The 230,686-nt window shown below is 59.9% G+C and carries 119 protein-coding genes, 1 tRNA gene and 1 riboswitch (2 of these 121 running past the window's edge); of the genes, 63 read left to right on the forward strand and 57 right to left on the reverse strand.

The features are described from left to right. Both hflX and mutL read right to left on the reverse strand, forming a co-directional pair. A protein-coding gene (hflX, locus tag J3U87_RS12645) for a GTPase HflX (RefSeq protein WP_237383404.1) crosses the window boundary here: on the reverse strand, window positions 1–1,125 show its 5' portion. It extends 165 nt beyond the left edge of the window; 1,125 of the gene's 1,290 nt are visible here — the first part of the coding sequence; it begins with the start codon at window positions 1,123–1,125; the stop codon falls past the left edge of the window. A 252-nt stretch (window positions 1,126–1,377) separates the two neighbouring features. After that, window positions 1,378–3,333 (reverse strand): DNA mismatch repair endonuclease MutL, encoded by a 1,956-nt coding sequence (mutL, locus tag J3U87_RS12650; protein WP_237383405.1) that lies wholly within the window; start codon window positions 3,331–3,333, stop codon window positions 1,378–1,380. Between the two features lie 442 nt (window positions 3,334–3,775). Between mutL and J3U87_RS12655 the strand changes: the two genes are divergently transcribed. The 3 genes from J3U87_RS12655 (at window position 3,776) to J3U87_RS12665 (ending at window position 7,175) form a co-directional block, all read left to right on the forward strand. Further along, window positions 3,776–4,330, forward strand: a complete 555-nt coding sequence (locus tag J3U87_RS12655; RefSeq protein WP_237383406.1) for a hypothetical protein — start codon at window positions 3,776–3,778, stop codon at window positions 4,328–4,330. Between the two features lie 273 nt (window positions 4,331–4,603). Further along, window positions 4,604–5,317 (forward strand): response regulator transcription factor, encoded by a 714-nt coding sequence (locus J3U87_RS12660; protein WP_237383407.1) that lies wholly within the window; start codon window positions 4,604–4,606, stop codon window positions 5,315–5,317. A 1-nt stretch (window position 5,318) separates the two neighbouring features. Continuing rightward, window positions 5,319–7,175: a sensor histidine kinase gene (locus tag J3U87_RS12665; protein ID WP_237383408.1), complete on the forward strand. Its 1,857-nt coding sequence runs from the start codon at window positions 5,319–5,321 to the stop codon at window positions 7,173–7,175. Window positions 7,176–7,199: 24 nt separating this feature from the next. Here J3U87_RS12665 and J3U87_RS12670 read toward each other — a convergent pair whose 3' ends face one another. Further along, a complete protein-coding gene (locus tag J3U87_RS12670; protein ID WP_237383409.1) occupies window positions 7,200–8,858 on the reverse strand; it encodes a sulfatase in 1,659 nt (552 codons plus the stop codon). Between the two features lie 49 nt (window positions 8,859–8,907). Next, window positions 8,908–9,441: a tRNA (cytidine(34)-2'-O)-methyltransferase gene (locus J3U87_RS12675; protein WP_237383410.1), complete on the reverse strand. Its 534-nt coding sequence runs from the start codon at window positions 9,439–9,441 to the stop codon at window positions 8,908–8,910. A 500-nt stretch (window positions 9,442–9,941) separates the two neighbouring features. Here J3U87_RS12675 and J3U87_RS12680 point away from each other — a divergent pair, with 500 nt between their 5' ends. Both J3U87_RS12680 and J3U87_RS12685 read left to right on the forward strand, forming a co-directional pair. Next, complete coding sequence (locus tag J3U87_RS12680) at window positions 9,942–11,081, forward strand: DegT/DnrJ/EryC1/StrS family aminotransferase (protein WP_237383411.1); 1,140 nt, start codon at window positions 9,942–9,944, stop codon at window positions 11,079–11,081. Between the two features lie 369 nt (window positions 11,082–11,450). Further along, window positions 11,451–12,347 (forward strand): hypothetical protein, encoded by an 897-nt coding sequence (locus J3U87_RS12685; protein ID WP_237383412.1) that lies wholly within the window; start codon window positions 11,451–11,453, stop codon window positions 12,345–12,347. 107 nt (window positions 12,348–12,454) lie between these two features. On the opposite strand, the gene J3U87_RS12690 is transcribed toward J3U87_RS12685, so the two are convergent. The 10 genes from J3U87_RS12690 to J3U87_RS12735 form a co-directional block, all read right to left on the reverse strand. Continuing rightward, window positions 12,455–14,224, reverse strand: coding sequence for a HEAT repeat domain-containing protein (locus J3U87_RS12690; protein ID WP_237383413.1), 1,770 nt, complete (start codon window positions 14,222–14,224; stop codon window positions 12,455–12,457). 433 nt (window positions 14,225–14,657) lie between these two features. Beyond that, window positions 14,658–15,320: a hypothetical protein gene (locus tag J3U87_RS12695; protein ID WP_237383414.1), complete on the reverse strand. Its 663-nt coding sequence runs from the start codon at window positions 15,318–15,320 to the stop codon at window positions 14,658–14,660. Between the two features lie 75 nt (window positions 15,321–15,395). Then, window positions 15,396–16,661 carry an imidazolonepropionase gene (hutI, locus tag J3U87_RS12700; RefSeq protein WP_237383415.1) on the reverse strand — a complete coding sequence of 422 codons (1,266 nt, stop codon included), beginning with the start codon at window positions 16,659–16,661 and terminating at the stop codon, window positions 15,396–15,398. Further along, window positions 16,658–17,275, reverse strand: coding sequence for a DivIVA domain-containing protein (locus J3U87_RS12705; protein ID WP_237383416.1), 618 nt, complete (start codon window positions 17,273–17,275; stop codon window positions 16,658–16,660). Before J3U87_RS12705 ends, hutI begins: the two co-directional genes overlap by 4 nt. Before the next feature lie 225 nt (window positions 17,276–17,500). Next, window positions 17,501–17,785 carry a YggT family protein gene (locus J3U87_RS12710; RefSeq protein WP_237383417.1) on the reverse strand — a complete coding sequence of 95 codons (285 nt, stop codon included), beginning with the start codon at window positions 17,783–17,785 and terminating at the stop codon, window positions 17,501–17,503. A 1-nt stretch (window position 17,786) separates the two neighbouring features. Continuing rightward, window positions 17,787–18,482 carry a YggS family pyridoxal phosphate-dependent enzyme gene (locus J3U87_RS12715; RefSeq protein WP_237383418.1) on the reverse strand — a complete coding sequence of 232 codons (696 nt, stop codon included), beginning with the start codon at window positions 18,480–18,482 and terminating at the stop codon, window positions 17,787–17,789. 11 nt (window positions 18,483–18,493) lie between these two features. Then, complete coding sequence (locus tag J3U87_RS12720) at window positions 18,494–19,204, reverse strand: zinc ribbon domain-containing protein (RefSeq protein ID WP_237383419.1); 711 nt, start codon at window positions 19,202–19,204, stop codon at window positions 18,494–18,496. A gap of 173 nt (window positions 19,205–19,377) precedes the next feature. Further along, window positions 19,378–19,454 (reverse strand) — tRNA-Ile (locus J3U87_RS12725). A gap of 233 nt (window positions 19,455–19,687) precedes the next feature. Continuing rightward, entirely contained in the window at window positions 19,688–20,524 is an 837-nt protein-coding gene (locus J3U87_RS12730) for an SAM-dependent methyltransferase (protein WP_237383420.1), read from the reverse strand. 93 nt (window positions 20,525–20,617) lie between these two features. Then, complete coding sequence (locus tag J3U87_RS12735) at window positions 20,618–23,059, reverse strand: hypothetical protein (protein ID WP_237383421.1); 2,442 nt, start codon at window positions 23,057–23,059, stop codon at window positions 20,618–20,620. A gap of 88 nt (window positions 23,060–23,147) precedes the next feature. Here J3U87_RS12735 and J3U87_RS12740 point away from each other — a divergent pair, with 88 nt between their 5' ends. After that, a complete protein-coding gene (locus J3U87_RS12740) occupies window positions 23,148–24,200 on the forward strand; it encodes a hypothetical protein (protein WP_237383422.1) in 1,053 nt (350 codons plus the stop codon). A 189-nt stretch (window positions 24,201–24,389) separates the two neighbouring features. After that, complete coding sequence (locus J3U87_RS12745; RefSeq protein WP_237383423.1) at window positions 24,390–26,102, forward strand: alanine/glycine:cation symporter family protein; 1,713 nt, start codon at window positions 24,390–24,392, stop codon at window positions 26,100–26,102. 350 nt (window positions 26,103–26,452) lie between these two features. Here the strand turns inward: J3U87_RS12745 and J3U87_RS12750 are convergent, their stop codons facing one another. Beyond that, entirely contained in the window at window positions 26,453–28,000 is a 1,548-nt protein-coding gene (locus J3U87_RS12750) for a C10 family peptidase (RefSeq protein ID WP_237383424.1), read from the reverse strand. A 276-nt stretch (window positions 28,001–28,276) separates the two neighbouring features. Between J3U87_RS12750 and J3U87_RS12755 the strand changes: the two genes are divergently transcribed. Beyond that, window positions 28,277–29,212 carry a LysR family transcriptional regulator gene (locus J3U87_RS12755; protein WP_237383425.1) on the forward strand — a complete coding sequence of 312 codons (936 nt, stop codon included), beginning with the start codon at window positions 28,277–28,279 and terminating at the stop codon, window positions 29,210–29,212. Between the two features lie 338 nt (window positions 29,213–29,550). On the opposite strand, the gene J3U87_RS12760 is transcribed toward J3U87_RS12755, so the two are convergent. From J3U87_RS12760 to J3U87_RS12805, 10 genes are all read right to left on the reverse strand, one after another. Further along, window positions 29,551–29,928, reverse strand: coding sequence for a ComEA family DNA-binding protein (locus tag J3U87_RS12760; RefSeq protein WP_237383426.1), 378 nt, complete (start codon window positions 29,926–29,928; stop codon window positions 29,551–29,553). 476 nt (window positions 29,929–30,404) lie between these two features. Next, on the reverse strand, window positions 30,405–30,878 hold the full coding sequence (locus J3U87_RS12765; RefSeq protein ID WP_237383427.1) for a GNAT family N-acetyltransferase: 474 nt from the start codon (window positions 30,876–30,878) through the stop codon (window positions 30,405–30,407). Between the two features lie 703 nt (window positions 30,879–31,581). After that, window positions 31,582–32,631, reverse strand: coding sequence for a DUF4340 domain-containing protein (locus J3U87_RS12770; protein WP_237383428.1), 1,050 nt, complete (start codon window positions 32,629–32,631; stop codon window positions 31,582–31,584). A 4-nt stretch (window positions 32,632–32,635) separates the two neighbouring features. Next, complete coding sequence (locus J3U87_RS12775; protein ID WP_237383429.1) at window positions 32,636–34,654, reverse strand: Gldg family protein; 2,019 nt, start codon at window positions 34,652–34,654, stop codon at window positions 32,636–32,638. Between the two features lie 13 nt (window positions 34,655–34,667). Then, window positions 34,668–35,423: an ABC transporter permease gene (locus J3U87_RS12780; protein WP_237383430.1), complete on the reverse strand. Its 756-nt coding sequence runs from the start codon at window positions 35,421–35,423 to the stop codon at window positions 34,668–34,670. Further along, window positions 35,420–36,352, reverse strand: a complete 933-nt coding sequence (locus J3U87_RS12785; protein WP_237383431.1) for an ABC transporter ATP-binding protein — start codon at window positions 36,350–36,352, stop codon at window positions 35,420–35,422. Before J3U87_RS12785 ends, J3U87_RS12780 begins: the two co-directional genes overlap by 4 nt. A gap of 603 nt (window positions 36,353–36,955) precedes the next feature. After that, window positions 36,956–37,174 carry a hypothetical protein gene (locus J3U87_RS12790; RefSeq protein WP_237383432.1) on the reverse strand — a complete coding sequence of 73 codons (219 nt, stop codon included), beginning with the start codon at window positions 37,172–37,174 and terminating at the stop codon, window positions 36,956–36,958. Window positions 37,175–37,185: 11 nt separating this feature from the next. After that, entirely contained in the window at window positions 37,186–37,893 is a 708-nt protein-coding gene (locus J3U87_RS12795; RefSeq protein ID WP_237383433.1) for a tetratricopeptide repeat protein, read from the reverse strand. A gap of 84 nt (window positions 37,894–37,977) precedes the next feature. After that, window positions 37,978–41,712, reverse strand: a complete 3,735-nt coding sequence (locus tag J3U87_RS12800) for a tetratricopeptide repeat protein (RefSeq protein ID WP_237383434.1) — start codon at window positions 41,710–41,712, stop codon at window positions 37,978–37,980. 585 nt (window positions 41,713–42,297) lie between these two features. Next, a complete protein-coding gene (locus tag J3U87_RS12805; protein ID WP_237383435.1) occupies window positions 42,298–42,648 on the reverse strand; it encodes a phenylpyruvate tautomerase MIF-related protein in 351 nt (116 codons plus the stop codon). A gap of 413 nt (window positions 42,649–43,061) precedes the next feature. Between J3U87_RS12805 and J3U87_RS12810 the strand changes: the two genes are divergently transcribed. Then, window positions 43,062–43,862, forward strand: coding sequence for a polysaccharide biosynthesis/export family protein (locus J3U87_RS12810; protein WP_237383436.1), 801 nt, complete (start codon window positions 43,062–43,064; stop codon window positions 43,860–43,862). 62 nt (window positions 43,863–43,924) lie between these two features. Here J3U87_RS12810 and J3U87_RS12815 read toward each other — a convergent pair whose 3' ends face one another. Together J3U87_RS12815 and J3U87_RS12820 are read right to left on the reverse strand one after the other, a co-directional pair. Further along, complete coding sequence (locus J3U87_RS12815; protein WP_237383437.1) at window positions 43,925–44,158, reverse strand: hypothetical protein; 234 nt, start codon at window positions 44,156–44,158, stop codon at window positions 43,925–43,927. Between the two features lie 26 nt (window positions 44,159–44,184). Further along, window positions 44,185–45,264 (reverse strand): tetratricopeptide repeat protein, encoded by a 1,080-nt coding sequence (locus J3U87_RS12820; RefSeq protein ID WP_237383438.1) that lies wholly within the window; start codon window positions 45,262–45,264, stop codon window positions 44,185–44,187. Between the two features lie 353 nt (window positions 45,265–45,617). Here J3U87_RS12820 and J3U87_RS12825 point away from each other — a divergent pair, with 353 nt between their 5' ends. Beyond that, a complete protein-coding gene (locus J3U87_RS12825) occupies window positions 45,618–46,385 on the forward strand; it encodes a 3',5'-cyclic-nucleotide phosphodiesterase (protein ID WP_237383439.1) in 768 nt (255 codons plus the stop codon). Between the two features lie 825 nt (window positions 46,386–47,210). On the opposite strand, the gene J3U87_RS12830 is transcribed toward J3U87_RS12825, so the two are convergent. Together J3U87_RS12830 and J3U87_RS12835 are read right to left on the reverse strand one after the other, a co-directional pair. Continuing rightward, window positions 47,211–51,239 (reverse strand): proprotein convertase P-domain-containing protein, encoded by a 4,029-nt coding sequence (locus tag J3U87_RS12830; RefSeq protein WP_237383440.1) that lies wholly within the window; start codon window positions 51,237–51,239, stop codon window positions 47,211–47,213. 556 nt (window positions 51,240–51,795) lie between these two features. Further along, window positions 51,796–52,491: a hypothetical protein gene (locus J3U87_RS12835; protein ID WP_237383441.1), complete on the reverse strand. Its 696-nt coding sequence runs from the start codon at window positions 52,489–52,491 to the stop codon at window positions 51,796–51,798. Window positions 52,492–52,659: 168 nt separating this feature from the next. Here J3U87_RS12835 and J3U87_RS12840 point away from each other — a divergent pair, with 168 nt between their 5' ends. Genes J3U87_RS12840 through J3U87_RS12850 form a run of 3 tightly spaced genes read left to right on the forward strand, consistent with a single transcriptional unit; the run spans window position 52,660 to window position 54,541 of the window. Then, window positions 52,660–53,331 (forward strand): cyclic di-GMP-binding domain-containing protein, MshE-related, encoded by a 672-nt coding sequence (locus J3U87_RS12840; protein ID WP_237383442.1) that lies wholly within the window; start codon window positions 52,660–52,662, stop codon window positions 53,329–53,331. Window positions 53,332–53,388: 57 nt separating this feature from the next. Then, complete coding sequence (locus tag J3U87_RS12845; RefSeq protein WP_237383443.1) at window positions 53,389–53,616, forward strand: hypothetical protein; 228 nt, start codon at window positions 53,389–53,391, stop codon at window positions 53,614–53,616. A gap of 22 nt (window positions 53,617–53,638) precedes the next feature. Then, window positions 53,639–54,541: a DNA-formamidopyrimidine glycosylase family protein gene (locus J3U87_RS12850; RefSeq protein ID WP_237383444.1), complete on the forward strand. Its 903-nt coding sequence runs from the start codon at window positions 53,639–53,641 to the stop codon at window positions 54,539–54,541. Window positions 54,542–55,398: 857 nt separating this feature from the next. On the opposite strand, the gene J3U87_RS12855 is transcribed toward J3U87_RS12850, so the two are convergent. Then, complete coding sequence (locus J3U87_RS12855; RefSeq protein ID WP_237383445.1) at window positions 55,399–56,442, reverse strand: LacI family DNA-binding transcriptional regulator; 1,044 nt, start codon at window positions 56,440–56,442, stop codon at window positions 55,399–55,401. 58 nt (window positions 56,443–56,500) lie between these two features. Beyond that, window positions 56,501–57,802, reverse strand: coding sequence for a radical SAM protein (locus tag J3U87_RS12860; RefSeq protein ID WP_237383446.1), 1,302 nt, complete (start codon window positions 57,800–57,802; stop codon window positions 56,501–56,503). A gap of 514 nt (window positions 57,803–58,316) precedes the next feature. Between J3U87_RS12860 and J3U87_RS12865 the strand changes: the two genes are divergently transcribed. After that, the gene (locus J3U87_RS12865) at window positions 58,317–60,323 is read left to right on the forward strand and encodes an FHA domain-containing protein (protein WP_237383447.1); all 2,007 of its coding nucleotides are present in this window, start codon (window positions 58,317–58,319) and stop codon (window positions 60,321–60,323) included. A 437-nt stretch (window positions 60,324–60,760) separates the two neighbouring features. After that, the gene (locus J3U87_RS12870; protein ID WP_272932484.1) at window positions 60,761–64,054 is read left to right on the forward strand and encodes a serine/threonine protein kinase; all 3,294 of its coding nucleotides are present in this window, start codon (window positions 60,761–60,763) and stop codon (window positions 64,052–64,054) included. A 748-nt stretch (window positions 64,055–64,802) separates the two neighbouring features. Here J3U87_RS12870 and J3U87_RS12875 read toward each other — a convergent pair. Together J3U87_RS12875 and J3U87_RS12880 are read right to left on the reverse strand one after the other, a co-directional pair. Further along, window positions 64,803–66,158, reverse strand: a complete 1,356-nt coding sequence (locus J3U87_RS12875) for a sigma-54-dependent transcriptional regulator (protein WP_237383449.1) — start codon at window positions 66,156–66,158, stop codon at window positions 64,803–64,805. A 102-nt stretch (window positions 66,159–66,260) separates the two neighbouring features. Next, a complete protein-coding gene (locus J3U87_RS12880; RefSeq protein WP_237383450.1) occupies window positions 66,261–66,554 on the reverse strand; it encodes a hypothetical protein in 294 nt (97 codons plus the stop codon). 680 nt (window positions 66,555–67,234) lie between these two features. On the opposite strand from J3U87_RS12880, the gene J3U87_RS12885 reads away from it, so the two are divergent. The 4 genes from J3U87_RS12885 to J3U87_RS12900 all read left to right on the forward strand — a co-directional run bounded on the left by J3U87_RS12885 (window position 67,235) and on the right by J3U87_RS12900 (window position 72,493). Continuing rightward, a complete protein-coding gene (locus J3U87_RS12885) occupies window positions 67,235–68,164 on the forward strand; it encodes a type 1 periplasmic-binding domain-containing protein (protein WP_237383451.1) in 930 nt (309 codons plus the stop codon). 226 nt (window positions 68,165–68,390) lie between these two features. Beyond that, on the forward strand, window positions 68,391–69,113 hold the full coding sequence (locus J3U87_RS12890; RefSeq protein ID WP_237383452.1) for a hypothetical protein: 723 nt from the start codon (window positions 68,391–68,393) through the stop codon (window positions 69,111–69,113). After that, window positions 69,110–70,156, forward strand: coding sequence for a hypothetical protein (locus J3U87_RS12895; RefSeq protein ID WP_237383453.1), 1,047 nt, complete (start codon window positions 69,110–69,112; stop codon window positions 70,154–70,156). Before J3U87_RS12890 ends, J3U87_RS12895 begins: the two co-directional genes overlap by 4 nt. Window positions 70,157–70,231: 75 nt before the next feature. Beyond that, on the forward strand, window positions 70,232–72,493 hold the full coding sequence (locus J3U87_RS12900) for a sensor histidine kinase (protein ID WP_237383454.1): 2,262 nt from the start codon (window positions 70,232–70,234) through the stop codon (window positions 72,491–72,493). Between the two features lie 152 nt (window positions 72,494–72,645). Here J3U87_RS12900 and J3U87_RS12905 read toward each other — a convergent pair whose 3' ends face one another. The 5 genes from J3U87_RS12905 to tgt all read right to left on the reverse strand — a co-directional run bounded on the left by J3U87_RS12905 (window position 72,646) and on the right by tgt (window position 79,600). Then, a complete protein-coding gene (locus tag J3U87_RS12905) occupies window positions 72,646–74,868 on the reverse strand; it encodes a RelA/SpoT family protein (protein ID WP_237383455.1) in 2,223 nt (740 codons plus the stop codon). A 104-nt stretch (window positions 74,869–74,972) separates the two neighbouring features. Continuing rightward, window positions 74,973–76,376 (reverse strand): protein translocase subunit SecF, encoded by a 1,404-nt coding sequence (gene secF / locus J3U87_RS12910; protein WP_237383456.1) that lies wholly within the window; start codon window positions 76,374–76,376, stop codon window positions 74,973–74,975. A gap of 17 nt (window positions 76,377–76,393) precedes the next feature. After that, the gene (gene secD, locus J3U87_RS12915) at window positions 76,394–78,004 is read right to left on the reverse strand and encodes a protein translocase subunit SecD (protein WP_237383457.1); all 1,611 of its coding nucleotides are present in this window, start codon (window positions 78,002–78,004) and stop codon (window positions 76,394–76,396) included. A gap of 76 nt (window positions 78,005–78,080) precedes the next feature. After that, entirely contained in the window at window positions 78,081–78,413 is a 333-nt protein-coding gene (gene yajC, locus J3U87_RS12920) for a preprotein translocase subunit YajC (RefSeq protein WP_237383458.1), read from the reverse strand. After that, window positions 78,404–79,600, reverse strand: coding sequence for a tRNA guanosine(34) transglycosylase Tgt (tgt, locus tag J3U87_RS12925; protein WP_420038301.1), 1,197 nt, complete (start codon window positions 79,598–79,600; stop codon window positions 78,404–78,406). The genes yajC and tgt overlap by 10 nt, the downstream gene beginning before the upstream one ends. Window positions 79,601–80,176: 576 nt before the next feature. On the opposite strand from tgt, the gene fliS reads away from it, so the two are divergent. After that, window positions 80,177–80,635 (forward strand): flagellar export chaperone FliS, encoded by a 459-nt coding sequence (gene fliS, locus J3U87_RS12930; RefSeq protein ID WP_237383460.1) that lies wholly within the window; start codon window positions 80,177–80,179, stop codon window positions 80,633–80,635. Window positions 80,636–80,723: 88 nt separating this feature from the next. Here the strand turns inward: fliS and rffA are convergent, their stop codons facing one another. Then, window positions 80,724–81,875, reverse strand: a complete 1,152-nt coding sequence (rffA, locus tag J3U87_RS12935) for a dTDP-4-amino-4,6-dideoxygalactose transaminase (RefSeq protein ID WP_237383461.1) — start codon at window positions 81,873–81,875, stop codon at window positions 80,724–80,726. 596 nt (window positions 81,876–82,471) lie between these two features. Between rffA and gspE the strand changes: the two genes are divergently transcribed. From gspE to J3U87_RS12985, 10 genes are all read left to right on the forward strand, one after another. After that, the gene (gspE, locus tag J3U87_RS12940; protein ID WP_237383462.1) at window positions 82,472–84,259 is read left to right on the forward strand and encodes a type II secretion system ATPase GspE; all 1,788 of its coding nucleotides are present in this window, start codon (window positions 82,472–82,474) and stop codon (window positions 84,257–84,259) included. A gap of 102 nt (window positions 84,260–84,361) precedes the next feature. Then, window positions 84,362–85,594, forward strand: a complete 1,233-nt coding sequence (locus tag J3U87_RS12945) for a type II secretion system F family protein (RefSeq protein WP_237383463.1) — start codon at window positions 84,362–84,364, stop codon at window positions 85,592–85,594. Between the two features lie 123 nt (window positions 85,595–85,717). Continuing rightward, window positions 85,718–86,140 (forward strand): type II secretion system major pseudopilin GspG, encoded by a 423-nt coding sequence (gene gspG, locus J3U87_RS12950; protein ID WP_237383464.1) that lies wholly within the window; start codon window positions 85,718–85,720, stop codon window positions 86,138–86,140. A 195-nt stretch (window positions 86,141–86,335) separates the two neighbouring features. Continuing rightward, a complete protein-coding gene (locus J3U87_RS12955; RefSeq protein WP_237383465.1) occupies window positions 86,336–86,977 on the forward strand; it encodes a prepilin-type N-terminal cleavage/methylation domain-containing protein in 642 nt (213 codons plus the stop codon). Then, entirely contained in the window at window positions 86,958–87,389 is a 432-nt protein-coding gene (locus J3U87_RS12960) for a type IV pilus modification PilV family protein (protein WP_237383466.1), read from the forward strand. The genes J3U87_RS12955 and J3U87_RS12960 overlap by 20 nt, the downstream gene beginning before the upstream one ends. Further along, window positions 87,386–88,471: a PulJ/GspJ family protein gene (locus tag J3U87_RS12965; protein WP_237383467.1), complete on the forward strand. Its 1,086-nt coding sequence runs from the start codon at window positions 87,386–87,388 to the stop codon at window positions 88,469–88,471. Before J3U87_RS12960 ends, J3U87_RS12965 begins: the two co-directional genes overlap by 4 nt. Further along, window positions 88,458–89,495 (forward strand): type II secretion system minor pseudopilin, encoded by a 1,038-nt coding sequence (locus tag J3U87_RS12970; RefSeq protein ID WP_237383468.1) that lies wholly within the window; start codon window positions 88,458–88,460, stop codon window positions 89,493–89,495. The genes J3U87_RS12965 and J3U87_RS12970 overlap by 14 nt, the downstream gene beginning before the upstream one ends. A 14-nt stretch (window positions 89,496–89,509) precedes the next feature. After that, entirely contained in the window at window positions 89,510–90,922 is a 1,413-nt protein-coding gene (locus tag J3U87_RS12975; RefSeq protein WP_237383469.1) for a PilN domain-containing protein, read from the forward strand. A gap of 217 nt (window positions 90,923–91,139) precedes the next feature. Further along, window positions 91,140–92,177 carry a hypothetical protein gene (locus tag J3U87_RS12980; RefSeq protein WP_237383470.1) on the forward strand — a complete coding sequence of 346 codons (1,038 nt, stop codon included), beginning with the start codon at window positions 91,140–91,142 and terminating at the stop codon, window positions 92,175–92,177. Window positions 92,178–92,371: 194 nt separating this feature from the next. After that, a complete protein-coding gene (locus tag J3U87_RS12985) occupies window positions 92,372–94,618 on the forward strand; it encodes a secretin N-terminal domain-containing protein (protein ID WP_237383471.1) in 2,247 nt (748 codons plus the stop codon). A gap of 114 nt (window positions 94,619–94,732) precedes the next feature. Here the strand turns inward: J3U87_RS12985 and J3U87_RS12990 are convergent, their stop codons facing one another. Further along, on the reverse strand, window positions 94,733–95,473 hold the full coding sequence (locus J3U87_RS12990) for a hypothetical protein (protein ID WP_237383472.1): 741 nt from the start codon (window positions 95,471–95,473) through the stop codon (window positions 94,733–94,735). An 854-nt stretch (window positions 95,474–96,327) separates the two neighbouring features. Between J3U87_RS12990 and J3U87_RS12995 the strand changes: the two genes are divergently transcribed. Continuing rightward, window positions 96,328–97,533 carry an O-antigen ligase family protein gene (locus J3U87_RS12995; protein WP_237383473.1) on the forward strand — a complete coding sequence of 402 codons (1,206 nt, stop codon included), beginning with the start codon at window positions 96,328–96,330 and terminating at the stop codon, window positions 97,531–97,533. Between the two features lie 179 nt (window positions 97,534–97,712). After that, window positions 97,713–98,597: an orotidine-5'-phosphate decarboxylase gene (gene pyrF / locus J3U87_RS13000; protein WP_237383474.1), complete on the forward strand. Its 885-nt coding sequence runs from the start codon at window positions 97,713–97,715 to the stop codon at window positions 98,595–98,597. A 1,094-nt stretch (window positions 98,598–99,691) separates the two neighbouring features. Here the strand turns inward: pyrF and J3U87_RS13005 are convergent. The 9 genes from J3U87_RS13005 to tssB form a co-directional block, all read right to left on the reverse strand. Beyond that, window positions 99,692–101,263: a type VI secretion system contractile sheath domain-containing protein gene (locus J3U87_RS13005; RefSeq protein WP_237383475.1), complete on the reverse strand. Its 1,572-nt coding sequence runs from the start codon at window positions 101,261–101,263 to the stop codon at window positions 99,692–99,694. Between the two features lie 76 nt (window positions 101,264–101,339). Then, on the reverse strand, window positions 101,340–102,821 hold the full coding sequence (locus J3U87_RS13010; RefSeq protein ID WP_237383476.1) for a sigma-54 interaction domain-containing protein: 1,482 nt from the start codon (window positions 102,819–102,821) through the stop codon (window positions 101,340–101,342). Window positions 102,822–102,964: 143 nt separating this feature from the next. Beyond that, window positions 102,965–105,562 (reverse strand): type VI secretion system ATPase TssH, encoded by a 2,598-nt coding sequence (tssH, locus tag J3U87_RS13015; RefSeq protein ID WP_237383477.1) that lies wholly within the window; start codon window positions 105,560–105,562, stop codon window positions 102,965–102,967. Window positions 105,563–105,565: 3 nt separating this feature from the next. Further along, window positions 105,566–107,092: a type VI secretion system contractile sheath large subunit gene (gene tssC / locus J3U87_RS13020; protein WP_237383478.1), complete on the reverse strand. Its 1,527-nt coding sequence runs from the start codon at window positions 107,090–107,092 to the stop codon at window positions 105,566–105,568. Continuing rightward, window positions 107,076–107,489, reverse strand: coding sequence for a type VI secretion system baseplate subunit TssE (gene tssE / locus J3U87_RS13025; RefSeq protein WP_237383479.1), 414 nt, complete (start codon window positions 107,487–107,489; stop codon window positions 107,076–107,078). The genes tssC (J3U87_RS13020) and tssE overlap by 17 nt, the downstream gene beginning before the upstream one ends. Window position 107,490: 1 nt before the next feature. Beyond that, window positions 107,491–108,477 (reverse strand): type VI secretion system baseplate subunit TssG, encoded by a 987-nt coding sequence (locus J3U87_RS13030; protein ID WP_237383480.1) that lies wholly within the window; start codon window positions 108,475–108,477, stop codon window positions 107,491–107,493. Between the two features lie 6 nt (window positions 108,478–108,483). Beyond that, window positions 108,484–110,214, reverse strand: a complete 1,731-nt coding sequence (gene tssF, locus J3U87_RS13035; RefSeq protein WP_237383481.1) for a type VI secretion system baseplate subunit TssF — start codon at window positions 110,212–110,214, stop codon at window positions 108,484–108,486. A gap of 24 nt (window positions 110,215–110,238) precedes the next feature. Beyond that, window positions 110,239–111,759 (reverse strand): type VI secretion system contractile sheath large subunit, encoded by a 1,521-nt coding sequence (tssC, locus tag J3U87_RS13040; protein WP_237383482.1) that lies wholly within the window; start codon window positions 111,757–111,759, stop codon window positions 110,239–110,241. 29 nt (window positions 111,760–111,788) lie between these two features. Then, complete coding sequence (gene tssB, locus J3U87_RS13045) at window positions 111,789–112,310, reverse strand: type VI secretion system contractile sheath small subunit (protein WP_237383483.1); 522 nt, start codon at window positions 112,308–112,310, stop codon at window positions 111,789–111,791. A gap of 560 nt (window positions 112,311–112,870) precedes the next feature. On the opposite strand from tssB, the gene J3U87_RS13050 reads away from it, so the two are divergent. The 8 genes from J3U87_RS13050 to J3U87_RS13085 all read left to right on the forward strand — a co-directional run bounded on the left by J3U87_RS13050 (window position 112,871) and on the right by J3U87_RS13085 (window position 126,925). Then, entirely contained in the window at window positions 112,871–113,326 is a 456-nt protein-coding gene (locus tag J3U87_RS13050; RefSeq protein ID WP_237383484.1) for a hypothetical protein, read from the forward strand. Window positions 113,327–113,379: 53 nt separating this feature from the next. After that, window positions 113,380–114,720 (forward strand): type VI secretion system baseplate subunit TssK, encoded by a 1,341-nt coding sequence (gene tssK / locus J3U87_RS13055; RefSeq protein WP_237383485.1) that lies wholly within the window; start codon window positions 113,380–113,382, stop codon window positions 114,718–114,720. A gap of 146 nt (window positions 114,721–114,866) precedes the next feature. Then, window positions 114,867–115,571 carry a DotU family type IV/VI secretion system protein gene (locus J3U87_RS13060; protein ID WP_237383486.1) on the forward strand — a complete coding sequence of 235 codons (705 nt, stop codon included), beginning with the start codon at window positions 114,867–114,869 and terminating at the stop codon, window positions 115,569–115,571. Further along, window positions 115,568–119,587: a type VI secretion protein IcmF/TssM N-terminal domain-containing protein gene (locus tag J3U87_RS13065; RefSeq protein WP_237383487.1), complete on the forward strand. Its 4,020-nt coding sequence runs from the start codon at window positions 115,568–115,570 to the stop codon at window positions 119,585–119,587. Before J3U87_RS13060 ends, J3U87_RS13065 begins: the two co-directional genes overlap by 4 nt. A gap of 5 nt (window positions 119,588–119,592) precedes the next feature. Then, window positions 119,593–121,476 (forward strand): TagF domain-containing protein, encoded by a 1,884-nt coding sequence (locus J3U87_RS13070; RefSeq protein WP_237383488.1) that lies wholly within the window; start codon window positions 119,593–119,595, stop codon window positions 121,474–121,476. A 132-nt stretch (window positions 121,477–121,608) separates the two neighbouring features. Further along, the gene (tssA, locus tag J3U87_RS13075; protein WP_237383489.1) at window positions 121,609–123,303 is read left to right on the forward strand and encodes a type VI secretion system protein TssA; all 1,695 of its coding nucleotides are present in this window, start codon (window positions 121,609–121,611) and stop codon (window positions 123,301–123,303) included. 1,115 nt (window positions 123,304–124,418) lie between these two features. After that, a complete protein-coding gene (locus tag J3U87_RS13080) occupies window positions 124,419–125,105 on the forward strand; it encodes a response regulator transcription factor (protein WP_237383490.1) in 687 nt (228 codons plus the stop codon). A gap of 2 nt (window positions 125,106–125,107) precedes the next feature. Continuing rightward, on the forward strand, window positions 125,108–126,925 hold the full coding sequence (locus J3U87_RS13085; protein ID WP_237383491.1) for a sensor histidine kinase: 1,818 nt from the start codon (window positions 125,108–125,110) through the stop codon (window positions 126,923–126,925). 684 nt (window positions 126,926–127,609) lie between these two features. Here the strand turns inward: J3U87_RS13085 and J3U87_RS13090 are convergent. Beyond that, a complete protein-coding gene (locus J3U87_RS13090) occupies window positions 127,610–129,538 on the reverse strand; it encodes a TonB-dependent receptor plug domain-containing protein (protein WP_237383492.1) in 1,929 nt (642 codons plus the stop codon). Between the two features lie 202 nt (window positions 129,539–129,740). Then, window positions 129,741–129,906, reverse strand: a riboswitch (cobalamin riboswitch). Between the two features lie 161 nt (window positions 129,907–130,067). Between J3U87_RS13090 and J3U87_RS13095 the strand changes: the two genes are divergently transcribed. From J3U87_RS13095 to J3U87_RS13165, 15 genes are all read left to right on the forward strand, one after another. Continuing rightward, entirely contained in the window at window positions 130,068–130,379 is a 312-nt protein-coding gene (locus J3U87_RS13095; protein WP_237383493.1) for a hypothetical protein, read from the forward strand. A 95-nt stretch (window positions 130,380–130,474) separates the two neighbouring features. Beyond that, window positions 130,475–131,215, forward strand: a complete 741-nt coding sequence (gene tmk, locus J3U87_RS13100; RefSeq protein ID WP_237383494.1) for a dTMP kinase — start codon at window positions 130,475–130,477, stop codon at window positions 131,213–131,215. Between the two features lie 65 nt (window positions 131,216–131,280). Further along, a complete protein-coding gene (holB, locus tag J3U87_RS13105) occupies window positions 131,281–132,279 on the forward strand; it encodes a DNA polymerase III subunit delta' (RefSeq protein WP_237383495.1) in 999 nt (332 codons plus the stop codon). A gap of 103 nt (window positions 132,280–132,382) precedes the next feature. Next, the gene (locus J3U87_RS13110) at window positions 132,383–132,733 is read left to right on the forward strand and encodes a VOC family protein (protein WP_237383496.1); all 351 of its coding nucleotides are present in this window, start codon (window positions 132,383–132,385) and stop codon (window positions 132,731–132,733) included. Window positions 132,734–132,882: 149 nt separating this feature from the next. After that, window positions 132,883–133,713 (forward strand): ribonuclease HII, encoded by an 831-nt coding sequence (locus tag J3U87_RS13115; protein ID WP_237383497.1) that lies wholly within the window; start codon window positions 132,883–132,885, stop codon window positions 133,711–133,713. Window positions 133,714–135,884: 2,171 nt separating this feature from the next. Next, window positions 135,885–139,475 carry a transglutaminase family protein gene (locus J3U87_RS13120; protein ID WP_237383498.1) on the forward strand — a complete coding sequence of 1,197 codons (3,591 nt, stop codon included), beginning with the start codon at window positions 135,885–135,887 and terminating at the stop codon, window positions 139,473–139,475. Window positions 139,476–139,486: 11 nt separating this feature from the next. Continuing rightward, on the forward strand, window positions 139,487–143,179 hold the full coding sequence (locus J3U87_RS13125) for a hypothetical protein (RefSeq protein ID WP_237383499.1): 3,693 nt from the start codon (window positions 139,487–139,489) through the stop codon (window positions 143,177–143,179). An 89-nt stretch (window positions 143,180–143,268) separates the two neighbouring features. After that, window positions 143,269–144,594: a Xaa-Pro dipeptidase gene (pepQ, locus tag J3U87_RS13130; RefSeq protein WP_237383500.1), complete on the forward strand. Its 1,326-nt coding sequence runs from the start codon at window positions 143,269–143,271 to the stop codon at window positions 144,592–144,594. A 189-nt stretch (window positions 144,595–144,783) separates the two neighbouring features. Further along, window positions 144,784–146,112 (forward strand): TIGR02679 family protein, encoded by a 1,329-nt coding sequence (locus J3U87_RS13135; protein ID WP_237383501.1) that lies wholly within the window; start codon window positions 144,784–144,786, stop codon window positions 146,110–146,112. A 56-nt stretch (window positions 146,113–146,168) separates the two neighbouring features. Further along, window positions 146,169–147,701, forward strand: coding sequence for a TIGR02677 family protein (locus J3U87_RS13140; RefSeq protein ID WP_237383502.1), 1,533 nt, complete (start codon window positions 146,169–146,171; stop codon window positions 147,699–147,701). Beyond that, window positions 147,698–148,945 (forward strand): TIGR02678 family protein, encoded by a 1,248-nt coding sequence (locus tag J3U87_RS13145; protein ID WP_237383503.1) that lies wholly within the window; start codon window positions 147,698–147,700, stop codon window positions 148,943–148,945. Before J3U87_RS13140 ends, J3U87_RS13145 begins: the two co-directional genes overlap by 4 nt. Continuing rightward, complete coding sequence (locus J3U87_RS13150; protein WP_237383504.1) at window positions 148,942–153,228, forward strand: TIGR02680 family protein; 4,287 nt, start codon at window positions 148,942–148,944, stop codon at window positions 153,226–153,228. Before J3U87_RS13145 ends, J3U87_RS13150 begins: the two co-directional genes overlap by 4 nt. Before the next feature lie 103 nt (window positions 153,229–153,331). Then, window positions 153,332–153,619, forward strand: coding sequence for a hypothetical protein (locus tag J3U87_RS13155; RefSeq protein ID WP_237383505.1), 288 nt, complete (start codon window positions 153,332–153,334; stop codon window positions 153,617–153,619). An 83-nt stretch (window positions 153,620–153,702) separates the two neighbouring features. Then, window positions 153,703–153,963 (forward strand): hypothetical protein, encoded by a 261-nt coding sequence (locus tag J3U87_RS13160; protein ID WP_237383506.1) that lies wholly within the window; start codon window positions 153,703–153,705, stop codon window positions 153,961–153,963. A 10-nt stretch (window positions 153,964–153,973) separates the two neighbouring features. Beyond that, the gene (locus J3U87_RS13165) at window positions 153,974–155,194 is read left to right on the forward strand and encodes a class I SAM-dependent rRNA methyltransferase (RefSeq protein ID WP_237383507.1); all 1,221 of its coding nucleotides are present in this window, start codon (window positions 153,974–153,976) and stop codon (window positions 155,192–155,194) included. A 544-nt stretch (window positions 155,195–155,738) separates the two neighbouring features. Here J3U87_RS13165 and J3U87_RS13170 read toward each other — a convergent pair. Continuing rightward, window positions 155,739–156,251 carry an adenine phosphoribosyltransferase gene (locus J3U87_RS13170; protein WP_237383508.1) on the reverse strand — a complete coding sequence of 171 codons (513 nt, stop codon included), beginning with the start codon at window positions 156,249–156,251 and terminating at the stop codon, window positions 155,739–155,741. A 225-nt stretch (window positions 156,252–156,476) separates the two neighbouring features. Beyond that, complete coding sequence (locus tag J3U87_RS13175) at window positions 156,477–156,767, reverse strand: acylphosphatase (protein ID WP_237383509.1); 291 nt, start codon at window positions 156,765–156,767, stop codon at window positions 156,477–156,479. A 301-nt stretch (window positions 156,768–157,068) separates the two neighbouring features. Here J3U87_RS13175 and J3U87_RS13180 point away from each other — a divergent pair, with 301 nt between their 5' ends. Together J3U87_RS13180 and J3U87_RS13185 are read left to right on the forward strand one after the other, a co-directional pair. Beyond that, window positions 157,069–159,144, forward strand: coding sequence for a TonB-dependent receptor plug domain-containing protein (locus J3U87_RS13180; RefSeq protein ID WP_237383510.1), 2,076 nt, complete (start codon window positions 157,069–157,071; stop codon window positions 159,142–159,144). Between the two features lie 413 nt (window positions 159,145–159,557). After that, the gene (locus J3U87_RS13185; protein WP_237383511.1) at window positions 159,558–160,091 is read left to right on the forward strand and encodes an FkbM family methyltransferase; all 534 of its coding nucleotides are present in this window, start codon (window positions 159,558–159,560) and stop codon (window positions 160,089–160,091) included. 51 nt (window positions 160,092–160,142) lie between these two features. Here the strand turns inward: J3U87_RS13185 and thrA are convergent, their stop codons facing one another. After that, window positions 160,143–162,596, reverse strand: a complete 2,454-nt coding sequence (thrA, locus tag J3U87_RS13190) for a bifunctional aspartate kinase/homoserine dehydrogenase I (RefSeq protein WP_237383512.1) — start codon at window positions 162,594–162,596, stop codon at window positions 160,143–160,145. A gap of 604 nt (window positions 162,597–163,200) precedes the next feature. On the opposite strand from thrA, the gene J3U87_RS13195 reads away from it, so the two are divergent. Both J3U87_RS13195 and J3U87_RS13200 read left to right on the forward strand, forming a co-directional pair. Further along, window positions 163,201–164,244, forward strand: a complete 1,044-nt coding sequence (locus tag J3U87_RS13195) for an MBL fold metallo-hydrolase (protein ID WP_237383513.1) — start codon at window positions 163,201–163,203, stop codon at window positions 164,242–164,244. Beyond that, window positions 164,241–164,990, forward strand: coding sequence for a sulfite exporter TauE/SafE family protein (locus tag J3U87_RS13200; RefSeq protein WP_237383514.1), 750 nt, complete (start codon window positions 164,241–164,243; stop codon window positions 164,988–164,990). The genes J3U87_RS13195 and J3U87_RS13200 overlap by 4 nt, the downstream gene beginning before the upstream one ends. Window positions 164,991–165,122: 132 nt before the next feature. On the opposite strand, the gene J3U87_RS13205 is transcribed toward J3U87_RS13200, so the two are convergent. The 4 genes from J3U87_RS13205 to J3U87_RS13220 all read right to left on the reverse strand — a co-directional run bounded on the left by J3U87_RS13205 (window position 165,123) and on the right by J3U87_RS13220 (window position 169,839). Continuing rightward, window positions 165,123–165,503 (reverse strand): thioredoxin family protein, encoded by a 381-nt coding sequence (locus J3U87_RS13205; protein WP_237383515.1) that lies wholly within the window; start codon window positions 165,501–165,503, stop codon window positions 165,123–165,125. Window positions 165,504–166,122: 619 nt separating this feature from the next. After that, window positions 166,123–167,310, reverse strand: coding sequence for an ACP S-malonyltransferase (fabD, locus tag J3U87_RS13210; protein ID WP_337249564.1), 1,188 nt, complete (start codon window positions 167,308–167,310; stop codon window positions 166,123–166,125). A 25-nt stretch (window positions 167,311–167,335) separates the two neighbouring features. Beyond that, window positions 167,336–169,477, reverse strand: a complete 2,142-nt coding sequence (locus J3U87_RS13215) for an ABC transporter ATP-binding protein (protein ID WP_237383516.1) — start codon at window positions 169,475–169,477, stop codon at window positions 167,336–167,338. 5 nt (window positions 169,478–169,482) lie between these two features. Then, complete coding sequence (locus J3U87_RS13220) at window positions 169,483–169,839, reverse strand: DUF6072 family protein (RefSeq protein WP_237383517.1); 357 nt, start codon at window positions 169,837–169,839, stop codon at window positions 169,483–169,485. A 460-nt stretch (window positions 169,840–170,299) separates the two neighbouring features. Between J3U87_RS13220 and J3U87_RS13225 the strand changes: the two genes are divergently transcribed. The 4 genes in view from J3U87_RS13225 to J3U87_RS13240 are tightly spaced (at most 35 nt apart) and all read left to right on the forward strand, a layout consistent with a single transcriptional unit that may run on beyond the window. Beyond that, window positions 170,300–180,931, forward strand: a complete 10,632-nt coding sequence (locus J3U87_RS13225; protein ID WP_237383518.1) for an SDR family NAD(P)-dependent oxidoreductase — start codon at window positions 170,300–170,302, stop codon at window positions 180,929–180,931. A gap of 16 nt (window positions 180,932–180,947) precedes the next feature. After that, window positions 180,948–183,017, forward strand: coding sequence for a phosphopantetheine-binding protein (locus J3U87_RS13230; protein ID WP_237383519.1), 2,070 nt, complete (start codon window positions 180,948–180,950; stop codon window positions 183,015–183,017). 35 nt (window positions 183,018–183,052) lie between these two features. Next, the gene (locus J3U87_RS13235; protein ID WP_237383520.1) at window positions 183,053–196,411 is read left to right on the forward strand and encodes an SDR family NAD(P)-dependent oxidoreductase; all 13,359 of its coding nucleotides are present in this window, start codon (window positions 183,053–183,055) and stop codon (window positions 196,409–196,411) included. A gap of 18 nt (window positions 196,412–196,429) precedes the next feature. After that, window positions 196,430–230,686 carry the 5' portion of a non-ribosomal peptide synthetase gene (locus tag J3U87_RS13240; RefSeq protein WP_237383521.1) on the forward strand. 11,907 nt of this gene lie beyond the right edge of the window, so only the first 34,257 of its 46,164 coding nucleotides appear in the window; its start codon is at window positions 196,430–196,432; its stop codon lies beyond the right edge, outside the window.

Raw genomic sequence — 230,686 nt, forward strand, 5'->3', positions numbered from 1 at the left:
GTAAAAGTGTGCCATGGCGCCAGTGGGCAGGAACAGGTTCACCTGGCGCAACATGTACTGGAAACGCCGGCGGACGAATTCGCGCAAATCGTCCATTCCCACCTTCTCCAACGCGGAAATGAAAATGGCGTCGGGATGGGCGCGCTTCAGGCTTTTGAGCTCCATTTTCGAGAGGCCGTCAATTTTGTTGAACAACAACACGGTGGGAACCGGTTCGTCAACCAAGGAGTCGATCACACCGCGAACCGTTTCCTGGAGCTCGTCGAGATGGGGGTGGCAGGCGTCGATCACGTGAAACAGGAGATCCGCCTCGCGCACCTCGGTCAGGGTGGAATGGAAGGAAGCCACCAGATCGTGGGGCAATTTGCGGATGAATCCGACCGTGTCGCTGAGAACGATCTTGAGTACCGGATCCACGTGCCACAGGCGCGAGGTGGCGTCCAAGGTCACGAACAGCCGGTCGTCGGCCTCCACGCTGGCCTTGGTGAGCTGGTTCATCAGGGTGGATTTGCCAGCGTTGGTGTAACCCACCAACGCGATGTTGATCAGGTTGCGGCTGCGCGCCTTCTTGCGAGTGTTGCGTCCCTGCTCGAAGCGCTTGAGCGTTTTTTCCAGGCGCTGCATCTGGCGGCGGGCGATACGGCGGTCGACCTCGAGCTGTTTCTCACCCTCACCGCCGCGGATCCCGGTGCCGCCGGCCTGGCGGTGCAAGTGGGACCACATCTTCTTCAGGCGCGGGTATTCGTATTTGAGGCGGGCCAGATCCACCTGGGCCTTGGCTTCCTTGGTCTTGGCGCGCTCGAGAAAAATACTGAGGATGACGAAGGTTCGGTCGTAGACGGGCACCGGCAACAGTTTTTCCAGGTTGCGCTGCTGGGAGGGGCTCAACTCGTCATCGAAGATCACGGCCTTCAGCGATTCGTTGACCACGAGATTGTGGATTTTCTCTACCATGCCGCTGCCGACGAAGGTCGCCGGATCGGGCGCTTCCCGCTTCTGTACCAGGCGAAATCGACCGTTCATGTCCAGGTTCTGTGCCAATAACTTAAGTTCGTCGAGGAACTCCTCGACCTCCCAGGCCCGATCCCGGGGTCTTTTCACACCGATGAGTACGACGTCTTGCATGCGTTCCTTTAATACAATTGAAGATAGGTCCGGCCACCGAAACGCTCGACCGATTGGGGATGGAGGTCGAGTCAGGCACGGGGCTACCCGTATCTTATCTTACTTGAGTGAAGCCTCCCCCTGCAAGCGTGGCCCGTGCAGGCATCGAGAGCCCGGGAATTCGCCACCGCAACGAAACGCGGGGTTCCGTTCCCGGGCGGCGCTCCCGAATGCTTCATTCGCGACGGACCTCGCTCGAAACCGCGGTTGCCCTCACTTGCGATGGAAGTTTTTCTCGATCTCCTCGTTGCTGAAACGCAAGACGATCGGGCGGCCGTGGGGGCAAAACATCGGTGTGGCGCTTTCGTAGAGACGGGCCAACATGTGTTCCATCTTCTCCGGGGTCAGGCGCATGTTGACCTTGACCGCCGCCTTACACGCCTTGGTCGCCGCGTAGTGATCGATCATGGCTTCGATCGCGGTCTCCCGACGCTCGCCGCGCGCCTTTTCGATGAGTTCGGCGACCAGGGTATCCAAGCGCTCGCCCTCCAAGAAGATCGGCACCTCGCGGATGACGTAGGTGTTGCCGTCGAACGGATCCAGGTCGAAGCCGAACTGGCGCAGCGCGGGCAGGACCTGCTCCAGGTCGACGATCTGGGCCGGTGTCAATTCGATGGTCTGGGGAACGAGAAGCGCCTGGCGCTCGACCGCACCGGCGGCCAACGAAGCACTGATTTGATCGTAGAGGATGCGCTCGTGAACCACGTGCTGGTCGATCAAAAGCAGGTCACCGTCCTGTTCGGCCAGAATGTAACTGTCGCGGAACTGGCCAATGATGCGCGGCATGCGCATCTCCTTGCGTTGCTGTTCGTCGAAGAGGTGTTCGTTCTCGGCGGCCGGTTGACCGCGCACCGCCATCGGAGGCGCCTGGCCGGGGGGCCGCTGGGAATCGCCGCCGGGCGCCGGTGCCGTGGCCGTCGCGGCGGGCGCACCCGGCGCGGGTTCGCGCGCCTGGATCTCTCCATGGCTGCGCACGAATCGGTCGTACGGCGTGGGTCCGCCCTGGGGTGCAACGGGTGGACGCTGCCCGCCCTGAAACAGCGGCGATTGCGACGCCGGATCGCTGCCGGGCAGCGGACTCTGCTGCTGGGCCGGCCGGGACCAGGGATCCACCCGCGTCGGCGACGGCTCGGACGGATGCTCGTGGTACCCCTCGCGAAAACGGTAGGGGATGTCGGCGCGTTCCGCCACCAACGCCTCGCGGACGATGTCGCGCACGCCGTCGTGGACCGCATTGGCATTGATGAACTTCACCTCGGTCTTGGCCGGGTGCACGTTCACGTCCACTTCTTCCGACGGCACTTCGAGAAAGAGAAAGATCACGGGATAGATTTTTCCTTCGCCGAATCCGGTATAGGCCTCGCCGATGGCGTGGGCCAGCACCTTGTCCTTCACCAGGCGCCCGTTCACGAACAGGAACTGGAAGTTCCGGCTGTTCTTCAGAAGGGTTGGCAGCGCGGTCAATCCCCAAACCTTCAACCAGTCGCGCTGGCTTTCGAACGGCACCAACTCGTCGATCATCGACTTGCCGAAATGTTGGTAGATACGCTCTTTCAAGGATTTGACCGGAGTGACGTCCATGATCGTGCGGTCGTTGTGTTCCAGAATGAAATGCTTGTCGATGTGGGCCATGCTGTATTGCGTGATCAGGTTCACCATCCAGCTCAGCTCGGTTTCGGTCTTGCGGAGAAACTTGCGGCGCGCGGGAATGTTGAAGAACAATTGATCGACGGTAATCGTGGTTCCCGGCGGGCGACTGATTTCGGTCACCTTGAACAATTTGCTGCCGTTCAGCTCCACGCGCACACCGCTTTCGTCCTCGGCCCTGCGGCTCTCCAGCGTCATGCGCGACACCGAAGCGATGCTTGGCAGCGCCTCACCGCGAAAACCGAGACTGCGAATCGAAAAGAGATCCTCGGCACGGGTCAGTTTCGAAGTGGCGTGGCGCTCCAAGGCCATCAGGCAATCGTCGCGATCCATGCCGCAACCGTTGTCCTCGACGCGGAGGCGCCGTTTGCCACCGGCCTCTAACACCACCCGGATCTTGTCCGCACCGGCGTCCAAGCTGTTTTCCACCAGTTCTTTGAGCGCGGAGGCCGGGCGTTCGACCACCTCGCCGGCTGCGATCTGGTTGGCCAGATGATCGGGCAAAACCCTGATACGACCCATCGATGTACCTCCTCGACCGGCGCGCGCCGGAACGCCGCCCATCCTAGCACGGCGCAGGCGGCGGCAGTAGCATCGGCGCGGAACGGATCCGACCGAGAAAAGTCCCTTTCGGCGTTCGAACGGAATGTGCCGGGTCACCTTCTCCGGGAAATACCCACTTCAATGTCAAGTAGCGGGAAAGTGGACCGATAAGGTGTGGAAACCACGCACCTCACCGTAAATCCTGCGGAGGAGCTGCCGAATCACCGCCAAAAGGCCATTCGACCCAGACCGTTTCGCATGCCCATCGGGGTGTGGAGACCCTTCGACACATCCGATATGAAAGTTTGGCCTTGGGATTCTCACAAAAAATCTTCTATAATGAGACGTATGCTTTGCAAAAAAATAATTCGCATGTGAACACGGCACCTGAAAGGTTTGAATCACAGTATGGAGGACCGCAATGAAGTGGTTATGTTTGTTGGCGTTAGTAGGTACGTCATTGACACTTTTCGCTCAGTCCGAAGGTGAAACCAAAAGCATCGACGGACAGAACTTCACTTACCAGAAAGGCATTTGGGTCCATAGCGACCTCGGTGCCAACTACACCGTTACCGAAGAATTTACCGCCGTCCACAAGAGCAAGAAGTGGAACAAGTGGTACAGCACCGGTTCTCCGACGCTACAGAAAATCATGAACCTGGGCCCCAACGTGGTCTTCAAGTTCAAGGGCAGTGACGGTCAATTTCACGTGTACAGCGTGTTTGCCAACAAGAAATTGGTCAAGGCCGCCGTAGCCGGCGGATCTGCCGCCATCGCCACCGGTCTCGGTGGTTCGGCCGCAGGTGCTGTCGCCGCGGCCGGTGCCGGAGCAGCCGCCGGTGGTGCCGCAGCTTCCGGAACCATCTTGGGCGTTTCGGCCGGGACGGCCGCCGCCATCGGTGGTGCCGTCGTCGCGGGCGCGGTCGTCGTCGAAAACAACAATGACGATGATGAGGCAAGCGCCGCGAAGAGATAATCTGTCTTAACTGCGGTTCTCGTCCGTAAAGCTCTCGGGTCTCCAACCCGGGAGCTTTTTTCGTTTGGAGACCGGTTCGCGGCGAAACCCGGCGGATCTCCTGATGCCGAACGGGACATCTTGGGTTATAGTCGCCCAGCCGGACCGGAGCGAACCCAGCTTGGACCGAAGCCGTCGAGCACGTGGAAGTCCCTTTTACCGCTCGGCTTCGGGCTTTAGAATCGGCTTTTGGAAAAATCCTTTGTGATATGATTGGCCAAAACGGAGGCAAGCATGCGGAAAAGAATCCTCGTTGTCGAAGACGAGCCAAAAATTCGCGAAGGCATTGTGGACGCTTTGACTTTTCAAGGCTTCGAGGTGCTTTCTGCCGAACGAGGAGATGAAGCCCTTTCCAAAGCCATCATGCAACACCCCGATCTCATCCTGCTCGACATCATGTTGCCCAAATTGAACGGGCTCGACGTTTGTGAAAACCTGCGCGAAAGCGGGATCAAGGCACCCATCATCTTCCTTTCCGCCAAGGGTCGCGAGAGCGACCGCATCGAAGGCCTCGAAAAAGGCGCGGACGACTACATCACCAAACCGTTTTCCATCAAGGAGCTGATGGCCCGCATCAACGCCCACCTGCGCCGGCGCGAGCTGGACAAGGTCGAGGCCCTGAACCAGGACAAGCGCTCCGGCCCCATGCGGGTCAAGGACCTCACCGTGGATTTCGACGCGCGTTCCTGCTGGCTCAACGAAAAGCGGCTCCACCTTTCCGAAAAAGAATTCATGATTCTCAAAATCCTCTGCGAGAACATCGGCAAGGTCGTCGATCGGGAAACCCTGTTGCGCGAGGTCTGGGGTTACAAGAACGTGGGCCTGGAAACGCGGACCGTCGACGTGACGATCGGCAAGCTCCGCCAGAAGATCGAAAAGAACGCCTCCTCTCCGGAAATCATCAAGACCAAACGCGGCAAGGGCTACATCATCGAGGACGCCATCTGACATGAAGAACCGGATTCTCAAGACCTTTTCCGGTTACATCGTTTTGCTTTTGGTTCCCGTGAGCATTCTTTTCTACCAGGGAACCGTTTCGCTGAAAAACCACAAGCTCCAGTTGGAAAACAGCTTGAACGCCCAACACGATCGGGTCGCCAACGATTTCATTCGCGACCTCTCGATGGAATGGCAACGCTTTCTGGAGCGCGAGAAAGTTCGTCCCTTCACTTACTACCTGCCGGTCATCTTTTCCGAGGGCGACCAGATTGCCACTACCGGCGGCGACCTGGTCTATCAACGATCGCCGCTCTATTTGAACAAGGTACGCCAACTCAAGAACCTGCGCCCCACCGAGTCCGGCATCGTGGACGGCATGGACCAGACGACCGAGAGCCTGTACAACATCATCGAAAACAGCGTCGTCGGCTACTTTCAGCTCGACCCCGCCACTCGTCGGGTCACGACGCCCTACGACACGAACGAAGCCTTCAAGACCAGCCGCGAAAACAAGGTTATGGTAGATCAGTTCCGTCAGTTCCTCGAGCAGGAAATCAAGCCGCTGCTGATTACCCGCCTGGGCGTGGACAACATCGACAGCATGGACAAGAGCGTCATCCTGCGCAACCTGAAAGCCAGTCGCCGGCTGAACAAGAGCAAGGAATCGCTCAGCGAACTGCAAACGCTCTTCGAGTTCGCGACGCAAAACCCCTCCTACCTGGATGAGAAGGGAGAGGACTGGGTTTCCATCAGTTACTACGACTTCGCGAGCATCATCTTTCCGGACACCCTGGGCAACAAGTACATCGTTTCGTTTCGCATCGTGCTGGTGGACGAACATCTCCTGATTCAGGGTTTCCTGATCAACCTACTGATCTTTCACCAAGGCTCCCAGAGCAGTTACCTGGAGCACCGCCAGCCGGAATTCGGCAGCGTGGTGATTCGCGAAACCACCGCGGTCGCCGGTGGCGTGAAACTGATCGAACCCTTCGGTAACCTGACCCTGCAAAAACGCAAAAACGACCAGGCGGCCTACCTCCAGAGTTACTACGAGGAACGCAACCGCTTCTGGTTCAGCATCTTCTGCCTCATATTGGTGCTCGGTGCATCCATGTTCCACATGGGTAAGTTGATTTCCGCCCAGGCCTTCCTGACGCGCAAGAAGAACGACTTCATTTCGGCGATCACCCACGAGCTCAAGGCGCCCCTGACCAGCATCATCATGTATACCGAAATGCTGCTGGAAGGCTGGGCCAAGGGCAAGGAACACACTTATTACAAGTACATCCACTGCGAATCGGAGCGCCTGTCACGCCTGATCAAGAACGTGCTCGACTATTCCGGCATCGAGCGCGGCGTGTTCCGCGCCAAGAAGAACTCGTTGCTCCTGGACGAATTCATCGAGGAAACCCTGGAACCACTCCAGGTTTGGATCGAGAACAACGGCCTGAAGTACTCCTACCAGGTGCGCTCGACGCCCTACGTCCGTTTCGACAAGGATTCGCTGGCCCAGGTCATCTACAACCTCTGCGACAATGCCATCAAGTACGCCCGCACCGATCCCAATCCCCTGTTGACGATCATCATCGACGAAACCGATACGGACGCCATCCTGATCGTTTTCGACAACGGCCCCGGCGTGCCCAAAGAGGACGAGACCAAGGTCTTCAACCGCTTTCATCGCTGCGAAAACGAATTGACGCGGGAGAGCACGGGTACCGGTCTCGGCCTGAGCCTCGTCAAGGAACTGGTCGAAAGCAACGGCGGCACCATCAACCTGTTTCACCCGGAAACCGGCAGCGGCTTCGGGGTCAAGATCCTGATTCCGAAATCGGTGGATTCCTCGCTGGAAACGGCAGCCGGTTGAACCCCGGATCGGGAAAAGCACGCCCTACTCGGCGTAACCCAGGCTGCGCATGACTTCCAATTGCTCCGGTGTCAGTTCGCCCACATCGCCGGCATCCAGGCCGCGCCCTTCGAGATAGGCCTGCATGAACAGGAACAGTGCGTCCCGTCGCTGCAGCTCGGATTCGGCGCGGTTCTGCCGCTCCAAGGGGTCCAGGTCCAGGCGAAACAGCTCGGCGCCGTAAGTCTCGCCCTTGCGCGACTGGATCAGTTTGTCCTGTCCCTGCCACACCGCGACCAGGCGAGGGTCTTCGGCCGGCACGTGGGGACCCAGAAAGAAGGTTTCACCGAAGTGCGGTGTGGGTGTCGCACCGGAAGGCTCGGAAGACAGGAGGTTGCGTCCCTCCCAATCATCTCTCGGAGGGGTTTTCGTGATCGCGGCGATCGTCGGCGGAATGTCCAGAATGGAAACGAGATCGGTCGAAGGAGGAGCGGGTTCGATGCCCGCCCCCGCCAGGGCGAACGGTACGTGCATGACCTCTTCGTACAGGGTGTCGGCATGCAACAGGCCGCCGTGCTCGCCGAACTCTTCGCCGTGATCCGAGGTCAACAGGATGGTCCAGTCACCTCGAGCCAACAATCGCTCGACCAAGGGTCCGATCAATCCGTCGGTGTAGGCCAGCTCCCCTTCGTACAAATCGCGCAACAAATCGATCTGCGCCGGGGTCGGCGGGTCGAACTCGTGCTCGAGCAGCCAGCCGGTCATGCCGATCCCCTCCGGATCGCTGCGCCCATCGCGAGGCAGGTAGGGACAATGAACCTCGTAGGTGTGGAGAAACACGAAAAGCGGGGCCTGATCCGAGTCGACCAGGGCTCGATCCAAGCGGGCCATGTTGGGCGCCAGGCGTGAGATGGCCTCGGGGTCCTTTTCCATCATGCGCGGGGGATCCTCGACGAAGTCGTGAAAGCCCTGGCTCAGGCCATATCTCCCCGACACGTAGTTACCCTCGGTAAAGGCCATCGCGTAGTAGCCCGCATCGCGCATGGTTTCCGCCAAGGTCACCGCATCGTCGCTCAGTAGCTGTTGCGGCAGGCGCACCCCGTGTTTCACGGGCGACAGCCCGGTCAGCATCGAGGCATGGGCAGGAAGCGTCCATGGCGCGGTGGTGTAGGCCCTCTCGAACAGGCGGCCGTTCAGGGCAAAAGACGCCGCCAGCCGCGGCATGTGTTCGCTGTCGAACAGGTCGTAACGCAGGGTATCGATGCTGATCAACAACACGTTGGGCCGGTCGGTGGTCCCCTCGGGAAGCACGAAGGGCTCGCCGAACCACAGTGGCTCCCCTTCCCACGCGAAGGTCGCCGCGGGTTCGGTCACCGATAGTTCGTGCCGCGACCAACTGCGTGCGGGCAGGTTCAGAACGGCGGGTTGCGCGCCGTGAACCCGAACCGTCCGCGCCCCGCTCTCGCGATTGCCCACCCACAACCAAACCCGGCGATTCGGCGGCAATGCGCGCGCGTAGGGCGTCGGCGCCTCCACACCGGCGATGAATCTGCCGTCGATTTCGAGCACCTTGGTTTCGGGTGCCACGAGGGTATAACCCGGTTGGCGACCGCAACTCGCGAGTACGGCCACCATCACAAGCGCCAAGGCGTAGAACCAAATACCTTTCAGAACCGGGATACGACTGCGATTCGCCACGATCATGCGTCAACCTTGTCCTTCAATCAGTTTCCATAGCGCCCGGCATTGCCACTCAAGCATCCGGCGGGCTCATCGGCCAGGGCGTCTTCGAGAATCCGTCACTCACCTGGCGCACCGCTTCGTAGGCCACGATGCCCACCGACATCGCCAGGTTCAGACTGCGCGTCTTGCCGTACATCGGGATCGTGAAGACCCGCTCGGGGAAACGCCGCAACAGCGATTCCGGCAAGCCCTTGGTTTCCTTGCCGAACACCAGGAAATCGCCGGGTCGATATTGCACCTCGCCGTAGGGTCGATCGGTCTTGGTGGTGAAGTAGAAAAAACGCGCCTCGGGCCCGGCCAGGCCCCAGAGCGCCTCGAGATCGGGCAGGGTCCGCCATTTCAAATGAGGCCAGTAATCCAGACCGGCCCGCCGCATATACTTGTCTTCCAACGAGAAACCCAGAGGTTCAATCAAGGTGAGGGTGATATCCAGCCCAACACACAGTCGTCCGATCGATCCGGTATTACCCGGAATCTCCGGTTCGACGAGCACGATGTTGAGGCTCCTCGCATAATCGAGCGTGGCCATTCCCTTTTGTTCCATTCACAGCCCCATTTCACGATGTCGACCGGCGCCGCGGTCCCGAGCGTATCGGACAGCCGCCCCGCCCATAAATCGGTCAGCGCAGGACATTGTCCCAAAATTCGTCCCAAATGCCCAATTGGTGCAGCGTGATGATGGCCGCAAACACTAGGAAAACCAGGAATCCAATAGCGAAAAGTACCCAACCGCTAAACGTGAAGCAGCCCGCTTTCGGTGTCTCGGATCGGTCCGACGAAGATGGTTTGGGATCGCTCATATAAATCCTTCAATCAAGCGAGACTTGGCGGGCCCGCACCCACAATCCCATGATTCTAACCGAAGCGCGGCCAGAACGAGCCTGCTTTGGCCAATTTCCCGGCGACGCGCGCCCATGGCGAAGCGGATAGATCCCCACCACAACGCGATCCACGACGGGGCGGCCCCGGCCGATCCGTGTAGACCCGCGCGAAACCTTGAGCTAAAGTAAGGCATCGCAGGATCTCGAGAACAAGGAACAATCGATGGCGGATCGCATTTTCTTATCACCACCTCACATGGGTGGCGACGAGGCAGTATTGGTTCAAGAAGCCTTTGCCAGCAACTACATCGCACCGGTCGGCCCCATGCTCACCGCCTTCGAGGAGGGATTCGCGGCCTATGTGGGTATTCCCCATTGCGTCGCCCTCGCCAGTTGCACCGCCGCCACGCATTTGGTGTTGCGCGAATTGGGCGTCGGTCCCGGCGACGAGGTGATCGGATCCTCGCTGACCTTCATCGGCTCGATCAGCCCGGTCACCTTCGTGGGGGCTCGGGTGGTTTTGATCGATTGCGATCGATCTTCGTGGAACATGGACCTGGACCTGCTCGCCGAGGAACTGGAGCGCGCCGCCCGGCGCGGCAAACTACCCAAGGCCGTCATTCCCACCGATCTCTACGGCCAGTGCATCGATATGGATCGCATCCTGGAAATCTGTGCGCCCTACGAAATCCCGGTGATCTCCGATGCGGCCGAAGCCCTTGGCGCCTGCTACAAGGGGCGCCACGCGGGTCAGGGCGCCTACGCCTCGGTCTACTCCTTCAACGGCAACAAGATCATCACCACCTCGGGCGGCGGGATGCTGGCCTCCGAGGATGCCGAACTGGTCCGCCGCGCGCGCTACCTGTCCACCCAGGCCCGACAGCCGGCCCCCCACTACGAACACACCGAGATCGGCTACAACTATCGCCTGAGTAACATTTGTGCGGCTATTGGCCGCGGCCAATTGCGGGTCTTGGACGAACGCGTGACCCGCAAACGCGAAATTTTCGAAATCTACCGCGAACGCCTGGGCAATTTGCCGGGGATCCAGTTCATGCCGGAGAGTCCCTCCACTCGAGCGAATCGTTGGCTGACGGTGATTCTGGTGGATCCCGCCGCTTTCGGTGCCAACCGCGAAGACCTGCGCCTGGCCCTCGAGGCGGAGAACATCGAATCTCGTCCGGTTTGGAAACCGATGCACCTCCAACCCGTGTTTCACGGGGCGCGGGCGATCGGCGGCGCGGTGTCGCAGGAACTCTTCGAACGAGGATTGTGCCTGCCCTCGGGAACGGCCCTGACCACAGTGGATCTGGACCGGATCTGTACCATCATCCGCAGTCAATGCCCCTCGGTCGTCGCCTGATTCCATCCGGCCCGTCGCCTCTCCGCAACGGCACCGGGAAAAGGCACCGCGATCCACGACCGCCGGCGGTCGATGGAAAGCGAAACACGCACTTCGGCCAATGTGTCAAAAGGCAACGGGGGTCATAAATGTGCGATTCGCGCGATGCGGGCATTTCCCACATCCGCGAACGCGCTAGAATGGTGCCCATCCACAAGGGGTCTGTCGAACGGCTCACTTGGAACGAAGCAATTCTGCATTTCGAGCGTTATCGGATGCGGGTTTCCCGGACCTCCATCGAACCACCGGCCACCGCACGACCGAGCGACGGTGCAGGAGCCCGCCAGCGGCGAGGTGCCGCGAACATCCCGAACAAGGAGTTTCACCTATATGGCCAGCGATGCGAGCAATTTCCCATTTCGCCTCAAATACTTCCTCAGCCACCTGGCGGTTTCCATCTTGGTATTCGCCGTTTTCGTGGGCGCGGTACTGACGTTCTGGTATCCGATCCCTTATTTTTGGACGGAAGGCGGTTATTACGGACTTGGGGTGGCCACGTTCGTCGACCTGGTAATGGGTCCGCTCCTGACGCTGTGTATCGCCAAGGAGACAAAATCGAGAAAAGCCCTGATTTTCGACCTGGTCGTGATCGGTGCGCTTCAGATTGGTGCCTTGGGATACGGGCTCAACCTGGTCTACAAAGAACGACCCATCGCGGTCTACCTGTTCTTGGAAACGTTTCATGTCATGCGCACCGAGGATTTGGCCAATATCGGGAAAACGCCCGACGATCTGAAATCCCTGGGTAAGCCCAACCCCCACTTCGTCTTCGTTCGCGAACCGGCCACCAAGACGGAAGCCAAGAAAACCATGCGCATGGTGATCGAGAACCAAATCGATATCCAACACCAGATCTATTTGTGGCAACCCTTGGCAGAACGAATGTCGCTCGCCCGCGAACGAGCCATCGACGTCGCCGAGTTCAAGGAGGGCGATCCCGAGGCCGCCGCCAAACTGGAGGCCTTCGCCAAACGTCACAAGGGCTCGGAAGAAGTTTTTTTCTACCGGTTCAGCGGCAAGTTCACCAACACCGTCTTGGCCTTCGACGGCCAAGGCGAACCGATCGGTTACGTCGACGTGGAACCGCCACCACCGCCCATTGTGACACCGCCCGTCAAAGACGAGGCTCCGCCCGGCATCGCCGCACCGGAAGCACCGAAGTCGGAAGCGGCCCCGGCCCCCGAGGGTGAACCCGGCGACGAGAACGCACCCCAAAACCAGAACTGAATCTCGAGGTCTCGATGGTACCGGGCCGTCGAGGCCTCATCCACGCGTCATCCGAACCGTGAAATCCAGCCCGTCGGACGCCCATTTCGGCTTCGATCGGGTTCGGACTAACCGGTCAACACCTCTTGGATCGCATGGCGCACGGAGTCGTCCTTGTCGGTCATGAATTTGGTGAGGAAGCTGATGTGATGCGGCGCCCGGGTGGCTCCCAGGGCACGCACGGCTGCCACCCGCCGCCCGCTGGAACTGCGGGTCTTGAAAAAAGAGGTCTTGTTCACAATGCTCTTGAGGTAGTCGATCGATACGGGGCAGTCGAGTTTACCCAGGGCCATCAAGGCCGCGTGGCGCACCCGCTCGGAATCGTGATCCTCCGACAGTTCGATGAGAATCGGTGCAAAACCCGATTGTCCACCGTACGCGACATAGTCCAAGAGACGGATGAGCCGATTCTCGTCCTCCTGCTGCGTCAATAACCGGTATCCGAGTTCCAGGGTGCGTGAATCCTCGATCAGGAACAGGCAGCGGTACACCTGATCGAGCACCCGCTTGCTGGTTTCGTTCTCCAGCAACCATTTCAGGGTCGGAACCAAAGAAATCGGTGGCTTGACCGAAAGCAACAGCAACAGGTTGCGGCGAACGTACCAGGGTTTGTTCTCGCGGATCGCCAGATCCAACTCCTTCATGACGTCGGGAAAGATGACGTCACCCATGCTGAACAGGGTATCCAACAGGATCTTGCGCAGGCGTCGTTCCTTGGTTTCGAAGAGGACCTGCATCAAGGAGTTGAAAATCCCCAGCGCATGCTCCCGAAACAAGATGTTCATCCGCGTCCGCAAACCCTGTTCCGAATCGGCCGCCCGAACCAGGCGCTCCAGGAACCGCGGTTCGAGAAAGCTCTTCAGGTTGTTTTCCAAAAGGGTCTTGTAGGGATCGCGATGGCGTTGACTCTGTTCCGCCATGACCGTCAGGCCGTAGAGCAGGGGCCGGTACCGTTCTTCCGCGCCGAAATGCCGCAAAATGTCGGCAAAGGTTTCCAAGTGAATGCGATACAGATCGAACTCCTGGCAGATCCGCAGGTCGAAGGGCATCGCCTTAACGATGCGGTACAGCGCCTTCAGCTCGTTGTTTTGGATCAGGACCTTGACCAGGACCTGATAGCTGGAGAAGGCCAGCTCGCGATCGCCGCGATCGAGCGAACGCAAGTCGTTGCGCATCAGGGTCAAGGAATCGGCGACCTTGGTCATTTGCTGTTGATCCACCAGGTGCTGCATGGTGCCGTAGAGCGTTTCGTAATCCTCGGTGGAAATGAAGAGACCGGGCACCAGGTCCTCGGTTCGCCGTATCCCCGCCTCGCGCTCGGGCGCGGTCGACTCTTCTTCCGGCGATTGTTTCTTGAACGCCGGGGTGGGTGTCCCGATACTGAAGGGCGCCTGACGGTTGAAGCTGTCTTCCAGGGCCGGAGGGTTGACCTGGATTTTATAGACGCCGGCGCCTTGGAGTATTTGGGAAGCGCTGCCATGACTGGAGAAAAAATAGCTGTCGCGGTGTAACAACCCGATGAAGGCGTGGATGTCCTCGATCGTGGCTCCCTGAAGGATGAGCACCTCGTAGATTTTGCGTTGGATACACGCCTCGAGAAACCACTGGGTGGTCGGCATCGAGAATACGGTGCGATCGACCGCGTGGTGATTGATCAGAATCTGGTTGCTCTGGAGCTGAAGGGTCAGACTGCCGTCGCGTCGCCACCAAAAGGAACAGGCTTCCGAAAGAAGCCGACCATGTCGCTCCACCACGGGGTTTTCGGCCCGGTACATACCAAAGTAGTCAAAGCAGGCTTTGACGATGTTGAACAGGCTTTGGTATTGCTTGGTTATCATGGACCTTGCACCAAATGTGGTTGCTCGATACCTGCTTCGAAAAGCCAACCCGACCCAATTGTGAGGAACGGCCGCATGTTCCGGCGCCCATCCCACCGGTAGGCCAGCTCATCACGGCGGCGAATATGGCGAACGGGAGCAGTGAGACCGGATGGAAACCTCCGTGATTCGCCGCGTCCGAGCATGAATCTGAGTGAATGTATGTACTTTTTTATAAGCCATTTTTTGCGAAATGTATACGCCTTTTCCAAATCGGGCCCTCTGCTCGGACACGAGAGTTTCCCCAAACTGAAGATGTGAGGTCCGAGTTGCCGCTCAAGGCGTAAAAAACGGAACACGAGTGCCGAAAAAAATGGCGTCGCACGACCGTCGGAACCCGCTGTGGATTCCGGAACTCGGTTCCCGACACACCGTCCGAGCCGGACCGTGCAGTTTACTTTTTCACTTCACCCAGAATGGGACGATCCTGGATACCCAGGAACCGTTCGATCTGGTTCTCGACGTACAAGGCCTGATTCACGTCGTAGATCTCGCGCAGAAGCAGCCGACGCTCGCCGTTGTTGAGGAAGATGTTGACCTGGTAGACGGGAAAGGCACGACCACGACGGCGCACCAACCGCTCGCTGCAATAGAGTTGATCGATCTGGGCAATTTCGACCGAGAGACCGCGTCGCCACGGAAAGGGGCCGTGTCGCAATCGCAACCGGCCGGAGTCGACCTCGATCGAGGTGCGGTTCACCAGGAACACCAGTGCCCCGTAAAACAGGATGAACCCGAATCCCAGATTGACTCCGGCCATCAGCCGCAAAAGCGGATCGAAACCCGGCGTCCTGGCCAGCCAAAGGAGGAAAAACCCGTTCCAAACCAAGGCCAGCAACATCAGGAGCCAATGTCGGGGCAAATACCAGCGCCGGGTCAGGGACAGACCGGATTCGGAACGACGAATGTCCATGCCTGGTGTGACAGCGGCGTCGAGCGTGGCCTCGAGCGAAAAGACGGCGCCACAGGAAGCACAGTGCGCAATTCCCCGGTCGAGGTCGAGGTGCTCAGGTAAAATTCTGGCGCTGCAACGCTTACAGTCAACGGTGGCTTGCACGGCGGGGTCCCGATAAAAATTGAAACGAACGCGCGGACGAACAGGCCCGGCCGCGCGACTTCGTACCCGGTGAGATCAGGCGGAAGTTCCATCGATACGTCTTCGGTCACGAACGGCAAAGTTTCCGTCCTTCATGACGTCGGACACGTGGTTGATCCCCCAATAATAGACCAGATACATCACACTGGGCGCATCCAGAAAGGCGATATCGGCTTTCTTGCCCACTTCCAAAGTGCCGTGGGTCGCGGCTTTGTCGATGGCGGCCGCGGCGTTCAAGGTCACGCCGATGAAGCTTTCTTCGAAGGTCATCCCCATGTTCATGCAGGCGAGGGCCATCATCAAGGCTTGAGACACGGTGTGGCTGCTGCCGGGATTGTAATCGGTGCTGAGCGCGACGGCACAACCGGCCTGCTTGAAGGCATCGGCATCGGCGTAGCGCCCGCGCAGGAAGAAACTGGTGCCCGGTAGCAGGGTGGCAATGGTACCGGCCTCGGCCATGGCGGCCATGTGCTCCTCGCTGGCCCAGACGATGTGGTCGGCACTGACGGCACCCATTTCGGCGGCGAGACCCGCGCCCCCCAGCGGATGCAGCTCGTCGGCATGCATTCGGATCTTGAAGCCGTGGGCCGCCGCGGCTTCGAGGTGGCGCCGCGAATCGTCCAATTCGAACACGTTCTTCTCGCAGAAGATGTCCACATAGGGTACATTGCCGCGCTTGGCCACGATCGGCAACAGCTCCCGGTTCAAATAGTCGACGTAATCGCCGGGACGACCGGCGTATTCCGGCGGCACCTCGTGGGCGCCCATGAAGGTCTGCACCATTTCCACGGGGTGGGCCGCAGAGACCTGATCCATGACGTCGAGCTGCTTGATCTCGGTTTCCAGGTCGAGACCGTAACCCGATTTGGCCTCGATGGTGCCGACGCCGTGCAACAACATGGTGTCCAAGGTGCGCAGGGCCTTGGCGGCCAACGCATCGCGATCGGCGGCGCGGGTTTGGCGCACGGTGGACTTGATGCCGCCGCCCGCGGCCGCGATCTCCACGTAACCGGCCCCGTGTAAGCGCCGGTTGAATTCGTCCGAACGATCGCCTCCCCAAACCAGGTGGGTATGGGGATCGACGAAGCAGGGAATGGCGACCTTGCCCCCCATGTCGACTCGCGCCACATCGGCCGGCAAATCGCGGCCCAACTCCTCGCGCGTTCCGATTCGCGCGATGCGATCGTCTTCGACCAGAATCGCCGCGTCCTCGATGCGCAGCATGACATCACTGCGGGTGACGGCCCCATTGCCCGTGGCCGTGTAGGCTTCCGTGATTCCCTCGATCAATACCCTGTTCATGTTCCCGTCTTCGCTCCTTTTCGTTTACCGTCGTTGGTCTGCGAGCCGGGTGTCGATTCTACCTTGGGAAAGGGATGCGGTTCGTGACGGGCCGGTGAGGCCGCGTCCGCGGATCCGGGCTTCATGAAAGAGAGGTTCATGAGGTTGTCGGCCTCGTTCGCCAACTCGCGCTCGGCCTCGACAAAATGGGTGAACCGACTGACCATCATTTCCGCTTCGGCCAACAGGTCGTTGCGGGTCCGGCGCAGATCGGACAGGTGGGTTTGCACCTTGCGCACTTCGTCACGCGCCCGCTCCTGCAGCGTATCGGCCTTGAGCTGCGCCTCTTTGACGATCAACTCGGCTTCCTTGACGGCGTTTTCCTGGATGTCGACCTTGATCTGCTGGGCCGACACCAGGGTATCCTTCAATACTTTTTCTCGCGATTCCATGTCTTTGATGCGTTCGCGGAGGACGGCCAGCTCACGGGCCATCTTGTGGTTCTGTTCGATGATGTTTTCGAACTCTTCCGCCAAGGCATAGAGGAAATGTTTGACCTCTTCCGGGTTGAACCCGCGCAACTTGGTCGTGAACTCGTGATTCTGAATTTCCAGCGGCGTGATCACCGGGGACACCTCCCTTTCCTAGGGATTTCGCGGGGTTTGGAGCGATATTCGTAGGGAAAGGACGGCGCTACGGCAGATTTCTTTCGCATCGTCCGGCATCGATGCCGGTCGCCGAAGCTCGATCGATCGACCCACGGTCGTCCCACACGGACTACCGAAACAACGAAGGTAGCGCATCGCCAGGATCTTGCATTCGGCATTCACGGTGGAAACAGCACCGATTGTACCACGACCTCAACCGAGAAAAACGGCGCCAATCGCCCGTGAAAGCAATTGGATACCGAAAAACAGCAAAATCGGCGACAGATCCAGGCCGCCGACCACCAAACGGTTTTGGGTGATGCGACGAACGAAGGACAACGGCGGTTCGCACATCTCCTGCAGGAAGACGTACCATCCCGCGTATCGATTGCGCACGAACCAACCCGCCAGGATATAGCCGAACAGGAGCCAGCTATAACCCTGTAGCGCGACCCACAGCATGTGGCCGATGAATTCACGAATCGATAGAATCTCCATGTCAGTTGCGCTCCCCAAACAAGGCGCTGCCCACTCGGATGAAATGACTGCCGCATTGGATGGCGACCCCGAAGTCGCTGGACATGCCCAGGCTGAGCCTGCCCGGCCACTGCGGGAACCGCTGCTTGAGCTGATCGCGCAGGGCCGCCATACCTTCGAAGTAGGCGCGTATCTTCTCTTCATCCGCCGCCAGCGGCGGAATGCCCATCAAGCCGATACAGGCCACGTGCTTGAGACCCAGGGCCGCTTCCAGCACCGGCTCGGTGGCCTCGGGATGCAGCCCGTATTTGTCGGTGTCGAGCGCGTAATTCACCTGCAGCATGACCTTGGGGCAGAGCCGCTCTTCCGCCGAAATCGCCTCGACGCGCTGCAACAGGCTCAGGCTGTCGATGCTGTGGATGTAGGCGAAATGCTTGACGGCCTTGCGCACCTTGTTCTTCTGAAGGTGGCCGATGAAGTGCCAGGTGATGTCTTCGGGCGATGCCTTGACTTTGGGCACCCCCTCCTGAACCTGGCTCTCGCCGAAATTGCGAATCCCCAGAGCGTAGGCCTGGTGCACCACGGCGAGGGGCTGACGTTTGCTGACGGCAACGAACGTCAGACCCGACCGATTGCGCAAGGCTGTGTGCAACGCGGCATCGATTTGCTGGTTGAGGGCATCGTAGCGCGCCTGTAGGCTTTCGGTCTGCTGCGACATGGCGGTTACTTTCACTCGGTGTCGGCGAAGTAGAGGATGCGTTTGCAGCTATCGCAGGTAATGACGCGATTGAAGCGACGCAACTGGTCGACGATGTTCTGCCGCACCCGGACGTGACACGCCTGGCAGACGGACGAAACGCACAAGGCCAAGCCCACGCCGTTACGGCGGGCGGCGATCCGCTCGAACTTGCGGCGCAGGTCGACCGGAACGTCCTGGGCCAGCTTGTCTTTGACCAGTTCCTTTTCGCCCTTTTCTTCCTTGTTCTCGATCATGGCTTCCTGGTGCTTGGCCATCGCGGTACCGTGCTTCTCACCGGATTCCTTCTCGAGCGTCGTCAATTCTTCGATATTGCCGTCGATTTCCTTGATGTCGTTACGGCGTTCCGAAATTTCTTCTTCCAAGGTGTGAATCTGCTTTTTGGCGACATCGATTTCCTTGAGTACCGCGTGATACTCCTTGCTGTTGGTGACCTCGTGCAGGTCTTTCTCGAACTTTTGAGACTTCTCGGTCGCCTCGGCCAGTTTGATCTCGCGCTCTTTGATTTCGGCCTCTTTGGTCTCGCGCTTCTCTTTCAACTCCTGAACGCGCTCCTGTACCGCTTTCCACTCTTTTTCCATCTCAACGATCTCAGCCGGTACAAAAGACAGCAAGCGATCCAGTTCGGCGATCCGCACCAACACATCTTGATAATCTCTAAGCGCTTTCAATGCTGCTCTCAAAACTTCCTCCGCAAATCAGTTCGCATGGCAAGATTGGCATAAAAAAAAGGTGTTCGCGGCCCTCGGGCAGAACACCTTTGTCTCGATGAAACTCTAAACAACCCGTTCTCATGGTCTATGGGGGGGTAAATGTGCAAGCCAAATCTCAATCGCAATCGACTCTCCTTCTAACATGGTGGGCCCACCAGGACTCGAACCTGGGACGACCCGGTTATGAGCCGGGGGCTCTGACCAACTGAGCTATAGGCCCATGTTAGAGAGGACGCCTGTGCAAGACGCCAGGACAGGATATTATACCAACGCCATATCTAAACTCAAGTTCGGGGCGGTTTTTGTCCAAAAACGGGATGAATGGCACCGAACAAAAAAGGTGCTCAAATAACTGCGAGAGAAAGCCTTAACCGCAGGGCAGGCAATTTCGGCGACGTGCGGCAAAGACTGCCAACCACGACAACCTATCCCCCTCTCCGCCCCGAAACCTTTCTAATTGGGAGACTTGCCTTCATTCCGGCACGCTTGGTTCGCCGGGGTTTCGACGCGTTCGATCAACCAGGCCGCATCGACGAAACAGGTCTCCAATTTGCGGCATTCCACTTCCTGGCGCCGAACGTAGGCGGCGATGGTTTCGGCCCGGTCCGGGTGCCGATCCATCAGGTTGCGGGCACACCGCCGGATGCGGTCGTTGTTGTCGCGGTTGGTGGCGATCATCTGGGCATCGGTCAGTGTCGATGTGGCCACACAGCGATCGCCGGAGGCGGTCAAGGCACGCAGCATGGCGTCCTCGTGCAGGGCGTATCCATAGCCCTCCGCCAACGGTGCCCCCGGCTTGAGGAACACATCGCCGATGACCATGAACCCGCCGGGCCGCAGCAGGCGCCGCAGTTGGGTGACGGTCTCGGTCGGTGGCCCCAACAAATCGCCCAGGCCGGCGAAAATCAGCGCGTCATAGCGGTCCTCGGTTTGCACGAGGTGTCGCACGTTCCCCTGCCGAAACCGGCAGCGATCGGCAAGGCCTCGTTTCCGGGCAGTCGTGTTGGCCTCGTCGACAAACGGTGCGAAACCATCCACGCCTTCCACTCGGCAACCGAAGCGCGCGGCCACAGCCAGGGCCAGGGCGCCCTTGCCGCAGCCCAAGTCCAAGACGCGCCATGCCGGCGCGGGCGATACCCGTTCCAGGAGCTCGAGCGTCAACTCCGGAGATCCGCCCAAAGCCTCCAAGTCGGCCAGTAGCTCGGGCATCAGCGGCAACAGGTCCACTTCGGTTTCCAATAGCGCAGCGATGTCGATCGACAGTTCGGGCGACGGCGTGGATTCCGCCATGACGTCCTCCCTCGAAAGCCGGTTGTTTCATTGACGTGGTACTCTCATTACACCATCGATGTAGGCATTCGAAGAAAGAAATCGACCCCGGCTTCAATCGCCTTGGCCTTGCGCGGCTTTTTCCACCGCATCGGCTCGCCAGGATACGCGGAAGCGATCCCCGACCACCTCGAACGACAGATCATGCCAGGCGAACAGGCGGGCCAGTCCGCGCAACAGGGCGCGCCCACCGTAGGCCTTCGGCTCCGCCGGGTCGGCGCCCTGGCGGCAACGGTTCTCCACGGAAAATTGGAACTGATTGCGGATGGGGTCCAGGTAGATCCTCAACAGCGGGACATCACCGGGGCACCCGTGGCGAATGGCATTCACCAAAACCTCGTGTAGGAAAAAGCCCAATCCGCCGCGCACGGGCATGGCCAACAGGTGGGTTTCGGGCCAGTCGAGACGGGCCTCGAAGGCGGTGCCCTCCGGCTCGGCATCGGCGAGCACCCCGTTGTTCCAATGAAGTTGCGCGCGAAGCCCGGTATCGTCCCGAACCACGTCGAACACTTCGTACGCGCGCTGGAGCGTGGCTCGGAGGTTGCCCTCGTCGACCAGGTACTCGGCGGGCGGCGGGTCGTCGTCCCAGTGCGTCAGCAGCCAGGCGATGACCTGAATCCGGTTGGAGAGATATCCGCTCAGCCATCGGGAAAAAGGGTGATCTCCGTGCCGGCTCAGGTGGCGATGAAGCACCCGTGAAAGGGTATCCAGTCCGTGGTTCAACAGGCCCGCCAGCTTGTTGCGCTGATCCATTCGGGTCCGATCGACGACCTCGGCCGTGAACAGGCTCAAATCGGAATCGGGTTCAAGAATGAACAGCACGCCCAGCCGGTGGCGCTCGTCGGCGTGGATGGTCTCGATCGGGGCGGTGACGGTCACCGATCGAATGACCGCGTAGCGAAGCGAGTCGGCGATCACGAGCGGCAACCCATAGGCACGCCGCGCACCGGGCTCGGAGACTTGCATCCGTTCGTAGTGCTCCCGAACCTCGAGGCGATCGGGTAACAAACTCCGAAACAACATGCCTTGCCGGAGCCCCAAATCCTCGGCGGCGGTATTGCCGAACACGATCTCTTCGGTATTGGGATCCACGACGGTGATCGGAATCTTCATGGTATTCAAGAGATTCTGCTTCTCCTGGAACTCCGAAACGGCTTGGGAGCGGGCGGCCTCCGCTCGATAGCGATTCCACTCGAGCCCCGCCAGAAGGAGGAGAAACAGCAAGACCAACAACGCCACGGAAAGCACCGGGAAATGCGGTTCGGTCTCGGGAAACAGCAACACCAGCCAGGTGTCGCGCTGCACCGGGAATCCCACGACCGCACCCATACCCTCCGCGAAGCCGTGGTAGATGGAGGCCGGCGTTTGATAGCGTTGCCCGGTTACCTCTTGGCGTGCAAGCTGCGCCACGGCCTGCCCCAGCCGAGAAGGTCCCTTTTGGGATATGACGGAGGCCAGCGCCGCCCAGGGCCCGTTGCTGAGCGCGATGGGCGCCTCCAGCGTCACGAGCTCCGCCGTCAACGGGCCCTGAATGTGATTGGTGAAGTCTTCCCAATCCAAATCGAACGCGATATCGACGCCAAACAGTCCCTTGAGCCCGCTTTGCGGGGCGACCAACGGTACGCTGAGACTGGTGATCAATCCACTTCCGGCGAGATCCAGGTAGAGTCCGGAATAGAAAGGATGGGCGGGAGCGCCGTAGTCGAAGGTGAAAAAGAACTCGTTGGAGACAAGGCTGGGCAGCTTTGGCATTTTCCGCAGCTCGCGGCCTTCGCGCAAAAACGCCTTGCGCAGCCGATCCTCGCCGGTGCCTGGCGCCATCCAAGGTTTGGTCACCATGGTGCCGTCCTCGCACAACGCAAAGAAACGGACCAACTTCGGCTTGCCGGGAACACCACCGAGCCAGGCCGAATCGGCATCGGTCACGAGTCGCGCCTGGACGCGGTTGATACTGGTCAACGCATCGCGCAGAAACTGGTTGGAGGCGTCCTCCCGATCGTCCAGATCGGCACCGCCGAGAAAGGTCCTTCGCGTCACGACAAACCACTCATCCTCCAAGGCCGCATAGAATTGAGAACGCATCTGCAGCGATTCGTCCTCGGGCTCCAATGGGATCGCCACGGGCCAATCGCCCTCGGCGGCGGTTGAACTGGAAAGCAGCAACTCGCCGAGCCGCTCGAACTGTTCGGGCACGTAGGAACCTTTTTGCCAAGTGATGAGTTCGGGTGAGAAATCCACCGAATCGGATGCCAGGTAACTGCTGAGTTCCCACTTCAGCCAGGCCAACACGCCGGGCGTATCGGTAGGGCGCATGGGCACCGTGCTGTGGACCATCTCGTAAAGCGCGCGAGCGCGGCTGGTGGCGACGCGGGCCCGCCAATCGGCGCGAACCTGGTACAGGGTCAGCAACCCCAGGAGCAAAAAGAGCAGCAACCCGAGGTAGAGGTAGCGTGCGGGGATCGGCTTGGGGAGATCATGGCGACCGGGTTTGGACATTCCGATATCCTTGGACCCTGCGGTCGGGTACTTTGTGGGGCGTTCGTTTCAGTTTAGAATGGATCCATTTCCCCACGGACGAACCGCAATGAACGGTCACGGCGAACACGAACGCAAACCTATTGTTGTCATTGAAGATCACTTGTACCACATCGGCGAGATACTTCAATACTTGGAAGTCGACGCCCCCGACTTGATCGACCAGATCACCGTGGTCTGCCTGGATCGCCCCGGTCCCGATACGAACAAGGCGGTAACGGCCTGGTTGGCCGCCCATCCGGATTTGCAGGTGGCCGCTCATATGGATCCGTCCGCCATCACCGCGGCGGACCGGGCGCGCCTGATCTCCTTGCCCGAGGCATGTTTCCACAATGCCAACAGGTTCTGTCGACAGATCGCGGCCCTGATCGCGCCTGGCGGCCTGCTGGTGCAGGACATTCAGCTCTCGTCCCTGCACTTCCTTCCGGACGATCGTTGGTGGGAGTCGATCTACCTGGCCAATACGATTCGCGGGATGTTCGCCGCCCACCCGCCCTCGTGCCGGTTCATGTCCAACAAGACCGGGTTCGAAGCGACCTTCGGTGCCGACCTGTTCGAGGCCGGTTTCGACCCCCGCGATGTGTTGGGGAAACACCGGCTCGCGCAACAGTTCGTGCCCGCACTTCAACGCTTTCGCCGCCAGCATTTTCCGTTGGTGGTTCGCGATTTGGGCACGGACGGCTGGCCCCGCGAGAAGTGGCTCGGCCGCCAGGCCGATATACACGAGGCATTGGCCACCGACTACGATCTGATTCTCTGGCTGGATGCGGCGCAAAAGGTCCGGCTGAGTGGGCGCCTGATCAAGACAGGCTCCGGCAAACGATGCCTGACACTCAAACCGGACTCTCAGGAAAGCCGGACATGGTCGCAACTGATCGACGCCTATCTACAGGGCCAGGCCGGGATCTCGGTGCGTGCACTGGGCCGGCGTTTGGCGCCGGAACATGCCCTGCAGGCCGAGATGACCAATGCCGCGGCACGCCACATCCACGGACTCCGCGCGCGACTGACCCAGGGTGGGGCCATCACCACCCAAAGCGGTTTCTATCTGCTGTCGCCCACATATCGCATCGCGCGCGTGGATCCGCTTTCGGAACCCTGAGGCCAAAGGGCACTCTCTGTACGGGTTGGCTTCGGTGGGTTTCGGGACGAGCCGAGCCGTCAAGCACAGCCTATTTCGCCAACCTCCTCCCACCTTCGCAAAAAGGCGGTGCCCGCCGGAAGGTCGCGGTATAGAGCCGGTCCGGATGCCCGTACTAGGGTAGTCGCCAAAGACTTCGAGGAGGCGACAGTGGCATGGGAAGCGTGGCGCAATGGATTCAATCAACTCTCGGCGGTGGTGACGGGCTTCCTCTGGCACCCGGTGGTGCTCTATGTCCTGCTGTTCGTCGGTATCTACCTGACCCTCCGCAGCGGTTTCGTGCAATACCGATCGCTGATTCACGGGTCCTCGCTCGTTCTGGGTCTCTCGGGCAAGAGCAAGGGGCCTGGCGCAATCAGTCACTTTCAAGCGCTGTCGGCGGCGCTGTCGGCCACGGTGGGCCTGGGCAACATCGGCGGCGTGGCGCTGGCCATCACGATCGGGGGTCCTGGCTCGGTCTTTTGGATGTGGGTGGTCGGCCTGCTGGGCATGGCGATCAAGACGGTGGAAGTGACATTGTCGATGAAGTTCCGCAATACGGAACAACCGGACAACCCCCACGGCGGCCCGATGTACATGATTCGCGACGGGTTCGCCAAACACTTTCCTGGCCGGAAGAAGCTGGGCGCAGGGTTGGCCGGGATGTTCTGCGTCACCCTGCTGATTTCCACATTCACCGGGGGTAACGCCTTTCAGGCCTGGAACACGGCCATCGTCACGGAACAGTATTTCGGTGTGCCCAGCATCGTGGTCGGCTTGGTGCTCGGACTGATCGTGGCCTGCGTGATTCTCGGTGGGATCTCGCGGATCGGAAGAGTCGCGGGCCGCATCGTCCCCCTGATGTGTGGGCTCTATCTGGTCGCCGCCCTTTACGTGATCTGGGTGAACCTGGACCAGGTCCCCATGGTGATCGCCCTGATTTTCAAAGGGGCCTTCGGCTCGCTCACGGGACAAGGTGCCTTCCTCGGCGGGACCGCGGGCTGGGCCTTCAGTACGGGCATGCAGCGCGCCTTCTTCTCGAACGAGGCGGGTCAGGGTTCTTCTTCGATCGCCCACTCCGCGGTCAAAACGGACGAGCCCGCACGGGAGGGATTGGTCGCCGGTCTGGAACCCTTCATCGATACCCTGGTGGTGTGTTCCCTGACGGCCATGGTAATTCTGCTGAGCGGGTCCTGGAACCGGGAACCGGACGTACCGCTGAACGCAACCCCTGAGTTCTTTTCGACCCGCGACGGTCACTGGCAACTGGAAAAGACCGAACTGGAAAACCACCTGGGTGCATCGCTGGCCATCGGCCAACGGGTCACCATTCCGGTGAACGTTCCCGGTGCCGGCGGATTATCGACCATGCTTTCGGGAGAAGTGACCGCCAGCCCGAGAAAAGCGGTGACCTGGGCATCCATCGCGGCCGACACCAAGCCGGAACTATTGGCTTCGGGCTTCTACCACGCCTACGACGGCGCATCTCTCACGGCCTATTCGTTCGATCGCGTTCACCCCGGGCTCGGGCGGTGGTTGGTATCGCTGGCGACCTGGTTCTTCGCGATCTCGACGATGATCTCGTGGAGCTACTACGGCGAACAAGGGGTGGTCTTTCTCTTCGGAGAGCGTTGGGTGCTGCTCTACAAGTTCGTGTTTTGCGGAATCACGGTGATTTCGGCATCGGGTCTGATACAGACTTCCCAGGAAATCAATCACCTGACCATGCTCGGCACGGGCGCGATGCTGTGGGTCAACGTACCGATTCTGGTGCTGTTCTCGAACGAGGCGATGGCCTGCCTCAAGGACTACTATCGCCGCTCGGCCACGGCCGAGCCAACGGCGAAGCTTCCCATCGCGGAAGGGGCGAGCGACTCACGGTAGGTGCCCCTCCACCATCGAACCGTCTTTCGCTTTGCGGGTCGGCGACGGGAGGGGCACGCTTCCAGGTCTCGGCGTTCAGGTGCCAGGAGGACACACCGCAGCGGTGGTTCCGCTGAAACGGTCGCCACAACACCTCAAAAGCCTGGAGTTACGATCCTGTGCCCCTCCAGAAACAAAATCAATCCAGCAGGATGGGCACGGCATCAGGTTTCAGGCGTCAGGTCTTAGCAAGATGCTTATCATCAACCGATTAGCTAAAACCTGAGACCTGGCGGCCGGGACCAGTTGGCAGTTGGTACCCAACCGAGCCCAAGGAACTATTTCAATAAACCGCTGTATCTGGATTGGCACTACCGAACGCGGATCGGCAGGGCGACCCAGTTGTTGGATTCATCGGTTTCGGCCAGGTCCCCGTTGGCATCCGCGACCAGGACGATGTACCAGGAGCCAGGCTCGGTGCCAACCGGAATCCGCACATTGGCGCTTTCTTCGGAGCCCGCGCTCCCCGCCAACGCGGAGACCGCATCGTAGTTGCGATAGGTATCACCCGAATCCCAGACGGCATCGGTGGAGAAGTAGTACTTGAGGCGTGTTGGGCCTGCCGACAGGTTGCCGGCGTTGAATACCTCGACCGACACGGGGACCTGGGTATCGGCCACGGCTTCGTCGAAGGCGAGCGCGGCATCGCGAAGGATGAGGTCCACCCCTTCGATGGTCGGCTGCGGATCGGGGCCATCGCCACCGGGGGCGGGTGTGGGCCGCGGATATCGCACGATCAGGTCGACCACGGACCGATCGGCATAGCCATTGACAGCGACGAAAATGCGACCGGGCCCTTCTAGCGAACACTGTTCGTCCGAGCCTTCGAGATAGGGGCGACAGTCGTATTCGGTTTCGGTCGGCGCCGCCTCGGATCGGAGGTGGAGGTCGGCATCGCCGGTCCCCTGCATGCGCACGTCGAACGTGCCCTCACCCACATCGAAGGGCCCGAAATGGCGCCACTCGCCGGCCTGAACCGTGGCCGCGTGGCTGGTTTCGATCCAGTCGCCATCGGGCGTATCGCCAGCCATGGCGGCCGCGAACCCGTCTTCGGGTTCCAATCCCACATAGATCATGGCTTCGCGGTTCCACACACTTTCGGAGCCTTCGGGTTGAAGGTGGAACAGATCGTAGTATCCATTGGCGTGTCCGGCCCATCCCCAGTTCACATGAACCTGGCCCGAGTCGTCGTAGCCGTCGATGACGAAGGCATGACCTTCGCCATTTTGGTTGCGTGCCATGTGCAGAACCGGGCGACCCTGGTCCAACTCGTCGATGACCATGGCCCGCCATTCCTCGTCGCTGTAGAGTTTGTAGCCGTCCGCGGTGGCGCGCAGGGCGACGTACATTTGGCGGCGACCCTTGTTGTTGTAGCCAAAGGCGTAGCGCACGGCGTTCTCGAGTTGCTTCCCGGTGGCGGGGCTGCCGGTACCCAGGTCGAACTGGACATTGAGGGCTACGCCGACCTGAAAGATGAAGGTGGAAACCGCATCGATCTCGTCCTGCGTGGCACCGCGGAGGTGATCGGGCATGTGGTTCCAGGGAAAGACGGTTTGGGTGAGATCCAATTCGAGGTAACGCGGATCGAGGTTTTCATTGTCCAGCCAGTAGGAGACCGAATTGAACCCGCGATCACGGTAGCGGTAATAATTCAGAATCTGGGCCAGAGCCAGGGTGGTACAGCCAGGATAGGTTCGCTCACCCGAGAGGAGCGGTGTCTGGCGGTTGTAGGGCGCGCTTTGCCCCCATTCCGTTTTGATCATGGGTGGGACGGCGGCCGCCACCTGCACGAGTTGAGAACAGAAAAAGATGAGAAAAATGGAACACAGAACAGGACGCGTCCCCAAAGTCATACGCATGAATCCTCCTGAGCCGCAAAGGCCGGCATGGTGCATCGCCTTCATGGCCGAAGCGCAATGGATCGGTCGGGTCGTTCCGAGGGAAAACCGCATGGCGCCGAACGATTTGAGACCAGCAGGGTAGGGAGCCCGTGCCCGGCTTGCGGGAGAAACGAGAAGCCGGATCGACCCGACCTTTTTGGGTGCTCCGAAGAGCAAGGCCAGATTCTACGCTTGCGCACCTGGCGGGGAAAGGTTAAAAAAATGCAAATGCCTATCCCATTTTTGGAACAATCCATGCCTCATACCCACTCATACGATTTAAATGACGCGGCCTTTTTCGTGACACTATCCCGTTCGACCAGTTTCGCCGAGGCGGCCGAAAAGTTGGGGATCCCCAAATCGACGCTGAGCCGGCGCATCGCGCGATTGGAAAGCGCGCTGGGGCTGTGCCTGGTGACGCGCAATACGCGCCACATGCGGTTGACCGAAGCGGGTCTCGCATTCGCGGCGCGTTGCGGCCCTCCGGTGGAGGCGTTGAACCACGCGTGCCGCACGCTCACTCGCGATGACGACGTACCGCGGGGTCATTTGCGGCTCTCGGCCTCGGTGACCTTCGGTAGTCGGGTCCTCAGCCATTGGTTGTTGCGATTTCTGGAGGTGTACCCGGAGGTGAGCCTGGACGTGATCCTGTGCAACGAGAACCGCGACCTGCTCACCGAAGAGATCGACCTCAGTTTCCGGCTCGGTCCCTTGGCGGACAGTTCGTACCAGGCGGTGCCGCTGTGGTCGGTGCCCTTCGTGGTGTGCGCCGCGCCCAAGTACCTGGAGCGAAACGGCGTGCCGCGACACCCGGAGGATTTGCGGGATCACCGGTGCATTCTATCCGAGCCGCGGCCCGGAGATAGTTGGGGATTCGTGGATCGGTTGGGAAAGGAGCTGTGGATTCCGGTTCGTGGACGAATTCGGGTCAACGAGTTACTGGTATCGGTTCGGGCGGCGACGTCCGGTGCCGGCATCGCCTACCTGCCACGAATGGGGGTCGGCCAGGCGTTGCAGCGGGGCGACCTCGTCGAAATACTGGGGAATTGGTTGCCGCCGGCCCCGACCATGTATGCCTTGTTCCTGCCGAAACGGCCCATTTTGGCGGCGGTACGGGTCCTGGTCGACTTCATCAAGGACCGAGCCCAGGAGGCCCCGGCCCGAGATCTGTACGAAGGCACCGCATTCTGACGTGTGAACCCGACAAACGGCTCCTGACCGAAAACCGCAAACGACGCACCAAACCCTCGACGTGAACGCATACGAGCAGGCTGCTCCCACGATTCGTCATGTTGCCGGAGTTCGGCCAGGACCTTTTGGGGGGGTTGAAGGTTGAAAGGGCGTATAGGGATGGGTGTCGTGATGGGTTGGGGATCGGTGAAGTGAGGGGAAGGCAGGTCCCGCCGATTCGTGGACGATACCCCGCGGGGAATCGTAGCGAGGCCGGATCCATGCGCGGATTCGCGGATCGAGCGTCGGGCGGGAAGGTCGGTGGACGTTCCCGTGACCCGGGGCACCTCGAGAGGGTGCTAGATCCTGATTTTCGATTTCAACTTTTCGAAGGTCTTTTCACCGATGCCCTTCACGTTCATCAGTTCTTCGGGCTTTTTGAACTTGCCGTGTTCTTCGCGGAAGGCGACGATCCGCTCGGCGATCTTGGGGCCGATTCGGGGCAGGGTCACCAGTTGATCCACCCCGGCGGTGTTGATGTTGACCGTATCGCCCTGCGATTCGCCAGGAGCGGCCTTTTGTGCCTGTTTGTTCTTTTCCGAGGGCGATGCCTTCTTCGTTTTCGCCTCTTCGGCGACGGCGGTCAGCGACAGCAACAAGACGGAGAGCATCAGCAGTCGGTGCCACCAGGGGACCTGGGAGCGGAGGGGTGTGACGTGGATTTCGTTTCGTTTCATGAGTGTCTCCTCGAACCCGTTCCAGGGGAACGCTGGTTTTTTCGCCCGGTGAGGGCGTGCATACCACCGGAGTAGTCATCGACGATCCCCGACCGTGAAAAAGCCACGGCATGTCAGGCCTCGACTTTATCTTATTGGGGAAGACGAGTCGGTAGCGCATCTGTGGGATGGGTAAAGGCAAAGGCGCTGCCAACTTCATTCGCGAATAATTTTCTAAACACCTGCATTTAAATAGTTTTTATATGCCACAATTGACCGAAACCGGGCCTGTGTCAAGTGGCGTTGACGCGCTTTCGGGTCGCGAAACCGAGGAGGCCGACAAATGTAGAAAAGCCATGGGTGTATCGATTTTCGGGAGGCCAAATGCAGATGTCGCGTTTTGTGAACCGATGACAACGGTTCCGAAAGGTACATTGGCAGAATCGACGGTGGAGCGGCTCTGACTCGCGCGGCGCTCCGAAAGCGGGTGGTTTTTTCTAGGGTCGGTTGGACTGGTCTTCTTTGGAAAGATCCCAGCGGACGACGCCCTTGACGGTGACTTCCGCGCCCAACCGCTCGTAGAACCGAATCGCCTTGTGATTGTCGGCTTCGACTTCCCAACGAATGCGGCCCACGCCACGGGCCTTGCAGAGGTCGCGTACGCGCAACATCATCGACTCGCCGATCTTTTGCCCTCGGAACCGAGACCAGACGAAGACGTCGTCGATGTTCATGTAGGTGGTGCCGAGCCAGATGGAGTAATTCCAGGTGTAGGACGTGTACCCGGCGATCTCGCCGTCGACCTCGGCCAGGAGGACCCCGAACTGGGGTGCTTCGCCGAAGCCGGCTTGCAACAGTTCGTCCCGGTCGGTGACCACGAAGGCCGTCTGGTCGTGGTACTCGGCGATGGCGATGATCAGATCGTAGAGGGTGTCCACGTCTTCGGCGGTCGCTTCTCTCAAGGTCAACATCGTGCACTCCGCAATGGTATCTGGCCCGAGCCACGAGGCCTCGGGTGTCGACAAGTTATCACGAACCAGCGAGATGGACCAAGTGGCGATGGTGCCGATGGCGTGGTTGACGTGACGACGCTCTCGGCATCGCACCACTTTGCCGCAGGGACCTTCGGGGGAGGTTCGGCTTCGCTCTTCGGGTTTATCTACTGATCAGATTTGGGTTGCTTCGATTGGTGAGCTGCCAAAGGCACGACGTCTCTTTTTTGAGGCGGGTACCTCCAACTGCCATGCTCTGGCGGAGAAGGTACTCCGAAGATGCACGCTTCGCTCTTTTTTTGCTTTAAAATCGCAACCTGGGTTGCTTCGATTAGTTGAGCTGGCAGCTCAACCTACCGGGCACCACACCTCTCTCGATGCGGGCACTTCGGAGTAGGCGACTTCGGTGAAGTTCGAGCGGAGAGAACCGGCTTCGCTTTTAAGTGTAATTGCATGCGGTTGCTTGGGTTGCTTCGTTTTGTCGGGCTGGCAGCCCAACCTACCGGGCACGGCACTTCTCCCGGGATGCGGGAACTTTGAAAGGCATGGCTTCGGTGGAGGCGCCCGAGAGGGATCGAACTTCGCGGTTGGGCTTTATTTCAGGCACATGAAAAAAGGACCGGCGCCCCGTGGAGTGCCGGTCCCTCGTCGATCGGATCCGTTTCGAACGGCTCGAAACGCCTCAGCTCTTGTCTTTCTTCTCCGGCGTTTCGATCAGGTCCTTCTTGGCCTTGGTGAACTTGCCCGCGACGGTCTCGGTGACCTCGTAGACCCAACTACCGTGATGGTTGTTGAACTTGGTCACCTCGTCGGCGCGGCTGAGAATCTTGGATTTCTCCTCGAGCTGCTCCTTGGTGTCCTCTTGGGAAATGCCGACGCGGTCCAACTCGAAGGTGGCCTCTACCTGCAGGTAGTGCTTGCCGTCCTGCTGGGCCAGGGCGAAGGCATACCCGGACTTGTCCTTGAGGTTGAGGGTCAGGGTCCGCGCGAAGTTCAGGCCGGCTACCGCGGCGTCATCGGCCAAATAGACCTTTTCGAAACGCAGCGAACGGGCCGCGCCCTTGACGCTGGTCAACTCGGAAGACTTGGCTTCCTTGCCGCCGGGAATGTCCTTGAGGGTGAGGGTTCCGCTCTCGTCTTCGATGAGATAGTCCCCACCCTGGATCGAGGCGATGTCGGCTTCCTGGACGTCGAGAATCTCCTTGTCGAGGAAACTGTCCGACGTGCTGCTGAGGAACACCCCGCGACTGGAGAGATAGATCGGGCCGGCCTCGCCATCGAGGCGGCGAATGTAGTGGCCGCGCCCGTCATCGGTGGATTTGCCCACGAGGAAGTGGACCATGTCCTTGCCGGAGCTGTCCTTCAAGGTGATTTCGGTGCTTTCCTCACCGCCTGGCTGAACACCCAGTTCGGCGGCCAGGCTGTCGCTGGATCCCACTTCCTTCTCGAGGCTGATTTCCAGGATGCCGCGCAGGAAACGGTTGATCGACTCGTTCTTGGCGGGGTAGCCATGGGTGCTGCTGACCACATAGGCATCGTCGGCCTTCTTGAGGACCACCGTCTCGCCGGATTTGGTGATCTCGACCTGGTGGATGTTGTCGGGATTGAGCTGGGACAGGAACTTCTGTCCCCGCTCGAAACGCTCGGCGCGGGTTACGGATGCGCGATAGGAAAACAGAGAGATGGCAAACAGCGCGACGGCGATGCCACCCAGTACGGCGTTCAATCTCATGATCCTACCTCCTCACCTTTTTCTGTTTGGAACGGCGCGCGTAGAAACTGAACAACCCAAACAGGCAGACGGCACCCGGCATGGCGCCGATGATGCTGGCACGCACCCATTGCTCCACACCTTCCAGTTGCGCACGTTTCTGTTTGCGGATCTCCCGAAGGGCACGGTTGCCCTCGTTGATCTTGTCGTTCAAGGATTCGATTTCGTCCTGCAGTTTCTTTTGAAAGAGTACGGCGTTCTTTTCGTTGATGCCACGTTGCTTCTCGCGCAGATCGTCCTGGAACCGTTCGATGTCGGCGCGCACCTGACGCTCCTGCTCCAGCATGTCCGCGTCGGCCTGGGCCTCGATGCGGTCGAACAGCTCGAACGGACGGCGAATCTGCCTTTTGCTGCGCACGTTCATCAACTCTTCGGAACCCAGCAGGAAATCGACGGAGTTGAGCAGCACCTTGTAGTTGTCGTTGGCGGCGGCCACGCCGAAGAAAGAGCGCTGGAAGGCCAACTGATCGGTGATGAAGTCCACGTCGCCAAACACGATCAGGGTGGATTCCGCATGGCTTTCGGCGGGAATGGCGGCCTTCTCGATCATTTCGGCGTCCTCGGGCACGGGCATCTGGACGCCGGGCGGCAGGCCGGGTGGCGGCCTGGGCGCCTCGGCGGGGAAGGAGGCCCCTTCCGGATAGGCGTCGGCGAGTTGGCCCTTGATCATCCAGGCGAAGACCTGGGCCTCGTCGGCCGGAGAGAATTTGTCGATGATCTTGCCGGGATTGTTGAGATCGGTATAGGCCAGGCTGTCGCCGGATTGGGAGAAGCCGGGCTTGATTTCCACGGAGCCGCCGGCATCGGTGGTCCGCAGCAACGGGGTGAACTCGGCGGTCGCCTTGTCGGTTTTCTGGAGCGCACCCACCAGGAAGAAACGCAGGTTCGCCAACCCGTTGAGAATCGGCACCTCGGGATTGGCCACCTGGCCGATATTCTGATCGGTCACCATCAGGTCGGTGATGACCTTTTGGGCCGGACCACGGCGATCCACCATCCGCTTGACACCCAGTTCGTAGTCGACCACAAACTGGTCTTCCTCGCGTTTCAGTCCCCAGGTGTCCAGCAGGTTACCCAAGGTGGAGGCCGGCTTGTACTGAATGGCGGCCCAGGGGTTGTTCGGCGACTGCTCGGGCTGATCCTCGATGCAGTAGGGATCCAGGAACACCATGGTCTTGCCGCCGGTCACGACCCACTCGTTGATGGCCCAAAGCTGCTTGTCGGTGAAGTCGCGCGGGTGGATCACCATCAGCAGGTCGTAGTCGTCCTTGGAGATCGCGTCGCTCTCGGCATCGATACGGCTGATCTCGTAGTGCTCCTTGAGCACATCCATGCTGGTCCAGGGCTGGCTGGGCGCCTTGCCCTGGGCTTGGAGCAATTGGTTCATGTAGGGGTTGTCGTCGGGAAGCGGCTCGATCCCGGAGAGGATCCCGATACGCTTCTTGGTGGGCCACAACAGGTTGTAGACCTTCTTGGAGATTTCGTACTCGATGGTCTCCTGTTTGTCGGGCGACAGGAACTCGATCATGTCCTTGGAGCCGGTCTGCGTCTGGAACACGAGCCCGAAAAAGAACAGATCGCCGTATTGGTTGATGGGTTTGCCGTCCAGACCGAAATCGGTGGCGTCCTGGGCCTCGTCGCTGTCGGGCACGGGATCGATGAACTTGACGCGGATCTTGCCGCCGCTGTAGCGCTCGTACTCGCGCAACAGGTTGCGGATGTACTGTTCGTAGGTGACGAAGTTCTTGATCATCTGGGGCAGGGACTTGCCCGCGGTGTGAGAGAAGTAGAGGCGGATTTCGATGGGCTTGACGCCTTCGCTCTTCATCTTCTCGATGATCTGGTGGGTTCCCTTGGTCAGGGAGTACATCTTGGTCTCGGTCAAATCGAGACGGGCCCCCTCGGTATTCACGTTGAAGACGTGAACCGAGAACATGGTGATCAGGGCGATGAGCAATATTGTCAACAAGCGATTGGATTTCACGGTTCCACCTCCCTCACGATGCCTTGAGTTGATTGAGCAGCATCATGCCGCAACCCAACCAACCGCCGATCAATACGACAAAAAAGGCGACGGTGCGCAACTCGAGCAGCCCGCGCATCAGCGATTGGAAATGGTCGATCAGGCTGAGCGCGGAGAACAGTTGCTCCAGATAGCCGCCGACGCCGGCGATACTGCCGATGGCTTCCAAGACCTGGGGCAAGCCCAGAGACAGAAGGAAGACGGAAGCGGCGACGGAGAGAATGAAGGAGACGACCTGGTTTTTGGTCAGGGCGGAGAACAGCATCCCGATCGACAGGAAGGCGCCGGCCAACAGGAAGGAGCCGAAATAGCCGGTCACGATGGTGCCCCAATCGGGACTGCCCAACACCGAAACCCAGATGACGACGGGGAAGGTCAGCGCGAGCGCGACACCCAGAAAAGCCCATCCCGCCAGGAACTTACCCAGGTAGGAACCCTGCAGGGTCACGGGTAGGGTGAACAGCAACTCGACCGTTCCGGTCTTGCGTTCCTCGGCCCAGAGCCGCATGGCCACGGCCGGGACCAGCACCACGAAGATGTGCGGTAGGTAGCTGAAAAACGAAACCAGGCTGGCCTGACGCAGCTCCAGGAACTGTCCGAAATCGCGCGCCACGGTCAGCCAACCACTCGCCATCAGGAAGATCACCAGGAAGATGTACCCCAGCGGGGTGGCGAAATAGGCCTTGAATTCACGTTTGAAGATGGCCGAAAGGCCGGTGTACCTGCTCATGCACAGACCCCCTCGGTAATTTCACGGAACAACTCTTCCAGCCGTCCCTCCTGGACCGCGATGGACGTGACCGCCACGCCCTCGAGCAGGTCCATGACCTCGCCCAGATGGTTTTCACGGTCTTTCGCCACGATTTCCCACTGGGTTTCGGTCTGGCGAATCACCCGCTCACACCAGTTCTGGTCTTCGATGCGCTTGGCCAGTGCCTTGTCGCCCTCGGCCAGCTCCAGCTTGATGACGTTGTGGTTGTCGGCCCTGGCGATCAATTCCTGGGGCGTGCTGTCCACCAGGATCTGCCCTTTGGAAATGATCAGGGCGCGGTTGCAGACGCGTTCCACCTCGTCGAGAATGTGGGTGGACAAAATGATCGCCTTGTTGCGAGCGATGCGATTGATGAGATCCTGAACCAGAGCTTTCTGGTTGGGATCCAAACCGTCGGTCGGCTCGTCGAGAATCAGGACCTCGGGATCGTGAATCAGCGCCTGGGCCAGCCCCACGCGGCGCTTGAAGCCTTTGGAAAGTGTCTCGACCGTTTGGTAACGCACGTTTTCCAGGCCCGTCATGTCGACGACCCGATCGATCGCCGCGGCCTTGTCGGCAATGGCCCTGGCGTCGGCGACGAATTCGAGAAAGCCGGTCACGGTCATTTCGCCGTAGGCCGGTGCGCTTTCGGGCAGGTAACCAATTTTCTGGCGAACGGCGAGAGATTCGGTAAGCGTGTCGTGGCCGGCCACCCGGACGGCGCCACTGTCCTGCTCCAAAAAGCAGGTAATGATCTTCATCGCGGTGGACTTTCCGGCGCCGTTCGGGCCCATAAAGCCGAAAATCTCGCCGCGACGAACTTGGAAGCTAATGTCATCGACCGCTTTGATCGGGCCGAAATATTTCTTGATGTTGCGAACGTCTACCAGTACTTCGCCTTCCATCATACTCCTCTCAATTCGATATTTTGGGAGCCTTGCAGCGAGCGACCCATGAATGCGAGTCAGGGGGAAACCGTGACGGCGGGTCGTTCGCTGGGACATCGAAGGACCGGAACCTCGGTCTTCGAAAGAACGGTGGCCTCGAGGCCGTGGTCAACTCGACCGAACGAGCCAGGCAACCGCGAACTTTTAGAGTGGCCAAACAAGAGCCATGATCTGCCTCAATGACAAATTGTCGAAGCCGTGCCGGAATGACACGACGGCAGGGCGGAACTCGGGAGAAACCGCCGAAGGGGTTTGAATCTCGCCGATCCTGAGCGAAAACCGTACCACGCGACCATCGAACCACGATGACCTGGCGAAAGGTGGGTGAGGTCGCCATCCAGAAACGTCGGTGTTCCGGACCGGATCACGCCGTTCGAGATCGACCCGCGCCTCGTGATGCCGAGCAATTGCTTGCCGACATGGGACTTGGCCATGATCGACACCCGAAACCGGCACCAAGCCGAGAGACCGGTCCCTTTCTGGATGGCCATTAGCCTAGCACAGTGAGGTAGACAATAGATTTGGATGGTGAACCCACTACGCCTAAAAACCCCGAAACCGGGCCTAGAGGGACGGTTTCTCCAATTCGATCTTTTCCACGTCGCCCTGCACCGGTTCCAAGTGACGCTCCTGAAGGTTGATGATGGAGGTATTGACGTCGTCCTCGGTCAAGAACCGCTGCCACGGTTCGAGGCGCTCCTCCTTGGGCGGCAGGAAATCGCGCTGATCCAGCGCGACCATCTGATCCAGAATTTTGGGATAAAGCGGATGCACGTCGCTCATGAAAACCCCACTCATTCGTCTTGATAGTACTGACGCAGAAACTGGGTGGCCTCGTCGTTGGCGGGATCGATGGCCTTGACCCGTTTCCACAACTGAATCGCCTTGTCGATCTGGCCCAAAGCCTGGTGGGCCTGGGCCAGGTTCAACAGAACCGGAATGCTCTGCGGATTGATGTCGCCTGCCTGCTCCAATAACTCCAACGCGGATTCGGGCGTGGCTTCGAGAAGGGCCAGGACGCCGCGGTTATTGAGCACATCCACCTGGTGGGGATTGATTTGGGTGGCCTTCTGAAAAGCGACGATCGACTTCTCGGTCTGCCCCAGCGCCGTGTAGACCACGGCGAGATTGTTCCAAATTTCGGCCGACTGGGGATTCTTGTTGGAGGCCTCCTCGAGGATGTGCATGGCTTGGCCCAGTTCGTTACAGTAATAGAGTTGCACCCCGTAATCGTTGAGCTGGGCCGCGTCCGCACCACTCGATTCGTCGTCGACGGGTCGGGTTCGCAATGGATCGCCGCCGGATTTGGCCAAACTGGATTCCATGCGGGCGATCGCCTGGGAAACCTGCTGGGAAAGGCTGCGCATCAACCGCTCGGAGAGCTGGTTGAATTGCTCCTGCCATTGTTCGTTCATGTGGGTCAACGCAGCTTTCAGCTCGGGCGACAGGGACGCTTGGTTGGGCTCGGCCACGCGTTCGGCGGTGGGGTTCTCCTGATTCATGTGCTCTCCCGTTTCATCTCAATCGGTCTTCCATTCGGCCGCTTGCCGGGGATCATCGCTTCCGGACCGGATCCGAAACCCACGTCACGAGGACGTCTCGGCCGGGGCGGTTCGCTCGCGCTGCCTCACCTGGACTTTCAAGTTGGAGTAGAGCGCGTTGATGGTTTCGGGTTTTCCGTAACGGTCCAGGTAGGATTGGCGCAGGAAATGGGGCAATCGGGTGCCGGGTGGTTTGAGTGCGATGGCACGGGCCGTCAAGCCGGCACCGTGAAGGAAACTCTGACGCAGGTCGGACGACAGGCTGGACTCGGTGATGTGCAGCGCGGCCTGGAGCGGATCGCCCAAACTGAGTTGGTACTTGCTCTCCAACCAGATGCGCAGATTCTCCGGCGCGTGATCCAACCGCGGCAGGAGCGAAGCGAACAGGTCCTGCTGACCGGTGTGGAGCAACCACTCGAGGGCACGCCCGGGTACGGGCACGGGTTCGCCGTCCCCCTCGGTCTCCAGCCATCGATTCAGCTCGAGCTCCCGCAACCGCCCGTAGATGGCGCGCAACCCGGTGTACATGTCGCGTCGATTGTCGCCGTACAGCTCGGCCAATTGCGAGAGGGAGGGACCCGAGCCACTTTCGCGCAGGATGGCGAAGGCCTCCAGGCGCATCGAGCGGGTGGAATCGGCGTGATCCCAAATTTTGCGGAAGAAATAGGCGGCCCGTTCGGCGTCCACCCGGGCGGCGGTCCAACCGGCATCGTGCCAAAAGCTCATGAGATCGGGGAAGCGTTTGGTGAGTTGTTCCTGGAGATCGAGCGTCTTGAGCTTGATGAGCGGATCGTCGAGTTGTTCCAAACAATGCAGGCAGGCTTCGAAATCGTGGAGGTCGTAGTGGATCTGGGCCTGAGCCGCAAGGGCTCGATCGCGATAGGTCTCGTCTTCGGCCGCCTCGCTCAACCACCGCAAACGGTCCTGGGCCATGTGGGTGCCGAACTCGGCCTGCTCACAGGCGATCAGCATGCGGTTGTAGGCTCCCCACCGGCGCAGCATCTCGGCGAACTCGTAGAGCGCTTCGAGATTGTCCCGCTTTTTCTGCAGCAGAACCCGGTACACGCCTTCGGCCAGCGATTCGGCGCCCTCTCGATCCTTCTGGCTGAACTCCTCCAGCAACTTGACGGCGGCCACGGTGAACCCGTAATCCAGGGCGATGCGGATCAGAAGCCCGTAGAGATGCACGATATCGATGCTGTCGGGATTCTTGCGGAGATAGCCGCGCAGGTACTGATAGACGGTTTCGGCCGCGTTGGGCACCTTGGAAGTGAGGTTGCGGAAGGTATCCACCGCCCGCGGCACTTCCTTGTGGACCAGGTAGTAGCGGCCGAGCAGGAAGGCGGGTTTGGGATCCTCGGGAAATTTTAGGTTGATCAGGCTGGCGATGTGGATCAAGGCATCGCGAATTTCGGGGTCGCGCAGATCGATGCGGTTGAGGGTCTTGTTGACCTCGTCCAGGTTGCCGGCCTGAAGGTACCAGAAGGCGAGATCGAGCAGGGAACGCTCGGTGCCGACCTTTTCGCAGAAGGTGGACTGGGCCTTGAGAATCATGTCCAATTCGCTGGGCCGATGCTGGTGCCACTTGCGCAACAGGGGGTCCCAGATGGACTGGTCCTCGTGGAGCAGGGCCAGGTTGAGGACTTCTTTCAGTAAATGACTGTTGCCGGGAAAGACCATGTCGCCCAAGCGGGCGCGATTCTGCTGCCAAAACCGGTTTTGGCGCGAGCTGAGGCAATAGAAGCGCAGCGCTTCGGCACTGTGCCCGATGCCCTCGTAGGCCATGCCGAGCGATTGGTAGATCTCGGGGAGATCGCCCTGAAAGCGCGAATCGTTGATACATTCCTGACCCAGCCGGATGGCTTCGGCATGAAGGCCGTTGCGCAGGTAGATGCTGAGCTTGGCCTTGGACCAGAACGCCATCGAGGCGGGTGATTCGGCATAGCGGTCCCCGATTTCGAAGGCCTGTTGCAGGCGATCGGGATGGCGGCCGCCCCACTTCTCGGTGAGCGCCACCGCCGCGGGCCAATTGCCGCTTTCGAGATGGGTCGAAAGCTTGCCCTGGAATTCCAGGAACTGGCGCTGTTCGGGACTGGCCACCGGTGGCGCCGCCTGTTCGGGGCCCACGCCGGAGAGGCTGTTCTGGTGTTTCGAGCGTTGGCGGATGTATTGTTCGGTGGCATCCTGCAGGTGACGTTGAAGCGCGCCCCAGGCCCGTTGCGGACGCAATTCGGTATTCACCCGATCGAGAATCTTGACCAAATCGCGATAGTCGGCGCGGTATTTGGTGCACAGGGTCTCGGCGGGTTGAACCAGCTCGGCACTCAACTCGGGATAGGTTTCCATGAACAGGGTCAGCTCGGGCAAGACGGCCTCGTATCGCTCCATGCGCATGTTGAGGTGGATCAATGCCAACAGGTAGAAGGGGCTCGGCGGATCCTTGGGGCGGCGTTTCTCGAGCTGCGCCAGCAGATCGGGATCTTCCTTCTCCTTCATGTTCATGACGACCAGCAAGGCCGTCATGCCGGCCATCTGCGAGTCGGTGGGCGCCATGGCCCACAACAGCTCGGCATAACCGGCGTGGTAGGTTTCGACCAACCGGTCTTCCAGCAACTGAAGCAGTTCGCGTTCGAATTCGCCCACATCCTTGATGGCCACGAAATGGAAACAGGCGAGGTCGTGATCGCCGTCATCCATCTTGGAACGGCCCACGATCCAATGGAGCTCCGGCAGGATGGGATAGCGCTCGAGCACTTCCTCCATCAACGCAATCACGTCGGGATGGGAGTCTTCGGCGTAAAGGCTCTTGAGCAGGAGCGCGGCACTTTCCCAGCTCTGGTTCCCTATGTAGATGTCCACCAATTCCAGCAGGACGCGGCGTTTGCTGTCCGGCTCGGTCATCTGGAGCATGGCGGCTTTTTTGAAGTCGAAGAGTTCGTCTTCCTTGAGCGACTTGAGACGACCCAAGACGCGGTCGAAGATCTCCTCGTCGTTGAGGAAAATCGCCAGTTTGAACTTGAGCAGGCACACGTCCGCCTGATCGGGGTCCGGAAACAAATCGTCGACGGCCACCAGCACTTTGAGCGCGTAGTCGCGACTCTCGTTACCCAGGGCGAGCAACAGCGACAAGGCCTCGTTGTGCTTGCCGGCCGCCAGGATCAGCCGGATGATCTTGAGCCGATGGGTGAACTGGCCCATGTCCAATTGGCCCGAGCGCTGGCAAAAGGCCATGATGCGCTTGAGGAAACGCGGGTCGAGGCGCAGGGCCTTTTCCCAGAGTTGCAGGCCTTCCTCCAACTCGTTGCGCGTGAACCGACCCACGCCCGAAGCCACGTACAGCGAACCGGCACGCCCGGGTGCATCGAGAATCGATTCGGCGGCCTGTTCCCACAGGTCGATGATCCAACGTTGGTCGGCCTCGTCGTAGAGATTCACCCAACCGGCGATGTTGCTGAGCGACTGGCGGTTGAGCAGGTCGTCGGCCAGCGCGGTCCGGAACCCGGGATATTCTTCGACGTACTTGGTGAAGAGCGGGCGATTGTCGCCCTCGCACAATTCGTACAACTTGAAGGTTTTCAAACCGGTCTTGAACAGGGCCAGCGTTTCGGTCCAAGCCGCGCGCTGAAGCCCGATGGCAATCCCCTCGCGAAAGAGCTCGAGCTCCGGCTCCAACTCGTGTTCGTGCAGTAGCTCGGCAAAGGCCTTCCAGGCCTTTTCGGCGTTTTCACGCGTGCGAATCTTGCGAATTTTTTCCAGGTTTTTTTCGAGCGCCCGTTCCAAAATGAGTACCTCGTCCGTTCACCTCTCCCCGACCATGGACCGACTGGGCCGCGCCGTTCCGGAGCAGGGAAGGCAAGGCCGTGCGAAGACCGGGAAAGAACCGTCAGATATCAGAAACAAATGATCGAGCAGCGCTGAATGTCCATGGGATTGCCGACTTCGAGCCGCATTCGACCGTCCCCACCGCACGCCTAGGCCTGGCTGGGAGATCAGCCGATTCGCGCGGCAACACACTGCCGAATATCCTGGAATCAGTCAAAAGGAATCGATCCATCATAGCTCAAATTGTCTGGGGTCGCCAGTGTTGAGGCCCGCGAGCGGGGTGAACGGCGGACCCTTCGCAACGGCGCGGACCCCTTCGGGCCGCGCCCGCCACCCAATGCCCATCCAGAAAGGAAATCATTTCGACAACCCAAGCGGTCCGGCTGGCTGGGCACGCGATCGGGTATCCGGGGTCAGGTCCCGGCAAGGCACGTGTTCAAAGGTAATTAGCTGATACCTGATTGCCGAAACCGGTCGGTGTCGGCAACCCTGCCGGCTCAGAGGCGCGTTTTCAGAAAAACCCGGTTTCGGGACGGACACCACCTAGCGGGCGAAGGTGCGCCCGTTCCAAGCGAACATCTCGCGGGCCGGGCTGGAAAAGGCGATGTAGACCCGCTCGGGTGGAATGCCCAGACTCTCCGCGCAAAAGAGCGCCAAGTCGCGCGACAGACGCGGCGTTTGCTCGGGCTCCAAGCCCAGACTCAGCAGCTCCAGGTAGGCCGCGGGGCCCGGCTCTCCGGAAAACGTCATCTCCCCCGCTTCGACCCAAATGGTCATCACGTAACTCTCGGGTTTGCCCAACCAGTCGGCCAGGAGCGCGGAAGCGCCCTGTAGGGCTTCGATTCGCGTCTGTTCCGGGAGCTGCACCTGGGTGGTAATGCGCAACGTGGGCATGATCGACCTCCAGAGGGCGAGAAAACGGCCGAGCGCGGCCAGTGCGACCCACGCTGCCCGGCACGGTGCCAATCTCGAGTTTTGAGAACGTGTAGCACCATCATACCACTGCCGACCGACCCGGTTCCAACCCAACGGAGACCCCCACCGACATGTGAATGCGATCCCATCCACCCGAACGCCTCACTTTGGGTATAATGGTCCACGCCATTCCACTCCATCGAGGCACCGCGTCGGAAACCGTACCACCAGGGTGGCGGTTCGACGACGGCCGTCCTGCGGCGGCGGCACGCACGCCCCAGCCTAACGGCTTTGGCGATCGATGGAACGGAGGCCTGGAGACCCGAACGAACCTACCGCGTCCAGCCCCGCCCCACCGGGCCGCACGCCACCGATCCATGTGGAGGAACTCTTTGAAAACCGTAGCCATCTTGTTTGGTTTGATGTTGACCCCGTTGGTCCTGGCTCAGGAATATCACATGGGCCCCGATGATCTGGTCAAGATTTCGGAATTGAATTACCCGGCCATCGAAGGGGAGTACCGCGTCAACAGCCTGGGTTACATCAGCATGCCCGAACTGGGACGCATTCACGTGAAGGGCAAGACGCCGGCCGCGCTCCAAGAACTGGTCAACCAGAAGATGCGCCAGTTCCTCAACGCCCCGCAGGTCCTGGTGGAAGTGATCGAATACAACTACCGGCCGATCTCGGTTCTGGGCGCCGTCCACAAGCCGGGTCAGCTCAGCAGTTTCTCCCCCAACCTCACCTTGGTGAAGGCCCTTTCGGAAGCCGGTGGCATCAACGAAAACGCCTCGGACAAGATCATCGTGATGCGCCAGACGGAAACCGGTATCACGGAAACGCTGGAGCTGAGCTACGAGCGCCTGATGTTCGACGCCCAGAATCACCTGAACATCCCGCTCTACCCGGGTGACACGATCAACATCCCGGTAGAGAAACCGCTGCGGGTCTCGGTCATCGGCGAAGTCAACCAGCCGGGCGAAAAGGAATTCTCCAGCCGCGGCAAGGTCACGATCCTGCGCGTCATCGCGGCGGCCGGCGGCCTCACCGACTACGCGCGCCAGCGCTCCTTGATCGTGAAGCGCGAGGTCGACGGCAAACCGGCCGAGTTCAAGGTGGATATCCGCGCCATCACCAACGGCAAAGATCCGGATTTCGTCATGGCCCACGGCGATGTGTTGATCGTGCCCTGATGCGTCGAACCGCGCGTCGTCTGGCACGCGGTTTCACTCCGATTTCGAGCGGGGGCCGGGCGCTACTCGTCCTCCAACAGGCACCGGGGATCGAAAGCCACCCGTGGCAACCGGCCCAGTCCGCTGAGGTCCCAGGTCGCGCGTTCGTGCAGCAGCGCTTCGGCGGGGCCACCCAGCGATGCGGACGCCACCCGGGCCTGCAAAAGTGTCGCTTCGAGCTTCGATTCGCGCTCTTTTTTGGAAGCGCTGGGCTTATCTCCCGTTTCCGAATCCTTTTTCGTCAGACGCTTGGACACCGGTTCCCCTTTCCCGTGGATTCCCCTCACACTTCATCGAACAAGCTGGGCTGAATGGCTTCCGCCTGGGATTTGCCCGCGGATCCGCCGCTTTTATCCAAATTGAGGCTGCTGATCTCCAGCCCCAGGGTCTTCAGGATGTGGTAATACCGGTCCAGCTCGACCTCGGAAAACCGGAACAGGCCCTCTTCGTCTTCGGGAGCGTGCATCGGCAAAACACCCTTGCGAGCCCGTTCCAGCATGCGCTTGAGCGGGATGTGGTACTGCTTGGCGATATCGCCGAGTGTCCGCGGAACCAGCGCTTTGGGATTGACCTCGCGAAAATCGAAATGCTCCTCCACCATGTCACGGGTGTAGTCCATATCCAAAACCCAGGCCCGTCGCAGCTCCGTGCTGGGATCTTCGCCCAACTTGGCGCGGGCCTGAGCCAGGCCGATCAGCGCCATCGTGTGGTTCGGTTCCATCGCCAACAGCGCTTCGAAGGATTCGCGGGCGCGCTGGTTCTGCTCCAGGTACAGCCACATCTCGCTGAGGCCCAGGCGCGGCTCCACCTTGTCCGGATGCGCCGCCACATAGGCCTCGAGCACGCGCACGCACTCGGCCATTTTCTTCCAGGAACGCAGGCATACCACCTTCAGCTCGAAGGCCAATTCGTTTTTGGGATCCAGCAGGTGAACCCAACCCAATCGGGCCAGGGCCACGTCGAACTGACGACGACCGAGGGCACCCAGCGCTTCGTCCAGAAAGAGTCGAATCCGCGCCGCCCGCGACTTGCGGAAGCTGGTGCGCTCGGGATACTGAAAGTGAATGACGGTCGTCGGCAACAGATCCAACTGGTCGGTCGTGGCGGTCCCCTTCTCGGCGATGACCTTGGACATGCAGGCTTCTTCGAAGAATTCTTCGATCATTTGGAGCTGCTTGTCGGGAATCGGGATCTTTCGCTCGCGTTTGGCGGCATAGCGCTTGGCGAAGGAGGTCATCATCTCCTGGGGATCGCCCATGACCAACCGAATGACGATCGGGTCCGGGTGGTCCGCGTCGGCGCCCTTGATCTCGATCCACTCGTAGCCGTCCCCTACTTTCTGTACTTCGATGTAGGTGAGCACGCCGCCTCCCGCTGGTGTTTCGCCCACGGCGAAATGATGCCCATCATAGCGCGCGGAGCGGCTCGGGCCAATCGCTCAATTGGGTGAAAGGCCGATGTGCGCTAGGTCATCAAACAGGGCCAGCGGTTTGACAGCTCGATCCGAAAAGGATAGGTAACAGAGAGCGAATCTTGAAAAGATCGACAGGACCGTCACGGAGCGTCATTTCGGATTCGTGGTCAAAAAACACGTACGAACCGCGATTCTTCTATCGGAAGACACCTTTTCGAGGTGCCATTAAACGATGGATGTTCCATTTTGTGTTAAAATTCGTGGAAGCGAATCTAAATACCTGTTGGTTCTTAGGTTGATTTATGAAGGTCGAAATCCTGGGCGCTTACGGCGGCAGCACGGACACCAGCTTTCTCACCAGCTTTCTGATTGACGATTTCTTAGCGGTTGATGCCGGTTGTCTTACACAAACCCTCAACCTGGAGAATCAGGCGAAAATCACGGACATTCTGATCAGTCACACCCACCTGGACCACACGCTCTCGCTTTCGTTCCTGGTGGACAACATGTTCGGCCTGCGGGAAGAGCCGATTCGCATCTGGTCCGGCGAAGAAATGATCTCGGGCATGCGCCTGCATTTGTTCAACGACGTCACTTGGCCGGACTTCAGCGTGCTGCCCTCCGCCGACAAACCTTCGCTCACCTTCAACACCGTGGGCGAGGGCCAGACGATTCGCCTGCGTCACCTGAACGTCACCCCGATCTGGGTCAACCACGTAGTTCCCTGTTTCGCCTTTTTCGTCGAGTGCACCGAAACCGGCGCCTGCCTGCTCTACACGGCCGACACCACCTCGACCGATCGGGTCTGGAAGGTCGCCAACGAACGACCACGCCTCGATGCGGTCATCGTGGACTGCTCCTTTCCCAACGACATGGAAGACCTGGCCCGCGCCAGCGGACACATGACGCCGCGCCTGTTGGCGCAGGACCTTTCCAAGCTGTCCCACGACTGCAGCATCCTGGTGTACCACATCAAGCCGATGTTCGAGCAGGTGATGCGGGTGCAACTGGCCGAATTGAATCTGAAGAACCTGATGGTGGGCATTCAAGGGCGCGTCTTCGAGCTGTAATCGCGAACGGTGGCCCCATGCTTGGATGATTCGTCCCGGGCCTATCCTGATGGCATGGCCAGCCCCACGAAACACCTGCTTGGACGCGCAATGTCCCGGCCCTATCCTGATGGCATGGCCGTGGGCCCACCGGCACCATGTTTGGATGATCCTAGTCCCGGGCCAATCCTGAAGGGATGGCCAGCCCCATGCTTGGCCCACAACTTATTTAAAATGCGCGCCTTGGCGCGCCACCAACAGCGACCCTGTAAGGGTCACACATTACAGCGAAGGGTAAGGAGGCCACGCCGACGCAACCCTGGTTGTTCGGGGATCCCGAACCCCAGCCCTGTAGGGGCGGCTCCGCGAAGACCCATCGGCGATGGCGCCCCGCCCCGAAGAGACGGTTCCGCGAAGGGCCATCGCAGGTGGCGTGAACTCCGGGAGGCGCTTCGTAGCCCCGCCCCTTCAGGGCTCGATGCGGGCTCTCCAAACATCCAGGGTTGCGTCGGCATCGCCTCCTTACCCTTCGCTGTTTTGTGTCGTCCCTTCAGGACGCCTGCTGGTGGCGTGCCTTCGGCACGCGTTTTAAATAAGTTATGGTCCCGGCATTCGGTTGGCCATCCCTTCAGGATTGGCCCCGAACAGCACCCATCCAAACACGGAATATCCCACCAACATCCCGACATCCCAACACCGCATTGCCACAAACGGAATCCATACATGGGATAAACCCCGACACGGAATCCCTGCGTGGGATACGACCCGACGCGAACGTCGCACGGAAGGGACCCCGGTACGGTTCGCGCGTCCCGGCCATGCGGCACGCGCGAACCTTCCCGACACTCAGCGGTTCGAGATCTTCAGCTCCGCCACATGGCCCGGGACGCCCTCCACCATGAGGAACAGGAAGCGCCCGCGGTAGGCGGACAGGTCTTCGATCGCCAAGGCGGCCCCGTCCCCTTCGGTCGGCGCCGAACAGGCCACCGACGCCATTTGCGAACAGGCTTCGTCCAAATCGCCCGATCCGGCGGTGAACGCCTGGAACAGGGTTCCCGGCGCATCGGTTTCGATCGCCAGCGAACCCTCGGCGGCGTCATCGATCCACAGGGCGTACCAGGTCTCGGGTCGATCGAGCGCACCACAGTCGGTGGTCTTCCGATCTCGATGACCGGCCAGCGAAACGGGCAGGCGCAAGTCCGAGGCGAACGTCACCAACCGTGCATCGGCACACAGGTTGGGCACCTCACGCGGCTGCACCAACACTCGAACCACGGTTTCGCGGACCAGGCCGGTCTCGTCCACCTGGGTCACCGAAAAGCGATCGACGCCCCGAAAACCCCAATCGGGTTCGTACACGATCGATCGACCATGGACCTCGACGCCACCATGAGTCGCGACGTCTCCCAGATCGACGGCGTCGCCATGGTAACCGGCTGCATCGCCGTCGCGCACCACAGCCCGCAAGGGAATCACCAGATCCCCGTCCTGGGCCACGACCAGGGTCGCCTTGGTCGGCGATGGTTCTCCGAAATCGTGCGTCGGATCGTTGATGATGGTCACCAGATCCAGCAGCGTTTCACCCGAAGGCCAATCGCGGCCCATCTTTTCGAACCAGATCGGCGGCACCACGATGACGACGCCCGAGCCTTCGACCGATTCGAGACTGCGATCGGTCACGCGGAATCGGAACGCGTCGTAGCCGAGGAAATCGGGCGCGGGTGTATAGAGGAACCCCTGCTCGTCCACGGTGAGCTGGCCAGGATTTGGGCCCTCGAGCAACTCCCAGGTGTGGCTGTCGTCGGGGTCGGGATCGTCGATCGTGGGCATGATGCGCGGACTGGCGGTGTCGCGCGCGGTGAAGATGAAGATCTCGGCGCCGCGCGGTGCCGAGTTGACCTCGAAATTCACGGCCGCCACGCGGATTTCGGCAAGTCCCTCGTAGGCGGTGTCGTCGGTCTGGGCGGTGCCCAGCACGATTTCGTAGGCGGTACCCTCCGGCGGAAGATCTTCGTCCTCCAGGCCGGTGACGACCACTTCCCTGGCCTGATCCCAATCATCGCCGGTGAACACCAATTGGGCCGGCGACACCGAACCCTCGCTCGTGTCCGTACTCAGGATCGGCAGTGTGACGGTATGGTACGGCCGGCTGCCGAGACGCACCGTGAACCGAGCGGTGGTGCCGTCCTCGACCGTGCGCAGGGGCTCTTCGGCTTCGACCAGGATCTCGCTGACATCGTCGTCCAAGTTGACGCCGTTGAACACCAGGGATTCCAGGAGCGCATAGGTGGCATCGCCACTGCCGCTGGGATTCAACGTCACGGTGTAGTTTTGGCTGGCGTCTTGGAAGGCGTCGTCCAAGCCGCTGACGGTGATCGTTTGGTATTGGTCCCAATTCTGGGCATCGAAGTTCAGCGAGGCCGGCTCGACCATCGCCTCGCTGGGCACCGAAGAGGACGCCGCCAAGATCACGGTCGCCGTCGGTTGCGAATTCAACCGGACCTCGATGGTCGCGGCATCGCCCGCTTCGCTGGTCTCCAGCAGGGCCGTCGAGGGTGTCACCAGGCCGCTGGTATCGTTGTCGCGATTGGTCACCGTCAAATCTTCGGTGTCGCCATCCGTCAAGGCGTTGTAATCGGGATCGGCGCTGATGGGATCGCCGAGCCTGACGGTGAAAACCCGATCGCCATCGTCGATGTCGTCGTCCATTCCCCGAATGGTGATGCGAACCGGACGGGCCCAGTTGGAACCGTCGAACTGCAGGGAAACCGGCTCGACGATGCCCTCGTCGGTGCTGCTCGAAGAAAGGGGAATCAACACCGCCGAGGCGGGTCGCGAGGTCAGGTGAACCTCGATCCAGGGCTCGGCATCGCCAGGCGTTTCCGTGACGATCAGGTTCTGGGAGGACCTTGCCGAAATGACGACACCGATCCGATCGTTGTCGACGTTGGTGGCCGCGACATCCTCGGGATCGAGGCCCTGGTAGGCGAGGTCGGCACTGGTGGCCGGCCCGAAAACGACGCTGTAGGTTCGGTCGCCGTCCTCCTGGTCGTCGTCCACCCCGCCGAGCGTCACGGTCTGCGGCCGATCCCAGCTCTGGGCGGTGAACACCAGTTGCGAGGTGTCGATGATACCTTCGGACTCGTCGCTGCTGCTCACGGGAATCACGACGTTGGCCGAAGGCTGGGTCGACAGGACGACCGAAATCGACGCGGTCTCCAGATCGTTGATCTCTTCGGTGGTGATCAAGGGCGTGGCACTGGGGATCACCACGATGGCCGGCGTCGGCGGACAGGTGCAGGTGGTCAGCGTGAGCGACCAGGACTGGAGCACGATATCGTTGTTGCCGGTGGTGTCCTCGATTTCGAGGGTCCATACGCCGTTGGGATTCTCGCCGATCAGTTTCGACAGGGCCCCCTCGGGAATCAGGTGGGGGGCCGTGGTGAGACCCTGGTAGGGATAGTCGGTCGCCAAATCGGTCGCGTCGTCGTCCCAGAGGGTCCCGTCGAACACGTTGGCGTGGTTGCCGCCGTTGGCGCTGCTCAACAACACCACGGAGCCGCCTGGTGATCGCAACGTCAGGATCAACTCACCCGAGCTGGGATGCTGGATGGCCGTGGTCACGTCCACATCGCACAGGTAGCCCTCGAGGTTGGTGGCGTCGATTTCGGCGATGACGCGACTACCGGAAACCGTGCCCCCGCCGCCCGGATGATTCGTTTGTTGGGTGAGGTCCGGCAGGGGGTCGACGGTCGTGAAGTCGAGCGTCAGCTCGGCAAGTCGCGTGAGGCCGTTGGGACCGCCGTCGAGGTGGAGCGTCCAGCTCCCGTTGGGATCTTCCCCTACGAACGCACCCAGGGCGCCCTCGGGAATCAGTTCGGGGGCGGTTTGGCCGTCCGTGAAAAAGGCATCGCTGACCGGCTCGTCGGCCTGATCGTCCCAGCGAGTGCCGTCGAACAAATCGCGGAAGCTGCCACCGTTGCCGGAAGTGAGGGTGACACGCGTGCCCGCCGGCGATTCCAGGCTCATGGCCACATCGGCGGCGTAGTCCTGGGTGAGCCGGGTGACCACGTCCAGATCCAGAATGGTCCCCTGGGCACCGCTGACGACGATGACGGTCGATCCATCCTCCAACGCCAGCTTGATTCGAAAGCGATTCAGGTGTCCCCGGTCGCGGGTAAAGTGGTCGCGGATTTTTAAAACCCAGTTACCGTCGGCAAGCTGGTTGTCGAAATCGCTCAGGTTCCCGACGGGATCCGCGAGACCGGGGCCGTAGGTCACACGCCAGTCGTCCCGATAGTCGGAATAGTTTTCTTCCTTGAGCACCACTTCGGTGCCCTGAGGCGAAACCAGGATGAGGGAAAGGTCACCGCGCCAGGTGTGGGTGATGTCGATTTCCACTTCCAACACCGAGACCAGGCGGGCCGATCCGGTGTTCAGGGTGAGCGGGACTTCGATCCGCCCACCCGGATTCCCTTGATTGGCGTCGGGAATGTCGACACGCGTATCGTGGAGCTCCTCGGCGGTTCCCACGGTGAGGTCGAGACCGATCGCCTGGGCCTGGTGGGTGTCGAGCTCGCAAAACGGCGGCCCATCGGGTGCGACTCCGGCGAAAGCGCTGCCGGAAAGTGAGGAGAACCCCACCAGCAACAGGGCCAGGCAGGCGGCGACCCCGCGTCGGGTGATGGTCGGGATGGACGAAAAAGGGTTGGGTGGGGAGAGCGGGGTTGGGTCCTCGTGGAAGCGGGTTGCACGAACGGGACCGGACCAGGGACGAGCACACTCGGGGGGGAAGTGGCCGGCGCGACTCGAGTTCTCGGCGAAGGGAGACGGACGCCGTCCTCGAGTAGCACGGTCGCTCACGCGACTGTTCATTTGAATTCCTCCGAAACCTACAGGGAGAGATATACCGATAGTTAAAAAATGAAGGGGGCGCCGAAAGGGAGACGACCCGGGATGAGCACGGGCGCGGAGAATCCGCCGGAGAACCGGTGACCTCGAAATGCGCCAACCAGCGATATGGATTCAAATTGGGATCGTGTCGAAATACGAACGCCAGGGGATCGATCTTGCGAAGGAAAATCGAGCCCGAGGATCTCCGGCCATCCGCGAAAAAACGCAGAACACCGAAAGCACCTGTATCTTAGCCGGAATGTGCGGCAAAGGGAATCGCCATTTGGCAATCACTGAGTTGGTATTCAATACTTTGGCGGCTTCGGAGGCGATGCCTGTGAAAAACGCATTGCTGCGGGTGTATGACTTTTTTACCGTGGCGGACACGGAAGTCCCAGAGGCGCGTGACGGGCGGCCCGAAGTGAGCCCGCCAAAAACGGGGGATGTCGTGCCGGTAGGCGGGGAAGGCCGCCCAGGTCAGCCAGCCCCATCCACAAACCGACGAAACCCAAGGGAGAGGGCGGGCGCCCTCGCAACCTCAGGACGAGCGCGGGAAAAACTCGATTTGTCCGAACGCTATCTTAATAATGTTACCGGTGCGCGGATTGAGGTAGTAATCGTCGTATTCGGCGGGCGCCGTGATCGATTGCAACTGGTAGTGCAGCGCGGGCACGGGCAGGGAATCCAGGTAGATCGTGGTCGGACCCACCAACTTGATGGTCACGTCATGGATGGTGCCCTTGTCCTCGTACAGCGCCTTGTAGGTCTTCTCGGTACCGGGCTGCTTCAGGTCGCCGAAGTACATCAAGGGATGGAGCTCGATGTAGATCGGACCCTGATGTTCGATCTCGGAAATTTCCGGCTCCTTGCCGGCGATCATTTTCTTGATGATGACCTTGCCGTTCTCCGCACGGGTTTCGAAATTGGTAAAATCTTTGTTGACCTGTTTTTCGGCCGTGGTGTGGCTCAGTGAATAATCCTGGTTGAGCATCGCCGTGCGGGTGGTCTTCATGGTGACCTTGTCCCCCTGGGCCAGGTGGAAAAGCGTCTGCAGTTTAAAACCGCCTTGACCATCGGGAAGCTTGGCTTTGTCCAACGTGTACTCCAACTTCATGGTTCGCTTGCCCTTGTCGAATCCGTCGAGTCGGGTTTCCATGAGGTTGTTGGAACAGCTCATCAATAGGAGGGCGAGGGTACTCGAGAGCGCAAAGCGCCAAAAAACATTCACTTGCAAGGCTACTCCTTGTTCATTTTCCCTCAAAAGAGGGAAGAAACCGGGATTTTCAACTTTTTTAAGACTTGGCACGATAGCTAAATTGGACGCTTTCGGCGTCTCTGGTTAGGCGTGAGGAATACTCCGCGTCACCACGCTCCCCGGTGACGCCGATGCCGGCAGGTTCTCATGACGAAAAAGCAGAAGCGATTGGGTGAAATGCTTCTGGGCGAAGGTCTCATTTCCCAATCCCAACTTCAACGAGCCCTGAAGCGTCAGCGGCAGTGGGGTGGTCGCCTGGGTTCCAACCTGGTGATGACCGGCGCGATCCGTGACTGCGATCTGAGGCGGTTTCTCGCGGTACAAACCGGAACTCACGAGGTGGACATCTCCGAAATAGAGATCCTGCCACACATTCTAAAGAAGATTCCACAAAAAGTAGCCGAGCAATATTGCATGGTGCCCATCGCCCTGAAAGCGGAAAACGTGCTTCAGGTCGCTTGCGCCGATCCCACCGACGAGCGCGCCATCGAAACGGTGACCCGAATCGCCGGGCACCCGCTGGAACCCTACATTACCTCGTATTCCAGCATTCTTCGCGCGATTCACCGGTTCTACCTGGGCATTCGCGTGCCGGACGGACCCACCGAAGCCTCGGTGCCCCCTACATCGGAACGGCAACCCTACCTCAACGGTAATTGCGGCGACATGGTGCCTCGCGCCGAGTTGACGGACCTGCAGCGACGCTTCGACGCCCTGCTGCGGCTGTTGGAGGACAAGGGCCTGGTCACGGACGAAGAGCTGAACCGCGCCTTGTCGGCCCCTCCGGAAACCCAACCCCCGCGCGGGTCGCGGTCGTGATAGACTGGTGCCCATCCAAAACCGGAACATCGCGAGGACAGGCATCGGACCGACACCATGAAGACAGATTCGAACGAATTGAAGTCAGGCACCATCTACGATCTCATCCTGCATGACGGCGGTTATTACATCAACGTCGCCTGGCCGTCGGACGCCGCCCCCGCGGCACACATCGCCTCGGCCCTGCCGCTCGCCGGCGCCTACCGCCTGCCCCTGCTGGGCAAGCTGCTGCGAAACCACTGGGCAAAAAGCCGAGGTGCGATCCTGACGCCCCTGCCCCACTGAGGTCGACAAAAGGCGGTTGATCATGCCCGAGCTACCCGACATCGTCACCTACCTCGACGCCCTCGACCGCTATTTTCGCGACCAAACGCTCGAACGGATCCGCTTGGTCTCGCCATTCCTGTTGCGCTCGGTAGAGCCGCCGCTCGACCGGGCCCACGGACGCCGGGTGCTGGGGTTCCGCAACCTGGGCAAACGGGTGGTGTGGGAACTCGAGGGTGACCTGTTCCTGGTGTTCCACCTGATGATCGCCGGGCGTTTCCACCTGAAAAAGGCCGGCGCCAAAACGCGCCGTAAATTCGACCTGGCGGCGTTCGACTTCGCCGAGCACAGCCTGTTCCTGACCGAGGCGGGCACCAAGAAACGCGCCTCGCTCCACCTGATCCACGGCGCCTCGGCCCTGGCGGAACAGGATCCCGGCGGGCTGGACCTGTTCCAAACCGACCTGGCCCAGTTTCGCACCCGGCTCCAGGCCGAAAACCGCACACTCAAGCGGCGCCTCACCGATCCCCGTCAGTTCAGCGGCATCGGCAACGCCTTCTCCGACGAGATCCTGCACGCGGCGCGCCTTTCCCCGTTCAAACGCACCCAGCAGATGACGGATGAGGAGATCGCGCGGCTCTTCGACATCTGCAGGAGCCTGTTGCAACGATGGACGGAGCGACTGAAAACCCAGGTCGGCAAGGGCTTTCCCGAAAAGGTGACCGCCTTCCGCGAGGATTTCGCGGTACACGGCCGCTATGGTCAGCCCTGTCCCGATTGCGGCAAGCCGGTCCAGCGCATCGTCCACGCGGAGAACGAAAGTAATTACTGCGCCGCGTGCCAGACGGGCGGCCGCATGCTATCGGATCGAGCCCTGGCGCGCCTGCTCCAGGAAGATTGGCCGCGCACGCTGGACGAGTGGGAAGGTCGCATGGCCGGGAAGTGAATCGGTCCCGCCGATTCCCGCCCCGAAGGAAATCAAGCCCAGGGTTCCCGCATGCCAAAAAGTACCGTCGTCGCAGTAGGTGCCGGGCCAGCCCTGGGCGCCGGACCGACTTTTCGAAGCCAACCAGGTCTGCAATACCCGCGACCTCAGAGGGGCGTCGTGCCCGGTGGGTTCAGCGGCCCGCTGAACTTTTCGAAGCGATCCAAGTACCCATCAGAATGGTCCCAGGAGCGAAGCTCCCCACCTTCGAATGAGCAATATTGTGGAAGTGAACCAGGCATGGAGTCCCTGCAACTTGAGAGGAGCGTCGTGCCCGGTAGGTTCAGCGGCCCGCTGAACTGTTCGAAGCAATCCAAGTACGCATAAGAATGGTCCGAGGAGCGGAGCGTCTCAGCTTCGAATGAGCAATAACCGCCAAGCCTGACATTTGGGGTCGGTTAGTGGTTGTATTTCGCCCTCGGATCACTCGATACTGGCGTGCTTCGCTCTGGTGTAGCGGTTTCAATCGCCACCAAGTCGCTTCGTCGTGTCGGCCCAGCGGGCCAACCTACCGCGACGACGCCCCTCATTATAATGCGGGAACCGCGAGCGTAGGTGGCTTCGAATGGTACATCCGGCGGATGTACCTACCTGGCACGACGCCCCTTATCGACATGCGGGCACTCCTCGAGCGAGTCACTTCGAAATGTCGGCCCAGCGGGCCAACCTACAGCGACGACGCCCCTTATCGACATGCGGGCACTCCTCGGATAGGTCACTTCGGAATCTCGGACCTGACGATTTACGGCCCCTGACAGAATGCACAACCCGAACAGAATGCACAACCCGAACTTCGAGCCCTGCCGATCCCCCCGAAGTCAGGGGCCCTCGGGGCAGGGTCCGGTGGAATCGCGACGCACCAACTCGGAATGCAGCAAAAAGTGATCGTCGCCCTCGGAGCCGCCCTGGATGCGTTTCAACAACACCTCGGTCGCGATCAAGGCCACCTGCTTGATGGGCTGGCGCGAAGTGGTCAACGGCGGCCAGGCGTAGTGGGCCATGGGCGTGTCGTCGAAACCGCAGACCGATAGATCCGCCGGAATCTCCAACCGTCGCTCGTGGGCCGCGACCAACACGCCCATCGCCATGTGGTCGTTACAGGCGAAGATGGCGGTGGGACGGGGGCTCAGGGTCAACAGCCGCCGTGCGGCCGCGTAGCCCGACTCGAAGTTGTATGTCCCCTGTTCGACCCACGATGCATCGATCGGCAACCCGGCACCGCGCATCGCCTTGACGTACCCGTCGTACCGGTCGTGACTGGAGCCGTGGTCCGGGTGACCCATGACGAACCCTATCCGATGGTGGCCCAGCTCGATGAGGTGCTCGGTCAGGCGCAGGGCGGCCTGCTCGTCGTCGACCGCGACGCGCGGGGCATCGCCGATGGCGCGCTGCGAAATCCGCACGTGGGGAATGCCCTGCTCGGTCAGGGCCCCCAACAGGACCTCGTTTTCCGAAATCGGCTGGGAGAGCAGAAACCCGTCGACGATGCCCTGATGTTTCAGGCTCAACACCTCGTCGACCAAATTGGCCCCCACGTCGCTACACGGATGGATCAGGAGCTGGTAACCGTATTGGCGGCATATCTCGAGCGAACCTTCCTGAATGGCGATGATGTAATCCGACTGGGGATTGTCGTAGAGCAAGCCGATCACGAAGGCACGCTTGGCCGCCAACCGGCGCGCCGAGAGGTTGGGGCGGTAGTCCAGCTCCTTGGCCGCGGCCAACACCCGCTCGCGCGTGGTCGGCCGAACGTTCGGCTCGGAATTGAAAACGCGGGAAACCGTCTTGATCGATACTTTCGCAAGGGCCGCCACATCGTCGATGGTCGCCTTACGCGCGGCGGGCGTCTGGGTCTTTCTCAAAAATCCTCCCCGTCGTGATCCTGATATATTTTAACCGCAGTGGGATGAACTCCGCGCCTCACACCTTGTAGGTGGTCTCGCGCAGGTCCGTCGCATTCATGCGGCACATGGACACCATCTCCCCATGCAGCGGCACCTTGAACGAGCACGCCGCCAGACGCTCGCGACCGACGGCCGTATCCAACTCCGCCCCGCTCATGAAGTTGTGCACCACGAAGGCCATGGCACGCAGGCGCAAGCGTCCACGCAACGCCGCCCAAATCACCGCCGGGATGTGACGGCGTTCGTCCCAACTGCGCGCGACGGCACAGGCCGCGACCCGGGCCAGCAAAAGGGGATGACGCAACAGCAGCCCTGCCACCTTGGCGATGGTGACCGACAGGGGTTGGTCGTTGAGGTCCACACCGCCCAAGTGGCGAAACAACTCGGCCACCAGGCGATGTTCGGCTCGATTGTCGGGGCGCACGGCCTGCAGCAGAATGCGGCGCCGGCCCAACTCCATGGCGAGAATCAGGGTCAGCCAGGTACAGTCCGGATGACCGAATTTGAACGGGTGCGCGTCGAGTCGGGTGCCCAGGATCTCCTCGAGGCGTCGCCATACCATGCCCCCGGTCACGCCGCCGTCATCGTGGGTGCGACCGGTCTGGGCTTGGGGTTGCAGGCTGAGGATGCGAAAGGCATCCAGGTTGTCCAGGAACCAGGTGACGACGTGATCCAGTTGAGCCAGGTTTCGACGGTTGATCGTGAGCGTCGTCGCGGCTTTCAGTTTTCGACCCGTACGTTTGCGGCAATCGCGCAGCATCGCGGCCATCCGGTCGCGAATGCCGTTCAGTTCCCGCTCGGAATCGGTGCGCGCCACGCCCTTGCGTCCGCGCTGGGTGATATCCACGTGAATCGAGATCTTGGTGAGTCCGCCCTCGGTCACCAACCGGTCCAGGTAGGCGGGATCGTGGAGCACCACGTCCCCGTGGGTCATGACCATCGGCACCAGTTGGCGAGTACGGGCATAGCTCAGGATCCGGACCAGGTCCTCGACAGGGAGCAGGGTCACCTCACCACTCGTGATCTGGATGTTGCCGCCGGGCCCCATGTGGCGGCGCATGGTGTCGATCTGCTCGCGAATCTCTTCGAACGGCATCGGCTTCTGCTGGTTGGCCCGACTGCCGAGGTAACAGGCGGTACAGCCGAAATTGCAGCGTTCGTGAACGCCGTGGGTGGCCGCACACCCCCAGACGTAGCTCCCGATCATTTGATCCGCCACGCGCAGGGATTCCGGGATCGCCGACCAACGCCGCTGCAAGGCATGGATTCGGTCGGGGGAACGAGGCGACAGGAAGGACCGAAGAAGGGTGGCAAACATGGAGACCCTCGTGGCTTGGAGATGAGGACCAAAGGATCGCCGTCTCGCGGGATCGGCATCCCGGCACGGATCTCGGTGGCCCGGACGATCCCGGTCGGGATGTCGCCGAACGGCGAGTCCCAACCTCAGTTGGCGGAATGGAAACGGTTTATGATACCAGAAGCGCCCCCGAAGATCGTCCGGCTTCCCCGAGGCCCGTTCCGCTCGACCACCAACGGGCGGCATCGAAACGAATTCAGCGGTCGCCGGAACCGGTTGCCGGGCACGAAGACAAGGGCGCGCAAGATCCCTGCTCCCAAGAGAACCACGTCGCTCAAAAATAAAAAGGCGGTCCGGGAAAAAAGACCGCGCAAGCTGGCCAAGCCTTTACCAAAAGGGTACAATCTAAGCGTCTGACCATTCTCGTGCTTCAAAATCAAGAAGGTGGGCGTCCCAGGATCTCAAGCTTGTCGATCTTCCAACCCCTCCGGTAGGTTTCTCACTTGTCGATCCCACGCCATTCGAAAGGCTGGTAATGTCACGCACTATATTGATTGTCTCGGGTATTTATGAAGGCAAGACTTTCGACCTCAAAGAAGGCATGGAGATCCGCATCGGTCGCGACCCGTTCAACGACATGATCCTGGCCTACGACCCCTGTGTCTCCGGCTGTCACGCATTACTGAAATTCGAAAAAGGCAAAGCATACATCAACGATCTGAAATCGTCCAACGGTTCCTTCGTGGGCCGCGTTCGCATCGAGCCCGGAATCTACAAGGAAATCAGGGACTTTTTCGTCGTGGGCTCCACCATTCTGCGCCTCGTGGACAACCCGGTTCGCAACATGGCCGAACCCCTGCCGGTCACTTCCGACCTCGCCCGATCCTGGATGCCCCAGCCGCTGTTCTCCACCGCTCTTCAGGTCGCGGGCGACGACCCCTTCATCAAATCGGTCCACCTCTTTCTGGCCCTGCTCGAGAATTTCAAGGACGAACTCAGCCCCTTTTGGGAAGACATCGGTTTCGAGCTGGATCTCGACCGCATCGCCGACCGCATCGAGTCCCACCAGGTGTTTTCCGGCGAGTATCAGTGGATCAACAATTTCCTCGTCTTTCACGCCAAGCTGGTCAAGGGCCGCGCTCAACAGGTGACCCCCAAGGTCAGGCAATTCATGGCCGACGTCCAGCCCCACCGCACACCGGACCCGGTTCGCATGCTCAAGGCCATGCTCTCCGACGACTTCAGCCTGATCTACCCGCTGCTGGACTGGGAACGCACCCAGGAAACCTGGATGCGCGGGTTCTCGGTGTTCTCCCAAAAAATGAGCGGCGGCCACATCAAACGCGCCCGCAAGAAGACCAGCCTGGTGGGCTTCGCCTCACATCTCCAATTGCCGCTCGAATTCTGGGTCACCCTGGAAACGGCCTGTAAACAACACACGGTCGTCGCCCTCACGGGTAGCCGGGGCTGCGGCAAATCGAGCGTGCTGCGCTTCTGTTTCGGCGAAAAGAGTTCGTCACCGGCCCTGCCCGAGGCCTTCAAGGTCGACGACAAGTTGCTGTTCGACCCCCAGCTCTTCCAGGCCATGGAAAACAAGGAAACGTTCGACTCCTACGTCGAGCGCGTGGGCGGCGCCATTCGCAGCGGCGGCGTGGTGGGCATCGACCATGTGGACGCCCTGCTCATGCAGTTTCAGGAAAGCGAAGACCGCCAGCACGAACTGTTCAAGGCCCTGCGCGAACCCGAGGGCACCCTGATCTTCGCCCTGAAAAAGGAAAACCTGGACATGGTGACCTCGGCGGTCGACAACCTCAAGGTCATCGAGATGGACCGCTACATGGAAGAGGTCCTTCCACGCATCTACGAGAACCTGATCAACCAGTTCGAGAAGCGCACCCAAAAAACCCTCAGCAAGGAAGCACGGCAATTCATCGTCGATCGCGTCGCTTCCGAAAGCCCCTACGACCTGGGCAGATTGCGCTCGTTCCTGGTCCTCTGCCAGGTCCAAATCGAAGAGCAGAACGCCTTCCCCATCAATACCGGGGGCGAGAGTTCGCGCCTGGGCGAGGCGTTCGTGCGCGAGATCCACGAATCGTGGGCGGGCGCCCTGGTGGCATCCGGCGACACGGTCGGCGTCGAGGAAGAGGTCCTGCGGCAGGTGGAGAACCTGGTCCACAACTTCGCCAAGCACATCCTGAAGGTGCACATCAGTTACGGCGATCAGACCCGCCACTTCTACGATTCGGGCCGGATGAGTCGCGAAGAAAAGCTCGGCGAACTCAAGTTCCACCTGGTCAACCTGCTGTCCACCTACGAATCGAGCTTCCGCAAGTGGTTCGAGCAGTTCTGGGCGCGCGTCGATCCCGAGGTCCTACGCAAGGAATTGAATTCGACCAACCCCAAAAAGCTGTGGAGCGAATTCGAGAACCACGCCCGTCACATCGATGTGGACTACGCCGAGGATCACTTCCACGAATTCTTCGGCCATCGTTTCCTGGAAACCTGGCGCTCGCAGAAGGTCGGTGTCCAGGAACCCACCTGAACGCTCCCTCACCAAACACGAATAATCTGTCCTGAATCACAAGTTGACGACCCTGACTTGCCTTGACGGCCCGTGATGGTGCTATGCTTCAGGTCCCAGTGGCCGCGGCCATCCGAAGCGATGGCGTTGGTTTTCGGCGGCTCGTATTTTTCCAACCTGGCCGCCATATCTTCATTTTTTTCAGAACCTTGCACTTTGTGTCCGTGTAAACGCAGATCGGACCCGGGTATAATGCCTTTTACAAGTTGGTGAATTCATCCCTGATTTTTGCTAGATTGCTTTTCACAAGGCAAAAACCGCCACAGACATGTGACACACTTGAGATATTTGGGTTATGGGAATTGCTCGATAGCTTTTCGAAGATCGATTCATGTATGTGATCCGACCAGGACACTGTCTCCCTAGGTTTTATTTTTCAAGAGGTTGCGCAACAAGATATGGATCATCCTGAGAGAATCGGTAAGTACACCATTTCCTCATTCCTGGAAGACGGGCCCATGGGGTCTTCCTACCTGGCCTCGGATTCCGTGAACGGCAGAACCGTGGTGTTACAAACCATCGAACTGAATTTCAACAACGAAGACCTCAAAGAACAGTTTTTGACGCGACTCAAGGAAGAAGCGCGGGTCTGCACCAAGCTCAAAGACGAACGCATCGCCCCCGTTTACGACATGGGCCAGGCCGACGGCATGCCCTATATCGCCGTCACCGCGCGTTCCGGCCGCACCCTCAGCCAGTTATTGGAAGAAAACGGACTGGATCTCAACGGCAAGGTCAAGGTCCTGGCGGAGATCGGTCAGGCCCTCGATGTGGCCCACCAGCAGAACATGGTGCACGGTGCCTTGAATCCATCGCAGATTCTGGTGACCTCCCAACGCGACATCCTGATGCTGGATTTCGCCCTGAACCGCTTGGGCGAAGAGGAAATGGCCAAGTTGGGCAGCAATATCGCGCCCCCCGCCTACGCCAGCCCCGAAAAGGTGAAGGGTCAATCGGTAGACGCACGATCCGACCTGTTTTCGCTGGGCATCCTGAGTCACGAGGTACTGACCGGCAAATCGCCGTTCCTGGCCACGACCGCGGTCACCATGATCTACCAAATCGCCGAGAGCGATCCGGTGCTTCACGATGTACCCGGCCTGTCACCCGACAAGCAGGCGCGCCTGAAGGACTTTTTCACTCGGGCACTGAGCAAGGAACCCGGACAGCGTTTTCAGAGCGGCAACGAGTTTTGTGCCGATCTGTACGATTCCTTCGACGCCTGGGATGCCGACGCCCTGGGAGGCGCGCTCTCCCAAAACGGTCCGGATACTTCGCCGCCCATTCCGCTCGACGTGACGGGTACGGTCAAGATTCAATTCACCGACGACATGAAGGAGATGCTGTTCGGTGCGGAGACCGCACCGCCAGGTCTGCTGAGCACGCCACCGGCACCGAAACCCGAACCACCGAGGCCGCCCGAACCCGACAAATCGAAAGACTACCTGGAAGATTCGCTCGAGGATACCTTCGATGAAGCCGAAATCGGCGCCACCATTTCGATGACCTCTCTTCCCGACGTGGACGAGTCGAGCGATGCGACGTCGCACCCCGAGCAGGTCACGGCCACCGTGGCCATGCCTGCCATGGTTCCGCCGCCGGAGCTGGAAGAAGAATCGTCGGACGACCACGATGCCGGCACCACGGCCCCGATGCCGGTCGTGCAATCCGAAGAACCGGAACCGCCGCCCAGGGTGCCGTCACCCATGGCCGAAACGCCCCGGGATCCCTCGGACACGGTGCCGCCCGGAATGGGCCGCACCAAGCTGAGCACGGCACCGCCCGACGACGATTACGACTACCTGGAAGACACCGAACCGGGCGAGAACAAAAAGGTGGGCTCCACCGTCAAGATGCCGGTTATGGACGATGCGGCGCTTTCCGCTTTTTCGGATCGCTACGAGGAACCGAGCCCGGCCGACCGATTCGACGAAGACCTGGCGTCCGCCCAGGTTCAGGGCACCATGCAGATTCCTCTGGGTGAATTGGGCTTGGAGCCGGAGGAGCAGACACCTCCGCCGATCGAAACCCGACCTCGGCCCTTGCCGCTGCCCACGCCCGAGCCGACACCTCCGATTCAGCAAACGCCGCCTCCCCTGACGACCCCGGTCGCACCGCCGGCCGAACCGGCACCGCCCCAACCGGCGACATCCGCCGGCTCCTCCAAGCTGCCGTTGCTGATCGGTGGCGGCGTGCTGGCCCTGGTACTCGTCGTGGCATTGATTTTCCTGATTCCGGGCGGCGACAAGCCCGATGAAGATCCCGTTCCCGAAACACCGGTATCCACCACGCGAAAGATTGAGATCGGGCGTGAGTACCAGGGTGCTTCGGTGTTTCTGGGTGAGCGGTTCCTCGGCCAGGCCCCGCTTTCGTTCGATTTCGAGAAACAGGAAGGGAGCAGCGATGCCGTGACGCTCGTCTGTTCCGGATTTCTTGCCCATAGCGTCGACCTGAATCCCGAGGATCAGGGCGATCTCCAAATGGACATGGCCATGGTTCCCGGGCCCATCGACCGGTTCTGGGAAGAACAGGACCCCTACTTCGAACACGCCGAAGCGCCGCTGGTGATTTCGGTTCTGCCCGAAGGCGCCATGGTCCTGATCAACGACGAACCCGTGGGCACCGAACCGGCCTTCCTGTTTCCCCACGATTGGGAAGAGCAGGACATCAACATCACCGTATACTGCCCGGGCTACGAGGCCGAAACCTTGTTGTTGCCCGCCTATACCTGGGATTCCGGATACATGAATCTGGATCTGTTGCCCGGCGATACCGACGGGCACCTGCTCTTTCAGGAACCGGATTGGGACGGTAACACCAAGCTGCTGACCTCCATTTCGCCTCAGCGCGAAGACGAGGACGGCTTTTGGCAGAAAACCCGTCGCAGCAACTCGACGCGCGCGTATCGGGCTTATTTGAAGAAATTTCCCAAAGGAAAATTCGTCAGCGATGCCACCCGGCGCATCGAGCGCCTCGAGCTCGAGAACGAGCTGGACAAGATCATCAACGTCGGCAACCTCGATCAACTCCAAGCCTTTCTCAATCGACATCCCGATCTGGGCAGGTCGAACAAGGCCCAATCCGCGATCAAGAACCTCCAGTTCGTGGCGAAAATCGAAAACGCCTTCAATGCCGACGACATCGACCTGCTCAACGACCTGATCGATCAAAACGGCGATATCAGTCGACGCTACGCTCGTTGGGCCCAGGGCCGCCAAGCGGAACTTCAATCGCGCCACATTTCGCGCGCGGGTTTCGACGCGCTGCTGGCCTCCCGCGATTTCGATCGCGTCCAGGGTTACCTGAACAAATATAACAATCGGAGCACCCAGCGTACCCGCAGGGCACGATCCCTCCATATCAGCCTGATGGACGAGCGCGAACGGAAGCTGACGACCGCCGTGCGCCACGAATCGCCCAACAGGGTTCGCCTGCGGCGCCGTCGTTCCCTGTCGCTGGAGTTCACGTTTGCCGGCGGGATCCCCTTCGACGTGGCCGACGCGACCTGTCGCTACACCGTGGCCGGCAAGACCGACGAGATCAAGCTCGCCATCCAGGGTCAGAAGATGGTGGCCAACATTCCCCATCCCGAGCTCAGCTCCGGAAAAATGACCTACTTCCTGGTGATCAACGACAAGCACGGCAATACCTACAGCCTGGTGAACCGGGTTTTCACGACCGATCTGCGCTGATTCGACGAAACGTCCCAAGCCCCGATCTCCGGAGGGAGCCATAGGTCCTCACCGTGATCGGGGTTGGAACCCTTTCGATCCCAACGCAAAGTCCCCGGGTTCGACCCATCACGGCAAGGCGAGCGCTCTCTTGGAACGAATCCGCTCGGAGTTCCCGAACGCCGAGAGATTCGCCGTGCCCGGTAGGTACATCCGCTGGATGTACCCTTCGAAGTGATCCACCAAAGGAGTTTCCGCATGCTGCGAGAGTCGGCGCGGTTGTAGGTTGGCCGGCCCGGCCGACACTTCGAAGCAGCCCAGGCTTCGCAAGATCAAGTGGTAAAAGAGCGAAGCTAATAAGTCGAGCCTCTAGCTCTCTATGATCGATTTCAATTTATGCTCAGTCGCTTCGATAGGTTGAGCAAGCTGCCACACAGGCCGTCTTCAACCTGCAGACTTTACGTACCTTACGCACATGCGGGCTCTCCGAATCAGCTCGCCTCGGGTTGTTTCTTTCCCCGAATCGACCAGGTTTGCCCGCTGGTCCGGGGCTCTTATGCAACAAAATGCATAGAATTCGAAGATAAAGACAAAAACCTAAAAAGGCGGATGTACGGGGAGTTCGTCGAAAAATGTCGGCCCGGCCCCCTGGGCGGGAACGGCCGGTATGGCCCGGCACCTACTGCGACGACGCCCCTCTCCTGAATGCGGGAACTCCCAAGCGATTCGCTTCGATTCGATCTTGAAACCCAGGCCTCCGGAATGGGCGCTAGCTGGGAGCCTGAATTTCGAGCTGCTTCATCTTTTTGTGCAGGTTGCTGCGTTCCAACTTGAGCGCTTCGGCCGTCTTGGTGATGTTCCAGCCGTTCTGGTGCAGGCTGTACTCGATGTACTTGCGCTCGAAATCGTCGCGCGCCTCGCGCAGCGAGTCGTACTTGCCGAACCAGATCTCGTCGTTGCTCTTACCGATCAACTGGCGCGGCAAATCCACCGCATCCAGCGTTTCCTTGCGGCTCATGATGACCAGGCGCTCGGCGATATTGCGCAGTTCGCGCACGTTACCGGGCCAGCGATAGGCACACAGCGCCCGTTCGGCCGCGGAGGTGAAACCGATCGGCCGTCGGCCGTAGGCCCGCGCGAAGCCCTCGATGAAGTAGTGGGCCAGAGCCAGAATGTCCTCGGGCCGCTCGCGCAGGGGCGGCACCCGCAACGGAATCACACTCAATCGATAATAGAGGTCTTCACGGAATCGTCCGGCCTCGATTTCTTCCTCGAGATCCTTGTTTGTGGCCGAAATGACCCGCACATCGACCTGCACGATATTGGTACCGCCGACGCGCTGGAAGCGCTGTTCCTGAAGCGCGCGCAGGACCTTGGCCTGGGTGTTGAGCGACATGTCGGCGATCTCGTCGAGAAAGAGGGTCCCGCCGTCGGCCTGCTCGAACTTGCCGGGCTTGTTTTCGTTGGCGTTGGTGAAACTGCCTTTCATGTGGCCGAACAGCTCGGATTCGATGAGTTCCTCGGGGATGGCGGCGCAGTTCATTTCGATGAAAGGCTCACGCGCGCGATGGGAGGAGGCGTGAATCATCCGAGCGGCCAGTTCCTTGCCGCTACCGGACTCGCCGAGAATCAGGACGCGGCCGTCGCTGGGCGCGGCCAGGGCGATGTCCTCCTTGAGAGTCCGCATCGCCGGGCTTTCGCCGACCATCTCCACGGTCGGCAATTGGGCCTCGAGCACCGCCTGGCGCCGCTCCAGTTTGAAATGCTTGATGGCGTTGGCCAAGGTCACCATGACGCGGTCGAGGTTGAGCGGCTTTTCGAGGAAGTCGAAGGCGCCGAGCTTGGTGGCCTTGACCGCGAAATCGAGGCTGGCATGGCCGGAAATGACGATGACGGGCATGTGGTAGCCCAGCTCGCGCAATTTGGCGAGCGTCTCGACCCCGTCCATGCCAGGCAGCCAGACGTCGAGCAGGATGGCATCGATGCGGGATTCGGATCGTCGCAATTGGGAAACCAGGGATTCGCCGGAATCGGCGGTTTCGACCTGATAGTTCTCGTCTTCGAGAATCTCGGCCAGGGTTTTGCGAATCGAGGGTTCGTCGTCGCAAATCATGACACGGGGCATGGGGTCTCCTTGGGCTTTGAACGGGCGCGACGCATTCCCTTCCCGCGGGAGATCCGGAACCTCCCGCAGCGGCAGACTTCGCTCGAATGCCTGCAAAGGATGTCAATACAGCGTCATCGGCGCCAACGCGGGGAACATTGTAACAAACCCGGCCCGATCGACCCATTTTTCCCATTCCGTCCGGGAAAAGCGTTGCCGGATGCGCCCAAACACCTGGAAAGCCACAAAAAAGCGCGGACACCCAGCTCCCGATGCCGCATTGGGCAAGCCACTCGTATGCACCGCAGCCATCGCGATGATCGGGAGCATCGAATCCCGAAACGAATAAATACCAGACAACCCGTTAAAATACAACGAGTTATCTGAGGAAACAAAAAGCGAGAGGCTCCGATGCACGCTCCCGATCCCGCTCGGCTTCGAGTTTCGATTTGGCGAGATCCACCTCGATATCGGCAAAGCCGATACACGCCCGAACCCATCGAACTCGCCAAAAGAGCTCGAATTCGGAGCTCGCCGCACTCTTTTTAAAAAAAGTTTCGCGCAAAAAATTTCCACTTCGCCGTTTATCGCCGATAATGATTACATTACCAGTCAAAACCTGAATGGGCAGAGATAAACACGTCTTATTCACTTCCACAACCTGTTCACTTCGTGAAGACAGAACTGCGGCCAAGCTCCAACCATCCAGATTCCACGGGAGGCGCGTTTCCCAACAACTCCATCGACATCCCCGTGTGAATGAAGCAAAGGGCCGACCAGCACATCAGCCGTTGAAGGTCACCTTACTCGACTCGGATCGCATACATTCCATCATTCGCGATCCCGCTGTGATCATGTAAAGCATCAAATGGCAACACCAACACAAAGATGGGCACCGTCGCTCATCGAAACGCGACTGATGTGCCCAAAGCAAATTTGGGGATTTTGGTATCCGGCCCTCTAGAGTCATGCAGCTTCCGCATTTCCACTCCACGCCACGGAATTCGAAAAGCCTCCTTGCGAGGTCGATCGCGTTTGGGTGGGCCCCTCTTCGCCGAACCCGGAAAACATGGCTTCTCCTGCTGTTTGGGCTCTCGTTGACGGCGATTTCGATTCGGGCCGGAACCAAACCGGACGTGCTGGTCCTGCGACCCGACATCCAACCCTATCGCGATGCCTATCGCGGCATGTTCGAGGAAATCGGCGACCAATTCAACGTGGCCGAATTTTTAATCTCACGGGACACCAAGGTCGACGAGGTCGGATGGGTCGTGGAGAGCCTCGATCCGCGCTTGGTGGTCCTCATGGGAAACTACGCGATTCGGCATTACCGGGGCTACCTCGATCGATCCAAGCCCTACGCGAAACGCCGCCCGATCGTCGGTCTGATGGCCATTCTCGTCGAGCGCCAGTTGAAAAACCTGCCCAACGCGGCGGGAATCCAGTATGAAGTTCAGGGCGTGACCATCTTTACCCATCTGAGGTCCCTGGTCCGCGCGCCCATCAAGCGGGTCGGGGTCCTGGTTCGGGAGAACCAGAACTTTTTCATTCAAGCCCAGATCCCGGCCTGCGCGCGCGAAGAAATCGAACTGGTCCCCTACCTCCTGCCCTCGACCGCTCCCCGCATGGACAAGCACATCAAATACGGCTTGAGACACCTGATTCGCATCGAAAAGGTCGATGCACTCTGGATGCTCAACGACAGCGTGATCGTGTCGCCGGAGATGCTGCAGGACGTCTGGATTCCCGTGTTGAATCGTTATAGGAAACCCGTGGTGGTCGGCGTCGAGCGCCTGATCAAGCCGCCGATCGAATTGGGACAGTTCGCGGTGGTTCCGGATCACTACGAACTGGGCGTCCAGGCGGCGCAATTGGTATGGGACATCAGCGAGCGCGACTGGCAGGCCACCGAACTGGGATTTCAACCACCGCTCAGCGTCAAAAAACTCCTGAACAGAAAAAAAATGGAATCATCCATTGGAATGAACGAGGATGTGATCATGGAGATTGATCTTGTCATCGAGTGAAAAAGATCCTAAAAAACTCTGTTACCGTTTGGAAATTCGAAAACCTTCGGGACGACCGAAAAGAACGCCATATTCTCAACCTTCCGGCGCCGTGGTCGATCTGTTCACTAATGGGGTCAGACCCGCAACAAATTTCAAAAATCCACTCGGATAGCTTAAAATTAACGCACCCTCAGGTCGCTAGGATTGATTGGTTGACATGCCGCGCTTTTTTAGGATTGGAACGTTGAGGCTCTTCTTTTTCTGCCTCTTGCATCTGGTGGCAACCGGCGCGAGCTATGCCCAGGGCCCGAAGGTCTACGCGTTTCTTCCGTCCAATATCCGGCCCCACGCCATGCAGGGCCTCATCAGTCGCGAGGCGCCCGGCATCGATATCACCTTTTTTGGCCGGTATCGCGAGTTCGAGGTCCAACTCAAGCAAAGTCGACCGGACGCGATCGTCACCTTTCGCATGGTAGGTGAAAACCTAGCCAAAGAATCGAAAAACCCGCTCGCGCCACTGTTGATCGGCAAGCGTGAGGGCGAAACCAGCGAAAAATTCATTCTCCTGGCAGTGGGTAAGAAAATCGATCTCGGCCAGATCGAGAACATCGGCATCGGTGTCGTTTCGCTCATGGGCAGGCGCCAGATGGCCCATTTCCTGGCCACGGAATTCAAGGTCGGAAAAATCCGCATCAAGACCGTGACCAAGCTCGAAGACCTGCTCTCCCTCCTGCAGTTCCAGGATGTCGACGCCATTCTGGTGCCCGAATCCCAACTCAGCTACTACAACGAGCGGTCCAAATTGAACCTCGTCGCCACCGAACTGGACGGCATCACCCTCGCCCTACCCGTCGTATTCAAGATCACCGAAGATCCCAATAAAATTCAACAACTGGAGAAAGCGTTCCAGGGCCTGGAACCCAAGATCAAAGGCCTGCTGGGAGTGGATCAATGGATTCAACCATGACCCCCGCTCCCCGCTCCGTACGTGCATCGGTCTTTCGCCTCCTCGGTCGGAACCCGCTGCGCCGGGCCGCGCTGTTCCTGATCTTGGGCGTGGTGGCCGGGCTGCCGTCGATGGCCCTGCCCAAAAGCACGCTGTTGGTGTTGGGACCCGATGCCAAGGGTTACAAGCAAGTGATGCAGGGTATGTCCGAGGAACTCGAAGACGAGTTCGACCTGATCCACCGCAAGGTCGATCGCGACACGCCCTACAAGAATTTCGAGGCCCACCTGCTCGAAGTGCAGCCCGACCTGCTGGTGCTCATGGACAACGTCACCATCAGCTACTACCGGTTTTTCCAGGAACGCTACCGCGGGCGCATCGACTTCCCGCCCACCATCGTGACCATGGCGCTGTTCGTGGACCAGTCCATCAAAGGCATGGAAAAGGTGATCGGCCTGCGCTACGAGGTGCCGCCGGTCATCTCGCTGACCCATCTGCGCAGCATCATTGCCGACCCCGTCAACCGCGTGGGCGTGGTCTACCGCGCCGAACACCGCAACTATTTCGAGGGCCAGAAGGCCTATTGCGACCAGGAGAAGATCACGCTGGTGGGCTACGAGATCGGGTCGGATGGTGCCGACGGGACCGGTACGGTCGACGAGAAAAACCTGTCCAAAGAAATCAGAAACGGCTTAAAATACCTGATAACGAATGAAAACGTAGATGTCCTACTCGTCCTGAATGACAATAAACTCTTGCGGGAAAAGGATGTACGCACCGTATGGCTCCCGAAGCTGCGCCGGTTCCGAAAACCGGTCGTGGTAGGGGTAGAGTCGCTGATGTCCATTGCGGGGTTCGGAAATTTCGGCGTGTTGCCGGACCACTACGGACTCGGGATCTCGGTGGCCAACCTGGCGATCGATATCAAGGAAAGCCAATGGGAAATGGAAAGCGGGCATGTCTACAATCCAAATTCGGTCAAAAAACATCTCGAAAAGAAGTTTGCTAGAAAGTATCTGACCGTTCCACCCGATAAATACAATGAGATCGATATCCTCAAATGATGGATCCGTCCGGACTTCACCGCTTTCATCGAGCTCGAAACCCCATCTTCCTCTCCAACCTGGACCCCGCCGGCTATGACGCAACACCACAATCCCACTCAGCTACGCGGCAAAAGCCTCAAACAAAAGCTGATCGTCCGCAATATGGCGACTCTCTTGATCGTGTTCGTGACGATTCTGTTCTTCTATGCGTGGCAAAATTTCCGGTCGTACGAGCGCCAGGTGGAGAACACCAGCACCCGCTTCAAGCGCAGCCTGGAGCGAACCGGTCGCCTTCTGATTTCCGACAAGCAGAAAACGCTGCGTACCTACGCCGAGGACAATTCCTTCAATACCTTGCGCGACATTCTCTTCGAGAACGTGCACGGCGATCCCAGCTCGCCGATGGATCCCGAAAGCAAGCTGCTCGTCATGGCCGGGTACGTGCGCCAGGATTTCAAGCCGGTGGTGTGGGTCACGCCCGACAACCCCGAGGGCCTGGTGGACGACAACGTCGTCATGCGCGACCCCACGACCCAATGGGCCATGTCGCTGACGGGTACGGGATCGCGTGAGGTCACGCTGGACGGCGAAACCATCGTTCAGGTGGCGACGCCCATCTACGCCTCGGCCGACGCGATCAGCATCGATTTGGACGACCTGGGCACCCTCGACGAAGGGGGTTCCGAGGACGTGCTCGTCGGCGCCCTGATCTACGGGTTTTCTACCAATCCCATGAAACGCGACCTGGCCCAGGCCAAGAGCCAATACCAACAGGACCTCAAGTTCAACCTCACCGTCCTGGTCCTGGTATCGCTGATGGCGCTGGTCGTCGGATTCCTGGCGACCCGCCGGCAGGCGGCCACCATCACCCAGCCGCTCGCGGCCGTGACCGCCGCGGCCGATACCATTGCCGCGGGGAACTACAACGTCGAAGTCGAGCTGAGTACGGGCGACGAAATCGAAGTGTTGGCCCATTCGTTCAACAAGATGGCCCAGGACCTGGAAAAGTCCTATGCCGAGCTGGCCGATCTGAACAAGAACTTGGAAGCGAAAGTGGAACAGCGCACCAAGGAACTGGCCGAGAGTGAAAGCAAGTTCCGCACGTTGTTCGAGGAATCCGCGGATGCCATTCTGCTAGGCGACGAGAACGAGTTGTTCGACTGCAACCCGGCCATGTTGCGCCTGATGGGTTGTCAGACCAAGGACGAACTGCTCACCATGGGTCCGGACGACATTTCGCCCGAACGCCAACCCGACGGCGAGCGTTCCAATGAGAAGCTGCGCGACATCTACAGGCACGTGCTGAACGAGGGATCGCAACTGTTCGAATGGGTCAGTCGACGCGTGGACAACAGCGAATTCTATACCGAGATCGTCGTGACCGGATTCATGCTCAACGGCCGGCCGGTCCTGCACAAGGTCTTCCGCGACATCACCGAACGCAAGGAAACCGAAGACGCTCTGCGCAAGGCGCAACAGCGGCTCCTGGAAACGGCCCACAGCAGCGGCATGGCCGAAATCGCCACCGGTGTGTTGCACAACATCGGCAACATCCTCAACAGTGTCAACATCTCCACGGAGGAGATCGCGCTCACCCTGAAGAACTCGAAAATCAAGGGGTTCCTGAAGGCCAACGAGATGATGCGCGGCCACGCCGACGACCTCACCGAGTATCTGGTCCATCACGACAAGGGCAAACTGATTCCCGGTTATTATCTCAGCCTCGGCGAGGCGATCGCCGACGAGCAACACACGCTTCAGGAGGAGATCAACGCGCTGACCAACAAGGTCAACATGATGCGCGACGTCATCAGCACCCAACAGAACTACGCCAAGGCCAGCCTCTACACCGAGGACGTGCGGGTCATCGACCTCATCGAAGATTCGCTCAAGCTACAATTGGCCTCGCTGCAAAAACAGGGCGTCAAGATCCAGCGCAGTTTCGATTCGGACCCCAAGGGCAGCGTCGCCAAGGTCAAGCTGGTGCACGTGCTCACGAACCTCATCAAGAACGCCAAGGAAGCCATGCAGGGCAACGACGCCCAGAACAAGGTCCAGCACCTCAGCATCAAGATGGAGAAGATCGAAGACAACATGGTGCAGGTCTTCGTCCAAGACAACGGCGTCGGCATCGCCCACGAAAACCTGGAGAAGATTTTCAACCACGGCTTCACCACCAAAGCCAACGGTCACGGTTTCGGGCTTCACACCTGCGCCAATTTCATGACCGAAATGGGCGGCGACCTGTCGGTGCAGAGCGATGGACCGGGCAAGGGCGCGACCTTCGTGGTCACCTTCCCGCTGGATGAACGCGGTCCGGAGCTACCGTCGCAAACGCAGGCGGCCAGTGCCTGAGGACGCTCCTCCTCGGACGCAAAAGCCATCGGGTATCCGCCTCACCGAAACGCTTCGGGGCTTTGGCCGCTGCCCGACCCTTGCGGCCCTTTCGATTCGGCCCGATTCAAACATCCGCGATCGCGAAGCCTGCGATGGTGCGTCGACGGAGGTCAGCGGATGCGGTCGTAACCCAGGAAACCCTTGACCTTCTTGAGGTTCTGAATGACTTTCTTGAAATGGTCCAACGTCTTGACCTGAAGCACGATATCGAAAATGCCCATGCTTTTTTCCTGATCGGTGGTGGCGTTGAGGTTGGGCATGTTGGTCTGGGTGTTGGAAATCGCGGCCGTCACGTCGGCGATCATGCCGGGGCGGTCCTCGGTGTACACCCGGATGGCCACCTGGAACACGTTGTTGTCCGAAGGTGAATCCCAGGCCACCTCGACCTTGCGTTCGGTCGAAATGTTCTGGCTCTGAAGGGTTTTGCAGTCCTTCTTGTGGACCATGACCCCTTTGCCCTTGGTGATGTGGCCGATGATCGGGTCGCCCAGGATCGGGTTGCAGCATTTGGCCAGGTTGACCAGGACATCGCTGGTGCCGCGCACCAAAACCATCGTTTTCGATTTGCGCGAAATGCGTTGGAACGCCCGTTGAAGCCGATTGTGGCGGACTTCCTCGGCCGTGGGATTGGATTCGGTGCCCTCGGGCAGAAAAGGCCGGACCGCCTTGTTGGGCGTCAGGTTGCCGAACCCGACCGCGGCATAGAAATCCTCGATCTTCTTGTAACCCATATCCTTGATGGCGGCCGAGATCACGTTGTTGGTCACCTTTTTCAGGCTGACCTTGTGACGCTTCAGCTCGCGCTCGAACAGCGAGCGCCCCATGTCGGTCGCACGCTCGCGTTCCTTGGCGCGCAGCCAGGCCCGGATCTTCGACTTGGCCGATGGCGACACCACGTATTGCAACCACTCTTCGTTGGGCGTCTGGCTGTTGCTCGTGATGATCTCGACGATCGAACCGGACTGGAGCTGGCTTCGCAACGGCACCATCTTGCCGTCCACCTTGGCGGCGACGGCCTGGTGGCCCACTTCGGTGTGGATGTGATAGGCGAAATCGAGCGGCGTGGCGCCTTTCGGCAGGGTCTTGATTTCGCTGTTGGGCGTGAACACCAGGATCTCGTCCGTCTGGAGCTGGCCCTTGATGGTTTCCAGGAACTCGTCGGTATCCTGGACTTCCTTCTGCTCGTCGGCGACCCGTTTCAACCAGGAAACGAAGTGGTTCTTGCCCAGGGACAGCAGTTTCCCGTTCTTGTAGGTCCAGTGCGCGGCCACGCCTTCCTCGGCGATGCGGTGCATCGTGAAGGTGCGGACCTGGACCTCGAAGGGCTGGCCCTGGTCGGCGATCAGGGTGGTGTGGATCGACTGATAGAGATTGCTCTTCGGCGTGGCGATGAAATCCTTGATACGCCCGGGGATGTGCCGCCACTTGGAGTGCAGCAGGCCGAACATCTTGTAGCAGTCGCCGACCGAGTGGGTCAGGATGCGAAACGCGTAGTAATCGTAAAGGCCGTCGAGGGTGCACTTTTTGCGCTGCATCTTGCGGTAGATCGAATGGTGACTCTTGATGCGACTCGAGACGTGGCCCTTGACATCGTATTCCTCCATCAGGGATTCGATGTCGCGCGAGGTGTTTTCCAAAAAATTCCGATTGGTCTTTTCGCGGACGGCGAGCTGGCTCTCGAGATCGGCGAAGGCTTCGGGCTCCAGGTAGCGAAAGGAAAGGCGTTCCAACTCCAACTTGAAATTGCTCATGCCGATCCGGTGCGCCAGCGGGGTGAAGATCTCCAGTGTTTCCTGACTGATGCGGCGCCGTTTCTCCTCGCCCAGATGGTAGAGCGTCTGCATGTTGTGGCAGCGATCGGCGAGTTTGACGATCAATACGCGGATGTCCTCGGACATGGCCAGGATCATCTTGCGGTAGTTTTCCGCCTGGGCCTGGTTCTTGTCCCGGAAACGGACCTTACCGATTTTGGTGACCCCATCGACGATCCGCGCCAGACCGGGTCCGAACTCGGACTCCAGTTGGGATATTTCCACCTCGCAGTCCTCGACTACGTCGTGCAGGAACCCGGCGGCCACGGTTTCCAGGTCGAGCTTGCGTTCCGCCAGGAGAAAGGCCACCGCGGTGGGGTGGATGATGTAGGGATCGCCGGATTTCCGGGTCTGGCCGCGATGGGCCTTCTCGGCGAAACTGTAGGCGCGCATGAGGTAGTCGGTGTCGGCGTCGGGGTGATTGCCCAAGAAGACCCGTTCCACATCCTCGTAGGAGTGGTTTTTCGTTTTGGCAAACCCAGCCCATTCCTTGATGGCCGACAGCTGATCTCGAAGCGCCATATAAGGACACCGCCGCGCGAATAAAAAAGGAGCACCCGCGGAAAAGTTTCCTCGAGTGCTCCTCTAGTTTATGCTCCCAGTCGGCTGGGGTTCAAGTCACAAATCTATTTATTGATGGGCTTGTACCGATCGTGCCACAGCAACAAAACGGGACTTGCGACGAAAATCGACGAGTAGGTACCGACCACGATACCGATCAACAACGGCAACGCGAAGTCCCGCAGGGTCGCGTTGTTGGAGCCCCAATAAATGACCGCCACAACGAAAAAGGTGGTCAACGAGGTCACGATGGTACGGCTCAGGGTTTGGTTGATCGACTTGTTCATGTGGCTTTCCACGTCGTCGGTCTTGGCGGTGTTGAGGTTTTCGCGAATGCGGTCGAACACGACGATGGTGTCGTTGAGCGAGTAACCGACGATTGTGAGAAACGCGGCCACAACCGGGTTGGACAGCTCGGAACCCAGGACCAGGCCGGCCACGGCGAAGGCGCCCAGGGCGATGATGACGTCGTGAACCAGCGCGACGACCGAGGCCACCGCGTATCCGAGACGGAAGCGAACCGCGATGTAGATCAGGATCGCGATCAGCGCCAGGATGATGGCTTCGATGGCGTCCAACAACAGCTCGGAGGCGATCGACGGTGAGAAGGTCTCGTTGGAGACGACCTTGTAGTGACCGAGAATGAAGTTGTTGGCGAAGAAGCTGTCCAGAGCGGCCTTGTCTTCACCGGAGGGCAGCGTCAGAGCGGCGCTGAGTTCCCCGAAGGCGGGCGCGAAGTCGCCGTGCTTCTCGCGGAAATCGATGATCTGCGCGGTGACGTCGCCGTAGCTGGCCGGAGCCGCGCGGTTCAGCGGGTTGGCATCGGTCAGCAGGGCGTTCAACAGATCGTTGGTGGTGCGGTTCAGCGCCGGGTACTGAAGAATCAGCGCCTGGCTGAGCTTGCCCTGGCGTTCGGCATCGGTTTCGATCTTGGCCGCCAGCGCTTCCACGTCGCCAACACCGTCGAGCGACTGTTTGATCTTGGCGGCGACGGCATCGTAGGCGGCTTTCTTTTCGTCGTCGGTCCCTACAATATTATAGGGATTGTCGCGCAGGAGACGGTTGGCCAGGACGGGCTCGGCGGTTTTCTGGATCAGGGCGATCCGCTCGGCCTCTTCGTTGTTGAAGGTGCCGAAGCCCTTTTCCAACCCGCGCAGACGCGCCAGGGAGGCTTCCGCTTCCTTACCTTCTTCCACCGTGGGGTTCTTGATCTTGATCTGGAACGAAGAACCCGACTCGGCTTCCATGCGCACGATGGTGGCTTTGCTGTCGACCTGATTGACGCGATCGCGAAGGTCGCCGATCGCGATGTCGGACTCGGCGAAGTTGACCGTCAGCTTGGTACCACCTTCGAAATCGACACTCTTTTCGAGCCCGATGGTGGACAGGATGATCAGCGAGGTGACAAAGACCACAACCGAAACCAACCCGAATTTCTGGCGTTGCTTCATAAATTCAATGTGTTTCATGGCGGATGCACCTCAACTCAATGGATCTCGGCCGCGGGGCTTTGCTTGCCGAGCGGCCAGATGGATAGTTGGCGCATTCCGGCGTTTGCGTGGAGATGAGCCAGGAAGAAGGTTCTGGAGCAGAACACGGCGGTGAAGATACTGGAGACGATGCCGATCATCAGCATGATGGCGAAACCCTTGATCGGGCCCTCACCCAGCAACAACAGACAGAAGGCCGCGATGAAGGTCGTGATGTTCGCGTCCAGAATGGTGACGAACGCGGTCTTGTAGCCGATGTCGACCGCGTTCTTGACCGAGGAACCCAACCTGAGCTCCTCGCGTATCTTCTCGAACACGAGCACGTTGGCGTCGACCGCCATACCGATCGTCAGAATGAAGCCGGCGATACCCGGTAGCGTCAGGACCGCTTCGAGGAAGGCCAGCATGCCCAGGATGATGATCAGGTTCATGATGAGCGCGATCAGGGCGAAGAAGCCGGCGCGGCGGTAGTAGAACAGGATGAAGATCATGACCATGGCGAAACCGATGCCCGCGGCGGTGGTTCCCTGACGGATGGCGTCGCGACCCAGGGTCGGGCCGATCACGCGTTCTTCCAGGATGCGCACTTCGGCGGGCAGGCTACCGGACTTGATCTTGACGACCATGTCTTCCACCTGCTGCGGCGTGAAGCTGCCGCTGATGACGAACTGATCCTGGAGTTTGTCCTGAATCGTCGGGGCCGAAAGAATCTTGTCGTCCAACACGATCGCCAGACGGTTGTTGATATTGCGCTCCGTGATGGTCCCGAAGGTCTGGCCGCCGGCACGGTCCAGGTTGATGCCGACCGCGGGCAGCCCGTTGCGATCGCGGGTCGGGAAGACCCGAGCGATGTTGTGGGCGGTCAAAATGACGGAATCCAGCATCAGGTAGCTGGGCGCCTCGACCGGTGCGTCGGCCATCGGAAAGACTTTGAAACCGGGCTTGAGGAAAGGGCTCAGCTCGGCCTCGGAGGCTGCACCCTGCTTGGGTACGTTGGGCACCACGAGACGCCACTCGAGCTGACCGGGTTCCTTGACGATGTTGTGAACCCGCGACACGTCGTCGGCACCGGCCAATTCGAGCACGATGCGGTTGGTTCCCACGACCCGGTTGATGTTGGGCTCGGTGACTCCCAACTGGTCGACGCGGTTCTGGATCTTGTAGACCGTCTGCTTGACGGCCTCGTCCTTGACCCGCGACATCTCCTGGTCCTTCAGGCGCAAGGTGAAGCGGCCGTCATTGCCGCTGATCTTCCAAATCTCGCCGTAGTAGTCCTTGATCTTGCCCTTGGCGTCGCCGTCGGTCATCACGACCCCGGTCATGGCGATGCTGCGATCCTTGACGTTGGCGACCGAGCTTTCGACCGTCAGGCCTTCGGCTTCCAAACCGGCCTTGATGGTCCCGGCCTGTTCTTCCATGTACTGGTCGACCGCGTCTTCCACGTCGACCTCGAGCTGCATGAAAATACCGCCCTGAAGGTCCAGACCCAGGTGGATGTTTTCCTTCACGTTTTCAAAAGAGATGTTCCCGTCTTCGCTTGGCGGACGAATCAACAAAAACACGCTTAATAAGATCGAGAGACCCATTATGATCCATCGAAACTTCATGGTTGAACTCCTTGTGAATTCCTCGACCGCGGCTCAATTCCCAGGTGGGAGTTGCCAAGCTCTCGGGATCCTCTACTCATTTGGTATCTCCTTCCGCAGGGGAAGGCTGGAATCCGGTGACGGCGGAGCGAGTGATTTTGATTTTGGTTTTGTCATGAACCTTGAGGACGACCACCTGGCGATCGACCGCTTCGATTTCTCCCCAAATACCGCCGCTGGTGACTACTTTGTCGCCCTTCTTCAGATTGTCCACCAGCTTCTGCTGGTCCTTCTGCTGCTTGATCTGAGGACGAATGATGAGAAAGTAGAAAATGGCGATCATACCCACGAAGGGGAGAATGTTGAACCAGAGAGGAGCCGGTTCGCCCTCTCCCGCCTGAAAAAAGAAATACGCCAGGTTTAACCACATGAGGGTTCCTCCGCGACGCTGGGGTTCGGAGAAGAGGTCGGTGCCCGCTCGGGGGCGTTGACCGTCTCGATGTCCTCGGCGCCGTATGTACTTAGAATGCGGGACTTCAGCTCCGCGAACCGTCCCTCTTGAATCGCGGCCCGCATGGATGCCATCAGGTCTTGATAGTAGGCGAGGTTGTGATACGTCATCAGCACCGACGAGAGGATCTCGTTGGCTTTGAACACGTGATTGAGGTAGGCGCGGCTGAAGTTTTTACAGGTGTAGCAGGAACATGCGGGATCGAGCGCCTTTTCGCTGCGCTTGTTTTCCGCCTTCTTGATGGAAACGGCGCCCTCGCTGGTGAAAGCGTAGCCGTTCCGCGCATTGCGCGTGGGCATGACACAATCGAACATGTCGACTCCCACGCTGACGGCATTGACCAAATCGGCCGGGGTACCGACACCCATCAGGTAGCGCGGCTTCTCGTCGGGAAGCAGCGGTGCCGTATGACGCAAAATGGGATACATCAGATCTTTCGACTCGCCGACGCTCAGGCCGCCGATCGCGAAGCCGTGAAAGGGCTTTTCACAGAGTACGCGTGCGCTTTCCTCGCGCAGGTCCGGGAACATGCCGCCCTGCACGATGCCGAACAACGCCTGCTGGCCGCCCTGAAAGTGATCGAGCGACATGTCGGCCCAGCGATGGGTCAGCCGCATCGAGGCCTCGGTCTGCTCGCGGGTCGAGGGATAGGGCGTGCAGTCGTCGAAGGCCATGACCACGTCCGAGCCCAGCAGGCGCTGGACTTCCATCGACCGTTTGGCGTCCAGCCAGTGCTTGGCCCCGTCGATGTGGGATCGGAAGGTGACGCCATCGTCGGTTCGCTTGGTGAGATCGGCCAGGGAAAAAACTTGGAACCCGCCGCTGTCGGTCAGAATCGGACCGTCCCAGCCCATGAACCGATGGAGCCCACCCAGTTCGGCGATCAACTCCGCGGTCGGCCGCAGCATTAAATGATAGGTGTTGCCCAACACCATGCCGACGCCCGCTTCACGAAGCTGAACGGGCGTCATCCCTTTTACGGTTCCTTGTGTACCCACCGCCATGAACACAGGGGTATCCACCCAGCCGTGGGCAGTGTGAAGGCGTCCCAAGCGGGCGCCGCTTTCGTGATCCTTCTTGGAAATGGCAAACTTGAACAAGGAAATGCTTCCGCGATCAATCAAATATCCTCTATTCGACCGGGGCTTCCTGGGCGTTGGAAAACAATTCGTCAGTGTAAAACCGGCTTGAAAAAGAAGGTTGAAACCACCCGTGTTCGGTCCCTGACCCAAACGGTCGAATAACAAAATCGGAACTATAGCACAGCCGAGCTAAAGGTTGAAGGTCGAATGTCGCCGTTTCCCGACAGACCACCGCCGCAATTCGCGTAAAACATAGGTCAAGACCGGCGTTCCGATCGCCTCGATCGGCATGGGTTCCGGCGACGCGGGGCCGTTTCGGCGGCTCGCCGGCCGAGGCCTCGAAAAACCGCATGAGCCGGGCGATTCGGCACACCGGAAAGGCGCTGCAAAAAAGTCGGTAACACAAACAAATCAAAAACGTTACAAAACCCACTCGAACGACCGCTCGCTGCTTTGACATCGTCAAGCCCGGATGAAGCCCACTGAATTCAGAAAGTTACAGGTTGAACCAAGCTTTCGTTAAAGATCTGCAACCCATGCCCCGATAGACAAGGGTGTAAGGCACGGAGGCCGACAACTAAAGAACACGGAGGCTCTTGAATGCATGCGTACACCGGGAAGGGCAACTATTCGTCCACGTATAGCGCGAATGCGTATCGGACGAATAGCGTCAATACATCCCCCCTACAATTGGTCGTCATGTGTTACGACGGCATGCTTCGATTCATCAAACAGACCCGCGATGCGATTGAAAAGAACAATATCGAAGAAAAGGTCAAATTTTTAAACAAGACGCTCGCGATCATCGACGAGCTTCAGGGAAGCTTGGATTTCAAGCGCGGCGGCGATGTCGCCCGCAATCTCGACCGGGTCTACACCTATTTTGCCAACCAACTCATGAAGGTCGGCATGCGCAACGACTTAAAAATACTGGCTCACGTAGAGAAACTGATCGGCGAACTGCGCAGTGCCTGGGCGAAAATCGCCAACGACGCCGACAACCAGGGCGCTCCCCAGACCCCCAAATTCAGCAGTTCCAATTTTACCATGACCGGTTAGCACGCAGCCTCCATCCCCGTTCCTTCCCTCGAGGGAAGGAACGGGGTTTTTTATTTTTGGAGGCCCTTCAGAGATTGGAAAAACGAAATCAGCGGTCGCGATAAAAATCGTACATGCCTTCCAGGACGCGGTTCTGTTCGGCTTCGCTGATTTCGTAGTACATCGGCAGGCGCAGAAGCCGATCGGCGACGTCCTCGGTGACCGTCAACGGATAGGGCGTCTTGCCGAACTTGAGCCCCGCCGGTGAATTGTGCAGCGGCACGTAGTGAAACACCGCGTGAATGTTGCGCGCCTTCAAAAAGGAGATCAGTTCGCTGCGCTCGGCCAGGCTGCGGCAGAGCACCGCGTACATGTGGTGGTTGGGGCGATTGTGACCCAAGTAGATCGGCCGGCGCAGCTTACCCTGGCGCTCCAGGTCGGTCAGGCCGTTCTCGTAGACCAAATAAGCTTTGCCGCGCTTGCGCGTGACATCCTCCAGCAATTCAAGCTGGGCGTACAGAAAGGCCATCTGCAATTCCGACGGCAGATAGGAAGAACCGATCTCCATCCAAGTGTATTTATCGACCTGGCCGCGGAAGAACTGGCTGCGGTTGGTGCCCTTTTCCTGAACGATTTCGGCGCGCTCCTGCAGTTCGGCCCGGTTGATGACCAGCGCGCCACCCTCGCCGCACATGATGTTCTTGGTTTCGTGAAACGAGAAGCACGCCATATCTCCCATGCTTCCCAAATGTCGATTGCGATCGTAGGCACCCACGCCCTGAGCGGCATCTTCGACCACGGAGAGACCGTGCTCGGCGGCGAGACCGCACACGGCTTCCATGTCGCAATTCTGGCCGGCGTAGTGAACGGGCATGATGGCCTTGGTTTTGGGCGTGATACATCGATCCAGCAATCGTTCGTCGAGGTTGAAGGTGTCCTCGCGAATGTCGCAGAACACCGGGATCCCGCCCCGCAACACCACCGCATTCGCCGTGGACACGAACGTGAAGGACGGCAGCACCACCTCGTCGCCGGGCTGGATATCCAAAATCAGCAACGCCATTTCGAGTGCCGCGGTGCAGGAGGGCGTCATGATCACGGGCGCCCCGCCGACCAGGTTGGACAGAAACTCGGAGCAGGCCCGCGTGTAGTGACCGTTTCCGCTGATATGGCCGTTGAGCACGCTTTGCGCGATGTTGTAGAGCTCCTTACCCACGATGAACGGCTTGTTGAAGGGGATTTGGGGAAAGGCTTGCGACATGGGAGTTCCTTTCGTGGCGTGACCGCGAATGGAGATTCACGAGCACACATGGTGCCGATGACGGGTTGAAACCGGTGCTCTTATTCTAGCCGGAGAGGCCCCAACTGTCAGGCACCGATCACTTCGCGTGCCCGACCCGAGAAGTGCCGTCACTCATGCCGAAAGAGTGCGTTATTTTTTTCGACCTGCCGTCGGCTTGGCTCGTCACAACCCATGAGCCGAATGCGATGTCACCCGAATCGTGGGATTCTCGGACGCCCCACCAGGCGTTGCAGGTCACCCGAATCGCACATCTCGGGTTCTTGGGTTTCGGTACCCGCAAACCTGGACCCGTCCTCGAAACCCTCCGGACTCCGCGCCCCTCGCGACCCCGAATGCCGCCTTCCCCCATCACGAATGTGCGTCCGGAGATTCCCGGCGACACCGATCTTGCCCCGATTTCACCGCAGCCCGGGCTGACGATCCATTCGTTCGGGCAGGCAATCCGGACCCGGAGTGCCGGTGAGATTTCCCACGCCCCCCGCACGACGCGAAAAAACAACCCGGTTGGCTTATGCTAAACTACCTCCCGGAATTTTGTGCCCGAGGTCTGAAACTTGACTCATGAAGAATCCACCCTCCAAGAAGCGCCCCAACCCGAATCCGCCGAACAAGAGACTCCGGAAGTCGTGGAGCGACCCACCATTCGCATCGGTCGCAAGCGGTTCGGCCAATATTGCCTCGAACGGAACCGCATATCGGCGAAAGACCTGGATCGAGCCCTGGCGCTGCAAGAGGAATCCAACACCAAGATCGGCAAGATCCTGGTCGACATGGGCTTTCTCACCGAGCGCGATTGCTGCCAGATCCTCTGCGAGCAATTGGGTTACACCTTTTTAGACCCGGAACAGTACCCCGAGAACGTGCCTGACATCCTCGAAAAGATCCCGGTCAAATTCCTGATCGTCAACACCATTCTCCCGCTGGCGCTGGACGAAGAGGACAACGTTCTGAAGATTGCCGTGGAGGACCCCAACAATCTGGTCCCGCTGAACGGCCTGCGCGAACTCTCCGGCTTCGAACTCGACATCGTCATGTCCACGCCCACGGATATTCAGGATGCGCTGGAGCGCTACTACGGCGAGGGCATCAGCCAATTGGACAAGATCGTCGACGACGTCGACGAGATGAACGAAAATTACGACGACGTCGAGCACCTGAAGGATCTCGCCTCGGAAGCGCCCGTCATCCGCCTGGTCAACCTGGTCATTTCCCGTGCGGTGGAGCAGCGCGCCAGTGACATTCACATCGAGCCCTTCGAAAAGTCGCTCAAGGTCCGTTACCGCATCGACGGCGTCCTGAAAGAGATTGAATCGCCACCGCGGGCCCTGGCTCCCGCCGTGATTTCGCGGATCAAGATCATCTCCAAACTGGACATCGCCGAAAAGCGGATTCCCCAGGACGGCCGCCTGAAAATGCGGGTGCTGGGCAAGGAGATCGACTTTCGTGTCTCCACCGTGCCGACGCTCCACGGGGAATCCGTCGTGCTTCGCCTGCTGGACAAGGAATCGGTGGCGTTGATCGAGCTGGCCCGACTGGGGATGCCGGCCTATGTGGAGAAGGACTTCCGAGATCTCTCGGCGAACCCCCACGGAATCGTCCTGGTATCGGGACCCACCGGCTCCGGTAAGACCACGACCCTCTACGCCTGCCTGAACATGCTGAACGATTCGAAGAAGAAGATCCTCACCGTCGAGAACCCGGTGGAATACCAGCTCGAGGGCATCAACCAGATCCACGTGAACGACAAGGTGGGGCTGACCTTCGCCTCCGGATTGCGCACCATGATGCGCCAGGATCCGGACATCATCATGGTCGGCGAGATCCGCGACGCGGAAACCGCGGAAGTCTCCATCCAGGCCAGCCTGACCGGACACATGGTGTTTTCGACCATTCACACCAACGACGCCACCGGCGCCGTCAACCGCTTGCTGGACATGGGCATCGAGGATTACCTGCTGACCTCCACGCTTCTGTGCGTCCTGGGCCAGCGCCTGGTCCGCGTCATTTGCGACGGGTGCAAGGAAGGCTACCTGCCGGACATGGGTTTCCACAAACACATCATCAAATTGGTCGACGATCCCACATCGGTCCACTTCTACCGGGGCACCGGTTGTAAAGCCTGTGGGCAGACGGGATACACGGGTCGCCTGGGGATCTACGAGTTGTTCAAGCTCGACGACGAGGTCCGCCACCTGATCATGTCCAAGCCCGACACCGCCCAGTTACGGGCCCTCGCGCGCAAGAAGGGCATGCGCCTCCTGCGTGAAGACGGCTGGCACAAGGTACTCAAAGGCGTCACTTCCGTGGAGGAGTTGTTCCGTGTAACCCAGGAATCACTCTAAGATCGGAAGCCCAATCACCCCCCGTGAGGGCGGTTTCGGTCCCAAGGGCCGAATTCCGCCGTCAGGATCGCGCGCATCAGCCAATTCACCGAAGGAACGTCCATGGCAACCTTTTATTACAAGGCCACCAATACGAGCGGCAAACTGGAAACCGGGCAACTGGAGGCCGGCGGCAAGGCCCAGGCCCTCGCCCAGTTGGAGCGGAAGGGACTTTTCCCGCTTTCGGTCACCGACAAGCAGAACAAGTCCACCGAGTTCAATCTTCAGAGCTTCAAGGTCGAAGACCTGTTGCCGATCAACCGCATCAGCGGCAAGGACGTGCTCGACTTCACCGACAAATTGGCGACGCTGTTGAAATCCGGGCTGCCGCTCGCGAAAGCGCTGGCCCTGCTGATCGACACCACCTCCAAGGAGCCGCTGCAGGACGTCATTCGCGAAGTGTTGAAGGACGTCAAGGCCGGTAACAGCTTCGCCGACAGCCTGGCCAAGCACGAAAAGGTCTTCGAACGCCTTTACGTGAACATGGTGCGCACCGGAGAGGCGGCCGGCGTCTTGGATCAGGTCCTCGAAAACGTGCGCAATTACCTCGAGGCCCGGCAAAACATGCGTTCCTACCTGGTTTCGGCCATGATCTATCCCTCGATCCTGGCCTTCACCGGCGCCGGCACGGTTGCGGTCCTGGTCTTCTTCGTCCTGCCCCGGTTCCAACAGGTCTTCGATCAGGTCGGCCAGGAGCTGCCGTTCATCACCCGGCTCATGGTCGACGCCACCACCTTCCTCTCCGATTACAAATGGATCATCCTGGTGCTGTCGCTCGCGGCCTGGTTCGGTTTCCGGCATTGGAAGAACTCCCCCGAAGGCGCCCTTCAGTGGGATGTGTTCAAGTTGAAGATGCCGGTACTGGGCAACATCTTCACCCAGATCGAAGTCAACCGCTTCTCCAATACGCTGGGGATCCTGCTCAACAGCTCGGTATCCCTGCTCGACGCCATGTCCATTGCCAAGGAGATCGCCAACAACCGGGTGTTCCAGAGAGCCATGGACCCGATCATCAAGGGCATCAAGAAGGGCGACGGTATGAGCGGGCCCATGACCCACACCGGCGTGTTCCCCAAAATGGCGGTTCAATTGGTCACGGTCGGGGAAGAAACCGGAACCCTGGGCGACATGTTCATCAAGATCGCCGGAATCTACCAGTCCAGCCTGGAAAAATCGATCAAGCGGTTGCTCGCGATGTTCGAGCCCGTGATGATCCTGGTCATGTTCGTGGTGGTCGGCATGATCGTCGCCGCGATGCTGATGGCGGTCACCAGCCTCAGTACGACCAGCATCTAGGCCGGCGCCCGCGAGGCGGCCGGATCGCCGGATCGCCGGACCGGAAAATCTTCGCCGTAAATTCGGCCCTCCGAACCCGATTGACGTCTAAAACCCAAAAAGCCCCTCAGTAAGGAGAAACCCATGAACCTCACGAGAAAAAGAAGAGCTTTTACCCTCGTGGAAATGATGGCGGTCGTCGTCATCATCGGTATCTTGGCAGCGGTCATCGCCCCCAAATTCTTTGGTCAGGTCACCTCCGCGCAGCGGCGAGCCGCCGAAGCCGACATCAAAACCCTCAAACAACAGATCACCCTGTTCCGGTTCGATCACAACCGGTTCCCCGAAGGCCTTGAAGACCTGGCGAAGGAACCCGACAACGTGAAGAACTGGAAACCCTACATCGAGCGCAAGGCCCTGCGCGATCCCTGGGGCAATCCCTACGAATACCGCACCCCCGGTGACGAAAGCCGGGAATTCGACATCTGGTCCCTGGGCGCCGACGGCAAGGAAGGCGGCGAAGGCGACGATGCCGATATCAAGAGCTGGGAAGACGAAGACTTCTGAGGCACCCATCGCCTAGCGCGTCACGCCGGGGCTCGGCTCACCGGCGATCGATCGGTTTCGTCGGGTCCAACCCCCGACGGGTGCCGGATGCTCCGCCGCGAATCACGACCCGGGTCCCCTCGTAACGAACCGCCCGTCTCCCCCCATCTCGCTCTCCAAACTCCGAACCGCTCCTGCACTCGAAGGAACCGCGCCATGAACAGCCCGCGCCATCACCGCCATTCGGCATTCACACTCCTGGAAATCATCGTGGTCGTCACCTTGATGATGGTCCTGCTGGGCGTGTCCGTGGTGGTCGTGACCAGCAACCAGGACAACGTGCTGATCAAGGACGACGGCGCCCGCATGATCGCCTACCTTCGCAACGCCTGGGACCACACCCGCGCCACCGGCGCACCGCTGGTGCTGCGTCCCAACTACGAAAAGGGGAGCCTGACCTATTACGACCCGCTTTCGGGCCAGACCAAGAAGGCCGAACTCGCCGGCGATCACAGGATCATCGGCATTCGCATCAACGATCGCATGTACAGCGCCACCACCGGCGGCATGAATCCGGGTGACGTCGAAGCCGAGGAAGACGAAGAACTGGAATCGGTGGCGTCCATGGAAGACGAATTCGCCCTCTACCTTTCCGAGGGGCGCGGTATGGCGCGCATTTCGGTGATCTTCGCCGCGGAGGACGAAGATCAAGAGGGCTACGACCAATATCGCCACATCGTCATGGCCTCGCTCAACCTGATCACGGGCAAGGGCAACGTGAAGGACCTCGAGCGCGAAGATCTGGACCAGCTTTTCGAAATCTCACTGGAGGCGGAACTTGACGAAGAACTCTTGTAAACCCCGCCCCCAGCTCGCCGCCAAACCCGGTTTCACCCTGCTGGAAGCCATGGCCGCGTTGGCGATCCTGTCCATCGGTCTGGTCGTCCTGATTCGCTCGCAGACCGAATCGATTTCCAGCGTGCACCGCATCCAACGTTACGAACGCGGGGTCTACATCACCGAGAACAACCTGCACTGGACCTTTCTCGACCTCAACGAGGCGGAATCCTGGGAGGAGTACCGCGACGTCTCCGGCGAGGACGGCGAATACCTCTGGCGGGTGGTCATCGATCCGGTGGACATGGATACGGAAGTGGATGCGAGAGTCGTGATGCTGCGCGTCGTCGCCACCACGACCTGGCCGGAGGGCCAGATCGACCGCGAATACCATCTGGAAACCTGGTACCTGTGGAGCGAGGAAAACCAATGACGCCGCACACAAATACCGCTCCCAGGGCATCCGGGCGTCCGGCCGGTTTCACCCTGCTCGAAATGATCGTGACCGTCCTGTTGGGTGCCTTCATCGTGCTGATCGTGGCCGGAACGCTGCAGAACACCATTCGCGCCTGGACCACGGTACAGGAGCGCGTCAGCGAAAACTACAATCACCGCATGGTATTGGACCTGATTCGGCGTCAGACGTCTTCGCTGTTCTTCCGCGCCGACGCCGATCAACTCAACCGCCAGCGCGGGGTGAATCCCAACCGACGCGTCAATCGCCGCGACAACCAGCGACGCGGCAACAATCGCCAGCCGCAGCCGCCCACCCCCACGCCGGCACAGGGTTACCAACTGCCCGAGGGTTCCCATTTCTTTCTGGGAACCCCACAGGAGCTCAATTTTCTTTCCACCGTCTCTTTTTTGTCCGACTTTCCCGGACAAGTGGCCGTCCGATACTACGTGGTTCAAGGAGAGCCGGGCGAGGACGAAGACTGGGACACCCTGCCCAGCTCCCGCACCCAAGGGTCCGGCGGCGGTGCCTTCGGCGACCCCACCCCGGTCGATCCGGGCAGCGGCTTCATTCCCGATTTTCCGCCGCCGCTGGAAGGCAATCTCTACCTGTTCCTGGAAGAAACCAACCTTTTTTTGAGTCAGACGCAAATGCAGAACAGCGAAGACCCGACCCTGATCAACGATCCCAACATGCAGCCGGTTCAACCCCAGCCGGGCACCGGTGACGGGAACCTGTCGGGCGAGGGCGAAGACGGCACCAAGGTCATGGGTCGCAGCAGCATGCGCCTGATCGGCCCCCTGCGGGCCTTCACGCTGCGCTACCGCCGCCCCCTGGCCCGCGGCGCACAGGAAATGGACACCGAAGAAGATTGGGCCGAATACTGGGATCTGACCATGGAGGGCCGCTACCCTTCGGCGGTCGAGTTCATCTTTTTCTACGAAGAGCCAGGAATCACCGACGACATTCCCACCGAGGAGTTGCCCGGCATCCGCATGGTCCTGCCGGTCTACGACACCAACAATCTGATTCGCGGAGGTGGCACGCGTGTTCCGTTCTAATCACCGTGCCCTGCCTCGAGCCCTGCCGAGGGCCCTGCCCAGTGCCCTGCCCAACTCGGCCGAACGCGGAAACATCCTGATCTCGGTGCTCTGGATCATCGTGATCATGTCGATTCTGGTGCTGGGGCTGAACTACGAAGCCCGCAGCGATATCGAACGCACCATTCTGTTCCGCGACCGCGCCCGTGCCTATTGGCTGGCCCGCGGTGCGGTGGAACGCGTGAAATACGATTACGCCCTGTCGAAAACCCGCGCGGAAGAGGAATTCCAGCAGAAGTCGAAATACCGCTACGAGTTCAACGAGGGCTACGCCGTCTGCGAACTTCTCAGCCACACCAGCCTGATGTCGATCAACAGCACCAACCGCGAGCAGTGGAACCAACTGTTGAGTTACATGGAGATCGAGGAACAGGAACGCGAGTTGATCATCGACGCCATCTTCGACTGGCGCGACGAGGACGAAATGGAGCGGCTGAACGGCGCCGAGCTGGACTACTACCAGGGCCTCAACCCGCCCTACTTCCCCAGAAACGGCCCCTTCCACAGCGTGGAGGAGCTGCTGCTGGTGCGCGACATCACCGAGGACATGTTCTACGGCAGGCCGGGCGGCAAACCGGGTCTCAAGGACCTGCTGGTGGCCAATGGCCCCAACGTCAGCAAATTCGACATCAACACCGCCCCCGAGGGCGTCTTGATGGCCTTTCTCGATCTCGACAAGGCCCAGGCCCAATCGATCATGCTCGCCCGCGAAGAGCGTCGCTTCGAGAACGTCATGGAAGCGGGCGAGATCCTCCAACTGGAGGCCAACGAAAAATTGAGTAAGTTTTTTACCGTTTATCAGGGAACACAGTTTACGATCCGGGCGACGGGGTACATTTACGATTCGGTCGCGCGCTACACGGTCGAAGACGAAGTGCGCTACACCGGTGGGGGTCAATTGTTCACCAATCTCTCCCACAAAGATTTCACGCTCAAACACGTGAGCGAGACACCCAACCCGGACCGTTCAGACGGGGATCGCTGAAGGGGAGCTAGACCATGGCACAAACAGGAAAATTGAAATTGGAATTGAACCTTCGCTCCAAGGGATGGGGCCTGTCGTTCGACCAGGACCGGCTCCACGTGACGGCGATTCAGAACAAGCTGAACCAGATCCGCTTCACCGGAAACGAGACGATCGAAGGCTACGAGGAAAAGAAAGAAGAGGAAATGCTGGAATTCCTGGAGGATTTCCAGGCCAAGTTCCACGTCAAGCGCGCCGACGCCTATTTGGTCATTCCGCGTTACCAGGCGAGTGTCCAGATCGTCGACTTCCCGTTGGAAGCCAAGGACAATCTCGAAGAAGTCATGGAATACCAGCTCGGAAACTATTTCCCTGGCGATTTGGAACCCTGGGAGTTCTTTCCACAGATCCTTTCGAAAACCGATCAATTGCGGGTCATGATCGTCGCCGTCAAGAAGGAGCACCTGGGTCACGCCTTCGGTTTCATCCGCCGGTGGAACCTCAAATTGGCCGGCGTCACCCTGGACACCTTGGCCATCGTCAACGCTTTGGGCCGTACGGAAGGCGAACGCCACGGTCAATTGCGCACCATGCTGCTGAACTTCCACAAGAACGGTATGGAAATGGCCGCGATCAACCAGGGCCGCCTGGTTTCCAGCATGTATTTCCTATACCCGCCGGAAGAGAAACCCCAGGCGCTGATGCGCCATCTCGAAAACGGATTCGCCATTTCCCGCATCGATCCCAACGACTTCGATCAGTTCATCTGGTCCGGAACCGCCCCGGAACCGCTCGCCGAGTTTCTGACCGGCGAGCTGAACCTGCCGCGCGACGTCTGGGTCGATGCCGCCGGTGATCCCGTGTCCCCGACCGCCATGAGCAGTTTCGGCGCGGCGGTGACGGGCGTGTTGGACAAGCCGTCCCTGGGCCTCAACATGCTGCCCGAGAAGCTGCGCAAACGCCACAAGCGCCTGCCGGTCATTTTGGGAACGGTCGCCCTGATCCTCGCCGGTATCATTTTCCTGGGCCTGGAAATCAAGGAATACTCGGGCCTGGTCCGCGAGAACAACCGCGCCCAAGTACGGCTGGAAGACATCCAAGGCCGCATGAACGAGCTTTCCGAGGCGCGCTTTCGCTACGACACCGTCAAAGAGGAGTCGGATCTGTTCCTGCGCTACCAGACGCCCTACCTGCTCAGCAAGCTGCTGTTCAACCTCAGCCAGGACCTGCCCGACGACACCTACCTCATCAGCCTCCAAATCCGGCGCGGCACCGAGTTGAAGATTCAGGGCGAATCGGGCAGTCCCTACGACGTGGAGCGCATTCTGGACGGCATCCCGTTCATCGACGACGTGAAGAGCGGCAACGCCATCACCTCGGGTCGCAACAGCGACGACAAGAAAAAGTTCATGATCAACGCCAAGATCAAACTGGAGGGCCTGCGATGAAGGCCCAACACCCGCGAACGACGCCTCGTCCCGGCATCGCAGCCGTTTCCGGCTTGAGTCGGACGCGCCGCAGTGCTACCTTTTTTGATTTTGCCGCGCGTGTGCCGGATGAAGCGCCTTGGAAGCGCGTCGATGCCCCGCAAGTTCGTCTCGTCCCCCCAACGAAGTACCACAACGGGCGTTCCGGTAAACCACGCTTCGCCCTGGAGGCCACCCCTTGAAGAAGTTCAACCGTCGAGAGAAAACCATTCTGCGGATGATGTTTTTCGTCATCGTCATTTGGGGTGTGTTGGAGCTTCACGAGCTTTACATCGCCAAGAAACAGAATCTCCGGGACGAGATCGACACGGCCAACGAACAGATCATCACCTATTTGGGCAAACTCGAGGGGGAATCTCCGGACGGCTATCTGAAACGGGCCGAAAGGTTGGAGAAAAACCTGAAAAACGCGCGCGACCGCATCATTCTCCTGCCCGACGAAGACAAGGCCACCCGCATCACCCGCGAGAGCATCACCAAAAAGGCCGAAGCCGCGGGCGTGACGTTGCCCTCCATCAGCGTGCGCCGCACCGAGGAAGTCAACGAGGACAGCCCCCTGAAGGAGATTCGCATCTACTTCGCCTTCGACGCGGAACTGGACGAGTTGCTGACCTTTTTCGAGTCCTTCGAAAACGAACCCTACTACATGGTCATCGACACCCTCAGCATCACCGCTCGCCGCAACTACCGCAAGCGGGGCCGCAACCGAAAGGGTACGAACCGCAAACCGCGCAAGGCCCTCAACGGCAACGCCGTCATCTCCAGCCTGTTCCAGGAAGATGCCGAGGGTCGCGAAGAAGATTACCGCTCACGCATCATCCTGTCGCCCAAAAAGGCCGCCAACTCGGAAGAGGAAGCACCCGATGCGCCCAAGGACACCTCCCCGGGCAAGACCTCGACCGGCCTCGCCCGCGCAGCGGACGACGCGGGTGAGGAAAACGATTTCATCGACGACGGCTCCGGCGACGACGCGCGCCCCAACCTCGGCGAGAAGCGTCCCGACACGCGTGGGCTCCCCCCTTCGGAAGACGCCGACGAGACCGGCTCGGCCGCGGTCCCCGTGAAACCCGTCAAACTCAAACCGGACGCTCGGCCTTTGACCGAAACCAGGTCGCCGAAGCGCCAAACCCGCAAATCTCACGGCTCGAACGGCCAACGCGATCCCGCTCCCAAGCCGAAGCGCCGTCCCAAACGGAGCCCCTCCGATACCTTCTAGGGAGGGTCGCGATTTGGCGAAGGCGGGATCGGCGACGACGAGGCCCGCGCTTCGACGGCTCGCGCCGACCCCCTCGCTCCCAATCACCCGAATCCCTATAAGCCCATCCCAATGAACGCCCTAAAGCACCAAGTCCCCAACACCCCAACGACAGATGTCACCCATACGTGAAGTATCAAGAGGTAGTCTTTCTCATGGATAAAGCGAAGTTGTTCCGCAACCGATACATTGTGCCGGCCCTGGTTTGCCTGGCGCTCATTACGGCCGGCTGTCAAAAGAAGCAGGATTTGATCGAAAAAGCTTTCGCCGGGAAAACGTTCGACAATCGACTCGATAGAGATGTGAACCAAACCGACGCGGAACAACCCGAAGTGGAAGACGATACCGACTCCAAGACCTCCGTCGAAGTCCTGGTCGACAACCTGAAGGAGCCGGCCGGCAGCTCGGTCTACCTCAAGACCGGCGACGAAACGCCGCCCGAAAAGCCGCTGTTCGAACACGATCCGGAAGCACCGGCCATCAAGCTGGAGGAAGCGCAGCTCTACGACCTGATCGATATCCTCTGCCAGCAGCTCCACACCAATTACATCATCGACCCCAGCGTGAAGGACCAGACCATCACGATCGGCATGGTCGAGGGCGACACCAAGATGAAGACCAGCGAGCTGTTCGACCTGCTGCTGAAGCTTCACGACCTGACCATGGTTCGCCGCGACAACTTCCTGTTCATCGTGCCGATCGCCTCGCCCGACGTGAACCCGGGCCTGGAGCTGCTGTTCGGCAGCCGTCCCAACCCCAACCTGCGCCGCGAGGAACTGGCGATTCAGATCATTCCGCTCAAGTACATCAAGCCCAGCGAAATGGCGACGATCCTCAAGGATTTCATGAGTCCCTCGGCGCGCGTTCTGGAAGAGCCGCGCAACAACCTGCTGGTGCTGATCGACAAATACCAGTACATCGCCAAGATCATGGAACTGATCCCCACCTTCGACGTGGACGTGCTCCAGAACAAGCGCCTCAGCTTCTACGAGCTGGCCCACGTGGACGCGGTGGAGACCGCCGAGAAGATGAAAGAGATCCTGGCCGTCTACGGCTACGACGAAGAGAACGAGCGACTCTCGATGATTCCCATCGAGACGCTGAACGGCATTTTGGTGGTCGCCAACTCCGGCGAGATCTTCAAGGAGCTGGACTACTGGGTCAAGAAATTCGACCAGGAAGCGCAATACGAAGAGGAAAGTGTCTTCGTCTACCACGTGGAATACACCACCGCCGACAGCATCGCCTCCAGCCTGAGCCAACTCTTCGGCTTTCAGACGGCCTTCGGCGGCTCCGGCCGCGCCGCCTCGCCGATCTCCCAGCGACGCACCACCAACCCGGGTCGCGATCCCAGCGATCTCAACAACCGCTCCGGCCGCACCAACAACCGCGACAACCGGACCGACCGCAACAACCCGGACCCCAACCGGGGACTCGCCCAGAACACCAACCTCCAGAACCGCGGCAACATCCAGCAGGGCGAAGGGCCCGTCATGATCGTCGACATCGACAACAACTCGCTGATCTTCCAGACCACCCCGCGCGAATACGCCCGGGTGCTCAAGACGGTCCGCAAGCTGGACATCCTGCCCCGTCAGGTGTTCCTGGAGGTCACGGTACTCAGCGTCGAACTCAACGACACCTTCCGATTGGGCATCAACTGGTCGGGTGAAGACAACGAGGGCGGCCGTCACGACGTGGATGCCGGCTTCGGCGCGGTGGCGACCGGCCTCAGCAGCAGCGGCTTCTCGACGGTCTACTCCTATTCGGGTGCGACCGCATCGATCAAGGCCTCGCTCGACGCGGCCAAAACCAAGGGCTACGCCAACGTGCTGCAGCAGCCCCACATCATGGCCATCGACAACCAGCCGGCCAACATCTCGGTCGGTACCGACGTACCCATCGCCACCACGACGACCAACATCAACTCGGTCGGTACGGGCAACGCCACCACGCCGGCCTCCTCTTCGACGATCCAGTACCGCGAGACCGGTGTCAGCCTGGGCTTCACCCCGCACATCAACGCCAACGGCGTGATTCGCCTGGAAATCTCGCTGGACATCTCGTCCGCGGGCGCCCAGGACTCCTCCGCCGAAGCGGTTCCCATCAGCCAGAACACGCTCGAAACCGAAATGATCGTGCGCGACGGGCAGACGATCGTCATGGGCGGCCTGATTTTCGACCAGGAAGATTGGGGCAAGGATTCGGTCCCCCTGCTGGACCGCATTCCGCTTCTGCGCCACCTGGTCACCAAACGCCGCAACACCAAGGCCCAAAGCGAATTGATCGTCATGATCACCCCGCGCCTGATCGATTCCGAGGAAAAGTCGATCGAGATCTCCAAGGAGTTCAAGGACAAGATCCTCAACGAATTCAAGAACTTCAAGCGCAGCAAATACTGAGGAAACGGCCGCCCTCGGCGGCTCGAGCCCACCGTTCGAACAAAAAAAGCGACCGACCCTCCCGGGGTTTCGGTCGCTTTTTTGTTAGGGACGCCCGCTCGAAGCGGGCGCACGTCACGATTTGATTCCCATCGTCTGGGGCAGGTTCCTGCCCAAGTCGCTGACCCCGTTCAGCATCCGGTACAGACCACGGCTGCGCGGGGGTCGTCGCAGGAACAGCGAGCGATCGGTGACGCGATCACCCCGATTGCCGAAACACTGGCTCTTGCAGTAGAAGGTGCCCGCCATGACCTTGGTGGCCACGCCTTCCATGACGGTCGAGATCGTCGAGGCGACGAGCGCCAGCAGCGATTCCGCCGCCGCCAGGGGCACCGTGAACGCTTCCGGCTCGTCGGCGCTTTCGGTTTCCTGGAGAATCAACAGCACCGCGTAGAAGATGTGGTTGTTCAACTCCTGCTGGACCGCCCGGCGATGCTCCGGCTCGCGCCAGAACGGTGCGTGAAGCACCCCGCCCAGAGAGCCGATGTCCTGGGCCCGAATGCGGTTTTCCAAATACGCCAGCAGGGCCACGCCGCTCTCAGGGGAAGACATCACGTGCCGCTCGAGTAGTTGGACCGCGCGTTTGGCCAAACGACGGTAGGCCTCGGTGATTTCCTCGCGCCGCGAATTGCGGGCTTGCTGCTCTTCCTGCTTGCGCACCTGATAGGCTTTTTCCACTTGGGCCAGGAAAAACAGGGGTTCCCGGTCGAACAGCAGCTCACACAACAGCCGCGCACCCGGCGAGTCGTTCTTGACGAGCCGTTCCAAAAGCTCTCGGGTATTGCGGGGTCGGTAATGTTCGATGGACCGACACATGAACGTGCCCATTTTCCTGAAATAACCGACGGCGTCTTTTTGGTAGGCCGCGGGAACCTTCTGTGCGACCGCCCTGCGAACACTCGATTTCAAATCTGAAAAAATAGCTTTGTAATGGGGTGGCCAAGCATGGGCTCGGCTCGATGAATGTTGGCTCATGACATGCTCCGATAAAGATCCAAAAATGAAGAGAAAGAGATCGCAACCAACGCACCGGTAACGAGCGGCGCTCGGCTGGAATCCATCGCGGAGATATGAATAGCGGATCATTCGGTGGATGCGGCCGTTGTCGAAGGAAGGGTGCGGTTCTCCGGAGTCGTGGAGGGAAGATTCACTCGCCATCCACCAGGGAAAAAAGGGCCGGAAGCACAGCCAACATCGGGAATGAAAAGGACATCGAACTGAGAAGACCGAATCTACCAGCTCGAATATAGTGGGCCTGGGGAGACACCAAACCCCTTTAATTGCGTCATTATTACCTATTAATGACCATATTGAAGGCGTATCATTTCTTTTGTGACCAAAACCACGCCATCGGCCTTCCACGTCGGGACCGCGCGGAACGGCGATCACTTTTCAGACGTTGCCAGGGATTGCCAAATCCACGGCACCGACCCGGCAAAACCGAACCAAGATCCGCCTCAACGGATTGCAAGCCAAGGCTTCCCTCCGATGCCGAGGCTCCCCGGCGGCCCGCAACCCGGGGTCTGAAACCGAGGCCGAATGTGCTAGGCTTGGTCAGGCTTCATTTGGGGCCGTGACACGTTTGGCCGCCCTTGCACGGCTCCTCCCCCACGGATCCGCAACCCGAGCCGAAGCCACTGCAACAAGCCACCACGGGAGCCTCCTGCTACATGACCCAGACCAAGCTGCTTGAAATTCGGCGTTGGTTGTTCTACTGGTGTTTCGCCTCGTTCTCGCTGGGCATCGCCACCCAACAGACCTCTTTCTTTCTCTTTTTTCTGTTCCAGGTTGGACTGGCGGCCCGATACAACATTCACATGGCGGGCATTTTGGACAAGGGGCGCCGCATGGGAGCCCTGCTCCTCGGCTGGATCGTGGTCGCCGCGCTGATCGCTCAAGCCCGGCAACCGGACATGAAACAGACCGATTTCCACTGGGCCCTGGTGTCTTTTTGGATTCTCGCGCCGGCGATGGTTCGCGAAATCCAGTGGGAACGCCTGCACCGCGTCCTGCTGGTGCTCTCGGTTCCGGGCATCCTGCACAGCGTGTATTGGTTGCTGCAACCCGCGGAGATCGCCCACGCCCTGGAGATCGGGTTCAGCATGTATCCTCGGGCGGAAGGACTGGTCTCCAACGCGATTACCAACGCCGAGGGGCTCGCGATCCTGGCCTGCTGGAGCCTGGCCCGACTTTCCTCGAAGCTGAGCCCCCGCGAGCGACGCCTGATCCTCATCCACCTGTTGTTCTCGATTTTGATCGTGGTCTTCTCGCGCGTCCGGTCCGGAATTCTCGGCTTCAGCGTCCTGATGTTCCTGACGGCCCTGTTCTCGGAACGATCCCGTCGCCTGAGCCTGATCGGCCTGGGCGTCACCATCGTGCTCTCGATCGGGGCGATCGCTTTCTTCGGATTCAACATGGCCTCGATCGAGGAACGCATGATCTTGATCCGGAACAGCCTGAAACTCTGGGTGCAACATCCCTGGGTGGGCATCGGTCCCGATCGATTCACCGATTACCCCCTGGGAGGCGAAACGATCACGGGGCACCCCCACAACACCTGGCTGGGCATCGGGGTGGAAACGGGCATCGTCGGTATCGTGATCTACACCCTGTTCATCATCCTGCTGGGGCATCGCCTGTGGTGCCTGTTCCGCGATCGCAAGCAAAACCCGGATGTACCCGATTGGGCGATCCGGGCGATGTGCTCGTGTTTCGTCATGTACCTGATCTTCGGCATTTTCGATTTCAACTTCGCCGATTCCGAACTGCTGCTGTTCCACGGACTCCATTGGGGCTTGGCCACGCAGCTCTGGAGAAACCGCTTCGAAGAGGAAAACCGGGAAGAGAAGCCCAAGGGGAGAAAGCAGGCGGCGTGAGACAAGGCATTCTTTTCAAACGGAATTCACATTTCAATAAAAGTGATGAATACTTTAACGTAACCTTTTTTCCGGCCACGACGGGTTCTTGCGCCAAGCACACGTCGTAGATGCCGAAGCCACCATGGGCGACCGTGGCGGCCGCTCTCAAAATTTGTAGCTTGTAAGGAATACCGACTATGCATTTCGCCGATCGCCTCATTCAACGTTGTCACGAACGGAACAGCCGCCTGGTCGTCGGCCTGGATCCCCACTGGGACCGCATCCCGGCCTCGTTCAAGCGCGGCTTCGCCCCCGACGATTACTGCGGGGTCATTTCCGGCTTTCTCACCCATGTCATCGATGTGACCCACGAGCACGCGGTCGCCTTCAAACCGCAGATCGCCTTTTTCGAGCAGTTCGGGCTGGCAGGAATGGAAGCGCTCGTCAAAGTCCTGGCCCACCTACGCGTGCGCCATTGCCTGGTCTTGATGGACGGAAAACGCAACGATATCGGCAGCACCGCCGCAGCCTACGCCCGCGCTTTTTTCGGACAGGGCGACCAGCCGGCGGGATTTCCCAGCGATGCGCTCACTGTCAACGCCTACCTGGGCAGCGACGGCATCAAGCCCTTTCTTCAGTCACCGAATCACGGCATTTTCGTGCTGGTCAAGACCAGTAACCCTTCCAGCGGCGAATTCCAGGATATGAAGTTCGGCTCCGGAGCCAGCCTGGCCCAGACCATGGCCGCGGCCGTGCGCCAATGGAACGAACCGACCATCGGCGAGTCGGGCTACGGCAATGTCGGCGCGGTGATCGGCGCCACCTACCCCGAGCACATGGCCGCGCTGCGCCGCGAGATGCCGTGCTCGTTGATCCTGGTGCCGGGATACGGCGCGCAGGGCGGTTCGGCCCAAGCGGTCAAGGCGGCCTTCAATGAAGACGGATTGGGTGCGTTGATCAACTCGTCGCGAGGCATCCTGTTCCCGGCCGAGTTCGAGAAGACGGGATTCGAAGCCATCCGCGAAGCGGCCTGCGACGCCAGGGAAGACATCAACCGCATCGTCGCCCTGCGCGATCTGTGAACTGACGGCCGCCCCGAAGTTCCCGCATGTCGATAAGGGGCGTCGTCTTCGAAGCGATCCACCCGAGCAGTGCCCGCATGTCGATAAGGGGCGTCGTCGCTGTAGGTTGGCCCGCTGGGCCGACATTTCGAAGTGACTCGCTCGAGGAGTGCCCTCATGTCGATAAGGGGCGTCGTCGTGGTAGGTTGGCCCGCTGGGCCGACATTTCGAAGCCAACCAGGTCTGCAATACCCGCGACCTCAGAGGGGCGTCGTGCCCGGTGGGTTCAGCGGCCCACTGAACTTTTCGAAGCGATCAAACTACCCATCAGAATGGTCCCAGGAGCGGAGCTCCCCACCTTCGAATGAGCAATATTGTGGAAGTGAACCAGGCATGGATTTCCTGCAACTCGAGAGGAGCGTCGTGCCCGGTAGGTTCAGCGGCCCGCTGAACTGTTCGAAGCAATCCAAGTACACATAAGAATGGTCCCAGGAGCGGAGCTCCCCACCTTCGAATGAGCAATAACCGCCAAGCCTGACATTAGGGGTCGGTTAGTGGTTGTATTTCGCCCCCGGATCACTCGATACTGGCGTGCTCCGCTCTGGTGTAGCGGTTTCAATCGCCACCAAGTCGCTTCGTCGTGTCGGCCCAGCGGGCCAACCTACCGCGACGACGCCGCGCTTCAAAATGCGGGCACTGCTTGGGCGGATCGCTTCGAAGACGACGCCCCTCCTTAAAATGCGGGAACCGCGAGCGTAGGTGGCTTCGAAAAGTTCAGCGGGCCGCTGAACCCACCGGGCACGACGCCCCTCTGAGGTCGCGGGCATTGCAGACCTGGTTGGCTTCGTCGTGTCGGCCCAGCGGGCCAACCTACCACGACGACGTCCCTCTCGGTATGCGGGAACTATGGAGGCAACGTACTTCGACATGGACGTGATACGGAGCGAGTGGCTTCGCTCATTGGTATTTCGATCGCCCGTTGCCTGGGTCGCTTCGTCGTGTCGGCCCAGCGGGCATACTGCCCGTGATCAACCTACTGCCATGGCAACCCTCTTCGACAGACGGGAACTCCTGCTTCGATCGCGAGACCCTGACGGATCTCGCGATCGGTTGCATCAATCGACGGCCAAAATCAGGTTGGGGAAGCTGTTGAACACGGGGAACGGCGCGCGGAACTGCAGCAACCGCTGCCCCTCGTCTCCCTGCTCCTCGCGAATTTCCGTGCCCGCTTCCAATCGGGCGTAGGCGCGCAGGGCCTCGACCAAGTCCGCGTCGGGGTGCAGCGTACGCAATTGGCGGCTGCAGCAGCCGGCGAAGAAGCGATACGGCAGGCTGTACTCGACCAGGTTGCGGGCATCCAACTTGTCGGACGCGGGAATCTTGATGGTGCCGAAGCAGGTCATGCCCAGGATCGAGAGGAAATCGCGCTTTTCGAAGCCCGAGATCGCCGTGAAACCCTCGAAGGCGAGATCGTCGCCCTGATCCTTGCTGAACTCGACCACGCAGCCAGGCGAAATGGAGAGGTGGCCCAGGGGCCCCAACAACTCGGACGGCCAGGCGTCTTGACTCAGGTGGTAGATCATCACCAGGCCCAGGTAGTAGCTGGGCGGCGCGAAGACGCGTTGCTCCTCGGGCACGTCCGGATCGCTGACCAGGAAGGGGTTCAACGCCAGGAACAGCCAGGAAGAACTCTCCTCGTCGCGCAGCTTGCGCCACTTGATGTGGGCCGGCGTGCTGAGCTTGCCGGAAAAATCGCGGGTCATGGCCAGCAGGCGCCAACTCTTGGCCATGAAGATCTGCGGCGATCCGTTCAGCAGCATCGGCACCGAAAGCGTCTCGCCCATGCGTCCCAAATAGTGCAGCAGGTGGCGGTCGTCGTCGGTATTGCCGAAGTAATCGCAGAAGATGGCCAGATCCATCGGCAGCGGATCGTGGGTTTCCGGCTTCACGTGGAGCAGGAATACCGCGTCACACACTTCGCTTTTCATGCAGTCCACGATCGAAACCTTGAGGTTGGGCGTCAGGTAGCGCAGGAACAACTTGAGACCGCGCCACTGGCCGTGCAGCTCGTTCAAGGATTTCTCGGCTTGGATCTGCGTCATGACGTGGCGTTGGATCTCGTCCAACTCGTAGGCGACCTTGCTGCGTTTATCGCCCTCGTAGACCGTCGTCCCGAAGAAGGTTTTGAGGTTGGGCAGACGCAGGCTCGATTCTTCCTCTTCCTCCTCATCGCCCAAATCGACCATGCTCAGCAGGTCGATCACCTTGTTTTCACCCTGAGCCGCGGCCATGCTCTGCACCGTTTTCAGGGCGGGGAACTCCGCCACCAGCCCGGCCGGTGACACCGTGTTCTCCTTGTTGGCGGCCTCGATGCGCTCCTTGGCCGACTTGATCGCGGCCAGCAGCGGAATCTGGGCCGCAATGCCCTTGGCACTGAATTCCTTGAGCGAACCAAAAGAGAGGGAGACCTTCAAGTCGTCGACCTTGGGAAGGACCACCGTCCCGTTCCAGCGCGGTGCCAGATCGGAAAAGAGCTTGTCCCAGGTGTTCTTCGAAAAGGTGCGCGCCGTCAATTCGGCCCGTTCCTGATCGAGACCGGAAAAGTTACCAAAAATATTGATGTGGAAGGTGCGCGGCTCGTGGGACACCTGCGCATCGCCGATATGGGGTTGAATATCCGTCGTCATCCTAGTCTCCGTAACAGGTTGTTAGTGGCAGGGGTTGTCGGTAGTGGGCGGCGGGCGTGAAACGGAGCCGAACGGGTCAGCTCAGGCCGTGCCGGTTCAACAGGCTGTAAAAGGTCGTTCTGGAGAGGCCCAGGCTCTTCATCGCTTTGGTTTTGTTGCCCTTGCTCTTTTCGATCGCATCCTTGAGCAGCGCCGCGGCGTAGGCGCCCATGCGTTCTTCGTAGGTGCCTTCCGTCCGCAAGGGACCGATGCTGGAGGGATCGCCGCCGTCATCATCCTCGTCGTCCTCCATCTGGAGGTAATTTTCGGTGATGTAGTTGGGATCGTCCTCGAACACCATGGCGCGCTCGATGATGTGCTCCAGCTCGCGCACGTTGCCGTGGCGGTAATCCATACTCATCACCACGTTCATGGCTTCGGGCCGGAGGGCCTTGAAGGCCAGGCCGAATTTTTCGTTGTATTTCTTGATGAAGTAATCGCACAGGGTGGGAATGTCGGAGCGGCGGTCGCGCAGGGGCGGCACGCTGATGGTCAGTCCCTTGAGGCGCTGGCGCAAATCGTTGCGGAACTTGCCGTCGTCCACCATTTTGCGCAGGTCGCGGTGGGTGGCGCACACGATGCGGGTATTGACCGTCTGCGGCTGATCGGCACCGACCGGGTGGATCTCGCCGCACTCGAGCGTGCGCAACAAGGTGACCTGCATGTCGGTGGGCATTTCACCCAGTTCGTCGAGGAACAGCACCCCGTCCTGGGCCTTCTTGAACAGGCCGGGCCGGTCCTTGAGGGCGCCGGTGAAGCTGCCCTTCACGTGCCCGAACAGTTCGCTCTTGAGGAGGTTGGGTTCCACGCTGCCGCAGTTCATGGAAATGAAGGGGCCGTCGTAGGCACCGAGCTTGTAAACGGCGTTGGCCACCAGTTCCTTACCGGTTCCGGATTCGCCTTGGATGAGGACCGTCGAGGGAACCCGCGCCAGCTTCTTGATCAGGTTGAACATGCGCACCATCGAGGGATGGTCGCCGATGATCCCGATGCGGTTCATCTCCAGTTCGGACTTGGCGGTATCCAGCTCGTATTGCTGCTCTTCCAGTTGGCGGGTGTTCTGGATCAGACGCTCCACATCCTTGAAGATGTTCTTGAGGAGCTGGACCTCGGTATCGGAATAGGCGGGCATCTCGAAACTGCGCGAGAGGAACCAGACCCCGGAGACCGTGCCGTTCGAGATCATGGGAATCGCCAGGGCGTGCTGGCGCTTGGCGAAACTCGGCGTGACCCGATTGATGTTCGCTTCCATGGTGGTCGTCTTCGACTGGATGTTCCCCGAAAGCGCGACCTGCTGCACCATCTTGATGGGAATGTACTTTTCCGGTGGAGACACGTCGGATCCCTCGCGGGTCCTCGCCGCCACACAGCTCACGCCGCCGGCGTCGATGGTGAAATAGGCCACCAGTTGGGCGAGACTGAACTCGGCCATCTCGTAGACGGTGTGGTAGGCCATCGACTCCATCGACGACAGGTTACTTTGGCTGAGGATGCGGTGAAACACCTCGAATCGATCCATCTCGTGCTCCGATGACTAACAGGTGACCGCGGGGCGGCGGTGTTGAGAAGTGCGATATCGGACCGGCCTCGGACGACCGGCCCGCCATCAAGGGAAACGAAGGTGCGACCGCCAGCCTTGTTCGGGCCGCACCGGGATTCGGGTCAGTTCCACTCGAGCCCGAATTGACCCTCGTCGTCCTTCACGAGCAGGGTCTTCTTCAGCTCGCCCTGCTCCATCAACTGGCGCAGGATGGATTCGGCGCTCAGCGGCAGCAACTCGGCGTTGATGATCTTGTCGATGTTGCGCGCACCGGCCTCGACCAGGCGGCAGCGATCGCTGATCATCTGCACCACATCGCTTTCCACGTTGAGCGTGATGCCGTGGTTTTCCATCAGGCGTTTGGCCACCTTGCGCAGCTTGAGGCCGACGATCTTCTTCATGACCTTTTCGGAGATCGGCGTGTAGGGGATCACCGTCATGCGGGCGATCAGGGCCGGTTTCAGGAACTCGTTGAGATGCGGGCGAATGGCTTCCAACAACTCTTCGGCGGTGGGCCATTCGTCTTCGGCGCACATCTCTTCGATGATGTTCGAACCCAGGTTACTGGTCATCATGACGATGGTGTTCTTGAAGTCGATGATGCGACCTTCGCCATCGGCGCAGTGGCCCTTGTCGAAGACCTGGTAGAACAGGTTCATGACGTCGGGGTGGCCCTTCTCGACCTCGTCCAGCAGCACGACCGAGTAGGGACGCTGGCGAACCGCCTCGGTCAGGACACCGCCCTCGCCGTAACCGACGTAGCCCGGAGGCGACCCGATCAGGCGCGACAGCGTGTGCTTTTCCTGGTATTCGGACATGTTGATCTGAATGGTGAAGCGCTCGCCGCCGAACAGCGTGTCGGCGAGGGTCAGGGCCATTTCGGTTTTACCGGTACCGGAGGGGCCGACGCACAGGAAGCAGCCGATCGGCGTATCCGGGTTGTTGACCTTGGCCTTGGAGGACTTGATCGCGCTGGAGATGCGATCGGCGGCGAAGTCCTGGCCCATGACGCGCTTCTTGAGGGACTTGTCCACGTCCAACACGTTGGCCAGCTCGTCGCTCATCATCTTGCCGACCGGAATGCCGGTCCAGTGGCTGACGATCTGGGAGACGGTCAAGGCCGTGACCTGGTACTCGACCATCGGGGTCTCGCCCTGCATCCCTTCCAATTCGCGCATCTTGGCCAGGCGCGACTCGTTCAACGGAGCCAGGGCGGCCTCGTCCTCACCGGCCTCGCCGATCTTTTGGTCGATCTCGAGAACTTCCGATACCAGGTCTTTCTCGGCCTGCCACTTGGTCTGGAGTTCCTGGAACTCGCCTTCCAAGCGTTCCAGCTTGGTGCGCAGGTCGGCCATCGCCTCGCTTTCGCGACCGGTCTGTTCGGTCTCTTTTTCCTTGTGCTCGATTTCCAGCTTGAGATGGTGAATGCCGTTTTCCAGGCGGGTCATCTCGTAGGGCTGGCTGTCGAGCGACATGCGAACCCGGGCGCAGGAGGTATCCAGCAGGTCGATGCCCTTGTCCGGCAATTGACGCCCGGAAATATAGCGATCGGCCAGTTGGGCCGCGGCCTCGATGGCGGAATCGAGGATTTCCACCTCGTGGTGTTCCTGGTATTTGAACTTGAGGCCGCGCAACATCTGGGTCGCCACGTCGGCACCCGGCTCGTCGACCTTGACCACCTGGAAGCGGCGCTCGAGCGCGGCGTCTTTTTCGATGTACTTCTTGTACTCGGACCAGGTCGTGGCCGCGATGGTGCGAAGCTTGCCACGGGCCAGCGCCGGTTTCAACAGGTTGGCGGCGTCGCCGGCTCCGGCCTGTCCGCCGGCACCGATCAGGTTGTGGGCTTCGTCGATGAACAGGATGATCGGCGTGGTGGAGTTCTGGACGGCTTCGATGACGCACTTGACGCGCTCTTCGAATTCACCCTTCATGCTGGCGCCGGCCTTCAGGATGCCCAGGTCCAGCGTGCGGATCTGCACGTTGGCGAGGCTGGGCGGTGCCTTGTCCTCGGCGATCAGCAGCGCCAATCCCTCGACGATGGCCGATTTACCCACGCCTGGCTCGCCCACCAGGATCGGGTTGTTCTTGCGGCGCCGCGACAGGATGTCGACCACCTGGTAGATCTCGGCATCGCGGCCGATGACCGGGTCGACTTCGCCCTTCTTGGCCAGCTCGACGATGTTGACGGTGAAGGCTTCCAAGGCCTCGCTGCCTTCCACTTCGGCCGCGCTCGGCACCTTGCCCTCGTTCTCCTCGCTGCCGACCGTCAACTCGTTCAACTGGTGGACGATCTGCTGTTCCTGTAGTCGCTCGAGGAAGGAGTAGCGCGAACTGGCCACCCAGCTTTGGTCGCGCAGCAGGGCGATCAGGAGGTGGGCCGAACGGATGCGCGATTCGCCGCGCTCCAGGTTGCCGAAGTTCCAGGCCTGGGCGAAACCCTCGAGAAGAATGGCCGAGAACTTGGGCTTGGCGTGGTTTCCGGTGTTCAACTGGTTGAGGCCGTTGTCGATCTCACGCCGAGCTTCCTCGAGATTCACACCGAGCTTGTTGAGTATGACGCTGATATCGGATTTGCTCTGGTCCAAAAGTTTCAGCAGACAATGCTCGGCCGTGATCTCGAAATGGGAACGCTGGATACAGGTTCCCGCGGCAGCTTCCAACGCCTTTGTAAGATTCTTGTTGAGTTTGCCCATGAGGGCTTTGATTTGACTGGCATCCATAATTTACTGCTCCTTCTCCCTTGGCATTTTCGATATGAGCGTGAGTTCGGCGTTGACACCCTCCAACTGAAGGTGGGGCTGCACGACGAGTTTGGCTCGATAGAACCCTGGGTTACTCGGATCTTCACTGACTTTCACCAAACCGTCCCTCAAGGGGTATAGTGACCGCAACTCCACTTCAGGATTCGGCATTTTGGTGATGAGGCCTTTCAACCAACGGTTGATTTCTTTTTCCAGCTCGGGCGCTTCCTTGGTCGTCCCGATGTTTTCGCGCTGAATGACTTTGGTGAAATGCGCCAGGCGGCACACCAGAAACAGGTAGGCCATGCTCGCGGCGATTCGGTCGAAGGTCGCCTGACCGCCGTCGCGCCGATCGGGTCGCTGCAGGGAAGGGGCCGAAAACAGGCAGATGCGCTCCCAATCCTTGTAGTACACGAACGGAATGAATCCCTGATTCGAGATCTCGTGCTCGTTGTGGTCGGAAAGCGAGACCTCCAGGGGAATTTCGCGAATCGGCATGCCCTTGCCCCCGATTTCGGAGGGCACGATCTCGCCGATCAGGCCGCCGGTACGCGGACCGCGAATGTAGATACACCAGCCGTGACGGATGAAGCTGCGAATCAAGATCATGCCGAAACCGTAGGAGGCGGGTATCCAGGTCTTCATGCTGTCCCGCAGGGCGTAGTGACGGCAATAGAGCGGTGGCAGACGCCGCCGCTTTTTCTGGATCAACATGCGCGGCAGGGCCATGCCCAGGTAGCGGCTGTCCTCGTTTTCGCGCAGGCTCTGCCACTTCACGTATTCCTGACTGCCGAAGTGAAGCTCGAAATCCTTGATCTCCTCGAGGTTGCGAATGTTGCGCAGGCCGAACAGGGTCGCCCCGGCATTGCCGATCGTCGGGCAGTGACAGCTCGCCGCGACCATCGACAACATCTTCATCAGGCGCAGGTCGAACGCTTTGTGGGAGAACTCGTAGTGGGTCAGGATCGCGGTGAACGGCTTGCCGCCGGCCTGGTCGTATTCGGTTTTGTAGAGGTGGTAGAACAGGCCGCTATCGCTGGGGTCGGGATACTCGTCGAAGTCCTCCATCAGGTCTTCTTTGGAGATGCACAGCAGCTCGACCTCTACGTCCGCGCGTCCCATGGTGACATCCACCACCTGGTTGGCCCCGATCCACAGCGATTCCAATTGGCGAAAACGGCGGTGGGCCATGATTTCGGCCAATTGATGGGCCAGCATCTCGTTGATCCGCACGATCGCCTGATCCAGGGCGATTCGCCAGTAACGCTGCCATTCCGGAGAGCCGAACTCGGGCCCCTCGGGCTGGGGCGCTTCCGCTTCCTCCTGCTCGACGGCAGCCTCATCGGCGGCTTCGTCGGGCACGGGATCCCCGTCCTCGGACACCACGGCAGCCTCCGCCGTTCCGTCCGCGCCTGCGTCCGGCTCGGCCCCGAGGGCGTCGGGGTCCAATCGTTTGTCGCTGGAAAAAGGATCTTTATTGGGTTCGGTGGTACTACCTGTGATAGTCATAGGGGTTCACCACGGCGGTCTCGGCACTGCCATCGCGCAACACGTCGGTGTGAAACGTCAGTTTGGAGACCCGGCCGTTTTCCTTGATTTCGCCGGTGACCCGGTACGTGGCCCGGAAGGTCTCATGAGACGTATCCTGAAGACGAACCTCCACGCGTTTCAGACGCGGTTCGAACTTCTCGATCGTCCGTTTGATTTCCGAGCCCAGGTTTTCTAGGGATTGCGGCAGAGAATAGTATACATAATGAATGTCGGGTAAGCCAAAATCAGGCAAATGGGCCGTCATGCCCTTGCGGTTGTTGAGCAGCAAGGCCAGGTGCTCCTGGATCGATTCGGCCAGATCGCGATGGTAGCGCTCCCCGCCGGTGATGACGTCCATAAAATTCTGATCGCCCATGTCAACCCACCGCCTCGCCGGTCTCGGGTGTCACACCCGGGTTCTTGGAAGGCGCGGGCACGTCCTTGCCCAGCGCTCCGGTGGTGATCAATGCGTTGTCGCGCATCGGCAGGCAGTGAACCCAAATATCGCGGCCCATGCTGCGGTTGCCCAACTCCCACTGGGGAATCTGGTCGCTGCGCAGCTCCAGGGTCAAATCGGTATCCCACTGACCCTGGGTGTAGTTCTCCAACAACTCGTTCATCAGCCTGCGCAATTTTCCGCCGGGCAGGAGTTCGAGGTAGTCGTCGTAACCGAGTTCCTTGACCTTGACCTCGAAGGTCCCGCCGATATCCTTGATCTTGGAGCCCACCAGGAAATTGCCTTCCCGACCGATGGTCAGGTTCTGGCCCATGATCGCGAACTGGTCCTGGGGAATGCGCCGGTACTGGGCCACGAAGGTGTTCAGCTCGATGTCCAGTTGCGGAAAGAAGGAGGCCAGGATGGACTGGAGCCCGATGATGGTGCGCGAACTGCGGCGATACAGGTACATCTGGTACCAGCGCAGCCCGTGCATGTAGGGCACCGAATGGCCGGCCAGCACACCGGAGAGCCGATCGAGGATGACCGCCTGACGCTTGGTGTGTTCGTTGCGCGGGCGCAGCGTGTCCTCGTTGAAGAAATGGTAGTTCTCCCAGGCCTGCAGGAGGAGCTGGTAAAAGCGTTGGTTGAACAGGTCGAGGAATTGGCGCATCGGCCGGTTCTTCTCGGCCAGGTGCAACAGCTCGTCGGTGAAGTAGTCCGGCAGGACGCCTTGGAGCCCGTACATCCCCAGGTAGCCCACCTGGTAGACCGACTCGCCGAAATCCTCGTCCTCGGAGGCCGGGAGTACCCATTCGTCCGTATAGGCCCGTTTGACCGGCTGGGTGAGCCGCATCGGCTTGCCCGACGTTTCTGATTCCTTGGCGATACACCTGAGCTGGTGCAACAGCAGGGTCAGGTTTCTCATTGGGAATCACCCCCAGGCGGTCCAGTGGAATTGGTTCTTGGTGGTCGATTCGGTGACGGTGAGCTTGAAGAAGCTGTTGATGGGACAGTAACCCTGCAGGAAGTGGCCGAACACGCGGGTGAACAGGGCGATGTCGCCCACCGCGGGGAAGTAGGAGCTGTCGGCGCCGAGCTCCATCTTCTGGCCCAGGACGCAGCACCCCTGCTTGACCACGTAATCGCGGTCGATGCCGATCTCGTGAATGCCCTGGATCTTGCGGGCACCGGCCTCGCTCTTGCCGTAGTTGTAGAGCGCCAGCAGCGTGCGCAGGGCGTCGATGTCGGTCAGCTCCTTGTAGTCGAGCGCCAAGTGGGCCAGAAAATCCCATTCGTTGACGCTGTGCAGCGGCGGCCAGAACGCCTGGGAGGCCGGCGCGATGTTGCGCACCTGAATGGTCTCGGGAATCTTGTTGCTGATGCGGTTGAGCTGATCCATCTTCAACTTTTGGGCGAAGTGGCGGTTGGTGCAGTTGGCGCGAATCGAAATCACCTGGTTCTGCAGGGCGCCCGGCCCCTCGTGGTCCATGTCGATGAACCGGATGTAGAAGTCCCAACCGCGATCGATCGCCTTGTCGCGGCGATGCATGTAGAACCACTGGCGCGGCGCGTTGAGCGTCTTGACCCCGAAGTGGTAGTAGGGTCGCACCGTTTCCTGGTCCTGTTCGTAACTGGCGATGACCTCGTCGACGCTGTGGACCTCGATATCGGCACGGGTGGAATCCGGGATCACCGGGAACTCGGGCCGCAGGTTGTCGATCTTGAAGGGCTCGCAATCGATCTTGTAGAGGTTCTGGGCCACACAGGCGTGCAGGCGGATGTTCTTGGTCTCGATGACGATGCCGGTGGCCATGGGTCGGTTGAAGCGAAAATCGACCTGGACTTCCTGGACGTCCTCGAGTTTGCCGAGGATCGCCTGCAAGCCCTTGATGCGAAAGAAAAAGAAGCGAAAGGGATAGAGGTAGTAGTCGCGCAGCAGGTGAAGCTGGCCCAGCCGTCCCTTATCGTGAATTTCGTAATCGTGATTGCCTTGGAAACCCGACCACTCCAGCTCCAAATCGCCGGGTTGGGTGGGGATTCCCTTCAACGAGATGCCGTTGATGTTCTCGGCGAACTGCAGGAACAGTTCGTACATGGTGGACGGATCGCCATAGATCCCGAACTCCAGCTTGTCCCATTCCAGGGCGCCGGCATCGGCGCCGGGGTGCAGGCGCAGCACGATACTGCGGGTGTAGTCGCCCGGTGCATCGGGGTCGACCCACAGCCGTTCGAGTTCCACGGGCTGAATCCACAGGTCCCAGCAAGTGGTGAAGGTGTAGCGCTCACCGTTGGGTCCGAGCCCGTTGGCGTAGAGTTCCGTCCCCGAGGGAACCAGAACCGGCTTGTCCAGCATGCTCTGTTGGGGCGTGAACTGGACGATGGTGCGCGCGGGCTGGGGTTGAAGGTATTGCGGGTAGATGAGCTCGAAGAGGGAATGGACCAGTTCGGGATACTGGGCGTTCAAATACCTATTGAGCTTTCCCGTGAGAAAGGCGAAGGATTCGATGATCCGTTCGGCATGGGGATCCCGCATCCCCGAATCTCGCGCATGGAGACCCAGGGTGCGGGCAATCTCAGGGAAACGCTCGGCGAAGACCGCCGCTTCCTGGTCCAGATAACGCAGCTCCTCTTCGTAGTAAACCCGGTCTTCGCGGGAAACCATGAAGTCGTCGCCTCGTGCTGGGAATTATGACTCTTTTCCGGAGGGCATTTTGGAAACCAGGGACATGTCGACGCTCATGCCTTCCATCTGGAAGTGCGGGCGAATGAACATTTCCACGCTGTACCAACCGGGAGACTCCTCGATATCGCTGACGATGATCTTGGCGTCTTTGAGCGGACGACGTGCCTTGAGGTCGGGGTCGGGATTCGGCATCTTGGTGACCAGACGCTGGATCCACTCGTCGAGTTCCTTCTGGAGGTCGTCCTTTTCCTTGGCGGACCCGATGTTCTCGCGCTGAATGACCTTGAGGTAGTGCGAGAGGCGGGAGGCCAGGAACAGGTAGGGAAGGTTGGCCGCCAACTTGGCGTTGGCCGTGGCTTCCGGAGTGGTGTACTTCTTGGGTTTCTGGCTCGACTGAGCCGAGAAGAAACAGGCGTAGTCGCTGTTTTTGTAGAAGGTCAACGGCATGAATCCGCTTTCGGCGAGTTCGAGTTCCACACGGTCGGAAATGGCGACCTCGGTGGGAATCTTCGACTTCATTTCGCCTTGATCTTCGTAGTGGAAGATCGGCAGATCCTCGACCATCCCGCCGGCCTGGGGCCCGCGGATGTTGACGCACCAGCCGTTGTTGGCGAAGCTCTGGGTCAGGCGGCTGGCGAAGGCGATCGAGGCGTTGCCCCACAGGAACTTGTCGTGGTCCTCACCGGCGACGTTCTCGTGGAATTCGAAATCGCGCATGGTGTGGTTGCCGGGGTTGTAGGGCTCGCGCAACAGGAATTTGGGATAGGTCAGTCCGAGATAGCGGGAATCCTCGCTGTCGCGGAAGGAGCGCCACTTGGTATATTCCTGCTGTTCGAACAGCTCTTCCATGTCCTTGACCTTGTGCAGGTCGGTGGCGGAGTTGAGTCCGAACATCTTGTCGTTGGCGGCGGCGATGAAAGGTGCGTGACAGCCGGCCGCGACGTGGCTGAGGTTTTTCATCATGGCCACGTCTTTGCTGCTCTGATCGAAGAAGTAGTTACCGATGACGGAGCCGATCGGCTGACCGCCGGCCTGATCGTATTCCTGCTTGTAAATGTGGTGGAAGAGCCCCGACTGCAACAATTCGGGAGCGTCCTCGAGGTCGGAACGCAGGTCTTCCTTGGAACAGTTGAGCACCTCGACCTTGATGTTGGCACGGAAGTTCGTGCGATCGACGAGGTACTTGAGGCCGCGCCAGGCCGATTCCAGTTCCTGGAACTTTTCGTTGTGCAGGACTTCGCTGACCTGCTCGCTCAACTTTTGATCGATACCGGAAATCACCGACTCGATCATGGGCTTGTCGAGCTTGTCGAGTTTCTGTCCCTGGGCCGTCAGCTCGCTGATCAGGTGATTCACCGCAGTGGCCAGACGCATACCCGCATCTTCGTTTTCCACCGTGGATTTTTTCGAGTGCGGCTCGCTGGGTGCGGCGAGATCGACCTTGTTCAGCAGGCTGTCGAGTACCGACAGCTCTTGCTCTACTTGCCCTCCCTGGGCTTCCGCTTGATTCTCAGGGGTCGTCATATAACATTCTCCTTAATCTTCACCCGGCTTCAGGCCTCGTCTTCTTTTGGTTGAAGCAAAGGCGCCAATTGATCGAGCTGGCTGCGCAGTGCATCGATCTTACTGGGATCGCCTACGATGCGATTCAACTCCTTGCGGAACTCGGAGTTGTTGACCACACGGCCCTTGAGATCCATCAACAACTTGCGGACTTCGAGCAACATTCGGGTTTCGGGCATTTGCTGGGCGATGTTCTCGGGATTGAAATCGTCGATCGAATCGAATTTCAGATCGACCTTCATCTCGTCGCCTTCTTCACCACTGAGCTTGTTGGCCACGTTGATGTTGAGGCCCAGCTTCTGCTCTTTCATCACCGAGGCGAAGTTATTTTTATTTACGGAGATTTTCTTGCGCTCTTCGAGGGGAGTGTCGTCCTCGCGCATGGTGTAATCTCCGAGCAGCAACAGTTTCAAGGGCAGTTCGACTTCTTCTTTCGCGTCGCCCACGTACTTAACGTACTTGATGTTGACCCTAGAGGGGGGAATCTCGTCTTGGTAGCTGCCCCGAGCCATAGGCGCCTCCTCGTGCTGATTCTTGATAATAAGACTAGTTGTCGTTTACGAAAGCTTTCCCAGACTAGCAAACCAGGGCGAAAAAAAACAAGGTATTTTTGAAGTCTGTCAAACGTGTAGAGGCGACCTCCGGAGTATCCTTTGCAACCCGTCTCAGGTCCCGGAAATTTGCACCCCGGCCGGACCTCATCGCCTTGACAGGCCGACGCTAAATTACATACCATTACGGGGTCTCCAACTTGTGTTTTGCCAGCTCGTGAAAAAAAAGCTTGATCCGATCAAACCTTTTTTATTTGATACACCACACATACCTTACGATTTGTCATCCAGTCACTTGGGTTTCGAATCGGCGGTGCCTGACTCGCCGAAGGAGGGCCTGACCGTCCCCGGCAGTGCGCCAGTCCGGTTGGTGAGCCAGGAAAGGAATGTCTGAAACCAGCGACTCTCGACGAATGATTGCGACTAGGTTTTCCAAACCGACTTCAGATACGACTTAAATTGGGAGTGCCGGGCCAACGCCCCGTGCTCCAGATCCAAGGTTGTGACAACGGAGCGTACCCATGCGTTATCTCTTGATTTGTATTCTAGCCCTGGGAATGGTCGCCTGCTTCGGCCCCCGACCATTTTCCAATGTTCATTTTCTCAGCTTGCCCGAAACCAACCAAGGCCGCGCCCTGCCGGTCCACGTCATCCCGGTGGACGAATCGTTGCGCGTCAAACTGGAGCGAATGACGGCCGAGGATTGGTTCATCAGCGACGACGTGAACACCTTGACCGGCATTCAAAAGCGCGTCCTGCGCGGTGCCCAGAACGAGGTGGTCCAAGCCGAACGCCGTAACGATCGCAACGACTTCATGGTGATCGTGGATTTCGCGGACGTGGAAGGTGCCGACCAGCAGAAGCTCGTGTTGGGTGACAAACACTACCGTGCCAAGGATATCTACGTGCTGGTGGAGCGCGACCGCATTCGGGTCGTGTCCAAGTCGGTCTACGACGATTATCTGAGAAGCCGCTAACTCCGCCGCCTGAAATCATATGAATCCGCTCGCGCGGTGATAGGGGGTATGTCTTGTCAGCCCGCGATATCAATTGGAGTGAGGGGCTGTTCGTCCAGCCGCACCACTTTCAGCAGGCTTTTCTCGACCTCGAACAACGCCAGAATCACGTCATCACCGATTACAACCCCCATTTCTACGGGGTTTCCCAACTGGTGATCTCTGAAAGCGATTGCGAGAACTACAATCTGCACATCGAGGAAATCGCGTGCCGCTTCCCGGACGGGGCGCGCATCACCTTTCCCGGCAACTCGGTGATCGAGAACCGTCAGTTCAAGGAACGGCTGGACACCAACCAGGGCCGGATCGAGGTGTTCCTGGGTTTGCCCAAACTCAACACCCAAGAACCCAATGTCCTGCGTTACGACGGCCGTCCCCTCGGCGGCGTCAAGTACCGCTACATTTCCAAGATCGAGGAAGTCCAGGACCTGGTCACGGGCAAGAACGCCCAGGAAGTGGAGATCAAGCTCTTCAATCCCAAGATCCTGTTTTCCGGTGAGTCCACCTTCGGATACGACGTCATCAAGATCGCCGAAATCGAACGGTCGGGTCAGTACAACAGCGTGCCCGAGCTGGACAAGAAGTACGTGCCGCCCTGCTATTCGGTCAAGGCCTCGTCCTACCTGCAGCACGTCATGCGCGAAGCCGGCAACCGCCTGATCGCCAAGAACCGCACCCTGCGCGAGTATTGGAAGAACAAGGACACCGCAACCCTGATGAAGGCCCGCGACGCACTCAAGGTCCAGTCGCTGGCGGTGGCCACCAACTCGTTCATGCAGCTTTCCAGCGGTGCGGTGGTTCACCCGTTCCTGCTCTATATCAAGATAGCCGAGACCATCGGGATGCTGTCCATCTACTGCGAGGACGACCGCTTCATCGAAGTACCGGTCTACGACCACAACAACCTCGCCGCCTGTTTCGAGAAGGCCCACGCCAACCTCATCAAGCTGCTCTCCCTGCTGGAAGAGATGAGCTACGAGGCCCGCGTCTTCGAGATCGGCGCCGACGCGCTCAATGTGGAATTCGACGCACGCTGGTTCGACGAAAAATACGACCACTACATATGTTTCGAGGCAAAGCTCGAGGAAAACGAGGTGGTTCGCCATCTCGGCGGCCTCAAGATCGCCCCCGAAAACATCATTCCCATTCTCAACCAGCGCCGCATGCGCGGGATCGACCTGGAGGGCCCCGTTCGCCACCTCAGTCACATCCCCACCTCGCCGCACCATCACTATTTCAAGATTCCCGTGGGCCATGCCCTGTTCCGCAAGCTCCAGGACCACCCCGTGCTTTCCATTTGGGGCAGCACCCAGTTCGCGGATCTGGTCACCCTATACGTTCTCGAGAAGAAATGACATCGTCCACCACCGCCCGCGAGCACGGCGCCCGACGCCTTGCCCGCGGGCCACGGCCGTTTCATCTCGTCCGAATCCCAGCAACCCTCGGGCAAGCGCCCCCAGCTCTCTGGTGAATGCCATACCCCCCAATAGGTGTAAGTCCCATGGAACTTCGCGATGTCACCCGTGACCTCTTTCTTTTCGCCGCCACCTTTCGCGAGCGATTGAATCAGGGGAGCCTGCCGCCGGTCCAAACGCTTTATCACGAAGCCAAGGTCCTTTTCGACCGGATGGACCAGGTGGTCGTTTCCAATCCCGCCCTGAGCGCCCGCTACGGAAAAATCAAATACGGACTGGTCGCCCTGATCGACGAAATCATCGTCAGCTCCACCTGGAGCGAAGGCCCCAACTGGCCGGTCCTGGAACTCGAATTTTATGCGACCAATATCGCCGGCAACCATTGTTACGAGCTGATCAAGTCTCTGACGCCGGCCGACGTGGATTTGATCGAGGCCTGGTTCTACATCCTCGCTCTCGGTTTCCGCGGCGAACTGGCCTTCGAGGAAGCGCGCTGGGAGGAAACCCTGCTGCGCCTGTACCGCCAGTTGCCGCAGCGCATCGACCAGAACGACATCAAGCTTTCGCCGGAGGCCTACCACGTGGTGGCCCGCAAGGCCCGGCGCCTGGATCCGCTGTTTTCGCTCTGGCGTTCGGTGATCCTTTTCTTCGCGTTTCTCGTCATGCTGATCGTGTTCTACCAGGTCGTCTGGGTGAGCATGGTCGACGACGTCAAAGAAAAATCCGATGAAGTCATGCTGCAAATCCGCGACAAGAAATTGCTTGAAGAGCTCAAGGAAATCAAACAATGACCAAGTTGTTCGACCTCATTCGCCTCATCCCCGGAAGCGCCAAAATCGTGACGGTGGTCCTGATCATCTTCGGCTCACTGTTCGTGGTCTACCAGCGCTGGGGCAGAAACGCGGCCCTCACGCTGGCCATCGGCGTCGCCGTCGTGTTTCTCATCATTTTCATCTACAACAAGGTCGTCAAATATCGCGAATCGCGCAAAGGCGCCGCATTCGGCAAGGCACTCGAGGAATCGGCCGGCCCGTCCAAGGAAGAAGTCAAGGTCGCCGTCGGTGAATTGGGCGAAAAGTGGTCCGAGGCCATGGACAACCTGCGCGACACCAAGATCGACCTCTACCAGCTCCCCTGGTACCTGTTGATCGGGGAACCGCAGTCGGGCAAGTCGACCACGCTCAAGTTTTCCGGGCTCAAGTTCCCGATCGGGGTCGAATCGATCTCGGGCGGCGGCGGTACCCGTAACTGCGACTGGTGGTTCACCGAGCAGGGCGTCATCCTCGATACCGCCGGACGCTTCACGTTCCAGGAAGGCACGGCCACCGACTCGGCCGAATGGGAATACTTCCTGGGTCTTCTGGCCAAATACCGGCCCTACTGTCCGATCAACGGCGTCATCCTGGTCATCCCTGTGGATGCGCTGCTCAACGATCCCGACAGCACCCTGGAAACCAAGGCGCGCAACATCAGCGACAAGCTCGCCAACATCCAGCGCATGCTGGCCATCCAGTTCCCGGTCTACGTCCTGATCACCAAGTGCGACCAGATCTTCGGCTTCACCCAGTTCTTCAACAAACTGAACGCCGACCAGCAGCGCGAAATGTTCGGTTGGTCCAACCAGGAGCAGAGCACCGGCTTCAGCCTGGAAACTTTCGAGCACAGCTTCAACCAGATCGCGACCCGCATCGACCAGATCCGCAACAGCCATTTCTCGCAACCGCACCTGCACGACGACGTGGACAAGACCTTCATTTTCCCCGAGGAATTCCGCACCATTCGCGAACCGCTCAAGCGCTACATGCACATCATCTTCGAGGGTTCGGTCTACAAGGATCCCCTGTACTTCCGCGGTTACTACATCACCTCGGGCATGCAGGAAGGTCAACCGATCATCAAGGCCTGTCAGGCCATGTTCCAGGGCGGCGCCATGCCGGAGAACCTGGAAAAGATCTTCACTCGCTCGCGCGCCTTCTTCATTCGCGATTTCTACTCGGAAAAGGTCTTCCCCGAAGAGGGCCTGGTCCAGCGCGCCGCCGACCTGATGCGCAAGGACAAGATGAAGCGCCGCTTCATCTACGCGGTCAACCTGGGAATCCTGCTGCTGGGCGCGCTGTTCGTCTTCTTCATGTGGCGCAGCCTCTCGAAACGGCTGGACCCGCCCAAACAGGCGATCGACCAGACGATGCACACCCTGGCCCAGGTCGAGGGTTCCTTCTTCCGCGATGCCGCGGCCAGGCGCAGTATCTACCTGGCGTTGAGCGATCTCAAACTCGTGGTCAACAGCACCCGCGACAGCGGATTCCTGCTCTTTTTCAAAACGCGCCAGAACGCCCTGACCGAACACCTGCAGGACACCTTCGCCTACCTGTTCCTCGACCGCATCATGCTCGAAATGTTCGACCAGGTGGACGCCCAGTTACGCGAGTTCCAGGTGGCCAACGCCGACCAGACGGTCAGCAGCGACAAGGAACTCGAGCTGTTGACCAACGCCCTGAAAGAGCTCAAGCGCTGGCAGTTCGCCCAGGCCAAGGGCGAGCTGGACGATTTGAGGGATCCCACCATCACGCCCTTCCTCGACCTGGTGGTCGATCCCGCATGGGATCGAGAGGACGAGGAGCTGGCCGCGCTGTTGGGCGAATCCACCCTGAAAAAAACCCTCGAACGATGGTTCGTGGAGGTCAACAGCCGCAGCTCCGACAAGTTGAGCACCTTCTTCAAGCGCTACATGGTGAATCGCACCTCGGGGATCTACAAGGGTCTCGACGAAAAGGTCGAGGTCTTCTACGCCACCCAACACGAGCTGGATCTCTACCGCAAGAAGGCCGGCCTGATGGAAGACCTGGACAACACCTACGCGGCGATTCAGCGACCCAATCTCGATCGGCTGGAATACCACCAGAAGCTGGTGGAACTGAACGCCTTCTTCAGTGACGCCAATCTGGAGATCATCGCCAATCCCAACGACCGCTACCTCTCCTACCAGGAAATCCGGCTTCGCATCGCCCAATCGATGGGCGAAGAATACGTGGATGTGCTTCCCAAGCCGGAAGAGGAAGCCACCGATGAAAATGGCGAACGTTCGTTGATCGGCGAAGCGGGCGACCTCTTCGAAGGGGCCGCCAAATCGCTGAAGGCACTCGAGGAGCGGCGCGCCGTCCTGCCCGCCGCGAGCCAATTCGTCAAAAAAATGAGGTTCCAAAAGCTCGACCAGCTTCCCGATCCGCGCAAGGAATACCCGCCCGGACCCAACGGCAACCTGGTCTATCCCGACCTGAACGTCAACTTCCACAAGAACATCGTGGCGCGGTACATGGCCAAGTTCGGCGAGACCAACGTCCCCTACGACGGCATCGCCAGCTCCCAAAAGGACCTGAACGGCAAGCTCGACAACCTGTTCAACGAAGCGGCCACCCGCATCGACCTGCTGCGCGACCTGTTCACCTCCGACGTCTACGAATTCATCGACATGTACAAGGACGATCCCCGCGCCCAGGAACGCTACGAGGAGGCGATCAAACGCTATTACGACGCCACCTCCCAGCGGGAGCTGCGCCAGTTAGAAAACACCCTCAACGCGGTGCTCAAAACGGTACCGACCGAAGTTCCGGCCGCACCCAACCGGTGGCGCTCGATCGTCAGCACCTTCGATCAGATCACGGAAAAAGGCCAAAACTTCCAACAATTCGTGAAACTGCCCGACGACGTGCTGCTGCGGGAGTTCAATGGCCGTCCCAAGCGTAACATCCTGCGCATCTACGGCGCCGAAAGCGGCCCGCTCAAGGCCACCGAGGGCTACTCGAGCCGCATCACGGAAGCGCTCAAGACCTTCAGCAACGCCCTGGCCTCGCTCGACACTATCAAGGACGCCGAGCTGAAGCGCAACGAATCCTTCTACCTGAGTGCGCGTTTCGAACAGTACGCCGACCTGCAGATCAAGAACAACGTGATCAAGGCCTACGGCGACAAACGAAGCGTTCCGGTCTACCTGGAGCCGCATTTGGACGCCCTCGACCAGTGGTCGACCAACGCCATCGACGCCTTCTTCTTCCGCGTGCGCAGTTCGGATCCCTGCCCCCAATGCGGCGCGAACAAGCGCAAGCTGACCAAGGCCGTGCGCGATGCCGGCGTCGGCTTCCCCATGCGCTTCAACTCGCAGGTCAAGGTCACGCCCAAGACCGGCGAAGGCGCGATCATCTCGCCCAGCATCACGCCGCGTGAACGTCTCGACGAGCTGTTCGACACCCTGGCCCTCTACAAACCCGATAACCGCACGCCCGCCCTGGAGAACTACATCAAGAAACAGGGCCTGGAGAATTTCCTCGAAGACGCCTTCGCCTGGGAGGAGGCCGTTCGTTCGATGATCTCCGAAGGTCTCGAGATTTCCTATAAGATGGAAGACAAACCCGGCTTCGTGAATCAGGGCCGGACCAAGAACATCACCGCCGACTTCACCCTGGTGGAGATGAGCGGTGCCTTCATCGGCCGAAATCTCAGCCTCAACTCACCTTCATTCACCAAACTGGACAAGAACGACTCCGCGGAGGACGACAAACTGATCTTCCGCCTGTTCAACGATACGCCCGGCAACCGTGCCGAATCCCTGGTCACCGTCGAAGGCGGGTACCTCGGGATCTTTGCCTTCGCGCTGGACGGTAGTAGTGCCAACGACACGCGTGATCGGTTCACGCGAGAAATCACCTTGCCGTTGAATACCGGCAACACCGAGGTGAAGGGTCTGTTCCACTTCAAGACCTCGAGATCCATCCCGGCACCTCCCGACTGGAGCCGGATCCTGACGAGGTAATCATCATGGGATTTTTTGCCCGGTTTCGCGGCCGGGTCAAAATACCACCGTTCAACGTTGGTATTTACGGCAAGCTACCTGGTTACAAGGATTTCCTTTTCACCAGTTGCAGCCCCGCCTTTTCGGACTGGAAGATCATTCTCGATCGAGGCTTCGACACCCTCATCAGAGCCGGCGTGCCGCGACCCTACGTGTCGCCCGCGCGCCGGTTCTACGTGGACATGAAGGAGCACAAGACCAGCCTGGTGGGCTGCATTTGGGACAGTGACGACGGAAAACGCGCCTTTCCCTTCATGATTGCCATGCCGTTACCCCGCAAATTCGCACAAATGGCCTATCCGGTGTTCTGGCAGATCCTGGAACACATCTGGTCTTACCTGGAGGACCTGCACAACGAGCTGCGGGCCATCAAGACCTCCACCGATATCTACGCCCGGGTTCGCGGCGTGCAGCACAAGTTGCCGCCGCTGGAACCGGCCCAATGGGATCGCAACGAGAACGGCCTCGCACTGAAAGCCCGCGACGAATTCGACAAGGGCATGTTGGTGCGCATCGACCTCAGCGAAATCAGCGCTTTGGAAGAAATCGAGGTAATTCACGGCCTTCAACTGAGGCGTGCACCCAGCCTGATTCTCTGGCCCTTCCCGCGTTGGCGCGACGAACACCGCGGCACCTCCCTGGCCTATCTGGGCTCGCGCGGCGTGTCGGAATTGAACATCAAGTTCTTCCCGCCGGTGCCCGACGATCCCCGCCTGGCCAATCAGGGCCCGGCCCCCGTTCTCGAACCGAAAGGTGGCGACAGCGACACCAGCCCGCCCGCGCCGGCCCCGAAACCGGTTCAACGGGTCCGCAAACCGGAGCCGGTGCCCGGCCTCGCCCACGATCATCCGGCTCAGGTCGCCGCCCGCGCGGCCGCGGCCGAGCGCTCCAACGAGGAGCCCACGGAACGCATTCCGCGCAGCACCATTCCCGGATTGGGCGACCCGCCGTCGGATCAAGGAGGCGGCCAGGCCCCTCCCCAGGATGACTCCGACAACGGTCCCGCCGCCTCGATCGCGACCAGCCGGCACCCCTCACCGCCACAGGGCACGCCGACCTTCGAGGGGGAAACCGAAAGCGCCGCGACCCCGCCGTCGACCCAGGCCTCGGTCGGGGTGAGCGATACGCCGCGCCGGGGCATGCCCCTGCCCAACCCCATGCCGAGCGAAGCCGGGACCAGCCCGGCCCCAGCGCCCGCGCCGCGCGAAAAGCGGGTGAGCGCGGACGATTCCCTGGACCGCTCGGATTCCTTCGATCGTTCCGACTCGTTCGACCAATCGGATATCTTCAATAGCTCCGAGATCTTCAACCAGTCGTCCCAATCGCCCGAGCCGCCGCGTCAACCGCCGCCGCCCCGGCATGAAAAGCCGGTCCGCAGGGAACCACCGGCGGGCCGTCGCGACCGATCGAGCGACGCCAATCCCCTGATGGTTCTCGGTAACACCGAGGAGAGCGGCCAGGGCGCGCCCAGCCGCGCCAAAACCGGGCCCGTCGAGAGAAAGGCCGATTCAGCGGGGAATACGGGCAACTATCCGGTATTCACCCCCAATGCCGCCGAAGACGACGACATGGACATCACCCAACCTCTGGAGCCGATCGTTCGCGACCAGGAACCCGACCCCTTCGAGAGCGACCACCACCACATCAATTCTCAAATCGATCAAATGGTGGAGGACGAGCCCCTGCGCGAATACAGCGATTGGGAGGTCGAAGAGGCTCAGGCCCAAATGGCGGCCGAAGCCAAACGTCGACAGCAAAACCCGGTGCGGCCCTCTCAGAACAGGAAAAAAGGTAATTCAGTCGACTTCGACGGAAACGGTGCGTCGGATGATCCTTCGCGCCGCAACTGATGCGGACGGGGCCTCGATTCCCCGTACCGGATCCCCGGCCTCCGTTCCCAACGGCCCCTATCGATTGCCGCACGGTGAGCTGAATCCCTGCGGCTCGAAACGCCATCGAGCGACACAAGCGAGGACCCTATCGTGATCGAAGAACTCGAATCCCATAAAGAAGCCATTCTCCAACCGATCAGCGATGCCGAACCCTGCGGCGAAGATCCCAAGTACGAGGACGACTACAGTGAGATCAAGGAAGAAGTCGCCAAGATGTCCGCACTGGGCACCGGTTCTCCCGACTGGGACAAGGTGGAGGAAAACACCCTGAAGCTCTTGAAGAGTACGGCCAAGGAAATCAACCTGCTGGCCTATCTCGGGGTGGCCTGGACGATCAAGCACCAGCTCGCGGGTTACATCGTCGGTGCCGAGATCGCGGCCGAGACGCTGCTCAAGTTCTGGGACGACATGTATCCTTCGGCGCGCAAGGAGCGAATCCGGGCGCGAGCCGTCGACTGGTTCCAGGCGCGCCTCCTGGAACGCTTCGATTCCTGTAAATCGACCGACCGCGAGCTCCTGCAGCGCGGCATCGACGCCACCAAAAAACTGAAGGACGCGATCTACGAAAAGTTCCAGGATCCGCCCGTCAACTTCCGCAAGCTCCGCAATCAACTGGAAGAGTGGCTGGCGCAGGCGCCGGAGCCCAAACCGGAGCCACCTCCCGCCCCCAAGGAAGAACCCAAGAAAGAAGAACCGGCACGAGCGGCCGCTCCGGCACCGGCAGCCGCGCCGGCGGCTCCGGCCGCGGCCGCCCCCACCCCGAAACCGGCCGCGGCGAAGGGTCCCCCCGTAGCCGCACCGACGGTGGGCGACGACGCTTCTTTGGACGAAGTGTACAAGGCCCTCGGTCAAATCGCCCTCAACGTTCAAAAAGCCGAACCCACCCTGGTCCACGGTTTCCAGATACGCCGAATCGCGGCCTGGTCGTCGCCCAAGGTGCCCAACCACAACGCCACCCGCGAAACCATGATTCGCCCACCGGACGCCAACGCCGTCAAGAGCATGGAAACCATGTACAGCGCCAGCAACTGGGCCGGCATCCTGCCGCGGTGCGAGGCCTTCACCAGCGCCTTTCCCTACTGGCTCGACCTGCAGTTCTGGGCGACGGAAGCCGCGGCGGGCATGGGCCACGACGCGGTGGTCTCGGTCATCAAGGAAGAAACGCGGCGCTTGCTGGACAAGTGCCCCGAGTTGGTGGACATCAAATTTCAGCGCGGTATGCCGTTCGCCAGCCCGGTCACCAAGGACTGGGTCGAGAAATTGATGAAGGAAGGCGCCGGTGGCGGAGGCGGCGAAGAAGATCCGGCCGCCATTCTGCGCGGCGATCTGCGCAAGATCGGCAAGGATGCCTTCGGCGAGGGAATGCGGTTCGGCCAGGCGGCGATCGCCGAGGCCAAGGACCTACGCACCGCCCTGCGCATGCGGGTCGAGGTGGCCGGCTACTGCCTGGAAGCCGACCAGCCCGCCTGGGCCGACGCGCTGCTGCGCGGCTTGACGACCGAGGTCGAGCGCTATCGCCTGAACGAATTCGAGCCCAGTGTCGCGGCCCGAATCTGGCGGTTACTGCTGGAGTCGTCGCGCCAACTGAAGGTGTTCGAACCGAGCCACGGCGACATGGAGCGACATGCCATGCGCGAACTGGCCCAACTGGATCTGGGCCAGGCCGGCGAGTTCCCGGTCGTCCAACAGAACCGTCCGGGCGGCGTCAATCGCGTGGCCCCGCGGGTCCCCGGCCCGGCCAAGCCCAAACCGGCAGGCCAACCGGCAGGAGCCGCGGCCAAGTGAGCGGCTAACCCTTCGGTGTAGGCAGTGCAAGCCGGCCCGATGAACCCTGTCGAAGCACCATCGTTCCCGGTTCCCGCATCGTGAGAGAGACGTCGAGCTTGTAGGTTGGCCGGCCCGGCCGACAAAACGAAGCGACCCACGCTTCGCAAGATCGAATGGCAAAAGAGCGAAGCCGATAAGTCGTGCCGATAGATCTCTCGATGATCGATTTCGATCTTTGCTTAACCGCTTCGATCGGTTGAGCATCTGACGCGCATGAGAGCTCCTCGGACCAGGTCGCTTCGCATTGTTCCTTTCTCGAAAACAAGCTGAGTACCCGTCCCGTTTGTTCGCGGCTCTTATGAGGCGGGTACTGCATGATTGGATCACTTCGGTGATGGTGCCTGGGGAGGTTTCAGGGCTGCACTTTTTGGCGTTAGTCCCTCTCGTTGCTTGGGTTGCTTCGATTGGTAGAGCAGGCTGCTCCACCTACAGGCTCGACGGCGCTCTCGACCTTCGGGCACTGGGGTCGTGGGCCCTCCGGGGGACAGGTTATGGCGCCCCGCTCGTGAGCGCGAAATTCCAAATCGATACAGGTGGATAAATTGCGATAATTGCCTGGTTCGATGCGTTTTGCCGACGGGGTGACTTTATGCCGCCCCGTGAACTTTCGTGAGCCGCCCCATGCGAATCGCACAATTGTCTCACAAAACGTGATAGGGATCTATCTGTTGTGTTTAATGGGGTTGAGTAGTGCCGGAGCAAAGGTTGGATAGATCCGCCCGGGATGGTCGTGGGAAATGCCCTTCCCACTCCGGTCGGCTGTGTTAAGATCCGCCTGAAGGCGCCCAGGTGTTCCCCACGCCGCGCCACACAAGCACTCTTCATCAACGCGGTTTCCACGGTCGGGACGACAGGGTTCGGTACCATGCAGCTCCCCTCACATTTGCAGCGAGATTGGTTCGTGACCAATGCTTTCGCCTTCCCTGTTCGCACTCGAGTCTTTGCCCGCATGATTCCTCGTCGCGACGGCCGCAACGGCTCCGTGAAGGACCTCCTATTCCGGATTCAAACCCGTCACCTTTCTCACGTGTCCCATTCGGGCACCAACCCCATAGAGAGTGGTAGGAACGCTCATGCCTAAAGAACGCATTTTAGTTGTCGAAGATGAACGTGATATTTTGGAACTGATTACGTACAATCTCAACCGCGAAGGTTACACGGTCCACGGCATCGCTTCCGGCGAGGAAGCCCTCAGGGCGATTCCTGATTTCAAACCGAATCTCGTCGTGCTCGACTGGATGTTGCCCGGGATGGACGGGCTGGAAGTCTGCAAGTTCATCAAACAAAACGGCAAGACGGCCGAAGTGAGTGTCATCATCCTCACGGCCAAGGACGCGGAAGCCGACATCGTCACCGGTCTCGAGATCGGTGCCGACGATTACCTCACCAAACCCTTCAGCCCGCGCGTCCTGTTGGCTCGCATCAAAGCCCTGCTGCGGCGGAACCGCAAGACCCAGGCCGATTCCGACGCGGTCCTGAACGTGGACGCGATGGTGATCCACCCCGGCAAGCGCGAAGTCCGGGTCGACGATCGCCGCATCAAGCTCACCAACATGGAGTTCCGCATCCTGCACTTTCTGGCCTCGCACCAGGGTTGGGTGTACACGCGTTCCCAAATCGTGAGCGCGGCACGCGGCGAGGATTACGCCGTGACCGATCGATCGGTGGATGCGATCATCGTGGGGCTCCGCAAGAAGTTGGGACCCGAAGCCCATTACATCGAGACGGTCCGGGGTGTAGGTTACCGGTTCAAGGAATAGTCGTGCGCAGACGAAAGCTGCTTTGGCGGATCTTTTCTTCGTTTTTGATCATCACGCTCGTAGCCTTGCTACTGGTCTCCTCTTTTGCCACCACGTCATTTCACCGGTTCCACATGCGCCAGACCGAAGCGGAACTGCGCAACAGCGCGGTTCTGGTCAGCGCGCGGATGGCGGATCGCGAATCCACGGAGAACTTCCTCGACCTGGATCGCGATTTCAAACAGTTGCGCCATCAATTGGCCCATCGCATTACGATCATTCGCGAGGACGGTCTCGTCGTCGCCGATACCGATTTCGACATCGCCCGTATGGACAACCACTCGGATCGCGAGGAGATTCGCGAAGCGCTGGCGGGTCAGGAAGCCGTCTCGCGACGGTTCAGCGACACCCTGCAGCGCAAGATGTTGTTCGTGGCCGAGGTCAGTCGGCTCAAGGACGGTTCGCGCGTGGTCGTGCGGGTGGCGCGTTCGGTCACCGCCATCGAGAGCACGCTGCGCTCGATCCAGGTCAAGATCGGCATGGCCTGGCTGGTGACCGCCTTCCTCACGGCCATGATCATCCTGTTCATTTCGCGCAACATCAGTCGCCCGTTCGAGGCCTTCAAGTCCGATGCGGAGCGCATGTTCCTGGATGGCGCGGAATCGGACTATCCCTCGTCCCAGGCGCTCGAGGTGGAGGAACTGGCCGATGCGATGAACGTCATGCTGAGCCAGCTCCACGAGCGCAGCGGCACCATCGCCCATCAGCGATCCGAGGTGGAGGCGATCCTCTCGAGCATGACCGAGGCCGTGCTGGCCGTCGATTCGGAGGGTCGCATCCTCAAAATCAACCAGGCGACGGCGGACCTGTTCAATCTGGATTTGGAGGCCTGCCGCGGCCGGCGCGTGAGTTCGCGCATCCGCAACCAGAGACTGAACCAATTCGCGGAGCGCATCCTTACCGGCGAGCAGACCGGCATGGCGGAATTCACGCTCTACACGCCCGAGCCGAAGTACCTGGAATCACACGGGGCGCCCCTGCGCGACGAGGCCGGCAACGTCCTGGGCGCCGTCATCGTCATCAACAACGTGACCCGCCTGAAACGATTGGAGAACGTGCGGAGCGAGTTCGTGGCCAACGTGTCCCACGAGCTGCGCACGCCGGTCACCGCGATCAAGGGGTTCATCGAAACCCTCCAGGATGGCGCGGTGGAAAACGTCGAAGACGCCTACCGTTTCCTGGAGATCATCCAACGCCAGACCGATCGACTCAACAGCATCATCGAAGACCTGTTGAGTCTCTCCAAGATCGAGCAGCACTCGGAAAGCGTGGGCCTGGAGTACCAACGCAAGTCCATTCGCTCCGTGCTGGAAGGGGCGATTCGAACCTGCAGGGAAAAGCACCACAAGAACATTCCCATCTCGTTGACCTGCCCCGAAGATTGTATCGCCTATTTCAACCCGAACCTGCTCGAGCAGGCGGTGGTGAACCTGGTGGACAACGCCATCAAATACAGCGAAGAGAACGAGGGTGTCTACGTGTGCGGGTACGACAACGGCGATTCGATTCAAATCGACGTGGAGGATCAGGGGTGCGGCATCCCGGAATCCCACCTGCCGAGGCTGTTCGAACGCTTTTATCGGGTGGACAAGGCGCGCAGCCGCGACGTGGGCGGCACGGGTCTCGGGTTGTCGATCGTGAAGCACATCGTGCAAGCCCACAAGGGGCGGGTCAGCGTGACCAGCGAGGTGGGCAGCGGCAGTACCTTCACCATGGTGATTCCCAAGGGAGCGCTGCCGGCCGGCGAGGCCCAGCCCACGACCGAGGAAGTCGCCGGCTGACGCTTCGGCCGATGGTGCTCGCTTCTCAGGTCTGAAACCGAGCCGATTCGGAGAGCCCGCACGTGCGTAAGCGGCGTAAAGCCTGTAGGTTGACCGGCTCGGCCGACACTCCGGAGCGACCCGGGCTTCGCGAGGTCGAATGGCAAGAAAGCGAAGCAGATAGGTCGTGCCGATAGATCTCTCGATGATCGATTTCGGTATTTGCCAGGTCGCTTCGCGTTTTCCGTTCCCGAAATGAGTACCTGTTCACTGGGTTCGCGGCTTTCATGAGGCGGGTACTGCATGGCTGGATCGTTTCGGTGATGGTGCCTGGGGCGGTTATTTGGCTTCGCTCTTTGGCGTTAGTTGCTCTCGTTGCTTGGGTTGCTTCGATTGGTGGAGCACGGCCGGTATGGCAAGCTGCTCCACCTACAGGCCTTACGCCCCTCTCGCGATGCGGGGACTTTGGGCTTTTCGGCTTCGGATTGGGGTCTCGGGGGAGATTCTTTGCTTCGCTCTTTGGTGCAATCCACTGCCGTTGCTTGGGTTGCTTCGTTTCGTCGGCCCAGCGGGCCAACCTACAGGCTTTACGCCCCTCACTGCATCCGGGCACTGCGAGCTGGGTTGCTTCGATGTCGCGAAAACGAAAAATGGCGGCTCCCAGAGCCGCCATTTCGCAGTCATCGATTTCCCGTTAACGCGTTCTCAGAACCTCAAATTGGCGCCCGCGAAGATGCGACGTCCGTTGGTTCCGTAGTTGAGGATCCGCGTGTATTCCTCGTCGAACAGGTTGTCGGCACGAAGGTGCACGGCCCACTGCTCGCCGAACTGGTAGCCCAGGTTGAGGTTGACCAGGGTGTAGGCATCCAGGGCCAAATCCCCGACACCGAACACGCGATCGATGGCCTCGCCGTAGCGCAGCACATCGGCGGAAAGGCGCAGGTTGGCGGTCGCTGCGACGGATACCCGCAGGTGGGCCTTGTCGTCGTGACGGCGCACGAGCGGGATGTCTTCCTCGGAAGAAGTGTCGTCGGCCTCCAGGTCCTCGTAGCCGAGCCGCACCTGCCAGCGCGCCACCTGGTAACCCAACCACAGTTCCCAGCCACTCGATTCCGCCTCGCTGAGGTTCTCGTAGCTGCTTTGGAAGGTGACCGAGTCGAACACGAATTCCACCATGTTCTCGTACTCGTTCTCGAATACCGACAGGCCGAATTCACCGCGCTCCTCGGCGAAGTTCTGAACGAAGCCCGCCTCCCAACTGGTGCTGGTCTCGGCCTCCAGGTTGGCGTTGCCGTAGGCCGGCACGTAGAGCTGGTAGATAGACGGTGCCTTGAAGCCCGTACCGTAGGCGGCGCGGAGACGGGTCCCCGTCGCCTCGAAGTGATAGCCCACCCCGAGGTTGTAGGTGGTTTCGCCGTCGAAGACGGAGTGGTCGTCGTAGCGCGCGCCGGCGTTGCCGTAGAAGCCGCTGGGCGCGGAGTATTGGACCTGGGCGAAGAGGCTGTTGGTGTCGGTGCTCTCGTCGAAGACCGTCTCGGAGGTACCGAAGGAGCTGTTGAACAGCGAAGCGCCGTCGGCCTGCTCGCGCTCGTGCATCACGCCGAGGAACAACGCGACCGCCTCACTCGCCTGGTAGCGATTGCGGACCTCCAAGGAGGCGATGTTGCCGTCGAAGTCGCTGACGCTGCTGCTGTCCGGGTGGGCCTCGTCCACTTCGTCGGTGAGCTCGCGGGCGACATCCATGTAGGAGAGCGCGACCACCTGATGCCAGTCCTCGCCGAAGAAGGACCCGCTGAGCTGGGCGCTCAGGGTCGATTGAACGTATTCGGAGCGGTAGTTGGGGTCGTCGCCGTCGAAGGTGTCGATGTCGTTGTCGCCTTTGGTGCTGGTGAGGTTGACCGACAGGTCCAGGTCCTCGTCGAAGCGATACCCGAGTTCGGCGATCACCGAGGTACTCGTGTAGGTATCCGTTTCCAATTCCAGTTGCGGCAGGGGTTGATCGGTGCGCGCGGACAGTGAATCGGAGTCGTAGTGTTCGCCGTGGATGGCGTAATTCAGATTGCCGGAGCCGCCCAGAAGCCCCACTTGGTAGCGTTGCGTCTCTTCGTCGGACAGCTCGATGCCGGCCTGACCGTGGAACGGGCCATTGCCGGACTCGGTCACGATGTTGATGACGCCGGCGGATGCGTCGGTTCCGTACAGGGTATTCTGGGGACCGAGAATCACTTCGATGCGTTCGATCCCGAAGGTGCTGAGGTGGGCGAAATCAAAGCCCTTGCCGACGTTGGTGGGGTCGTTCAGTTTGGTTCCGTTCATCAGAACGAGGGTATTCTCAGATTTGGCACCGCGCAAAAACAAGGTGGTGAGCTTGCCGTCGCCGCCGTTGGCCACCAGGCTGACACCGGGCAGGCCGACCAAGACGTCGGCGATCGTTTTCCATTGATGCGCTTCGATTTCCTCTTTCGTGACGACCAGCGTGTGGGTCGTGGTTTCCGCCAAGACGGTTTCGGTTTTCGAGCCGTAGACGACGACTTCCTCGTCGATGATCTGGGTCTCCTCTTGGGCCCACAGCCAGGCGGAACCGGCCACGAGACCTGCGAAACACATGCGCTTCAAGCGCTTCAGGTTTTCCATCAATCCTCTCCCTCGAAAGATTTCTGGATTCCACGCGGTAGGCAGTTCCCGGCTTTGCACGGCGTGCGGCGATCGGGCGGTCCGCCCGGGTGCCGCGCCGCGGAAACGGTTGCGGGGCAGCGTCCGAATTCCACGGAACTTCCTGCTCTTTCCGGCGGTATCGCGAACCTTCGCAGAAGTTTCGACATGTTCTCGGCGTTAGATCCCGAACGCCGGAACCGCGAGGTGCTCTGACTTGCGAGTGCGTGAGTCCTTCCACGAGGAATACCTCCTACTCGCTTACAGTGGCGGGAACCGTGACGGATTCGCACCGTCTTCCCCTCTTGATGTCCAGGGCCAGTATGGAGACGGGCCCAAGGCCTGTCAAGCGCTAAAGCCGCGCGGCCTCGGGTGGGACGAACACCCGCCGGATTTCGCGGGATGCCCCCTCTCCGTGCTCCCCGCTTGGGTTTCACCTATGTTTTGGTATATATAATGTCCTGGCCGACGCGTGAGCCGCGTCGGCTCGATTCACCCCAAGGAGTCCTCATTGCAAAACCTTCCCGGAGGCGAACCGGTCTCGCCGCAATTCAAGCTAATGGTGATCGCCCTGATTCAGGACGGCATGGGTCTGTTGGACGAAGAGACCGAAGCCATGTTCGTCAACTTTCAAGAAGAGGGTCGCGGCTGGCGCGAGCACGTGATTTACAAGTTGAACGGGTTCGACCTACCCCCCGATTTCGTGGTTCTGGCGATCCGCAAGAAGTGGCAGGATTTCGGCTCGCGCAACGTCGAAGTCTTCACCAAGCAGATCCTGGCCGAATGGAACATGCTCTCGGAAGAGGGCCGCAACGGAACCTGAGTCCGATGCCACCCACAAGGCGCGACCGTGAACGCCGCGACCACTCCCGATTTGCAAGAGCCAATCGCCCACGCTCGTGCTAAGATGCTCCCGCTATGAACACCTTCGAAACGCCCCCAACGCCCGTGATGACCCAGCCAAGCCACCAGAGAAACCCCCAACCGGAATTCGATCCCATCCCCACATTCGATCAGCCAGGTCGCTTCATTACCCTGGAGGGCATCGAGGGCTGCGGCAAGAGCACCCAGAGCACCATGCTCGCCGAATACCTGGGCCAGCGGGGCTTGCGGGTTACGCGCACCAAGGAGCCGGGCGGCACGCGCATCGGGACGGAGATCCGCAAGGTGCTGCTCAACGCGGACCACGTGGAAATGACCGCCACCTGCGAAGCGCTGCTCTACCTGGCCGATCGCGCACAGCACCACGGAGAACTGATCGTCCCCGCCCTCGCCGGCGGGGTCTGGGTGGTCTGCGATCGCTACCACGACTCGACCCTCGCCTATCAAGGCGCGGCCCGAGCCTTGGATGCCGACGACCTCAATCACGTGTTCCACATGGCCACCGGCAGCCTGCAGCCCCACCTGACGCTGCTGCTGGACCTGGATGTGCGGACCGGCCTGACACGCGCCAAGAGCCGCAACGAAGAAGAGGGCGCCAGCCTCAGCGAAGGCCGTCTGGAAGCCGAAGACGTTCTGTTCCACCAGTCCGTGCGCGACAGCTTTCTGCAATTCGCACGCATGCAGCCGGAACGCTTCGCGGTGATCGACGCCGACGGGTCGCCCCAGGAAGTGTTTCGCCGCATTCGGGAGACCGTCGATCGCCACTTCGGACTTTGATTCGCAGGCGTACCGAAACGCCGCCGTGGTGTCCGCCCGCCCCGTGATTCGAGGAGCCAGAAACCATGTTCGAAAAAGTGTACGGCCACGATCGCATCAAGTCGATGTTGGCGAAAATGGTCACCAGGGACCAGCTCCACCACGGCCTCTGCTTCCACGGGCCCGCCGGAATCGGCAAGGGATTGCTGGCTTTCGAGGTTTCGCGGGCCATGATGTGCGATACCCGGGACGGTTGCGGTACCTGCCGGCACTGCGTCAAGATGGCGTCCGGCAACCACCCGGATTTCAAATGGGTCGAGCCCGAGGGTGCGGACATCAAGGTCGACCAGATTCGCGAAATCGCCGAAAACCTCCACTATCGCCCGTTCGAGGGACCGGTGCGCATGATCGTCATGGATGGCATGGAACGCATGCGTGACGAAGCGGCCAACGCCTTTCTGAAGTCACTGGAAGAACCGCCCCCCTACGTCTATTTCATTCTGGTCACGGCCGATCTCAAGGCGTTGCTGCCGACGATCCAATCTCGTTGCCAGAAAGTGGCTTTCCAAAGCCTGACACATACGGACAAGGTCCACATACTGAAGGACCGCTTCGACAAGGACGAACAACAGGCCCAGAACCTGGCCGGCATCAGTTTCCGCCGGTTGGAGACCGAGGACGAGGCCTGGCAGATCTTTCGCGAAGACATCCAACTCGCGCTCAAATACCTGCAGCTTATGCGCGGCAACGGCCACGCGATCGATTTGTTGGGTGACCTGGTTCGCGACAAGGAAGGGTTCGCACGCTTCAAGGACCACCTGACGGCGCTGGTCCGCGAACTGTCCTGGCTGGCGCGCGGCATTGCACCCCAACCGTTTTTCCAGGAGTTCGAAGGCGCCATGCGCGAACTGACGGCCAAGGCCAAGCCGGCGGACTGGCGCGATCTCTACGAGCAATTGTTGTGGCTGGAGGGTCAGCGCCGACGCAACCTGAACCAGGGCCTGTGGTTCAACGCGCTGAGCGTGAGCGGCCTGGGCCTGCAGGAAGAGTCGGAGGCCCAGCTTCGCCAGCGACTTCGCCGCTGAGCCGTCCGCGGTTTTTGGGAGTGGAGTCCTTACGGCTCCCAAAAACCGCCTCGGATTGATATAAATAGATGTCTCCCCAAAAAATCGGATGAGCGAGGACCGCATGGCCAAGTTCAAGCACATCGAGATCGCCGGCGTGAATGGCGCCGCCCTGGAATCGTTCTACGGCGAACTCTTCGACTGGAAAATCACCCAACGGGAAGTGGGTGGCTTCATGTACCGAGACATCGAGACGAACGGCGACCTCACCGCCGGGATCCGGGAAGAGCCCGAAGGCAAGGCCGAGGTGGTGGCCTGGGTCGAGGTCGATGATCTGGACGCGTCGTTCGCATCGGCCAAATCGTTGGGTGCGGCGGTCCGCATCGAGCCGATGGCATACGGCGACCTGCGATTCGCGTTGGTCGAGGATCCCGAGGGCAACCCCGTGGGCCTGCTCCAAGCCAAGGACGCATGATCGCCGTCCCGGGCCATCCCTACAGGATCGACCGGGGGCCGCGATTTCACGTGCATGATTCCCCGTGCCTCCATTCGGTCCCGTAACCGCAAGCGGGATTCCGCTATAATGGGCGCCTGGTTCGAAGCCCCAACCCCATGGAGCCCGCCGTGACGCTCGAGACCCAATTCGAATACGACCGCCAATTCGCCGATGCACCGCTGATCTCCGGCATCGACGAAGCCGGTCGCGGCTGTCTTGCCGGTCCCGTGGTCATCGCACGCGTCACCTGGAACCCGCGCACCAGCGCCGCTCTGCCCTGGTTCCCCAGACTCGCCGATTCCAAACAGATCGACGCCGCCACCCGCGAGGACCTGTACCCGCGCATTCTCGAGGCCGCCGAATCGGTGCGCGTCGCCATGATCGGCAACATCATGATCGATCACATGAACATCCTGCGCGCCACCCTCCACGGGTTCGAACTGGTGGCCGGCGCCCGACGCCCGGAGGTTCCGTTGCTGATCGACGGCAACCAGAAACCGCCGACGCTGCGCTGGGCGGTCACCTTGGTCAAGGGCGACAGCCGTGCCGGCGCCGTGGCCGCCGCGGGCATCGTGGCGAAAGTGACGCGCGACGCGGCGATTCGCCATCTGGCCGCCGCCTATCCGGGATACGGCCTCGCCAACCACAAGGGCTACGCGACCAAAACCCACCGCGAGGCCATTGCGCGTCTGGGCCCATCCGCGATTCACCGCCGCTCGTTCAAGCCCTGCACGCTGCACGACGGCGACGACCACGACCTGGCCGCGAACATCCTCGCGGGCCTGACCACGACCGAAGGCGCCGACCCGACCGATCTCTGGCATCTCATGGCCGACCACTATCATCGCCTGCCCTACGCAAAGGTACCCGAATTGGTGCGGGCCTTCCAATCGGCCGGACTTCGCGTGCTGCCCACCGCCGACGAGCTGGAGCCCGCCCGCGCCCAACCGGTTCCGTGAACCCGGCTCCCTCTCCGAAACAAATCCACCTGGAGTGCCCGCATGCCGAGAGGTTCGTCGTGCCAGGTAGGTTCATCCGCCGGATGAACTTATCGAAGTAAGCCATGCGAGGAGTGCCCGCATGCTTCGAGAGTCGACGCGGCGGTAGGTTGGCCCGCTGGGCCGACTTTTCGAAGCGATCCAGGCAACGGGCGATCGAAATACCAATGAGCGAAGCCACTCGCTCCGTATCACGTCCATGTCGAAGTACGTTGCCTCCATAGTTCCCGCATGCCGAGAGAGACCTCGTCGCTGTAGGTTGGCCGGCTCGGCCGACTTTTCGAAGTGACCAATGCGAGGAGTGCCCGCATACCGAGAGCGTCGTCGTGCCAGGTAGGTCCATCGGCCCGATGGACATTTCGAAGCGACCCACACGAGGAGTTCCCGCATGCCGAGAGAGACCTCGTCGTCGTAGGTTGGCCGGCTCGGCCGACTTTTCGAAGTGACCCAGGCAACGGGCGATCGAAACGCCAATGAGCGAAGCCACTCGCTCCGTATCACGTCCATGTCGAAGTACGTTGCCTCCATAGTTCCCGCAGCCTGAGAGGTGTCGTCGCTGTAGGTTGGCCCGCTGGGCCGACTTTTCGAAGCGACTCTGGCTCCGTAACATCGAGTAGTAAAAGAGCGAAGCAAATAAGTCGGGCCTATAGATCTCCCGATGGCGATTTTAATCCCTGCTCAACCTACAGGCATTACGTCTCCTACGCCTGTACGGGCTCCCCGAAACGAAACCGGCTCGCAGCACCCGAATGCCGAGGGGTTCGTCGTACCCGGTAGATTCAGCAGGAGTGGCAAGCCGGCCCGGCCGATTTATCAAAGTAAGCCATGCGGGTATCTTGGTTTGGATCGCTTCAAAATGTACTTCCAGCGAGCTTACCGCCCCTGCCGTACCGGCGGTTATGAACTCACCGGACATAACACCCCTTTTCAACGCGAGGGAACTCCTCAGAATACGTCGCTTCGAAGTGTCGGGCTGGCAGCCCAACCTACCGCGACGACGCCTCTCTCGCAAATGCGGGAACTACGTGCATTGGTGGCTTGGAAAAGTACATCCGGCGAGCTTACCGGCCCTGATGTACCTACCTGGCATGGGATCCCTTTTCAACGCGAGGGAACTCCTCAGAATACGTCGCTTCGAAGTGTCGGGCTGGCAGCCCAACCTACCGCGACGACGCCTCTCTCGCAAATGCGGGAACTGCGGACATTGGTGGCTTGGAAAAGTACATCCGGCGGGCTTACCGGCCCTGATGTACCTACCTGGCATGGGATCCCTTTTCAACGCGAGGGAACTCCTCGAATACGTCGCTTCGAAGTGTCGGGCTGGCAGCCCAACCTACTGCCCGACGCCTCTCCCCTGAATGCGGGAATACCCAAGTGAATCGCTTTGATTTATGAATGCCCTGAGACCCAATGGTTGGCATGCCCCATCACCGGCACACCAGCCACCGGCAATCCGGCCCATGGCCCGGGCAACGAACCTGTACGTCGAACTCGTCTCAGGCCGGCCACGCACCCCGACCGCCAAGGGATGATGGCCACACTTGGATCGCGCGCGCCGCTTCGACTCAGGATGGGCGTTCCCGATGCCGAGAAGTACCTTGATGCCACCACCGGCCCGACACCGAATCCCGCGAGAACCGCGTTCGCCCTCCCCTCATCACCCCCACGGCAACGGGTTCTCGACCCGGTAAGTCTGTCTATCGCACCACCGCGCCAATATGACAGGGTGCCCGGGCTCAGGAATGTCGCGACCGATCGGCCTGTTCCACACCTGACCGTGGCCGCACGCCACCTCGCTCCTTCCGCACGAACATTCCCTTCTCCAAAGACCATCGCCGAACGCTTTTTTCGCGTTCAAGAGTGGTCCAGCGTTTGAAACCGCTATCTTTCGTTTTACGATTGTATCTTTGACGGCCATTTCGGATCACACCTCGAGAATGCCAACGATTTCAGGCGCGTTCCGACCACCCCGACACTTCGCGCAGCTCAGGCACACAAGGCTCGATATTTGCTTCTCGAGGCGCCAACCTAGGAGGATCCCATTGATTTCTGACGGAGGCATGACCCCCATGAACCTCGTTTTACACGCTTTTCCGGCTTTTGGGAAAAGTCGACCGGTTTGGATTGGATTGTTGCTGATCTGTTGCTTGGCAACGACCGGATACGCCGCCAACTACGCGGACGAACGCGTGGCCGAGCTCGCCGAACGGGCCCGGAGCGCGGCCCCCCAAGCCGACCCCCTGCGAACGTTGCTGCTCGCCGAGGAACTTTACTTCATGGGTCATGAAACCGGTGACCAGGACAAGCTGGCCGAAACGCTGGTCCACCTCTACGAACACACCGAGCACCAGGAATTGCGCGCCGAGATGGGCTATTTTTTGACCCAACAGTACCGCCAGACGCGCCAGCCGGAAAAAATCGAGAAGCTGATCAAAGAATTGGGCTACGTGAACGAGTGGCAGCTTTTGGGTCCCTTGGCCACCTCGGCCGACATCACCCCACACGAACTGATCGATGACGCCGAAACCAAGGGCTTGGAGCGCTCGGTCTCCTGGATCGAAGGCCGCGCCTACGGCGACGACGATTACTGGCACGAGGGCCTGGGCCACTACGGCTACTTCAGCACCAACCAGGCCGTGTACCCGAACCAGTTGGCCGGGGTGCTGGCCACCACCTGGTTCTACCTGCCCAAAAAGGGTCATGTGCGTTTGGGCCTGGGTTGGCAGACCAAGGCGCGCGCCTGGGTCAACCGCACCCAGGTATTCGACAGCACCTATGAAAACGATACCGCCTCGCCCGATCAGGCGGTGGTCACCATGAAGCTGCGCCGCGGCTGGCACCGGCTCAGCCTGTTCGTGGCTTCCGGCTCGGAGGAACCGAACCTGGGATTCTTCGTGCGCCTGACCGACGTGGACGGCCACCCGCTCGAATGTCAGGCCGATCGCGGCAAGTCCACGCCCCGCCGCAAACCCAAGATCCAAAGCAACGGCGAAACGGCCCTGGCCGACCTGGCCAAGACGGTGTCGCCCTACGCCCTCGCGAGCGTGCTGATGATCAAGGAACAGTCGCGGCACCCCCAATACGGCAATCTGCGCGAACTGTTCGGCCGGGCCTACGCGGAAGCCCCCAGCCGGATCCTGGTCGAAAAACTGTTGTCATTGACCGAAGAGCCCAACGAGCGCTGGAAATACCTCAGCGACTTTCTGGCCTCGCTCGGCGAGCCCGCATCGGACCCCTACGCCGCGGCCTGGACCCTGACCCAGCTCGGCCAAGTGGCCATCGGCCAGGATCGCTATTGGGAAGCCCGCCAATACGCCCAGAAGGCCTTGAAGGTCTTCCCCGACTATTGGCCGGCCACGGTCCTGGAGAACAACGCGCTTTCGGCACTGGGCCTGGAGGGCCTGGCCCTGCGCCGCACGCTGGAACTCTTGGAAAAGTACCCCGACGTGCCCTGGCTGATGATGGACCTCGCCGATCTCTACAACGAAATGTCCTTTCTCTCCGAAAGCGAAGCCATGGTGGACCGCGTGTTGGCCATCCGCTTCGGCAGCCGCAAGTTCTCCAACGCCAAGATCCGCCTGCTCAAACAGCGCGGCGATTTGGAAGGCCTCGAGCGGTTCTATCACGATGTCCTGCGCGACGGCCCCTACTCGGTCACCGCGGCCATCACCTTCGCGGACTTCCTGACCGGGAACCGACGTTACGAGGAAGCCTACCAACTGCTGGATCACTATCTCGACCAAGTCCCCCAGAACCCCGATCTGCTGCAGGCCATGGGCGAAATGAAACTGCGCGGTGGTGCACCCGACGCCCTCACCTACCTGGAGCAGGCACTGGCTTTGCGCCCGCAGAACCCGGGGCTCGAGAACCTGATCCGCCTCAGCAAGGACGAGGCCCAGGCGTTTTACAAACCCTACCTCCTGCAGGAACCGCCGGATGTGGATCCCCTGGAAGTCAGCTCGGTCGTCATCAACTTCGACAACAAGGTGCGCAAGGTCGCCCCCAGCGGTCAGTCGTCGCTCTACCACCAGTTGGAGTGGGAGATCGTGAGCGAGCGCGGCATCCAGGAACTGACCGGCTATTCGTTCAGCTACGCGCCCTTGCGCGAAAAAGCGGAAATCGTGAAGGCCGAGATCATCCGCGGCGATCAGACGATCCTGATCACCAAGACCGGACGCAGCCGCATCAGCGATCCCCAGTACCGCATGTACTACGACCTGGTCGCCTACCAGATCCGCTTTCCCTCGCTTCAAGTCGGCGATCGCGTTCGCGTCGAATACCGCGTGGACGACATCCACAGCACCAACATCTTCGGCGATTACTTCGGCGACCTGCAGTACTTCTCCAACGGCTATCCCTCCAAGCGCATCGCCTATACCCTGATCCTACCCAAGGACCGCAAGATCTACACGCACGTCGAAAAGATGCAGCCGGAACACGAGGTGCTGGAGCTGGGCAACAACCGCGTCTATCGCTGGATTCAGGACCAGGTATCGCCCTACGAAACCGAGAGCCGGATGCCGGGCCTCCAGGCCTACCTGCCCTATATCGGCGTCTCGACCTTCGCCGATTGGCAGGACATGGCCAAGTGGTACGCCGAGCTGATCAAAAACCAGTTGGAACTGAATCACGAGAGCAAGGAAATCGTGGCCGACCTGGTCGAAGGCGTCACGGATCGCCTGGAAATCGTCAAACGCATCCACGAATACGTGGTCTCCAACACCCGTTACGTGGCGCTGGAATTCGGCATCCACGGCTACAAGCCCTACGGCGTGAACCAAGTCTGCTCGCGCCAGTTCGGAGACTGTAAGGACAAGGCCAGCCTGATGATCGCGATGATGCGCGAAGCCGGGATCGAGGCCAACGTGGTGATCGTGCGCACCAGCGACAAAGGCGACATCCACCCCTCGCCGGCCATGCTCTCCTATTTCAACCACGCCATCGCCCACGTGCCCGAATTCAACCTGTTCCTCGACGGCACGGCCGAGTTCAGCGGGATCGACGAACTACCCGAAATGGATCAGGACGCGCTGGTGCTGATCGTCGATCGCGAGGGCAACGGCGAGTTGACGCGCATTCCGCGCCAGGACAACACCCGCACCGACTACCATCTGGTCCTCAACGTGGCCCCGGACGGCCAGGCCCAAATCGAAGGGGAGCTGCGTTACTCCGGCGTGGTGACGCCGGACGTGCGCCAGTACCTGAGCATCGAGACCAAGCTGAACCAGAACCTCCAGAACATCCTGACCGGTATCATGCCGGGCCTCGACGTCATCAACGCCGAGCGCGAGGGTACCCGCCTCAACGACCCGATCAAGTTGCGCTTCACCGGTCAGAGCGACCAACTGCTGGCCACCGACGGCCAGGGCCTCAAACTGCCGCTCAACATCCTCAATTCCGGGTTGGTCCAGCGCTACGCGCCCAACGCCAACCGCAAGTTCCCCCTGGAAATCGGATCGCGCAAGACGCGTCAGGTACAGGTGGACATCGAGCTGCCCCAGGGTTATGAAATGGCCGACGCGCCCGAATCGCTTTCCGAAGAGAACGACGACTTCAAGGTCCACATTCAATTCGATCGAACCGGCACCAACCAAATGCGCATCGACTACGAAATCACCTTCAAAAACCCCCGTGTCCCGCCCAGCAACTACGCCGAACTGCGCGAGTTGATGAAAAAACACGACCGCATCTTGGATCAGGCGATCCAATTTATCGCGCGCTAAGGAGACATCCCATGAACGATCGCATGAATTTCTTTCGCCGGATCCCGAACGGCAGGGACATCCTGCTCGTCGCGCTGTGTACCCTGACGGTCATGGCCCAGCCGCTCTGGGCCCAGGCCGACGGCGACGTGGAACGGGGTTGGCACTTGCTCGCCGACAAGAACGACATGACCGGTGCCCGTGGCGCCTTCAAGCCGGGTAAGGAACGGGGCGAGACCCTGGCCTCCATCGGTTGGTTCCTCAGCTTTACCGGCAATGGCCCCACCCAGGAACTCGAAGACGCCGCACTCTCGGTGATGCGTGCCAACCCGGGCGGCAACGCCTCCGAGTTCGTGCTCAAGTGGATGAGTGAAAACCGCGATTGCCTGCCCACCTGGGGCGCGGAAGCGGCCGCCCTGTTCGACGAGAACGTGGTCACCAATCCCGAGCTGATGGCCCACTACGCCAACATGCGCCGGTTTTCCTCGCGGGCCCAGAAAGCTCGCCCCCCCTTCGCCCAGATCGCCGGCGAAGCGGCCTTCATCACCGATTGGAAGATCTCGAATCGCTTCGGTCACTACCCGATTCCGGCCTTCGATCACACCTGGCCCGCCGAAAAAGCCGACTGGTGGAAAGATGCACGCGACTACCACACCCGAACCGGCGTCGTGGTCCCGCCCAACGCGGTATCCGGCGGGGGGGTACTCTACGCCTTCTCGCGCTTCGACAACCCCGCGGATCAAGACGTCCTGTTCCGCCTGTTCACCTATCACAACGCGTCGATCTACCTCAACGGCAAGCTGTTGGCCCATTTTCCCCTGCTCGAGGAGTACGGTTCCAACATCCGCCACCTCCGCCGCCGTTTGCCGGCCGGGAGCTACGAGGTCGTGATCAAGACCACCCAGACCCGTGGCAACAACGGTCAGTTCTCGCTGCAGGTCACCGCGGACAAACAACCGAGCTTTCCCGAACCGGGCAAGCCGCAAACGGACCTGGCGGGTAGTTGGGACAAGGTCGAACACATCCAGGTCGGTCTCGCCGCGGAACTCGAAGGCGACAGCAGTGAAATGGCCGACTTCCTTCGCGCCATCCTGGCGGAAAAGGACAAGAACGACGAACAGACCGTCAGCCTCCTGGAGAAGGTGTTCGAAAAGCATCCGCAAAGCGTCCTGGTCGGGACCCAACTGAGTGCGGTCTACATGTCGATGGTGAAGTTCCTGCCCCAGGAAGACCAACTTTCGCGGGCCTTCCAGATCCTGTTCACCCTCTCGCAGTTGGAAGCTCCCAACCTGGAGGCCAAACTGTCCCTGGCCCTGCTGCTGAACCGCGCCAACAAGACCCGCGACGCATTGGGCCTGATGGACCTGGTGGTCAAGGAGAACCCCGCCTATTGCGAAGCGATCGAATCGCTGATGGTGTTCAGCACCAAGGAGAACCTGTTCGACATCCGCCAGGCCTCGTTGCGTCACCTGGAAGACCTGGGCCCCAATCACCGCTGGGCCCAAAAGCTCCTGGCGCGCGAGTTCAACCGCGACGGCAACCTCAACCGGACCCGCGAGATCTTGGAGAACCTGGCCGACCTGCTGCCTTGGGAAGGCTACGTGGCCGAACTCCACGAGATGAACGAGAACTACGAGGCCGCCATCGAGGACCTGCTGAAACGTTGGGCCATTTTCGAGGATCGCGACTACTATCCCTACGCCATTTCCCGCGACTACGCAAAGCTCGGCAACACCGCCAAACAGCGCGAGTGGCTGCTAAAGACCCTGGAGGTCAACTCGCTCCACGAGGAGGCCATTCTCGACCTGGTCAACCTCAATTGCTACGAAGGCAAGCTGGACGCCGCCCAGAAACTGCTGCGCGACTACCTCCTGATCGAACCCGCCAACGCCACCTTCCGCCAACGGCTCAGCCACCTGGAAGGCCGCACCGCCTTCGAAGAGTTTCGCGTCGACAGCACCCAGATCATCGCCGACGCCAAGAACAAGCCCATATCGGAAGGCGCCGATTCGGAACTGCTGCTGGATCAGTTGATGGTCCGCCTGTTCCCCGACGGTTCGCAGATGCGCTACACGCACCTCGTGACGCGCGTGCTCACCAAGGACGGGGTCGACGTGGAGAGCGAGGTGCGCCTGCCCGGCGAGGACCTGGAAATCCTGGAACTGCGCACCATCAAACAGGACGGCAGCGTGTTCTACCCGGAGAGCTTCGAACACAAGTCGACCATCAGCCTCAGCGGCATCGGCGTGGGCGATTTCATCGACGAGGAACACATCGAGTACCTGCCACCGGCCTATTACGACAAGGACGGGCTGGACGGTTTCATGACCTTTATCTTCCAGGGCATCGACCGCATCTACCACCACAGCGAGCTGGTGCTGATCTATCCCGAGGAGCTGGACCCGGAGCCGGTGCTCCTGGCCCGGAACATGCCGGAAGACCAGCCCCAGATCACGGTCGTGGACGGGCTCAAGTACGTGCGCTGGCTGACCAAGGACATGCCGCCGCTGCACGTGGAATCCGGCATGCCGCCCGCCAACTACCTGCAACCGGTGGCTTCCTTCTACTACAACACCGATTGGCGCGAAATCCGCGACTTCTACCACCACGCCGTCCGCCTGCGGATGGGACTGGTGAACCGCCTCGAAACCCAGGTGGACAGTTGGCGTGCGCTGGACAAGAAGCCCCGCGAGCTGGCGCAGCACATCTACGAGGAAGTGACCGACCGCATCGAGCCCAACGGTCGTTTCTACAACGACGTCAACCTGGTGTGGGAAAGCAAGGCCGGCAACCCGACCCTTCTGCTGGCCTCGGTCTACCGCAGCCTCGGCATTCCCTGCGACATCATCCTGTGCAGCCCCGAACGCATGCGGCACTACACGTTCGACACGCCGTTGCCCAGCCTGTCCTACGCGCTGTTGCGACTGCAGTTCGGTGACGAGACGCTGTGGGTCGATGCCAACCAGAAGAACCTGCCCTTCGGCTACGTCCCGTTTTCCTTCCGCGACAGTCGCGGCGTCCTGCTCTCCAACGGCGACCCCCTGTTCGTGACCATTCCCGGCTACCCCGACGACAGCGAGCGCGTCGAATCGGAATACCGCTTCACCCTGAACCCCGACGGCTCGGTGGAAGCCACCGGTGCGGAACGGTTCTTCGGGATGACGGCCGCTCAGTTGGTCGAGAGTTGGGCCTCGCTGAACAAGCCCGAAACCATGCAGCGGGTGGAAGCGGGCATCAACCAGAACTACCCGGGTGCGGTGGTCTCCAAGGCCGGGCCCACCGAGGACCTGCCGCGCGGCGAGTTCGAAATCACCAACGCCTTCAGCCACGACCACCTGGCCAAGCAGGTGGAAGGCGGCCTGGAAGTGCCCTTCCTGCTACCCAAGACCCCCTTGCTGGAGCGCTACGGGCAGTTGCCCAGCCGCCAGACACCGATCTTCATCGCCCAGCCGCACTACAACGTGTCCAGCCTCGTCCTGACGCTGCCCGAGGGCATGGAGTGGCAGAACGAACCGCTGAAATTCGAGCGCAAAGCGCCGTTTGGCGACTACGCGCTGCAGGTGGAACGAGTCAACGAACGCGAGCTGAAAGTGTCGCGAACCTACCATCTGGGCAGCCAATTCATCCAGCCCGAGCAGTACCAGGATTTTCTTGTCTTTTGCAAGGCCATGGTGGAGAATGAGGATCTTACGTTCAAAGCGGTCAAAGTATTAGGCGCCCCCTGAAGCGCCCGCAGGGGAGAAGGGGCGTGGGACCGGCGCCCCGAATCGCTTTTTTCACCAGGAAAATTCAAAGACGATTACGGGGGTATCCCATGGAACGAGCGAAGCATTTCGCCCGGCACATCGCGCATGTGCAGGGCATCTACGAACAGGCCCTGGCCACCCTGTCGGAAGAGGCCCAACAGATGGACGCGGTCCTGATTCATTCGGGATCGGAAGGCATCTATTTCGGCGACGATCGACACATCTACTTTCAAGCTTTTGGTCACTTCAATCACTGGGTTCCGCTGAATCGGCCCGACCAGATGGTGCTCATTCAGCCCGGTAAGAAACCCACCTATTTCCAGGTCGTCCGACCGGATTTCTGGTACGACCAGACGGTGCACAACGAGGCCTGGTGGGCCGACGCGTTCGAGATCGTCTCGCTCACGGCGCCCGAACAGGTCGTCGACCACCTACCCGCCACGCGCCGGATCGCCTTTCTGGGCGAGAACCTGCCCTTTGCGGCGCAGATCGGCATGCCGTCCAACCTGCACAACGAAAAGAACCTGCTCAATTACCTCGACTACTACCGCGGCATGAAGACCGACTACGAGGTGGGCGAACTGCGCGAGGCCAACCGAATCGCCATGCTGGGTCACGAAGCGGCCCGCAAGTCCTTTTTCGAGCACGGCAGCGAGTACGACATCAACCAGGCCTTCCTCGCCGCCACCAGCATGTTGGAGACCGATTCGCCCTACACCAACATCGTCGGCCTCGATCGCAACGCCGCCATCCTTCACTATCAGTACAAGCAGCGCGACAACGGGCGCGAGAGCAAGACGTTGTTGATCGACGCCGGGTCGGTATCCAACCGCTACTGTTCCGACATCACCCGCACCTACACCCGCGACGACAGCCACCCGGTGTTCCGCGCGATCATGGAAGGCATCGAGCGCCTGCAACTGGCGCTGGTCGATCACGCCAAGATCGGGTCGCCCTACAAGGAGCTCCAGGCCGCGGCCCACGACGGCGTTCTCGATCTGTTGTTGCAGCACGAAATCGTGCGCGGCAATCGCGAAGAACTGTCCGAACACAACCAGGTCAGCCGCCTGTTCTTCCCGCACGGGATCGGCCACCTGCTCGGCCTCCAGGTTCACGACGTGGGCGGGTTCTTCAAGGACGATCACGGCGCTTTGGCACCGCCTCCCGAAGATCACAAGTTCCTGCGCCTGAACCGCGAGATGAAGCAGGGCATGGTGTTCACCATCGAGCCGGGCCTGTACTTCATTCCGGTTTTGCTGGATCCGGAGCGCAACTCGGACCTGGGCAAGAACCTCAACTGGTCCCTGATCGACGCGCTGATTCCCTACGGCGGCGCCCGTTTCGAAGACAACATCCTGCTCGGCGAAGACGGCCCCGTCAACCTGACTCGCTGAACGACCCATTTCGAAAAGCGGCGGCCTCGGTGTCGCCGCTTTTTTCATGCCCCCAACCATCGTGGGACTCCCTTTGGAACGACATCGCCGCGCGATCGCTCGCGGAGAGCTGCATCCCACACGCCCCACCTGTCGGCGGACACCCTTCCCCACGCGAAACACCGAGTTCAAGCACGTGACCACACCCAGATGACAGATGATCCACTTCTCGATGCAGGCGCCTATTTCCGGAAAAAGACCGGACTTCACCGGTTCCTCTCGGGCCTGATCGATAAATACCGCAGTTTGGGTCGCCTTGGCGGACGGGTGGCCCTCTCCGATCTATCCCCCGAGGAAGCGGCGGCGCTTTCCGGCTTGTTGCGTGCGGATTACCGTTCGGGCCAAGAGGCCTCGATTCGCGCGGACGAGTTCGCGATCGCCTTGGCCGAGACGCGCTTCGCCGCGCTCGATCCCGTGGCCGTGCTGGGCGCCTTTGCGGGAGAAGCGCTGATCAGTAAGAAAGAGGCCAAACGACGCCGCGCACGTGCATGGAACGACCTGGTGGATCGATGCCGATCCGAATTCCCGACCGCCAACTGCGTCACATGGCTGGAAGCGCTCGCCGAGCGGCGCCCGGGTACGGCGACCTTCGAGCGCACCTTCCACGCCGACCCCGGCTTCGCCGATGAGCTGCGCCTCGTCCTGCGAGCCCTCGCGAACCTGCCGGATCGCTACCTGCGCCTCCCCCTTTTCTCCGCCGGCATCTCCGGTGATCCACACGCATTCGACCTCCAAACATCCGCGGGCACGCATCTTCTCGCGGCCCTGGAAACCCTGCATCGGCAGCGAGTCGATCGAGGTGCGGCGGCGCCGCTGCCGGCCAGGAGCGAAACGAGCGAAACCGAATACCAAAGCCTGCTTTTGGGCCGCTTTTTCCTGGTGCGCGACGACATCGCCAACTTTTTTTCGTGCTCCGGCCTACTGGCCTACCGCGACGACCGATCCGAACCCCTGCCGATGTGGCGCCACGCCGATGCCGATGCCGCGGTCCTCAACGTACCGTTGCGCGAACTGCTGCGTATCGATCGACTGGAGCCGGCGCGACCGGGCCCGGTCTTCGTGGTCGAGAACTCGGGCATCTTCGCCGCACTCCTGGATGGCCAGGGCGAAGTCGGCCCTGCGCTGATGTGCCTGCACGGTCAATTCAAGTTGTCGGGTTGGATGGCTCTCGAAAAGCTGATCGAGCACGGTGCCGAGCTCCACTATTCGGGAGATTTCGACCCCGAGGGCCTGTTGATGGCCCAACGCCTGATCCAGCGCTTTCCCGAGCGTATCCACCTGTGGCGATATACCGTGACCGACTATCACGCCTCACAACCCCAGGTGGCCCTGACCGCCCAACGCCTGGCCAAATTGGAAAAGGTCGTTCACCCACAGCTCCTTCCGTTGAAAGAGGCGGTCGCGAAGGCCAAATGTGCGGGATATCAGGAAGCACTGCTCTCTTTTTTTCTCGAAGACTTGGGTTTTTCAATTAAATGAACACCAGGATATAATTGCTCTCGTTCTGGAAAATTCGATCTGGCAACGGTGCTTTTTTGGACGACCTCCTCTATCGACGCATTCCCGAAACGGCCTATCTGGACACGGAAAACACGCCCCGATATCGCGCCATTCTTCGGTTTTTTTTCGAGCAACACGAACGCTTGCGCCACTACCTGTTCCCAGAAGAGATTCTCGCACATCTCCATCAACTTCCTCGATTCCAGGGTTATGGCATGGCCGATCTGCAGGCCGATCTCAATGCGCTCGTCGAAAAGAAGAACCTCAACCCCAGGCAGGATACGACCCGGGTCACCTCGATCCACGATTTCAAGAACAAGCGTTTTCGTTACCAGGCCACACCCTACACGATCGAAATCGAACGCCTGGTGCGCAAACTGGCCCAGTTGGGCCAGGGCTTCGGCGGCTCGCTGGAAATCACCCTGTTCGACAGCCTGTTGCAACGACTGAAGCTCTTGGTCTCCAGCGAAAAGGACGCCGACGGCAAACCCCGTTTTTCGATTCTCCAGGAACCCGACGACAAGATCTACCAACTCTGGAGCGAGATGTTCGACTGCTTCCGAAAAATGGGTGAAAACGCGTCGGACTACCTGGCCCACCTCAAAACCGAAAAGGTCGAAGAACGCATGCAGACCGAGGCCTTCCTGGTCTACAAGGACGCCTTCAAGCGCTACCTGGAAAATTTCGTCGTGCAACTCCAGCGTGCCGCGGCCCACATCGAGCAGCTCCTGGGCGGTACCGACCCGACGTTCGTGGAGGCCCTGGCGGGTCGGCTGGCGCGCCACGAAGCCGCCATCCCGAGACTGGACGGTGACCCGCCCGATCCCGAAGAGCTGGCCCAGGGCTACCGCCTCAAGTGGCGCGCGCTGTACGAATGGTTTCACGGCACGGACGGACGCCGCAGCGAATGGCTCTCGCTACAGGACGAAACCACCGATACCATCCGCCGCCTGACTCGCTTCGCGCAACGCATCGGCGAACGGCTGCTGCACGCCCATGGCCGCCGCAAGGACTACCTCCATCTGGCCAAATGGTTCGCCCGACTCGACAGTTTGGAGGAGGCCCATCAGCTTTCCGGCGTCGTCTTCGGCGTGGAACGGCCCCGTCACCTGACGACCGAGCACGAATTCGGCGACGATACCGACGTCACCATCTGGCACCATCCACCGGCCGTGGTCAAAGTCAAACCATCGGTCCGCACCTTTCGCGAGCGCTCCCGTCCCAATCCCGTGCACTCCTACGCCAACGAGCGGGACGCACTGTTGCGCGCCCATCTCCGCCAAAAGGAATCGGAGCGCCAGTTGGTCGAACGCATCATCCGAGACCGGCGCATCGTGCTCTCGGACCTGGACCACGTCGATCCCTACATTCGCAAGACCCTGCTCGATTGGATCGGGCGCTGCACGGCATCGCCGCGCAACCAGACCCGAGCGGAAACCGGGCACCGCGTACGCCTGGCCGCGGAAGAGGGGCGCGTACTCCTGGAAAGCGAGGACGGCCTCATGGAAATGCCCAATTACACTTTCTCGATCATCGACAACCCCGGTTCCCACGAGTCGAACCCATGAGTGAAGATTTCCGCCGCCGCAAGTTCGATGAAGACGACCGCGAGGCCGTTCGCCTGCTGTTGGAGCATTTCTGGATTCTGCGCGACCGCATGCCCGCCGAGTACAGCTTCGTCCGCAGCCGCCTTCCCCACCTGAAACACTACTTTCTCGATCGTTACGGCTACCGCATCATCGACCACCGGCACTTCATCAAGCTCGAGAAGATACCGGCGACACCGCGCGCCTGGATGGGCATCGAGAGCCTGACCAGTCGACGCGACTACGTGGTCCTGTGCTGCCTGTTGGCCTTTTTGGACGAGCGTCAGGTGGACGAACAGTTCTTGTTGAGCCAGGTCTGTGAAGTGGTCAAGGAACTGTATCCCGGTGAAGAGGACGCCGATCCCGAAAGCCCCCGAGCCCCCTTGAACTGGGAGAGCTGGGAGCACCGCAAGTCGCTTGTTCGGGTGCTGAACCTGGCGGTGTCGCGAGGCCTGGTGCGCCAGGTGGACGGTCAGGTGGAGCGGTTCGCCCGCGACGCCGAAAGCGAGGTTCTGTACGAGGTTCCGGTCGTGGCCCGCTATTTCCCCATCTCCTATCCCCAGGAACTCTCGCGCTTCCACACCTTGGCCGACCTGCTGGCCGGCACCGACCATGTCGAAGATCGCCTGCAGTCCCGCCGTCACCGCCTGCACCGCGAGTTGTTGCTGACGCCGGCCTTCTTTCGCCACGAGGCGGAACCCGAGGATTTCGCCTACCTGCGCAGCCAGCGCAACCGCATGCGCGACGATTTCGAGAACCGCACCCCCTACCGGATGGCGCTGAGCAAGCACACCGCGATGCTGGTCGTGCACGAGCAGAGCCATCGCCACCACACCTTTCCCAACAAAAAGAGCATTACCGATTTGATGTTGTTGTTCGCCGCCACCGTGCGCGACGCCTTCGAAGCGACGACACCCGAGCTGGATGCCGAGGGCCGCTGGCCGATCACGACCGTGACCATGGAGAACCTGCTCCACCAGTGCCGGGAAAAGACCGCACACGGCTGGTCCAAGGCCCATCGCGAATTGAGTCCGGCCCAGTTCGGCAAACTGCTGCGCCGCGAACTGCGCGATTGGAACATGATCGTCGAAGCGCCGGAGCAGGCGATGGTGTACCTGTGCCCCACATTGGTCCGTCTCGTGGGCCGTTATCCGAGCGAGTTCACGGCACAGCACACCGAAGAAGGCAAAAAAACTGGTAAACGCCGCTCGAAGGAAAAAGCATGAAACCCTGGCAGATGCACCGTGCCGGACTGTTCAATTTCTGGTACTACAACGATCTGGAAACATTCGATTTCGCCGATGGCAAACTGCTGTTGCGCGGGTCCAACGGCTCCGGCAAATCGGTCACCATGCAGAGCCTGATCACGGTTCTGCTCGACGGCCGAACCGGCTCCGATCGCCTCGATCCCTTCGGCTCCAAGGCCCGCCGCATGGAGGACTATCTGCTGGGTGAAAAAGACCTGGTGGAACGCGACGAACGCACCGGTTATCTCTTTTTGGAATACAAGCGCAAAGGCGAGGAAGCCTACTGCACCACCGCCATCGGGTTGCGGGCCAAGCGCGGCACACCGCTCCAATTCTGGGGTTTCGTCGTGCTCGACAACCGGCGCATCGGGGTGGATTTCGATCTGCACCGCATCGAATACCTGGACGGGCAACGGCAAACGGTGCCGCTGACGCGCCGCGAGTTGGAAGGTCGCTTGGGCGACGGCGGGCATCTGGTCACGGGCCGAAGGGAATACGCGGCCCTGGTCAATCGCCACATCTTCGGTTTCACCGAACCGGGCGGATACACCGACCTGGTCAAGCTGTTGGTGCAGTTGCGCACGCCGAAGCTTTCCAAGGACTTCAAGCCGTCGGTCATCTACGAAATCCTCAACGATTCGCTGAGCGCCTTGACCGACGACGAGTTGAAGCCGCTCTCCGATACCATCGAGAGCATCGACCAGACCGAACAGCAATGCGCCCAATTGGAGAAGGAGCGCAAAGGCCTGCTGTCACTGCGCGCCCCCTACGATCGATACAACGAGTTCCTCTTGTGGGAAAAGGCCGACGGCCTGACCAGGACGCTGCGGCAGCACGACGCGAAGCGAAAGGAATTGGCGGAGCGGGAGGACCGACACGCGAAGGACGTGCAAACGAAGGCCGAAAAAGAAACGGTGCTACAGGATCGCGAACGTGAATTCCGCGTGTTGGACGAGCAGGAAAAGGCGCTTCAGGATCACGACGTGCTGCGAGCCGAGCGCGATCGTCGCCTCACCCAGAAGCGTCAGATCGAGGCGATCCAAGCCCGAACCGCGAAACACAAACGACTGGAGCAGAAGCGCGAACATGTGGCGCGAACCGAACGCGATCTCCACCAACAGCAAGCCCGTGCACGCGAGTTGGAAGCCGCCGTCGCCGAACACCTCCTGGCCATGGCCGAGCCGGCCGCGATCGCCGCATTCGCCGATCACCAAACCCGATCCTCCGAGTTTCAGGTCGGGCGCCTCGACGAAAGCTTGAAAACGTGGCGGGCCGAGGCCGAATCACACCGCACGCTGATCCGTTCGGTGTGTGACAAGTGGCGCGAAGACCTGCGCAAACGCGAGCGTTCCGAAGAGGCCCGCGACGAGATGGAAGACAGCCTGTTGGCGCTGGAAAAGGCGACCGAGGAGGCCCACCAATTGGAGGCCCGCCTGCGCGAGGCTCGCGAAGCGCTGCTCCTCGAGATCGACGTGTGGCTGGAAGAGTCGCAGGCGGTACTGCCCCTGCCGACCACGGCCATTCGCCACATCCGCAACGCGGTGGACGGCCTCTACGAAGAGACCCAGTGGGCCGACGTCATCGCCCCGTTGGCGGAAGAACACGAACGCGCCGTGCGGGAACTGGTGGAGCGGCAGGTCGCCCTGAACCACGCACGCGAACGGAAACAGGCCGAGATCGACGAGGCCAAGCGTGATTTGGCGGAATGGCAGGCACGCAAGGACCCCGAACCCGATCGACATCCCGACACGATCGCGGCCCGCGCCGATCTGCAGGCCCACGGGGTGCCCTTCCAGACCTTCTACAGTGCGGTGGAATTCCGCGACCAGGTGGATCAGGCCGCACGAGAACGGCTGGAATCGGCCCTGACCCGAATGGGCATCCTCGATGCGCTGATCGTACCGCGCGAGCGAGCGGTCGACCTGGCGCTTCGACACGACCGGATTCTGGACCCATCGCGAGTCTCGGCCTCCCACGAAGCCGCACCGAACCAACGGGCATCGAGCACCCTACTGACCTGGTTCTACGCCACGCCAGAAAGTGGGAACGGGGTCGATGCGGCAGATATCGAAGCGGTTTTGGCGACGCTGACCGTCTCCGAATCGCACATCGATGCCCATGCCGACAGCCCGCCCGCTGGACATGCCTTCGCGGATCTGGACGCCACCGGTGCCTATCGCATCGGTCCGATCCGGGGTCATGCGCCACGGGAAGAAGCCGCGATCTACATCGGTCGCGAAGCCCGGCGCCGTTTCCGCGAGCGCAAGATCGACGAACTGTGTCGGCTGCTCGCCGCACTTCAGGCGGAACACGCCGAGCTGGCGCGAAACCTCGCCGAAATCGAGGACGCCCGCCGCAGGGTCGACGAAGCGCGTGCCGTTTTCCCCACCGAGCAACAGGTGCGCGCCGCCGACGAGGCGCTCCAGAAACAGCTTCGGGAGGTCGCCGTGCGCCGCGAAGAGGGCGAACGCAAGAGCAAGCTGTTCGAAACCGCCTTGGCCGCCTGGCGGGCTTTCCACGCGGCGCTGGAAGCCGAGTTGAACCGGCTGGCCTTGGCCCGTACGGAAGCGGCCTGGCGCCAAGCCTTCGAAGCCATGGACCGCTACCTCGCCCTGTTTCAGAAGCTGGAACTGGACGACAGCCAATTGGGCGCCACGCACCAGCGATTGGTTCAGGTCCGCGATCACCTCGACGAGTTGGTCGAGGACCGCACCCAATTGGAAATGGAAATCGCCGAACTCGATGAAGAGGTTCGCGAGCAAGGCCTGCGGCTGGAACAAATCGATAAACGCCTCGAGGAAATGGGGGCCGAGGAGATTCGCGCCAAGATACAGGCGCTCCAGGAACGCCTGCGACAACTGCCCGAGGAGATCAAGTCGCTGAACCGTACGATTGCGAGACTGGGTTCGGAGATCGATAACTCGGTGCGGGAGATCGAACGCGCCAGCCGGGAATGCAGCATGCTGGATCGGGTGTGCGGAGGTTGGTTGGCGTTGTTTCGCGACGAGATGGGTCTGCGTTTGATGCGTCGCCTGGATTTCCGCGAATTGGGCGAGCTGCCGCTGGTCGACGAGTGGCAGCCGGAATCGTGGGATCCCAAGACCTGTCGCCGCATCGCACGCTGGCTTCTACGCCAACTGGATCAGGCCACCAAGGATGTGCCCAACCCGGCCAAGCAGCGCGAGCGCTTGCAACAGAACCTGGCGTCGGCCATGGCGCGGGTCGAGGGCGATCTGGTGGAATACCGGCCCCACCTGCGGTTACGCGATGTGGATAACCTGCCCGAGCCACCCGCGAGTCCGGATCCCCACTGGTCCTATGCCTTCGAGGAACTGGCGCGGGCGGCCTCGCGCCAAATCCTGCAACTGGATTTGGGGGGCAATCCCCTCAATCCCTACTCGCTGCTGGAAAAGATCGAAAGCAACATCGAGGACCTGAAGCAGGCCCTCACCGAAGAAGACCGCCGCCTCTACGAAGAGGTCATCACCAACAATATCGGTCGCATCATCACCGACCGTATTCGCCGCACGCGCTATTGGGTTCAGCAGATGAGCACCTCGATGAAGGGGCTCGACATTTCCAGCGGCCTGGTCTTCTCGCTGGAGTGGCACGCGCTGACCGCCGAAGACGAGCGCGAACTGGATACCGAAGATCTGGTGCGCCTGCTGGCCAAGGATCCGGAAGTCCTGAACGAGGAGCACCAGAAACGCCTGGCCGCCCACTTCCGCACCCGGATTTCGAGGGCCAAGACCCTGGTGGAGGATTCGGGCGGCACCCTGACATCCCATCAGGCCATCAAGGAAATGCTCGACTTTCGCCGCTGGTACGCCTTCCAGCTCTACTACCGGCGTGCCGACAAACCGCGACGCAAGCTCAGCGATCGCGATTTTTTCCGTTTCAGTGGCGGCGAGAAGGCGATGGCGATGTACATCCCGCTCTTTTCGGCGACCTGTTCGCGTTACGGCGATGCAGCCGAGGACGCGCCCTGGGTCGTTTCGCTCGACGAGGCGTTCGCCGGCGTCGACGAGAACAACATTCGCGAGATGTTCGACTTGATGGAACGCCTCGGTTTCAACTATCTCATCAATTCCCAGGCTTTGTGGGGCGATTACGAAACCGTGGCCAACCTGCGCATCTGCGAATTGGTGCGACCGCGCGACGCGCCATTCGTGACGGTGGTCCGCTATCGCTGGAACGGCAAACGCCGCATCCGCGAATCGGCCATCGAGCCGTTGGAGGAACAACAACCGCTGCTGATCTGATCCAGCCGTCAACCAGCCGATTCGAACAGAACCGGACAACGTGCCGGCGGCAGGGTACCGAAATGGGGCATCTTTGCGCCTGATCCTGAAAAGGGAGGCGCACATGTCCCGTCGACTCATCGAAGTACTCTGTCTGCTCGGCTCCGTGGGATCGCTCGTCATGGCGATGAATTCCGAAGAGATCCGGGTCTGGCTCTATTTGTCGTTCGTGCTCGGTTTCACCGGGGTCCTGAAACGGGAATACCGACGGCAAGACGAGGCGCAGAAGGCCATCGAACTGCTGCAAGAAGAGGTTTGGCAACGCAAAGAGGCCCGCGGATCCGAGATCGAACCGGCGGCGAAAGCACAGACCAAGGAAGGAGAAGCGGAACCGGGTGCCGCGCCCCAGTGATCGCATCACCGATCGCATTCCCGTGGGCTTTTTGGTCGATCGGCCGCGAAGGAATCGAGCGAGCTTGCTATACTGCAGTCATGGTGAAACGAAGATCCATCGAGGTTCGCTGCAAATGCGGCCAGGCTCTGGCCCGCTACAAGAAGGGCGGCAACGGTCGCCTGGTCAAAATGTTCTTCCAGAGAATCGCGGTGGACCACGCCGGCATCTTTCTCACCGAGCCACCCTTGCCGCTGAATCGAGAAATAAGCTGCCCCAATTGCGGAAAGCGCGTCGCAACCGTGCAAATCGTCAGTGGAAAGTACGCGGCCAAGATGAATCAAGGCGCCATTCAACCCATTTGAGGTCACAACCATGTCGTCATCAGCTCACGCCACCGCGGTCCTCCACGGCAAGCGCGCGGAAATCCTGCGCCGCTACGGCCATCCCTGGATCTATTCGAAAGGGGTCACCAAGAAACCGGAAGTCGAATCCGGCGAGCTGGTCCGCGTCGCCAGCGCGGCCGGTGACACCATCGGCTGGGCGTTCTTTCACCCGCGCAACAACATCTGCCTGCGCCTGGTCCACTTCGGCCAAGAGGCGCCGGACGAGGCCTTCTGGCGCGACCGCCTGGCGCGGGCCTGGCGGCTCCGGCAACGCTTCCTGCCTCCCGACACCAACGCCTTTCGATGGATTCACGGCGAAAACGACGGGCTGCCCGGCCTGACCGTCGACGTCTTCGACCAGGTCCTGGTCATGCAGATCACGACCCAGGGATTCGAGCGCCTGCGGGAACCCTTGTCGCGTTGGTTGTGCGAAGTATCCGGACGTGCCGCACTCTTCGAAAAGAGCGACACCGCGGCACGCGGCCAGGAAGGCCTGCAGCCCCGCACGGGTTGGGTGACGGAGGCCGTCGCGGAAGCGGTGACCCTTCGCGAAGGGGGCATCGAGCGCCGCATCGACCTGGCCTCGGGCCACAAAACCGGTTTTTATTTGGACCAGCGCGATCAACGGGCCTGGCTGCGCCAGGTGGCGCGCGACGCCTCGGTGCTGGACCTGTTCAGCTACACGGGCGGTTTCTCGATCAGTGCGCTGGCGGGCGATGCCGGCGAGGTGCTTGCGGTAGACAGCAGCAGTTCGGCCCTGGCGGAGATCCCGACCCAGGCCGAACTCAACGGATTGGACACGGGCCGGTTGACCACGCGCCGTGCCGACATCTTCGCGGCCCTGCGCGATCACGACGGCCCGCTGGCCCCGCGCCCGAACGGATTCGATATCGTGGTCTGCGACCCGCCCGCCATGGCCAAGAGCCATCGCGCCAACGACCAGGCACTCAAGGGTTACCGCAAGTTGAACCGCGACGCGTGCCTTCAGGTCGCCGACGGCGGCCTGTTCCTCACCTTCAGTTGCAGCGGCGTGGTCAGCGAGGACGATTTCCGCCAGAGCGTCTTCCTGGGCCTGCGCGATTCGCGGCGCGAGGGCTTGGTGCTGAAGCAGTTCGGACCGGGATTCGACCATCCCACCGCGCTCCACTTTCCCGAGGGCCGCTATCTGAAGGGCCTGGCATTGCAGATCCGGCACCTCCATCGCGCATGATCGACGTTCCCGCATACCCGAGAGAGGCGTCGTCGCAGTAGGTTGGCCCGCTGGGCCGACACTTCGGAGTGACTTGATGGCGAATTAAAACGATACAACAGAGCGGAGCCCCCAAGTTTCGAACGATCCACGGAAGCGAATTACAACCTCCTGCAGACCAATCTCAGGTTTGTTGTTTTTTGCTCAATCGAAGGCGAGGAGCTCCGCTCCTGGGGCCATTCTGATGGGTAAATTGGATCGCTTCGACGAGTCGGCCCAGCGGGCCAACCTACCGCGACCACGCCGCTCTCACGATGCGGGGACTTTGAACTGGGCGCCTTCGAAGGCGCGCCGCTAGGGTAATAATCGGCTTCACTCTTTGGCGTCATCCACTTCCGTTCCATGCGTCACTCCGAAGTGTCGGCCCAGCGGGCATACCGCCCGTGACCAACCTACAGCAATGACAACGCTTTCGGCATGCGGGCACTGCCTGCTTGGATCGCTTCGATATAGAGCCACGCGGGCGCGGCCCATCATCCGGCAGGCACCGCGTGGATGGCGACCGTCAATAGTGAATCAGGGTACTGATCGGAATGCTGCCCAGCTTTTCGCGGCCCTCGAGGAAATCCAACTCGATCACGAAGCTGAAACCACTCACGATACCGCCGATCTTGGCGATCAGCTCACCCGCCGCCGCCGCGGTGCCACCCGTTGCCAACAGGTCGTCCACGATCAGGATCCGGTGATCCGCCACGACCGCGTCCACGTGGATTTCCAGGGTATCGGTGCCGTACTCCAAATCGTAGGTCAGCGATTCGGTGTGATAGGGCAACTTGCCGGCCTTGCGAACCGGGGCGAAGCCGCAGCCCAACTCGCGGGCGACGCCCGGCCCGAAAATGAACCCACGCGATTCGATACCCACGACCAAATCGATGTTCTTGTCCTTGAACGGCGCCGCCATGTCGTCCACCGCCGCGGCGAGTGCCGGACCGTTGGCGAGCAAAGGGGTGATGTCCTTGAAGATGATGCCCTCTTTGGGGAAGTTGGGAATGTCGCGAATCAGGGAGACGTAATCCATGGGTTTCCTTCCTTCAATCATGTGCTGAATGGCGCGCCGGATCATCCTCGGCGAGCTTCGACCCACATCGGGAAGCGCCTCCCGCATCGAGCACGCCGGGCACGGAGTTCATGTGAAAGCCCATCCAACCTAGCAGAACCGTGGGAACACGTCTACCGCTTGAACGGCGTACCCGCGACGTTCCCACCGAACCGCCCGCGACACCGGCTCGCCGCCGGCGGGAACTCAACGAACGATGCTGAAATCACCGTAGCGATAGACCATCTGTTCGTTCAACGGCTTTTCACGCAAATCGTCGACCCTGGAAAAAGAAGGCCCTTCCAATAACTTGTGGAAAAAGCTCACCAATTGATCCGGTGTGCCGACCGCATGCCCCACGACCGTTCCGTCAGGCAGGTTTTTGACCCATCCCTTGACGCCCAACATCAGCGCATGCGTCTGAGCGAAGTAGCGATAGCCGACGCCTTGAACACGCCCAATCACCTGAAATTCAACGGCTTTGCGAACCGCTTCCACATCACACCTCCTCGAGGCATCCCTTCTCCGAAAGCCCGCGCGGAATTTGGGGCGAAAGAGAGGTGCAGGCTGGCGGCAGCGATCGTGAGGCGGACACACTTCTGCCGGAAATCCCCAGCGCCGCGGTAGCTTCGTTTGGAAAGGCTTCACTCAATGTAACACATGCGCATGGAAAGGTGGAGCGCGCCGCGACGAAGAATTTGGACTCCCGAGAAGTCATTAACTTGGAGCGCGAAAGGCATCATTTTTCGGAAAGTTATTTTTTATCTTGCCGAAGGAATACTCAACAGGAGCATCGCAAATGTGGACTCGAATTTCGCAGCTTCGACAGATCCACTTCCGGTTCCTTCTACTCGGCAGCCTTTCCCTGTGGACGACCGGCGTAGGCTCCTATGGGTTGGGCAACGAAGGCCCCGAAAAAGACGCCGGTCCGGACCCCCGGGAAGAGGCCTTCCAGGCGCCGGTGAGCGACCTTTCCCTCAAGGACCTGCTTTCTCTGAACGTCTACACGGTTTCCAAAAACCCCGAAACGATTCACGACACGCCCGGCGTGATCTCGGTCATCACCTCTCGGGAGGTCGCACTGCTGGGCTGCAACAACCTGCACGATCTGCTGGAGAAGATGCCCAGCGTGTTCACTTCGGGATCCTTCTTCTTTCCGCAAAACGTGGTGGCCGTGCGCGGCGATCTCACCCGTCATCACGACAACCACACCCTGATCCTGATCAATGGACGCCCGCTGCGCGAAGGCTACTCCAGCGGCATCAATTTCCCCATCTACCTGGCCTTCCCGGTGGAGCTGATCGATCGGGTCGAGCTGGTTCGCGGGCCAGGCTCCCCGCTCTACGGCACCAACGCCTATTCGGGCATCGTCAACATCATCACGCGATCCGGCGGCGCGCCGACCTGGCAGTTCCACCTCAACACCGGCGATGACGACGCCGCCACCTTCTCCACCGAAGCGGGCTTTCGCGTACGCGGCGCGGACGTCATCGCCGGAATCCGCCATTTCGACGAAGACGGCTGGCTCTTTTCTGCTCGGGACAATCACGACGAGTCCGGGTCCCGCACCATGCACGAAACCAACACCGGCGTGTTCCTCAAGGCCGATTACCGCGATTTCACGCTGCAGAGCCTCTTCCTCGAAAGCGAACAGGGCATCATGGGTGCCTCGGCGGATTGGCGCCACCCGGTCCCCATCGAGGACCGCACCATCGTCGGCCGCAGGTCCTTCACCGATCTCGGGTTCAAGCGGCGCATCGAGGACGCCTGGGAAACCTCCTACAACCTGTCCTACAATCAAATGACGTTCGACCATTTCAACTACGCCATTCATTCCGAAGACTGGTTTTTCGAAACCACCCAGCACGTGACCACCGGTGTCTACACGAAATGGATCTTCGGCGCCAGTTTCTGGAATCAGTCGGTGGATTCGGAAGCGCGTCGCAACCCCGGCCCCATCGATCACTTCAGCAACAACTGGTGGAACGCCTACCTGCTGGCGGACATCAACCCGACCGAGTCCCTGAAACTGATTTTCGGTGCCCAGTACAACGATGCGGACGAGGGCGGCACCGAGTGGGTTCCGCGGTTCAGCGCGGTCTACAACCTGAATGAAAGAATGGGCTTCAAACTGTTGTATTCCAAGGCGTTTCGATCCGCTTTCGGCATCGAGACCCATTTTCGGACCCTCATCCAAGATCAGGTGGGCAACATCATCGGCGGCCTGCGCGGCAATCCAGCCCTGGAAGCGGAGTTGGTCGCCGAAATCGACCTGGCCTATTACTATTACACCCCGGCCTGGCAATTCTCGCTGACCCTGTACCGCAACAAACAAACCGATCTGATCACCACCCGGCGCGCCGCCGACGGGGTGCTCGACTTCGTGAACGAGGAGGAACTCGAAGCCCGGGGCATCGAGCTGGAGACCAAAATCGCCACCTTCGACCGGTTCTATGTCACCGGCTCCTACACCTACCAGACCAACGAGAACCGGGCGGGCATCGAGCCGTTCACACCGGTTCCCCGGACCACGATCAAGCTGGGCCTCAGTTTCGAAGAGAAGCTCTTTTCCGCCACCCTGTTCCACATCTACCGCAGCGAGGCCGTCTCTCTCGAGGAGCGCTTTCCACAGGCTGCCGCGGTCAACCCGCCGGCGGAAAAGGCCCACCTGCTATCGGGACAAGTGGTCTTCCAGCTTCCGACGGGTAGCCCCTACTCGCCCGATCGCGAGATCGAATCCGCCACGATCTCGATCTTCGGCACCAACCTGCTCGACGAGGAACTGTATTTCCCCGACTTCGTGGGCGGCCGCATCAACACCTTGCCGGAACGCGGCGGTCGCATGCTTTTTGGAAAACTGACCCTGAAATTTTAGGTAGCGCCCACCCAGCAACGAAAGGATTTCAACGCCCAAGGGGTTTGACTGGATGGGCACGGTAACAGGTATCAGGCGTCGGGTTTCGGCAAGGTGCGTTTTCAAAGGTATTTAGCCGAGACCTGATACCTGGCTGCCGATCCCGGTCGGTGTTGGCAACCCTGCCGATGCAGCGGAGCATTTTCAACCAAACCCTGTTCCTGGAAGAACACGATGGACACGTCAGGCGTGTCGCGAATCGCACGGGTCGGTTCCGATTTCCTTCACCGCCGCGATCGATTTGGCTGTCGGGAATCATGGTATGCTGATGGCGTTCCGACACAGCCAAACAATCCCTTCCCCGACTCGAGACCGGCCCAGGCAATCACAGGACGGGCAGGTCGCCGGCGAGTCGCCGAAACGCGGAGGTTCCGTTGATCGTTTTCGACTGCGGCGCCTGCATTGGTGCCTTCTTTCGCAACTTTTTGGAACACGAAGTGTATGCGTTCGAACCACTGGACCGCAATGCGGCCTACATTCGCAAACGCTACCCGCAAGTCCACCTCATCGAGAAAGCGGTGACGGGTCGATCCGGCCAGCAGATCAAGCTGTACCTGTCCAAGGACCCCAAACAGGCACACCGGGCCGGGGCACAGGGTTCATCGATCTACGCCCAAAAAACCAACGTGAACACCGAAACGTTCTTGAGCGTCGAAACGGTCGCCCTTTCGGACTTCATTCGCACGCTGGGAAAACGGGTCAACCTTTTGAAAATCGATACCGAAGGCAGTGAGTTCGAAATATTCGATGATCTGCTACAAAACGGGATGGTCAACGAAATCGACATCATTTACTACGAGGACCACCGCGAACGCCATCCCGCCATGTTCGATCTACCCTGGACCGAAGAGGTACTGACCCGCCTGAAAGCCGAATTCAAGGGTCAATTGAAGCAAGCCGCCTTTTGACGAGGGGGGCCGGGTTCCACCTCATGGGAACCCCGGCCCGTGATCCGGGGATCAATGTCCGCGACCCACCTGCAGGATATCGGCGAGCACGCCGCCGGCCGTCACCACGGCACCCGCGCCCGGGCCTTTGATGACCATCGGTGTGGTGGCGTAACGCCGCGTGGTGTAGCTGACCAGGTTGTCGCTGCCGCGGGTGTGGTAGAAGGGGTGATCGGAACCGACGGCCTGCAGGGACACGACGCCCTTGCCGTCCGCGAAGCGCGCGATATAGCGCAGCACCTGACCGTTTTCGGCGGCTTCGGTGCGTCGGCCCTCGAACATCGCGTCGGCCTCGCTCAAGCGAGCCATGAAGTCCTCGGCGCTGTCCAATCCGCGCAGCTCCTCGGGGATCAGGCTCTCCACCTCCAGGTCGTCCAATTCCAGGCGATGTCCGCACTCGCGCGCCAGGATCAACAGCTTGCGCGCCACATCCATGCCGTTGAGGTCCTCGCGCGGATCGGGCTCGGTGAAACCCGAATCACGAGCCGCCAGCACCAGCTCGCTGAATGGCCGGCTGCCGTCGAACGCGTTGAACAGGTAACTCAGGGTGCCCGAGAGCATGCCTTCGATGTGTGCCACGGCATCGCCGCCGGCGATCAGGTCCTTGAGGGGGCGGATCACCGGCAGGCCCGCGCCGACGTTGGTTTCGTAGAGGAACGAGGCGCCGTGGCAGGAAACCAGGGACTTGAGCTTGTCGAAATAGGCCTGCTCGGCGGTGTTGGCCTTCTTGTTGGCGGTTACCACCGAGATGCCGGAGCGTAGGGCCGGTTCGTACCAGCGCGGCACCACATCGCTGGCCGTGAGGTCCACGAGGATCTTGTCGGATACCTGCATGGCCTGGGCCCGCGCCAACAGGGCCTCGCCGTCCATGGGCAGTCCGTCGCGCGCCAAGGTGCCCTCGAGGTCGTCCAGACCCAACCCATTCGGGTCGAAGATCATCTTCTTGCTGTTGGCCAAACCCACGACACGAATGCGCGGCTGCTCCTCGCCCGCGCCCGCTTCCTTGGCCGCGATCTGTTGCACCAGCTCACGACCCACGAGGCCGATGCCCACCAGGAAGAGGTGCAGGGTTCGGCGAAGGGGAAAGAAGATCGCCTGATGCAGCACGTGCAGTGCCGGCTTGAGGTCCTCATGGCGCACCACGAACGAAACGTTGCGCTCCGAAGAGCCCTGGGCGATGGCCACCACGTTGATCTGATTGGCGCCCAGCGCGTTGAACACGCGACCGGCAATGCCGGGAACCCGGCGCATCTGATCCCCGACGACGGCGATCACGCTCTTGTTCTCCTCGACGGCGATGGGGTCCACCTGCTTGGTCATCAACTCGAGGGCGAACTCCTCGTCCGCGGCCTTTCGGGCGCGATGGGCATCGGTGGGCGCCACCGCCACGCAAATGGAGTGTTCGGAGGAGCCCTGGCTGATCAGGATGATGTTGACCGAGGCTCGGGCCAGGGCGCCGAACAGGCGATTGGCGACGCCCGCGGCACCGAAGAGCCCACAGCCCTTGAGCTGGAGCAGCGTCACGTGGTCGATCGAACTGAGACCACAGGCCGGCAGCGGATGATCCTGCTCCACCCTGCGCCCGACGAGCGTTCCGGCGGCTTCGGGCTGAAACGTGTTCTTGATGCGAAGCGGGATGCCCGCCGTCATGGCCGGCGCCATGGTCGGCGGGTAGATGACCTTGGCGCCGAAATGGGCCATCTCCATCGCTTCCTCGTAACTGATTTCCGGAATCGGGAAGGCGTCGCCCACCTTGCGCGGGTCGGCCGTGAGCACACCGTCCACGTCCGTCCAGATCTGGATTTCGTGGGCGCCCAAGGCCGCGCCAAAAATCGAGGCGGTGTAGTCCGATCCGCCGCGACCCAGGGTGGTCGTCTGCTGCTGGTCACTGGCGGCGATGAACCCGGTCACGATCTGCAGGGCATCGTGCTTTTCGAAGTACTCGGTAATCCGGCGGTTGGTGTCTTCGAACTGGACCCGTGCCGAACCGTAGCGATCGTCGGTGCGAATCAGGGTGCGGGCGTCGAGGTACTCGGCAGGCAGGCCGCCGGCCGCGAGGGCTTCGGCGATGATGCGCGCCGAAAGCCGTTCGCCGAAGCTGGTGATGAAGTCTTGGGTGCGCGCGGTCAGTTCACGCACGAGAAAAATACCGTGAAGCACGTCCGACAGATCTCCGACCAGGTTGCGGATCCTCGCCTCCACGGCGGACCGGTTCCCATTGGGAAACAACTCGGCCACGGCATCCAAATGGCGCTTTTCGAAGGCATGCAGCGTTTCTTGGTAGTAGAGGCTTCCGGAGGACGCCGCCTTGCCCATGCTGATCAACTGATCGGTCGCGCCGCCAAACGCCGAACAGACGACTGCGGCGGCACCGAACCGGCGACGCGCGTTGGCGACGATGTCCATTACCGCTCGAACCCGTGCCGGAGTGCCCAGCGAGGATCCACCAAATTTCATAACAATCATGTTAGCCACCTTTCGCTCAGGGGAATGAATGGGGAAATCGAGATTCGGATCCGAAAAGGCGACCATGGCCTGGGGGAGAGATCGCATGATCTTGGGACCGAATCGAAAAACGGGAAATCACGAAGAATACCCGTCCAAGCTCTCTGCACATCGACAACACCGTGCACGGAGGCGCGACACACGAGAACGGAAACCGCGAAACCACCTGACCGGGCATACCCGAGTCATCGACCGGTACCGCGGGGGAACGGAAGCTCGGCACCGCATCGGGGTGGGTTCGATTCAACGTCGAATCCGCAAAGAACCGGCGTCAAACCCAGCATTTTAGCCGATTATGCGACACACCTGGAACCCGCAAGGCCGAAAGCGAGCACATCGCGATACGCGTGGGCACGACGACGAGGTGTGGGGAGACCGGTGTTTCGGGTGTCGCACGAGTGGATCACGAACGTTTCAGGTGTTTCACACTGCAACAGCAAATGCGACAACCGAACGAAACACTTCCATATCCAAATTTATTACAGTCACTTACGCTCCGCCAACTATGGCACTCGGGTTGCTCTGTCCAACCCTGAACGCCGTGTGCGGCCATTGGAGGAATGCCATGTTGTTTCGACAATTATTCGATCGTGAAACATCGACCTACACTTATTTGATCGCCGACAAAAAAACCCGCGAAGCCGTGATCATCGATCCGGTACGCGACCAATTGAACCGCGACCTGAAGCTCATTCGCGATTTGAATCTGACGCTCCGCTACACCCTGGAAACCCATATCCACGCGGACCACATCACCAGCGCCGGGCCCCTGCGCGATTGGACCGGAGCGCTCACCGCCGTCAGCATCCACGCCGATGTGGCCTGTGCCTCCCAAAAACTGCGCGACGGGGACATCATTCGCATCGGGTCGCACCAGTTGCGCGTCATCGAAACCCCGGGTCACACCCACACCTGCCTCAGCTATCTCTTGGACGGCCGCATGGTTTTCACCGGGGACGCGTTGTTGATCCGCGGGACCGGCCGCACCGATTTCCAGAGCGGGGATGCCCGCCAGTTGTACCATTCGATCACCGAAAAACTGTTCACGCTCGACAACGAGGTCCTGGTCTATCCGGCCCACGACTACCGTGGCCATACCTGCAGCACCATCGGCGAGGAAAAGCGCTTCAATCCGAGGCTGGCCGGTAAATCGATCGAGGAATTCGTGGTGATCATGGACAACCTGAACCTGCCCGAGCCGAAACACATTCGCGAAGCCTTGCCGGGCAACCTGAACTGCGGTCAGGAATTCGAACCCCGACTGCCAGGCCAGGATCACCTGGAAGTCACCTCCGATTGGTTACTGGGCCATCGGGATCGCGTGTTGTTGGTCGATGTACGTCGCCCGGAAGAATGGGCGGAATCTCTCGGCTTCATCGAGGGTGCCATGTGCATGCCTCTGGCGCTGCTGGATAAACACCTTTTCGACCTGCCTCGCGAACAGGTCATCGTCACGGTGTGCCGCGGCGGTGTACGGTCCCTGGCTGCCACCGAACGGTTGCGCGGCTACGGCTACCCGAAGGTCTGGAGCCTCAAGGGCGGCATGGAGGGGTGGCGCCAGGCAGAGCTTCCGACCCAGCACATGAAAAAGGCGGAAGTCCCCTCATGACCCTCGGCCTCGCGCTCTCGGTTCTCGTGGGCATCACCCTGGGCCTCCTGGGAGGCGGCGGCTCGATTCTCACACTTCCCATCCTGCTCTACGCCATGCACTTCGAGCCACACACGGCGATTGCCATGTCGTTGTTCGTGGTCGGGACCACCAGCGGTATCGGCGCGGTTCAACACGCCCGCGCCGGCAACGTTCGCTGGCAAACCGGACTCTGGTTCAGCGCCGGCGGCATGGCCGGCGCCTTCAGCGGTGGCAAGATCGGCGTCTTGATTCCCGGTCCGATCTTGCTGCTGTTGTTCGGCGGCCTGATGTTCGTCACCGCCTTCGCCATGTTGCGGGGGCGGCGCACCCCGCAACCCCGGAACGAAGGAGCCCGCCACGTGGGGTTCATCCTGGTCGAGGGCTTCTTGGTGGGCGGCTTCACCGGCATGGTCGGCGCCGGCGGCGGATTCCTCGTGGTGCCGGCCCTGGTGCTCCTGGGCGGCATCCCCATGAAGGAAGCCGTGGGCACCTCGTTGCTGGTGATCTCGTTGAAGTCGTTCGCCGGCCTGGGCGGATACCTCGGCCAAGTGGACGTGAATTGGCAGGCCACCTTGGCCGTCACCGCGGCGGCCGTGATGGGCAGCTTCGCCGGTACCCGATTGATGCGCGTGATATCGCCCGATCGGCTGCGCACCGGATTCGCCTGGTTCGTCATGGCGATGGCGATCTACATGCTGGGCCGGGAACTGCCCGGGCTGGTCTGAGCGGCGCCCATCGGCGAATGCCGGGATGGCTCCGGACACAAAAAAGCCGCGTTCATGCACCCCGATGCGAACGCGGCTTTTTTTCGGGAACCCGGACGACCGTGCTCGGGGTTCCGCCTGGATGCGGTGACGTCAATCCAGGCTGTTGTTGGCCCAATTGAGGAAATCTCGGGCTGCCATGTAGCCCAATCGTTTGTCGATCAATTCTCCCTTTGCGTTGAATATCAGGAGGCAGGGGTATCCGGAGACCTTGTACTTTCTGGCGAAATCCCGACCTTCGCCCTTCTCCGCGTCGATCTTGTAACCGATCACCTTTTCTTCGAAAAAGGAACGAACCGTTTCGTCTTTCCAGGTGGTGCGGTCCATGAGCTTACAGGGCCCACACCATTCGGTATACACGTCCACGACCAGGACTTTCTCTTCTTGTTTCGCCTTATCGAACACATCGTTCACAGACCCTTCATAAAACGGGGCCTCGTTGAAAAGGAGACCCCACATTAGAATAGCCAACATCCCGCTGCTCCTTTCATCTGGTATTTACCTGACTCAATTATCGGTTCTCGCCGAAGCGACCTTGACCGACCCGCGCCGGGTAATGAGTAGAACGCCTACCGGGGGAATTTCTCGCGCCTTTTTAACGATAGGTGCACCCGAATCGATTCCAAATGTCTGCAATCACGACCCACGAAAAAGAACATTTTTCGATAATGCGGATCGCTTTCAGAAAATCGGAAATCGCTGTTCCATCCGGCCGCCGACTTCACGTTTCACTCATATTCACGCATCGGCATCCCCCGCCGGCTCCCTTGAATTCGGAGCCGCACCGACCCATCCCTGGAAACGAACCGGTCTGGGTGTTTCGTGGGTGTGCCCGCCATTCGCGAGCCAGGATCTCAGCTTCCCCGGGCTTTTCCAGACGGCCTCATGTCCCGCTCACGGAGGTGCTGGATTTGAAAACCCGGGGGACGACGTGGGTGATGTCCTCAAGGGCCACGACGCCCGACAACAGGCGTGCGGGCTGGCTCCGCCCAAGGCGGATCCGTTTCACCGCGGGACCCGGCATGCCGGCCGTTCCAGCCATCGATGGCCACGGCCACGTCCTGGTGGCCGGCTTCGTGGTGGGCATGTCCGTTTAATGCACTGCTTCGAGAGAGGGATCTGCCCCTGAACACGACGGCGTCGACATCGAGGCCTTCGAACCACGGGCATCGAGTTCGTCCAAGTCGAAATAGCCTTTGTAGCCGGTGAGGTATACCGCTGCCCTGTGGCCGAACAGGACCACCGCTTTCGTTCGGGTTTCTAGATTGTCGTCTTCGATGATGGAGGATCTTACCTTTGTTCCTATGGGGTGTTCCCGGTTCCAGGCAGCCACTTTTTCCTCTGCCGTGAGGGGTTCGGGTTCCGGCTCTCCGGTCTCGATGGCTTTCTGTCTCGGGGTTCCCTGCACTTCCTCCTGCACTCGTTTGGGAGGTTCGGGGCGTTCCTGAATGATTTTCGCCAGTATTTTCGTCAAGACGGTGCCATGACCGATCTCTTCGAACTCCATATCCCCCAATCCCCGCAAGTACTGAATGCTTTCGAACCATTTGACGGAACTGGTCACTTGGGCGGACAGGTTGGCGATCTCGTCACCGCTTTGATAAGGTCTCGCCGACACATTGGAAATGACCGGAATATTCGGTGCCGAGAATTCGAATGCCTTCAAATAGGTTTCAAATTCGTTCCTAGCGAGTTGCATGTATCTGGAGTGGAAGGCCGCGCTGGTATTTAGCGGGACGAAATTCATGCCTCCTCGCAGGAAAAAGGGGCGAGCCTTGTCCAATTCGTCCTTCGATCCGGAGATGACGATTTGCGACGGAGCGTTGTAATTGGCCACATCGATTTCCGTGAGTCCCTGTTCCTTGAAGACGGCGTCAATTTCTTCGATCGTGGCGTTCAGGACAGCCGCCATCCCGCCATCACGGGCCTGGCTCATCAACTCGCCCCTTTTTTGGACCAGGCGCAATCCGGTTTCAAAGTCGAAGCAGCCTGCCGCCAGCAGTGCATTGAATTCTCCCAAACTATGGCCCGCCAAGAAATCTGGCTTCCGGTTCGATTCTGCGATTTTCCTGAAATGGGAAAGGGCATTGACCACATAGATCGCCGGCTGGGTGAACTGCGTTTGGTTGAGCTTTCGATCGGGGTTCTCCAAACACAGTTCCTCGATGGAGTAGCCCAAAATCCGGTCCGCTCGTTCCGTCAACGCCTTGAACTCGTCGAAGAGGGTTGCGCCCATTCCCTTTTTTTGGGAACCCTGCCCCGGGAACATAAAGGTTTTCATGTCTGCCTCTCTCGTTTGGAAACTTTTAGCCCCTCCCTACACCCGTCTCCTCGAATGGATCCGATGGTTCGTGGGAAGCTTGAAGGTGCCACAATTGGGCATACTCGCCATTCAGGTCGAGCAGGTTTTCATGAGTTCCTTCCTCGTGCAGCTCGCCATCCTTCAAGAAATAGATCCGATCCGCATGGCGAACCGTCGACAGGCGGTGGGCGATGATGATCGTGGTACGGTTCTCGGAGAGCCGATTTACCGAACGTTGAATGGCGGCCTCCGTCTTGTTGTCCACCGAGGAAGTGGCTTCATCCAAGATCAAGATCGGCGGATTCTTCAGAATCGTCCGCGCGATCGAGATCCTTTGGCGTTGGCCGCCCGACAGTTTTTGACCCCGATCGCCGACGACGGTGTCGAAACCGGCGGGTTGCGCTTCCACGAATTCAAGCATTTCGGCGACCCGGCAGGCCTCGAGGACCTCTTCACGATCGGCGTCGGGTCGGCCATAGTGCACGTTCTCGTAGATGGTTCCATTGAAGAGAAAGACGTCCTGGCTGACCACGCCGACCAGGTTGCGTAAGTTATCGAGCCGGAAGTCCCGCACATCGTTGCCGTCGACCAGGATCCTGCCCTGATCGACATCGTAGAAACGTTGTAACAGCTTGACGATCGTGCTTTTCCCGGAACCGGTTCCGCCCACGAGGGCGATGGTCCGATTTGCGGGAATGCTCAGGCTGAAGTCTTCCAACACGGGGCTTTCGCCATAACCGAACGTAACTGCTTCGAAGGAAAGATCACCGCGCACGGCGCCTCGCTCGAGAACGTATGGGCCATCGAGGATCCCTGGCGATACGTGTAACAACGCATCGAGCCGCTTGGCGGCTTGTTTGGCCTCCTGATATTGGTAATTGATCAGGTTGTGGCCACTGGAGGATTCCATCATCGTGGGTGCCATGCTCATCTGGATCATGACTTCCGTGAAGGTGAACCTGCCGATCATCAAACCGTAACTGGCGTAGACCAGAGGCACGCTGATGCCCATCATGAAGGCGTAGTTGTTTTTGGCGTAGAACCCGGCGTTTTCCCTGAGGGCCTCGACCCGACTGGCATACAGTTGATCCGAATTGTCGCTCAGGCGCCGGTATTCGCGGGGCTCGGAGGCGAAACTCTTGACCGTGGCGCTGCCGTTGAAGTTGCCGGCCAGGATTTGGTTCTGGGCGTCCTTATCCATGGCCACTTTGCCGAAATTTTTGCCGGCCTCCGTAAAGTGGCGTTTTTCAAGGTAATACAGGTAGGGTGCCGGTATCAGGGTCAGCAACAGCACCAAGGGCGAGACCAGGCCCAAAATGGCGGTGCCGATGCCGATCGTCAACCATTTGCGCCAAACCGTGGGCGGCGCCTCGGATAGGAACGCGGAGATCTTGTCGATATCGTTGTTGATCAGGGCCATTAACTTCTCAGGCGGCTCGTTCTCCAGGTATGCCGTGTCCATGCTTTGGATCTTCTCGAACACCTTCATGCGCAGGGCGCGTTCCCGCTCCTGACTATATTCACCCCAGTTCTTGTTGGTGAGGTAAGACACGTACGAATCCATCGTTTTGAGCCCCAAATAGCTCCCGCCCAAGAAGATAAACTGAGCCAGCTTGGAGCGCAGTCCCAAGGTGGCAAGGAACGGTAATCCGCCGGATATCGGCGTGGCCACCAGCAAGCTCAGTGCGATCGGGCTGAGAACGGTCAACACCGCGTTGGCTGTACTCAGAGACAGGGGTTTTCTCAACGCCTTGACGGATACGCCGTTCCCGGTCGCCACGATGTCCACGAGCTGTTTATCGAAAACTTTTCCCATCCGCCGTTGAAGCGGATCCGCAGAGGTTCGTTCGGACGTTTCTGCCGGTAACGGTTGCGGGGCAATACATTGCAGCGCTTCTTCGAGCGCTTTCTCGATGTAGCGCTTGATGTGCCTCGATTTGATGAGGGTGGGAGGAAACAGAACCAGAATGCGGCCCGTTTCGGCGTTGGCCGCAACCTGCGAAATACGGGAATATCGCCTCAAGCGGGTTTCCATTTCGATGGCCAGCAGCGGATTGCGGTGGAGACGGGCGACTTCCCAGCGCTCGCGACCCGGCATGGACCAGCGTAACCGGAGTTCCTTATTCTTGGATGAACCAAATTTCATGGAGGCTAGGCCTGTGCACAGATGTCGTCCACATCCTCGGCCAACCCGGCTTTGATCTCATCGGGCGTCTTCCCGGAAGCCAGGTCCTGTTCGACGATTTCCTTGAGACTGGAGTCGGGCGCTTTGTTGTGAAGAACGTTCTGGAGCAGACTTTGTCCCGTCACGGATTGGCTATAGGAATTGGCGGCGACCAACACCAGGCCAGGAACGCCAAGCACCAATTTTGCCAAAATCCCGCCGCCGGCGTGCAATGCGCCGGCCTTGATCTTTCCGTCGAGAAGCAGGCTCGTTCCGGGCAAAACCGCCGCCTCTCCCAGCACTTTTATCCCATTCCGGAGTATTTTGTTATGCCTCTCAGCCATCTGGATCCTCCGCGGAAATTAGGAACCGGACTTTATTCATGTGATGTTGTTAAGGCTGAAGCTAACAAGTTCTCGCGAAAACTTCAAGCGAAAGGGCGGATCTACGACCCCAGCGAAAAAAAGGACACTCGCCATTGAATGGGAATCGTCACGGCCTGACCGGTGTTGACTCATCGACAGCATGGTTTCGCGACAGTACTACAGCGCCGGTCTTTGCGCTTTCGAAGCGAAAGACCAATCCATTGAGATTTACGGCCAGCCCCGCTCTAATGAATATTGCCCAACATTGCATTTCCTTGTAAAATCGTATTTTCTCGACCAATCACCTACAGAAAGCCTTGATTTTTGGTGGCGCGATGAACGCCTCGCATGACATGCGGCGTCGTTCGCCAATCATCGAGGCTCAAGCGTTCTCGAGGCTCCCCAACGGTACGACTCCCCTATCGATTGCGAGTGTCCGATGACAGCACGGTACCCAAACGCCACCCAGAGGTCCCAGGAAGAACGGGATATCGCCGTGATCGGCATGGCGTGCCGCTTTCCCGGTGCCCCCGACTATCGGACGTTCTGGGAGAATCTCCGGGAAAAGCGCTTCAGCGTCACGGAAATCCCTCTCGATCGTTGGGATTGGCGCGCCCTATACGGCGATCAGGACGGCAACAAGACCGATATCAAATGGGGCGGATTCATCGAGGACATCGACACATTCGACCCGCTTTTCTTTAATATTTCGCCCAAAGAAGCCGACTACATGGATCCCCAGCACCGGCTTTTCCTGCAAGCCGCCTGGCATGCAATCGAGGACGCGGGTTATGCCCCAGGCCGTTTGGCCGGGAAAAAGATCGGCGTTTACGCCGGCGTTTCCAAAAATGATTACGCCGAACTCATGCGCGAGAATCGGGAAACGATCATTTCGTTTTTGTCGACCGGCACGGTGCATTCGATCCTCGCCAATCGCGTCTCCTATCTCCTGGATTTCCATGGCAAAAGCGAAGTCGTCGATACCGCTTGCTCGAGTTTCATGGTGGCCTTGAACAACGCGGTCCGCGATATTCGATCCGGGCTCTGTGAATCGGCCGTGGTGGGCGGGGTGAACGCCATCCTGACGCCCACGATGTATATCTCCCACGGCAAATCCGGGATGCTCAGCAAAAGCGGCAAGTGTCGCACCTTCGACGCCAAGGCCGATGGCTACGTGCGCGCCGAAGGTGTCGGTGCGGTTTTCGTCAAATCTCTAACCCAGGCCATCCAGGACGAGGATCAGATCCTGGGCGTGATCAAGGGCTGTGCGGTGCAGCACGGTGGACGGGCGAATTCCCTCACCTCGCCGAGTGTTTCGTCTCAAGCCGAAGTGATCACGGCAGCCTTGGCAGATGCGGCCGTCGATCCCCGCAGCATCGGTTTCATCGAAACCCACGGGACCGGTACGCCGCTGGGAGATCCCATCGAAATCAGCGCCCTCAAGGCGGCCTACGGCCCCTGTCGGGAGGGCGAAGCGCCGCACTGCGGCCTTGGAACGGTGAAAACGAATATCGGCCATTTGGAGAGTGCCGCCGGGGTGGCCGGGCTGATCAAGGTGCTCTTGAGTCTCCGGCATCGAACCCTTCCCGCCTTGCTGCACTACCAAAAGCTGAATCCCTATATCGAGCTGGAGGGCAGCCCCTTTTACATCGCCGAAAAATCTCGCGAATGGTTGCCTCGAGCGGGACATCCCCTGCGCGCGGGCCTCAGCTCGTTCGGCATGGGCGGCGTGAACGCCCACATGATTCTGGAAGCGCCGCCCGAACGCCCGACCCCACCAACCGAAGCCAGGCAAAAGTCATTGATCCTGGTCTCGGCGAAAAAAGGCCGCTTGGGCGCACAGGTCGAACAGTTATGTGCCTTTTTGAAGGACCATCCCGGGTTGGCCGTGGCGGATGTGGCGTTTACCTTGATGTTCGGCCGCGACCATTTCGCCGAACGCCTGGCATTCGAAGCCCAAACGATTTCGGACATCACCGAGACCTTGACTTCGTTTTTAAACGGTTCGGGCCCATACCACCAGGGACTGGTCAGGAAACGACAGAGCCGAGAGCCGCTTGTCGGCAGCGCCTCCCACGGGCTTAGGGAGCTGGCGCGGCAATGGGTGAAGGGACGAGTGATCGAATGGGAGCGGGCGAGTTTTCCCGGCAGGAAGATCGCCCTGCCCACTTATCCCTTCCGCAAAAGACGTTGTTGGTTCAAAGAAAGCGGCACGGCCCGCGCGACAGGCAGGCCCGCCGCAATCACGCGAGGCGCCGAAACACCCATATCCGATACCATTCCGGCGACAGCCGAGATGGTAAGCGACCATCGGGTCAACGGCGCGAAGATGTTGCCCGCGGCAGGTTACCTCTGGTGGTTATGGCGCAAGCTCAAACACCAAGGTGGATCATCCGGCGATGTGTGCCATTTGAGCGATGTGTTTTGGCAGTCACCGGTGGTTTTTGATCGAGACCCACAAACTTTGGAGGCTGTTCTGGAGGCGGATGGAGGTGAGCAACGTTTTCAGATCCGCAACGGCTCTACCGTCCACTGCCGAGGCACACTGCATGGCAACTCCCAATCCAAGCTCGGCGAAAGGTTGGACGTCCCGGCCCTAATCTCGGGTTGCCATTCGGAAATCGAAAAAAGCGAGCTATATCCTCTATTTGCGGCACATGGCTTGGATTACGGTCCCACTTTCCAGGTTACCGAACGAATCTACTGGCGCGATCAGGCGGCGGTGTCCGTGATCGATACGACACCCGGTTTGGACGAAGGCATCTTGGATGGCGTCTTTCAAGCCGCAGCCGCGCTGAGCATCAAAAACGGCACCGCCGGTTCGCGACAACAGGTTCCCTATTTTCTGGAGCGGTTCGATTGCTCCTTCGACACGGCGGATTTGCGTTTTGTCCATGTCAAACAGCGTTCACCGGCCAACGCCAAGGCGACATGCCGCTTCGACATGACGGCCTGCGATGCGGACGGACACGTGTTGGCCCGTTTCGAGAATTTCACGAAACGGGCGCTGAAGTCCAAACCCGAACCCCTGATGTATTACGGTTCCGAATGGCGGCCGCAAGAGCCAGAGGCCGGACCGGTCGCGATCGAAGGCCTGTTGTCGATCGGCACATCGCCGGAAATCACGTGTGACACCCATGGCCCGTTACTGCGGTTTAAGTTTGGGGAACGTTACGAAACGCCCTCGGAAGATCTATTCATTATTAGTAGGTATCAGGCTGAGGACTACCTCAGAGCGTTCACGTCGTTGAAGACCCGGAAAAAGCGGTTCAGTCATATCCTGGTTCAGTCCCAAAACCCAGGCCCGGAAGATTTGAGTGTCCTGTTGTTGCTGGCTCAATCCCTGATCAAGGCGAAGATTCGCAATTCTATAAAAATCGTCTACCTCGCCGCCTGGAAGACGGAAGACATGCGGCCGCTGGTATTTGCGGCCGGCGGATTGGCCCGCACCCTGAAATTCGAAAACGCGGGCATTCACCTGGAGATCGTCGGTCTCGATCGCCCGCTGGCGGGCGATCAGGTCTTGCTGAAAGACGAACTCGCTTCGGTTCCGGCCCCCCTCCATGAAGTGGAATACCGTGGGGACCAAAGACGAATCCGCGCCATGAAGAAGTTGACGAACGACGCGAACTCGCGAGAAATCTCATTGAAACAGGGCGGCGTCTACCTGGTGTCCGGCGGTGCTGGAGGCCTGGGCCGCATATTCTGCAAGCACTTGGCGCAAAAGTATCAAGCCAAACTGGTTCTGCTGGGAAGACGCAAAGCCGACGGTGCAATCACCGCGCTGCTCGAAGAGATCGCGGATTTGGGCGGAAGCGGCACCTATGTCAGCGTGGACGTCAGCCAGGCGGAACCCCTCCATACCGCAGTCAAAGAGGCCAGGACGGCGCACGGCGCCATCCACGGCGTGATCCACGCAAGCGGCGTGATCGATGACAGCTTTATCCTAAAAAGCGCGCTTCCGTCCTTCCAAAAGATCCTGAAGCCGAAGCTGGAAGGGACATGGAACCTCGACCAAGCAACCGCCGAGGACCGGCTGGACTTTTTTGTGATGTTTTCGTCGGTGGCCGCCTTGATGCCGAACCAAGGGCAGTCGGGCTACGCCTCGGGCAACGCCTATATGGACACCTTTGCAGAATATCGCAACATGCTGGTTTCCAAGCGGAAGCGCTGGGGCCTCTCGCTGGCGATCAACTGGCCGCTGTGGGCGGACGGCGGCATGCAGGTCACGAAAGAGGAACAAACCCATTTGCTGAACGGCTTCGGGATGAAACCCCTGGCAACGTCCAAAGGGGTTGAGATGCTTTACGCGGCCCTACACATGGCTGAGCGCCACCGCTTGAATCACCTGGCCGGGTTGGTGGGCGACGTCGCGAAAATCGACAAGAGCTTCAAGATCGGGCCGGAATTCGTGTGGCGCGACAAGGATTTGACGGCCTTCTTGCTCAAAGACCTCAAACATATCGCGGCCCAAATTCTCAGGGTCGACGAAGTCGTCGAGACCGATAGCTTCGGAACCTTGGGCTTGGATTCGCTGGGCTTTCTGAAAATCACCCAGGCGATCAACGACAGCTACACCGCTTCGGTAAAACCGACTCTGTTTTTCGAATGCGACAACTTGTCCCAAGCAGCGGGCCGGTTACTCACGACTCAGGCAGACGCCATCAAGGCACATTTTTCAAAGCAGGGCCGCATGGCCGCCCACTACGGCAGTATGGGCCTGCTGGATGTGGGCCAATCGGATCGCGAGAACAGGCGGTACCAGCGAACCTACACCAATCGCGAATTTTACATGGTCGATCACGTGGTCGAAGGCAAATACAATGTGCCGGGTGCCTGTTTTATCGAAATGGCCCGGCAAGCGGCGGCACTGGATCAACCCACCCGCGTGGTGTCGTCATTGACGAAAAACTATTGGGCCAAACAGCTCTCCTCCCACGGGCCCGCGTTCACCGCACATATTCAGTTGACCCACCGAGAAACGGCCACGTCCTATGAAATATTCAGTCTCGATGGCGAGAAAAAAACGGTACATGCCACGGGCGAAATCGGCTACGAACCGCAGGATTGGGAACACGTCGACCTCGCGAGCATACGTCAACGATGCCATGGGGTTCGGACCAGAGCACAGATTTACGAGCAAATCCATGCGGAAGGGCTAAAGGTCGGTTCGTCGTTCATGCCGATTGAATCCATGGTGCTGAATGAGCACGAAGCCCTGGCCTACATGGCATTGCCGGAAGAAGTGACCGACACCTGGGAAGACTACCTGCTCCACCCCAGCCTGCTGACCGGCGTGTTTCAGGCAGCCTTGATCAACAACCGCTTTCACGGTGACGATGCGCGGGAGTTCATCCCGATTGCCATCGAACGGGTCACGATCAAGGCCCCGATCGCCAAACAATGCTACGTCCATTCCCAGGTTCAACCGCAGACCAAGGCCAATCCGAACTTGAAGAAATTCAACGTGGCGGTCTGCGATGCGGCCGGTCGCCTGCTGGTGGGTTTGGAAGATTTCGCGATCAAAGCCAGAAACGTCGAAAGTCGCGAGCTGGTGGTCGAGAAAAAGAAACGAGCCGATCCAAGCGAGCTGCTCGGAAAAGTTCAGGCCCTGTTGATCGAGAAGATGGCACCGGTGATCGGCATCGAACCCTTCGAGATCGACTCTGAAGAAGCCTTCGAGAATTACGGCATCAACTCCATCATGATCACCGAACTCAACACCATGGTGGAAGAGGTCTTCGGGAGCGGGCATTCCAAGACCCTGTTTTTTGAAAATATCAATGTCCGCGAGTTGGCCGAGTACTTCATCGAAGAACACAGGGAAGCCATGCGCGACATGCTGCCGACCGAGTCGCCGGGCGAGGAAGCCGGCGTGTCGCCGCCCGTCGAGCAGCAGGATCAACCGGCGGAGGTCACACCGCCCGTCGTCCACCGGGAAGCCGGTCGTGATATCGCCATCATCGGTCTGGCCGGACGCTACCCAAAAGCCGAAACGCTGGACGAACTCTGGGACAATTTGAAACAAGGCCGCGACTGCATCGAGGAGATCCCGCGAAGCCGATTCGACTATTCGGCGTTTTACGACCCGGACCGGAAGAACGGAAGGCTGTACGCCAAATGGGGCGGCTTCATCGAGGACGTGGACAAGTTCGATCCGTTGTTCTTCAACATTTCGCCACGTGAAGCGGAACAGATGGACCCCCAGGAACGGCTGCTGTTGCAAACGGCCTGGGAGACCTTGGAGGATGCGGGTTACAGCCGCAAAGAACTGGCTCGAACCGCGCCGAAGACCGGAGTCTTCATCGGCGCCCTGTGGCAGCCGTACACGGCCCTGGGCGTGGAAGCGACGATGAGGGGCAACGCGATGGGTCCCAGTGGATTGCTGTACAACACGGCCAACCGGATCTCTTATTTCTTCAACTTCCAGGGACCCAGCATGGCGGTAGACACGGCCTGTTCCGCGTCGCTGACGGCGTTGCACCTGGCCTGTCACAGCATCCGGCGCAATGAATGCCAGACGGCGTTGGCGGGTGGCGTCAACTTGTCTTTGGACGTCAGCAAGTACCTGTTCCTGAGCGGGAACCAGTTCCTTTCCAGCGAGGGAAAATGCCGGAGCTTCGGGGAAGGCGGCGACGGCTATGTGCCGGGCGAAGGCGTGGGATTGGTGCTCCTGAAACCGTTGGACAAGGCCATCGCCGACGGCGACCATATCTACGGGGTCATCAAAGGAACAGCCATCAATCACGGCGGCAAAACCAATGGGTACACGGTGCCCAAGCCCCAGGCGCAGGCCGAGGTGATCATCGAGGCCTTGAGGGAGGCCCGCGTCGAGCCGCGCACCATCGATTATGTCGAGGCCCATGGCACGGGCACCGCGCTCGGCGATCCCATCGAAATCACGGGTTTGTCCAAAGCCTTTGCGACCGCCACCCGAGACACACAGTTCTGCGCCATCGGCTCGATCAAGTCGAACATCGGTCACCTAGAGGCCAATGCGGCCATAGCCGGGCTGACGAAAATCTTGTTGCAGTTCAAGCATCGCGAGCTGGTGCCCAGCATCCACAGCGAATCGACCAATCCCAACATCGATTTCAACCGCACCCCGTTTTACGTACAGCGCGAAGCGGCGCCGTGGCCCAGCGAGTCCAAGCGACGCAGCGCGCTGAGTTCATTCGGCGCCGGCGGCTCGAACGCGCATTTGATATTGGAAGAATATGTCGCGGACGAACCCGCGCCGGTTCCGGACGAAGCGGTGTTGGTCCCGCTCTCGGCAAAGACCGAGGAACGCTTGAAGCGCGTGGTGGAAAACCTGCAAACCCACCTGCGGGATACGCCAGCCCCTGCCGGTTATCTGCGGAACCTGGCCTACACCCTTCAGGTCGGCCGCGAAGCGATGCCTCGTCGCGTGGCCTTCGTCGTACGGGATCTCCCCGAGTTGTCCGGCAAACTCGCGGCCTTCCTTCAGGGCGAGCCCGAAAAGCAAATCTATGTCTCACAGGCCGAAGCCCCGTCGTTCAAGCGATTGAGCATGCTTCAGGATCGCGACTTCCAAGAAACGATCGCCACTTGGATTCGCAAGAAAAAATACCATCTGGCGGCCGAGCTGTGGGCGCAGGGGGCTGATTTGGACTGGGGGGAACTCTACCAGGCATCTCGCCCCAAACGCGTTCCCCTACCCGTCTACCCCTTCCTCAAAGAATCCTACTGGCTGCCCCGGACCCAAACCGAACCGGTAAAGCCCGCACCCAAAGTCGATTTCCATGTTCCCGACTGGGAAGAACAACCGTTACGGCCGCTCCCAGAAAAAACCGTCGCCGGACCCGTTCTGTTTATCAACACGCTGTCGCGACAGGGATGGGTTCAAGCGTTAAAGCACCGCTATCCTGATTCGAAGGTGCTGAATGTCAAAAAGGCGCCGTCTTTCCACCACGCCTTTTCCGTCTACGCGCAGCTTTATGAAGCCCTGAAACACACGGTCGGCACCGGCAAAACAGTCATCTTGTTGACCAGTGACCCACTGCTCTACGCCGGGTTCAGCGGCTTGCTCAAGACCCTGCTGGAGGAACGGGTCATCGAGCGGGCCAGATTCCTGGTCCTGACCGAAGACGACGAAAACCTCCCGACCTACATCGAACGGGAACTGACCGCGAACGACGAGGCTTTTTTCGAGGCGCGCTACGAAGGCCCAGCGGGACGGCGCCTGATCAAAACCATGCGTCCCGTGGCCCCGTCACCGCGCAACTCGGAAGCGCGATACCGTTCCGGCGGGGTGTATTGGATCACGGGCGGGATGGGCGCGATGGGTCGTCTTTTCGCCGAGCATCTGGCCGGTTCGGTCACAGACGCCAAACTGATCCTCTCCGGGCGGCGACCGGCCGAGGACGAAAACATCACCCAAGCTCTCGAGTACTTCCGGGAAAAAGGTCGAAACGTCACCTATCTGCAAGGGGATGTTTCGGATCGATCGAGCGTGGAAACCATGCTCGAACGCATCGTGGCGGCGCACGGCGGTCTGCACGGTGTCATCCACGCGGCGGGCATCACCCGCGACGGGTCATTCTTGGAAAAATCGCCCCAAGACCTTCGCGCCGTGTTGGGCCCCAAAATTTCGGGCGTGCTGCATCTGGATGAAGCAACCAAAACCATGCCTTTGGATTTCTTCGTCTGCTGCTCCTCGATTTCATCGGTCCACGGCAATCGCGGACAATCCGATTACGCGCTGGCCAACGGGTTCATGGACGCCTTCGCAGCCTATCGTCGAAATCTCCAGGGCGAACGATCCGGCAAGACGATCACCATCAACTGGCCACTTTGGCGGGACGGCGGCATGCAGGTGAGTGAAGCCGTGAGAGCCTATCTCGAGCGTAAATGGGGCCTGATTCCCATGCCCACCGAAATTGGGCTCGAATGCTTTGAACGGTGCCTGGCTTCACCTTGGCCGCAAGTCATGCCTTTATACCGCCAAGAAGAACTACCGATGCGGGAGGCGTATCGGGAACGGCAGTCCATCCCGGCGACCCAGCCGGCGTCGATCACGGATCGCATCAAATCCTTGATCGGCGACTTGCTCAAAGTGAACCCGAACAACCTGGACCCGGAAACGGAGATCACGGCTTACGGCTTCGACTCGGTTTCCTTGAACGCTTTCGCTCAAAAGCTCGGTGAGCTGTATGGTCTCGAGCTAACCTCGGCGCTGTTCTTCGAATACGACACCATCGCCAAAATCGTCGGTCACCTGGGCCACCTGGACCCGCCGACAACGGAGCGCCACGGCGCGCCGACCCCGAAACAGAAACCGGCGGCACCGGAACCGATCCTGTCGATCGACGACGCCCAGGAACCCGTGGCGATAATCGGCTTCGACGGTCGTTTTCCCGGCGCGAATCATCCGACGGACTTCTGGAACCAGGTCATCAACGAGGAAATGGCCATCTCCGATCTGCCGAAAGATGCCTTCCGCTTTAAAGATGCGCCGGTGGATGACATTGAACGGTTCGGCGGCGGTTTCCTGCAAGACATCGACCGCTTCGACGCCGCGTTTTTCTCCATCGACGATCAAGAAGCCCGGCTGATGGATCCGCAACAGCGCCTCCTGCTGCAATCCGTTTGGAAAACCGTCGAGCACGCGGGTTACCGCATGGAACAACTGTCCGAGCGTCAGACCGGTTTGTTCATCGGCGTCGGTTCCTCGGATTACCTCCAGTTGATGTGCGCGGGGGACTCGGCCTTTAATTCCCACACCCAGGTCGGCATTTCACCGAGCATGCTGGCGAATCGGATTTCCTATCATCTGAACCTCAAAGGTCCCAGCGAAATATCCGACACGGCCTGTTCGAGCAGCATCGTGGCCATCCACCGCGCGATCCGCTCGCTGCGGGAGGGCGAGTGCGAGCTGGCGATTGTCGGCGGCGTGAGCCTTTTGCTGAGCGCACGCGGGTACCAGGGTTTGAAACACCTGGGCTTTTTGAGCCCCTCGCGCGCCAGTCGCTCCTTCGATGCGCGCGCCGACGGGTACGTTCGTGGCGAAGGCGTGGGCTCGGTTCTTTTGAAGCCGCTGTCGCAGGCTGAGCGGGACCACGACCATATTCACGCGGTGATCAAGGGTTCGGCCGTCTATCACGGCGGGAAATCGACGCTGTCCCTCATCGCGCCCAGTAAAAACGGTCAAATCGGGGCCATGGTCCGCGCCTATCGCAACGCCGACGTCAACCCCGCCGCCGTTCAGTACGTGGAAGCCCACGGCACGGCGACTTCGTTTGGGGATCCCGCGGAAATCAGCGCCTTGAAACAGGCATTCGTCCAACTGGAAACCGAGCCACGCAACGGTGCGCGCTGCGGCATCGGCGCCTTGAAACCGAATATCGGCCATTTGGAGGCCGCCTCGGGCATGGCGTCGCTGATCAAGTTGACTCTCGCCCTGAAAATGAAGAAAAAACCGCCGTTGGCCGGATTCCACAGCTTGAACCCGGGGATTATCCTCGAAAGTAGCCCCTTCTATATCGTTCGCGAACCGGAGGATTGGGTGCGGACGGATGTGCCGCGACGCGCCGGTCTGAACAGCTACGGTTTCGGCGGCGTGAATTCTCACCTGGTCCTGGAAGAATACGTCCCCAAGGAACGCAAACCTTCCGAAACCTATGAAATCGTGACACTTTCGGCAAACGACGCGTCGACCCTCGAACAAAACATGCACGACCTGTTGGACCACTTGAAACAGGTCTCCGAACCGCTCCCCCTGAGAGACATCAGTTACACGCTGTGCACGGGGCGCACCCCGATGCCGGTGCGCCTGGCCGTCATCGAAAAGGATCTGGGTGGGCTGATCGAACGGCTGGAACATTTTCGCGACCACCCCGGCTGCTTTACCAAGGAACTCAATCCCGAACTCGGGGAACGCTGCTCGCACAACGGCTCGGGGCCGAATTTCGAGGAAGCGACACAATTGGCGAGGCGGTGGATGAACGGTGAGTCGGTGGATTGGGACGCCTGGTTCGCGGGAGAGACCCCGCACAAGGTGGCCCTGCCGACGCAAAGATTTAACGGAAAATCTTATTGGTATGACCAGTAGATAGAACGGAGACCACATGAACGGCAACTTGGATCGATTGTTATCGGAACTCATCCTCGAAGATTTGAAACGCCAGGCCTCGATCGTCCTTGAAAAGACCGTTACCGACACCGGTGCCGCGTTGCCGGAGCTGGGATTCGGCCTGCAGGCCCTGACGCTGTTTATCCGGAACCTCAACGAAGCCTACGGCCTGGACGTCCCGCCAAACGCACTCTTGGAACGACCGAATCTCGGAGCCTTCGCCGACCATCTGTTGCAGGAACACAAGCGGGCCATTCTCGACAACTTCGGTTTGAGCCTCCCGCCAACCACCGGGCCGACGCCGAAACCTGACCCCGCCACCATCCCCACGACACCGCGCTCCATGTCGCCCGAAACGCTCCAAGACCAGGTCGAACAAGAGGTGATCCGGCAAGCGGCCGATCAGCTTTCCGTCCCCGCGCGTGATCTGAACCCGGCCCGCGAGATCATCGAGCTGGGCTTCACCTCCGCCATCGCCCTGCGCTTTGCAGACAGTATCTCTTCTAAATATGGCATCACCATTCATCCAGGCATCTTCTTCGAGTACACCAGCCTGAAGGCATTCACCGGCTATCTGCTGGACGTCCATCACGAGGCGATCCGCGCCCATTACGAACCGAACAACCTCTCCGAATCCATCGACGCGACCAAAGATATGGAACGCATCCCGGTGATCATCGGGACCGGCATCACCGGGCTTCTTATCAGTCGCGCCTTGTCCAAAGCGCAGATTCACCACGTGATGCTGGGCGATCCCATGATCGGAGACACGCCCAAGCTGGGCGAGTCCATGAACGAATCGGCCAGTATCGATTTCCTTCAGGAATTCAGCGAATTCCAAGAGTATTTCTTCGATAAAAAGGAGATCAACTTTTACTCAGGCAACATGGTGGCATTGTTGAACTTGAGAGGAAAAAAGGGTCACGCCTTCTACGACACCTACGAACGTCTGGGCTTTAACCCGCAGACGGAATATGCCTCCATGATCCATATCGATCGCTTGGGATTTGATCGCGCGCTTTTCGCGCAAGTATCGCAAAGTCCGTATTGCACCATGATCCCCAAACTGAAAGTAACCAACCTGGACTACGACGAACCCACGGAGACCATCCGCAAGATTTACCTGGAGAACGGCCGGGAGCTATGGCCGTCTTATGTGTTCGATGCCACCAATCACGTGCGGTTACTCGGGAGGATGTTGGGCATCGAGGCCGAGATTTTCAACGATCCGCGCGACGTCTTTTTCACGCATTACGGGCAAACCGAGGAAGCCCCCCATTGTGACGACGCGGAGCCCTGGCAACACGCGACCAACATCCTGCGGTTGGAAAAGGAATTGGACGGCATCGAAGGCATCGCCTGGTGTATCCCGGAAGGCCGCTACATTTCCGTCGGGATCAGCATCGATTCCAAACAGGTGGGCGACCTGCAAAAGGAAGCGATCATCGATCTTATGAACCGGGCCTACCAACGACGCGGCCTGGACTATTTGAAAACGTTTGGGAAGCGGCGCGAAATCATGTACGTTCCCCGCACACGACATTTCCTGCACAAGCAATTCGTCGGCAAGAATTGGCTGATGGCCGGCGGCTCCGCCTGTCAGATTTGGTACCCGTCGGGCTCCAACATTTCCATCTCGCTGCTGGCCTCGAAAATCGCGCCCAAACTCATCCATGAAAACGCCACCAAATGGTTGGAGATCTATCAGCAAATCACCACCAATCTGGCCAAACTTCATTGGACCTATGATCGCTGGAGTCTGGGTGAATGCCGCTCTCGCAGGGAGCTTGGCCTGTTCGCCAGGGATATCTATTCCTATGGCAATAAGCGCATGGCGATTTACGCCTCCACCCGCAACGGGCCGGAGTACGAGGATGTCGCCAAGGAAGTGGCCGCGAGCGAGATCCCGGACCACGCCATGCTGGGTCAAGAGCTGCGCATCATCAGCGTCGACGATTTACAACAACAAACGCAAGAACTCGATCGCGCCAGATCGTCCCTCATGACCTACCTCGATTCGCTGACGGAACGCACTGAGGAACCGGTGTTCATCGAGGTGGTATAGCGGCGATGTCACACACTGAATCCCCTGAAGATCAAATGATTCGCCTTGTGCGAACCTTGCTGGACGTGTTCGCCGGGAAACGTCCCCTGCGCGCCATCGAACCTGTCATGAGTGAGCGCGTGATCCACAAGAATTTCTTGATCACGCAGGATGGCCGGAAACGGTTTGAAGAAAAACAGGGCATCCAAGAGTGGAAGACCTGGGCCATTTTGCTTCGCAAAGCGGTGAAGAATCTGAGCGTCGCGGAGGAAGATCTCTTTGTCCGCGGTAACCAGGTTTTTGCCGTGTTTCGTTGGGTAGCGGACACCTGGCACCCCAGCATCAAAGGCAACCCCAAACACTCTAATTTTGTCTATGCCAAATACACCATCGAGAACGGCCAAATCACCGTCACGGAAACCTGTCGCCAAAATTACATCTTTATGTTCGGAACCAACTTTTCCGAGGCCCATCTTGGTCAGGCCTACAAGGAACTGTTGGGGTTCCCGGCCCAGGATCGACCGCAAACGGTGATTAGCGGGTTCCTGGAAGTCGAGCGACACCGACACCAGGGACCAAGCGGACTGAAGGCGTTGCTTCAAAAACGGCTGGCTCAATTGCTGGCCGGTTCCAAACGCCCGGTTCAAGCGCTGGAAGAGACGCACCTGTTCCTGGCGTGTTCCCGTGACGTGCCGGAACTGGGGCTCCGCCACGTTCAAAGGACGGATGTCGGCGAAAGCAGCGTGGCGCACGCCCTCTTGAACGCGGTCAAGGCAGTGGAACCCGGTCACGTGCTGCAAGCGATCGTGCTCTCCCTAGAGGTGGCGGCGCCAAACACGATCACGGCCGGTGCCGTGCTGTTGCAGCCGCTGACGACGGCTTTGGCGGAAGATCGCCCGGTGCACGCGATCATCAAAGGACTCGCGATTTCAAAGGCCGACCCAAACAATCGGCAATCGGTACACGCTCAAACGCTCAGCGCCTTGTACGCCAAAAAGAAGATACCAGCGGAGTCGATTCAAGCCGTTTATGCCTCGGCCGCCGCAGTTCCCGACCCTTTGTCCCGAGCCTACAGGCAGGCCTTCGGGAATCAGGCCTCGGCGGTGAAACCACAGACCTATCGGGCCGTGGACGATCCCATGACCACGGGCATGAGCGGTCTACTGCAAGCCGTGCATTCGCTCAAAGGCCGTTCAAGGGTGGCACTCGACAGCATCTCGCAACAAGGGACGATCGGCCATGTGGTCCTGGACGGTTTCCCAACCGAAAAACCGGATCGCGAACAGGTTGCCATCATCGGTATGGCGGGTGTCATGCCCGGTTCGGCAGACCCCGAGGCGTTCTGGCGCAATCTTTTCGAAAACAAAGACCTGCTTTCGGACATCAAACAACGGCGCTGGGGGGTTGAACCGGGAAGCGAGGAACCCGTTTATGCGGGTCTGTTGGAGGATGTCGCCAAGTTCGACGCCGCGTTTTTCAATCTATCGCCCAAAGAAGCGGAGCTGATGGACCCGCAGCAACGCCTGATGCTCCAAGTCGTCTGGCAGGCCGTCGAACACAGCGCCAACCCCATCGTCGATTTTGCCAACGATCGAACGGCGGTGCTGATCGGCTCATCCAACCAGGACTACAAACAACTCTTCCAAGATGGGAACGGCAAGGTCGAAGCTCTGAACTATACCGGTTTGGAAACCTCCATGCCGGCGAACCGAATCGCCAGATTGTTGAACAGCTCGGGACCCTGTCAAACCATGAACACGGAGTGCGCGACGACACTGGTCGCCCTGCACCATGCCGCCAACCTGATTCGGTCCGGGGAAGTCGATCGCGCCGTGGTCGGCGCCGTGAACGTCCTACTGCATCGCTACGGTTTCGAGGTTCGCGACAAGAACGGTCTGCTCGCAAAGGATCAAAGTGCGCTGCCCTTCGACAAGGATTCCAAAGGCTATCTGCGCGGAGAAGGCGCGGGCGCGTTCATTTTGAAACGACTGGACCTGGCCAAGGCGGATCGAGACCACATCTTGGCAGTCGTCAAAGGTTCAGCCATCAATCAAAGCCAAAACGCACTGTCGCTGACCGCACCCCAGGTGGCATCTCAGACCAAGGTGATTTTGGACGCCTGGGAAGCGGCGGCGGTCGACCCCGCCACCATCACCTACATTGAAACCCACGCCAACGGCTACGTGGAAGGCGACGTGGTGGAGGCCAAGGTCCTCAAAAAGGCATTTTCCGAAGCTTTCGCCCGTCGCGGCACGACCCCGTCCGGAACAGCCTGCGCGGTGACCAGCGTCAAATCGGCAATCGGCCACCTTGAAGCGGCTTCCGGCGTATCGATGCTCTTAAAGGTCATGCTCGCCTTCAAGCACAAGCAAATCTTGGGCATCAAGGGTTTGCGCACGGTAAACCCCAGGATCGACCTTCGCGACGCGCCGTTTTTCGTCTGCAAAGAAACCCAGCCCTGGGAGAACCTGACGGACGAGCGAGGCCGGCCCATTCCTCGCCGGGCAGGCGTCAATTCGTTCGGCGTCGGTGGCACCAACGCGCACGTTCTGCTGGAAGAATACCTGGATGAGCCCGTTCAAGAACCGATCCGGCAGGGAACGCCGGTCCTGATCACGGTTTCGGCCAAAACCGAAGCGCGTTTGAAGCAAATCGCCGCCAACCTGCACGATCACCTACAATGCGACACACCGACCCCAGGGGACCTTCAAAGCCTGGCTTTTACCCTGCACACCGGTCGACAGGCCATGCGGGAGCGTCTGGCGCTGGTGGTCTCGGATGTGGCCGAACTGCGCGACGGACTCAAAGCCTTCACCGAAGACCGAGCAGTCGGGTTCCATCGCGGAACGGCTTCCCCAACGCCCGCCAAACTCGATCCGGGCCTGATCGAAACCGCCTTCGCACAAACGGACCTACCCAAGCTGGCCGCCTGGTGGGTAGACGGGGTGGAACTCGATTGGGCCCCCCTTTACGACGGCGTGCCGGTGCGCAAACTGGCACTGCCCACCTACCCGTTTGCGGGAAAGTCCTATTGGCTGCCCCACCAGGCCCAACCACCTGTTCATGAGAATCAGGCCGTGGCGTTCTACAGTTTTTGGGCTGGAGAAAGCGGTGCCGATTATCAAGAGGAATACCTGACCTTCTGCCCCTTTCCCGAAAAAATTCCCGGCTTTTCCCTGACGCGCATCTTCTTAAATCCTGCCAAGTATCAAAAGGAAATGAACTTCGTTCGGGAAAAACAGATCGAGATGCGCCGGGTCCTGTTTTACAAAGAGGATTACCAGCGGATTCAAACCATTCTCGATTTTGGTTGCGGTCACGGCACCGACGTGATCCAGTTCGCCAAACGCTACCCGCACGTGCGAACCCACGGCTTCACGATCACCAAGGATCAAGCCGAGTTGGGCAACAAACGCATTGCCGAACACAACCTGGGATCGCGCGCCAAAATTTTCCATAAAAACAGTGCCGAAGACCGCTTTCCCGACATGTACGACCTGATCATCGGCATTGAAGTCAGTTTTCACATTCGCAATAAAGACGGTTTGTTCGGCAATATTTCTTCTTCGCTCAAGCCGGGCGGCCGAGTCCTGCTGATGGATTTTTTGGCGAATTTGCGTGGCGCGATTGTCGACCCAAATGTGGAGATCAGCATTCCGACTCAGGCGGAATGGGTGGAACTCCTGTCGCGACACGGTTTGATCATCGACGAACTGATCGATGTTTCGCCGGAAGTGGCCAACTTTCTTTACGATCCAGAGTTCGAGCAACACATCCAAGGCTTCCCCAAGGTCGTTAGGGACACCTACACCAATTACGTGCACCAATCTCACGCGCTCAATAAGAACTGGATCAGCTATTGCCTGATCAAACTAGAGAAAAACGATGCGCTCAGCATGCAGGAATGCGTGGATCGGAACCGTAGGAAGCTGGCCGAACCTATTCCCTACGCCCATGCCCTGCAGGAGATGCTGCACCCCGGTTCCATGAAGAAGAGTGCGCCGGTCGCCAAGCCGGTTCCCATCGAGCCGCAAGCGCAGAAGACCGGCAACACCTACGCAAACGTGGCAGAGGTCAAAGCGGCGCTGCAAACCATGTTCATGCAGGTTCTGAAATTTGATCGGGAAGCGCTGGAGGCCGCCGCGACCTTTGCGGAGTTAGGCGTGACCTCGATCACCGCCGTCGAATTGCTGGAAGAAATCAACCGGGAATTCGACCTCAACTTGCCGACGAGCATCGTCTTTGAATTCAACACATTCGACGCCATGGCCCCCGCCATTCTGGCCGCCGCACCCAAGCAGTCAGAAAGACCGCCCCCACCCAAAGCGGAGGTCCCGCGAACCCATGACGAGATTGCGGTCATCGGCCTGGCTTGCCGATGTGCGGGCGCTCAGGATCAAGACCAATTTTGGGATCTGATCCGTCATGGCAAGGACTGCATTCAAGACATGACCAACCCCGACTGGCTCGCCTACTTCGAGGCCCATTCCCAGAAACCGGTGCCCCGCCGCTACGGTCGCATGGACGGGTTGGCGTACTTCGATCCGCTGTTTTTCAATATGTCGCCCCTTGAGGCGGCCACCATCGATCCGGCCCACCGACTTGTTTTGGAAGAAAGTTACAAAGCCCTGGAGGACGCGGGTTATGCACCAAGCGGCCTGGACAGCAGCAGGGTAGGAACCTTTCTCGGCTCGATGGGCGGCATGTCCGACGTGCACACCCATTCCCACTTCGCCATGCTTGGTTCGGAAACCAGCATATTGTCCGCGCGGCCAGCTTATTTCCTCAATTTAACCGGACCGGCTTTGGCCATCAACACGGCCTGTTCCTCTTCCCTGGTGGCCATGGATTTGGCCTGTCGGCATTTGAAACACGGCGACATCGACATGGCGCTTGCCGGTGGCGTGACGATTTACAACACGCCGGAAATCTTCGTGCGCATGAACCACGCGGGCATGCTCTCGCCCACCGGCGAATGCAGGCCCTTCGATAAGCGGGCCAACGGCGTGGTGGTCGGGGACGGAATCGGCATCGTGATCCTCAAAAGGTTGCAGGACGCCGAACGCGACGGCGACCGCATCTACGGGGTAATCCGTGGCAGCGGCGTGAACCAGGACGGCCAGACCACCGGTATCACCGTTCCCAGTTTCCTATCGCAAAGTCAGCTAGAGGAAACCGTCTACACCAAACACCAGATTCCGGTCGAGGACATTCAGTACATCGAAACCCACGGCACCGCCACCGTGCTGGGCGATCCCATCGAGATTCACGCACTCCAAAACAGTTTTGGAAAGTTCACGCAGAACAAGAGTTTTTGCGCCATCGGCTCGCTCAAAGGCAATATCGGCCACACCACCGCGGCCTCCGGCGTGTTGAGCGTCATCAAGGTCTTGTTGAGTTTGAAGCATCGCCGGCTTCCGCCCTCGATTCACTTTTCCGAGGCCAATGAGCACATCGATTTTGAAGCAAGCCCCTTTTATGTGAATACCGCGCTCAAAGACTGGCCGCTCAATGGGCGCGGCACGCGTCTGGCCGCGGTGAGTTCCTTCGGATTTAGCGGCACCAACGCCCATATGGTGTTGCAGGAACACGTGGACAAGCGCGCCGCGCAGCCGAGCGCTCCGGTGGCCCTCACGCTCTCGGCCAAGAGCCAGGAACGCTTGAAGGTTTATGCACAAAACCTCCAGGCCTTTGTTCAGGAGCAACCCGACCTCGAGCTTTCGGATCTTGCCTACACCCTCCAGGTCGGCAGGGACGCCCTGGAACATCGCATGGGCCTGGTGGCCCACTCGAAAGACGAACTGGTGAAGGCGTTGCAGGACTTTCTCGACGAGAAACCGGATGCGGTGCATCAGGGTCAGGTCAAGGGAACCGCTTCCTTTCCCGAGGATCTGCAACAAACCGTTTCGACTTGGATCGCAAGGCGCGCGTACGACCCCTTGCTCCGTCATTGGGTGAAAGGGCTAAAGATCGATTGGCGCCGACTTTACGGAGAGGAAAAACCGCGACGCATCGCCGCGCCGAGTTATCCCTTCGCCAGGGAAGTCCAGCGTCCCGCGCAGGGCAAAACCAAGCGCGTAAGTGCGGGCCGACGGCTGCATCCGCTGGTTCATGAGAACACCGCCGTTTTTCAAGAACAGCGCTTCAGTTCCACCTTTACGGGCGACGAGTTTTTCCTCGCGGATCATCAAGTCCAGGGGCAAAAGACACTCCCTGGTGTGGCCTACCTGGAAATGGCCGTAGCCGCCGCGGCTCTGGCGACCGGAACCTCGGCGCACGCCCAGGGCTTCCGGTTGAAGAACATCAACTGGCTGAGCCCGTTGACCGTCACGAGTCCTCAACGGGTTCACATCGGCTTGGTTCTAAAGAACCAGGACATTGACTATCAGGTCTATACCCGGACCGAGCCGGATTCGGAACACCGCGACGTGCATGGTCAGGGTTCGGTCTCCATGTTCGATGTGCCGGCGGAACAGGCTTCGCTGGACCTGGACGAGTTGCGCGACAACATGAGCCAAGGTCGCCTTTCGACCGAACAAACCTACGCTGCCTTTGAAGCGATCGGCCTGCAATACGGCCCGGGTCACCAGGGAATCCAGGAAATCCTGCAGGGTCGCCATCAGGTTTTGGCCAGAATCGAGCTGCCTGCCGAGTTACACCCAACCCAGGATGCCTACCTGCTGCATCCCTGCCTTTTGGATTCCGCGTTGCAAGCGATCATCGCGCTGTTGAACGACGCGGATGTCAGCGCACCACGACTGCCCTTCGCGCTTGAGGAACTGATCGTGACGGGCAAGCTGCCGACCAGGCTGTGGGCATGGCTTCGTCCCGCGAAGCGCGCGGGAAATACGACGTTCGACCTGGATCTTTGCGACGAGCAGGGCCGAATTTGTGTGGCCTTGAAAGGCCTTGCCACCCGATCTCTCGAGGGGTCCGAAACCGGCACGCAACAGCCGAGCACGTTGCTGAACCTGAGCACGGTCTGGAACGAGGTTTCCCCTCCGACGCGCGAACAGAACGATCAACTGGTGATCATCGGCGGAACGCCGCAGCAAAGAGCTGCCGTCCGCGACGTGTATCCCTGCTCGACATGGCTGGACCTGGATGGTGCGGAAATGATCGAGTCGTTGTCAGAACGCTTACAGGCGCTATCACCGCTGGAGCACTTGGTTTGGATCGCCCCCAACGATTCGGGGAACCAGGATCGGAAGCAGGGCGTTTTGTTCATGTTTCGCATCGCCAAAGCTTTGCTCTCTTCAGGCTTTGAGGCCAATCGCTTGAGCTGGACGCTGATCACCACTCAAACCTGTGCTGTCGGAAAACACGAAACCCCTCGCCCCGCCCACGCGGGCGTTCACGGACTGGCCGGTTCAATGGCCAAAGAGGTTCCCCACTGGCGCGTGCGCGTGTTGGATATGCAGGCAGACGCAGACTGGCCTGTCCGAGAGATGTTCTGTCTGGAGCGCGACGACGTGCTGGTGTACCGCAACGGCAGATGGTTCCAACGAGCCCTGGCGCCGCTGCGACTCCCTGCGGTGGACCACCCACCTTACAAATATCGCGGAGTTTACGTGGTGATCGGCGGCGCGGGCGGTCTCGGCGAGGCTTGGAGCCACTGGGTCATCGAAAAATACAAGGCCCGCGTGTTCTGGATCGGGCGCAGGCAAAAAGACGACGCCATTCAGGCCAAAATCGATCGTCTGGCCCAGCTCGGTCCGGCACCGACCTACCTCCAGGCCGATGCGGCCGATCGGGCTTCGCTCGAAACCGCCTACCAGGCCATCAAGCAGGAACACCCCCGAATCCACGGCGTGATTCACTCCGCAATCGTCTTGCAGGACGCCAGCCTTGCCAAGATGGATGAGACGCGCTTTCAAGCCGGGCTCTCGGCCAAAGTGGATGTGAGCCTTTGTCTGGCAGAGGTATTCAAAGGGGAAGCGCTGGATTTCGTTTTATTTTTCTCGTCCCTGCAATCCTTTCTTAAAATGCCGGGCCAAAGTAACTACGCCGCGGGCTGCACCTTCAAGGACGCCTTCGCCGAATATTTGTCTCGTCAGTGGACCTGTCGGGTCAAGGTCATGAATTGGGGCTATTGGGGCAACGTCGGCGTCGTGGCCGACGCGACCCATCGCGACCGGATGGCACGCGCCGGAATCGGTTCGATCGAACCGGAAGAAGGCATGGCCGCGGTGGAGGCGCTGCTGGGTTCACCTTTGGATCAAATGGCTTTGGTCAAGACCCTCAAACCAAAGCCGTTCGAGATCATGACCGCTCGGGAATCGACCGAAATTCTTCCAGCGACCACGGCTTCGGCGATGGGTGCGATGGCGGGTCCCCCAAGCGAGATCGCGATCCCGACGGACCGACCGCAGGAAGAAGTCGAGGCTTTGGTCCTAAAAATCCTGGCCGCGACCCTGCCGCTGGTGAACACGCCCATTCCCGCCTACTCGCGCTGGCTCGAAGCGTCCCGCCTCATGATCGAAGACACGCCCGCGACCGCGCTCGACGCCCTGTGGACCCAGTGGGAACAGTCGAAACAAGGTTGGCGCGAGCACATGAATGAATGGTTGCTTCTGCTCGAGCCCTGTCTGCGCCACCTGCCGGAAATCCTGGGCGGCGAAATCAAGGCGACCGATATCCTGTTCCCGAACGCGTCCTTGGCGTTGGTGGAAGGGATCTACCACGGCAACCCCGTCGCCGATTACTACAACGCGGTGCTGACGGACAGGGTCCTCAACTACCTTCAGGTTCGGCTCAGCTGCGATCCCGACGCAAACATCCGGTTGTTTGAAATTGGCGCGGGAACCGGAGGCACCACCAGCGGGCTCCTGGCGCGACTGGCTCCCTTTCAAAAGCACATCGCCGAATATCGCTACACCGACCTATCCCAGGCGTTTTTACTGCATGCCCAGAAAACCTTTGATGCGCCCTACCTCGCTACCCAGATTTTCGATGTGGAGAAGCCGCTTGCCGCACAGCAGATCGACGTCGGCGCCTACGATCTGGTGATCGCGTCCAACGTCTTGCATGCCACGGCCAACATGCGCAACACCTTGCGGAACGCCAAAGCGCTGCTGCGCCGCAACGGGTTGTTGCTCTTGAATGAAATGACGGTCAATACGCCGCTTCACCACCTGACCTTCGGGCTCTTAAAAGGTTGGTGGCTGTATGAGGATGCCGAGCTGCGCCTGCCAGGCTGTCCCGGCCTGTCTCCGCAGACCTGGGCTCGGATTCTGAAAGAGGAAGGCTTTCGCTCGGTTCGGTTCCCAGCCGAAAGCGCGCACTACATCGGCCAGCAAATCATCGTCGCGGAGAGCGACGGGTTCATCCGTCAGGCGCGCGAGGTCGCCCCGATCGAGACCAAGCCTCAAACATCGCCACCGCCCAAGCAGGCTTCGGGAGATCGATCCCTGGAAGCCCTGCGGGAAGAAAGTACGACCTGGATCAAAAAGCTGGTCGCCGAGACCCTCAACCTCGCGAGTCACCGGATCGATGCCGCCCGTCCCCTGGAAGACTACGGCATCGATTCAATCCTGGTAGTCCAGCTTACGGAGCTGATGCGTCGGCATTTCGACCACATCTCCAGCACCTTGTTTTTCGAGGTGCAGACCATCGACGCACTGGTCGACCACCTGATCGACACCCAACGAGAAGCTTTGGAAAAGCGGCTCGGTGTTGCATCTCCCAAACCCATCCAGTCCGCACAGCCGCGAATCGGCAAAGCACAGTCAGAGCAGCCACGGATCGTCGAAGCCCCGTCGGAGCCGCCGCAAGGCGATCGAACACGCGACGTGGCGGTGATCGGCCTGAGCGGTCGCTATCCTCAGGCCGAGGATCTCCACCAGTTTTGGCAAAACCTGAAGTCCGGCAAGAACTGCATTACCGAAATCCCGGCGGATCGCTGGGACTGGAGATCCTGGTTCGACGAACAACGCGGCAAACCAGGCTTCAGCTACACTCGCTGGGGCGGATTCATCGACGGGGTCGATCGTTTCGATCCCCTGTTCTTCCACATCTCCCCGCGCGACGCCGAGCAAATGGACCCCCAAGAACGGTTGTTCCTGGAGGTCGCTCATTCGAGCATCGAGGACGCCGGCTACACGGCCCGCAATCTTTCGGAAACGCGCAGGGTCGGTGTGTTTGTCGGTGTGATGAACAGTGCCTACGGCTTTAATCCCAACTACGCTTCGATTGCCAACCGGGTGTCGTACACGCTGGATTTTCAAGGTCCCAGCTTGGCCGTCGACACGGCCTGCTCTTCGTCCCTGACAGCGATTCATTTGGCGCTGGAAAGCTTATATGCAGGCACCTGCGATTGCGCCATCGCCGGGGGCGTCAACCTGATCCTGCATCCCGGCCATTATTTAAGCCTGAGCGCCCTGACCATGCTTTCCTCGTCCGATCAATGCAAATCGTTCGGTGCCGCTGCGGACGGGTTTGTCGATGGCGAGGGGGTGGGTGCGCTGGTGCTCAAATCGCTGGACAAGGCCCTTGCCGACGGAGACCAGATCTACGGCGTGCTCAAGGCGAGCATGTTGAACAGCGGCGGGAAAACCAATGGTTACACCGTGCCCAACCCCAAGGCTCAAGCCGACTTGATCTTCGGCGCGCTGCAACGGGCCGAAATCCCCGCCCGTACCATCGGGTACATTGAAGCCCACGGCACGGGTACCGCGTTGGGCGATCCCATCGAAATCACCGGACTGACCCAAGCCTTTAGCCGCGACGACGCGCAACGCGGTCACCGACGCACCGCGACCTGCGCCATCGGCTCCGTGAAATCAAACATCGGTCACACCGAAAGCGCCGCGGGCATTGCCGGACTGACCAAAGTGTTGCTGCAACTCAAACACGGCCAACTCGTGCCCTCGCTGCACGCCCGGACGCCGAATCCCAACATCGATTTCGCCAATACCCCGTTCAGGGTGCAACAAGAACCGGCGGCATGGCAGCGACCGGTGATCGGAGGCCGGATCGTCCCGCGCAGGGCGGGGCTTTCTTCCTTCGGCGCCGGCGGCGCCAACGCCCACCTGATCATCGAGGAATACCAAACGGAGACGGTCGCCGCCCCGCCCGAAAACACGAAGGTCTTGATCGTGCTCTCGGCCAAATCGGAGGACCGTCTCAAAGCGATCGTCAAAAACCTGCACGATCACCTCACTGATCCGAATCGCTTTGGGGGTCCGCAAGCGCTTCAGAACCTTGCCTTTACGCTGCAAGTCGGTCGCGAAGCCATGGAACACCGCATGGGTCTCATCGTCTCCTCGGCCCAGGAACTCATCGACCGATTGGCGCAATTCCAGGCTGGCGACGACTCTATCGAGGATTGCTATCGAGGTCATGGCGACGCGGACAGTTTGGCCGCTTATTCAAACGACGATGCGTTGCAGGAAGCCGTGGCCAAGTGGATCGAACGGAAAAAATACGGAAAACTCCTGGCGTTTTGGGTCAAGGGATTTGCGATCGATTGGGAACGGCTCTATGGGGACGCCAAGCCGCGGCGCATCAGCCTGCCGACCTATCCGTTTCTCAAACAACGCTACTGGAAACCCGACCCCCGCAAAACCGAATTGCCAAGGCCACCCGCTTCAATCGTCCCCTCGAAACAATGGCTCTCCTTCAAGGAGCAGTGGCGCAAGCAGCCGCTTTCCCTGGACGTGGATTGGCATGCGCGGCTGGCACGCTACGCGGGGAAAGTCGCCTACCTTTTTTATCGCGATGACAACCACAAGCAAGCGTTTTTGGCGTTATTTCAGCAACTCCAACTGATTTCCCAAATGTCGGAAGCGCCGCGCATCCTAACCCAAAACATCGACGAGCTGGACCTCGAATTATGGGTGGACACACCCGCGGTGGTTCTGTGGTTGGGCGCCGGACAGGGTCAAAACGATCTGCGCTCGGTCTTCCAACTCAGTCAAGGGCTCATGAAGCGGTTCCCAACGGACCCAATCGATCTCTTCTACCTCTACGAATCCGACGCCTCACAACCACATCCGGAAAACGAAGCCCTATCCGGGTTCATGAAGTCCGCGATGCTGGAGCAGCATCGACACGTGTGGCACTGCATCGGTCGCTACGGTGAGGCGGGTTACCCCGCGCATCAACTGCTGCTGACGGAATGGCTTTCTCATGAACCGAAGGCCCCCGCGACCTTCGTTCGCTACCAGAACACCGAGCGCCTGACCCATGCGTTGACCGAGTTACCGCCCGACCAAACGACGCATAGTCCGTTCCGGTCCAAGGCCACCTACCTCGTTGCCGGTGGATTGGGACCCTTGGGCGAACGGTTGTGCTTCGAGTTGGCCAAGCGGTATCAAGCCACCCTCGTAATCCTGGCGCGCGGCGCTCTGGATGACGCCAAACGCGACCAATGCAGCCGCATCCGCGACCTTGGCGGCGCTGTTCATTTTCATGCCGTGGACATCACGGATCGCCGTGCCCTGCAACAGACCTTCGCCGCCATCAAACGCGAGGTCGACGCCATCAACGGCGTGATTCACCTGGCGCGGTTGGTGGAAGATCAACCCATCATCCAAAAAGATTGGGCGTCCTTTAACCGCGTGATTGGAGCCAAAGTCGACGGCACCCGTCACTTGGACGAACTCACCGCCGCTGAACCGCTCGATTTCTTCGTGATGTTCTCCTCCCTCGCCGCCTTCGGCATTCGCGGCTCTGCGGATTACGGCTACGCCACGGCCTTCCAAAACGCATTCGCCGTGCACCGCAACGAACTGCGCAAACAGGGCATCCGGTCCGGTGCCACGATCTCGCAATGTTGGGGTCCCTGGACGGTGGATCGCTACCTGCCGCAAAACAGAGATCAGCGCATGCGCGACGCGGGTTTCGAGTTGATCGACATGAACCGGGACTGGTCACACATCGAAGCGGGTTTTTCCAGCGAGGAGCCGGTGCTCGGCGTCATGGTCGCCGCCGATCCGGCCAAGGTCCGCATGCGCTTCGGCCTTGGCGGCACGAACGTGGTGCACCCCTCCCCCGAGTTACGGAACCTCCTGACCGAGTTGGAGCGGCAACAGCGTGAAGGTCGCACGATTTCGGTCACGTCGATCACCGACGTGATCGACTTTGACGAGATGAACCGCCTGGACCCCGAGACCATCCACCGGATTTACACGCTGTTGTTTCCCGAAGATCAAAAGCCCAAGACCGAAGCCAAGACCCAGAGCATCGCCGACTGCGTTCGGCAAACCGTGCAGGAGATCTTGAAGCTCGACAAACTCGGCGAGCATCAATCCTTCCAGGACTGCGGCATGGACTCGATTGCGGCCACGCAGATCTCGCTTCATTTGGAGCGCAAGCTAAACCGCCCGATCAAGCCCCAATGGTTCATCGACTTCTCAACCGTCCACCTGTTGTCCGAATTCTTAAAGACCGAACCCGCTCAGACCTCGCCCTGACCGGCACATGGAAACGACATGGATACCCAAGAAAAACTGAGATTGATCCAACAAAAAATCCTCGACGCCAGATCCGAAGCACGCCCCGACGCGCCACCGGCGAGGGAGCCGATCGCGATCATCGGCCTGGCCGGATATTTTCCCGGGAGCATGTCGGTCCAGGCGTTTTGGGAAGCACTCGATGAAGATCGGTCCTTAATTGAAGAAATCCCCGCGAGCCGATTCAACTGGCGAGACGTCTACGACCCGGGCGCCGCAGATAAGAGCCATACCAAATGGGGCGGCTTCATCCCGGATATCGCGGGTTTCGATCCCAAATTCTTCAAAATCCTGCCCAGCGAAGCCGAGACCATGGACCCCAGACAGCGCCTGTTGTTGATGGCGGTGTACCACGCCTTCCAAGATGCCGGCTATGCACCGGAAACGTTCAAAGGGGGCAAGATCGGCGTGTTCATCGGCGAAGAGGGCAACGAGTATCTGCAAAACCTGCGTGACTGGGGTATCCATCCCGGCAAGGGATTCGGCCAGGCCCCGAGCATGATCGCCAACCGCCTCTCCTACTTTTATGATTTCCGCGGACCCAGCGAGTTCGTCAATACCATGTGTTCCAGCGGCGCGGTCGCCCTGCATCGCGCCGTGAACGCCTTGCGCTCGGGTGAAATCGATCAAGCCGTGGTGGGCGCGGCCAACCTCTTGTTGCGACCCGATCTATTTATCCAACTCTCGGAGATCGGGCAGATGAGCCCCGATCCGGTGGTCCACTCTTTCGGCAAGCAAGCCCGCGGCTATCTTCGCGCCGAGGGTGTCGCCTGTTTGGTGTTGAAGCCTTTATCCCAGGCAAAAAAGGATCCGATTTATGCGGTCATCAAGAACACGGCGGTGAATTACAACGGCCAGGGCGGTATGTCGATCGCCTCGCCGAATATCGCCGCGCACATCGAACTGATCCAAAGATGTTACCGGGAAGTAGGCCTGAATCCGCGCCACCTGTCCTACATCGAAGCTCAAGGTATGGGTCACCCCGTGGCCGACATGGTGGAATGGGAAGCGCTGAACCGCGCCTTAAAGGGTCTGGCGACGGAACGAGGCGTTGTTTTACCGCCAGGCGCCTGTCGCGTCAGCACGCTTAAACCGATGGCCGGGCACATGCACGCCGCGTCAGCCTTAGCCGCTCTATTCAAAATGATCCGCAGCCTGCACACCGACAAAATCCACAAAATTCTCCATTTCACCGAACTCAATCCCGATTTGGAGGTCGACGATCAGCCCTGCCGCCCCGTGAAAGAAACGGAGCCCTGGCCACGCCAGGCCCATACCCGTCTGGCGGGTCTGCATTCCTACGGCTCCGGCGGGAACAACGCGCACATCCTGATTGAAGAATATCGAACCGAGCAGCCTTCGCGAGCGCGGCTGACACCCCATGCTTTCGACAAGCAGCCGTTTTGGATTCAGGGCCCGTCCCCTCAGGTGCCGCACCCCTTTTTGGCGAGCTGGACCCAAGACGCCTCGCGTTTTCAGGTAACCTTCAGCGGCGACGAATTTTTCCTGACCGATCACGGCGTCATGGATCGCAACATCTTTCCCGGGATGGGTTATATCGAAATGGCCAGGGCCGCTGTCGCCCAACGAACCGGGAAGACGGTCACCCGGTTGCAACGCGTGGCTTGGAAGGCACCGATGTTCGTCGATGCCGGGATTAAGGTCGAGATCGGGTTGCAGCAAACCGATTCGGGTTACCGCTACGAGGTCTCCGCCGCCGCGGAACCGCACCATGAAACCCGCGATCACGCCGAGGGCGAAGTCTCTTGTCAGGCACTCCAACAGGCGCCCCGTCACGATCTGGTCCAGATCCAGAGCACGTGCGCAGAAGTGGCTTTCGACAAAGCAGCGTTTTACACGAGCTATGACCGGATCGGTCTCAATTACGGCCCTGCCTTTCGCTGCCTGAACCGCGTCCTGGTCGGCGAGGGAACCGTGCTGGCGTATATCGATCTGCCGGGGGATGCGCACCATCCCTTCTTGCTGCATCCGGCTTTGCTGGACAGCGCGCTGCATGGCGGCGCCTTCCTCATGCCCGGCGGCATCACGGAAGCCAGTATTCCCTTCTACATGAAATCCATGACCATCCATCAAAAGATCCCACCGCATTGCGTGGCGTTCATCCGATTCAGCGATCCGTCCGCCGCCAAGGGTTCGGTCGTGCGACTGGATGTGGATATTTGCGACCTGGTGGGTCAGGTCGTCGTGGAGATTCGAGAGTTTACTTCGCGGGCCATCGCCGCGCCCAATGTCGTGGGCGCGCCAAAAGCCGCGACCGCGAAACGCACCGAGGTGGAAGCGGTCGCGCGACGCGTTGAACCGCCCGAGACCGAAACGGTGGCACGCACCGAAGTGGAACAGATCGTCAGACAGGTGGTTGCCCATTTCATGAAAACCGCGCCGGCGGATGTGGACCTGGAAGAATCCTTTTTCGAAATGGGCTTCGACTCGATCATGGTCACCGATCTCGCCAAGCAGTTGAACCATTACCAATTAGAGCTGGATCCCGTCGTCTTTTTCGAGCACACGACACCCCTCTCGTTGATCGAATACATTCATGAACATTACCCGGAACTCAGGCAGGCAACCCCGGATCAGGAACTCGAGCAAACGACGCAGGCGGCAGAAGAGTCGCAGACCGTTCCGGCTGCGACCCACGACCGGGTGTCAGCTTACTTCAGACCGGTTTGGCGACCCGCCGAACCTGGCGCGGCGGATCTAAGGCTCGATGGGGCATGCCACCTGTTCATGCCGGAGGAAAACGCGGGCCTGGGACACCTCTTTCCGAATGTCAGGTTGCACGACATCGGCGTGGACCCCGCGAAACAGGTGCCGGGCTTGATCGCAACCTTCAAAAAGCTGATGCTGCAACCCAAACCCTGCGCCATCCTGGTTCTCGCGCCCCGCTCCGAGGCTTGGCGTTATGCCTATCTGTATGGGTTGATGCGTTCGGTGGTTCTGGACACATCCAAGATCAGGTTCCGGATGATTTACGGCCCGGATTTCAGCCTTCGGCACCATGCCGCCTGGGAAAAAATCGTGGCCGCCGAACGCCGTTTCCCAGACACGGCAGACTGTATCCGCTACGGCGCCGATCTGACCCGAGAAGTGCGTCGCCTCGAAGCCTTTGCGCCTTCCAAACACCCCAGCAAACTCCAAGAGGGTGGTGTTTATTGGATCACGGGCGGCATGGGTGCCCTAGGCCGACTGCTCGCCGCCTCCATGCTCGAGCAGGAAAAGGTCCACTTGATTTTGTCCGGTCGTTCCGCCCTCGATGCGGAGAAACGACAATGGCTCGACCAATGGAACCACAAAGGTATTTGTATTCAATACCTTGAAGTAGACGTCACCGATCGTGAATCCATCGATCGCGGATTGGCCCAAATCCGAACAAAGCATCAAAAGCTCAACGGGATCATTCATTGCGCCGGCTTTTTCAAACCCGGTCCGATCTTCCAGAAAAGTGAATCGGACATCCTCAGCACGCTGGACCCAAAAATGAAGGGAACACTGTTGTTGGATGAATGCACCAAAGATGAAGCACTGGACTTTGTGGTGTATTTTTCCTCTCAGGCTTCTTCTGGGCTCAACCAACACTGGGACTACGCCGCCGCCAATGGTTTCCAAGACGCCTACGCGGCATACCGCAACCGTCTGGTCCGCACCGGGCAGAGATCCGGCCACACGCTGAGCATCAACTGGCCGAATTGGCTGCACGGCGGCATGTTCATGGATGAAGGCCGTCGTCGCGCGATTTTCAATCAAACCGGTTTGGTTTCTCTGGAGAACCACGAGGGCCTGCGCGCGTTCCACACGCTCTTGCATGAATCGCAGGCCTCGCAAGTTTCTTTTCTGGTGGGCACCGCAGCAGCCATCGACAAACTGCGGACGCCGACAGTCCAACCCGAAACGACGATCGCGACCCCAGACGCGTTCTCCGCCCGCAGCCGCGCCTTTATGAAACAGTTCGGCTTGAAGTATCCCTACATGACCGGCGGTATGGGCAACAACCTGGCCACGCCCGAATTCGTCATCCGCCTGGCCAAGGCGATGCTGTTACCCACCCTGGGCACCGCCGGGCTGGAACCGGAAGCGGTGGAACAGGCGATTCAAACCGTCAAAACGCAGGCCGACGTTTTCGCCATCAACGTCTTCAACATGAAATCGTCCGAAGCCTTCGCCGAATTCGTGATCGACAAAGCCATGGAACACGACGTGCCCTGCTTGGAGATGTCCGGCTGGTTGGATGTCCACACCCGCGCGTGCCTGTACCGCATCAAGGGCCTCCGTCAAGACAGCGACGGCACGATTCGCGGCAACCGCCACATCATCGTCAAGTTGACCCGACTCTCTCTGGCCGAGCGCTTTACCGACCCGATTCCCGAGCAAATCTTGAGGAAATTAAAGGTCGGCGGTTTGATTGATGACCGCGAATACGATTGGGCCAAACGGGTTCCCTATGCATCGGCCATCGTGTTCGAAGGCGATTCGGCCGGGTTTACCGATCGCCAGGATTTCATGGTCGCGTTGCCCGCGCTCAAACGCCTACGCGCACAAAAAGAGCGGCAATACGAAGACGATCCCCTTTACATCGGTGTCGCGGGCGGGATTTCCACGCCCGAAAACGTGGCGGCGGCGCTGTTCATGGGTGCCGATTTCGTGGTGTCCGGTTCGATCAACCAATGCACGGTGGAATGCGGTCAAAGCGACACCGCGAAAGACATTCTGCAAAAACTCGGGATTCACGACACGACCTACCTGCCCAATTTGGTCATGGACGTGTCCGCCAAGGTTCAGGTCGCCGCGGCGGGAACCAAAATGGCGACACGTGCCGAGAAGCTGGCCGCCATGTGCCGCAAATACAAAAAACTAAGCGCGTTGACCAAAAAAGAAAAAGCCCTGGTTCAAGCCTGCTTCAACGGACGCGACTTAGAAACCATCGCAGCCGATGCTCGGGCCTACACCGCGTCACAAACGCCGTTTCGCCACATCGCCTTCAAAGATTCCGAGCTATTTCCCATCTATGCCTACTACATGAAAGACAGTTTCCAGGCCGCCTTGTCGGGCCGGGCCGACTCGGACAATTATCAAATCTACTGCGGCAAGGCCATGGGCGCCTTTAACGAATGGGTCAAGGGCACGCCGCTGGAAGACTGGCGAAACCGCCACGCCGACGTCGTGGCGGAAAAGATTATGGCGGAAGCCGCGGAACAGCTCCGATCCCCCTCCCCGGTCGCAACGCAGGAGCCGATCGCGATCATCGGGCTGGCGGGTGCCTATCCCCAAGCACCGGACCTGGATACGTTTTGGCACAACCTGGTCGAGGGCGTGAACGCGATCACCGAAGTTCCGACCGACCGCTGGACTGACGAGCATTTCCAACCCGACCCGGATCTGGCCATCAAAGAGGGCAAGAGTTACGGGAAATGGGGTGGATTTTTAGAAGGGCTGTACGACTTCGATCCTTTGTTTTTCCACATCTCGCCCAGAGAAGCCGAGCGCATGAACCCCAAGGAGCGTCTGTTCCTGCAAGCCGCCTGGCAGGCTTTTGAAGACGCGGGACATGTCCCCTCGGAACTGGGCCAGGAGACGGTGGGCGTTTTTGTCGGTGTCTCCAAGTTCGGCCAGGACCCTTATCCCGATTCATTCAGCGCCGTGGCCAACCGCGTGTCCTATGCCTTCAACTTCACCGGTCCCAGCATGGCCATCGACACCATGTGTTCCTCGTCCCTGGTCGCCGTTCACGAAGCCTGCCGCCACATGGCTTCCGGCGAATGCAGCATGGCGCTGGTCGGCGGCGTGAACGCCTACACCCACCCCTCGGCCTTCGTCGAATTCTCCAAGGGCCGGATGCTCTCGGCCGACGGACGCACCAAGGCTTTCGGCGAAAACGCCGACGGCATGACCCCAGGCGAAGGGGTCGGCGCGATCCTGCTCAAACCGCTCTCCAAAGCAGTTGCCGCGCGGGATCACATCTACGGCGTGATTCGTGGATCGGCCACCAATCACGGCGGCAAAACCGGCGGCTACTCGGTGCCGAGCCCCAAGGCCCATCGGGATCTGATTCGAACGGTTTTGACGCGGAGCGGCGTGGCAGCCGAAGACGTGAGTTACGTCGAGGCACACGGGACCGGCACGGCCCTGGGCGATCCGATCGAAATTCGCGGCCTCACAGATGCGTTCCAAACGAACACGACGGGTTATTGCCGGATCGGTTCGCTCAAAAGCAATATCGGGCACCTGGAGGCGGGCGCGGGCATCGCGGGACTCACCAAGGTCCTGCTGCAAATCAAACATCGCCGTTTGGTCCCCTCGCTCCATGCCGCGCGCTTGAATCCAGGTATCGATTTTTCGACCACGCCGTTTCGCGTGCAACAAACACGGGAACCTTGGCAGCCCGTCGACGCCGACGGCCGCGACCGCCCACGCATCGCCTGCGTTTCCTCGTTCGGGGCTGGCGGCAGCAATGCGCACGTGATCATCGAGGAACATCGTGCGGAACGGGTTCCCATCGACGATTTGCAGGCACCGGGCCTGGTCGTGCTCTCGGCCAAGACCAACGAGAGCCTCAACGCCACGGTGGAGAACCTTCATCGCTTTTTGGCGCGTCACCGGCAATTCGTGAACCTCAACGATCTGGCGTTCACCTTGCGCGTCGGTAGGGAAACCATGGCGCGCCGCGCCGGGTTCGCGGCCCGTTCCGTATCGGAACTGATAAACGGCCTTTCCGAATTTCTGGCGGGCCGCGATCCGCTGGATTCCTATCGAGATCGGCCCGAATGGGCGGCGAAACTCGAACTGTTGGAGCAATGGCAAAACACCGGCGAAGCTGAGTGGCGAGAGCCGGGCAGCCCAAGGCGCATCAGCCTTCCGGTCTATTCCTTTGACAAGCAAACCTACCGCCTGACGCCTCCAAACCCAGTCCATCAAACCGATACGGAAAGCCCGGCCCATCAAGCCGCCATGGAAGTCATGACTTTCGAAGAAACGTGGCAAGCCGAGCCCTTGCCGCAAACGACTTCCCTGGGATTCAAAACCCTGGTCTGTTTTCTTTCGGATATGGCCAATCAACGGGTCCTGCTCGAGGAACTCGAGACCGTCAGCCCCGGGGCCAAAGTCCACTTTATCGCTCAGGACCAACCCCATCGACCAGAGGCCTACCTACATGCCCTTCAGCAAATCCAAGACGAGGCGCAAATCGATGCGGTGCTTTACCTCCGTCCCTTGGAAGACGCCGCTTATCGACGGGATCCGGCCGATTTGTTCTTCATGCTCAAGGCCCTGGATCCCATCGCGCCGAGCCGGGTCGTCGTAGCAGGCGGGTTCGACGACGAGCTGGAGCGTTGCTACCTGGACGCCTGGATCGGTTTTGCGCGCTCCTTGAAAACGCATCTGCGAAAAACCCAGATCGGGGTGATGGCCCTGCAGTCTGGCGACATCCCGAACGGGATCCGAAAAGTCGTGCGGGAGCTGCATCTACCTGAGCTGCAAAGTGTTTGTTATCGGGGCAATCAAAGATACCGCCCGCAGGTGCGCCCCACAAACCTGGAAAAGGGGCCGAGCCGCCTGAGAACCGGCGGGGTCTATCTGATCACGGGTGGTTGCGGTGGACTCGGGTACCTGTTTGCCGAACGGCTGGCCAAAAAGTACGCCGCCAAATTGATCCTCACCGGCAGATCCCCCCTGAACCCGTACATCCGCGATCAACTGGCAGCACTGGAGGAGGCGGGCGGGCAAGCCGTTTACATTCAAGTCGATGTCTGTAATCAGGGGCAGATGGAAAGCGGCCTGGAAAAGGGCAATCCGTTTGGCGAGATTCACGGTGTCCTCCATATGGCGGGCATCGCCGACGAGCGCAGCATTCGCGACAAGGAAATGGATGCATTCCGTCGCGTGCTCGATCCCAAGATCAAAGGCTGTCAGGTACTCGATGCGGTTCTCGCGCCCCGGGATTTCACCTGCTACTTCTCCTCTTCATCCGCCGTGTTGGGCGATTTCGGTTCCTGCGATTACGCCGTCGCCAACCGGTTCCTCACGGCCTTTGCAGATGCTCGCAGCACTCGGACATTCGCGGTTCAATGGCCGGTTTGGCAGGATGGCGGCATGGCACTGGCCTCGGACGAGGGCCTCCGCACGTACCTGAAATCCAGCGGCCAACGCGCCCTGCGAACCGAAGAAGGCTTTGCAATCTTCGAATCGATTCTGGCTCAGAACAAGACGAGCCACTTGGTCCTTTGCGGCCAACGGGAGCGGGTGCATCGCTTCTTAGGGTTGACCCAAAGGCCTGTATCCCAAAGGGTGGTGCATCCCGAGATCAGCGGTCGCCGTCCCGAAATGGAAGGCTTTGGCCTTGAACAATGTGTGCTTTGGGATCTCCAGGAACTGACCGGCAAGATTCTCAAAATTCCCAGAGATCGCTTGGACGGTGCAACCAACCTGGCCGATTTCGGATTCGATTCGGTGCTCCTGATCGAATTCGCCGATTTGCTCAGCAGCCACTATCGCATCCAAATCACGCCGGACCTGTTCTTTGGAAACGCCACGCTGGACCAACTCACACAGTATTTGATGAACGACCATGCCGAAACCGTTCGGAACCTCTACAAGCGTGACACCGCGCCGCCTGTGAAACAGGTCATCCAAACGATACCCGAGGCCCGCCGAACCACGAATTCGGACCCAGCCGATCCGATCGCCGTCATCGGCATGAGCGGTCGCTTTCCCCAAGCCAAGAATTGCGACGAGATGTGGCGCCTTCTCGAAGCGGGTAAAAGCGCGGTCGGCACCGATCAACGCTTCGGCATTCCCAACCAAAACAACTGCAAATCATGGGCTTTTCTTGACGGCGTCGACGAGTTCGACCCGCTGTTTTTCGAGATTTCACCGCGCGAAGCCGAGACCATGGACCCTCGCCAGCGTTTGCTGTTGCAAGAGTCCTGGAAAGCTCTGGAAGATGCGGGATACGGGCCCAGACGTCTGGACAAAGAACGCATCGGGATGTTTGTCGGCGTCGAGGACGGCGATTATCAACGGGTGCCCGGCGACGAACGGGAACTGACATCCAACCACACCGGTATTTTGGCAGCGCGGCTCGCCTATTTCCTGAACCTCAACGGCCCAGCCCTGGCGATCAATACGGCCTGCTCTTCGGGATTGGTGGCCGCGCATCAAGCCTGTTTAAACCTGCGGGCGGGCGAATGCGATACGGCAGTCGTCGCCGGGGTCAATTTGTTGCTCAGCGAGGCGCCCTTCGAGGCCATGCGCAGAGCCGGTATGTTGTCGAGTGACGGCGTTTGCCGCGCTTTCGATAAACGCGCGGACGGCATGGTTCCCGGCGAGGCCGTGGTTGCGCTGGTTCTCAAACCGCTGTCGAAGGCCGAAGCCGAAGGGTGTTCGATTTATGGCGTGATCCACGGGAGCGGCGTGAATTACGACGGCAAGACCAACGGCATCACGGCGCCCAACGGCAATGCCCAGAGCAAGCTCGTCGAGGACGTTTATCAACGCTACCAAGTGAATCCACGGGAGATCGACTACGTCGTGGCCCACGGCACCGGCACCAAATTGGGCGATCCGGTTGAAATCAACGCCCTGCGCAAAGTTTTCTCCGGCGAACAGGGTACCTGTGCCCTGACCTCCAGCAAGACCAACTTCGGTCATACCTTCGCAGCCTCCGGGTTGGTGAGCCTGGTCAATGTGCTGCAAGCCTTGCGTCACCAAACGATTCCCGCCAGCCTGAACTGCGGCGAAGAGAACGACTTCATCGCCTGGAACGAAAGCCCGTTTTACGTCAATAAGGCCGCCAAGCCCTGGCCAAAGCACAAACATCCCCGAACCGGAGCGCTTAGCGCGTTCGGTCTCAGCGGCACCAACGCCCACATGGTCGTTCGCGAATACGTCCAGGAAGAACGGCCCGATCCGCCGCACTCCTGGGTTCTGCTGCCGCTCTCGGCAAAAACCGAGACCGCCCTACGCGAAAAAATCGCGGATTTGATGGACTATTTGGCGCGCCAGGCGCCGTCCTCTGGAGATTTGGCGGCCATGAGCCATACGCTGATCGACGGTCGTTTCCATTTCCGACACCGCTGCGCCGTCGTCGTTCAAGATGTGCCGCAAGCCCTGGAAGCCTGGAAACGGGGCATGCAAATCCAGGGCGAAGTCTCGCGTGACTTTAAAGCGCAAGCGGTCATGAACGGTATGATCGCCGACTTGCAGGACAAGGCCCGCGACCTGCCAAACCGGGACGAAGCCTATCGCGAAATTCTGAATGCCTTGGCCGATCTGTATTGCCGGGGTTACGACATTCCGAGTATGTGGGCCACGCAGCGGCCCACCAACATCCATCTGCCCACCTACCCCTTCGCCAGAGACCGCTACTGGTTGACGACCGAAAAGGCGCAACCGCCAAAAGAACCGGTCGCCGTCCCGTTCGAAACCCAACTCTTGCGTCCGGTGCCACAACCGCTGTCCGTGTCGGCGAACCCGTCACCGGTTCCCTCGGAGACGGCCAGGACGGTCATGATCGGCGGCAGCCAGGCGCAGGCAGACGCCGTTCGAACCATTTATCCCGGTCTCCAGTGCCTGAGCATCGAGCCGGAGACGACCGTTGCCGAGATGGCACAACGGGTCGGCGCGGTGGATCATCTGATTTGGGTTGCGCCGAATGCTCGGATCACCCGCCTCACGGACGAGGCGCTCATCGAGCAACAAGAACAGGGCGTTTACCAGGTCTTCCGTCTGATCAAGGCGCTCCAGAGTTTGGCGCACGGAAAATTGCATTGGACCCTGATCACCACCCAGGCCATGCCCGTCTTTGAAGAAGACCCGGTAGATCCGACGCACGCGGCGATTCACGGTTTGATGGGTTCGCTGGCCAAAGAGAATCCCGGCTGGAAGATCCGGCTTCTGGATCTTCCAGCAGATCGTCCCTGGCCCATCCGGCACATGTTCTCCCAGGAGCCGGGAACGACGTTGGCCTATCGCCGCGGGCAATGGTTCCAGCAAAGCCTCGAACCGTTCCCGCAGCATGGCACCGGCCAATCCGCCTATCGCTTCCAAGGCGTGTATGTGGTGATCGGCGGCGCGGGCGGCATTGGCCAGGCCTGGAGCAGGTTCATGATCGAGAACTACCAGGCCCGGATCGTCTGGATCGGTCGTCGGGAACCGTCTGCCGTTCAAAGCAAACTGGACGATTTGGCCAAATTGGGCAGACCCCCGCTGTATGTTCAGGCCGATGCGACGGATCGCGAATCGCTGCAGCAAGCCTATGTGACCATCAAAAACATCCATCCGCGCATCGACGGCTTGATTCATTCGGCCGTCGGTTCGTTCGATCGAAACCTGGCGGAGATGGAAGAGGCGCGGTTCCGCGAGATCCTGTCCGTGAAGCTGGATCTCAGCCTGCGGATGGCGCAGGTCTTCGCCGAAGAGCGCCTGGATTTCGTCCTGTTTTTCTCCTCGCTCGTGGCCTTCGACCCACCCGCCGGCATGGCGGGCTACGCCGCGGGCTGCGCGTTCGTCGAAGCCTTTTCCCAGCGTCTCGCCCAGGATTGGCCGTGCGACGTAAACATCATGAACTGGGGCTACTGGGACCTGGGAGCCGGTGCAGCGATTTCGAAAGAGATCAAAATCCGCCTCGAGCAACGCGGGATCGGGGCCATCGAGCCCGCCGAGGGCATGGCCGCATTGGAAACCCTGCTGACCGGACCGGCCCGACAAATCGGCTTCCACAAAACCATCGCCACCCGGCCTCGGTCGGCCCAGCCCGAGCTTCAGGGCACGACCTTCCGGGAACGAAGCATCGCGTATTTCAGAGCATTGATCGGGGAAACGCTAAAGATGGAGCCGAACCTGATCGATCCGTTCGAGCCCTTTTCGACCTATGGTTTCGATTCGATTTTGATCACGCAACTGACCCACAGATTGAACGAAGACTTTGAGAACGTCCAAAACACCTTGTTTTACGAGGTGCAGACCGTCGAAGCCTTGGCGCAACATTTCATAGAACACCACGCGTCGCGGCTACAAGCGTTGTTAAGCGTCGATGCGCCGACGCCGGTTTCGATCAAGGCCGATGATGCGCCGCCGATTTCCAGCCCGGCGAGCGTGGAACCCATCGCGATTATCGGTCTGAGTGGCCGCTACCCAGGAGCCGAAAGCCTGGAGGCGTTTTGGGAAAACCTGAAATCCGGCCAGCACGGCATCACGGAGGTGCCCTCCGAACGCTGGGACCTCAACGCGCACTGGCACGCAAACGCCAAAGAAGCGAGCACGTTGTGGAAGAGCTACGGTAAGTGGGGGGGCTTTCTGAGCGGCGTCAACCTGTTTGATCCGCTGTTTTTCGACATGACGCCGCGAGACGCCGAGAACACCGACCCTCAGGAACGCCTGTTCCTGGAAGAGGCATGGAACGCGTTGGAAGACGCCGGTTACGCGCCTTCCGGATTCTCCGATGAACTGCGCCGCAAGACCGGTGTGTTTGCGGGAATCACCAAGCAGGGCTTCAACCTGCACCTTTCGGAACGCAAGCGTCACCTGCCGGCGACGTGCTTTTCGGCGTTGGTCAACCGCGTTTCCTATAACTTGAATCTACAGGGTCCCAGCATGCCGGTGGACACCATGTGTTCTTCGGCGCTGGTGGCCATTCACGAAGCCTGCAACTATCTTCGTTCGGGCAAGGGGTCCCTGGCCATCGCCGGTGGCGTCAATCTCTATCTGCATCCCGCCACCTACACCCACCTCGCCATGGGCCGTCTGCTTTCTTCCAGCGACGCATGCGCCGTGTTTGAACAAGGTGCCGACGGCTTCGTGCCGGGCGAGGGTGTTGGCGTCGTGGTCCTGAAACCCTACCGCGACGCCCTTCGCGATCGCGACGATATCTATGCGCTGATCCGCGGGACTGCCGTGAACCACAACGGGAAAACCAACGGCTATACCGCGCCCAACCCTCGTCGCCAAGCCGCTGTCATTCGCGAAGCCTTAAATCAGGACGGGACGGACCCACGGACCATCAGTTACCTCGAAGCCGCCGCGCACGGATCGGAAATCGGCGACGCCGTGGAGATCGAGGCCCTGATCGACGTGTTCGGCGATCAACCCGGCGTGGAAGGACCACGCCGGATCGGTTCCATCAAGCCCAATATCGGCCATGCCGAAGCCGCCTCGGGCATGTCCCAACTGACCAAGGTTCTGTTTGCGCTCAAACACAAGACCTTGGCACCCACCCGCTTGAACGGGTCGCTCAATCCAGGCATCCCCTTCGAGCGCCTGCCCTTCGCGTTGCAGCGGGAAGCCGAACCCTGGGCGCGGATCAGCCTCGATGGCGAGCCCGCGCCGAGACGCGCCGGCATCACCGGCATCGGCGCAGGTGGCGTCAACGCCCATATCGTGGTGGAAGAGCATGTCGAAACGCCCACGCCGGCCACCGCGGATCACCCCACGCTGTTCATCCTTTCCGCCAAAAACCAGGACCGGCTGGAAGCCTATGTGGACCGCTGGATTCGGCATTTGGAACGCCGTTCCGAGGATCTGGTGCGTCTGGCCTACACCCTCCAGGTCGGCCGGGAAGCCATGCCCAGCCGCTTGGCCGTGGTGAACCGGAGCCAAGCGGATTTATTGAGACAGTTAACGCAGTGGAAACGCGACAAACAAACGACCCCGACGGTGTTCCAACAAACCATCGAGGCTTGGCCGACCTCGGCCACCGACGATCTGGCCTGCGCCCTGCGAGACCGCGATCTACACAAACTGGCCCTACTCTGGACCCAAGGACATCGCATTCCTTGGAAGGAATTCTATTCCGACATGAACATTCATCGTAAATCCCGACTGCCGACCTATCCGTTCGCCGAGAAACACTGCGGCTTAGAGCCCGAACCGGTCGACGCCGCGCGCTACGAGAACAAGGCCACCGAGTTTTACACGTTTTGCGCGAAGGACGGGACGGACGAATTCGAGGAAGAGTACCTCACCTTCTGCCCCTTCCCGGAGAAAATCCCCGGCTTTTCCATGACCCGCATCTACCAGGACCCCGAGCGCTACGCCGCGGAATGGGACCTGATGAAGGAAAAGCAGATTGAAATGCGCAAGGTCCTGTTCTACCGGGAAGATTTTTCAAACATCGGCCACCTGCTCGATTTCGGTTGCGGCCACGGAACCGACGTGATCGCGTTGGCCAGGGAATATCCCAACCTGCACACCCATGGCTTTACGATCACCAAGGCCCAGGCCGATTTGGGCAGTCAACGCATCCAGCGCATGAACCTGGCCTCGCGGGCCGCGATTTTTCACAAAGACAGCGCCGTGGATCCGTTTCCCGGAACCTATGACGTGATCATGGGCATCGAGGTCAGCTTCCACATTCGCGATAAGGAAGGCTTGTTCCAGAACATCGCCGCCTCACTCAAGCCACAGGGCAGAGTCCTCCTCATGGACTTCATGACCAACTTACAGGGCGCGATCGTCGACCCGAATATTGAAATCTCCATACCCACTCGGGAAACCTGGATCGAGTTGCTGTCCAAAAACGGTTTGGCCATCGAGGAAATCATCGACGTTTCGCCGCAGATCGCCAACTTCCTCTACGATCCCGAATTTGAACGGAACATCGTGCAACTGCCGCAAGTGGTTCAAGCCACCTTGAGGAATTACGCCAACCAGTCGCAGGCCTTGGAAAGAGGCTGGATCAGCTATTGTCTGTTCAAATTGGAAAAAAATCACCGAATGGGTTCGGAACAGCTCGCTGACCACAACAGACAAAAGATCATGAACCAAACGCCTTACCCGGAAGCGTTGCAGGTCATGCTGCAATCGCAAGCCGGGAAGGTCCAGACAGAAACGACGGACATCAAACACCGGCTGGTGGAGATTTTTGCGGACGAATTGGGCTTTGGGCACGAAGAAATCCTGGCAGCCCGAACGCTTGCCGCGTTGAAGATCAGCTCGATTCATTCAGTCGTATTGCTGGAACGGATCAACACGACCTACAAGCTGCACTTGCCGACCAGTGTCGTTTTCGAGTGCGGCACGCTCGAGGCTCTAGCCGATACGGTCGCCGCTGCACTCCAGGAGAGACCGGCACCGAGACCGGCTCCGACCCAATCCCTGGACCGATCCCTCGAACAGACGAACCCGGTCGTTGACGCCATTGAAAAACGGCCCCAACAGGCGGAAGGACCTCTCAAAACGACCAACCCGGCCCATGATGATATTGCGGTGATCGGAATCGCCTGTCGATGCGCCGGGGCCGCGAACCAGGATGAATTTTGGGAACTGATTCGAGACGGCAAGGACTGCATCCAAGAGGTCACGGACCCCGACTGGTTGGCTTATTTAAAAGAAAACGCCGCCCAGCCCTTCCGGGCGCGCTACGGCGCCATGGACGGTCAGGAATATTTCGATCCCTTGTTCTTCCATATATCGCCGAAAGAAGCCGGCGTCATGGACCCGTCCCACCGAATCCTGCTCGAATCCTGTTACACGGCGTTGGAGGACGCGGGCCAGCCCGCCTCCAAGCTGAAGGGACAATCCGTCGGAACCTATATCGGCGCCATGGGCGGCGGTTCGGTGGACCATGCGGCCACCCAGTTCTCGGCGCTGGGCTCGGAAACCAGCATTCTGTCCTCCCGAATCGCGTTTTTCTTGGATCTAAAGGGACCGGCATTGACCCTGAATACGGCCTGTTCCTCCTCCTTGGTGGCGATCGACCTGGCCTGCCAAGCCCTTCGAAATGGGGATATTCAGCTCGCGATCGGCGGCGGGGTTTCGCTCTACGACCATCCCGGTGCCTTCGTGGCGATGTCCAACGCCGGGATGCTGTCCCCGAGCGGGGAATGTCGCCCGTTCGACAACGGCGCCGACGGCATTGTGGTCGGCGACGGCGTGGGCGTGGTGATTTTGAAACGCAAACAGGACGCCGTTCGCGACGGCGACCGGATTTACGGCATCATTCGCGGCGGCGGCACGAATCAGGACGGACAGACCTCCGGGATCACCGTTCCCAGCTTCGTGTCCCAAAGCGAACTTGAAGTCTCGGTCTACCAAAAAGCCGGGATCAAGGTTGAAGACCTGCAATATATCGAGGCCCACGGTACGGCCACCAAGCTGGGCGATCCGGTGGAAGTTCACGCCCTGACCAAGAGTTTTGCGCATTTTACTTCCAAAAAACGCTTCTGCGCGATGGGCTCGCTCAAAGCGAACATTGGGCACACCACCGCCGCGGCCGGTGTCCTGAGCGTGATCAAGGTGCTGTTGAGTCTCAAAAACCGGAAATTACCGCCGTCGATTCACTTCGCGACTGAAAACCAACACATCGCGTTTGAAGACAGCCCGGTCTACGTGAATACCGAACTGCGGGATTGGCCGAGCAACGCAAACGGATCGCGGCTTGCGGCCGTGAGTTCGTTCGGTTTCAGCGGCACCAACGCCCACATGGTGCTGGAGGGGTATGACTGTCCGTCCGGACTCGTTCGAAATCCGAACCACGGCGGCATGGTCTTCGTGCTCTCGGCAAGGACCCAAGATCGTTTGCGGGAAGCGGCCCAAAACATGGTCGCGTTCCTCGGCGAACACCCCGAAGTTGCCTTTGCCGACTTGGTTTACAGCCTGCAAGTCACCCGCGAGGCCATGGATTGCCGACTGGCGATGGTCGTCGAAGATACCAAATCGATCCTATCGGGATTGAAGGCGTACCTCCACGGCACCCCCACACCGGTGCGCCTGTTCACGGGTGGCGCGGAACAGACGGCCTCGGCAACCGAATCGGATTTTTCCGAACCGGAGGCACTGGCTGGCTTTTGGGCCCGTGGCGGCACGATTTCCTGGGACATCCAGCAGCACGAATTCCGAAAAATCCGCCTGCCGACCTATCCTTTTGCGCGCAAAGCATTCGGCATGGCCGGGCGCGGGAAATCGGTGTCACCCACACCCCGCGCGGATCTGACGGATCTGAAGCGCCTCATCAAAACCAGGATTGCCGAATTGCTGGACCTGGAGGACGGAGATTTGACCGACAGTAAACCACTCACCCAAGTGGGTTTCGACTCGGTCACGGCCGTCACCCTAAAACACCGGCTGGAAACGGATCTCCAAGCCGAGATCCCGCTGGAATGGTTCAGCGATCACCAAACCGTGACCGAGCTGGCACAAGCGGTCCACGGCCTGACGGAAGGCACACCCGATCCGGCGCGGGACCCGCACATGCAACCGGAAATCATCGAACGGCCCGAGGCGCGATACGAGCCGTTTCCCATGACCGATATTCAGGAGTCGTTTTTCATCGGTCGCCAGCTCGAGTTGGCGGGCGATCGCGTCGGATGTCATATCTACATGGAATTCGAGATGGTGGATCTGGACATCTACCGCCTCAACCAGGCCTGGCTGCGCCTGATCGATCACCACGACATGTTGCGCTCCGCGATGCTGCCCGACGGACGGCAACAGATCCTGAAGACCGTCAAGCCCTATCGCATCAAGGTCGCGGACCTGCGCGACAAAACGGAACAGGAGCGCGCCCGGTTACTTTCGGCCACGCGCGCACGCATGGAACAAAAGTGCTACACCGGTCTCGAGTGGCCGCTGTTCGAGATTTGCGTCAGTCTTTGCACCGGAAACCAGGCGATCGTCCACTTCAGTATCGACGAGCTGTTGGTGGATGCTTCGGGCGTGGCCATGCTTTTAAAACAATGGTCCGCGCTGTATGCGGCACCGGAAACCCCGCTCCCCGACCTGAGCGTTTCCTTCCGAGACTACGTGCTGGCGATCAAAGCATTCGAAGCATCGACGCGCTATCGCAACGATTTAACCTACTGGCTGACCCGCTTGGACGCCATTCCTGACGGGCCGGAACTGCCGCGTTCGCACAATGTGAACCGAAACGATCGCCGCGAACGCCTTCAAGCGAGCCTGGATGCGCGGCAGTGGGCCGCCTTGAAACGCAAGGCAGAGGCGCTGTCGGTTTCCCCTACCCTTTTGGTTCTGACTGTTTTTGCCGAGGTGCTGCGAGCGTGGTCCACCCATGATTCCTTCTCGCTGATTTCCACATTCTTCAACCGGTTGCCGCTGCACCCTCAACTGGATCAGGTGCTGGGCCCGTTCGTCTCGACCAACCTGTTCGTGGTTGAAGAAAAACGGGGGCGCAGCTTTGAAGCGTTGGCGACGGCGAACCAGGACCGGTTTTGGAAAGATTTGGATCACGGTTCCGTCAGCGGCGTGCGGGTCCTGCGCGAACTCAAGGCGACGGGCAAGCTGTCCAAGTCCTTTTCACTGCCCGTGGTGTTCACCTCGTTGTTGAATCACGCCAGGACGGAGGACGCCGAGGACAGCTTCTTCAACCACCTCCGCTTCATGATCACCCAAACGCCGCAGGTTTACCTGGATCATCACGTGGCCGAGAAGCACGGCCGCCTGGTTTACAACTGGGACGTGGTCAAAGACTATTTTGAAGACGGTTTGATCGACCGCATGTTTGCCCATTACCACCGGACGCTCACAGACCTCGCGGAACAAACCGGAGCATGGACGGTCCCCGCGCAAGCCGAAGAAACACCCGACGAACTCATGGTCTTGGAACGTTTTCCGCGATACGAGCCCTATCCCCTGACCGACCAACAACAAGCCTACGCCTTCGGACGCAGTCAGTTACTCGGGGGTCAGGACTGTCGGGTCTATCAGGAGGTCGAGGCACCGGTGCTCGACGTCTCGCGACTTGAAGCAGTGTGGCGCGAACTGATGGGCATTCACGACATCCTGGTCACCCAAATCCACCCCGACGGCACCCAGCAGACCATGCGGGACCTTCCCGAATACCGCATCGAAACGCGCGATTTGCGCGGCAAGCCGCAGGTACAGGTGGACGCCGAACTCGCGCAGATCAAAGCGGACATGATCTCGCCGGTGGGCGATCTAAACCAATGGCCCTATTTCGAACTGCGCGTCACCCAGTTAGACGGCCGCTCCCGGATCCACTTCGGCATCGACATGATCATCCTGGACTGGATCAGCTACGAGCTGATTCTGAGACAATTGCTTTATTTCTACGCACATACCACCGAGAGGCCCGAGCATCCCGGCATGTCGTTCAGCGATTACCTCGGCTCGGTGCAAGCCTACCGACAAACTCCCGGCTACCGCCGCTCGATGGCCTATTGGCAAGACAAGTTCGCCGCGATGCCCGGTGGCCCCCAATTGCCGCTCAATCCCGCCAAAGCCGAGATCAAAGGCGAGCGGCGCTCGGCGGTTCTCGCCGATTGGGATGTGCTCGCGGACGCGGCCCGACGCTTGTCGGTCTCACCCAGCATGATCTTGCTGACGGCCTATACGGAAGTCCTGGCGGCATGGTCGACGAACAAACCCTTTTCGATCGTGATCCCATGTTGGGACCGCCTGCCGGTGCATCCGCGCATCAATGAGGTGGCGGGCGAGTTCACGGCCTTGAGTTGGTTGGTCGTGGACCACGACGGCAAATCGTTTACCGACAAGGTGATCGCCCATCACCAAACCGTTTGCCGCGATTTGTCGCAGCGCCCGGTGAGCGGCTTGAAAGCCATGCGTAAAGTGCTGCGAAAAGGCTTGGAATTCCCGGTGGTGTTCACCAACATGTCCGAGGTGGCGTGCACATACCCCACGCCTGCGGGCTTCACCGTGGGCGAGGCGCTCAGCAAGACGCCCCAGGTCACCCTGGACAACATCAGCGTGGTACGCGACGGCGAACTCCACTTTAGTTGGGACAGTGCTCAAGGCCATTACGCGCCAGGACTGCTGGACGAGATGTTTGCGGCCTACGTCCGCGTTTTGCAAGCCTTGGCCCGGGAACCCTGGGACCAAATCGACTTTTCGGGTCTGATCGAGGCACGCCACACCGGCTCGGCGCAGGAAAGCAGCGCCCTCGTCGGGCCCACTGCCGAACACTTTCCCCTGCATCTTTGCCTGCATGAGTTGATCGAAGCAAAGGTCCGTTCCTGCCCAACCCACCCCGCGCTGCGTTTTGATTCCGAGCGGATCACGTACGACGATTTGAACCGCCTTGCCAATCAATGCGCGCACTACATGCGGGAATTGGGGGTCGGGCCGGGGCACATCGTCGGTGTCATGATGGAACGTTCCATCGACATGGTGGTCGCGCTGCTGGCGTCCCTGAAAGTCGGTGCCGCGTATCTTCCCATCGATCCGACCTACCCGGACCAACGTCGCGATTTCATGTTGGAGGACGCCGACGTCTCCGTGCTGCTGACCCAGGCGTCCCAATCGCTGGAAAACTTCCAGGGAACCGTCGTGCGCCTGGATCGCCAAGCATTGTCCCAACGGTCGCCGGAGAATCTGGACCTCACGACCACGCCCGACTCGTTGGCCTACGTGATCTACACGTCCGGTTCGACCGGCAAACCCAAGGGCTGCATGTTGTCCCACAAGGCCATTTGTAATCGATTACTTTGGATGCAGGAGACTTATCACCTTAGCGAGCATGATCGTGTCCTGCAGAAAACACCCTACACCTTCGACGTCTCGGTTTGGGAATTCTTCTGGCCCCTGCTGGCGGGTGCCGAGTTGGTGATCGCCAAACCCGAAGGCCACCGAGATGCGGCCTATCTGGCGGAAAAAATCCAATCGGACGCGATCACGGTCTGCCATTTCGTGCCTTCGATGTTGCGCCACTTCCTGTCGGATCCTGGCGCTTCGGCCTGTGGGAGCCTGCGGTACCTGTTCACAAGTGGCGAAGCGCTGCCCTACGACAGCGTGGAAAAGGTCGCACAAAAGCTGCCCGTCACCGAGCTCCACAACCTCTACGGCCCGACCGAAGCCGCCGTCGATGTCACGGCCTGGTCCTGTGTGTTGCGCGCGGATAAAAAGGTTCCCATCGGGCGTCCGATTGCCAACACCCAGATTTACATCCTGGACGACGACATGAACCCGGTTCGGCCAGGGGTCGAAGGCGAGCTTTTCATCGGCGGCGTCGGCTTGGCTGAAGGCTATCTGAACCGGCCGAAACTCACGGCGGAAAAGTTCATCGAGCACCCCTTCCAGGCCCACGCCAAGCTGTATCGAACCGGAGACCGAGCCCGCGTGCTGCCCGACGGCGAGATCGAGTTTCTGGGACGAGTCGATTTCCAGGTCAAGCTGCGCGGGTTACGCATCGAACTGGGCGAAATCGAGGCGGCGCTGAGAACGCATCCGGCGATCGAGGACGCCGTGGTCATGGTTCACGATCAGGACAGCGACGATCCCAAGCTGGTCGCCTATGTGACCGGATCCGGCTCGCTTCCGGATCTGAGCGCGGTTCGACGCTTCCTGAAAACCTCGCTGCCGGAGTACATGCTGCCCAATCGGGTGGTGCCCCTGGACGCGATGCCCATGACCGCGCACGGCAAGCAGGACAGGAAGGCCCTGACGAGGTCGGTGCCGCGCAAGGTCCGGATCACGGACCCGACGATCGCCGTTCCCGAGCGAGTGGAGGCGGCCAAGCCCGTGAAGCATGACCAGGTCCTGGACGTGGTGACCGGATATTTCCTTCAGGCTTTGAAGTTGGATTCGCTGAATCCCCAAGCCGATTTATTCGATCTCGGCGCGACATCGCTGACGATGGTCGGTGTGGTCGAGAAGGTTCGGGAAGCCTATGGCGTGGCAATCCCGGTGGAAGTCTTCTTGGACGATCCAACGGTTCAGGCCATTGTGGACTACGTGAATCGGGATCGCGACAGCAGGAAGGCCGAGGCGCTGCCAAAAGCCCAGCCGATTCAGATGGACCGAACGATTCCGCTGCAGGCCGCCGCATTTAAACCCGTGGCATATCTGGAACACACGCCTGCCACGGCCTTCACCGATGCCGTTGTTTCCTTTGAAGCCATGAGCCGTTTGCTTTCGTTGCTTCGGTGCATCGACCTGGACGGTCGCGAGAAGTACCTCTACCCTTCCGCCGGAGGCAAAAACGCCGTACAAGCCTACGTCTACATCAAAGCTGGTCGGGTCGAGGGTTTTGAAGCGGGCATCTACTATTACCATCCCGAAGAACACGGTCTTTACGCCGTGCAAACCGGTGTCGCGCTGGAAACCTCCATCGTTTTGGAACGGGACCGCGATGTGTTTGAGCAGGCCGGATTCGCGCTGTTCCTCATCGCCCAAATGGAGGCCATCGAGCCCACCTATCAGGCGTCCAGCCGTCCGCTGGTGGTTTTGGACGCCGGTTACATCGGCCAAATGCTGCTGAGTCGGCAACGGGATGTCTCGCTGGGATTGGCCCCGCTGACCGGGGTCAGGTTCGACCCGACCTACTTCCATCTGGACCAAAGTCACCGTTTCATTCGCTGCATCCTCGGTGGCGTCGCCGATCGGACCAACGATGCCTCGAGCGATCGTGCCACCGCCGATCTTTCCGGGATTCAGAGTCCCTTCGCCTCGTTTTTGAATCCCAGCAGTGATTACCCGATCAGCATGGAAGGCTTCCAACCCGCTCAGGATACGAAGGTTCATCTACGGCGCATGCCCCCAAATGCGGCGATGATCAAACTGGACGTACACGAGGTTCGGAAAAGCGATTACCAGTTGCGCTCTTGTCGGCGCGCCTACGAACCCGCGGCGATTTCCATGGCCCAGTTCGGCAGGTTTTTGGGCCTCTTGAAACCCGTGGTCATCGAGGGCCGTTCGGTTCGCCTGCATGCCGAGGTGGGCGACGCGGACTATCTCCAAGCCTATGTTTACGTCAAAGAAGGCGGGGTCGAGGACCTTGCGGAAGGCGTGTATCGGTACGACGCACAAAACCATGCGCTGCACTGGTGTTCGTCCGTTTCTCCAGATCACATCAAGTCGTCCTACACGCCGTTCAACCGCAAGCATTACCAGGAGGCGGCGTTTTGTCTGTACCTCGTCGCCGACCTGGATGCGCTGAGATTCGGCGAAGAGAACCACTATGTCGGCTTATTGGACGCGGGTCACATCGGCCAATTGCTGATGGAGAAAAAAGCCGAATTCGAGATCGGCCTTTGCCCCATCGGCGGCGTGCGCTTCGAAAAAATACGGGCCGCTTTTCAACTGCAAGACGGCCAAACGCTGCTCCACAGCTTTACCGGCGGTCGCACGGTCGAGCAGATCCCCGCGAATCATGATTTCCTCGAACGCGACCGCGACGAGGTTCGCGCAACACCGCAACGCCCGGTCGAGCAACTGGCCATCGTCGGCCTCAGCGGGCGATATCCCGACGCGGAGAACGTGGAGCGCTTTTGGAACAATTTGAAACAGGGTAAATCAAGCACCGGCGATTGTCCGGACCGTCCCGTCGCACTCGAGGGTCTGCGCGGTTGTTTTCTGAAGGATATCGATCGATTCGATTCGCTGCTGTTCTCGATTTCACCCGTTGAGGCACGATCGATGGACCCACAGGAACGACTGTTCCTGGAGGCCGCCTGGGAGTGCCTGGAAAACGCGGGTTACACGAGTGCCGCGCTGAACCGCCGCGCCCCCAGAGTCGGCGTCTTCATTGGGGCCATGTGGCACGACTACCAAAACCAGGGCACCGACGCCTGGTCGCAAACGCGGATTCCCGAGGCGACCTCGTCCCATGCCTCGATCGCCAATCGCGTCTCGTACAGTTTCGATTTCAAGGGACCCAGTGTGGCGGTCGACACGTCCTGTTCATCTGCCTTGACAGCGGTCCATGCAGCTTGCGAGGCGATCCAACGCGGCGACTGCGATGCCGCCTTGGTGGGCGGTGTCAATGTCATCAGTCATCCCTACCACCAAGCCCTGCTGACCCACCTGGACCTGTTGTCGGAAGACCAACGATCCGCACCCCTGAGCGCCGAGGCCAACGGCTGGGTGGTCGGTGAAGGTGTCGGCGCGATCCTGATCAAACCCAAGTCGCAAGCTCAAAGTGACGGGGATACGATTCACGCCCTGATCAAGGCGACGGCCATCAGTCACAGCGGAAAAACCGTGCGCTATGGTGCGCCGAGTGCCGCGGCACAACAAGCTTCCATTCGGGCCGCACTCAACAAGGCGTCACTTTCCCCCGAGGCCATCGGTTATGTAGAGGCCGCCGCGCCTGGAGCCAGTATCGCCGATGCTGCCGAGATGACCGCCTTGAACGCGGTCTTCGGTCATATGCACCATCTGCCGGTCGGCACGGTGAAAGCCAACATCGGCCATCTGGAATCGGCTTCGGCGATGTCCCAGTTGGCCAAAGTCGTAATGCAGTTCAAACACGGCTCGTTGGCGCCCAGCCTCAACTTCAAGCCCGTCAACCCCTTGCTGGGCCTGGAAGACTCCGGTCTCGAAATCGTCGGCGAACTCCAGCCCTGGGCAACCCCGCGATTGGCGTTGATTAATGCCTTCGGGGCGACCGGTTCGGGCGGCCACATCATTTTGGAAAGCGCCCCCGCCGCGCAGCTACCGGAGACCCGCAAACCCACCTTGATCCTGTTGTCGGCGGCTTCCCAAGCACAACTCGAACAATCCGTCGCCAGATTGAGCGACTTTATAACCCAACCGTCACCGCCGCGCTTGTGCGACATCGGCCACACTCTGCGCGTCGGCCGCGTCGCCATGACGCACCGGCTGGCTTTGATCGCCGACACCCACGAAGCGCTGAAAGACAAACTGGACGCGTTTCTTGCCCGCACGGATCCGGGCGACCTGGGCGGCGACAGCCATCTGGCATCGCTGGCGCGAACCTGGGTTTCCGGGGGCACTTGCGATTGGGACGCACTCGACGACGGGAACATGCGCCGCGTGCCGTTGCCCACCTATCCCTTTGCGGACGCACGCCACTGGGTTCCCTCGCCCCATGCCGCACCGAGCACCGATACGACTGCGCCACAGGAGGATCCCCGAGCGCTGGACCAGATTGAGAAAGTGGAAGCAGCCTTAAAGGCGATGTTCGCCGAGGTTTCCGGGATCGCTTCCTCGCAAATCGACACCAAAGCGCCGCTGGAACAATACGGCATCAATTCCTTGATGATCAAACGGCTGAACCAACGTCTGGCCCAGGACTTTGGCGACCTGCCGAAAACCCTGTTTTTCGAGCACACCAATCTGGTCGATCTGGCCGGATATTTCCTGACGAACTACCGCGACACCTTACCGAAACAATGGGGCATCGCAACCCCAACCGCAATCCCGGCAGTAACTGCACCCCGCCGGATCGAACCGGTTTTTGCGCGAGGTGGGCGGAAAGAAATCGCCATCATCGGCATGAGCGGCAGGTATCCGCAGGCGCCGAATCTCGACGTCTTTTGGGAGAACCTGAAAAACGGGGTGGACGGCATCACCGAAATCCCACCAGACCGCTGGGATTATGCGACTTACTACCATCCCGAGAAGCAGACGCCAGGAAAGGCATACAGCAAATGGGGTGGATTCATCGAGGGTGTGGATCAATTCGATCCGCTGTTTTTCCGCATGTCGCCGCGCGAGGCGGCCTTGACCGACCCACAGGAACGACTCTTCCTGGAAACCGTTTGGCACACCTTCGAAGACGCGGGCTACACGCGGGCCGCCCTGAAACGTGCCTTGGATGGGATGGTCGGCGTGTTCGTGGGCGTCATGTACGGCGAGTACCAATTATTCGGCGGCATCCACCCCGACGAAGGCATCGACATGCCGCCGGGCACCGCCTACGGCTCCATTGCGAATCGGGTTTCCTACTTCTTCGATTTCAACGGCCCCAGCATGGCGGTGGACACGATGTGCTCCTCCTCGCTCACTGCGCTGCACCTCGCCTGCGAGAGCCTGCGTCGCGGTGAATGCCGGGCCGCGATTGCCGGAGGGGTCAACCTCAGCATTCACCCCAAGAAGTACATCCAACATGCCCAGTTGACCATGGCCTCCAGCGACGGGCGCTGCAGGAGTTTCGGCGATGGCGGCGACGGTTTCGTACCGGGCGAAGGCGTCGGGGCGGTCCTGCTGAAACCCTTGGACCGAGCGATCGAAGACGGCGACCGAATCTACGGGCTGATCAAGGGCATCGCCGTCAACCACGACGGCAAGACCAACGGCTATACCGTCCCCAACCCCGATCGGCAGGCCGCGCTGATCCGCAACGCCCTGAAGCAAGCCGGAGTAGAACCCCAGACCATTTCCTACCTCGAAGCGCACGGCACGGGTACCTCGCTGGGCGACCCCATTGAAATTCGCGGGCTGAGTAACGCCTTCGGCCCCTTACAACGCCAGTCCTGCCCGATCGGCTCGGTCAAGTCCAACATCGGGCATTTGGAAGCCGCGGCCGGCGTCGCCGCCTTGACCAAAGTGCTTTTGCAATTCAAGCATCGGCGGCTGGTCCCCTCGCTCCATGGGTCGGTATTGAATCGGAACATCGATTTTGAAAAAAGTCCGTTCTATGTCCAGCAGGAATGCCAGGAATGGAAGCGGCCGAACCTCGAGGGCGCGGGCGAGCAACCGCGCAGAGCCGGGATCTCTTCATTCGGCGCAGGCGGCGCCAACGCGCACGTCGTCATCGAGGAATATGTCCAGTCGGCACCTGCCACCGAAGTGGATGGTGAACCTCGAATCATCGTGCTTTCGGCACGAACGGAAGAGCAGCTCCACCAAGTCGTCACCCAACTTCAAGAGCACTTGGCCGTGGCCTCCGCCACTCTCTCGGAAGTTGCCTATACGCTTCAAGTGGGCCGCGAAGCCATGGAAGAACGGCTGGGCTTTCTGGCGTCCTCGCTGGAGGAACTGGACCAGAAACTGACCGCCTTTCGAAACCGCGATTCCCAAGTCCATGGTTTGGTTCGCAGCCAGGTGAAGCTCCCGGATTTCCGCTTGGAAACCACCGACATCGACGAAGATTTGCACCGGGCCATGCAATCCTGGCTTGCGAAAGGCAAACACGGCAAGTTGCTGGACCTTTGGATGAAGGGCTTCGTCATCGACTGGAGCGAATTCTACCGGGAGAACCGACCACGACGTATCGGCCTGCCCGGGTATCCCTTTGCCCGCGAGCGTCATTGGGCACCCGAGGTCCAAAGGCCGCGCGAACACCGCAACTCGCTTCACCCGCTGGTTCACCAAAATACGTCGAACCTTTCTGTTCAGAAATTCAGCTCCAGCTTCACCGGCGACGAGTTCTTCCTGGCCGATCACGTGGTCCACGATCAAGCGGTGCTGTCCGGCGCGGCAACGCTGGAGATGGCGACCACGGCCGTACGGGAAGCGGTCGCCGAGCTCTACGACGACCCGTTCGACATTCGGCTCGAAAACGTGGTTTGGAGTCGGCCGATCGTCAAGACGGATCGTGCACTCGATGTGCACATTCGGCTGGAACCCATCGACGATGATCGCGTGGATTACGAGATTTACACGCAGGCCGAACACGGCGAAGCCATCGTTCACACCCAGGGCCGCGCCGCACTCCACCCCAAACGACCGGGCCCCAGCCATGACGTGTCGGCCTTGCAGGCCCAGTGCGATCGGGGAAGCGTTTCGGCCGAAGAGTGCTACCGGGCATTCCGGACCAACGGGTTGCAATACGGCCCCGGCCATCGCGGCATCGAGACCGTCTACCTGGGCGAGGCACAGGTACTGAGCAAGTGTTCCCTGCCCGTTTCCATTCGCGATTCGCGCACCTGCTACGCGTTGCATCCCACGATGCTGGACGCGGCGCTGCAGGCCGCCATGCAGTTGAAACCAGACGATCCGGTGCGAACAGCCGCGCTGCCGTTTGCACTGGACGAACTGGACATCTACGGTCCTTGCGAACCCGAGATGTGGGCCCTGATCCGACCTCGTGAATCAGCGTCGACCTCGTCCGCAATGAACAAAATCGACATCGATCTGTGCGATCCCAACGGGGCGGTCCGCGTGCGCCTACGCGGTCTGTCTAGCAGGGTGCCCGTCGCGCATCGGCGCCAGCCATCGGCGGAACCCCACCGGCTGTTGCTGACCCCCGTTTGGGAGGTCGCCCGCCCGGAAAAACAAGAACCCGTTGCAGACGAGCACGTTGTGATCTTTGGCGGCAGCTCGGCCAATCATCGGGAGCTGCGAAAAGCTTATCCCAAGGCGCGGATCATCGCAGCCGATTCAACTGCGTCGATCGCTGCCTTGACGCGCCTTTTGGACGGCCCCGTCGATCACATTGTTTGGATTGCCCCCGCCTTCTCTGGCGAGGACCATGTGATCGAGGAACAAACCCGGGGCGTCCTGCTTTGCTTCAGAACCATCAAAGCGCTGTTGGATCTGGGTCACGCCACCCAAAATCTGACCTGGACCCTGATCACGACGCAGACGCTGACCATCCATGGCCAGGCTGCCAAGAGCCCGGCCCACGCGAGCCTGCACGGACTGATCGGTTCCATGGCCAAGGAATATGCACACTGGACCGTGCGACTCTTCGACCTGGAGGCCGATGCGCCCTGGCCGATGGAGGATTTGCGCACCATGGGCCCCGAACCCGGAACCCATATCTGGGCCCGCCGCAAGGGTGCCTGGTTCCAGCAAGCGCTTCGCCCCTACCGGTCCGAACCACGGCAGGAGAGCGCTTATGTCGAGGGCGGCGTTTACGTCGTCATCGGCGGCGCAGGCGGCATCGGCCAGGCATGGAGCGAATACATGATTCGCCACTACAGGGCCAACATCATCTGGATCGGCCGTCGCCCCTTGGACGCGACCATTCAAGCCGCACTCGATCGATTGGCGGCCTTGGGCCCGGCACCCGACTACATCGCCGCGGACGCCTCGCAACTTCAATCCTTGGCCGAGGCCTACGATCGCATCAAGGCCCAACACACCCGGATCCACGGACTGGTGCATTCCGCGATTCACTTGTCGGATCAAAGCATTGCCAACATGGACGAACCCCAATTGCGCGATTGCCTGGCCGCCAAAGTGGATGTGAGCGTGCGCATGGCGCAGGTCTTCCAGCGCGAGCCGCTGGATTTCTGCTTGTTCTTTTCCTCCACCCAATCCTTTACCCAAGCGCCGGGACAGAGCAACTATGCGGCGGGCTGCACTTTTGCGGACGCCTTCGCCGCCCATCTCGCCGCACGTTGGCCTTGCCGGGTCATGCACTGGGGTTATTGGGGCGGGGTCGGCGCGGTCGCCTCCGAAGACTATCGGAAGCGCATGGAAAAGGTCGGCACGGCATCCATCGAATCGGTCGAGGCTATGGATGCGCTGGAAACGCTCATGGCCGCGCCCGTCGGGCGGATGGTGTTCATGAAAACCAAGGGCCGCCCGCAGTCGGGACAGGTGCTCAAACAAGACCAGGTGATTTCGGCCTACCCGGAAAAGCGGCCTTCCACGAGCCTGCAAAAACATCTCCCCGCTTTCCCGTCACATCCCATGCTCCACGAGGCAAAACAAACCAGAGACGCCATGGACCGGCAGTTGAGCCTGATGACGATGGCCAAACTGCAAGAGGTCGGGCTGTCGGCGGAACACAAGGCCGAACTGCCCGCGACGTTGCGGCGCTGGCTTGAAGAGACCTACCGCATTTTGGCGGAATACCACTTCATCGCCATGGACGAAACAGGCGAGATCACGGTCGAGATCCCGCCCGAAACCCAGCAAGCGGCCTGGGAAGCATGGCATCGACAAAAAGCGTCGTGGCTGCAGGACGAACGCATGCGCGCCCAAGTGCACTTGGTCGATACGGCATTGCAGGCCTTGCCCGATATGTTGACCGGCAAACGAACCGCAATCGATGTTCTGTTTCCCGACGGCTCGATGGATCTGGTTCAAGACATCTACAAACACAACCCGGTGGCCGACACCTTCAACGAGATCATTGCCGACACGGTCCTGGCCGCCGTCCAACAGCAGTTGCAGCAACAGCCCTCCACGCCCGTGCGCATCCTCGAGATCGGCGCAGGAACCGGCGGAACCAGCGCGGCAGTGTTGGCGAAATTGAAGGCCGTGCAACACCATATCGAGGAATACACTTACACGGATATTTCCCGAGCCTTTTTAATCCATGCGGAAAAAACCTATTGCCCGGACTATCCCTTCGTCACAACGCGCTTGTTGAACATCGAGGACCTGATCGAAGAAGGCCGGGAACCGGGATACGACCTGGTCATCGCCGCCAATGTCTTACACGCAACCCGCGACATGCGCCGGACGATGGCATCCGTCAAAGCCTACTTGCGCAGCAACGGTTTGGTGGTTCTCAATGAAATCAGTTGCCACTCGGTACTCGCCCACCTGACCTTCGGCCTTTTGGACGGCTGGTGGTTGTACGAAGATCCCGAACTACGGATTCCCGGCTGTCCGGGATTGACACCGGAAGGCTGGCGGACCGTGCTGGAAGGCGAGGGCTTCCGATCCGTGTTTTTCCCGGCGAAGGCCGCTCACGAGGGCGGCCACCAAATCGTGGTCGCCGAGAGCGACGGCGTCGTCCGCTTGAAAACCAGACCCCAAGCGAGTGTGTCGGAACGGACCGAGGTGGAGCCCAAGCCGGCCGAAAATCCCGCAAAACCGGTAGTATCGGCAAACGTCGCGACACCTGTACACATCGCAACCCCGGAACAGGTCGCGGCGCCGGCGCCAGGGCTGAGTGACGCCCGCATTCGCAGCATGGCACAAACCGCCTTCAAGGCATTGGTCGGCAAAGCACTCAACCTCTCGCCGCACAAGTTGAACGCCGCCGAGCCGTTGGAAAAGTACGGCATGGACTCCATCCTGATCATTCAGGTGACCAATGCGCTCAACCAAATCTTCGACGACGTCAGCAGCACCTTGCTTTTTGAGATCGAGACGATTGAAAAGCTGGTCGACCATTTTCTCAAAACCCAAAAGCCGGCGTTGCTGCAACTGATCGGAAGCGAAACGAAAGAAACCGAAACACCGGTCGCATTAAAACCCCTGGCGAACGCAGCCGAGACGCCCACCGCATTAAAACCGCTGAACCGGAAAAGCAGGCGGTTCATCACGCCTAGCGAGGCGCCCGCCGCCAAGCACGAGCGGGCGCAGGTCCCATCGAGCGACATCGCGATCGTCGGCCTGGCGGGCCGGTATCCTCAAGCCGCCGACATGGCCGAATTCTGGGAAAACCTAAAGACCGGAAAGAACTGCATTACCGAAATCCCGGCCGACCGCTGGGCCTGGCGGGACTATTTCGACCGGGAGAAGGGCGTCATCGGCAGGAGCTACTCGAAGTGGGGCGGGTTCCTGGACGACGTGGACCGCTTCGATCCCCTGTTTTTCCGCATCGCCCCGCGCGATGCACGACAGATGGACCCTCAAGGTCGCTTGTTCCTGGAGACGGCCTACGCCTGTTTGGAAGATGCCGGTTACACCCCCGCCAACCTCTGTGCGAGCCGAAAAATCGGCGTGTTCGTGGGCGTGATGAACAGCAGCTACGCCGCCATGCCTCACTATTGGTCGATCGCCAATCGCGTGTCGTTCACCTTCAATTTCCAGGGACCCAGTCTGGCGGTGGATACCGCCTGTTCCTCTTCATTGACCGCCATCCATTTGGCGATGGAAAGTATCAAAAACGGAACCAGCGATTGCGCCCTTGCGGGCGGCGTCAACCTGATCCTGGATCCTGCCCACTACGTGGGGCTGACCAATGCGGGCATGCTCTCCGCCGACGACCGCTGCAAGTCTTTCGGCGCGCAGGCCGACGGCTTCGTCGCGGGCGAAGGGGTCGGCGCGGTGCTTTTGAAACCCCTGGATCGTGCCATCCGCGCCGGGGACCATATTTACGGCGTGATCAAAGGCAGCATGGTCAACGCGGCGGGCCGGACCCGAGGGTTCACGGTCCCAAATCCCGCAGCGCAAAAGACATTGATCCAAGACGCCTTGCAACGGGCCGGAATCGATGCACGCTCCGTGAGCTATTTGGAGGCGCACGGCACGGGAACGGTCTTGGGCGACCCCATCGAAATCGCCGGGCTGACCCGCGCTTTCGAACAAACGACCAGCGACACGCAATTCTGCGCCATCGGGTCGGTCAAATCCAATATCGGCCACGGCGAGAGTGCGGCGGGCATCGCAGGCCTCACCAAGGTCCTGCTCCAATTCAAACACGGCCAATTGGCACCGTCGCTTCACGCCGAAGCGCTCAATCCCAACATTCATTTCGAGAAGACGCCGTTTGTGGTGCAGCGAACACTCCAGGATTGGCAACCCATCGAGGGTCGGCCACGGATCGCCGGAATATCTTCATTCGGCGCAGGCGGCGCGAATGCGCACATATTAATAGAAGAGCACATCCCGACCGCCAAGACCGATCAGCCCGAGGCAACCTGTCTCATTCCGCTCTCGGCCCAAAAACCGGATCGGTTGAAGGCTCGCGCGGAAAACCTGCTGGCCTTCATCGGGGCGAACCAACCCTCGCTCCCCGACCTGGCCTACACCCTTCAGGTCGGTCGCGAAGCGATGGCGGAACGGTTGGGCTTCGTGGCGGATTCGATCGCCGACCTCGAGCACAAGCTAGCGAGCTTCGTGGCGGAGGACGACGGCGCGGACGGCGTCTATCGCGGCTATGTCGATCCACATAAAGAAGCGGCGGCCCTGGATGAGGATCTGCAAACCACGATCCGCACTTGGATGGAAAAAGGCCATTACGGCAAGTGTTTGGACCTTTGGGTCAAGGGCGTGGCCATCGATTGGCCGGGGCTCTACACGGAGACGCCGCGCCGCATCAGCCTGCCCACCTATCCCTTCGCCAGGGAGCGGTATTGGCGCCAGGAAAGCGAAGCACCCAATACCGGGCAGCGTCACTCGCGACAGGAACGCGCTGCAACGAACATCCAGCCGGAACCGCAAGCGTTCCTGCCGTCGATGAGTTATCTGCCGCGATGGACCCCGCAACCCGCGCCGACCGCAGCGCAAAACGAACCGCAAACCGTTTGGGTCGTTGCCGCCGCACCCTGCTACGGATTCGACCAAACCATTCGCGATTTCCACGGCGACGCCGAGGTTCTCCAAATAACCTTTGGCGATGAGACCCGCCAGGTTTCCGATCGCGAATGGATCTGGAACCTGGATGATCGCGAGGATTTCGCTGCCCTCCCCTCGCCCGATCGACTCTACTTCATCACGAGCGAAGAGACGCGTCCTTGGGATGTGGCCGTTCTCCGCGAATACCAGCAGAAGAACGAAATCCAGCTCCTGCGTTTCATCAAAGCGCTTCAACAAAAGACAGCCGCTGACGGCTTCGTGGACTGTTACTTCCTGACCTTCGACAATTTCGCCGAGTCCTCCGCCAACCCCTGGGGCGCCGGCGTCAAAGGCCTGGCCGCCTCGATCGCACAGGGCGATCATCGCTTCGCGGTCCGCAACCTGGACATCTCGCGCGACGATCTCTCGGATCCGCAACAGCGGCGAAAGCTGATGCACCGGATTTCCCAGGAGCCGGGTTCCGATCGCGGCGAGGCCATCCGGTTGGTTGGCGACGTGCGCTATGGTCAAACCTTCGCGACCTTCGATTGGCGCGCCTTCGAAAACCAGACCGGACTCAAAACCGGCGGCGTCTATGTGATTCTCGGCGGCAGTGGAACCTTGGGACAAGCGATCACCCGCCGCCTCATCGAGACCTATCAAGCCCAAGTCGTATGGATCGGTCGCAGCGCGGCAACGGACCCGACACTCGAGGAAAAACGGGCCGCCTTCCCCGGCGTCCTCTACCTCCAGGCCGACGTGACCGACTGGGCGTCGATGTCGCGAGCCGTCGCCGTGCTGAAATCCAAACACGCGTCCATCAACGGTGCCGTCTTCGCCGGGGTCGTCGTCTCGGAGCTGGAGAACTCGGTTGCGGAGACCTCGGAATCCGCGTTCCGGGAAACCCTCGAGGTCAAATCGATCGGGAGCCTCAACTTCTACCGCGCTTTTGAGGCCGAGCCCTTGGACTTCATGTGTTTTTTCTCCTCGATCCAATCCTTTTCATTCCTATCCTCGCGCGACAGTTCCGGATACGCGGCGGGGATTACCTTTGCGGACGCCTTCGTCGATGCCATCGCGCCCACCGCCCCCTTCCCGGTCGGCAGCATCAATTGGGGTTATTGGAACGCGTCGCTGACCAGCAAGCACTTCGGTTTGATTTCCGAACAAGAGGGCTTCCAGTTTTTTGAACGATTCACCCGGCTCCTTCAGGACCGCAGCTTGAGCCGCATGCTGTGCATGAAAGTCGCTCCGTCGGCCAAAGCGGTGATGAACCTGCGCGATGAGGTCGCCACGCTCGGGATCTCCCGACTCCACGCACTCTGGACGCCGGACGATGAGGCCGTGCCGCCGCCGAAACATTTGGATTCCAGACGCAGCGACTGGGAAGCGCTGAACGAGCAACTGCTGCGGTTGCTGTTCGTT

The organism is Sulfidibacter corallicola (genome assembly GCF_017498545.1).
GTDB classification, from domain to species: Bacteria; Acidobacteriota; Holophagae; order Acanthopleuribacterales; family Acanthopleuribacteraceae; genus Sulfidibacter; species Sulfidibacter corallicola.

Coding starts and splice junctions, on each gene's coding strand:
- mutL (WP_237383405.1), bottom strand. CDS start 3,333: ATGGGTCGTATCAGGGTTTTGCCCGATCATCTGGCCAACCAGATCGCA.
- J3U87_RS12655 (WP_237383406.1), top strand. CDS start 3,776: ATGAAGTGGTTATGTTTGTTGGCGTTAGTAGGTACGTCATTGACACTT.
- J3U87_RS12660 (WP_237383407.1), top strand. CDS start 4,604: ATGCGGAAAAGAATCCTCGTTGTCGAAGACGAGCCAAAAATTCGCGAA.
- J3U87_RS12665 (WP_237383408.1), top strand. CDS start 5,319: ATGAAGAACCGGATTCTCAAGACCTTTTCCGGTTACATCGTTTTGCTT.
- J3U87_RS12670 (WP_237383409.1), bottom strand. CDS start 8,858: ATGATCGTGGCGAATCGCAGTCGTATCCCGGTTCTGAAAGGTATTTGG.
- J3U87_RS12675 (WP_237383410.1), bottom strand. CDS start 9,441: ATGGAACAAAAGGGAATGGCCACGCTCGATTATGCGAGGAGCCTCAAC.
- J3U87_RS12680 (WP_237383411.1), top strand. CDS start 9,942: ATGGCGGATCGCATTTTCTTATCACCACCTCACATGGGTGGCGACGAG.
- J3U87_RS12685 (WP_237383412.1), top strand. CDS start 11,451: ATGGCCAGCGATGCGAGCAATTTCCCATTTCGCCTCAAATACTTCCTC.
- J3U87_RS12690 (WP_237383413.1), bottom strand. CDS start 14,224: ATGATAACCAAGCAATACCAAAGCCTGTTCAACATCGTCAAAGCCTGC.
- hutI (WP_237383415.1), bottom strand. CDS start 16,661: ATGAACAGGGTATTGATCGAGGGAATCACGGAAGCCTACACGGCCACG.
- J3U87_RS12710 (WP_237383417.1), bottom strand. CDS start 17,785: ATGGAGATTCTATCGATTCGTGAATTCATCGGCCACATGCTGTGGGTC.
- J3U87_RS12715 (WP_237383418.1), bottom strand. CDS start 18,482: ATGTCGCAGCAGACCGAAAGCCTACAGGCGCGCTACGATGCCCTCAAC.
- J3U87_RS12730 (WP_237383420.1), bottom strand. CDS start 20,524: ATGGCGGAATCCACGCCGTCGCCCGAACTGTCGATCGACATCGCTGCG.
- J3U87_RS12735 (WP_237383421.1), bottom strand. CDS start 23,059: ATGTCCAAACCCGGTCGCCATGATCTCCCCAAGCCGATCCCCGCACGC.
- J3U87_RS12740 (WP_237383422.1), top strand. CDS start 23,148: ATGAACGGTCACGGCGAACACGAACGCAAACCTATTGTTGTCATTGAA.
- J3U87_RS12750 (WP_237383424.1), bottom strand. CDS start 28,000: ATGCGTATGACTTTGGGGACGCGTCCTGTTCTGTGTTCCATTTTTCTC.
- J3U87_RS12755 (WP_237383425.1), top strand. CDS start 28,277: ATGCCTCATACCCACTCATACGATTTAAATGACGCGGCCTTTTTCGTG.
- J3U87_RS12760 (WP_237383426.1), bottom strand. CDS start 29,928: ATGAAACGAAACGAAATCCACGTCACACCCCTCCGCTCCCAGGTCCCC.
- J3U87_RS12765 (WP_237383427.1), bottom strand. CDS start 30,878: ATGTTGACCTTGAGAGAAGCGACCGCCGAAGACGTGGACACCCTCTAC.
- J3U87_RS12770 (WP_237383428.1), bottom strand. CDS start 32,631: ATGAGATTGAACGCCGTACTGGGTGGCATCGCCGTCGCGCTGTTTGCC.
- J3U87_RS12780 (WP_237383430.1), bottom strand. CDS start 35,423: ATGAGCAGGTACACCGGCCTTTCGGCCATCTTCAAACGTGAATTCAAG.
- J3U87_RS12785 (WP_237383431.1), bottom strand. CDS start 36,352: ATGATGGAAGGCGAAGTACTGGTAGACGTTCGCAACATCAAGAAATAT.
- J3U87_RS12790 (WP_237383432.1), bottom strand. CDS start 37,174: ATGAGCGACGTGCATCCGCTTTATCCCAAAATTCTGGATCAGATGGTC.
- J3U87_RS12795 (WP_237383433.1), bottom strand. CDS start 37,893: ATGAATCAGGAGAACCCCACCGCCGAACGCGTGGCCGAGCCCAACCAA.
- J3U87_RS12805 (WP_237383435.1), bottom strand. CDS start 42,648: ATGCCCACGTTGCGCATTACCACCCAGGTGCAGCTCCCGGAACAGACG.
- J3U87_RS12825 (WP_237383439.1), top strand. CDS start 45,618: ATGAAGGTCGAAATCCTGGGCGCTTACGGCGGCAGCACGGACACCAGC.
- J3U87_RS12830 (WP_237383440.1), bottom strand. CDS start 51,239: ATGAACAGTCGCGTGAGCGACCGTGCTACTCGAGGACGGCGTCCGTCT.
- J3U87_RS12840 (WP_237383442.1), top strand. CDS start 52,660: ATGACGAAAAAGCAGAAGCGATTGGGTGAAATGCTTCTGGGCGAAGGT.
- J3U87_RS12845 (WP_237383443.1), top strand. CDS start 53,389: ATGAAGACAGATTCGAACGAATTGAAGTCAGGCACCATCTACGATCTC.
- J3U87_RS12850 (WP_237383444.1), top strand. CDS start 53,639: ATGCCCGAGCTACCCGACATCGTCACCTACCTCGACGCCCTCGACCGC.
- J3U87_RS12860 (WP_237383446.1), bottom strand. CDS start 57,802: ATGTTTGCCACCCTTCTTCGGTCCTTCCTGTCGCCTCGTTCCCCCGAC.
- J3U87_RS12865 (WP_237383447.1), top strand. CDS start 58,317: ATGTCACGCACTATATTGATTGTCTCGGGTATTTATGAAGGCAAGACT.
- J3U87_RS12870 (WP_272932484.1), top strand. CDS start 60,761: ATGGATCATCCTGAGAGAATCGGTAAGTACACCATTTCCTCATTCCTG.
- J3U87_RS12875 (WP_237383449.1), bottom strand. CDS start 66,158: ATGCCCCGTGTCATGATTTGCGACGACGAACCCTCGATTCGCAAAACC.
- J3U87_RS12895 (WP_237383453.1), top strand. CDS start 69,110: ATGACCCCCGCTCCCCGCTCCGTACGTGCATCGGTCTTTCGCCTCCTC.
- J3U87_RS12900 (WP_237383454.1), top strand. CDS start 70,232: ATGACGCAACACCACAATCCCACTCAGCTACGCGGCAAAAGCCTCAAA.
- J3U87_RS12905 (WP_237383455.1), bottom strand. CDS start 74,868: ATGGCGCTTCGAGATCAGCTGTCGGCCATCAAGGAATGGGCTGGGTTT.
- secF (WP_237383456.1), bottom strand. CDS start 76,376: ATGAAACACATTGAATTTATGAAGCAACGCCAGAAATTCGGGTTGGTT.
- secD (WP_237383457.1), bottom strand. CDS start 78,004: ATGAAGTTTCGATGGATCATAATGGGTCTCTCGATCTTATTAAGCGTG.
- yajC (WP_237383458.1), bottom strand. CDS start 78,413: ATGTGGTTAAACCTGGCGTATTTCTTTTTTCAGGCGGGAGAGGGCGAA.
- fliS (WP_237383460.1), top strand. CDS start 80,177: ATGCATGCGTACACCGGGAAGGGCAACTATTCGTCCACGTATAGCGCG.
- rffA (WP_237383461.1), bottom strand. CDS start 81,875: ATGTCGCAAGCCTTTCCCCAAATCCCCTTCAACAAGCCGTTCATCGTG.
- J3U87_RS12945 (WP_237383463.1), top strand. CDS start 84,362: ATGGCAACCTTTTATTACAAGGCCACCAATACGAGCGGCAAACTGGAA.
- gspG (WP_237383464.1), top strand. CDS start 85,718: ATGAACCTCACGAGAAAAAGAAGAGCTTTTACCCTCGTGGAAATGATG.
- J3U87_RS12955 (WP_237383465.1), top strand. CDS start 86,336: ATGAACAGCCCGCGCCATCACCGCCATTCGGCATTCACACTCCTGGAA.
- J3U87_RS12965 (WP_237383467.1), top strand. CDS start 87,386: ATGACGCCGCACACAAATACCGCTCCCAGGGCATCCGGGCGTCCGGCC.
- J3U87_RS12975 (WP_237383469.1), top strand. CDS start 89,510: ATGGCACAAACAGGAAAATTGAAATTGGAATTGAACCTTCGCTCCAAG.
- J3U87_RS12985 (WP_237383471.1), top strand. CDS start 92,372: ATGGATAAAGCGAAGTTGTTCCGCAACCGATACATTGTGCCGGCCCTG.
- J3U87_RS12990 (WP_237383472.1), bottom strand. CDS start 95,473: ATGTGTCGGTCCATCGAACATTACCGACCCCGCAATACCCGAGAGCTT.
- J3U87_RS12995 (WP_237383473.1), top strand. CDS start 96,328: ATGACCCAGACCAAGCTGCTTGAAATTCGGCGTTGGTTGTTCTACTGG.
- pyrF (WP_237383474.1), top strand. CDS start 97,713: ATGCATTTCGCCGATCGCCTCATTCAACGTTGTCACGAACGGAACAGC.
- J3U87_RS13005 (WP_237383475.1), bottom strand. CDS start 101,263: ATGACGACGGATATTCAACCCCATATCGGCGATGCGCAGGTGTCCCAC.
- J3U87_RS13010 (WP_237383476.1), bottom strand. CDS start 102,821: ATGGATCGATTCGAGGTGTTTCACCGCATCCTCAGCCAAAGTAACCTG.
- tssH (WP_237383477.1), bottom strand. CDS start 105,562: ATGGATGCCAGTCAAATCAAAGCCCTCATGGGCAAACTCAACAAGAAT.
- tssC (WP_237383478.1), bottom strand. CDS start 107,092: ATGACTATCACAGGTAGTACCACCGAACCCAATAAAGATCCTTTTTCC.
- tssE (WP_237383479.1), bottom strand. CDS start 107,489: ATGGGCGATCAGAATTTTATGGACGTCATCACCGGCGGGGAGCGCTAC.
- J3U87_RS13030 (WP_237383480.1), bottom strand. CDS start 108,477: ATGAGAAACCTGACCCTGCTGTTGCACCAGCTCAGGTGTATCGCCAAG.
- tssF (WP_237383481.1), bottom strand. CDS start 110,214: ATGGTTTCCCGCGAAGACCGGGTTTACTACGAAGAGGAGCTGCGTTAT.
- tssC (WP_237383482.1), bottom strand. CDS start 111,759: ATGACGACCCCTGAGAATCAAGCGGAAGCCCAGGGAGGGCAAGTAGAG.
- tssB (WP_237383483.1), bottom strand. CDS start 112,310: ATGGCTCGGGGCAGCTACCAAGACGAGATTCCCCCCTCTAGGGTCAAC.
- J3U87_RS13050 (WP_237383484.1), top strand. CDS start 112,871: ATGCGTTATCTCTTGATTTGTATTCTAGCCCTGGGAATGGTCGCCTGC.
- J3U87_RS13060 (WP_237383486.1), top strand. CDS start 114,867: ATGGAACTTCGCGATGTCACCCGTGACCTCTTTCTTTTCGCCGCCACC.
- J3U87_RS13065 (WP_237383487.1), top strand. CDS start 115,568: ATGACCAAGTTGTTCGACCTCATTCGCCTCATCCCCGGAAGCGCCAAA.
- J3U87_RS13070 (WP_237383488.1), top strand. CDS start 119,593: ATGGGATTTTTTGCCCGGTTTCGCGGCCGGGTCAAAATACCACCGTTC.
- J3U87_RS13080 (WP_237383490.1), top strand. CDS start 124,419: ATGCCTAAAGAACGCATTTTAGTTGTCGAAGATGAACGTGATATTTTG.
- J3U87_RS13090 (WP_237383492.1), bottom strand. CDS start 129,538: ATGGAAAACCTGAAGCGCTTGAAGCGCATGTGTTTCGCAGGTCTCGTG.
- tmk (WP_237383494.1), top strand. CDS start 130,475: ATGAACACCTTCGAAACGCCCCCAACGCCCGTGATGACCCAGCCAAGC.
- holB (WP_237383495.1), top strand. CDS start 131,281: ATGTTCGAAAAAGTGTACGGCCACGATCGCATCAAGTCGATGTTGGCG.
- J3U87_RS13110 (WP_237383496.1), top strand. CDS start 132,383: ATGGCCAAGTTCAAGCACATCGAGATCGCCGGCGTGAATGGCGCCGCC.
- J3U87_RS13125 (WP_237383499.1), top strand. CDS start 139,487: ATGAACGATCGCATGAATTTCTTTCGCCGGATCCCGAACGGCAGGGAC.
- pepQ (WP_237383500.1), top strand. CDS start 143,269: ATGGAACGAGCGAAGCATTTCGCCCGGCACATCGCGCATGTGCAGGGC.
- J3U87_RS13135 (WP_237383501.1), top strand. CDS start 144,784: ATGACAGATGATCCACTTCTCGATGCAGGCGCCTATTTCCGGAAAAAG.
- J3U87_RS13145 (WP_237383503.1), top strand. CDS start 147,698: ATGAGTGAAGATTTCCGCCGCCGCAAGTTCGATGAAGACGACCGCGAG.
- J3U87_RS13150 (WP_237383504.1), top strand. CDS start 148,942: ATGAAACCCTGGCAGATGCACCGTGCCGGACTGTTCAATTTCTGGTAC.
- J3U87_RS13155 (WP_237383505.1), top strand. CDS start 153,332: ATGTCCCGTCGACTCATCGAAGTACTCTGTCTGCTCGGCTCCGTGGGA.
- J3U87_RS13165 (WP_237383507.1), top strand. CDS start 153,974: ATGTCGTCATCAGCTCACGCCACCGCGGTCCTCCACGGCAAGCGCGCG.
- J3U87_RS13170 (WP_237383508.1), bottom strand. CDS start 156,251: ATGGATTACGTCTCCCTGATTCGCGACATTCCCAACTTCCCCAAAGAG.
- J3U87_RS13180 (WP_237383510.1), top strand. CDS start 157,069: ATGTGGACTCGAATTTCGCAGCTTCGACAGATCCACTTCCGGTTCCTT.
- thrA (WP_237383512.1), bottom strand. CDS start 162,596: ATGATTGTTATGAAATTTGGTGGATCCTCGCTGGGCACTCCGGCACGG.
- J3U87_RS13195 (WP_237383513.1), top strand. CDS start 163,201: ATGTTGTTTCGACAATTATTCGATCGTGAAACATCGACCTACACTTAT.
- J3U87_RS13200 (WP_237383514.1), top strand. CDS start 164,241: ATGACCCTCGGCCTCGCGCTCTCGGTTCTCGTGGGCATCACCCTGGGC.
- J3U87_RS13205 (WP_237383515.1), bottom strand. CDS start 165,503: ATGTTGGCTATTCTAATGTGGGGTCTCCTTTTCAACGAGGCCCCGTTT.
- fabD (WP_337249564.1), bottom strand. CDS start 167,310: ATGAAAACCTTTATGTTCCCGGGGCAGGGTTCCCAAAAAAAGGGAATG.
- J3U87_RS13215 (WP_237383516.1), bottom strand. CDS start 169,477: ATGAAATTTGGTTCATCCAAGAATAAGGAACTCCGGTTACGCTGGTCC.
- J3U87_RS13220 (WP_237383517.1), bottom strand. CDS start 169,839: ATGGCTGAGAGGCATAACAAAATACTCCGGAATGGGATAAAAGTGCTG.
- J3U87_RS13225 (WP_237383518.1), top strand. CDS start 170,300: ATGACAGCACGGTACCCAAACGCCACCCAGAGGTCCCAGGAAGAACGG.
- J3U87_RS13230 (WP_237383519.1), top strand. CDS start 180,948: ATGAACGGCAACTTGGATCGATTGTTATCGGAACTCATCCTCGAAGAT.
- J3U87_RS13235 (WP_237383520.1), top strand. CDS start 183,053: ATGATTCGCCTTGTGCGAACCTTGCTGGACGTGTTCGCCGGGAAACGT.